Below are 195,969 nucleotides of genomic sequence, written 5' to 3'. Positions count from 1 at the left end.
TGATCAGGGCCTTCTTTGGTAGCGGGGACAGGATTTGAACCTGCGACCTCTGGGTTATGAGCCCAGCGAGCTACCGAACTGCTCCACCCCGCGTCGGTGTGTATATCTTAACCATAGCGGTGATTCATCGCGGACGCAAAACGAAGATCACGGAAAGCACGAAGGCCCTGATCGCATTGATCAGGGCCTTCTTTGGTAGCGGGGACAGGATTTGAACCTGCGACCTCTGGGTTATGAGCCCAGCGAGCTACCGAACTGCTCCACCCCGCGTCGTCGTGCTTCACGAGAGTATCCGCCACCGGCTGCCTGCGCAAACTGATACGCCGAAAGCGGCGAGGACCCCGCCGGGAAGGCGGGGTCCTCGTCCGTCATCCGCTGGTCGCGGTGGCCGTCGGTGAAGGCGGCGGCGTCGATGGAGGTGGCGTGGACGGCGGCGTGGACGCGGTGGGCGTCGCCGACGGCGTGGGCTGCGGCTGGGTGGCTCCCAGCGCCTGCAGCTCCTTCAGTGCCGTCTCCAGCTTCTTCTGCGCCTCGCCGTACTTCACCCAGTCGGGCGGTGAGGCCTTCAGGGCCGCCTGGCCCTCCTGGTAGGCCGTCTCGACGGCGGTGATGGCCTTGGTCAGCGCGGTGGTGTTGGTGTTGGGCTTGGACTCCGTGGGCTTCTCACCCGTCTGCGTCGGTGGCGCGACGCCGAAGACCTCCTTCAGGGCGGCGTCCAGCGTGTCGCCGAAGCCGACCTTGTCCCCGAACAACACCAGCACCTTGCGCAGGCTCGGGAAGCGGCCCGCGCTCTCCTCCTTCGGCTGGACGTAGACCGGCTCGACGTAGAGCAGGCCGCCGCCGAACGGAAGCGTGAGCAGGTTGCCGTAGATGACCTCGGTGGCGCCGCCGGTGCCGCGCAGCAGGTTCAGCCGCTCGGAGACCGTCGGGTTCGACAGGAACGTGTTCTGTGCCTGTGGCGGACCCTGCACCGCCGTGTTGCTGGGTAGCTGGAGGATCTCCAGCTTCGCCTGCGACGGGTCTGCCGTGGCGTCCACGGCCATGAAGGCGGCCATGTTCTGCCGGCCGTTCGGGACGAAGGTCGTCGTCAGCGAGAACCGCTCGGTCCCCTCCGGCATCTTCATCGTCACGTAGTACGGCGGCTGCTTGCTCTTCTTCGTGGCCGGGTCCTCGGGGACCTTCCAGAAGTCCTGGCCGCCGAAGAACGCACCCGGGTCGGTGACGTGGTACTGCGTCAGGATCTCCCGCTGCGCCTTGAACATGTCGGCCGGGTAGCGCAGGTGGTCGCGCAGCTCGGCCGGGATCTCGGCCTTGGGCTTGATGATCGTGCCGAACGTGTTCTGCCACGTCTTCAGCACCGGGTCGACGTCGTCCCAGGCGTACAGGGTCACGGTGCCGTCGTAGGCGTCCACGGTGGCCTTGACCGAGTTGCGCATGTAGTTGATGACGTCCGTCGGCGCGGGCTGCGGCTGACCGGCCACCAGCTTGCTGGTCTGCACGTCGGTGGTCAGGTCGCCGAGGCTCTTGCGCTGGGAGTACGGGTAGGAGTCCGACGTCGTGTAGCCGTCGACGATCCAGACGATCCGGTTGTTCACGATCGCCGGGTACGGGTCCTTGTCCAGCGTCAGGAACGGCGCCACCTTGCCCACGCGCTCCAGCGGCTTGCGTTCGTACAGGATCCGCGAGAAGTCGTTGACGTCGGAGGAGAGCAGCAGGTTGGTCTCGCCGTACTTGGCGGCGTAGAGCAGCTTCGTGAAGAAGTTGCCGATGGGCACGCCGCCGTTGCCGGCGTAGGTGTTGTTCTTCTGCCCGCTGCCGCCCTGCTGGTCGTCGGGGTAGTCGAGCTCGACGCCCTGGCCGGGGCCCGGCTTGGGGCCGCCGACGATGGAGTACTCGGGAGAGTTCTCGCCGAAGTAGACGCGGGGCTCGAACTTCGGCCCGATCAGGTCGCCTACCGGCGGGATGTCCTTGGCGTTGAAGACCGGCAGACCGCCGGAGCCCACCTGGTTGCCCGGCGCGGCCACGAAGCCGAAGCCGTGGGTGTAGACGAGGCGGCTGTTGATCCAGTTGCGCTCGGCCTCCGGCGGCAGCCCGATGTCGCGGACCGAGACCACGGTGTCGCGGATCTTGCCGTCGGGCGCCTTGTAGCGGTCGATGTCCAGCTGCTCGGGGAACTGGTAGTAGCCCTTGATCTGCTGGAGCTGCTGGAACGTCGGCGACAGGATCGTCGGGTCGAGCAGGCGCAGACCGGGGATGGCGCTGGCCTCCTGCTGGAGCACCTGCTCGGTCGCGCTGGTCGTCGCGCCGTACTGCTTCACCGAGATGCTGTTGTCGTCGACCTTGAACGCGTCCCGCGTGGCCTGGATGTTCCTGGAGATCGACTCCTTCTCCTTGGCCTGCTGGTTCGGCTTGACCTGGAACTGCTCGACCAGCGCCGGGTAGACGCTGCCGATCAGCACGGCCGACAGCACGAGGAGGCCGAAGGAGACGCCCGGCAGCATGCCGCCGGGGCGGAAGACACCGGCGAACAGCATCGCGGCGCAGATCAGCGCGATGATCGCGAGGATGGTCTTGGCCGGAAGCACCGCGTTGAGGTCGGTGTAGGACGCGCCGAAGACCTTGCCCCGGTCGGAGAAGACCAGGCCGTAGCGGTCGACCCAGTAGGCCACCGCCTTCAGCAGCACGAACACGCCCAGCAGCACAGACAGGTGGGTGCGGGCCGCGCGCGAGGCGTGCACGCCGGGCGACTGCAGGCGGAAGCCGCCGTACAGGTAGTGCGTGATCGCGGCGAGCACGATCGAGATGATGATCGCGGTGAACAGGAAGTTCAGCGCCATCCGGATGAACGGGTAGTCGAACATGAAGAACGACACGTCCAGCCCGAACATCGGGTCTGTCTTGCCGGCCTTCACGCCGTTGGAGAACTGAAGCCAGGTCTTCCACTGGCCCGCCACCGACGACCCCGCGAACAACGCGAGCACGGCCATGCCCACGATGAAGATCAGCTTGCGGTGGGGGTCGAGCGCCATCCGGTAGCGGTCGGCGCCGCTGCCTCCGCCGAACATGGCGGGGCCGAACATCGGCCGCATCCTGAACGCCAGCAGCATGTTGCCGCCGGCTATGCCGACCATCAACAACGCGCCGACCAGGAACAACACGATCTGCGTCAGCATCACGCCGGAGAAGACCGAGGTGTACCTGACGGAGTCGAACCAGAGATAGTCGGTGTAAATGCCAGCAAACAGGAAGAAGAACGCCACAATCGCCACGAGGGCGATCGCGACAGGAAGCAGCAGTCGCGGGCGGCGGGGCAAGCGCATCGCCCTGCCGGCTCCTGGGGTCCGGAAGCTCAAGGCCAACCCCTCGTCGTGGTGAACAATCGTCTCGCTCTGGCAACCTACACCGGTGTGCCAGCCGTACGGCTAACGCACGACGGGCACGAGAAGTTTCAGCCGGCCGTACATGCGGGAAGATCTGTCTTTCCCTGGCGCAGCGCGTCGAGCGTCGTGACCATGTCGTGCAGGGTCTCCGCCTTCACCAGCCGCAGCCCGTCGGGCGCCGCCTTCAGCGCCTCGGCGCAGTTGTCCGCCGGGGTGAGGAAGAGCGTGGCGCCCGCCTTCTTGGCGCCGACCATCTTCTGCGCGATGCCGCCGATCGCCCCGACCTCGCCCTCCGGCGTGATGGTTCCGGTGCCGGCGATCGACTTGCCGCCGGTCAGGGAGCCGGGGGTGAGCTTGTCGACGATGCCGAGCGAGAACATCAGGCCGGCGCTCGGCCCGCCGACGTCGCCCACGCTGATGCTGACCTTGAACGGGAACTTGTACTTGGCCTGCATGGTCATCCCGACCATGGTCGCGCCCTTGTCGCCCGAGGTGGTCTTGACCGTGACGTCGACCTTCTTCTCACCCCTGGTGACGCCGAACACGACGTCGGCGCCCGGCTTGAGCGCGCGGACGGTCTCGCGGACCATGTCGACGTCGGTGACCTTCTTGCCGTCGATGGCGTTGATCTCGTCGCCCTTCTGCACCTTGCCGTCGGCGGGCTTGCCCTTCTCCGTGGAGAGGACCGTGACGACGGTGCTGTAGGGGATCTTGAGCTCGGTGAGCGCCGCGGCCGTCGCGTTGTCCTGCGAGTTGGCCATCTCGACGGTGTTCTCCTCCTCGACCTGCTTGGCGGTGCGGCTCTTGGGGAAGATCGTCTCTTCCGGCACCACCGCGACGTTCGGGTCGAGCCAGCCGCGCAGCGCGGTCATCAGGTCGATGCGGCTGCTGGGGCCGCCCTGGTAGGCGACGGTGACCAGGCTGAGCGCGCCGTCCGTCGGGTAGACCTGGCGGCCGGTGATCGCGATGACCGGCTTCTTGTCGACCTCACCGATGGTGTTCTCGGTCGGGCCGGGGCTCAGCACGACGTAGGGCACCTTCATGAGGGCGCCGACGACACCGAGGGCGAGCACCATAAAGCCCGCCACGAGCAGGGTCAGGGCACGTCGTGACATGGAGAGAGCTTATTCGCAGGCGCCGACCCACTCGGCCGAGCCGTCCCCGAAGAGCTGATGTTTCCAGATGGGGACCTCGGCCTTGAGGTCGTCGATCAGGCGGCGTGAGGCGGCGAAGGCCTCGCCGCGGTGCGGGCAGGCCGCGGCGACGATGACCGCGATGTCGCCCAGCTCCAGGTCACCGACCCGGTGGACGGCGGCGAGCGCGGTCACGGGGAAGTCAGCGGCCACCTTCTCGGCCACGCGGCGCAGCTCCGCCCGCGCGGACGGATGCGCGGAGTAGGAGAGCCGCTTCACCGGCTTGCCCTGGTCCTGCTCGCGTACGGTGCCGACGAACAGGGTCGTCCCGCCCGCCGCGTGGTCGCCCACGGCGGCGTACACCTCGTCGACCGACAACGGGGTGTCGCGAATGTCTAGCAACCGGATGACGTCCACGCAAACAAGCCTACAGGCGGCGCCTCTTGCGGACCTGACGGACGATGGCGGCGGTGCCGATGACGGCCACGGTGGCGCCGGCCGCGGTGAGCGTCGCCTCCTTGACGGGCAGGCGGCGTCCGGCCACGGTGGTGCGGTTCTCGCGCAGTTCGAGCAGCTGCTCCAGGGCGGCCTCGTTGGTCCAGGCGGGTTTCCAGCCGGCCTCGCGCAGCTGGGCGCAGTCGACGACCCACGGGTAGACGACGTAGTGCAGGTCCGTGGCGGGCGCCGGGGTGATGCCCAGCCGGTGCAGGCGCTGGGCCGTGCCGAAGGTCAGGCCGGCGGGCAGCTCGAAGCGCCGGATGCCGGACAGCTCCTCCACCTGCTCCTGCTCCAGCCAGCCGTCGGAGCCCACGGCCACCACGCCGGTGACCACGCCGCGGGCGGCCAGCTCCAGCGCCGAGACCAGGTCCTCGATGTGGCAGAACTGCCAGCGCGGGTTGCAGCCCTTCACCGCCAGCAGCCGGGGCGACTCGAAGTGGCGGGTGATGACGGTGTCGACGCCCGGGCCCACGACGGCGGCCGGGCGCACGACGGTCACGTCGAGGCCGGTGTTGCTCCTGATGGCCCGTCGGACCAGGGCCTCGATCTCCAGGTAGTCGCCGACGACGCCGGTGTCCGGCTCGGCGGCCACCGCGGAGTCCTCGGGCAGCGGGACCGGGTTGTCGGGGGCGGCGCCGTACACCATCGCGCTCGTGACGAGCACGACGCGGCGCACGCGCGCGGCCGCGCCGGCGGTGAGCACGGTCTGTGCGGCGCGCAGGTTGTACGCGCGGCGCTCACCGGGGTTGGAGTCGACGGCGTAGTCGCCGGCCAGGTGGACCAGCACGTCGATGTCGGAGATGCGGTTCGCCAAGAGCGGATCCCGGACGTCGATCACTCGCCAGGTGACGTCCTGGACGTCGCCGCGCTGCTCGTCGATGGCCACCACCCTGCGGAAATCCGCGGAGTTCGCGAGCCTTGCGAGCAGCTCGCGACCGAGGCCGGAGGCCGCGCCGGTGACGGCGACGACCGGTTGGCGCGGGCGTTTCGAGGTAGGCACACGGTCCTCACTTTGCACTGATCCGCCGTAGGACGACTAACGTGGCGGATGTGGACTCCTCCATCCTGCACGAGGTAGAGCGGTGACTGACCTGCCAGGTCGTGAAAACGACCCCAACGAAAACCCGTTCGCCATGTTCGGCAACCCTGAGCAGATGGCTCAGGCGATGCGCCAGTTCGCCGACATGCTGTCGGCGCCTCAGGGTTCCGGCCCTGTCAACTGGGACATGGCCAAGAACATCGCCCGACACGCGGTGGTCGCCGAGGGCGATCCCTCCGTCATGGACGGAGAACGCCGCCAGATCATCGACGCGCTCAGTCTGGCCGACCTGTGGCTCAACGAGGCCACGGCGCTGCCGAGCGGGGTGTCGAACCCGCAGGCGTGGAGCCGGTCCGAGTGGATCGAGAACACCGTCCCGGTGTGGCGCACGCTGTGCGAGCCGATCGCCCAACGCATGGTCGAGACCATGGGCGGGGCGCTCGGCGGCGCCGGCCTGCCCGCGGAGGCCCAGCAGATGGCCGGGCCGCTCATGGGCATGCTCAAGCAGATGGGCGGCATGATGGTCGGCCAGCAGATCGGGCAGGCGCTCGGTTCGCTGGCGCGCGAGGTGATCGGCACGACCGACATCGGCCTGCCGCTGTCGGACACGGCCGCGCTGCTGCCCGGCGGCATCGCCTCCTTCAGCGACGGTCTCGAACTGCCCGCCGACGAGATCCGGCTGTACCTGGCGCTGCGCGAGGCGGCCCATCACCGGCTGTTCCAGCACGTGCCGTGGCTGCGTTCGCACCTGCTCGGCGCCGTCGAGGAGTACGCCAAGGGGATCACGGTCGACACCTCGGCGCTCGAAGAGCAGATCCGCGGCCTCGACATCAGCAACCCCGAGGCGCTCCAGGAGGCGTTGAGCGGCGGCGCGCTGCTCAAGCCCGAGGAGACCGAGCGGCAGAAGGCCGCGCTGGCCCGTCTGGAGACGATGCTGGCGCTGGTCGAGGGCTGGGTGGCGACCGTCGTGGACGCCGCGGCGGAGGGCAAGCTGCCTTCGGCCAACGCCCTCGCCGAGACGGTACGCAGGCGCCGCGCCACCGGCGGCCCCGCCGAGCTGACGTTCGGCACGCTGGTGGGCCTGGAGCTGCGTCCGCGCAGGCTGCGGGAGGCGGCGGCGCTGTGGCAGGCGCTGGAGGCCGACCGCGGGCTCGACGGCCGCGACTCGGTCTGGGGTCACCCCGACCTGATGCCGACGGCCGAGGACCTCGACCACCCGGACGCGTTCGTGAAGGGCGATTCCGACTGGGACATCTCCAAGCTGGACGAGCCCGGAGAATCGGAGTGACGCTGCGCTCTGACGCGGTCGCCGTGCTGACCGGCTGGTCGGCGCCGACCCCCGAGGAGGAGGTGCTGCGCAAGGAGTTCCTGGAGCACCTGGCGACGCATGCCGACGCCATGTACCGGGAGTGCGTTCCCGGGCACCTGACCGCGACCACCGCGGTCCTGTCCCACGACGGTGCGCGGGTCCTGCTGACGCTGCACCCGAAGGCGGGCATGTGGCTGCCGATGGGCGGCCACTGCGAGCGCGCCGACCGGACGCTGGTGGAGGTGGCGCTGCGGGAGGCCGGGGAGGAGTCCGGCATCTCCGGACTCCGGCTGCTGCCTGGACCGCTGGCGCTGGACCGGCATGAGGTCTGGTGTCATCCGCCGCGTTCGTGGCACCTTGACGTGGAGTACGCCGCCGTGGCGCCCGAGGGCGCGGAGGCGGTGATCAGCGAGGAGTCCCTGGACCTGCGCTGGTTCCCGGTGGAGGAGATCCCCGAGCTGTCCGACGAGGCGACCAGGCGGCTGGCCAGGCGCGGCAGGGCGGCACTTCTGGCCTGAGGGGGTTACGCGGTGGTCGGAGGGACGATCGTCACTCCTGCCCGCCGCGCGCCGGTGCGCGCTTCCCTCGCCTGGGTCCTGGTCATCCCCTTCGCCGTCTGGGCTTTGGCGCGGGTGGCCGGGCTTGAACGTGGCGGGCCGTTGACGCAGGTCATGTCGGCCACGCCGTACGTCGCCCTTGGGTCGCTGCTGCCCGTCCTCGTCGCGGTGTCCGGGCGGCGGCCCGTCGCGGCGTGCGTCGCCGTTGCCACCACGCTCGCGCTGGCGTCGTGCGTGCTGCCCCGGGCGTTCGGTGACGGGGCCGTCGCCGGTGGCCGGCCGTTCACGGTGCTGTCGGTGAACTTGCTGGTCGAGCGGGCCGATCCCGCGGCTCTCGTGGATCTGGTACGGCGGGTGCGGCCCGATGTCCTGAGCGCCCAGGAACTGACGCCCGAGGCGGTGGCCCGGCTGGACGGCGCCGGCCTGGGCGGGATGCTGCCGTACCGCGAGCTCGGGGCGGAGCGAGGCGTGTATTCGCGGCACCCGCTGACCGGTTCAGTGGTCACCCTGCCCGGCGGTGGGCGGGTCGAGGTCTTCGCGGTGCATCCGCCGCAGCCCTCGTCGGAGAACCTTGAGCTTTGGCGTACGGCTCTCGCATCGCTGCCCGCCGCCTCCGCGGAGATCCCGCGGATCCTGGCCGGGGACTTCAACGCCACCCTCGACCACGCGGCGCTGCGCGAGGTGCTGGCCCGCGGGTACACGGACGCGGCCGACAGGGCCGGAGCCGGGCTGGTGCCCACCTGGCCGGCGAACGCGCGACTGCCGCCGATGATCACGATCGACCACGTGCTGGTGGACGCCCGCGTGGGAGTGCGGGAGGTCGGCGTGCACACGCTGCCGGGGACCGACCACCGGGCGGTGGTGGCCCGGCTAGAACTTCCCCAGTAGGGCGCGGGTGTTGTCCCAGCCTTCGAGACCGGGGTCCAGGCGGAGGACGTCGCCGGGGGTACGCAGGCGGTGCCAGCCGGGTGACGCGGCGACCATGCGGCGACCGGGCGCCTGGGCGCGCAGGTCGGCCACCGGGTCGTGGGCGTCGAGGTCGGGGTCGGCCCAGCCGGGGAGGGGGAGGTGGCAGGCCAGCGCGACAGCGCCGCCGTACTCGGAGGGGCACAGGGTGAGCTGGGCGCGGCCGAGTTCGCGAAAGAGCTTGCCGATGAGGAGCGGGGGCAGGTCGGGGGCGTCGGCGTTGATGACGGCGGCCTGGTCGCCCTGGAGTCGCTTGATGATGTCCTTCAGGGGTTCGTCGTCATCTATCGTGATCACCTCGGTGCCGGGCCAGACGATCTCCTCCAGGCCGGGCACGCTCGTCACCAGCACCGGCGTGACGAGTTCGAGGCCGGCCACCATCTCGTAGGTGTCCTCGGCCACGGCCGTCAGGAACTCCTCCTGATCCACTCCGTCAGGGGCCGCCTTCGCCATGTTCCGGCGCGCGAGAACCGCGACGGTGCGGATCAACATTCCTCCGGGGCGTTGTGCGCGGCGGCGGAGAATCCTTCGAGGAAGCCGCGCGCCCGCTCGGCCTTGGGATACTGTTCGACCAGAGCCCAGAACTGCGGGCCGTGGCTCGGCACCAGCAGGTGCACGAGCTCGTGGATGATGACGTAGTCGATGACCCATTCCGGCAGGCCCTTGAGGCGGGTCGAGATCCTGATCGTGGCGTTGTCCGGGGTGCACGAGCCCCATCGGTGCTGCTGGTTGTCCACCCAGCGGACGGTGGTGGGCCGCGCTCTTCCGTCGAGGTACTTCGCCGACAGCTCGTTGGCTCTGGCCTGGAGTCCTTCGTCGGTGGGTCTGCGCCGCCGCTCCTTGGCCGCCAGCCGATCGAGCATCCGGCTCACCCATTCATCAGCGTCTTCGCCGCTCAGCCATGCGGGCAAGAGCACGATCGTCTTGTCGCCGTCTCGGTATGCGGAGACCGTACGCCGGCGACGAGAACTTCGACGGACCTCGACTGTCTCGGGGGGCACATATGCACGTTAGCCGACACCGGCCGAATTCCACAGGGGGTGAGCCCCGTTTTAGCTGGTCAGATGATTAAGAGCCGGTGAATTTGGGCACCCGCCTTTCCCGATGGGCCAGAAGACCCTCCACCATGTCGGCGGAAGCCATGGTCACGGGCTGGGCGAGGGCCTCCCAGCGGAGGGCGGCTTCGAGATCCTGATGATCCCCATTTAGCGCGGATTTGGTGAGTTTCGCGGCGATGGGGGCGGTTGAGGCGACCTTGAGGGCGATCTCTTGAACGGCCTGCCTAAGGTCATTTCCCGCGAATGCCCGATTTATCAGACCTTCCGATGCTGCTTCTGCTCCTGTCAGGACACGTCCGGTCAGGAGCATCTCGCGGGCCAGCCTCAGGCCTCCCGTCTTCGGCAACAGGTACGTGGCCGCCATGCCCGGGTGCAGGCCCAGGGAGGTGAAGGGGGCCAGCAGTTTGGCGTCCTCCGCCGCGTAGACGAGGTCGCAGGCCAGGGCCAGGCAGAGGCCCGCCCCCACCGCGGCGCCGTTCACGGCGGCGATCGTGGGGATTTCCAGGTGGGTGATCGACAGCCAGGTCCGGTAGAAGGTGAGCATGCGGTCCCTGAGGTCCGGGACTGATTCGGTCGCCCTCTCCGACAGCCAGGACAGGTCTCCACCTGCGGAGAAGGCACTGCCCGCGCCGGTGATCACTACGCAGCGGGCGGTTCTGTCGGCGGCCAGGGCGGCCATCTCCTGGGACCAGCGCTGGGTCATGGTGTCGGTCATGGCGTTGCGGCGGTCGGGGAGGTTGAAGGTCACCCAGACGACGCCGTCGTCCGAACGGTCGACCAAGAGCTCGCTCATGCCCAAGATCGTAACCCCGCCCCCATCTCCCCCCGGGCCACCCTCCACTTCCCCAGCACTTTGCCTCTCTCATCCCCCTCGTCCCCTCATCCCTGGCGTCTCCGTCGCCCCTCTCACCCTTCGCCCCTCGCTGCTGCGGTCCCCCACCCCGTTACCGCGCCCTCCCCATCCCCCACCCGGGACTCCGCTCACCGGCCTTGCCCACTCCCGCCACGGCGATTCCCGCGTCCCGTCCGCACGTGGTTCGGCACCCCCGCAGCCCCGCACCCGGCCTGCCACCGCGCCCGTTTGCCCAGGTATGGCGGGACCTTCATCCACAGCCCTCTGACCAGCGGAAGAAGTTATCCACAGCCCGGGACAACCACCCCCACAAACGCCCCCGATGATGGAACCCTGACCGTCATGAGGCCCCGCGTGAAACCCTCCCTGCGCCGCATCCTCAGAGACGAGCGCACCCTCCAGTTCGGCGTACACCCGATGCAGGCCGTCGTGCTCACCGACCTCACCCCACCGCTCCGAGCCTGGATCGAGTCCCTGGACGGCACCCAGGACCTGGCCCAAGCCGTAAGGCACGCCGTGAAAGCGGGCATGGAAGAGCAGGCAGCCAGAACCCTCCTGGCAGAACTGACCGCCCAAGGCGTCCTGGACGACGCCTCAATCCCGCTCACGATCCTTCAGGACATCCCCCTGCCAGAACGAGACCGCCTCCGCCCCGACCTGGACGCCCTCGATCTGGCCAGAGACAACCCCGCAGGCGGCCTGCCCGCCCTCGCCCGCCGCCGCAACGCCCGCGTCCGGGTCTACGGCGCCGGCCGCCTGGGCGCGTCGATCGTCAACCTCCTGGCCGCCGCCGGTGTGGGAACGATCCGCGTCATCGACCCCGCCCCCACCCGCCCCGAAGACCTGGTCCCAGGCGGCCTCACCTGGTCCGAACTCGGCCTCCCCCGAGAAGAAGCCTCCGTCGCCACCGCCACGCGCCTGATCACCTGCCCCCACGCATCCACCCACCAGCCCGCCCAGATTCCCCCCGCAAAGCAACGCCGCCGATCGCAACAACCCACCCAGCCGACGCCCCAGGAGACCCGCCCACCAGCAAAGGCGCCCCAAGACCCCACCCACGATCCTCAGGACGCCACCCACGACGCCCGGAATTCCGATTCCGCCCAAGCCAATCGAAGCTCCACCCGCCAGGTCCGTGACTCCACTCAGGGCACTCGAACCCCCACCCATAGCGCCCGAGATTCCGCGCACGACGCTGGAAAGCCGAGCCGACCGACCCAAGCGGCTCGTCAGCGGACTGGGGTCATCAGCCAATCGATCGAGGACACCCGCCCCGGCGGCGGCAAACGACGACCGGCCTCTCCCTCCCAGCCCACCTCACCAGCACGAACCTCGGCCACACCCGCAGAGCCCGCGCCGCCGGCCAGGCCGGTCCCATCGCCCTATGCCCGGTTCGTCGCGGGCGGGCCGTATCTCAACGACCGCTCCGATCTTCCGCACCTGGTCATCCTCGCTCCGGTGGGCCCGCTGGACGGGATCCTGGTGACCGAGCTGACCGCGCTGAACATCCCGCACATGCTGGTCTCCGCCTTCGAGGGCTACGGAACGGTGGGACCGCTGGTGCACCCGAGCCAGAGCGCGTGCCTGCACTGCCTGGACCTCACCCGCCGCGACCGCGATCCGGCCTGGCCCATGGTCACCGCTCATCTGGGCGGCTACCCCGCGGGCGAGATCGCCTGCGACACCACCCTGGCCGCCTTGGTGGCCGCGGAAGCCTCCAGGCACGCCCTCGCCTACCTTGACGGCCACCCTTCGATTGTGACCAACGGCACAATCGACATATTGCCTGATTGGCAGAGGAAGCGGCGGACCTGGGCAATCCACCCGCAATGTAGGTGTATACGCAACAATCCTGATTCGCTAAGAATGGTCAGAGCGGCCACCCGCGACTAAACCCCAGCCACACCACGCCAGTCATCCCACGCCACAGCCCCAGTCACCCGGGGGTCCGCGACCAGACCTCTGGGCACGCGCCATACAGTCACAAGCAAGAGCCCCCGCATCCAGCGGGAACACACCACCCTCGCACCCAGCGAGGACATCCCTCCCGACCTCGCTTCCCGCGAGGTATCCCCTCGACCTCGCACCCAGCGAGGCACCCCCTCGATCTCGCACCCAGCGAGGCAGCCCCTTCGACCTCGCGTCGAGCGAGACCGTCCCTTCGACCTCGCAACCAGCGAGACGTCTCTCTTGACCTCGGCATCCAGCGAGGTACCCCTGGCCCCGCACCCAGCGAGGCAACCTCCTTCGCCTTGCACCCAGCAGGGCAACCCTGTCGCTTCACGCCGAACAGGCAATGCCGCGAACCCCCGCACCCGGCGGGGCGATCTCGGCACCGTCCGGGTCAGGCGCGGCCACCGCCGTGTCGGTTCCCGTCAGGTGTGGCCTGCCGTGCCAAGACGGCCTGCCGTACCAGGGAAGAAGCTCGAACCCGCGGCCGGCGGGGTTCGCACGATCGAAGGCTCGCAGCCAGCGGGACCGGCACCACCAGCACATCGCCCGTGTCCGACGGGCATCAGGGGAGACCATTGGGCCTGGAAGCCACCGGGCCGGGTCCGCGACCATGCGCACATGGGTCGACCACGGAAGGGGGAAGTGGCGCCTCAACGGGACGCCGCGTACTAGGGTGAGCGATCTTCCGCGCCGCGCAGTCACGCGCTCCGCCAAGCTGGCCACGCTTCCGATCAGTTTCGCGGGCCGCACGGCCCTGGGCATCGGGAAGCGTATCGGCGGCAAATCCGCCGAGATCGTCGCACAGGAGATCCAGCAGCGTACCGCCGAGCAGATCTTCAAGGTCCTCGGCGAGCTCAAGGGCGGTGCGATGAAGCTGGGCCAAGCGCTGTCCATCTTCGAAGCCGCTCTGCCGCCGGAGATCGCCGGGCCTTATCGGGCCACGCTGACCAAACTCCAGGATGCCGCTCCGCCGCTGCCCGTGGCCACCGTTCACAAGGTGCTGGCCGAGCAGTTGGGCGACGACTGGCGGGAGAATTTCATCTCCTTCGAGGACCAGCCCACCGCTGCCGCCTCGATCGGACAGGTCCATCGTGCGGTTTGGCACGACGGCCGTGACGTGGCGGTCAAAGTCCAGTACCCCGGCGCCGGCAAGGCGCTTCTCGGTGATTTCACCCAGTTGGCTCGGCTGGGCAAGTTGTTCGGGGTCATGTTGCCCGGCCTCGACATCAAGGCCGTTCTGGCCGAGCTCCGCGAGCGTATCGCCGAAGAGCTCGACTACTTCCACGAGGCCGAAGCCCAGCACGCCTTCGCGCAGGAGTTCCACGGCGACCCCGACTTCCAGGTGCCCGACGTGATCGCCGCCAACGAGATGGTCCTGGTGACCGAGTGGATGGACGGTACGCCGCTGTCGCGCATCATCACCGGTGGCACGAAGGAACAGCGTGACAGGGCGGGGCTGCTGCTCGTGCGGTTCCTGTTCTGCTCGCCGGCTCGGGTGGGCATGCTCCACGCGGACCCTCATCCCGGTAACTTCCGCATGCTGGAGGACGGCCGACTCGGTGTCCTGGATTTCGGCGCGGTCAACCGGCTCCCCGAGGGGTACCCCAAGGCGTTCGGGAAGCTCACCCGCATCTTCAACCACGGCGACATGGAAACGGTCATGAACGGCCTTCGCGACGAGGGCTTCATCCGACCCCACATCGAGATCGACGCCGATGCTCTGCGCGCGTTCCTGGCGCCGTATGTCGAGCCCACGGCGGTGGAGGAGTTCACGTTCAGCCGCGAGTGGCTGCAGGCGCAGGCCGCCAGCGTGACCGACCTCCGGCCGAACAACGTGGTGCGCCAGCTCAACCTTCCCGTCTCGTATGTGCTCATCCATCGGGTGCACGCCGCAGGCATCGGCGTCCTGTGCCAGCTCGGAGCCACTGCCCGGTTCCGCGACGAGGTCATCCGCTGGGTCCCCGGCTTCGCCGACGATCCGGACGAAGCCACCGATTCCCTCCCTGTTTCCTGACCTCGGAACACAAGCAGTTCCAGAAGCACCGCTTGTCGGGCCTCATGCACCTTTGGCGACCGCCATCGCCGGAGCCGGTGGTCTTCGGACCCGGTACCGGGGCACAGGTCCATAGGGCAGCGGCGCGCGGGTGCTCGTCGGGCGGCGGCAAGCGGCCCAGGGGACAGAGACTGCGGCGGGCCGGGAACAGCACGCGAGCCACACAGGGAGGGGAAGGCCGAGGGCCGGGAAGGGGCGCGATTCGGCGGGACGGGGCGGTGTAACCGGGCGGTTGGGCGTGGGCCGGGACGACCGAGATGGGGTGCGCCTGGGCCGAGGTGGGCCGCCGGGGTGGCCCGGGGCCGCGTGCGCCGGGGCCGCGTGCGCCTGTGCCGGGGCTGTCGGCCTGGTTGGTCGGCCTGGCCGGCGCGGCGTGGGCTAGCCAGGCGTGGGCCGGGGGTCACATCGGCTGGGGTTGTGTGCGCCGACGTGGGCTGGGCTGGGTGCCGACCTGGGTTGGACTGGGTGCCGACCTGGGTTGGGCTGGGCTGGGTGCCCACCTGGACTGGGGAGGGTGCCGACCTGGGTTGGGCTGGGCTGGGTGCCCACCTGGACTGGGGAGGGTGCCGGCCTGGACTGGGCTGGGTGATGGGGGTGGTTGGGAGGATTCGGGGGTGGGGTGGTTGGGGGTTTGGGAGTTAGTGGGCGAAGGGCCCGGAAGCCTTGTTGTTGGCTTCCGGGCCCTTCGTGAGAAGGAGACCTCGGTGGAGGTCCTGCGCCGGCGGCAGGACCTCCTGGGTCAGACTCCTCGGGTCAACGCCACACGCAAGCGGTCATGAGCCCGCTGCACGTTCTTCCGGGCGCGCTCTACTCGGCGGATCCGGTTGATCAGGCGTTGCTCCTCCGCCTCTCGGTGGAGGGTTTGTATTCGGTCGTTAACCATGTTCTGGAACAGATATGGCATTTCAAAGCTCCTGGTGGGAAGGATGTTCATTTCGGTGAGATGCCTTTCTTGAGTAGGGACGGGGTGGGTGGATCAGGCAGCGACCGGGTGCTTGCGGGGACGCCCGCGGGGCCGCTTGCGGGGCACTACGGTCCCCCTGAGGATGAGCTCGCCGCCCCAGACGCCCCACGGCTCCTCACGCTCGAGCGCGCGGTCGAGGCAGGCCTTCTGGATCGGGCAGCCACCGCAGAGCGCCTTGGCGAACTCGACGTCCTCCGGCGACTCGGCGAACCACAGGTCGGGGTTGGCACGGCAGGGGATCTTGGCTTCGTCGATCAGGTCCATGATCGTCTTCGCCCCCATCTGCGTCTCCTTCTTGTTTTCGATCTCGGTGATCTTGTTCGGGCACCTCGTAGGTGGTGGGGGATCACGGACAAACAAAGAGGCCGCGGATCCGATGTGCGGATCCGCGGCCTGGGGGCTGCTTGTGTGCCGGTCAGGTTATGACCGGCGCATCCCTCCAGGGTTGCGGACCGCACAGACCACCCTTGGTGTTCTGCTGAGTCGGCACGATGCTCGGGGCACCTGCGATGGCAGGCGCGGACGGAGCCACTTCTGCTCCGTGAACCAGGGCGGACGGAGCCACTCCTGCTCCGTGAACCAGGACGGCCTCAAGCCCGGCGTGGGCGTAGAAGGCGGGCTCCTGGCCGAAGACAGACTGCTCCGGTCGCAATCTGGCCGGCCCATCGACGAGCCTGACCGAGTCACGACGTGCGGAAGCGAGCCACTGCGTGGCCGACATCTTGATGCTGATCACCGGGACTCACCTCCGTTCTGGGATCGTCGGACAGGAGTGTCCGACTCGCTTGACCATGACCCTAAACCGGGAAGCCGGGAAGGGGCAACTTATTTTCTACCTGGGATTTTGTGACTTTATCTCGCGGATCATGGCCTCCTGCACCACCGAGACGACGAGGTCTCCTGATGAGGTGAACATCTGTCCGCGGGCAAGGCCCCGGGCTCCCCCTGACCAGGGGGACTCCTGAGCATAGAGCAACCAGTCGTCGGACCTGAACGGGCGGTGGAACCACATGGCGTGGTCCAGGGAGGCGCCCATGACGTTGGAGGTGCCCCAGGACAGGCCGTGCGCCAGCAGTATCGTGTCGACGAGCGTGAAGTCGGAGGCGTACGCGGCCAGCACCACGTGCAGGAGCGGGTCGTCGGGCAGTTCCGCGTCGTAGCGGAACCAGACGTTGGTCTCGGCGCTGATCAGCTCCGGGTTCCTGGACGCCTCGAAGGTCAGCGGGGAGGCGTAGCGGGCGTCCACGGGGCGCGGCTTGGACAGCCAGTCCTTCCAGCCGGGCTCGTCGCCCACGAGGTCGTACAGCTTGTCCTGGAAGGTGGGCAGTGTCTCCGGGTCGGGGACCGTCGGCATCGCGGCCGCCTGGTGCGCCCAGCCCTCCTCGGGCACGTGGAACGACGCGGACATCGTGAAGATCGCCTTGCCGTGCTGGATGGCGACCACCCGGCGCGTGGCGAAGGAACGGCCGTCGCGGACCCGCTCGACGTTGTAGACGATCGGGATGGCGGGGTCGCCCGGCCGGATGAAGTAGGCGTGCAGCGAGTGCACGTGGCGGTCGTCCGGGACGGTACGCCCGGCGGCGACCAGCGCCTGCGCCGCCACCTGGCCGCCGAAGACGCGCTGGATGCGCTCCTCCGGGCTGCGGCCGCGGAAGATGTCCAGCTCGATCTGCTCAAGGTCGAGCAGATCGAGCAGCTCCTTCAGCGCCTCGTTCACGTGTCTCTCCCTAGCGGCTGGCCGTATCACCATAAGTCTGACGTGCCACCTGCCGCGTCAGGAACCCGCCCGCCGTGTCGGGAAAATCACGCGCCACGGCAGAGACCGAGTACGGCCTCGCCGTACTTGTCCAGCTTGACCTTGCCGATCCCCGCGATGGACAGCAGTTCGGAGTCGGTGCGCGGCACGCGCTCCGCGATGGCCTGGAGGGTCACGTCGGTGAACACGACGTACGGCGGGATCTTCGCCTCCTTGGCCGTGGTGGTGCGCCAGGACTTGAGGCTTTCCAGCAACGCCTCGTCGAAGTCGGCGGGGCAGCTGGAGCATCGGCCCAGCTTCTGCTCGGCCGCGGTGGCGAGGTTGCGGGCGCAGATGCGGCAGGAGACGGGGGCGGCCACCTGCCGGCGTTCGCGCGACGGCGTGGGCGCGGCGGCGGCGCGGGCGGTGGTGGCCGGGCGGCCGGTCAGCCCGTCGAGGAACCGGGAGGGGCGGCGGCCCTTGCGGCCGCCGGGGGCGCGGGCGAGCGCCCATGAGAGCGAGAGGTGCTCACGGGCCCTGGTGATGCCGACGTACAGGAGGCGGCGCTCCTCCTCGATCTGCTCGGCCGACTCCGCGTAGATGATCGGCATCATGCCGTCGGTGAGGCCGACGAGGAAGACGGCGTCCCATTCCAGGCCCTTTGCGGCGTGGAGCGAGGCCAGCGTGACGCCTTCGACCGGCGGCGCGTGCTGCTCGCCGGCGCGCCGCTCCAGTTCGGCCACGAACGCGGGCAGGTCGGCCCCGTTGGCGGCCATGTCCTCGGCCAGGTCGGCCAGGGCGCGCAGCGACTCCCACTTCTCGCGGGCCTTGCCGCCGCCGGGCGCGGCCGGGGTGAGCCCGATCCCGGTCAGGATGTGGTGGACCTCGCCGGCCAGGGGTTCGCCGGACTCCGAGCGGGCGGCGCCGCGCAGCAGTACGACGGCCTGACGCACTTCCGGGCGCTCGAAGAAGCGCTCGGCGCCGCGCAGGACGTAGGAGATCTCGGCCTTGGACAGGGCCTCCTCGTAGGCCTCCGACTGGGAGTTGACCCGGAACAGGACGGCGATCTCGCGGGCGGCCACGCCCTTGTCGAGGAGCTTGCGGATGGCGCGGGCGACCCCGGCGGCCTCGGCCGGCTCGTCGTCGTGCTCGGTGAAGACGGGCTTGGGGCCGTCCTTTCGCTGGGCGATCAGCTCCAGGCGGTGGGCCGAGCGGCCCTTGGCGATGACCAGGTTGGCCAGGTCGACCACCTGCGGGGTGGAGCGGTAGTCGCGCACGAGCTTGATGACGGCGGCGTCGGGGTGCTCGACGGCGAAGCCGGTCAGGTAGCGGGGGCTGGCGCCGGTGAAGGAGTAGATGGTCTGGTTGGGGTCGCCGACCACGCACAGGTCCTCGCGCCCGCCGAGCCAGGTGTCGAGCAGGAGCTTCTGCAGCGGGTTGACGTCCTGGTACTCGTCGACGACGAAGTAGCGGTACTGCTGGCGGATCTGGGCCGCCACCTCCTGGTGCTCGGTCATGACCGCGGCGGTGAGCTCCAGGATGGTCTCGAAGTCGACCAGGTGCCGCTCGCGCCGGATCTGCTCGTAGGCGTCGTAGACGCGCGCCATCTCCTCGACGGGCACCGGCGGCGTGCGGTTGAACTTCGCGGCGGCGGCCGTGTAGTCCTCGGGGGCGATCTGGACGACCTTGGACCACTCGACCTCGCCTGCCAGGTCGCGCAGGACGTCGGGGCTGGTGCGGGTGATCCGGCAGGCCTCGCGCAGCACGGGCAGCTTGGACTCGATCACCGACGGCGCGTCGCCGCCGATGACCCTCGGCCAGAAGTAGGTGAGCTGGCGCAGCGCGGCGGCGTGGAAGGTGCGGGCCTGGACGCCGGGCGCGCCGAGCGCGCGCAGCCGCTGCCTGAGCTCCCCGGCGGCGCGTGTGGTGAATGTCACGGCGAGCACGCTGGAGGAGTCGACGTACCCACTCCGTACGGCGTGGGCGATGCGGTGGGTGATCGCCCTGGTCTTCCCGGTGCCCGCGCCGGCCAGCACGCACACCGGACCTCGCACGGCCTCGGCCACCGCTCGCTGCTCCGGGTCGAGCCCGGCGAGCACGTCGTCCACGCTGTTCACCTCATCATCCTCCCAGCCGGTGGCGGTGAAGGGCTCCATTCTGGCAACATGCCGCCCGTCACCCGTTCACATCACCGAGATGCAAAGAACAGGTCAATTCCCTCACAATGGGGCACGACCAACTGCATGGGGGAAAGGGAAGGCCGTGCGAACTGCGGTTTTCGCGAGCGCGCTCGCCGCTGCGATCGCGCTCACACCGGCGGCGGCCGCCGCCGAGACGGCCAAGGACCCCTTCCCGGTCGACTCCAACGGCCTCGGCGGCCTGTCCGCGGAGAGCGTCAACTACGGCCACCAGCGCAACCAGGACATGGACGTGTGGTGGACGGCCGACGGCACCAAGCGGCCCGGCGTCTTCCTCATCCACGGCGGCTGGTGGTCCGGCGGCGACAAGAGGTACATGACGGAGATCGCCCGCACCTACGCCGACATGGGCTACACGGTCTTCAACCTCAACTACCGCCTGTCCGGCCAGGAGGCCTGGCCGGCGCAGCGCAGTGACGCCTTCTCCGCGATCGCCGTGGCCCGCAAGCACGCCGGGCGCTGGTCGTTCGACCCGGCCAAGTTCGTGGTGGTCGGCTTCTCCGCGGGCGGCCACATCGCCGCGGCCGTCGGCACGTACGGCAACGGCGTGCCCGGCCTGAAGGGCGTCGTGGGGCTGTCACCGGTGATCTCGCCGCTGCGCGCCTTCTCCGACGGCGCCAAGACCACGGACGTCAACAAGCGCCGCCTGCGCGTGGCGGCCATGCGGCTGGCCGGCGGCTGCGAGCCCAAGGGCAAGTGCTCGCGGGTCTGGGCCAGCATGGAGGTGCCCTGGCACGCCAGCGCCAAGGACGCCCCGATGCTGATGCTGCACTCGGAGAACGAGTTCGTGCCGCCGGTGCAGAGCGAGTTGCTCAAGACGATGCTGGGCCAGGTGGGCGTGGACGTGACGGTCGTCACCCAGCCCGGCTCCCAGCACAGCGCGCCGCTCTTCCGCGAGCCCGGCGTGGCCGAGCGCGTCCAGCAGTGGATCACCGACCGCGTCGGCTAACCCCACCGGATCACGAGGGATTACGCGGGCGCCCGGCGTTGTTGCACCGAGCGCCTGTTTACCGAAAGGAACCCTCATGGCGCTGACGGTCTACACCACCACCTGGTGCGGCCCCTGCAAGAGGCTGAAGTCTCAGCTCTCCCGCGAAGGCATCAGCTTCAGCGAAGTCGACATCGAGGCGAACCCCACCGCCGCCGCGTTCGTGGAGAGCGTGAACAACGGCAACCAGGTCGTCCCGACGGTCGTCATCGAGACCCCCAAGGGCCGGGTCGTGCGCACGAACCCGTCGGCGCGCGAGGTGAAGGCACTCCTCCAGGCCGCCTGAAGGTACCTACCAGTCACCGACCAGCTGGTCGCCGTACCAGGTCTCGATCAGCCGCCTGGCGATCGAGACCGGCGGCGGCAGCCGCAGCTCGCCCGAGGCCAGCGCCTCGGCGAGCTGTACGCGTGAGTACCACCTGGCCTCGGCGATCTCGTCGGCGTCCGGGGTGAGCGTCGTGGTGATCGCGTCGGCGAAGAAGCCGAGCATGAGGCTGCGCGGGAACGGCCACGGCTGGCTGCCCAGGTAGCGCGGGTTCGTGACGGCGATGCCGACCTCCTCGGCCACCTCGCGCACGACAGCGTGCTCCAGCGACTCCCCCGGCTCCACGAACCCGGCCAGGATCGACAGCCGCCCCTCCGGCCACTGCGGCCCGCGGGCCAGCAGGCAGCGGTCCTCCTCGTCGCGGATCAGCATGATCACCGCGGGGTCGACGCGCGGGAAGTGCTGTGAGCCGTCCTCGGGGCAGACGCGGATGTGGCCGCCCCCCTCGACGCGGGTACGGCTCCCGCAGCGCGGGCAGTGCTCGTGCGTCGTGTGCCAGGCCTCCAGGGCCACGGCGTAGACCAGCAGACCGGCGTCCCGGTCGCCGAGCAGCCCGCCGACCTGGCGCAGCCCGGCCACGACCGGCTGGCCCTCCGAGGTGTCGCTCAGGCTCATGGGCACGGTCGCCCGGCCGTTCAGCTCGGCGTCGATCCCCGGCAGGGGCGCGGCGACGGCGAAGTAGGCGGTGCCGTCCTCGACGCCCAGCAGATAGCGCTCGCCCTCGGGGGCTTCCCCGGTCGTGTACAGCACGGCCTCGACGTCCTCGCCGGTGCGGCGGACGAGCGTGTGGCCGTCGTCGATGACCAGAACTCTGGTGGCCGGGTCGGCCCAGGCACGTTCCAGCCACGCGCGGTCGCCGCGCAGTGTCGAGGACCTGTCGATGGTGCCGCGCGCCAGCAGTAGTGGCCCGATCAGTTGTTCTTCAGCCCTTGTATCCACGCCGGACACACCCTCCCCAAAGTCGCAGACATCCTACGACGCCAGGTTCGGGTAAGCCTCGCCGCCGCACTTCCGGCCGAATCCCCCGTAACCACATAATTGGCTCGCAGCATCGTGAAGATCGGAGGCTCTCGATCGATGCCTTTAGGAGACCCGCGGCAACTCGGGGACTACACGCTGGAGCACGTTCTCGCTGAAGGACCGGCCGGCGTGGTCTACGCGGGACGCGGCCCGGACGGCGAGCGGGTGGCGGTCAAGCTGCTCCATACCGATCTGGAGGATCCGGAGGGCTTCCTGGAACGGGCCGAGGGGCTGAAGCGCGTGGACGCCTTCCACAGCGCGATGGTCCTCGACGCCGGGATCGAGGGGGCGCGGCCGTACATCGTGTCGGAGTTCGTGGACGGGGTCAGCCTCAAGCAGGCCGTCATCGAGGACGGCCCCTTGGGCGGCGCGGCGCTGCATCGGCTGGCCATCGCGACGATGACCGCGCTGGCCGCCATCCATCAGGCGGGGCTGGCGCACGGGGCGCTGCGGCCCGACAACGTCGTGCTCGGGCCGGACGGTCCCCGAGTGATCAACGCGGGAGTCGGCGCCGCGGTGGAGTCGGGGTCGGCGATCGCCACCCAGCAGGTCTCCTCACCCGCTTTCCTGGCGCCCGAGCAGTTCGCGGGCGAGCTGTTCCCCATGTCCGCCGATCTGTTCGCGTGGGGCTCGACCGTGGTGTTCGCCGCCACCGGGCAGCCGCCCTTCCACTCCAACTCGATGTCGGCCGCCATGAACCGCATCCTGCGCGAGGAGCCCGACCTCGGTGGCGTGGCCGATCCGCCGCGGGCGATCGTCGCGGCGTGCCTGGCCAAGGATCCGGCGGCGCGGCCCTCGGCCAGCGAGGCGCTGATGCGGCTCGTGGGCCACTCCATGCTGACCGACCTGCCGCCGGTGCAGGAGGAGGAGCCGCGGCGCCGGTCCAGGGCGCCGGTGCTCGTGGCCGCGGCGCTCGCGCTGGCGGTCCTGTCGGCCGCGGGCGGGCACGCCGTCGCGCGGGTGACCCGACCGGCCCCGGCGCCGGCCAAGGTCGTGTCCGCGGCTCCGGCGCCCGGTCCCGCCTCGCCTTCCCCGGACGTCCGTACGGCGGCGCCCGACCCCAGCCCGCCACCCAAGCCCACCAAGACGGTCAAGGCCGCGGGCCTCGGCCTGACACTGCACGAGAGCCCGGACGACCCGGTCGTCCTGAGCGCCTACCGGGTGGGCAAGGACGCGTACGTGCGCGAGGGCGACACCTTCACCAAGCTGAAGACGCCCGGCGCCGACCTCGGCTTCTCCCCCGACGGCCAGTGGCTGGCGATCTACGCCGAGCCCACGCTGACGGTCGTCAACAGGAGGACGAAGGAGCAGTACGCCCTCACGCCGGAGGTCAAGGGCAAGCTCGCCCTCCCGACCTGGTCGCCGGACTCCAAGCGGCTGCTGCTGAGCATCGTCGACGGCGGCGATCCCGAGCTGGCTCTGGGCTTCGTGCTGGTCGACCCGGTCTCCAGAAGCGTCACCCCCGTACCCACCGACGACAAGGCCGAGCGGATCTACGCCTGGCTGCCCGACTCCTCCGGTGTGGTCATCGACTACCGGAGCGAGAGCGGCTGGGGTCTCAAGGCCCGCGACCTGGCCGGGCGCGAGCTGTGGACCAGGCACTGGGTCGGCCAGCTCTGGGGACGGCGCAGCTTCTCGCCCTCCGGCGCCTCGTTCCTGACGCTGTGCCCGAGCGGCGGCAGCTTCTGCCTCTGGAACACCCAGAACTGGGGTCGCCAGGAGAGCGTGGCCATCTACGGGGCCAAGGGCGGCACGCTGCTGAGCTGGTACGACGACAGCCATCTGATCATCACCGAGCCCCGGGACAAGGACAGGGCGGTGCACCGGATCATCGCCATCGACCTGCGCGGCCGTACGCAGAGGGTGATGGCCGAGCTGGCCGGCAAGGACGACCGCGACGACCTGATCTACGTCTACACACGGAGGTGACCGGCATGGACTCCGGCATCCTGGTCACCGACCGCGCGGAGGGACGGACGCTGGCCCAGGCGGTGTCCGAGGGCGGCGCGCTGTCGCCCAACGCCACCCACCGGCTCGCGCTGGCCGTGCTGACCGCGCTGGCCTCCGTGCACCGTACGGGCGGGCACCACGGCGATCTGGGCCCGCACACGGTCGTGCTCGGCGCGGACGGCACGCACGTGCTGCGCGGCACGCCCGCCGGGGAGGGCGGGCAGTCGGCCGACATGTTCGCCTGGGCCGCGCTGGTCGCCTACGCGGCGACCGGCCGCGACCCCTTCGGCGAGGTCGACAAACGCCGCCGGTACGGCGCCGCCGACCTGGGCGCCCTCCAAGGCGAGCTGCGCGAGCTGGTGGCCGACTGCCTGGCCGAGGACCCGGAGCACCGCCCAGCGGCGGAGGAGGCGCTGTTGCGCCTGCTCGGCCAGTCCGGCGCTCTGGAGACCGCGCTGCCCGACACGCCGGAACCGCCGCGACGGCGTCCCCGCGCGCTGCTGCTCACCGCGGCGGCCGTCGCCATCGTGCTGGCCTCCGGCGCCCTCGGCTACCTGCTGACCCCCAGGACGGTCAGCGCGGAACCGGTCGCGGCCGGCACTCCGTCCCGGCCGGCCTCCGCCACCCCCGCGACACCCGCCGCGCCGAAGCCGGTGCCCGTGACCCGGACCATCGCCCTGCCGGACGGCGCGGGCACACTCTGGGAGAACGCGGCCGACCAGGTCCGCCTCACCTCGTACCACGTCGGTCAGAACGGCGGCGACTCCGTCGCCTACGCGCGCACGCTCGACGGCACGGCGTTCGCCAGGACCGGCGGCGACAACATCTCCTCCCCCGTCTCCCCGGACAACCGGTGGACGGCCACCGTCAACGAGCTGCACATCCTGACCGCCGAGCGCCTGGACGTGAGCTTCACCGACCGGGTCACCGGCGAGAAGTTCACCGTCCCGACCGTGACGAACCCGCGCTGGGGCGTGTCGCCGCAGTGGTCGCGCGACAGCCGTACGCTGCTGCTGTCGATGCTGGAGCGCGACGAGCAGGTCCAGGCCGCCTACGTGCGGGGCTTCATCCTCATCGACGTCGAACGGCGCCGCGCCACCGTCGTGGAGACGGCCAACGCCGAGGACGTCGCGATGTTCAGGAAACAGGCGCCGGAGCAGCGCACCAGCTACTACTACCGCTGGGCGCCCGGCGACCAGCTCATCGCCTCCGGGTACATGACGCCGGAGAACGGCGAGGGCATCCGCTACCGGGACCTGACCGGCAAGGTCGTGCGCTCCATGCACTGGGTGGGCCGGCCGATCGGGCAGACGCCGTTCTCCCCCTCCGGCAAGCGGCTGGTCACCACGAGCTGCGCCAAACAGCTGACCAGCTGCATCTGGGACACCGAGACGGGCAAGAGGCTCACCAGCGTGCCGCCAAGCCCCGGCTACATGTACGGCTGGTACGACGAGGACAACCTGATCGTGGGCCGGGTGACCGGCAAGAAGATGATCGTGCAGGCGGTCGATCTCAGGGGCAAGGTGACGCGCAAGCTGGCCGAGCTGAGGGCCGTGAAGGACGAGCTGTCGGACCTGCGCTTCGACAGGTACTGACATGAGCGTCCTGGAACACGTCGGCGAGTACCGGATCCTGGGCACGCTGGGCTCCGGCGGCCAGGGCGTGGTCCATCTCGGGCAGGGGCCCGGGGGCGAGAAGGTCGCCATCAAGGTGCTGCACCGGGTCTCCGATCCGCAGGCCGTCGCCCGGTTCCTGCGCGAGGCGGAGGTGCTGCCGGAGGTGGCCTCGTTCTGCACCGCGCTGGTGCTGGGCACGGGCAGTGAGAACGGCGTGCCGTACATCGTGAGCGAGTTCATCGAGGGGCCGACGCTGCAGGCGAGCGTGCGCGAGCGCGGCCCGATCGGCGGGCGGGAGCTGCGCAGGCTCGCGGTCGGCACCGTCACGGCGCTGGCGGCCATCCACAGGGCCGGGGTCGTGCACCGTGACTTCAAGCCGGCCAACGTGCTGCTGAGCAGGGAGGGTCCGCGGGTCATCGACTTCGGGATCGCGCGGGCGGCCTCCGGTGAGACGACGATCGGCGGGGTGGTGGGGACGCCGGCGTACATGGCGCCGGAGCAGTTCGGGCAGGCGCTGGCGGGGCCGCCGTCGGACCTGTTCGCGTGGGCGGCCACGATCGTCTTCGCGGCGACCGGGCGAGCGCCGTTCGGGCAGGACTCGGTGCCGGCGATCATGCATCGGCTGGCGACGGAGGAGCCCGAGCTGGACGGTCTCGACGGGGACCTGCGCGAGATCGTGGCGGCCTGCCTGGCCAAGGAGCCCGCCGAGCGGCCGCGGGCCAGCCAGGTGCTGCTGCGCCTGCTCGGCCACCCGGCGCCCGGCAGCGGAGGCAACGTCGGGCGGACCGCCAGACGGCCGGTGGAGCGGCGGCCCGACTCGGTTCCGGAAGGGCTGCTGCTGGAAGGGCTGGCGGTCTCCCGCCGGCCCCGGCGCCTGCGCACGGCCCTGGTCGGGGGTACGGCGCTGGCCGTGGCGGCGGCCGTGACCGCCACGATCCTGGTCACGCGGCCCTCGGCCGGGCCGCCGTCCCCGTCGGCGGGCGCGCGGCCGAGCCCGGCGGCCGTCGTGCCGTCGCCCGTGGTCAGCGGTTCGCCGCCGGCCGACACAGCCCCGGTCGCGGTGCCGCAGCTCGCGGCCACGTTCTACGAGAGCCCGCGCGATCCGCTCCGGCTGACCTCGTTCACGGTCAAGGAGGAGTCGCTGCGGCATCCGGGGTTCGTCAGGAAGCCGGGGACGCGGGAGTTCGTCCGCCTGCCCGAGTACCGCGACGCGGTCGTCTCCCCCGACGGCGAGCTGGTCGCGTCGGTCTACACCACGCCCAAGTACGCCCCCGACGGCAACAACACCGTGCAGTTCACCGACCGGACGCTGACACCGTCCTTCGCGGTGCCGACCGTGGAGCTGCCGCTGCTGGTCAGGCGGCCGACGTGGGCACGCGACAGCTCGCGGGTCCTGCTGACCGTCACCGACACCGACGGCAGGGCCACCGGCTTCGCCGTGGTGGACGTGGCCGCCCGCGCGTTCACCCGGCGGGAGGTCGGCGGCCTGACCAAGGGGGCGGACTTCGCCTGGGGCCCGGACGGGACCGTCCTGGTCACCGGGGGCGGGCCGGTCGGCCTCTACACGCTCGACGGGCGGCTGTCGCGGACCGTGAAGGGTGTGCGCTCGGCGGACAACCTCACGGCCGAGGTCAACGGTCCGCTGCTGGCCGCCGGGTGCGCCGGCGCGCGGCCCGCCGTCTGCGTGGTGGAACACGAGAGCGGGAAACGCGTCTCGCGTTTCCCGCTGAGTGCCAAGCAGAAGGTGTGGGGCTGGTTCAGCCGGGACCACCTGCTGGTCTACGACTACGGGGTCAGCCCTTGGCGGGTGGACGTGGTGGACCTGACCGGGAAGAGGGTCCGGCGGTTCGCCACGATGGCCGGGGACGCCGGCACGGTCTGGCGGTTGTTCTGGTCGGGCGGCTGAGCCCGGATCGCCGGGCCCGGCCTCTCCGCGCTGTCACCGGGCGAAGACCACGATGTTGTCGCGGTAGCTGCCCTTCTTCCTGTCGAACACGCCGCCGCAGGTGATCAGGCGCAGCTCGGCGCCGCCGGTCTGGCCGTAGACCGTGCGGCCGGGGACGGCGGTCTTCGGGTAGCGGGCCAGGCGGTGGACGGTGAAGGCCTTGGTGCTGCCGTCGGCGCGGTCCACGTAGATCTTGTCGCCGGGGTCGAGGCCGCGGACCTTGTAGAAGACCGCGGGGCCCGTCTTGGAGTCCACGTGGCCCGCGATGACGGCGGGGCCGCGCTCGCCGGGCTCGGGGCCGGCCTGGTTCCATCCGGCGACGTCGTAGCGCTTGGGCGCGGTCAGGCGGCCCTTCTTGTCGAGGGCCAGCGGGATGATCTTCGTCTTCAGGCCGATGGCGGGGACGCGCAGCCGTACCGGGTTGGCGGCCTGCGTGCCACCCGCTCCGGTGTCCACGCCGCCCCTGGGACGGTCGTCGTCATCGTCGTCGTCGCTGGTGCCGCCCGCTCCGGTGTCCACGCCGCCCCTCGGGCGATCGTCGTCATCGTCGTCGTCGCTGGTGCCGCCCGCTCCGGTGTCCACGCCGCCCCTCGGGCGATCGTCGTCATCGTCGTCGTCGCTGGTGCCACCCGCTCCGGTGTCCACGCCGCCCCTGGGACGGTCGTCATCGTCGTCGTCTCGGTCGTCGTCGTCGGCCTGGGCCAGTGCGGCCGGGGCGGCCGAGGCCGGGGTCGCGACGAGACCGGCGCCCGCCGCTCCGGTTCCGCACATCAGCGCGATGGCGATCAGGATCCGCTTGAGTTCCATGCCGTCCTCCTGGGAGTCCGTTCCGTTGCCGATCTCAGACTCCCGAGCGGCGGTGGGACCCCCATGAGGCCGCCGTTAGAGGGCTTTCATGCGATATCCAGTACCTCGCAGGGTCTCGATCCGTTCTGCCCCGATTTTCTTGCGCAGGTACCGCACGTAGACGTCCACGACGTTCGAGCCGGGGTCGAAGTCGAACCCCCACACGTGGCTGAGCAGCTGCTCACGGGTGAGCACCTGGTCGGGATGGCGGCAGAAGACCTCGGCCAGCGCGAACTCCCGCGCCGACAGCTCCACCACGTGCCCGCCCACGTGCACCCGGCGGCTGCGCAGGTCCAGCGACAGATCGCCCACGCGCAGCACGGTCACCTCGGGCGTGCGCTCCGTACGCAGCCGCAGCCGCACCCTGGCCAGCAGTTCCTCGAAGGCGAACGGCTTGGGGATGTAGTCGTCGGCCCCGCCTTCGAGCCCGGCGACGGTGTCGGCCACGCCGTCACGGGCGGTCAGGATGATCACCGGCAGCGTCACCCTGGCCTGCCGCAGCCTGCGCAGCACCGTGAACCCGTCGCTCAGCGGCAGCCCGATGTCGAGCACCAGAAGGTCGAACTCACCGCTGCGGGCGTACTCGAAGGCGGCCTCGCCGTCCTCCACCACGGTGGTCACGAAGCCGTTGCCCCGCAGCCCCTTCTCCACGAACGCGGCGATCCTGGCCTCGTCCTCGGCGATGAGTATCCGGTTCAATCCCGTACCTCTTTTCCGTCAACCTGCAATTCGATGACGAAGCGGGCGCCGTCCTCCACCCAGACGCGGCCGCCGTGGGCCTCGGCGATGGAGCGCACGATGGACAGCCCGAGCCCGGCGCCCTGGTGGGAACGGCTGCCCGCGCGGACGAACCGCTGGAAGATGCGCTCGCGATCCTCCGGCCGCACTCCGGGGCCGCCGTCGCGTACCCACAGCCGGACGCGGTCGCCGTCCACGGCGGAGCCCGCGGCCACGAGCGCGCCCTCCTGGGTGTGCCGGACCGCGTTGGCGGCCAGTTGCATGAGCGCCTGGGTGAGCCGCTGGCGGTCGGCCACGATGCGCGCCTCGGCCACCTCGTCCACCCGCCAGTCGCGCTCGCCCAGCGCCCTGGCCTTGGCGATCACGCTGACGGTCAGGTCGGCGAGCTCCACCTCCTCCAGCGACAGGAAGCCCGGCTGCTCCGACTTGGCCAGCGTGAGCAGGTCGTCGACGATGCGGTTCATGCGGTTGAGCTCGTCGGTGACCAGCGCGAGCGTCTCCTCCCGCTCCGCCGGGTCGTCGCCCATCAGCTCCAGGTGGCCGCGGATGACGGTGATCGGGGTACGCAGCTCGTGCCCCGCGTCGTCCACGAACTCGCGCTGCACCTCGAAGGCGCGTTGCAGCCGGTCCAGCATGTGGTTGAAGGTGCGGGCCAGCGCGGCCACGTCGTCGTTGCCGACCACGTCGAGCCGGCGGGTCAGGTCGCTGGAGTCGCTGATGTGCTCGGCGGCCTGCCGTACCATCCGGACCGGTGCGAGCACGCGGCCCGCGACGAACCAGCCGGCCGCGCCCGCCATCGCCAGCGCGGCCAGCGAGGTGAAGGCGAGCACACGGACGGCGTCGACGACCTCCTGCCGGTGGTGCTCGTAGAAGATCGCGATGACGAAGTGGCCCTGGCGCGGGTCGCCCTTGATCTGGATGGGGATCGAGACGTAGCGGACCTCACCGGCTTTGGACGGCCACTCTCCGGTCTCCGGGCGCTGGGCCTCGGCCACGCGGGCGACCAGGGCGGCGTCCTCGTCGAGGGGCGCGGGCGCCTCGGCCCGGCCCTTGTGGTGGGGCTGGCCGTCCACGACGGTGAAGAACATCTCCCACCGGTCGGCGACGTTGACCTGGAGGTAGCCGACCAGCAGGTCCTCCAGGTCGTTGGTCGGGGGTTTGGCCGCGTAGCCGCGCAGCTCCTCGTACTCGTGCTTGAACTCTGCCGCGATCCGCTCGTCCACCCGGGTCAGCAGGACGTTCCAGGCGGCGAAGATCGACAGGCCGAGCGCCAGGGTCACGACCGAGAGCATCCAGCCTACGATCCGGGCTCTCGCACTCACCTTGCCTGCTCAGTCGTCGTCATCGTCCTCATCATCATCCCCGCTGCGGACCCTGGTCGGCGACGGGGGTGGCACCGGGTCGGCTTTCGTCTTCTTCCTGGTCGGTGTGGGCGTCGCGCGTTCCCTGGTCGGGCTCGGCGTCATCGTCGGCGTCGGGCTGGGCGGCGGCGGGGTGGCCGTGGGGGTGACGATGATCTCGCCGCCGAGGTCCGGTTCCACCGCGCCCGCTTTGACCACCACGGTCATGGCCAGCGCGGCGAGCACCGCGCCGACCGTGGCTCCCACGAGCGTGGTCCTACGGGTCATGACAGGACCGTAGGCTCTGCGGAGGAGATGTCGGTGAGATGAGAATGAGAAGACTCTCATTTGTCCGCCGATTAGCCTGTCGGGGCAACGAGGTGATCGTCCCGGGACTATCATCGCCGAGTTAGGTTAGCCTTACCTGATCCGGGGGTGCCCTGTTTTGCGGCTCTTCATGACGGCGCTCAAGCCGACGGACTCGGTGACCGACGGATTCCTGCCGGCCGCTCGCGCGCTCGGCTGCGAGGTCACCATTCTGACCGACCGGCCCGAGCAGCACCCGCACGCGGTCGCGTGCGACGTGCGCGACCCGCGCGCCCTCATCGACGCCGTCTCGCGCCTCGGGCGACCGGACGCCCTGTTCAGCAACTCCGACCACCTGCAGACCGAGACCGCGCTGGCCGCCGCCTACTTCGGGCTGCCCGGCAAGGACTGGCGGGCGTGCCTGTCGGCCAAGAACAAGTATCTGATGCGCGCGAAGCTGGCCGAGGCCGGGGTGGAGGAGGTCTTCTCGATTCAGCTGGGTCCGGATGACGCCGTTCCCGGCGGCCTGCCGTACCCCTTGGTGGTGAAGCCCCGCGAGGGCGTGGCCAGCGAGGACGTGATGCTGGTGGAGAAGGACCTGGAGAAGGCGGTCGCGGCGGTGCGGCGCGCGCGGCCGGGCGCGTACGTGGTCGCGGAGGAGTATCTGGAGGGACCGCTGCGCACGCTGGAGACGCTGGGCGACGCGGCGGGCACGCGGGTGCTGGGCGGTTACGCGACGCGGCTGGGGCCGCTGCCGCACTTCGTGGAGGAGCGGCTGGACTGGGCGCCGGACGGGCCGCACGAGCACGTGCTGGCCGCGCTCGCGGCGCTGGGTGCGGGCTTCGGGGCCTGCCACACCGAGTACGTGCTCACGCCGGCCGGACCGCGCATCGTCGAGGTCAACTACCGGGTGATCGGCGACCACTGCGACTTCCTGCTCGGCGACATCCTGGGCGTCCCGCTGTTCGAGTGGATCCTGCGGGCGCACCTGGGCGAGCGGCTTCCCGCGACACCCCCCGCTCCCGGGTACGGCACCGCCGTCAGCCTGGTGGCCGACCGGTCCGGAACGATCACCGAGGCCCCCGGAGCGGAGGAACGCTCCCAAGACGGCGTCCGCCTCTGGCACCGCCCCCTGCGCGCCGCCGGAGAACGGATCACCAGAACCCACACCAACCGCGACTACCTGGGCGTCATCCGCGCGGTCGGCCCCGACCGCCGCCGGGTGGAGGCGGCGGTGGACGCCTACCGGGCGGAGCGGCCGTGGGTGATCTCGGCGTGACTCTCGACTCCACTCAGGCCAGGCTGTCAGCGCGCGTTCTCGACGCCCTGCTGCGCGAGGACTACGGCGGCCTGTCGCGGCGGGTGAGCAGGACCCGGGAGGGCGTGCGGCTGACGCTGGCCGACGGCAGGGTCGTACGGCTGGTGCCGGGGTCGCTCTACCAGGACTTCGTGGTGGCCCCCGAGGAACGCCTGCGGCTGGATCAGGTGCTCGCCACACTGGCCGAGGTGGCCGATCCGGCCGACGCGCAGGGCGTGGCGGCCTTCGCCGACGAGTGCGCGGCGGCGCTGGCGGCCGGTGAGCTGCACGCGCTGCACGCCGATCGGGTGCTGGCGGGCGAGCCGTCCTACGAGACGCTGGCGGCGTTCGTGGAGCATCCGGTGTATCCGACCTCGCGGGCCAGGGTGGGGATGAGCGCCGCTGACCTGCTGGCGTACGCGCCGGAGTTCGGGCCCGCGTTCGCGCTGCGCTGGGTCACGGTGCCCGGCCACGACGAGCCGTTCCCCGTGCACCCGCTGACGATCGAGGAGGCGCTGAAGGTCGAGGGGGTGCGCGAGGTCGAGGGGCGGCCGACGATCGTGCGGCCCACGTTGTCGATGCGGACCGTCGAACTGGACGCGCGTACCCATCTGAAGCTGCCGATTCCGGTCAGCACGCTGGGCGTGCGCAACCGCCGCTCGATCAGGCCGGGGACGCTGCGTGACGGCGCCCTGGCCGAGCTGCTGGTCCGCGAGCTGGCCGACCCCGACGTGCTGGTGGCCGACGAGCAGACCTACGCGCACGCCGGGCACGAGTACCTGGCGTGGATGATCCGCCGGCTGCCGGAGGGCCGGATCGTGCCGGTCGCCGCGCTCAACGCCCCGACCGTGCTCGAACGGCTCGGCGACGTCGTCCCCGAGTACCTGCGCGTCCTGCTGCGCTGGAACGTGCGGCTGTTCGTCCGCCACGGCGTGGCGCTGGAGGCACATCAGCAGAACCTCGCGCTCGTGTTCGCGGACGACGGCATGAAGCTGCTGGTCAAGGACAACGACGGGCTCCTGGCTTCGCCGGCGAGGCTGCGCGCGGCCGGTGTCGAGCCGCCCGCCTTCACCGACGAGCGCATGCTGACCGACGACCCCCACGCGCTGGCCGACGTGTTCGTGACGATCACGCTGCATCTGGCCGCCGCGGCGGTCGCGTTCGGGGCGCTGCCCCACGAGCGGGCCGCCCGGCTGCTGCGCGAGACCCTCGCCGAGGCGCTCGACGAGCACGGCGAGGACCCCATGGCCCGGCTGCTGCGCGCCAGGACGCTCGACGCGGCCCGGCTCACCGGGAAATCGATGATCACCGCGGGCACCCTGGTGGCCAAGGAGCGCACCGGCGCCCGCGACGTCAACAAGTACTACGGCGCCAGCGGGCCCAACTACCTGAGGAGAGCGTGACGTGGAAAGCCTGGTCCTCGACTCCCCCGCCGCGTCGCCTCCCCGGGCCGAGGAGGCGACTCTGGCCGCGCTGCTGCGCTGCTGTGTGCGGGAAGTGGCGGGGCCGCGCGGCCTGGTGTGGCCGGCGCCGCCGTACCTGCTGCTGCGGGTGGGCGGGACGTTGCTGCGGGCACGCACGCGCGGCGGCGCCGCGCTGCGCTTCACCGGCCCGCCCGAGCGGCTGGAGCAGGGCGTCTGGGTGCCCCTGACCACCGATGAGCTGGTACGGCGGGCCGTATCCGACCTGAGCCTCGGCGAGGTGAACGCCGAGTTCGCCGGCCAGGTGGCGGCCAGCCGCGAGGCGCTGGAGGCGATCCTGCGGGCACGGGCCGAGGCGGTCGCGCCCGCCGACCCGTGGCTGGCCTCGGAGCAGGCGCTGGTCTACGGGCATCCGTTCCATCCGAGCCCGAAGGCGCGCGGCGGGCGCGACTGGCTGGCCTACGCGCCCGAGGCGCACGCGCGGTTCCCGGTGCGGCTGCTGGGGGTGCGTTCCGACGTGGTGGCGCAGGAGGGTGTGACCGGCGTGCTGGACCGCCTGGGTGAGGCGCCGCCCGGATACGCGCTGCTGCCCGCGCACCCGTGGCAGCTCGACCTGCTCGGCCCGGTCTTCGACGACCGGCTGGTAGACCTGGGTCCGGGGCCGGTGGTGGTGCCCACGTCGTCGGTGCGGACGGTCTACGCGCCGGATCTCGGGGTCTGCCTGAAGTTCTCGCTGGATGTCCGGATCACGAATTGTGTGCGGAAGAACGCCTGGTATGAGCTGGCGGGGGCGGTGGAGCTGAACCGCCGTTTGGGCCCGATATTCGATGAAATTTCCGGCAAATACCCTGCGACGCGATGGCTGCCCGAGCCCGGCTACCGCTCCGCGGGCCTGGGCACGCGGCTGCTGGAGGGGCTAGGCGTGATCGTGCGGTCCAGCCCGTGGTCGGTCACCTCCCCCGGCGTCACGCCGGTGCTGGCCGGAGCGCTGGCCACCGAGGGCGTCCGCACGCCGGACCCCGCCGCGTGGTGGCGCGCCTACGTCGCCGCGCTGGTCCCGCCCGTGCTGGAGCTCTACTTCCGGCATGGCGTGGTCCTGGAGCCCCACCTGCAGAACGTGCTGGTCGGCCTCGACGCGGACGGGCTGCCCGCCGAGGCGGTCTTCCGCGACCTGGAGGGCACCAAGCTGGTCACCGGCCGCCACGACCTGACCGGGGTGCCGGACCGCGTGGCGGAGGCCCTGTCCTACGACGCCGAGCGCGGCTGGGCCAGGGTCGCCTACTGCCTGCTGGTCAACCACCTCACCGAGATCGCCGCCAGCGTGGCGCCCGACGACGCGACGCTGACCCGCCTGTGGCGTTCCGCCGCGGAAGTGATCGCCGAGGTGGCCACGGACCTGGGCAACCCCGTGCCCCTGTCGGACCTGCTGGCCGGCGCGCCCCTGCCCGCCAAGGCCAACCTGTCGGTGCGCTGGGCCAGGGCCGCCGACCGCGCGGCCGGCTACGTCCCGATCGCGAACCCGCTCGCATGAGCCTCACGCACGCGGCCCGGATCGCCGAGGCCGCCGCCGGCACCGCGCCCGCCTACGTCTACGACCTGCCCGCCCTGGACGCGCACGCCACGGCCGTCCGCCGGGCACTGCCCGGCATCGAGCTCTACTACGCGGTCAAGGCCAACCCCGACCCCGCGCTGCTCCGTGTGCTCGAACCCCACGTGGACGGCTTCGAGGTCTCATCGGGCGGCGAGCACGCCCACGTCAGCGCCCTGTTCCCGGACAAGCCGCTGGCGCTCGGCGGCCCCGGCAAGACCGACGCGGAACTACTCCTGCCCGCCCACCGCCTGCACGTGGAGTCGCCCGGCGAACTGCGCCGCCTGCTCGCCTCGGGCCGCGCCGCCGACGTCCTCCTGCGCGTGAGCCCCGACCTGCCCGTCGAGGGCGCCGCCCTCACGATGAGCGGCCCGTTCGGCATGGACGACGACGGCGTGCGCACCTGCCTGCCCCTGTTCGACGACCGGGTACGGCTACGCGGCCGCCACTACCACCTGGCCAGCGGCCTGAACGCCGACCAGCTCCTGAAACTGGCGGAAACCCTGCTGTCCACCCACCCCGGCGAGGTGAACCTGGGCGGCGGCATGGCCGTGGACTACCATGACCCCGCCGCCCGCTTCGACTGGCCCGCCTACGGCACCGGCCTGGGCCGCCTGCGCACCCCCGGCCAGACGGTCCGCGTGGAGCCGGGCAGGTCGCTGACCGCGTACTGCGGCTACTACGTGACCAGGGTCGTGGACGTGAAGCGGGTGCGCGGCGAGGCGTACGCGATCGTGCTGGGCGGCACCCACCACCTGAGAACCCCCGTCACCAAGGGCCACGACCAGCCCTTCACCGTCCTCCCCACCGGCACCGGTCCAGGCGTGAGCGACGAGCCCGTAACCGTCGTGGGCCAGCTCTGCACCCCCAAGGACGTCTTCGCCCGAGCCGTCACCACCTCCATCCACGTCGGCGACACCGTGGTCTTCGCCATGGCCGGCGCCTACGCCTGGAACATCTCCCACCACGACTTCCTCATGCACCCCAAACCCACGTTCCACTACCTGTCAGGTTGAGGTGGGGACGGCTTCGATGAGGGCGATGAGGCCGTCCGCGTCGAGGAGGTTCACCGGGCGGACGGTCTCGTTGGGGCGGACGTAGTGGAAGGCGGCGCCCACCTGGTCCAGGGGGACCTTGGCCAGGTGCGACCAGGCCAGGCGGTAGGCGGCGAGCTGGACGGAGGCGGCGGCGGCCGCCTTGCCCGCCGGGCGTTCTCCCGTCTTCCAGTCGACCACCTCGTACGTGCCGTCGGGCAGCTGGAAGACGGCGTCCATGCGGCCCCTGACCAGGCGGTCGGCGATCATGGTCTCGAAGGGGACCTCGAGGTCGAGGGGTTTGCGGGTGGCCCATTCGCTTTCCTCGAAGCGTTCCTGCAGCTCGGCCAGCCGTACGTCGGCCTCCTCCTCGACGATGTCCAGGCCGGGCATCTCGAAGTCGTCGATGAGGCGCTGCTGGTCCCAGCGCGTCTCCAGCCAGCGGTGGAACGAGGTGCCCCGGCGGGCCAGCGGCGCGGGCTTGACCGGGACCGGGCGGCGGATCCTGCGGGCCAGTTCCTTCGCGTCGGCGGCCAGCGTGACCAGCGACGAGACGGTCAGCTTCGACGGCAGCTCGACCGTCCTGCCGCCGCCGCGCCGATACAGTTCGCGTTCACGCAGCAGCAGGTCGGTGTCGCGCTCCCAGGCCCGGACGCGCTCCTGCTCGAACGTCTTCAGCGGCTCCTCCGGCGCGGCGTCGAGCCGGCCCGACAGCGCGTCCTCGACCAGGCGGGCCCCGTCCAGGACGGCCTCGTATCGGTCGCCTTCCGGTACCACCGGCCAGGTGGCCTCGGCGGGCTCGTCCAGCAGCGGGTTGGTCGCTCCGTCGGCCAGGTCAGGGGCCCAGAAGGCCACGCGGTCGCTGGTGTCGCGGATCTCCAGCAGGAAGTCCGACGGCTCCAGCGGCTTGGTGGCGCTGCCCCAGCGGTAGCCGGAGGCGATCAGGTGGTAGTGGGCCCGGGTGACCGCCACGTAGGCCAGGCGCCGCTCCTCCATGAGGTCGCGCGCGCGGCAGCGCTCGTCGAACGCGGTCAGTTCCTCCTTGCCCAGCCCGCCCAGCCGGGGCAGGTCCGCGACATCCCCTCTCAAGGGGTACGGGAGCTTGCGCGGGTTGTCCGTCCACCGGCTGTTGGTGACCGGTGTCGCGGGGAACATGCTGCCGGTGGCGATCGTGCCCTTCGAGCTGATCAGCTGCGACAGGCCGGGCACCACCACGACCGGCCACTCCAGGCCCTTCGACGCGTGCACGGTCATCAGCTTCACGCTGTTGCTCTCGCCGACGCGCCCCGCCTCCAGGCCGAACTCCTCGCTCTCCGCCGCCTCCAGGTAGGCCAGGAAGGCGCCGAGCGTCGGGTCCTCGGCATCCCCGGCGAAGCGGGAGGCGGCGTCCAGGAAGGCGTCCAGGTCGGCGCGGGCGGCGAAGGCGCTGACCGTGCCGCCGCGCGCGGCCACCTCGATGTCGAGTCCGAGCTTCCGTTCCACCTCGGTGATCAGGTCGGGCAGCGGCTGGGCGGTGTGGGCGCGCAGCTGGCGCAGCTCGTGGGCCAGCGCGACCAGGCGGCTCCTGGCCAGCGGCGAGAACGACTCCAGCCACTCCTCGCGGTCGGGCAGCTCGTCCAGGGCGTCGATCAGGCTGCCGCGTTCCTCGGCCAGGTCCACGACCACCTGGTCGAGCGGGTCCTTCTCCGGCCGCGTGCCCTCCCTGGCCTCGCGGGTGAGCTCGCGGGCGTACTCGCCGAGCTGGCGCAGGTCGGCGGGGCCGATGCGCCACCTCGGACCGGCCATGAGCCGGGCCAGCGCGTCTCCCGCCGTCGGGTCGTACAGGGCGCGGAGGGTGGCGACGATGTCGTTGACCTCGGGGACGGTGAGCAGGCCGCCCAGGCCGACGACCTCCACCGGGATGTCGCGGGACTCCAGGGCGCGGCGCAGGGCGGGGAACTGCGAGCGCTTGCGGGCCAGGATCGCCACGTCCTGGGGCTGCAGCTCCAGGGTCTTCTTGCGTTCCTTCTCGCCCCAGGGCAGGCCGTCCGGGGCGACCTCCTGGCCGAGCATCTTCTTGACGCCCTCGGCGATCCACTCGGCCTCGTCCTCGGCGGTCTCGTGGAAGGCGCAGGTGACGCGGCCGCGGTCCTTGCGGTTGGCGCCGGGCACCAGGACGGGGACCTCCCTGGCTTCCATCCGCAGCGGGATCTGGACCCGGGCGGCGACGTCGAGGACGCGGTCGCCGTTGCGGAAGCTGACCGAGAGCTGGCGCACCGGAGCCCGGTCGCCGGAGGCCGTTCTGAAGTCCTGGGAGAAGCGGCGCAGGTTTCCGGCCGAGGCGCCGCGCCAGCCGTAGATGGACTGGCAGGGGTCGCCGACCGCGGTGACCGGGTGACCGCCGCCGAACAGGCTCCTGAGCAGGACGAGCTGGGCGTGGCTGGTGTCCTGGTACTCGTCCAGCAGGACGACGGAGAACCGGTCGCGTTCGATCTGGCCGACTTCGGGGTGCTTGGCGGCGATCCGGGCGGCCAGGGACATCTGGTCGCCGTAGTCGATGACCTCGCGGCCGCGCTTCAGCCGCTCGTACGCCGCCACCAGGGGAAGGAGCTGTTCTCTCGCCCGTTGCACCGCGATGGGCTTGCGCTGGGCCGCGACGGTCTTGGCGGGGAGCATGCCGTACTGCTCGTCGAGCCACTCGCCGACCCCCCGCACGTCGCCGCCGGCGCGCAGGTGCTCCGACAGCTCTCCCGCGAGCTCCAGTACGGCGGCCGTGACCGACGGCGGCCCCAGCTCGATCTTGTCCATCGGCCCGTCGTACATCGCCACGACCCGCGAGGCCAGCTGCCACGAGACGGCCGGGGTGACCAGGCGCATCGTGGGCTCCAGCGCCTCCCGCAGGGCGTGGTCGGTGACCAGGCGGGCGGCGTAGGCGTGGTAGGTGGAGACGGCCGGCTCGTCGTCCAGCAGCGACGGCTCGACCAGGCCGGCCTCCGCCAGTCCGTTGAGGCGCTCGCGCACCCGGTTGGCCAGCTCGGCGGCGGCCTTGCGGGTGAAGGTGAGGCCGAGCACGTTCTCGGGGCGCACCAGCCCGTTGGCGACCAGCCAGACCACGCGCCCGGCCATCGTCTCGCTCTTGCCGGAACCCGCTCCTGCCATCACGACCATCGGCTCCAGCGGCGCCTGGATGACATGCTCCTGCTCCGGAGTCGGCGGCAGCACGCCCAGCTTGTCGGCGAGCTCTCCCGGACTCAGCACACCTGGCCCCCGTTGTCGTTGACCGGGCAACTGGCCCTCGCGGCGCACGTACGGCAGCCGTCGTTGACCTTCGCCTGGAAGAACGGGCCCGACATGCCGATCGCGACGGTGTCGACCAGGTCCTTGGCCCAGGTGGGGTCCCGGTCGTCGGCCAGGGCGGGCTGCGCCTGCTCCAGCGCGTCGTTCTTGCCGCCCGCCTTGCCGAGCTGCACCAGCGAGGCACCGCCCGGCTCGGTCATGCCGTGCCTGGCGAAGGCGCCCAGCAGCGCGGCCAGCTGGTAGACGCCCAGCTGGGGGTGGCGGTCGAGGTCGCCCGCCTTGGGCTTGCTCGACCCGGTCTTGAGGTCGATGATGACGGCCCTGCCGTCGGAGTCGCGTTCGACCCGGTCCACGCGTCCCTTGATCAGCACGCCGTCGCCGACCGTGGCCGTGAACGCCTCCTCCAGTGCGACCAGTTCGCGCGGGTTCTCCTTGTGCCAGCGCAGGAACTTGGCGATCATCTGCTCGGCCACCTGGCGCTGCTTGCGGTTGAACCAGACGCCGCCGAAGTCCAGTTCGCTCCAGATGTCGTCCAGGCGGCGGCCGAGGAGGTCCTCGCTGGGCAGGTCGGTGGCGGCCAGCACGGCCAGGGCGTGGATGACCGTGCCGAGGCCCTGGGCGCTGCTCGTCCCGGCGGCGCCGACGGCCGTCTCCAGGAGCCAGCGCAGGCCGCACTTGGTGAAGCTCTCCACGGCCGAGGGCGAGATGCGCACGATGTCGTCCGGCCAGCCGAGGGGGCGGTCGTCGGAGATCGGCGTCAGCGCGTACCAGTCGTTGGGATGCGCGCCCTGCACGCCCGCGGCGGCGAGCCTGGCGAGTTGCTGCGCGGCCTTCTGCCGGATTTTTGCCGACTTTGTGGGATCTGTTACGGCGCTGCGGAGGTCGGCCACGAGCGCCGACATGTTCAGCCACCGGGCCTGGTCGTCCACCGTCGCCGTGTCCACGGAGCCCGGCATCAGCTCGGCCAGGAACCTCGACGGCCGCTCGTCGGTGTCCTCGCCGCCGACCGCCGTCACGACCAGCCTCTTCCTGGCCCTCGTCGCGGCCACGTAGAACAGGCGGCGTTCTTCCGCCAAGAGCTTCGAGGCCAGGGACGCGGTACTCGGCTGCGCCCCCTCGGCCAGCTCCACCAGGTCCTCGGCGCCCAGCATCGAGCCCCGCAGCCGCAGATCCGGCCAGACGCCCTCCTGAACGCCCGCCACCACCACGACATCCCACTCAAGCCCCTTGGAGCGATGCGCGGTCAGCACCCGCACGGCATCGCCGTCCGGGGCGCGTTCGGCCAGGGTGTCACCGGGGATCTCCTGGGAGGCGATGTCGTCCAGGAACACCTCCGCGCCGGCCCTGGGCATGCGGTCCACGAACCTGGCGGCGTGATCGAACAACGCCACCACGGCGTCCAGGTCCCGGTCCGCCTGGGCGCCCCTCGCGCCGCCGGACAGACTCAGGTCGGTCCAGCGCTCGGCCAGCCCGCTGCCCTGCCAGATCGCCCAGAGGACCTCTTCGGCGGTGCTCTGAGCCTTGGCGGCCTCTTTGGCGGCGTGGAGGAGATGGGCTACGCGTTCCGCCGGGTGGGCTATGTGGGGTTCTACGCGGGTCAGTTCGCGGACATCGAGGACGGCCGCCACGAGCAGCTCACCCGACGACCTGACAGACCGCACCGGCCCGTCCTCCTCTTCCCCGGAGACACCTTCACCGGCGGCCTCTTCTGTGACGGTCTCTTCGGTGGCGGTCTCTTCTGTGGCGGCGGCCTCGTTTTCGGCGATTTTCAGGGCGCGGCGAAGGCGGCGTACACCGATCATGTCGGTGCCGCCCAGCGGGCCGGTGAGCAGTTCCTCCACCACGGACTCGTCCAGCTCGCCCGGGTACAGGGCCATCCGGAGCATCGTCAGCAACGGCCGGACCCCGGGCTCCTGGGCGATCGGCACCTCGTCGCCCGCCACCATCGTGGGCACACCGGCGCTCACCAGCGCCCTGCGCAGCAACGGCACCTGCCGGGTGGCCGAGCGGACCAGCACGGCCATCCGGTGCCACGGCACGCCGTCGATCAGGTGCGCGCGGCGCAGCGCGTCGGCCACCACGGCGGCCTCCTGGCTCGTGGAGTCGGCCAGCAGGACCCTGACCTCGCCGGGTTCGGCGTCGTCCAGGGGCATCAGGTCCCGGTGCCCCCAGGCCTTCCGCTCCCTCGGTACGGCGACCGGGGTGGGCGATTCCTCGGCCGGGGGTTCTCGACGGGCGCCGGGCTCGTCGTCCGCCGGGCCGGCGGTCAGCAGGGTTTCGAACGCGATGTCCTGCTCCTTCGCCGCCGGTGCGGGCGGCCGGGCCGTACCGGATGGCTCGGGCGGGGTGAGGGTCGCGTCGGGGGTGGGGGCGGCGGGCAGGCGGGAGGCGACGCGGCGGGAGGCCGTCAGGAGGTCGGCGCCGCTGCGGCGGCACACGCGAAGGGCGACCACGGGCGCTTCGCGGCCGTCCAGGGTGCGGAAGCGCTCCGGGAAACGCAGGATGCCGCGGACGTCGGCGCCGCGGAAACCGTAGATGGACTGGTCGGGGTCGCCCACCGCGATCAGGTCGCGGCCGTCCCCGGCGAGCTGCTGCAGGAGGTACTCCTGGGCAGGATCGGTGTCCTGGTACTCGTCCACGAAGACCATGTCGTAGGCGGCCCGCTCGCGGCGGCGTACGTCGGGGTCGGACAGGAGGCCGGCCGCGGCCTTGATCAGCTCGGCGTAGTCGAGCACCGGCTCGGGGTCGAGGTCGAAACGCTCCTGGTAGCGCAGCGAGAACGTGCCCACGGCCACCCAGTCGGGCCTGCCGTGCTGGTAGCCGAGTGCGACCAGGCGGTCGCCGTCGAGGCCGCGCTCGCCCGCCCGTGACAGGAAGTCGCGCAGCTCCTCGGCGAACCCGCGCGTCTTCAGCGGCTCCCGCAACGCCGGCGGCCACTCGCGCGCGCCGTCCTCCAGCTCGCCGTGAAGCAGGCGGCGGATCTCCAGCAACTGCTCGGGCCCGCTCAGCAGCCGCGGCGGCTCCATCCCCGCCCGCAGGGCCTCGCGCCGCAGCAACGCGTAGGCGTAGCTGTGGAAGGTGAGGGCCAGCGGTGTACGCGTGGTGCGGCGCAACCGGCCGGTGACGCGTTCCCGCAGCTCACCGGCGGCCTTCCGGCTGAACGTGAGGATGAGCACCCGCTCGGGATCAAGCCCGCGGCGTTCGATCCGGTCGACGACGGTCTCCACGACAGTGGTCGTCTTCCCCGTACCGGGACCGGCCAGAACGAGCATCGGCCCACCGGGATGTTCGACCACGGCACGCTGGTACTCGTCGAGCACAGGGGCCTCAACCGGTCCCCCGCCCCCACGTCGCACCAACCGCCAGGTCTGACCACTCACAGCACTAGATTCCACCAGACCACAGGGGTAGATCGTGCCGCCTTGACCGTTCTCCCCACGAGTCCGCCCACGCTACCGGCCCAATCCCCCAATATCCCGCCAACCCGCCGCCCCTCACCCACCTTCTCCGCCACTCGCCCTTGTCTTCATCCGGTACGGCCCGCCGCCCTGCCCGGCGGGCAACGGGACCGTTACGGCGGGGACCACGTCCGACGTGAGAAGCGACCCCCACGATCGGCGCCCGCCAGGGTCGGCGGGTGGCGTGGGGGCGGCTTGCCGTAACGGATGGGGCGGGTTGAGCCGACTGGATCAGGCCGGAGACGCGAGGACGCCGCGCAGGACCTCGTCGAGGCCGGACTTGAGGTCGGTGGGCCGGCGGGCGCGGTGGATCACGAGGTTGGCGGCGAGCGGCGCCAGCAGGGCGTCGGCGGCGAAGGGCGCGTCGGTGGCCGGGTTGACGTCGGCGATGAGCAATGACAGATGCCGGTGATAGGCCTCATAAGCCCCACCGAACCGCGCGAACGGCGCCGCCGTCTCCGCCATCAGCAACAGGTCCAGCTGCGCGAACGTCCGATCGACGAGCCCGTGCAGAAACGCCCTGACCCGCTCTCCCGACGGCGCGCCGGGCCCCAGCGGCGGCGGCCCGGACAGGAACGACTCCTGGAACTCCCGCTCCTTGGCGTCGATCAGCGCGTAGGCGAGCCCGGACCGGTCCCCGAACCGCCGGTACAGCGTGCCGACCCCCACCCCCGAGGCGGCCGCCACCTCGGCCATCCCCAGCCCTTCGATGCCCTTGTCGGCGACGAGCTCGGCCGCCGCCGCGAGGATCTTCGCCCGGTTCCTGGCGGCGTCGGCCCGCTCCTGCGTCACCCGGCCACCCTATCGACCCCTTGCCAAGCGGAACCAATTCCGCTTATCGTCAAAACGGAACCTATTCCGTTTATGGAGGATCATCATGCTGCACGGAAAGGCCGCCCTCGTCACCGGCGGCAGCAGGGGCATCGGCGCCGCCATCGCCCGCGGCCTGGCCGCGGCCGGGGCCGATGTCGCCATCACCTACGCCAGCGCCGCCGACCAGGCCCAGGCCGTGGTCAAGGACATCGAGGCGGCCGGGCGGCGCGGCACCGCCATCCAGGCGGAAGCCGCGGACGAACGCGCCCTCCGCACCGCCGTCGACCACGCCGCGGGCATCCTGGGCAGGCTCGACATCCTGGTGAACAACGCCGGCATCGCCCCCTACGGCCCCTTGGAGGAAGTCACGCTGGAGGAGCTCGACCGCACGATGGCGGTCCACGCGCGTGCCGCGTTTCTGCTGGCTCAGGCGGCGGTGCCGTACATGCGGAACGGCGGGCGGATCGTCACGATCGGCAGCAGCCTGGCGGAACGCGTCCCCTATGCCGGGTGGACCCTGTACTCGATGAGCAAGTCCGCCCTCATCGGCCTCACCAAAGGGCTGGCCCGCGATCTGGGCCCGTTGGACATCACCGCCAACCTGGTACATCCCGGCTCCACGGACACCGAGATGAACCCCGCCGACGGCCCGGACGCCGACGCCGAACGTTCGTTCACGGCCCTGGGCCGCTACGTCGACCCGGACGACATCGCCGCCACCGTCGTCCACCTGGCCGGCCCGTCGGGCCGCAACATCACCGGCACCGCCATCACCGTCGACGCCGGCACCACCGCCTGAAGACGTCGCGGAAGCCGGAACCCGACGGGCCGGGACGGCGAACCCGGCCCGTCAGCGCGAACGTCAGGCCCCGTCGAGAATCGGGATGAGCTGCTCCTCCTCGTAGTCGAGGTGCTGCTCCACCGCACTGGCGAGCTCCTCGACCTCCTTGAGCACGGCCGGCGTATCCGCGCTCTCGGTCGAGACGACCTCCTGCAACCTGGCCAGCAGCACGGCCACCTTCTCGTGCTCGGCACCGAGCCGATCCATCACCTCGGCGAGTTCCGGATACCGCGCCGACAGAGCGGGAAACAGCCCCGCGTCCTCATGCGAATGGTGAACGTGCAGCCCTTGGCACAAGGTGAGGCAGTTGACCCGCAACTGCGCCCCCAGCCCCGGCCCCGACGCGGCGACCTCCTTGCGGATGAGCACCAGTTCCCGCCGGAAGGCGTCGTGAATCATCCGCAGCGCCTCGCCGAACGACGAGGCCGGCGGCGGCCCGCCCCCGGTCTGCTTGAGCGCGATCACGGGAATCACCCGAGAGGTGCGCGCCTGGTACTCGTCCCACCCGGGATCGGCCTCGACCGCCCGCGCCCAGGCCGCCTCCCGCTCCGCGCCTTCCAGCACGGTCGCCCGCGCCTCATAGGTGAAGATCCCGTCTTCGACGTTGACGGCGGGCTCAGCGACGAGATTGTGGAACCAGGCCGGATGACGATCCGCCCCGTTGGCGGAGGCGATGACCAGAACCTGCTCGCCCCCGTCATGCAGGTACCCGAGCGGAACGGTGTGCTGCCCACCGGAACGCGCCCCGGTGGTGGTGAGAAGGAGCAGCCGAGCGCCCTCGAAAGGACCCCCAACCCGGCCACGATTGGCCCGGAACTCCTCGATGATCTGCTTGTTGAAATCGAACGGCATTCTTCTCCATGGGTGTGGGCTTCGATGAGAGGTAGGGGCGAAGACGGGGATGAGGCGGGCTACGCGCCCGCCCATCGCTCACGCCTTGGCCGGGTACCTCTCTCGCTCATGGCCCATGGCCGACCCGGCAGTCACAAATCCTCACCCTAACCCCCAAACCACCCCGCCTCAAACCACCCAAGAAGACGCCATCGGGAACCCGGGACAGCGACCGTGCCACCGCCCCGACCCGCCACCGCCCATAGGTCCCTCCCGTTCTAACCAGCAAGGCCGCCCTCCAGACACGTCGCCCCGCGGCGCTCGGGCGGCACCGCAACCAGCGGCGCCAATTACTGCAACCATGGTTGCCTAGATCTCTGCAACCTCAGTAGCCTAGACTCATGAAGAAGCGGGATCTGGAGCGGCGGATGCGCCAACTCGCCAAGGACCAGGAGGAGGAGCAGTGAGCGAGCGCGACATCTACACCATCACCGCGACGAGGTCCGATGGCTGGTGGGCGCTGACCGTCTCCGGCCCCGGTCTCAAGCGCGCCTACCCGACCCAGGTCAAGCGGCTGGAGCAGGCCGAGGAGATGGCCCGCGACCTCGTCGCCACCATGCTCGACACCGAACCCGACAAGATCGACGCTGATTTCTGTGTGCGAGTCGCTGACGAAGAGATAGTTCGCGCCCTGGAAGCAACCTTGCGGGCACGCCTCACGGCAGAGCTCATCCGGCAGCAGGCCGCCGAAGCCACGCGCACGACCGTAGCCGCCCTCGCGAATCGCGGGTATGTCCACCGGGATATCGGCTTCCTGCTGGGCATGTCGCATCAAGCCATCGGCAAGCTCCTGGACGAGTCCGCCGTGCCCCCGTTTCCGACCTCCCTGCCCGGCACTTTGCCGCTCTCACCGGAAGTCGTTGCGGCACTGGAGGTCCTGGCCAAACACGCGAAAGTGCCGGAGAAGGGAAAGCTGCGCCTCAGCAGGCGGGCCGGTGGCACCCCGCCACCTGAAGCCCGCCCCACGCGTCGGCGTGAAGGCACTCGGCATCCCGTGTGAGCGGCGGTCCCTTGATCGACGGGGTCGTCAACTCCATGATGAACGGCGCGCCCCCTGCCTTTCCACGCGCAGATTCGCCGACCAAATAGTTGCCGCCGGTGACTCCTTGATCGCCTCCAGGTGCGCGCCGCCACGCCGCCCGTACCTGGCCTCGCTCCGGCAAGCGACAGGACGTGCCATGACCTGGCCAGTCGCGGGCGAAAGCGGCGCAAGAAGGCGCCCGAGCGGAGCGAGGACCTTCAGGGGCCGAGGCCGCGGCTCGGCTGGAGACACGCGGGAGCGCAGCGACCACCATGCCTTCGGCCTGGAAGGCGCGGGAGCGTGGCGGCCACCTTGCCCTTGTCAGGAGAAGAGGTGGTCCACTACTCGGGCGGTTGCCTTGCCGTCGTCTCTGGGGGCGTAGGTGGCGCGGAAGGTCTCGTAGCGGTCCGCGTACTCGGCCGCCACCGTGTCGATCGAGCGCAGGGCCTCCACCACCTCGCCCGACGTCGGCAGCACCGGGCCCGGCGCCTGTGCCTCCAGGTCCACGTACAGGCCTCTCCTCGTCGCGTACTTCGCCAGGTCGTACGCGTAGAACACGATCGGCTTGCCCGTCGCCAGGAAGTCGAACATCGACGAGGAGTAGTCGGTCACCAGTACGTCCGCCACCAGCAACAGGTCGGTCATGTCGGGATAGGTGGAGACGTCGTGGGCGATGTCGGGAACGGCGGGCATCGCCTGCATCGGGTGGCCCCTGACCAGCAACTCGTGGTCGGCCCCCAACGACTGCCTGGCCTTCGCCAGGTCCAGCTTGACCATCGCGTTCTTGCGGTCGTAGTCACGCCACGTCGGCGCGTACAGCACCACGCGCTTGCCCTCCGCCAGCCCCAGCCGGGCGCGGATCTCCGCGGCCATCCGGTCGCGTTCGGGAGAGGACAGCACGTCGTTGCGCGGCAGGCCGCTCTCCAGCACCTCGCCCTTGTAGCCGAACGCCTCGCGCAGCACCGGCGTCGCCCAGGGGGACTGTGACAGCAGCACGTCCCAGCCGCGTACCTCGGCCGCCTGGCGATGCCACACCGGCGGGCGCGGGTCACGGGTCATGTGGGGCTGGTCGTTGCCGATGTGCTTGACCGGGGTGCCGTGCCAGGTCTGCAGCACGACCTGGTCCTCGCGGGAGCGGAACCAGACGGGCAGGAACGCGTTGGTCACGATGTGGCGCGAGCGGGCGAGCGCCGCGTGGTGCTCCCTGCTGCCCGCGCGCACGACCGTGGCAGGACCGGGCGGGACGAAGGCGCCGTCCTTGACGACCCAGATGTGCTCGCGCTCGTCGCCGCGCCGCAGCCGCTCCTCGTAGATGGCGCGGACGCTGTCGGAGTAGAGGCGGCCGTCGTTGGCGACGTAGACGGTGGCGTCGTTGAGCGGCTCGGTGCGCTGCGCCGGGTAGAAGACCCTGCGCAGCACGTGGGTGCCCGCGACGCCCTTCTCGTCGGCGGGGCGCGCCTCCTCGGCGATCACCACGGGCACGTCGAAGCGGGTGGAGACCATGCGGAAGGCGTGGCCGCCGAGCGTGCGCGCGTCCTCGTCGAGGGCGCCGAGGGCGGCGTGGTCCATGCGCACCGGGACGATCTCGCCGGACGGGTGGCGCATGGACAGGTTCCAGGTGCCGGAGGACAGGGGCACGGACTCGCCGAAGCGGTCCATGGTCGCCGGCGCGAGCCGTACCGTGAACAGGTCTTCGGAGCGCTCCATCGCGGCCGTATAGGTCAGGCCGGAACGGTGGCGCAGCGTGAGCGTGCGGGCGCCCGCCGCGTCGGGGTAGCTGCCGCGGAGCACGAGCCGCTCGCCCTCCCACACCGCGGAGGTGAGCACCGGGCGGATGCGGTGGGCGGAGACGACGACGCGGTCGCGACGGTCGGCGAGCACGGTGATCTCGCGGTCGTCCGCGGTCGCGCGCACCTCGGCCGCGTCACCGAGCATCACGGAGGCCGCGGGGTCGCCCTTGGGCTCGACCCACAGCCGCCGCCCGTCCTTCTCCTGCAGCAGAGCCGGTACGGCCAGCCCGACCGTCACCAGCGTCCCGCCGGCCTCCGGCGTGAAGTCGGCGGCCATGCGGTGCCCGCCGAGCCTGGCGTGGCCCTTGGTCACGCTGCGGCCAGGCAGGAAGATCTTCAGCTCCAGCCGGTCGCCATCCACGTTGACGCTGGTCAGCTCGGCCCTGTTGGGCTGCAGGACGACCTGGAGGGCCCGGTCGGAGGTCCAGACGGGGCGTACCCAGAGACCCTGCTTGACCCGGAGCCCGGCGGGACGCTCGGTGCGGCCCACGGCGGCGCCGCGCAGCAGGCCGGTGGCGCGGGCGCCGCGGCTCCAGAAGACGATCTCCGCACGCCAGGTCGTGGCGTCGCGTACGGCCGGCCGGTGCCGCATCCGGCGGCGTACCGCGGACACGAGCCCACGGACCCCGCCACGCCAGCGCAGCGGCCAGGAACTCAGCTCGGCGGTGAAGCCGGACCAGTCGTAGTTGCATCCGGGCTCGCGCGCCGCGTGCGTGGCCTCGGGCGCGAGGACGCGGCGGGTGCGCATGCGCACCGGCGGCAGCCAGCGCGGCCCGCGCAGCACGACGGTGGCCCGGTTGAAGCGGCGGCTGCGCACCGACAGCCCGGCGAGGTAGGCATGGCCGCGCACGAGCAGCTTGCCGTCGCGCCAGACGATGTCGTCGATCTGCGTCACCGGCACCAGGTCGGCGCGGCGCAGGCGGTAGAGGGCGGGCGGCAGTTCGTCGCGCAGCGGCAGGTCGGCGTACCAGCGCAGGCCCTTGCGGATGCGCTTGGACGGCTCCGCCGCCGCGGCGACCACGGTGGTGAGGACGTCGCCGTCGACGAGTTCGTCGAGGTCGCGGTGCTCGATGAGGTGGCACAGAAGCCTGCGGGCCACCGGGAGCTCGCGCTTGACCTTGGGGTCGACGGTGGCGAGATAGGGGCGCAGAAGGGTGACGAGCTCGCGCCTGCGCGCGGCTCCGCGTTTGATCGCCTGGTCCATCCTGGCGCCCAGCGGACCGCTGAGGATCTCGGCGGCATGGTCGGGCCCGGCGGTCCGGGCCGCCTCCATGATCGCCTCGAAGGGTTCCCCGCGGTCGCAGAGGTCCTGAACAGCCCGCAGCCGCTCCTGGGCTGTGACGCCGGTGGCCATTGGGAAGGCACCGCCTTTCGGACCCGCAGTCGCTGTTCAGGCCATGGTAATGGGAATCACATGCCGCGGATTCTCCCGGAGGGGGGATATGCAGCTCAGCGGGTTTCCTGAGAATCCGCTGAATCCCCGTGCCAGCGGGCCTCGCGCATGTCGACGCGGTCGCCGCGCAGCGGGGTGCCCTCCTCGCGCCAGTGCGTCAGGCAGCGTTCCTCGTGGTCAGGGGCACCGGTGCCGTCGGAGTGGACCACCCGCCACCAGGGCACGCCGCCGCCCCACGTGGACATGACCCGGCCGACCTGGCGGGGTCCGCCCTCGCCCAGATACTCGGCGATGTCGCCGTAGGACATGACCATGCCGGGCGGGATCCGCTCGACGACGTCGAGGACCCGTTCGGCATAGGGGTTCACCATGAATCGGGTCCCGCCGCGACGATCTCGTCGAACTTGCCGATCTCGGCGGCCTTCCCGTTGGCGATCACCTCGACGACGCCGTCGGTCAGCGCGTAGACCTCGCCGTCCTCGCCGACCAGGCGGCCGCCGAGCACGGACGACAGCCGGACGAGTTGCGCCACGTGCCAGTCGGAGCCGGGCTCGCCGACGATCTCACCGCGCCAGCGGCCGACGGTATGGGCGTCGCCGCCGTGTTTGGCGAGGATCTCCTCCGCTGCGCTCAGCTCGAATCCGGCCGGCGCGATCGCCTTCGCGAGCTCCGCGAACGCCAGTGGCGACTCACGAACCACGCGTAGCTCGTATCCCATGACGCGCGACCATAGCGGATCTTTACCGCTTGCGCTGATTGAGCACGATGATCGCGCCGCAGAAGGTGACGAGGGCCAGGATGACGCCCGCGCCGTACAGCCAGAGGCGCCACGGGTCGGGGCCGGGCGGGGACGGCTGGGGCGACTCCTCGCCCTCGCCGAAGTGCCGGCCGGAGGGCATGTCGACCTCGCGCCGCTGGCCGGAGAGCTGCTGGGCGGCGTTGAGCGCGGCGGCCGCGTCCACGGTGCCGAATCCCACCTTCTCGTCGTAGCCGGCGGCGGGTCTGCCCCGGGCGCTCAGGGCGATGGCCTGCGACACCTGCGCGGGCGACATCTGCGGATATTTCGACTTAATCAGGGCGGCGACCCCCGCCACCAGCGCCGTCGCCGAACTGGTGCCCGACGACAGCTCGTAGTCGCCCTGGCCCTTCACCACCGGCACCTCCACGCCCGGCGCCGTCACCAGCACCGACAGGTTGTCGCTGCTGAACGAGGCGCGCCGGCCCTGCCGGTCCACCGCGCCCACGCCGATCACGCCCGGGTACCCGGCGGGGAAACTCCAGTAGGAGGTGCTGTTGTCCTTGGCGTACTTGGTCTGCCCGTCGTTGCCCACGGCCGCGACCAGCACGACGCCCTTGCCCAGCGCGTACGACACCGCCTCACGCTCCGACTTGTGCGGCCCGTAGGCGCCCAGCGACAGGCTCACCACCTTGGCGCCGTGGTTGGCCGCGTAGCGGATCGCCCTGGCCAGCGGACTCTCCCGGGTCCCCGGCTGCTCCTGGGCCGGCGGCAGGAAGTTCGGGCCGTCCTCCTCCTCGGGCAGGGGCAGCGACAGGATCTTCGCCTCCGGCGCCACGCCCACCAGCCCGCCGTCGGCTCCGGAACCGGCGATCAGCGCGGCCATGGCCGTCCCGTGCCTGCCCGGCGGCAGGTGGCGGTCGAGCGCGGGCTCGGTCATGTCGGGACCGACGGTGACCTTGTCCTTCAGCTCCTTGATCTTCGTGTCCACGCCGCTGTCGACGACCGCGACCACGACGTCGGCTCCCTTGGTGAGGGTCCACGCCTGCTCGACGTTGAGCGCGTCCAGGACCCACTCCTGCTGGGTGCGGACGGGCGGCGGCGCCGTACCCGAGAATGCGAGCGCGGCGGCCGCGAGCAGGCGGACGGCGCTCAGCACACGTTCCCCTGCGTGCAGGGCGGGACCGCGGGCGGGTCGGCGAGGAAGTAGGCGATCTGGTTCCCGATCGACTTGGCGGCCGGCCAGAGCTCGCTGTGCAAAATCTCCTCAGGGGGTACGGCGGCGCGCGTGCGGCCGTCCACGTAACCGGCGGTGGAGAAGACGACGTACGGCCCGGCCCCCACCCAGGCGTTGCGCTGGCGCTGCTCGATCCCGAAGCGCTCGGTCACGGTGCCGGGGAAGGCCACGGGCAGCACGCCCACCCGGTCGTCCAGCGTGAGCTGCTCGGTCACCGAGGCCCGCGACTCCTCGTCCTTCAGCACCGCGACCCCGACCGTGATGACGAACGAGGAGGTCTGGTCGACGTAGGTGGCCCGCAGCACGGCCACGCAGCCGAACTCCGCCAGGACCCCGGCGACCGCCTGGTCGACGGCCTTGTCGCAGCCGGCCTGCGGCGCGATGCCGACGCGCCTGGCGTACTGGGTGGCCTTCTCCAGGCCCAGGTACTTCACCTCTTCGGGAAACACGCCCGTGGCGGGCCAGGCCTGCCAGCGCCGGGCGATCTCCTCCTGCTTGTAGCGGTTCTGCTCGGCCACGGTGAGCGGGCGGGCCCGCGTCTCGGAGAACAGTCCGACGGTGCCGGTCAGCACGATGACCGCCGACAGCGCGATGATCCCGGCCAGCAGGGCGCGGAAGATCGTCCGGTAGCGCACGCCCTGCCGGAGCACGGCGGCCTCGGCGCGCTCGCGCACCGCGGTGGCCTTGGCGCCCGTCGCGGGGGGCCATGCGCGCACGCGGGAGCGGCGGCCGGCGGCGGCTCCGAGCGGGTTGTCCCGTCGCGGTGTGTCGCTCCCCCCGGCTCGCGGCAGTCCCGAGCTCGACCTACGTGCCCTCACCACCGCCTCGTTTCCGAACCGATTCTCATTTGTGTCTATTTCGTCCCCAGAGGAGGGGAGATCATGCGTCCACGCCGGGGCGGGATGACGCGTCCTGCTGGGGTATGACGCGTCGTGCCCTTCTTACCAGTGCTACCAGAATGCCGAGCGAGGTGACGGAGGCGATCGCGCCCGCGGCGGCGATCGCGCCGTAGAGGGTGACGCTGCGGCGGTCGCGGTTGATCACCTGGATCGGCCCTGCGTGGCCGCCGGCCATCGGGCGGGCCGGGTCCTGGGCCTGCGCGCCCTTGGCGGTCTGGGTATGGCCGGCCAGCCTGGCCGCCTCGTCCAGGGAACCCGCGGCGTTGACGACGCCGAACCCGGTGCCGGTGTCGTAACCGCCGGGGGGCCGCCGGGTGGCGCCCGCGGTGAGGGCTTGGGCCACGAGTGCAGGCGACATGTCCGGATATTTGGCCTTAATGAGGGCGGCGACGCCCGAGACCAGCGCGGTCGCCTGCGACGTCCCCTTGCCCACCCAGTACTCGTCGCCGGGCCCCGCGCCCAGAATGTCCACCCCAGGCGCGGCCACCAGCACCGACGGGTTCCAGTTCGAGAACGACGCCCGCCGCAGCCCCCGATCCGTCGCCCCCACCGACACCACGCCGGGAAAGGCCGCCGGATACGAGTACGGCGCGAACCCGTTGGCGTCCGGCTTACGCTGCCCGTCGTTGCCCGCCGCCGCCACCAGCACGACCTTCTTGGAGATCGCGTACCGGATCGCCGCCCGCTCCTCCTTGGTCGCCAGCTCCTTGGAGATCGACATGTTGATCACGTCGGCGCCCTGGTCGACGGCGTAGCGGATGCCCTTGGCCACGACGTCCTCGAAGCGCTCCGCGGTGTTGAACTCCCGGAAGCCCGGCTCCTCGTCCTCCAGGATCACCCTGACCGACAGCAGCCTGGCCGACGGAGCCACCCCGATCACGCCCCTCCTGCCGCCGGGCCCATGACCGTGGCCGGCGATCAGGGAGGCCATGTAGGTGCCGTGCAGCTTGCGCGGAGGTACGCCCGGCGGGTTGGCGCCCGCGGTGAAGTCCTTGCCCGTCACCACGGACCCGGCCAGGTCGCGGTGCCCGGGATCGACCCCCGAGTCGAGCACCGCCACCGTCACCCCGGCGCCCTTGCTGGTCCGCCACGCCTTGGGCAGTCCCAGGGTCTTGATCACCGGCTGCTGACTGCCCCGGATGTCATCGGCCAGCGCCGGCGCGGGAGTCGCCACCAGCAGCCCGGCCACCACCAGCAGGACCCCCCGCCGAACCACCTGCCCCCCACGACCCGCCGCTCGCCGCGCCCCACCATCACGTCCCGCCACACAGGGACTCGGCGCACACACCGTCGCGCCGGGATCCGGGTCACGTCGTGCCGGGGCGCAGGGGTCCGGCTCGCTGGGGGGCGGGGCCGTACCCCTGGCCGTGCCACCGAAGGCCGTGGGGGCGGTCAGCACCGCCACTCCCTGGCGCCGCACTCGGGCATCCGCGGCTCGCTGAGGTCGGCGAGGATCCGCTCGGACAGCTCGGCGGCGAAGGCGAAGATCGTCGGACGTTGCTCGCCGACCGCGCGCGCCGGCCGCCCGTCCACCTGGCCCGAGGTGGTCAGCACCAGGTACGGCCCCGCCTGCCGCACCGAGCCCGCCTGGCGCACCGCGGAGGTGAAGCGGTCGGTCACCGTTCCCTGGAAGGCGACGGGCCGCAGTCCCGGCATCGCCTTGCCGCCCTGCGGGAAGGCGGCCTTGGCCCGGGAGGCGCGCAGTTCGTCGGGCAGCGCGACCACGCCGACGGTGACGACCACGCCCTGGAGCGCGTCGATGTAGGTGGCCCGCAGCACGGCCCGGCAGCCGTGGGAGCGCAGCGCCTTGACGGCCTTCTTGTCGACGGCCTGCTGGCAGCCGGTCTGCGGGGAGATGCCGATCCTGGTGGCACGTTCCTGGCCGCCCTGCTCGGCGGAGTAGGCGAGGGTGGCGGGGAAGATCTTCCCCGCCTGCCAGGTGCGCCAGCGCTCGGACACCTCGCGTTTGGCGGCGGCGGCCAGTTCGGCGGCGGTCGGCCCCCTGGACAGTTCGGTGCCCGCCGCGCTGGCCGCCACTCCGGCGGCCACCGCGCAGACCAGAGTCAGCACGGAGGCCACCACGAGGGCGGGCCAGGGGCGGGCGTTGCTCACGGCACCGACCTTAATGCTGGGAACCTAATGCCATCCCCAGATGCCGGACTCAGTATGTCGGCAGGCTGGGGTCTACCGTCTTTACCCAGCTCAGGACCCCTCCACCCACATGCACGGCGTCCGAGAACCCGGCGTTCTTCACGATCGCCAGCGCCTCGGCGCTGCGCGCGCCGGACTTGCAGTGGAGCACGATCCGCTTGTCCTGCGGCAGCTTCTCCAGGGCGGAGCCGTTGAGGAACTCGCCCTTGGGGATCAGCGTGGCGCCGGGGATGGCGACGATCTCGTACTCGCCCTGCTCGCGGACGTCGATGAGGAAGATGTCCTCGCCCTTGTCCTGCATCTCCTTGAGCTCCGCCGCGGTGATCGTGGAGCCGGAGGCGGCCTGCGCGGCCTCGTCGGAGATCGTGCCGCAGAACGCCTCGTAGTCCTCGAGCAGCTCGGTGACCGTCGGGTTCTTGCCGCACAGGACGCACTCGGGGTCCTTGCGGACCTTGACGTCGCGGTACTTCATCTCCAGGGCGTCGTAGATCATCAGCCGCCCGACCAGCGGGTCGCCGATGCCGGTGAGGAGCTTGATGGCCTCGTTCACCTGGATGGAGCCGATGGACGCGCACAGCACGCCCAGCACGCCGCCCTCGGCGCAGGAGGGAACCATGCCGGGAGGCGGTGGCTCCGGGTAGAGGCAGCGGTAGCAGGGGCCGTGCTCGGCCCAGAAGACGCTCGCCTGGCCGTCGAAGCGGTAGATCGACCCCCAGACGTACGGCTTGCCGAGCAGCACCGCGGCGTCGTTCACCATGTAACGCGTGGCGAAGTTGTCCGTGCCGTCGACGATGAGGTCGTAGCCGGAGAAGATGTCCATCACGTTCTCGGTGGTCAGCGCCGCGTTGTGGATCACGACCTCCACCAGCGGGTTGATCTCCTTGACCGTGGCGGCTGCGCTCTCGGCCTTCAGCCGGCCCACGTCGGACTGGCCATGGATGATCTGGCGCTGCAGGTTGGACTCGTCGACGACGTCGAAGTCGATGATGCCCAGCGTGCCGACGCCGGCGGCGGCGAGGTACATCAGCGCGGGCGAGCCGAGGCCGCCCGCGCCGACACACAGCACCTTGGCGTTCTTCAGCCGCTTCTGCCCGGCCATGCCCACATCGGGGATGATCAGATGGCGCGAGTAGCGGCGCACTTCGTCAACGGTCAGCTCGGCGGCCGGCTCGACCAGCGGTGGCAACGACACGTTCTACGCTCCCGTTTCGGGGTTCTTATCTCTCGTAGAAACCTAGCTGGCGAGTGGGGCATTCCCCAATCGCGTCTCACCGATCAGACGACGCGCCTCCGCGGCCACGACGTCGGGCCGCTCCATCTGCGCGACGTGCCCGACGCGCGGCAGCAGGACCATCCTGACCTGCCTGAACGTACGGCAGGCCTTCGCGGCCATCGCGGGACGGACGAGCCGGTCGAGTTTGCCGTAGATGACCAGGGTGGGCGCGGTGACGCGGGCCGCCTGGTTCCAGAGGTTGCCGGCGCCGCGGCGGAAGTACTCGGCGACGATGCCGCGGGCCGAGCCGATCATCGAGCGGGCGGTGTGCGAGAGGCCGTCTCTGCGGCGCAGTTCCTCGACCGCCTCGCTGAGCCGGTCGGGGTGGACCCTGCCGGCGTCGGCCCAGACCATCGCGACCGAGGCGCTGACCCGCTGGGCCGCGGGGACGAGCATGAGCTTGCCCGCCACCCACTCTCCGATCCGGGGCGTGGCGGCGGCTGCCACGCGGGCGGGGCCGTACCTCGGCAGGAGGTCGGGGAGCGCGGGTGAGACGAGGGTGAGCGAGCGGACCAGGTCGGGGCGGAGGGCGGCGACGCGGACGGCGACGGCGCCGCCGAGTGAGTTGCCGAACAGGTGCGCGGGTCCGACCTCTTCGAGCAGGCCGATGACGGCGCGGGCGTGGGCGTCGACGGAGTAGTCGCCGTCGGCCGGGGCCGGGGAGTAGCCGGCGCCGGGCAGGTCGAGCGCGTAGCCGGTGACGATGTCCTTGAGCTCGTCCATGAGGTCGGTCCAGTTGGTGGCCGAACCCGCCAGCCCATGGACGAACACGGCCTTGTCCGGCGCCCCTTCGGGGGTCGAGCGGACGTACACCGGGCCGACCATGCGTCCCGGCCAGTGCGGAATCGGCTGCTGGTTCACGCAAACGCCCCTTCCCTCGGCCCTTCCACGTTAGCCGCCCGCCCCGAGTGCATGCCACCAATCATGACATTTACGGATAAAACTGCACATACAGTTAAAAATAAGTCGAACTCACATAAATAGAGAATAAAAGGCATAGATTGCCGTTTATGGGCATGAATGGCTGGAAATCCTGGCAGCAGGATGCCCAACAAGGTCGCGTCATCTCTGCGGCCCGGGCACACGAGTGCAGACCAACAGGGGGAAGCACGATGTCCAAGTTCAAATCCACGCTCGCGGCGGCGGCGCTCGCGACCGCCCTCGCCGGCGGCACGCTCGCCCTCGGAGCGGTGACCACCACCAGCGCCGCCAGCGCGGCCGTCAGCGTCACGACCGCCAAGTCCAAGTTCCACCGCTGCTGGCTCAACGGCAGGAAGTGCTCGTACAAGCTGGAGAGCCACAAGCCGACCGCCCGCTTCTTCGCCGGCCACTGGCGGGCGAACAAGAAGTTCTGCCCCGGCAAGAAGTACAAGAAGGGCGGCGCCGGCCTCTGCGCCAAGGGCCACACGAAGCACTTCCCGAAGAACAAGTGGCTCCAGTAGCGCCGCCGCCTTAAGGAGGCCGGCGTAGGACAGGCCGCGGAACCCCGAGGTTCCGCGGCCTCGCCATGCCCTCTGCCTCCGCCGACGTATGCCGACATATCCCCACGGGCCCACCCGAGCGTTTTCTGCACACCTACCCAAATCGGGACATAGCGTGAGAAGACGTATCAATAAATGCAATCTCAGGGTTTATGAGTGGCAAAACCATCCCGGCCACAGTTTATGATCATGAATGGTCGGAAATTCTGACAACCAGGATGGCTCTAGAAGTAAGAACCATCCCGGGCATTAGCCAGATAAAACCGGCAGAGTGCCTGAAGTTGCAAGAGACCGTCAAGGGGAAGCACATCATGTCCACAGTCAAGAGGATGCTCACGGCCGCTGCGCTCAGCACCGCCCTTGCGGGCGGCGTCCTGGGCCTCGGATCGACCACCGCCGCGAACGCCAGCGCTTCCAGCGCCGGCATCAGCGCCAGCGCCTCCAGCGTCGGCTTCTCGGAGTGGCGCGGTCGCTGCCTCTTCGCCGGCCCCGCGGGCGCCATTCGTCGAGGCCACTACGTCAACAAGGCACACCTCAACTTCAAGCACTGGCGGGGCTGGAGGGTCCACCGCGAGCGCGGCTGCGTTCGCACGCGGCACTTCGTCTGGTAACGAAAGCCACCCGCAAGAGAAAAAAGGGGGCCCCAGGAAATGGGGCCCCCTCCCAACATGTGTGTGGAGACAAATGTTTCCAGCCTGGCGACGGAGCGGCGGAGAAAAGCGGCGCTCAGGCGGATTTCCTGGATTTCCGTTTGCGCGCGGCTTTCTCCGCCTCCTCCTTCTCGTCCTTCCCGTCCTTCCCGGACGAGGCGGACGAGGCGGACGCGGCGGTGGATGCGGCCTTCTTGGGCTTGGCGGGCTCGCCCCGCTCGCGCTTGGCGGCCTCGACGCTGGCCCGCAGGGCGGCCATGAGGTCCACGGCGGGCCCGGCCTCCTCCTCGCCACCCGGAGGCGCGATGACCTCCTTGCCCGCGACCTTCGCCTCGATCACCTGCTGCAGCGCTTCGCGGTAGGTGTCGTGGTACTCGGTCGGGTCGAAGTCCGCCTCCATCGTGGTGATGAGCGACTCGGCCATCTTGAGCTCCTGCGGCCGTACGTCGATGTCCTCTTCGAGGAAACCGAAGTCGGGCGTACGGATCTCGTCGGGCCAGAGCATCGTCTCCAGCACGAACACCCCGTCGCGCACCCGCAGCGTGGCCAGCGACTCACGCTGGCGCAGCGCCACCTTGACCACCGCCACCTGCCCGGAACTCTCCAGCGCGGTGCGCAGCAGCACGTACGGCTTGCCGCCCTGCCCGTCGGGCTCCAGGTAGTAGGACTTGGCGAAGTAGATCGGGTCGATCTGGTCGGCCGGCGCGAACTGCAGCACGTCGATCCGCCGCGAGGTGGTCAGCGGCAGGTCCTCGAAGTCCTCGTCGGTGAGCACGACGATCTCGCCCGTCGCCAGTTCGTACCCCTTGGCGATGTCGGAGTAGGCCACTTCCTCACCGTCGATCGTGCACACGCGCTTGTAGCGGATCCGGCCGCCGTCCTCGCGGTGCACCTGGTGGAAGGTGACGTCCTTCTGCTCGGTCGCGGAGTAGAGCTTCACCGGGATCGTGACCAGCCCAAACGAGATCGCACCTTTCCATATGGCGCGCATGGGCACTCCTCATCGATAGCAGGGCTCACCGTATGGGCACATACCCGTCATGGGCCAACCAATGCCATACCCGGTCGAACCTATGCTCGCCATGGCCGGGGATCTTCCCGCTGAACGCGAGCTGTATGGGCTCGAGGTCAAGTGGGACGGCATCCGGGCGCTCATCCACCTCGACGGCGGCCTGCGGGTCTCCGGCCGGCACGGCGCCGAGTACACCCGCCGCTACCCCGAGATCTCCTCCTACGGCCTGCGCGGCGTCATCATCGACGGCGAGGTCGTCGCCCTCGACCACCGGGGGCTGCCCAGCTTCGAACGCCTCCAGCGGCGCATGCACCTCACCGATCCCGAGCCCAGGATGCTGGAGCTCTACCCGGTGACGTACATGCCCTTCGACCTGCTCTACCTGGACGGCACGCCGCTGTTCGACCTGCCCTACCGCGACCGGCGGGCGCTGCTGGACGAACTGGACGTCGGGGCGCCGCCGTACTTCCCCGGAGACTCCGACCTGCTCAGCGCCACGCACGCGCAGGGCCTTGAGGGGGTCGTCGCCAAGCGGCTCGACTCGCCCTACCGGCCGGGCGTGCGCACGCCGTGGTGGGTCAAGGTCAAGAACCTGAGCACGCGCGAGGTCGTCGTCGGCGGCTGGAAGCCCGGCAAGGGCCGCCGGGCGGGCGGGATCGGCTCGCTGCTCATGGGCGTGTTCACCGGGGAGGGGCTCACCTACGTGGGACATGTCGGGACCGGGTTCACCGAGGCCACGCTGGACGAGCTCCTCGCGATGCTGCGGCCGCTGGAGATCGCGCGCAGCCCGTTCGTCAATCCGGTCCCGTGGCGCAATCACTGGGTTAGACCCGATCTCGTCGGGGAGGTCGCCTACACGATGGTGACCGATGAGATACGGCTGCGGCACCCGGTCTGGCGGGGACTGCGACCGGACAAGATACCCGCGGAGGTACAGCTGTGAGCTCCAAGACGCCCGTGCGGGTGGACGGGCGCGAGCTCGTCCTGAGCAACCTCGGCAAGGTGCTCTACCCCGAGGTCGGCTTCACCAAGGCCGAGGTCATCGACTACTACTCGCGGGTCGCCCCCGTCCTGCTCCCGCACCTGGAAGGCCGCCCGCTCACCGTCAAGCGCTACCCGAACGGCGTGGACGGCAAGTACTTCTTCGAGAAGAACGCCCCCAGCCACGTCCCCGACTGGCTCAGGCGCGTCACCGTGCCCGTCCCCGGCAGCAGCATGAACCGCGACACCATCGACTTCGCCGTCATCGAGGACCTGCCCAGCCTCGTCTACTACGCCAACCTGGCCGCGCTCGAACTCCACGTGCCCCAGTGGCGCGTGACCGAGGACGGCGAGGCCATCGACCCCGACACCCTCGTCTTCGACCTCGACCCTGGCCCGCCTGCCACGATCGTCGAATGCTGTCAGGTGGCGCTCATGCTGCGCGAGGTGCTCGCCGCCGACGGCCTCACCGCCCGTCCCAAGACCAGCGGAAACAAGGGCATGCAGTTGTACGCCGCGTGGGACGGCAGGCAGGAGCCCTCCGCCTACGCCAAGGATCTGGCCAGGCTCCTGGAGAAGGAGGCGCCCAAGCTCGTGGTCAGCGTGATGACCAGGAAGGCCAGGCCCGGCAAGGTCTTCATCGACTGGAGCCAGAACAACCCGGCCAAGACCACCGTCGCGCCGTACTCCCTGCGCGCCAGGCAGCGCCCGACGGTCTCGACACCGCTGCTGTGGCCGGAGGTCGAAGCCTGCGAGAGGCCGGACGACCTGGTGTTCACCTCCGCCGACGTACTCGCCCGCGTGGAGGAACATGGCGACCTTTTCACCTGAGCGTAGGCTGGATCCGTCCACACAGAAAAAGGGGACCTGAGATGTCGGAGATGGACGTACGTGGGGACGACCTCCCCTTCGACGAGGATGACGAGCTTTCGCCCGAGGCGCCGGAGGCCGACGCCGCCGAACAGCGCCGCCGGCTGCGCGACGAGGCGGGGAACGACCGGCGTAGCGAGTACCCGATCGACGTCGACCCGGGCGACGCCGCCGAGCAGGACCGCGTCGTCACCTACGACGATGACGACGACTATCGCTGACGCCCGCGCCCGCGGGGCGGTTACCCGCACGTAGGATGTCCCAACCCGGATGTTCGAAGACCACTGGAGACGCGCGTGACCGCTACCCCGGACGCCAAGCCCCGGGGCACCCGGCTGCCCCGACTCGCCCGCCGCCGGCAGCTGCTCAGCGCCGCGCAGGAAGTGTTCGTCGAGAACGGCTACCACGCGGCCGCCATGGACGAGATCGCCGACCGGGCGGGCGTCAGCAAGCCGGTGCTCTACCAGCACTTCCCCGGCAAGCTGGAGCTCTACCTGGCGCTGCTCGACCTCCACGTCGACGACATGGTGGGCCGCTGCCGCGAGGCCCTGGCCTCCACCCACGAGAACAAACTGCGCGTGCAGGCCACCTTCAGCGCCTTCTTCGACTTCGTCTCCAGCCAGGGTGAGGCGTTCCGGCTGGTCTTCGAGTCCGACCTGCGCAACGTGGCGCCGGTCCGCCAGCGGGTGGAGCGCTCGCTGCGCGAGTGCGCGGAGATGGTCAGCGCCGTGATCCAGGAGGACACGGGCTGCTCCAGCGAGGAGGCGCACCTGCTGGGCGTCGGCCTGGTGGGCATGGCCGAGGTCAGCGCCCGCTACTGGGTGACCACCCACGGCTCGATCCCCAAGGACGCCGCCGAGCAGCTGATGGCGCGGCTGGCCTGGCGGGGAATCAGCGGCTTCCCCCGCACGACGTAGGACTCCCCGTACGGCGTGGAGTTTTCCGCGTACGGCGTAACCCGTTCGCTGGACGCGATTACCCGCGTTTCCGTGGAGCGGAGCGACGACGATGGACCCAGGCCCGTCGAAAGGGAGCACCACGATGGAAGTCAAGATCGGCGTACGTTCCGTACACCGTGAGATCGTTGTCGAAACCGACCTCACCGCCGAACAGGTGGAAGACGAGATCAGAAACGCCCTGGCCGCCGAGCGTGGCGTCTTCGCCCTCACCGACGCGAAGGGCAGGCGCGTCATAGTCCCCGTGGCCGCCCTCGGCTTCGTCGAGATCGGCGAGGACGAGCAGCGCCCGGTCGGCTTCGGCGGCACGCTCTAGCCGGTCGGCCTCCGCTGATCCCCACGGGGCGTCCGTGTGGGGGGCGGCTCACCGCCTCCCACACGTCACGGGCAGCGCCATCGGCACCAGCGGCCGCGCCGTCGCGGCAGGGGCGCATGTCGTAGGTCCACAGCGGGGCACTGGGCACTTTGACGGCGCATCACGGGTCGTGCGGTCCAGCGGTTCTGCGCGCATCTGGTCAAGCAACTGCCGTAGCGGCGCGTGGCCCTCATGACCGCACGGTACAACCGTTTCGTACCCTCGCGCCGCCCTAAGCGCAGGATCAGATGCCGAGCGCGGCCATCCGCTTGCCGTGTTGCTCGGTCAGGCGGGCGAAAAGGCGGGAGATCTCCGCCTGGTCGTCGGCCACGGCCTCGACGAGCAGCTGTGCCAGCTCCGGACGGGCCGCGGCCACCCGCTGGCCCTGGCTGAGAGCCTCGCCGACCAGGCGACGGGCCCACAGGGCGAGCTTGCCGGCGACCGACGGATCGGCCGCGACGGCGGCGCGAACCCGCTCGACGGCGAACTCCGAACGCTCCTGGTCGGCGACGACCTCGTCGACCAGCCGGGCGATCGAGGGATCCAGGTGGCGGGCGGCCTCGCGGTAGAAGTCCAGGGCGATGCCGGTGCCCACGTACGCCTTGACCAGCGCCTCCAGCCAGTCACCCGGCCGGGTCTGGGTGTGCCAGCCGTCCAGGGCCTCGACGAAGGGCGACATGGCCAGGTCGGGGTCGGCGCCGAGTTCGATGAGCTTGTCGCGGACGAGCTGGAAGTGTCCGAACTCGGACACGGCGAGCTCGCTCAGCCCGGCCCGGTCGCTCAGTGTCGGTGCGAACTGCCCGGCATCTTCGGTGAGTTGCAGGAAGGCGCTCAACTCCGCATAGGCCAGTACACCAAGGAGATCCGCGACACCAAGGGACTCATTCATGAAAGGCAGCGTACTTCGGGAACATCCGCAAACTCGGCCAGCGTTGTGGTATCGAGTACACTGCTCTGTGAAAGTGCGACCGCACTGTGTGAATTCGGGGGGTTCTCTCCCGATGCTCCCCGCTCCCCGGGCCTGCGGTCGCGATGACGCGAGAGGGCTGGCTCTACCGCGAGGACCCTGGTTACTGAACTGACCCGCTGGTCCCGGCAGGCCCGCCTTCATTTGAGACTGAGGCAGGCCACGCTGACGACTTTCCGAGACCTCGGAGTCACACCAGAGATCGCTGATGCGCTCGAGACCGAGGGCATCATCCAACCGTTCCCGATTCAGGAGATGGCGCTCCCGCTCGCACTGAGCGGCCAGGACGTCATCGGCCAGGCCCGTACGGGCACCGGCAAGACCTACGCGTTCGGCATCGCGATGCTGCAGAGCATCGGCAAGCCGCGCAAGAACCGCAAGAAGCCGCGCGGCCTCGTCGTCGTGCCCACCCGCGAGCTGGCCATCCAGGTCAGCGAGGACCTCGTGACCGCCGCGGGCAAGCTCGGCTCCCGCGTGCTCACCGTGTACGGCGGGCGCGCGTACGAGCCGCAGATCGAGGCCCTGAAGGCCGGCGTCGACGTCATCGTCGGCACCCCCGGCCGTCTGCTCGACCTGGTCAAGCAGAAGCACCTCGACCTCAGCCAGATCGGCTCGCTGGTCCTGGACGAGGCCGACCGCATGCTCGACCTGGGCTTCCTGCCCGACATCGAGCGCATCTTCAAGCTGATCCCGGACGAGCGGCAGACGATGCTGTTCTCCGCGACCATGCCCGGCGAGATCGTCGCCTTGTCGCGCAAGTACCTCAACCGGCCCACCCACGTCCGCGCCGAGCACGACTCGGGCGAGGGCGAGACCACGCCGCAGGTACGCCAGCTCGTCTGGCGCGTGCACCGCATGGACAAGATCGAGATCGTCGCCCGCCTGCTGCAGGCGGACGGCCGCGGTCTGACCATGGTCTTCTGTGAGACCAAGCGCGCCTGCGACATGGTCGCCGAGCAGCTCGACACCCGCGGTTTCGCGGTGGCGGCCGTCCACGGCGACCTGGGCCAGGGCCAGCGCGAGCAGGCGCTGCGCGCCTTCCGCAACGGCAAGATCGACGTCCTGGTGGCCACCGACGTGGCCGCGCGGGGCATCGACATCGACGACGTCACCCACGTGGTCAACTACGACGCCCCCACCGACGACAAGACCTACGTCCACCGCGTCGGCCGTACCGGCCGCGCGGGCAAGACGGGTACCTCGGTCACGTTCGTCGAGTGGGAGGAGCTGACCCGCTGGAAGATGATCAACAACATGCTCGGACTCGACTTCGCCGAGCCCGAGGAGTCCTACTCCACCTCGCCCCACGTCTTCACCGAGCTGAGCATCCCCGAGGGCACCAAGGGCGTGCTGCCCCACGCCAGCCGCTCCCGGGCCGGCCTCGCGGCCGAGCAGCTCGAAGACCTGGGCGAGATCGGGAAGTCCCGCCTCAGAAGCCGTCGCAAGGACGAGCGTGACGGCCGCAAGGACGAGCGCGAAGAGCGCCCGCCTCGCGCGCCGCGCCAGCGCCGTCGCACGCGTGCCGGCCGTTCCGCCGAGGAGACCACCGAGGTCGCGGAGACCGTGGAGACTGTGCAGATCGTGGAGGGCGAGAGCATGGACAGGCGCCGCCGGCCGCGCAGGAGCGAGGAGACTCCGGCCATCATCTCTCACGACGAGATCGCCGCCGTGGCCGCCGAGCCGGTCGCCGGTGACGTACTCGCCGAGGTGGAGGAGGCCGTCAGGCCCGCTCGCCGTACCCGCTCCCGTGGGGGCGCGGCCGAGGCCATCGGCAGCGCGCTCACCCAGGCCCGCCCCGTCGTGGAGCAGGCGCAAGAGCCCGAGCCGGAGCCCGAGCGGGCACCGGAGCGCGCGCCCGAGCGCGTGCAGGAGGTCCGTGTGGAGCACGAGCGCATCATCCCGCCCAACCCGTTCACGGTGATCTTCCAGTCACCCGACCTGGCCACGGACGACGACGACATCGCCCCGTCCGCGGCCTCGGAGCGCCAGGCCCAGCGCCGTGGCAACCGCTCCCCGCGTGGTGGAAGTGGTGGCGGCGGCAACCGTCGCCGGGCAGGCTAGCCACCCCGCCGATCGCAGGCGCGCGTCCTTCCGGGACGCGCGCCTTTTCGTTCCGGTACGGCTTGCGCCGCCTGTAAGAACCGCCCCGCTCCCGTCACTACCCGGTGAACGACGTCGAAGGGGCGCAGGTGCTGGATGAGAAGGAGTTCGCCGCTCTCTATGACGCCACGCATCCCAGGGTGTTCGCCTATGCGGTGAGCCGGTGCGGGCGTCAGCTGGCGGAAGAGGTGGCGAGCGAGACGTTCGCGGTGGCTTGGCGCCGCCGCGCCGACATTCCCCGGCGCGCGGTGCTCCCGTGGCTGCTGGGTGTCGCGCGGAACGTCACGCGCGAGCTCTACCGCGACGAGGTGCGCCAGACCGCGCTGGAGAACGCGTTGCGCGGCTGGGCCAAGGAGGTCACCGGCGACGTGGCCGAGGAGGTGGCGCGGCGCTCCGCGGTCCTGTCCGCCCTGGTCGCGCTGAGCGACGAGGACAAGGAACTGCTCACGCTCGTCTCCTGGCACGGGCTGTCGTCGGCGCAGGCGGCCCGGGTGGTCGGGTGCTCGGTCTCGGCCTTCTTCGTCCGGCTGCATCGGGCCAGGCGGCGGCTGGAGGCGGCTCTGCTCGTTCCGAAGGAGGAGGAAGCGTGCGGCGGAAGGTGATGCGGACGCTGGCCGAGGCCAGGCCGGACGACCTTGACCCGGTCCCGGGCGGCGGGGTGCGGATGCGCGGCAGAAGGCGCGGGGCCGGGTGGACGGCCGTGGTGGCGATCGCGGTCGTGGTGGCCGCGGTCGTGGCGGTCCCCAGGCTGTGGATGGACGCGCGCGAGACGACCGCCACGCCGGCGGGAACGCTCGACGTCGCCGCCGAAGCGGCCCGGCGGCAGGCCCCCGTCCCCGAGGGGAACTACTGGAGGGTCACGACGCTGATCTCCTCGGAGGAGAGCGCGGGACGGTATCGGGTCACGGTCAGCTCCAGGACGGAGCGGTTCCTGCCCAGAGATCCGGCCGCGTTCCAGCTGCTGGCCATGACCGGCCTGCACACCCGGCCGCTGACCGCGAAGGACATCGCCGCCTGGCGTGACGCGGGCTCCCCCCGGTTGTGCGGCGACGACACCGACTGCGAGAACGACACCTCCCCCCTGGGCCGCCACCGCTACACCGCGATGCCGAGCCTGTGGCCGCTGGATGTCAGCGGGCTGACGCTGCCGCTGAGCCGGCTGGCGGAGCTGCCCGTGGAGTCGGCGGCGCTGCGCGATCGGCTGCTCTCCCTCTGGCCCGCGTACCAGGAGAGGATGAAGGACTGGCCGCCCGCTCCGAAGGGCGCCTCGCTGCCGACCAGGGACTCGTGGTTGTGGAGCCTGTCGCTGGACCTGCTGGAGACGCCGATCTCCGGCGGGACGCGGGCGGCGCTGTACCAGATGCTGGAGGGCCTGCCGGGTGTACGCGGGCTCGGCCGTGTCACCGACGCCGGCGGCCGGCCGGGAGCGGCGATCGCGATGGGCGGTGAGCAGCTCGTCGTCTCCGAGGAGCACGGGCAGGCGCTCGCCCGGCAGGAAACCCAGGCGTCCGGGCGCGTCGTCAACGCCGTCCTGTTCCAGGGGGCCACGTGGGTCGACGAGCTGCCATCGTTGCCCCAGGGGTGCCCGAAGGTGCCGGCTCGCGACACGGACTGCGTCGGGTGAGGTCAGAGGGTGATACGCACGACCGGGCGGGTCGGGGTGGGGCGGGCGGTCTCGGTGAAACCGGCGCCGGTGAACAGGGAGAGCCAGCCGTGGTAGCGCTCGGAGACCTGCAGCTTGCGGCCCGTGTCCGTCGGGTAACCCTCCAGGACGCAGGCCCCGGCGGCACGGGCATAGGAGACGGCCTCGCGCAGCAGGGCAGCGGGGATGCCGTGGCCGCGACCGGCTCGGGTGACGTAGAAGCAGGTGACGGCCCACACGCCGGTCTCGCCGGGGTCCAGGGGCTTCGTGACGGGCGAGCGGGCCAGCCGGGTGTAGTCCGCGCGGGGCGCCAGCGCCACCCAGCCGGCCGGGGCGCCGTCGAGGTAGCCGACCAGGCCCGGAGCGGGCGCGTCCGACTCGACCAGCGCGCGCAGGCGCTCGCGCCGTTCCGCCGGGGGCCAGGCGCGGAAGCCGGCGTTCGTGGCGCGGAACCACATGCACCAGCAGCCGCCGTACGCGCCGTTGGGGCCGAAGACGCTCTCCACGTCCGCCCACGAGTCCGCGGGCCGGATCTCAACCTTGCTCATACCTCACAACTCCCCAGAACTCGCACCGCCGTACCTGGTTAGCCGGTGTTGTCGCCTTGACCTCTGGGTATTGTTGCCCCACGTGAGTACGCCGCGATTCCTGAACCTGCCGCCTGGCGTCGCCCCGCAGCGCATCGAGACGCCGCTGGGCGCGTTCGCGGTCCTGGAGGCGCTGCCGGTGAGCGGCGTCGTGGAGCGCTGGCCGGCGCTGCTGGTGCCGGGGCTGACCGGGAGCAAGGAAGACTTCATCGCGGTCATGCAGACGCTGGCGCAGTCGGGCCGCCGGGTGCTGGCGATCGACCTTCGCGGGCAGTACGAGACGCCGGGCCCCGACGACCCCGAGGCCTACACCTGCGGCGCGCTCGGCGCCGACGTGGACGCGATCGCGCAGGTGGTCGGCCATGGCGAGCCGGTCCACCTGGTCGGCCACTCCTTCGGCGGGCTGGTGGCGCGCGAGGCGGTGATCGACGGGCGGACCAAGTTCGCCTCGTTCACGCTCATGAGCTCGGGGCCCTCGGCGATCACCGGGCAGCGCGCCCACAACGGCCGCAAGATCATGAAGGAGCTTCCCGAGCACGGCCTCGAACACATCTGGCACACCAGGATCGAACCCGAGGCGCTGGCCAACAGCGTTCCCGACGAGATCGTGGCGTTCCTGCGCAAGCGGCTGCTGGCCAACTCGCCGACGGGCCTGGCACGGATGGCCGAGGAGGTGCTGACCATGCACGACCGCACCGAGGAACTACGCCAGATCGAGGTGCCGACCCTCGTGCTGTTCGGCGAGCACGACGACGGCTGGCCAGCCGACATTCAGCGTCACATGGCGGCCCGGCTCGGCGCGGAGCGCATGGTGGTGCCCGGCGCGGTCCACTCCCCCTCCGTGGAGGCCCCGGAGACGACCGCGCAGGCGCTCGTGCGGTTCTGGAACGCCGCCGAGTCGGCATCTTGGACATAGGATCCAATGCCATGTAATTATCTACTTACTATGGCGAGCATCGAAGAGATCGTCGTCCAGCGGCCGCAGAGCGCCACCTGGCAGGTCCACCTCGACCGGTGCATGTGGGTGGGCGGCGTACGCGGGCTCATGCTCCAGGCGCTCCACCCTCTGGCCATGCGCGGCGTCTGGCAGAACTCCAACTTCCAGGACGACCCCTTCGGCCGCCTGCGCCGCACCGCGGACTTCGTCGGCCGCACCACGTTCGGCACTCCGGCCGAGGCCGACGCGATCGGCCGCCGCGTGCGCGACATCCACCGCTCACTGCGCATCACCGACGAGGGCCGCACGCACCGCGTGGACGACCCCGAGTTGCTGCTCTGGGTGCACTGCGCGGAGGTCTCGTCCTACCTGGAGGTGGTACGGCGGGGCGGCCTCGCCCTCACCGACCGCCAAGCCGACCAGTACCTCCACGAGCAGCGCAAGAGCGCCACCTACGTCGGCCTGCACCCGGAGGACGTGCCCGGCTCGCAGGCGGAGATGGCCGCCTACTTCAAGGAGATCCGCCCCAAGTTGCGCGTGATCGAGGAGTCGGCCGCCACCGTACGCTTCCTGCTGTGGCCCCGGCTGCCCAAGGAGATGCGGATGCTCTCGCCGGGCAAGCCGGTCTACTTCCCCTTCGGCGCCCTGTGCTACTACACGCTGCCGTCGTGGGCGCGGAGCATGTACCGCGCGCTGCCCGAGGCGCCGCGGGCGGCGGTGACCGCGGGGCTGCGGGCGTTCAGCCTGGCGATGAACGCGTTGCCGGAGCCGGTGCACGACCGCGCGTTCATGCCGTCGACCCGGCGGATGCTGCACGCCTCGCGCGACCGGCTCGGCGTGCTCGGCTACGACGTCCGCAAGGGGCTCAAGGGCCTGACGGATCCGCGGCGCTGGGCGGCCGCTTGAGCTCCCGGTAGACGAACGGCTGCTCCCTGGCGGTCAGCCGGGTGATCAGATGGTGGTCGGGCGAGAGCCGGCAGGCCGGGTCGGTCTTGGCGGCGTCGCCGGTCAGCGCGTACGTCTGGCAGCGGCAGCCGCCGAAGTCGAGCTCCTTGCGCGGGCAGCTCGCGCACGGCTCTGCCATCCAGGCGGTGCCGCGGTAGGCGTTGAACGCGGCGGAGCGCTCCCAGATCCAGCCCAGGGCATGCTCGCGGACGTTGGGCAGGTCGAGCGGCAGATCATAGGCGGCGGGACAGGGCAGAACCCGCCCGTCGGGCGCCACGGTGATCGAGATGGCACCCCACCCGCCCATGCAAGGCTTGGGCACCCCGTCGAAGTAATCCGGAACAACCCAGATCAACTCAACACCCGTCTTTTCCCGATATTTCGTGACTATCGACTCAGCGCGGGAGAGCTGCTCTCTTGTCGGCAGAAGCGCCTCCCTGTTGAGCAACCCCCACCCGTAGAACTGTGTGTTGGCCAGCTCGATCCGCTCCGCGCCCCAGGCGATGCCCAGCTCGATCAGGTCCTCGATCCGGTCGAGGTTGTGCCGGTGCAGCACCACGTTGACGCCCAGAGGCAGCCCCGCCTCCACCACGGCCGCCGCCGCCAGCTCCTTGGCCATGAAGCTCCGCCGCCCCGCGATCCGGTCGGACTCCTCTGGTTGAGCCGCCTGCACCGACAGCTGCACGCTGTGCAGACCGGCCTCGGCCAGCTCCGCCACCCGCCGCCCCGCCAGCCCGACACCGCTGGTGACCAGCTGAGTGAACACCCCGGCCCCGCGCGCCACCCCGACGATCTCCACCAGGTCCCGTCGCAGCAGCGGCTCGCCACCGGACAGGTGCGCGTGCACCACCCCCAGGGCCGCGGCCTCCTCGAACACCCGGGCCCACTCCCCGGTCTCCAGCTCCGCCGCCCTGGCCACCAGCTCGGTGGGGTTGGAACAGTACGGACACCGCAACGGACACCCATGGGTCAGCTCCGCCAGCATTGCCCAGGGCGGCGCCACCTTCTTCGGGCTCGAAGCCGGCGCGGGCGGGACCGAGACAGCGGGGCCGGGGAGGGGCGGGGCGGTGGTGGATGCGCCGGGGGCGGGCGGGACCGAGGCAGCGGGGCCGGGAGCGGGCGAGGCAGAGGCAGCCGGGCCAGGCGCGGGAGGGATGGGGGCGGGCCGGGTCATTGGAGCCATCCCTCGGCGTGCACCCTGTCCAGGAACTCGGTCACGTCCTCCCCCGCCTCCACAGGAAACTCCGCGACGATCTCCGCCACGGTCCGCTTGCCGTCGCACAGGCCGACGATCTCGGCCGCCTCGTCGTTCAGGACCACGATCCGTTCGGGCACGATGAGCAGTTCGGCCTGCCGTACCGGACAATGGCGCAGCATGGCCGAGCGGGACAGGGCGGGGCGCCAGTCGGTCATCGGTAGGCTCCGTCCACCGCGTCCAGCAGCGCCCACAGGACGTCGCACTTGAAGCGCAGCGCCGCCACCGCCTTCTCCTCGTCCGTACGGCTCCGCGCCCAGCCGAGCACCAGTGCCAGGGCTTCTCCGCTGTCCTGGCGGCCCTGCTGGACGCGGATCTGGAAGTAGCGAAGGCCCTCGGCGTCGATCCAGGGGTAGTGCTTCTCGAAGGCGGCGATCCTGGTGCGCATCAGGTCGGGGGCGAACAGTTCGGTCAACGACGCGGCGACCGCCTCCAGCAGGGTGCCGTGGCGGCACAGGTTGACGTAGCCGTCGACGGCGAGCCGTACCCCGGGAAGGACGCCTTCGCCCGACAGCAGCTCCTTGCGGTCGAGTCCGGCCGCTTCGCCCAGACGGAGCCAGCGTTCGATCCCGCCTTCGCCGGGGGCCCTGCCGTCGTGGTCCTGAATACGGCGCAGCCACGTGCGGCGCAGGTCCGAGGTGGGCAGCTTGGCGAGGATGTGGGCGTCTTTGACGGGGATGTGGCGCTGGTAGTGGAAGCGGTTCAGGATCCAGCCGCGCAGCTCCTCCCGGGACAGCTTGCCCGCGTGCATCCGCAGGTTGAACGGGTGCAGGTGGTGGTAGCGCTGCTCGGGCACCGCCCGGAGCTCGGCCTCGAAGGAGTTCACAGCTCGATCACCATTCCGTCGGCTGCCACCTCGACGCCCAGCTCGGCCAGCACCTTGTGGTGGAGCGCGTCCGGGTCGACGAGGGGGTTGGTGTTGTTGAGATGGGTGTACAGGCAGCGGCCGGGCAGCGCGGCGAGGCGTTCCATGGTGTCCTCGATCGGGAGGTGCCCCATGCCGGTCGCCGTCCTGCTGGATATGCCGGTACGGCGCGGCTCCTCGTCGTCCCAGAACGTACCATCGATGATCACGCAGTCGGCGGCCCTGAACGCGGTGTCCAGCTCCGGTGTCCACACTCCCATGGCGGGCGCGTACACGACGTTCGACCTGCCGTCGGTGAACCTCAGTGCCGAGACCCACGCGCCGTCCGTTTCCTCGGCGGCGGCGTAGCGGGGGCGTTTGGCGGAGACCGGGATCGGTTCGGCGATCGTGTCCATGGGGTGCCAGCGGATGGGCGCGTACGGGCGCAGGATCTCCTCGAACGGGCGCAGCGCCCGCCGTACCGGGAGAGTGGCGGCGACGTCCAGGGAGGCGGCCTCGCGCAGCCGCAGGAGCCCGAGGGTGTGGTCGAGCTCGGCGTCGGTGAGCACCACGAGCGGCGCGTGGTCGCGGTCGGGCGCCGACCAGGGGCAGTCCTCGATCTGCGCGGCGATGTCCGGCGTGGCGTTGACGACGGCGGCACGGCCGGGGAGCTGGACGGCCAGGCTGGCGTGACGGCGGCGCCAGGCGGGGTGTGCGCGTGCCCCGGCGCAACCGGGACACGCGCAGTTCCACTGGGGTACGCCGCCGCCCGCGGCGGTGCCGAGCACCTGCAGGCGCATGGCGTCCGGTTACCTGGTGGCGAGGAAGTAAGCGGACATCTCCATCGACGCCTCGACGACCTGGTAGTCGGGCTTGTGCCAGGTGGTCTCCTCGCCGCGGGTGCGGACCTTCTTGGAGTGGGTCCTCGGCGGCTGCTTCTTGCCGGGGTCCTTGGGCTGAGCCATGTGCACCTGCCTTCCGTGCGAAACGGGGGGGTTACCCACGATCTGACTTCGGCAGAGGCGTTCCGTCAATCCCTGTGATCGGATCTATCGCCCGAAATTTCCCCCGATCCCGGCAAAAGGCCGCCCACACACGTTCATCATCGGATGTCTGGCCGGTCCCATCCTGGAAGACCGATGCAGCCCGGGATGTCGCTGGGGGAGGATGCTCCTATAGATGTCAGTCGGCGAGGCCGTCCCAGGGGCGACGTTCCTGGGCGACCGCCTGGCCCTCGGGGCAGTGGCGGCGGAAGTCGCACCAGCCGCAGATCGGCCCCGGGCTCGGCGCGAACAGGTCGTCCAGCTCCGCCGACACCGCCGTCGCCCGCCCGCTCGCGGCCGGCTGGAGCGGGCCGTCGGCCTGGGGCCGCGGGGTCCTGGGTGGGGTACGGCCGGCCGTACCGGCGCCAGAGCCCGAACGCGGCGCCGGGACGTCGGAAAGGGCCGCACGGTAGCGCTCGTCGGCGTCGGCGGCCTCCACGGCCATCTCCTCGGCACGCGACAGGTGGCGGCGCAGGGTGTCGTCGGTGTGACGCCACTCGACGATCTCGCCGGTCGGCAGGTGGTGGAGCTCGACCGAGTAGCACGGGGTGCGCATCATCCTGGACGCCGCGATCGCGTAGATGGCCAGCGCGAGCGAGGACCGCGCGTCGTCCTGGGTGAGAGGCCGGCGGCCGGTCTTGTAGTCGACCACGACGAGTTCGTCACCGCGCCGGTCGAGGCGGTCGATACGGCCGGAGACGGCGATGACCTTGGTCCGCGTGGCGACGGTGCGCTCAACGCCCACCGGATCATCCGATGGGTCCAGAGTGGCGACATATCCGGAAACGAGGTCGCGGGCCCGGCCAAGCCACTGCGCCGACTGCTCGCCGTCCCTGAAGCCCTCGGTGATCCACCCGTTGGTGAGCAGGATCGCCGCCGTCAGCGGCGTCCTCCGCTCGTACGGCTCCCGCCACCACCCCGCCAGCGCGTTGTGCACGCTGGCGCCCACGGAGTTGTGCGCCCACGCGGGCCCCTTGGCGGGCTGCGGCCGGTCAAGATAGGTGAACCGGTAGCGGCGGCGGCAGTCGAGCCACGTGTTGAGCCGCGACGGCGTGCACGAGTAGAGCCGCCGCGGCATCGCTTCCAGCGGAAGCTGGTCGTACACGCTCAGTCGTCCGGGTTGAGCTTGATCCCGGCGATCTTGGACGCGTCGGTCAGCGGCCCCTCGGTGGCCACCTCGCCGGTCTCGACCCGCGTGAGCGAGCCGGAGACCCAGTCGTCGAAGTGGGGCTCCAGGTCTCCGACGGTGACCTCGTCGCCGTGGTTGGCCAGGATGCGCGTGGCATGCGGCAGTGTGAACAGCCGGCCGCCGATCGCGGTCAGCTGGTCGGCCAGCCGCGGGTACTCCCCGGCCAGCTTGCCGGGGCCGTCGGCCTGCAGCGACTTGCCGGTGAAGACCACTTCGAGCGCCTCGCAGTACAGCGAGACGCCGCCGGGGGTGACGCCGGGCGTCTCCATGACGTCGAGCTGGACGTCGGCGACACCGAAGATGCCGTCGTCCTCCATGTCGATGTCCGGCCAGGTCTCCGACCAGGTCTCCCGCCACAGCGGCTTGTCCTTGGGGTGCAGCGCGACGACGGCCTCGTCTCTGCTGGCCACCTCGATCGCCGCGCCGACGTGGTCGGGCAGGCCGTGCGTGCAGATGACGGCCAGCACCTCCCGTTCGCCGACCTGCTCGAGAATCTTCTCCGCGTCCCGTGCGGGATCGACGACGATCACCTCGTCGTCGTCACCCACGATCCACGTGTTGTTCTCGACCTTGTACTCCACGCCGTCGACGTCGACGACGCCCTCGGTCACCACTCGCTCGATACGCGCTGTCACGCCACGAACAATACTGAGTTTTCTTCCAGTACGCCGTGTCCCGCCTGTTCGGATCTCCTGTCAAGCCAGCAATGCCCTGATCGCGTTGATGATGAGCTGCACCGCCAGCGCCGACAGCAGCAGGCCGGCGATCCTGGTGACCAGCTCGACCCCGTTCTCCTTGATGACGCGGATGATGCTCACCGAGAACCGCATGAACACCCACAGCACCAGGTGCACCGCCGCGATGGCCAGCCCGAGCGCGAGGATCCCGCCCGGCCGGCTCCCCGCCTGCTGGGCGAAGACGATGGTCGCCACGATGGCGCCCGGCCCGGCCAGCAGGGGTGTGCCCAGCGGCACCAGCGCCACGTTGACGTTCGAGCGCATGCTCTCGCTCGACGGCCGGGAGACCCCGCGCAGCAGTTCCAGGGCGACCAGGAGCAGCAGCAGGCCGCCGGCGATCTGCATGGCGGCGACCTCGACGTGCAGGTACGCCAGAATCGCCTGCCCGAACACGGCGAAGACCACGATCAGGCAGAAGGCGGTCACCGCGGCCTGCCAGGCGATGCGCCGGCGCTCCTGCGGGGAACGCCCGCTGGTGTAGGCGAGGAAGAGGGGGATCACGCCGGGCGGGTCCATGATGACGAACATCGTCACGAACGCCTCGACGAAGAACCTGGTGCCGGACACCGCGCCCCCAACTGCCGGTTGGGGGAAGTGCTGCCGATCTTAGTCCTCCAGTCGCGGGGAGAAAGCACCGAAGGGCAGGTCGAGGTCGTGCTCGCGCAGGTCGAGCAGGCTGAGCTGAAGCAACGCGATCAGGCAGCCGGCCTCAGCGGGCCAGGCGATGGTCCACAGCCAGTTGCCCATGGCCTCGCCGGCGTAGACGGCCCGGTCGGCGGCGCCGTTCACGCACCACAGGGCGCTCGGATGGCCGAGCACGTCGATCTTGGCGTTCGGCGGGCCGGAGTCGAAGCCCTCCCCGGGGTCGGGGCCGTCCAGGCCGGCGAAGGCGGCGCCCAGGCCCACTCCGGGTTCCTCGGCGATGACCAGCAGGTCGGCGGGGCCGCTCGTCACCGACGGGCCGCCGAGCGCCACGACGCTGGCCCGCCCGCCGCTCCGGTCGTCACCCGCCTCGGCGAACCCCGTGACCAGCCACCCGGGCGGCAACGGCCATGGCAGCCACACCGGCACCCTGGATGACTTGCGCAGTTCGTCCGCCGCGCCGGCGGACGGCTGCCACGGCGGCCGGTAGGGCAGGACGTCCCCGTGCGCGGCGCACCGCCAGGCGCTCGACCACACACTGGGCGCATGAAGCGGGCCAAAACACCGTGGACACGTTGGAGCCGCTCTCACAGCTACCCACGGTGCGTCGCCGGGCACGGTCCAGTCAAGAGCACAGCCCGTTATCCCGTCGTAATCTTGGAGTTGTGCGCGTAAATTGTGTCGGAGCGATAATTTTTGATGAGTTTGGACGCCTGCTGCTCATCCAGCGCGGCCACCCACCCGGCGAAGGCCTGTGGTCGTTGCCCGGCGGCCGCGTCGACCCCGGCGAAACCGACCACGACGCCCTCATCCGCGAGATCCGCGAGGAAACCGGCCTCACCATCACCCCAGGCCCGCTGACCGGCTCCGTCGACCGGCCGGGCCCCGGGCGGACCGTCTACGAGATCCGCGACTACCTCGCCACGCCCACCGGCGGCGACCTCACCCCCGGCGACGACGCCAAGGACGCCCGCTGGTGCACCGCCGCCGACCTCACCGCCCTCCCCCTGACCGACGGCCTGCTGGCCGCCCTCACCTCGTGGGACGTCCTCCCCCGATGACCTAACCGGCCAGGCGGAACGTCCACAGGGTCAGGTGGTCGGCCGTGTACGTGGTCGAACGGCCCAAGGCCACCACCTGGGCGCCGCTGGTCGTGACCGCCGCCAGCCACTGCATGCCGTCCCCCAGCAGCCTCGGGTCCTTGAGATCCTGCCGGGCCCAGGTCTGCCCGTCGGCCGAGATCCACGCGGCGCTGTCCGCCCCGCCGGGCTGACCGTGCCAGCCCACGGCCACCAGGCCGTTCTCACCGGCCGCCAGGTCGTGGACCGCCGCCGCCCGCTCGGCCGGCAGCCACGTATACCGCCAGCTCGCCCCGCCGTCCTCCGAGGAGGCGGCGAACGCCCTGGACGTCCCGCCGAGCTGCGCCGTACCGGTCGCCACCAGCATGTCGCCGAAGGCCACCACCTGGCGCAGCCCCGCCGACGCGGCGTCCGGCGGCGACGGGCGCTTGCGCGGCGTCCAGTTGAGCCCGTCCTTGGAGGTCCAGACGACCGCGCTCTCCTGCTCGCCCGCGCCCGAGCTGCCCACGGCCGCGTAGCCGTCCGGGGTGGCCGCCAGGTCGAAGATGCGCACCCCGGCGCCGCCCTGGGGCAGCTTCTGGCTTCTGGTGAACTTGCGCAGGTCGGGCGTGAACCAGATGGCCACGCCCGCCGAGCTCGGTCCCCGGTCCTCGCCGGCCAGGATGTAACCCTTGTCGTCGGCGGCGACCGACTGCACGTCCAGGTAGGTGTGGCCGTCGGCTCTGGCCGGCGCGGGCGCCTGCTTCCAGGTACGGCCGTCGGCGCTGGTCACGATCAGCGGGTCGGTGGCCGAGGTGCCCGACTCGGTGGCGCCGGCGGCCAGCCAGCCGCGCCGGCCGTGCACGACGTCGTTGAGCATCTGACGGCGTGGGCCGCCGAGGCTGGTCGAGGTCCAGTTCTGCCAGTCTTTGCTGGTCCAGACGCCGGCGTCGCCCGAGGCCGCGCCGACCGCGACGTACTGGCCCTTCGCGGCGGCCAGGCGGGTCGTCTCACGGGCGATCCGCGACAACCCCTCGATCCCGGACAGCGGTACGCGCGCGGCGCTGCCCTTGGCCGGGGCGGACATCAGCACGAGCTGGTTGCCCACGTCCGCCGCCGCCTGGTCCCCGCCGCCGAGCAGGAGCCCGGTGTCGGTCATCGTGAAGCCGCGCAGCGAGGCGCCCGCCAGGTTGCCGAGGTCGGCGCGCTTGGTCCAGGTACGGGCGTTGGTGGTGGCCAGCACCGTGTACTTGTCCGGCCCGTCCGGGCTGACCACCGCGACGCCGCCGCCGTACGAGATGGTGGTCTCGACGCCCGGACTCCGGCCGCCGAGGTCGATCGTGCCGCACTGGCCCCAGTCGGCGCCGCTGGGCGAGCAGTAGACCCGCACCTCGCCGCCGACCGGCGGCCGCCTGATCGGCACCAGCACGAACTGCCTGCCCAGCACCGCCAGCGAGCCCGCCCTCGGTTCCGCCTCGGGAAGCTGGAAGCCGGTCGCCTGCCAGGTGAGGCCGCCGTCCACCGAGCGCACGACGCGCGAGCCCTCATCCTGCGCCGGCTGCGCGAGCGCCAGCACGACGTCGCCGCGCGCCACGACCGCGCGGAACTCGCCCGCCTCAAGCCCGAGCAGGTCGACGCGCTGCCAGCTCCTCCCGTCCGGCGACTGCCACGCCGCGGGGCCGGTCGAGCCGTCCTCTCTCGCGGTACGGCCGGCCGCCACGAACCCGGAGGCCGTCCGCGCGATGTCGTGGATGTAGTCACCCTTCCTGAAGGCGCCGTCCAGGGCCGTGGGCTCGACCGCGGCCCAGGCGGCGCCGTCGGTGCTGGTCCACAGGCCGTGCTCGACGCCGGTCTCGTCGCCGCCCGCCGCCAGCCAGCGGCCCGCGCCGCCGGTGACCCGGGTGGCGGTGGCGCTGGTGGACGCGCCCGCGGTGCCGAGCCGCCAGCTCTTGCCGCTGTCCTGCGAGTACAGGAACAGCGGCCGCGGCGTCGGGCTCGTGGTGTCGCTGCCGACGGCGACGACCGTCTTGCCCGCCGATGCCATGGCGTTGAGCTTCTGGTTGGAGCCGTCGCCCGCGCCGGCCACCGTGAACACCTCGTCGCCCGAGCGTCCCGCCGCCGCCTCCAGCCGCAGGCCCGTCTGGGCGCCCGGCCCGCCGGAGTTCCACCAACGCCACCCGAGGACGCCCGCGCTCAGCGCGACGGCCAGGGCGAGCACGAACGCCACCGGCCCGAGCACCCGCCGCCGCCGTCGTAGCGGGCTGGCCCTGCGGAACGCGGCGGGCGCCTGGCCGCGGTGATGCCGTCCCGGCCGGTCGGGGCCCGAGGCCACCAGCAGATCGGGCCGCGTGGGCCGACCGGCCGGCGGCCGCCCCACCCGTCGTACCGGCTCGTCGGGGCCGGAGGCTCCGCGCTCGTCCTCGGCCAGCGGTTCGTCTTCTGAAGCCGCGCCACGGTAGCCGGGCACGTCCTCGCCGCCCCACCGGGCGACCTCGTCCTCGGCGCCGCCCCTCCAGGCGGGCGGGACCATGCCCTCCCGCTGGGGCCGGGGCTCGACCGGCCGCAGGTTCTGGTACGGCTGCGCCCCCCGTGCCCGCACAGCCGGCTGGGTCGTCTCGCCCGTGTCCCACTCCTCAGGCGGCCTCTGCTCTCCCCGCGTCCCCGCCTCTGGCTCCGGTGCGCCCGCCGACGGACCCCGCGGCTCTTCCCGCGACCCTGTCTCGGTAGAGCCCGGCGGCTCTTCCCGCGTCCCCGTCTCTGATGGGACCGGCGGGGTGGGGAGGGGGCGGGGCCGGCCGGAGGCGACGAGCTTGTCCGGGTGGCTGACGCTGCGGCGAGGGCGCCGGCGGGGCTCGCTCTCCGGTTCCCCGGTGGACGAGCTGTAGGGCCGGCGGCCCTTCGGGGGCTCGGGGGGTTCGTCCTCGGGGGTGGGCGAGGCGAAAGGAGGCAGCCCCCAGGGCGAGGCGAGCGGTACGCCGCGGGCCCGGTCGTCGGTGGGGCCCGGCGGGGTGTGCCGGATCCTCGGCTCCTCCGGAGGGCGCGGCTCGTCGTCGTCCGGCGGGTGCCGGGGCGGTTCGCTGGGGCCGGAGGCCACGCGGAGCACCTCCTTGTCGGGGGGCCGGACCGTTCCAGTTATGCCGTCCTCATTGGCTGCCTATGTCGGCATAAAAACCGATCTAGCGCACGCAGGTACCTCTACCCCATCCCACAGAGATGATCACCTCCGGAATCCCTCAACACCCACGCATTCCAGAGCAACACGCCCAGCCCGGATTGGCGAGACCTCTCTAGTGAGATTCATAGCACCACTTTGCGATTTATCCCGAAAAAGCGTTGACTGACCGCTTCCGCGAGAGAAACAGCACCCCCAGCGTGTACACGCTCAACTGCACCACCGTCCCCGCCAGCGCCTGCCAGGGCACCGCCCCCTGCTCCAGCGCCTTGTCCAGCTCCCCCGCCGCCGCGCTGACCCCGAACGCCAGGACGTTGTTGACCACGTGCATCGCGATCGGCGCCTCCAGCCCCCCGGTACGCACCGCCAGGAACCCGGTCACCACCCCGAAGCTGAACACGTCGATCAGCCCCACCCACGTGTAACCGTGCAGCGAGGCGAACAGCACCGACCCGATGACGATCCCCCACCACGGGTTGTTCAGCCGCGCCCCGAACGCCTGCAGCAGCCACCCGCGGAACATGTACTCCTCGGTCGCCGCCTGGAACGGCACCAGCAGCAAGATGATCACCAGCGCGGGGACGAACCCGCTCCACCCGGCCCACGTGAAGACCTCGTCCGTCCCCTCGCCGGTCACCACGAACACCGCGAGCTGGGCCACCTGCCCCAGGATCAACGCCAGGATCGCCACGCCGCCGCACATGAGCATCCACGACCACCGCAACCGGCCGGCGACCGAGGAGAGCGTGCCGGGTCTGCGGCGTTGGATGAGCGCCGCCGTACCGTAGACGACCGGGAGCACGGCCGCGATCGACAGCAGCAGGAACACCAGCCCGAACAGCGGATCGCCGAAAAGCTGCTCCGGCTTCGCCGGCTGGGGCATCCCGAGTACCAGCGACAGGACCGTGCCCGCCAGCAGGACGACCAGTCCCACCAGGAAGAACGCGACGCCGACCACCAGCGTGCCGACGATCGGGCGCCAGAGCTCGCCGGCGCCGTTGCGGGCCAGGTGGTCGTAGCGGGCACCGCGTGGCGTGGGCAGGAACCAGGGCTGCCGCGGCGCGGGCGGCGGGTATGGACCCGGCTGCGGGTTCGGCTGGCCGTAGGGAATCTGGTTCTCCTGCATTCCATCATTCTGTCCGGCGGGTGAGCATTAGTTCACAGACGGGCTCCCGAAACGCGCGGATTCTTGAGGGCGTAAGACGTTTCGACCCTGGGAGCCATGTCATGTCAAGGCTGGGACCTGTCATCACCCTGGCGGCGGGCGCGGTGCTCTTCGCCGGGCTCGGTGTCGCCAGCGTCACCGCGACCCCGGCGGCCCAAGAGACCGCCGCGGCCGCTTCCGCGGAGCCGACCACCGGTGCGGCCACCGAGCCGCCACCTCCAACGGAAACCGCGACCGCGAGGCCCACTCCGGCGCGCGCCGACTACGCCACCCGCGTCAAGGGCGGCCTCCTCGCGATCTCCGTGCGGAACGGCAAGGCCATCGCCTACTTCTGCGACGGCAGGACCGAAGCCTGGTTCAAGGGCAAGGCCGCCGACGGCACGATCGACCTCGAAGGCTTCGGCGAGGCCAACGTCACCGCCGCGCTCGGCGGCGGCAAGGCCGCGGGCGAACTGGCCCTCGGCGGCAAGACCTGGGACTTCTCCGCACCGCTGGTGAAGAAGCCCTCCGGCCTCTACCGCGCGAGCGCGGTGGTCAGGGGCGCGCAGATCAAGGCCGGCTGGATCATGCTGAGGAGGCCGGACGGCAACGGCTTCTACCAAGTGGGCCTGGCCGTGGAAGGGGAGAAGAAGACCCCCGCGCCGACCCTCGACACCGCTCAGCCCAACGCCCCGGTACGCCTGGGCGACACCACGCTCTACCCGCAGGACATCGAGGAGATCTCATGACCGCCGTCGAGCCCCGCCGCGGCGGCCTCACCCCGCTGCTGGTTCCCCTCCTGCTCGGCGGCCTGGTCATGGTCGCCCTCGGCGTGTACGGCAGGGCCCACACCCCGACCGGGTTCGCGGTGGGCCCGGCCGGGTTCTCCGGCGCGCTGGCGATGAAGTCCTGGCTGACGACCGGCGCGTTCGTGCTGGCCTTCGTCCAGGTGATCTCGGCGTTGTCCATGTGGGGCAAGATCAAGGTCCGGATCCACCCGGCCGTGCACCGCTGGTCCGGCCGGCTCGCGTTCGTCCTGACCATCCCCGTGGCCTTCCACTGCCTGTACGCGCTCGGCCTGCAGTACGACGTGCCCCGAGTCATGATCCACTCACTGCTCGGCTGCTTCTTCTACGGCGTCTTCACCGCGAAGCTCCTCGCTCTTCCCAAACGCGGCCTGCCCGGCTGGACCCTCCCGGTCCTCGGCGGCCTCGCCTTCACCTCGCTGGTCGGCCTCTGGCTCACCTCGTCGTTCTGGTTCTTCACCACGATCGGCGTCAAGGTGTGAACGTCGTGGTCCGGCGCAGCCCCGCGGCCCGCCCCTTGGCGGCCACGACCAGCGCCATCTTCCGCGACGCCTCGTCGATCATCTCGTCGCCCAGCATGACCGCGCCGCGCCGCTCCACGGTGGTGTAGTACGCGTACGCCTCCAGGATCAGCTCGGCGTGGTCGTAGTCGTCCTGCGCCGGCGAGAACACCTCGTTGGCCGCCTCGACCTGCAGCGGGTGCAGCACCCACTTGCCGTCGAAACCCAGCGCCGCCGCCCTGCGCGCGATGCGCCGATACCCCTCGACATCCTTGATCTGCAGGTACGGCCCGTCGATGACCTGCAGATCGTGTGTCCTCGCGGCCATCAGCATGCGCATGAGGATGTAGTGGTAGGCGTCGCCCTCGGTGTAGCCGGGCGGCTGCTCCCCCACCACCAGCGTGCGCATGTTGATCGAGGCCATGAAGTCGGCCGGCCCGAACACCAGCGTCTCCAGCCGCCCGGACGATCCGGCGATGGCATCCACGTTCACCAGGCCCCGCGCGTTCTCGATCTGCGCCTCGATGCCGATGCGCCCGACCTCGAACCCCATCGTCTTCTCGATCTGGGTGAGCAACGTGTCCAGCCAGACGACCTCGGTCGGGTCCTGCACCTTGGGCAGGATGATCGCGTCCAGGAACTCGCCCGCGCCCTCGACCACCTCGATCACGTCCCGGTACGTCCACATCGTGGTCAGGTCGTTGACCCGCACCGTACGCACCTTGCCGCTCCAGTCGCCCTCACGCAGCGCGGCCACGATGTTCTTGCGCGCCTCCGGCTTGGCCGCGGGCGCGACCGAGTCCTCCAGGTCGAGGAAGACCGCGTCCGCGGGGAGCGTCTGGGCCTTCTCCAGGAAGCGGGGGTTGCTGCCGGGCACCGCGAGTACCGAACGACGTGATCGCATGCGCACACGGTAATGGGTGCGGTGCGGGCTGGACAGGAGGGGTCCTGACTATGGCGGCCATGGTTTCTTTGTCGGTCTCCGCTGTACGGATCCTCTAACGGCGTCTGCCAACAATGGGGGCTGAACGCTAGCAAAGGGAGTGAATCACCCATGGCATCCGTCCCCTCGTCCGCCGAGCGGCCCGCCGTACTGTCCGACCTGCTGCCGGGCGCGCGTGTGCGCGACCTCACCCTGATCGTCGGCGGCGCGGCGCTGACCGGCCTGGCCGCCCAGGTCAGCTTCCCCATCCCCGGCTCCCCGGTGCCGGTCTCAGGCCAGACGTTCGCCGCGCTGCTCGTGGGCGCGTCGCTCGGCATGAACAGGGCCGCGCTCAGCATGCTGCTGTACCTCGCGGTCGGGCTGGCCGGCGTGCCCTGGTTCGCCGACGGCAACACCGCGTGGGCCGGCGGCGGCCTGGTGCCGTCGTTCGGCTACGTGATCGGCTTCGTCGCGGCCGGCGTCCTGGTCGGCCGTCTCGCCGCGCGCGGCGGCGACCGCACCCCGCTCCGCACCGTCGGCACCATGATCCTCGGCAACCTCGCCATCTACGCGTTCGGCCTGCCCGTCCTCATGGCCATCACCGGCATGGACCTCGGCCGCGCGGTGGCGGTGGGCATCGTCCCCTTCCTCGTCGGCGACGCCGTCAAGATCGCCCTCGCGGCCGGCCTGCTTCCTGCCGCCTGGAAGCTGGCCGGCCGTTGATCCACGGCTAAAGTCGAAGGCGTGACCGTCATCGAAGAAGGCGCGAAGAAGTCCGGCGTCCTCTGGCTCACCCTCGACCGCCCGCGCCTGGCCTGGCACACCCTGCACGAAGGCGCCGTCTACCTGGTGACCGGGGGCGGCGAGCAGGAGTTGCCGGGCCTGGCCGAGCGCTCCGAGGTTCATGTGACGCTGCGCAGCAAGGACAACGGGGCACGGCTGGTGGAGTTCGACGCGCCGGTGACCGTGATCGACCCGTCGACGGAACCCGAGGCGGTGGCCGCCCTGGCGAAGGACCGCCTGAACGCCCCCGACACCGAACACCTCACGGACCGCTGGGCCCGCGACTCCACCATCATCCGCATAACCCTGCCCACGACCTGACCCGCCGCGATCAGGCCAGGAGCCTGCGTACCCGGAGCACATTGTCGGTGCGGGTGCCAGGCTCCCCATCGGGACCGTTCTGGCTGCGCTCGAACTCCCCGCTACGCTCCACCACCCACTCACCCTGGGCGAGCCCGAGCGAGTCGTGCACCTCCTGAGGCGTCGGGAGGTGCACGTCATGCGGCGGCGTGTGCTGCCAGGAGGCCCATCCCGAGTGCCCGAGCACCAGCAGGACCCCGCCGGGCGCCACCGCCGCCGCGGCGGCCCGCAGAATCGCCTCCCGGGACATCTCGACCGTGCTGTGCAGGTACGCCGCCGAGACCAGGTCGAACTCCCCCTCCGGGAAGCTCTCCCCGAGCTGATGCCACTGAAGATCGACCAGATCGGCCACCCCCGCCTCCTTGGCATGCTCCCCGGCCCGCTCCAGCGCCACCCGGGAGACGTCCACCCCCGTCACCCGCCACCCCCGCCGGGCCAGCCAGACGACGTCCCCGCCCTCACCACACCCCAGATCGAGCGCCCGCCCAGGAGCCATCCCCTCGACCTCGGTCACCAGCATCGTGTTGGGCTCGCCGCTCCAGATGCGCTGACTTTCGCTGTAGCGGGCGTCCCAGAACTCCTCGTGTTCGCTCACACCCGCACTATTGGCCGTCCACCCCCCGCAGGGCAAACCCCGTTGCCAAACCAGCAAACCCACCCGCAGAACCCCACCAGCTCTCTGCCCTCGCGCCTCCCCGCACCCGCAAACGCCCGCCTCATGCCCACCAGCGCCGCCCCCGCGATCACTGGAAACCCCGGGACGGAGCCGGTGGAGCAGAGGGCCGGGCGGAGCGCCGGGACGGGGCGACGCGGCGTGACATGGAGCCACGACGCGAAGGGCCGCGCCAGGCATGACGCGGCGCGGGCGGCGCAGCGCGACGCGGCGCGGCGCGAAGCGCGGGGCGGGGCGGGGCGGGGCGGGTGGGGGGTCAGGTTGCGTGGGCCGGTTCGGGGGTGGGGGTTGGTTGGGTGGTGGCGGTTTGGGCCAGCAGGGCTCCGGTCAGGACCGTCAGGCCGCCGATGATCTGGAACGGGCCCAGGGACTCGCGGAGCAGTGCCCAGGCGACTATGGCGCCTCCAATGACCTCCAGGGATGCCACCGTCGCGCCCACCGCGGCGGACAGGCGGCGGACCGCGTTGACGCCCAGGATGTACGCCATCACCGTGGCCACCAGCACCATCCACACGTACGCCCCGAGGACCGGCAGGGACACCCCTCCGTTCGGGGCCACGGTCTGGGTGAAGGCGCTCCAGCGGATGTTCCACGGCTGGGCGAACGGGGCCAGGACGATCGCCGCGCCGATCATCCCCCACGCGATCAGCCCCAGCGAGTCGATCTCGTCCCCAAAACTATCGTTCATCAGGAAATATCCGGCGCAGCACGCCCCCGCCACCAACGCCAGCAACAACCCCAGAGCGTCCAAGCGCAACCCCTGCCACACCTCTACCACCACGCCCAGGCCCACGACGGCCACCACCGCGCCGACGAACGCGGCCCGCGGCAGCCGTACCTTCCGCACGAAGCGGACCCACACCACCACCATCACCGGCGCCATGTACTCCAGCAGCAACGCCACCCCCACCGGCAGCCGCGTGATGGCCAGGAAGAACAACGCCTGCACCCCCGCCACCGCCATCACCGCATAGGCCGCGAAGAAGCCCCATTTGTCGCGCGGGATGCGCAGCGCCTGCGGCTTGACCGCGGCCAGTACCGCCACGAGCAGCACCCCGGCACCGGCCATCCGCACCCAGACCGCCTCGATCGGCACCAGTCCGGCGGCGTTCAGGTACTTGGCCATCGGGCCGGAGAAGGCGAAACAACACGAGGAGACGAAGGCGATCGCCAGTCCCGCATACCGCAACGTCAACACATCCTGAGAGTAATGAGTGTTATGTCCGATGGATACTGACATGCCCTGTGGGCGAGGCGCAATGCCCCGCCGCCCTCACTCGTTTAGCCTGCTCAGGTGAGGATCTTCGTCGCCCGGCTGGCCGGGACCCCGGTCTTCGACCCGTCCGGTGACCAGATCGGCCGTGTCCGTGACGTCGTGGTGTCCCTGCGCCCCACCGCCGAGGGCACGCTGCCGCCGCGCGCGCACGGGCTGGTCGTCGAGGTGCAGCCGCGGCGCCGCGTGTTCCTGCCCATCACCCGGGTACGCGCCATCGAGACCGGAGCCGTGGTCTTCTCCGGACGGCTCAACATGCGCAGGTTCGAGCAACGCGTCACCGAGACGCTGACGATCGGCCAGCTGCTCGACCAGACCGTCACCCTCGACGGCCGCCCCTGGATCGTCTACGACCTGGCCATGGAGCAGGGCAGGACCGATTGGACGCTCACCAAGGTCGCCATCTATCAGAAGGGCAAGCGGCGCGAGACCCGCGTCGTCGATTGGGGCGACGTACGCGGCTTCGACGCCATGCAGCGCGACCAGGGCGCCGCCGGCCTGATCGCCGCCTTCGAGACCGAACGCGCCGCCGACCTGGCCAACGCGTTGCACGAGCTGCCGTTCAAGCGCCGGGTCGAGGTGGCCGCGGAACTCGGTGACGAACGCCTCGCCGACGTACTGGAAGAGCTGCCCTTCACCGACCAGATCGGCATCCTCACCACCCTCGCCCCCACCCGCGCCGCCGTGGTGCTGTCCGAGATGGGACCGGACGACGCCGCCGACCTGCTCCAGGACCTGCCCGTCGAGCAGGCGGCGCAACTGCTGTCGCTGATGGAGCCCGGCGAGGCCGCGCCCGTGCGGCGACTGCTCGACTACGACGAGGACACCGCCGGCGGCATGATGACCAGCGAACCGGTCGTGCTGCCGCCCAGCGCCACCGTCGCGGAGGCGCTCGCGCACATCCGCCAGCGCGACCTCTCGCCCGCCGTGGCCGCCCAGGTGTACGTGACCCGGCCGCCCACCGAGACGCCCACCGGCGCGTACCTGGGAGTCGCGCACTTCCAGCGGCTGCTGCGCGAGCGGCCGTCGATGCTGCTGGGCGCCACGCTGGACCACACCATCGACCCGATCAGGCCCGGGTTCACGCTGCCCGAGGTCACGTCCTACCTCGCCACGTACAACCTCGTCGCCGCGCCCGTCGTGGACGAGGGCGGCAGGCTGGTCGGCGCGGTGACCGTGGACGACGTGCTCGACCACCTGCTGCCCGAAGACTGGCGGGAACGACATGCCACGTGAGCGACTCGACCAGCCGCGCGAGCTGAGGCGTTCGATCCGGCCGCACTACGACCCGGAAGACTTCGGGCGGCTGTCGGAGCGGATCGCCCGCTTCCTCGGCACCGCGCGGTTCCTCGTGTACATGACGGTGTTCGTGCTGTGCTGGGTGTTGTGGAACGTGCTCGCGCCGGCCGCCGTCCGGTTCGACGAGTACCCGTTCATCTTCCTCACGCTGATGCTGTCGCTGCAGGCGTCGTACTCGGCGCCGCTCATCCTGCTCGCCCAGAACCGGCAGGCCGACCGCGACCGCGTGCAGGGCGAGCAGGACCGTCAGTCGCGGGAGGCCAGCCAGGCCGAGCTGGAGTTCCTCACCCGGGAGATCGCCGGGCTCAGGATCACGCTCGGCGAGATGGCCACCCGCGACTTCATCCGCTCAGAACTCCAGCAGGCCCAGCAGGTCAGGGCTCCTCAGTGAGGCCAAGCTTGGCCAGCATCGCCCGGCAGCGGCTCAGGTCCTCCTCGCTGAGCGGGTCGAGGAACTGGGTCCTGACGCCGCGCAGGTAGGTGGGGGTGGCGTCGGCCAGCCGTACCTCGCCTTCGGGGGTGAGGACGGCGAACAGGCCGCGCGCGTCGCTCGCGCACGCCTCGCGCTCGACGAGCCCGTCGCGCTGCAGGCGGTCGATCAGCCGCGTGAGGCCGCTGCGCGAGAGGAGCACGCGGTCGGCCAGGTCGTTCATCCGCAGCCGCCGCTCGGGGGCCTCGGCCAGCTGCATCAGCACGTCGTAGGAGGCGAGCGGGAGGTCGTGGGCGACGAGCAGCTCGGCCTCCAGGTGGCGGGCCACCCGCACCTGCGCACGCTGCAGCGCCCGCCAGACCTCTAGCTCCCGGGCGTCGAGGCCCTCGTCGCGCAGAACAGTCACGGAGTAACCTTAGAACGTTGCACGCACATCTAAACAGCAGCGACTTGCCTCGGGTTCATACGATGGAACCCGTCATCCATAAACCACAAAGGAGTGCCGAGATTTCCATGGCACCGACGCAGGAACTGGTGACGGCCGCCCTCGCCACCGTCATCGACCCGGAGATCCGCCGCCCGATCACTGACCTGGGCATGGTCAAAAGTGTAGACATCGCCCCCGACGGCGCCGTCCGCGTCGGCGTCTACCTCACCGTCGCCGGCTGTCCGATGAAGGACACCATCCGCCGCGACGTCGTCAACGCCGTGTCCAAGGTCGAAGGCGTCGCGGGCGTGGAGCTCGAACTCGACGTGATGAGCACCGAGCAGCGCAAGGAGCTCCAGACCAAGCTGCGCGGCAACAAGGGGCCCGAGAAGGAGATCCCCTTCAACCAGCCCGGTTCGCTGACCCGCGTGTTCGCGGTCGCCTCCGGCAAGGGCGGCGTGGGCAAGTCCTCCGTGACCGTCAACCTGGCCGCCTCCATGGCCGCCGGCGGCCTCAAGGTCGGCATCGTCGACGCCGACATCTACGGCCACAGCATCCCCCGCATGCTCGGCGCCGCCGAGCGGCCCACCAAGGTCGAAGACATGATCATGCCGCCGATGGCGCATGACATCAAGGTCATCTCGGTCGGGATGTTCAAGCCCGAGGGCAACACCCCGGTGGTCTGGCGCGGCCCGATGCTCGACCGCGCCCTCCACCAGTTCCTCGCCGACGTGTACTGGGGCGACCTCGACGTCCTGCTCCTGGACCTCCCGCCCGGCACCGGCGACATCGCCATCTCGGTGGCGCAGCGCCTGCCCGGCGCCGAGATCCTGGTCGTGACCACCCCGCAGCAGGCGGCCGCCGAGGTGGCCGAGCGGGCGGGCTCGATCGCCGCCTCCACCCACCAGCAGATCGCCGGCGTGATCGAGAACATGTCCTGGCTGCCCTGCCCCCACTGCGACGAGCGCATCCCGGTCTTCGGCGAGGGCGGCGGCCAGAACGTGGCCGACGCGCTGACCCGCACGCTGGGCGCCCGCGTACCGCTGCTCGGCCAGGTGCCGCTGGACATGCGCCTGCGCGAGGGCGGCGACGAGGGCAAGCCCCTGGTCCTCACCGACCCCGACTCCCCGGCGGCCACGGAACTCCGCTCGATCGCCGAGGCCCTGAGCAAGCGCGCGAACAGCCTCAAGGGCATGCAACTCGGCATCTCCCCCACGGCCCGCTGACGCCGTTTCCAGCCCTCCGCCGCGTCGGCCCACCGCCGACGCGGCGCGCCGTTTTAGAGGCGTTGTGGGCGCGTTCTGAGGTTCTCTTAGAACCGACCCATCCGTCGCGTTCTCTTAGAACCGACCCATCCGTCGCGTTCTCTTAGAACCGACCCATCCGTTACGGCAAGCCACCCCCACACCACCCGCCGACGCGGGCGCACGCCGATCGTGGGGATCGCTTCTCACGTCGCACGAATGACCCGCCGCAACGGCCACACTCGACCAGTTGGGTGGACACCTGACGCCAGCCCCTCGTCGGCCCATATCCAGGAGCCGCCCCGAGCCCATAGGGCGGGGCGGTGAGGAGCGACACGCGCGCCCGAGAGGACGGGCTGCAGGTGTGGGATTAGGTGGCTTCGGAGTCGTAGGGCGGGAGTTCGCCGTATCCGAGCTCTTCCAAGGGCTCCGGTGCGTACGGAGCAGCGGCGACCGGCTCGAGCTCCTGCTGAGGCCGGTCGTTCCAGGAATCCTCGATGTCGTCCAACAGGTGCTTACGAACGAAGTTCTTGGGGTTGAGGTCAGCCGGATCGAAATTGGAGAACTCCGGGCCCAGCCCGGTCCGCAGGTCGTCGCGTGCGTTGGTGGCCATGCGGCGGAGGTTGCGCAGGGTCTGACCCGCCTGCGAAGCCACCTGGGGCAGCTTGTCGGGCCCGAACACCAGCAACCCGATGACGACGAGCGCCCCGATCTCCGCCCACCCGAGTCCGAACACCTGAACTCCTACCGCAGTCCAACTGGCTCCGGGGACAACCCCGGCCACTCCCAGACTAAGGGTTCGCAAGGCCACTTAGAACGCCCACCCACCTGCCAAGACGATTCCCAAGATCAACCCCCAACCAGCCGCCACCCCCAACCCCACCCCAGGACAACAACCCCACAACCACCCCAACTACCCGGCAACCCCTCCAAAGCCCACCACAAACCCCCAAGTCCACCCGCCCACCAAGCCGCCCAGGACAGACACGGCCAAGGACCCGGCGGCCCCGCGACCGAGCATCGCAGGCCTCCGGGATGGCGCCCTTGGGGATCTGTGCCTAAGGAGCCAAACGCGCCGGGATGTGCGACCCGGTCAGGTTCGGCCGTGTCAGCCGGCTATGCGTGGCCGTCGCGGTGGGTGGCCCGTGCGACGTGGGAAGCGATCCCCACGATCGGCGCCCGCCCGCGTCGGCGGGTGGCGGGGGCGCGGCTTGCCGTAACGGAGACCGCGCGGACAAGCGCCGCGCGGCCGGACGCCTCACCGAGGGAACAGACAGAGGGAACAGAGGGAACAGAGAGCCGAGAAACGGACGCACCGGTCAAGACGGCGACGGGGATGGGGTTTCGTCTGCGACCACGGTCAGGGTGGCGGTGCGTTCTTGGCCGGCTCGTTCGTATTTGACGGTGATTTTGGAGCCGGGGGCCTTGGCGCGGATCAGGGCGATCAGTTCGTTGCCGTCCTGCAGGCGCAGGCCGTCCATTTCCAGGATGACGTCGCCGGCCTTCAGGCCCGCCTTCTCGGCCGGGCCACCGGCGTCGACCGGCTGGCGGCCCTGGTCCGGCTCGGAGGCGATGCGGACGCCCTGGCCCCGGTAGTTCTTGTCCAGGACGATCCCGATCCGGGGGCGCTTGGCCTTGCCGGTGGTGATCAGTTCCTGGGCCACCCGGCGGGTCTGGTTGACCGGGATCGCGAAGCCCAGGCCGATGCTGCCGCCCTGGCTGGAGGACGAACGGCTCAGCGTCGCGATGGCCGAGTTGACGCCGATGACCTCGCCCTTGGCGTTGACCAGCGGTCCGCCCGAGTTGCCGGGGTTGATGGCGGCGTCGGTCTGGATGGCGGAGATGTACGCGGGCTCCTCAGCCGCCCGGCCGCTCTCGTCTCCGGCGATGACCGGGCGGTTGAGTGAGCTGACGATGCCGGTCGTGACGGTGCCGCTCAGGCCGAGCGGGGAGCCGATCGCGATGACCGGGTCGCCGACGACGACCTGGTCGGAGTTGCCCAGTGTGATCTCCGGGGTGCCGAACGTCTGTTCCGGCTTCACCACCGCCAGGTCGGAGCCCGGGTCGCGGCCGACGATGCGGCCCGTGGTGGTCTTGCGGTTGGCGAACATGATCTGGATCTCGCCGCCGCTGGCCGCCATGGCGACGACGTGGTTGTTGGTGACCACGTAGCCGTCCTTGATCAGGAAGCCGGAGCCGCTGGCGCCCTCGGCGCCGCCGTTGCCGACCTCCAGGGACACGACGCTGGGCAGGACGCGCGAGGCGACGCCCGCCACCGACTCCGGGGGCCGGTTGATCGCGCCGCTGGGTGCGGGTCCGAGCGTGTAGGAGGGGTCGGTGCCGCCGGCCGACCTGGTGAGCAGGTACGTGCCGACGCTGCCCAGGCCGGAGGCGATCAGCGCGATGGCCACCGCCACGGCGATCAGCCCGCCGGTGCCCAGGGCGACCCTGCGCTGCGGTACTCCCACGCCGGGGCCGGGCGGCGGGGCCCAGCCCGAGCCCATGCCCAAGGCGTTCTGTGGCGGCGGAGGCGGCGGGGTCTCGCCGCCGTACTGCGGGGAGCTGTAGACGGCGGTGTCGCCCTGCTGGGGCGTGCCGCTGTAGCCCGCGTAGGAGCCGGAGTAGGGCGGCGGGCCGAACGACGGCTGCGCGGGCGTCCCGAACCGGGGTTCCGGCTCGCCCGCCGGGTTGCCGAACGTCGGCGCGGCCTCACCATAGGAGCCATAGGAGCCGTGCGAGCCATACGAACCGTAGGGGCCGCTGGGGTCAGAAGTCGCGTTGCCGAACGCGGGAGGCGGCTGGTCGCCGGCCCCGCCGTACGACGGTGACGGGTTGACGGAGCGGCCCGACGGGTCTCCCCAGGCGGCTTGCTCCTCGCCCGCGGGAAGAAACTCCGGCCGCTCCTGCGACTCGGGGGAGTCCGACGGCATGCGTCCTTCGGTGGGGCGCGTCTCGTCGGTCATCTAAGTCTCACCACTCCTCGCTCGGACACCGCAATCCTGGCGTGAACGGCATACGTGGGTCATAAGCCCTTGTAAGGCCCGAACCCCGATCGTATGCCCCTCTCACCGACGACTACGCCATCCTTCGAGTATCCCAGGCCAATGGCCCAGGACATCACGGGGTGTTGCCCGGCGCCTGCTGAACCTGGAAGAGCTCGACCGGGGGCGGGCTGCCCACTTCGGCGGTGCTGTTGACGGCGAAGAAGGTGCCGAGCGCGACCGCGGCGGACATGACGCCCACGGCCACGTAGGCGCCGCGGCGCCTACTCCCCCGTCCAGGGCCGGAAGTACCACCGAAGGCGTCCCTTCGCGGCCGGTTGTCCAAAGGGGAGATGCTGTGCGGTCCCGGAAGCGGCACTCCTCCAAACGTGGGAGGGAAAGGGCGTTCGCGCGGCGGCAGCGGCCCACCCGGTTCGGACATCCGCAGCAGTGACATGGTCAGGTCGGCGGGCATCGCCGGGCCGTCGAGTGAGCGCAGGCGCGACTTCAGCGCCCGCATCGACTCGACCTCCCTTCTGCATTCGGCGCAGAAGGTGAGATGGGCCAGTGCCCGCTCGCGCTCGACGTGGCTCAGTTCGCCGTCGACAAGCGCGGAAACACTCTCTCCAAGATGAGACATTCCTAGCCTTCCTCCCCACGGATCACGGTCGGGGGGAGTTCAGCGCCTCGGGGCGCCCGATGTTCGAGCGACTCCCTCAGCTGTGCCCGGCCACGATGAATACGGCTCCGGACCGTACCCAGCTTCACGCCGAGCGTGGCCGCGATCTCCTCATACGACAGGCCTTCGATGTCACAGAGCACCACCGCGGCACGGAACTCGGGGGCGAGCGCGTCAAGCGCCGCCTGAACGTCGGCCTCGAAGTGCGCGTCGTCCCACGCCTGCGCCGGAGACGGTTCGCGGCCGCGCAGCCGTTCCGCCGCGTCGTCCGCCAATCCCTCGAATCGGATGCGCTGCTTGCGCCGCGCCATGTCAAGGAACAGGTTCGTCGTGATCCGGTGCAGCCAGCCCTCGAACGTGCCGGGGGTATAGCTAGACAATGACCTGAATACCCGGACGAAGACCTCCTGTGTGAGGTCTTCGGCGTCATGGACATTGCCGGTCAGCCGGTACGCCAGCCGATACACGCGCGCGGAGTGCGTCCGCACGACCTCCTCCCAGGTGGGAGGAGTCCACTCAGACACCTGGTGGTCGCTTCCGTCCACCAAGGCTCCTCTCTTTGGGACCACCGCTACAGCCATAGTGCCTGGTTTCGTCCCTTCATGCGCACTGCCTGCCTTCCGGACCGGCAAAGCCCGTTTAAACCTGCAACGCGTTAGGACCGACTTGAGTTCCCGTCCGGGCGTGTCTCCCCTAGGCTGCGATCGGTGACCAATCGCACGAAAGTGGGGGGAGGGGGCCGATGACCAGCCCGGTAGAGGCCACTCTGGCCTATGCGGAGCAGTTCCATCTGGAAGATGAGGTGCTTCTCGCGGCGCGGCAGCGCGGCCAGGAGATGGGTGCGGTGCCCATCCTTCCCGGGGGCGGGGCGGCGCTCTGCTTCCTCGCCACGGCGCTCAACGCCAAGTCCGTGGTCGAGATCGGCACCGGCTGCGGTGTGTCGGGGCTGTGGCTGCTGCGCGGCATGCGTCCCGACGGCACGCTGACCAGCGTGGACGTTGAGCCCGAGCACCAGCGGCTGGCCCGTCAGGCCTTCGCCGACGCCGGGTTCTCCGGCGGGCGGGTGCGGCTGATCGTCGGCCGCGGCCTCGACGTGCTGCCCCGGCTGTCGGACGGCGGGTACGACATGGTCTTCGCCGACGGCGCCAAGCAGGAGTACTCCGACTATCTGGCCGAGGCCGTCAGGCTGCTGCGGGTGGGCGGGATCGTGGCCTTCGACAACGTCCTGTGGCACAACCGGGTGGCCGACCCGGCGCAGCGCGACCCGGACACGGTCGCCCTGCGCGAACTGGGCAAGCTCGTGCAGGGTGACGATCGGCTGCGGCCGCTGATGATGCCGCTGGGCGACGGGCTGCTGGCCGCGGTGAAGCTGAGCGACTGAAGGCGGTCAGGCTCGGTTACTGAGCCACTCCACGAGAAGGCGGACGCCGAAGCCCGTGGCGCCCTTGGTCAGCACGCCCTCGTCCACCGTGGTGCGCCCCACGCCGGCCACGTCCAGGTGGGCCCAGGGCCGCTTGCCCGCGAACTCCCGCAGGAACAGCGCGGCCGTGATCGATCCGGCGCCGAAGCGGGAACCCACCTCGACATTGGCCAGGTCCGCGATCGACGACTCCAGCGCGGGCGCGTAGTCATCGATCAGCGGCATCCGCCACAGCCGGTCGTCACTGGCCTGACCGGCGCCGAGCAGCTCTCCGGCGAGTTCGTCCGAGGTGGCGTAGACGGCGCCCACGCTGCGGCCGAGGGCGACGCTGATCGCGCCGGTGAGGGTGGCGATGTCCACGAGGGCGTCGGGGGCGAGCGTGTCGTCGGCGTAGGCGAGGGCGTCGGCCAGGACCAGGCGGCCTTCCGCGTCGGTGTTGAGCACCTCGACCGTGCGGCCGCCGTAGTGGGTGATGACGTCGCTGGGCCGCTGCGCGCTGCCGGACGGCATGTTCTCCGCCGCCGCCACCAGCCCGGTGACCCGCACCTTCGCGCCCAGCTTGGCCAGCGCGGACACGGCCGCGATGACGACGGCGCCGCCGGCCATGTCGGTCTTCTGGACCTTCATGTTGTCGGACGGCTTCAGCGACAGCCCGCCCGAGTCGAAGGTGATGCCCTTGCCCACGAGCACCACGTGCCTGGTGGCGCCCGGCGGGTCGTAGGAGAGCTGGATGAGCCGCGGCGGGTTCACCGAGCCCTGGCCGACCGCGAGGATGCCGCCGAACCCGCCGGCTCGCAGTTCCTCCTCGTCCCACACGCGCACGGGGACGCCCTGCTCGCCGGCGCGCTCGGCCAGCCACGCCGGGCTCTTCACCGACGAGGGCGTGTTGGCCAGGTCGCGGGCGAGCGCGACGGCCTGGGCGACGATCTCGCCGCGCCGTACCGCCTGCTCGTCGGCGCCGGCGAACACGAGCGCGGAGACGGGCTTCTTGCCCGGCGAGGAGGTGACCTTGAAGGTGTAGGCGGCCAGCAGCGCGGCCTCAGCGAACGCCGCGCCGTCGCCGCCGGGAACGACGACGGTGAGCGTGTCGCGGCCCTTGGCGCGGCGCGTCAGGGCGGCGGCGGCCTTGCGCAGCGCCTTCGGCGAGCCGTCCCCGGCTCCGTAGAGCAGGACGCGCCCGACCTCCTCACCCCGTGCCACGGGCACCTCGACGATCTCGCCCGCCTCGCCCTTGGCCTCGTAGTGGGCCAGCAGCGCCGCCGGGGGCAGCGGCAGGTCGAGGGAGAGCGCCGGGTCTAGGTCGGAGGAGTACGGCACCGCCAGCAGCTCGGCCTCGGCGGGGATCTCGGAAACCACCGACGTCGTGGTCTCAATGGGCACGGGTCATCTCTCCAAACACGTCAATGGCCCTGGCGCGGAGGCACGCCAGGGCCGTCGATCGAAGCTGTCTCGGGAAGCGCTCAGCCGACGACGTTCTTCAACGCCTCGCCGAGCGCCTGCGCCTCGTCGGCGGAAATCTCCACGACGAGCCGGCCGCCACCCTCCAAGGGGACACGCATGACGATGCCGCGCCCTTCCTTGGTGACCTCGAGCGGACCATCGCCGGTCCGCGGCTTCATCGCCGCCATGCGTGTATCCCTTCCTGCCTTGGGCTCCCGCGGCCCGCGACCGCCGGCCCTCCAGGAGGGTGGCCGGCGCATTCACGTCTTCTGTGATGTCCTATTCTCCCGCATCGAGAGCCCTCATGGGTAACGATCTCCTCCCAGAATGCGTTGTCCAGGGGTGCGAAGACGTCCAAACTGGACTTCGTGCACGCACGCGCCGGCCTGTTCGACCTCTACGGAGACCACCTGCGATCACGCGGTGGCCAGGCCTCCGTTGCCGCCCTGGTGCGGCTGATGAAACCCTTGGAAATCGCCGCTCCCGCCGTGCGCACGGCCGTTTCGCGCATGGTCAGACAGGGCTGGCTGTCGCCGGTCCGGCTGCCGCACGGACCCGGATACGGCCTGACTCCGAAGTGCGTCAGGCGCCTGGACGAGGCAGCACTGAGAATTTACCGACCGGGGACGCTCGGCTGGCGGGGACGCTGGCACATGATCGTCTTCGGCCCGGTGCGGGAACGCCCCAGGCGCGAACGGCTGCGCGCCGATCTCACCTTCCTCGGCTACGCGGCACTGTCCGAGACGACCTGGATCGGTCCACGGTCCTCCATCGAGCTGGACAATTTGCTCGACGGCGAGGGCGTGGTGGCCGATCGTTTCGACGCCGCGCTGGACGGCGACCCACGCGAGCTCGTGGCCCGCGCCTGGGACCTGGACGGCATCGCGGCGGCCTACGAGCGCTGGCTGGCCGAGGCCGGGGCGCTGGTGGACTCGCTGCCCGCGCACGCACCCGACGACCGCGTCTTCGCCACCAGGAGCGTGCTGGTCCACGGCTGGCGCAACTTCCTGTTCCGCGATCCCGGCCTGCCCGCGGAACTGCTGCCGCCGGGGTGGCCCGGCGAGAAGGCGCGGGCATATTTCGAGCAGGAGGCCGCGCGCCTGCTGCCCAGAGCCGCCGCATTCGTCGACCACAACCTGGAGACCCTGTGATCCGCTACGACGTGTCCGAGAGCGTGTCCACCATCACACTCGACCGGCCCGACGCGATGAACTCGCTGACGGCCGAGCTGAAGACGGCCCTGCTCGGCGCGTTGCGCCGGGCGGCCGGCGACCCGATGGTGCGCGCGGTGCTGCTGACCGGCTCAGGCCGGGCGTTCTGCGCCGGCCAGGACCTGCGCGAGCACGCGGACAACCTGGAGGCGGGCCGCGGCCTGGCGGGCACGGTGCGCGAGCACTACAACCCGATCGTCGAGCTGATCACGACGATGCCCAAGCCGGTGGTGGCGGCGGTCAACGGCGTGGCCGCGGGGGCGGGCGCGTCGCTGGCCTTCGCCTGCGACCTGCGGGTGGCCTCGGAGAAGGCGAAGTTCGCCATGGCCTTCAGCGGCATCGGCCTGGTCCCGGACTCGGGCGGCTCCTGGACGCTGCAGCGCCTCGTCGGACCCGGCCGCGCGGCCGAACTCCTGTTGCTGGGCGAGCCGCTGGACGCCCAGCGGGCGCTGGAGCTGGGCGTGGTGACGAGGGTGGTCGCGCCGGACGACGTGCTGAAGACCGCCCAGGAGCTGGCGGTACGGCTGGCGCACGGCCCCACGAAGGCGTACGCGGCCACCAAGCGGTCGCTCGCCTACGCCGCCACCCACACCCTGACCGAGTCCCTGGAGCTGGAGGCGGTCCTGCAGGACGAGTGCGCCGCGACCGACGACCATCTGGGCGCCACCCGGTCCTTCCTGGCCAAGGAGCGCCCCACCTTCCACGGTCGCTGACCCATCGACTTTGGTCGGTCCCGGATAGCCCGAGGACCGATCCGCACCGGCCGCCGCCGTCCCTAGCGTCGTGGGCATGTCACTCAAAGGCCTGCCACCGGCGCTGGGGTTGCTGCTCCTGGCTCCGGCCTGCGCCGAGTACCTCAGCGGCTACGACACCTCCACGGGTGACGTCACCGAGCTGCTCGGCGGCCTTTTCGTCTTCGTCCCCCTGTACGGCGCCGCCGCCCTCCTCATCCGCGAGGGCGCCCGCAGGGCCGGCCGGGGCTGGCCCACGATGTTCCTGCTGGCGGCGGCCTTCGGCGTGCTCCAGCCCGGCCTGATCGACCAGGCGATGTTCAACCCGTCCTACCGCGACATCCCCTTCCTGGCGCCGATGCTGGAGCCCACCTACATCCCGCAGCTCGGCATCGGGGCATACCTGTCGCTGCACTGGGTGGCCGGGCACGTGGTCTTCAGCGTCTGCGCGCCGATCGCGGTCGTGGAGTCGTTCATGAGGCCGGAGCGCAGGACCACGCCGTGGCTGGGGCGGCCGGGGACCGTCGTCACGGCGGTGGCGTTCGCGGGCGCCGCGTGGTTCGTGGTCCGGTGGCATCTGGAGACCGAGGACTTCGTCCCGTCCACGGGGCAGCTGGCCGGGGCGGGCGCGGTGGTCCTGGCGCTGGTCGCGGTGGCGTTCGCGGTCAGGACGCGGCCGGGGCCCGCGGATCCGCGGCCCGCGCCCGGTCCGTGGGCGGTCGGCGGGGTGACGCTTGTCCTCATGTCGATCTCCCAGGTCCTGGAGTGGACGACGTCCCTGGTCGGCTGGACCGGGTTCGCCGTCTACGCGGGACGGCTCGCGGTGCTGGCCGTGCTCCTCGTCCTGTGGTCGAGGCGGACGGGCTGGGGGCAGACCCACCGGCTCGCCGCGGCGGGCGCCGCGCTGCTGGTCCAGGCCGCGGGCGCATTCGTCACCCAGCCGCTCGGGGACGTCTCCGCAGCCGCCAAACTGGGCCACAACACGGCCTTCGCCCTGGGCGTGGTCGTGCTGATCATCCTTGCCGGAAAGAAAGCCGAACTTCGCTGATGCCTGCTTCCGACCAGACCGTCGTGACGATTCCCGCCCTGCACCGGATCCTGGTCTGGGTGGGCGGGCCGCTGCTGGGGGCGGGGGTGCTGTGGCTGGTGAAGGCGCTCATCGGATGGGCGGCGACCTGGCCTTGGGTGCCGTTCGAGAAGCCGGTCAAGCTGCTGGCGGGGCTGGCGGAGCCGTACGCGACGATGGGCGCGCTCGGGCTGGGGGCCGTGGCCGGGCTGGTGCTGGCGTTCCTGATCATCGTCGACCATCTGGGGATCGCGGTCGACGACACGCGGGCCGTGTTCACGCACGGCGAGCGGCGATGGGAGGCGCCCAGAGCCGACGCGGCGGCCGTCTTCCTCGACGGCGAGCACGTCGTGGTCCAGGGCCACCGGACCGAGGAACTGGTCAGGACCCGCGGCGACCTGCCCCGGCGGGCCGACATCGAGCGGGCCTTCCTGGCCCGCGGCTATCCGTGGGTCGCGGGCGGCCCGGCACGGGCGGAGTTCCGGCTGTGGGCCGACGGACACCCCGACCTGGACGCCGCCGCCCACGCCTTCTTCAGGGCCAGGCAGGTGGCCCTGGAGAAGGACCAGAAGGACGACGCCGACGAGCTGCGGGCCGAGCTGGCCCGGCTGGACCTGGTGGTGCGCGAGGAGGGCAAGAAGCAGTACTGGCGCCGCCTGCCTAGCGAACTCTGACCTCGGCCAGGCCGATCCCGCCGGTGTCCGCGCGCTGGAGGCGGACGTAGCGGGCCTCGCCGGTGAGCGGCACGAACGTGGGCCGCAGCGCCCTGCCCGGCACGTGGACGCGCCGGGCGTCGGACAGGTCGGCGCGCGTGGCCAGGACGACGTCGAAGCCGGAGGTGGTCATCGCGGCGTCGTTCCAGATCTCCACCTCGGTGAGCGGCAGGGTGGCACCGAGGTCGACCTGCCACCAGGCGCCGGGTTCGCCGGCCGTCCTGCTGTCGGTGGTGGTGGAGCCGTCCACGGCGTTGGCCGCCGGAGCCTCGGTGGACGACTGGGTGGCTGGCCTTCCACGGGCCAGGTCGGGGGCCGGCTGCTCGACCTCTCCCGGTGTGGCTCCGGCGCGTCCGGCCACGGCCAGGGCTTCGGGCGGGAGCCGTTCCAGAGCGGTGTGGTTGTCCTCCATGAGCGAACCGCGGCCGGACAGCGGCGGGGCGCCGGTGTCGGTCCAGTTGCCGGTGGCGAGGTTGCCGATGCCGTACTCGGCCCAGTTGGAGATCCACTTGTAACCGACGCGGGTGATCACGTTGCCCTCGACGCGGATGTGGGAGCTCTGCTCGTCCAGGTAGACGCCGTTGCCGTCGCGCTCGGTGTTGCCGTAGGCGGAGCGGTTGACATAGTTGCCGCTGATCACCGTGCCGGGCTGCGGGCCCTGGGTGTAGATGGCGCCGCCGTCGTGCTGGCCGTGCTCGACGAGCATGACGTCGGTGATCCGGTTGTTCGTCAGCTTGTTGTCGCGCATGCCGGGCTTCTGCGCCTCGGGCTGGTTCCAGCCCCACCCGACCGAGATTCCCGAGTACGGCAGGCGTTCCAGCGTGTTGTGGTCCACGACCAGCGAGCTCTCGTACCCGGCCCAGATCCCCACGGCGTCGGTGAACTCCACGCCCGCCCCGCTGATGACGTTGCGGGCCACGGTGTTACGTTCGCCGCGCAGCTCGGCGGGCGGGTTCGGCTCGGTGTCGCCGACGTAGACGGCGCCCGAGGACAGGTCGGTGAAGGTGGAGCCGGTGATCGAGGAGTCCTTGGTGCCCGCCTCGAAGATCACGCCCGCGCCGCCGAGCCGCGTGAACACGCAGTCCTCGACCGAGACCTCCCGCCCGCCGCGGACCACGAGCGCCGCGGCGGGCTTGGTGTAGTGGCGTCCCGCGTGGCCGGCCGGGCCGGTGGCGCCGGTCAGCGTGAGCCCGGCCTGCGTTCCCGCGTAGCCCTCCTCGGTGTCCGGCTGCCGGTAGGCGGCGTGCTCGAAGGCCAGCCCACGCACCCGCACCCGCGCCGCGCCCTCGATCCGCAGCAGCGTCTCGGTCGCGGGCGCGACGACGTCCTCGGGGCTCTCCCCCGCGCGCGGCAGATAGGTGACGGTACGGCCGGCGCGGTCGAAGACGAACTCGCCCGGCCGGTCGAGCAGCTCGATGGCGTTCTCGAAGAAGACCACCTTGGCGTGGCGCTCGGCGTCCACGGTCGTGAAGTCCCAGGCGGGGCCGGTGCGGCCGGTGCCGGAGGCGGCGTTGGCCCAGCACGGCCGGGCGAAGACGACGCGGTCGCCCTCGACCCGGTCGACGCGGCAGTGGTAGTTGCGCCAGCGCACCCGGATGACCGCCGAGGCGTTGCCCGGATCGGACCAGGCGGCCACGCCGCGGGCCGGCGCGCCGGTCATGCCGTCCTCGGTGACCTCGCCGGCCGCCGCGAGGCGGGAGTCGCTCCGCGCGCGCACCGCCCGGACGCCGCCCACGAACAGCTGCCTGGGCGACACGCCCTCCGGTGTCTCGGCGACCCAGCGGCCCGCCTCCTGACGCCAGCCGGTGAGGTGTACTCCGCCGGACAGCACCGGCTGCTCGCCCGGCTCGGCCGTCCAGGTGATCGTGCGGCCCTCGGGGGCGCTGTCGCGCTCGTCCAGGGTCAGGGGGCCGGTCAGCCGGTGGACGCCGCCGGCCAGGCGGATCTCGATGTCGTGGTCGATGCCGTCGGCCAGGGCCCGCCGTACCTCGTCGCGGGCGGCTTCCAAGGAGCGGCCGGGGGCGACGTGGTAGACCTTCACCGGGGACCGCCCGACTGTTGCAGCGCCTGCTCGAACTCGGCGCGGATCTTGTCGCCGCCCTGCGCACGCCAGTCCTTGACGAGCTGGTCCAGCTCGCTCGGCTTGGCCCGACCGGCGACGATGGAGGTGACCTTGTCGTTGCGCATGGTGTAGAGCGACTCGAACTTGTTCTCGGCGGTCGGGGAGAACATGCCGGTGGTCGGGTCGTAGACCGCCTGGGGGATCATCTTCGACAGCGCCGCGTGCACGTGCTCGACGCCGTCTCGCGAGGTCGGGTCGTAGACGGCCTGGGTGGGCGCGGCGATGTACTTCCACGGGACGGTGATGTCCTTGGCGCCCTGGTCGGTCAGGATCGGGTTGCCCTGGTCGTCGCGGGTGTGGTCGGTGCCCGCCAGGCCGTACTGGATGAGCGTGAACTCCTCGCTGCCGAACGGCGCGGCGAAGAAGTCGGCCACGCGCAGCAGTTCCTTGACCCGGGACTCGTCGGCCTTTTTCAGCAGGTTGGTGGAGAAGGCGATGTTGTTGGCGAACGTCACGGCCTTGGCGCCGATGGGCAGCAGCGGGCGCGGGTCGGCCTTGGGGTCGATCTTCTTCTGGGTCTGCAGGTAGTTGCCGGGGCCGAGGTAGGCGGGCAGGCCGTCGTAGGTGATGGCGGCGCGGCCCGAGTTGAACTCGTTCTTGCGCTTGAGCGTGTCGAAGCCCTCCGAGCCGGGGTAGATGACGCCGGCCTCGCGCAACTTGATCACGTACTCCAGCGCCGCCCGGTACTCCTCGGTCTCGATGGCGTGGGTGAGCTTGCCGCTCGCCTTGTCCAGGCGCCATTCCAGCGGCACGCCGAACAGCTGGGTGAAGATCGACAGGCCGAAGACGCCGCCGGTGGCGGTGACGATCGCCCAGCGCCGTTCCTGCGGCCTGGTCAGCTCCTTGAGCAGTTCGGCGAAGCGGTCGAGGTCGGTGATCTGGGCCAGGTCGGTGACTCCGGCCTGGGCGAACATCTCGTGCCGGTAGAAGCCGAGGCCGCCGACGAGGTTGCGCGGCACGGGCACGCCGTAGAGCTTGCCGCCGATGATGCCCTGCTTCCAGAAGACCTCGGGCAGCGCGGCCAGGTTCGGGTACTCCTTGACCTTGTCCCCCGACAGGAACGGGGTCAGGTCGGCGCACTGGCTGGCGGCGAAGGCGGGCAGGTTGTTGACGCCCTGGGTGGAGATGTAGGGGAAGATGTCGGGCAGGTTGCCGCCCGCGACCAGCGTGGAGAACTTCGTCGGCCAGTCGTCGGTGGGCACGATCATGACGTCGGCCGTGCCGCCGAGCCGCTTCTCCATCTCCCGCCAGGCCGCGTTCTGCTCGCGGCCGGGCGGCGGCGGCAGGAACGTCTTCATCGCGATCTTCACCTGGCCGCCGGACATGGGCGGCTTCTGGACCGCCTTGAACAGCTCCTTCGGGTAGGTGAAGTACGCGTCGGGCACGCCCGCCGCGGTCCCGGGCAGGTCGGGCTTGGGGATCGAGGACAGCGGCGTGTAGGTCGGCAGCTTGACCGTGAGTCCCTGGGCCTTCGTCGCGGGCGCCTGAGCGCCGCCACCGCCGCAGGCGCTCGCCAGCGACGTGACGGCCACGCCCGCGGCGAGGCCGAGGAAGCCGCGCCTGGAGAGGTTCATGTGGATCTTCCTTCGGATGGGGGGTTCAGCCCTTGATGGCGCCGGTGAGCACGCCCTTGGTGAAGTAGCGCTGGAGGAAGGGGTAGACGATGAGGATCGGGACGACCGCCACCACGAGCACCGCCATCTGGATGGCCTGGACGGGCGCGGGCGCTTCCGCGGCGCCGCCGAGGCTCTCCAGCGTCCGGCCCTGGAGCACGAACATGCGCAGGATCATCGGCAGCGGCCACTTCTCGGTGTCGTCGAGGTAGAGAAGGGCGTTGAAGAAGGCGTTCCAGTACGCCACCGCGTAGAACAGGGCGATCACCGCGATCACCGCCTTGGACAGCGGCAGGACGATCCGGACGAGGATGCGCAGGTCGCCGGCGCCGTCCATCCGGGCGCTCTCCATCAGCTCGCCGGGCAGGTTCATGAAGAACGAGCGCAGGACGACCAGGTTGAAGGCGCTGACCAGGCTGGGCAGGACGAGCGCGGCGAAGGTGTTGAGCAGGCCGAGCTGCTGGACGGTCAGGAAGCCGGCGATGATGCCCGGGTTGAACAGCATCGTGAACAGCGCCACGATCAAGATGGCCCGCGAACCGGTGACCTCGCGACGGCTGAGCCCGTAGGCCATGCCGATCGTGGCGGCGAGGCTGGCCAGCGTGCCGATGCCGGTCACGAGCACGCTCACGAGCAGCGCTCGGGTGACCGTGCCGCCCTCGAAGATGGCCCGGTAGGCGTCGAGCTGCGGCGCGGACGGCAGCAGGACGAAGCCGCCGGCCTTGGCGATGTCGGTCTCGGTCGAGAGGCTGGTGCCGATCACCCCGACGAACGGGTAGATCACCAGCAGGCTCACGCCGAGCAGGATCGCGCCCTTGACGACCAGGCCCGCCTTGCCTGGCCGTTCCATCCAGGCCGGACGCTCACTTGGCCGCACCGCGGTACACCCCCTCGTGGCCCAGCAGGTGCGCCACCTTGTTCGCGCCGAGCACGAGGGCCGCGCCGACGATCGCCTTGATCAGGCCCACCGCCGCCGCGGGGCCCCACTGGCCGTCCTGGATGCCGTTGAAGTAGACGAACGTGTCCAGCACCTCGGCCGACTCCGCCCCGACCGCGTCGCGCTGGAGCAGGATCTGCTCGAATCCGACCGACAGGATGCTGCCGAGGTTGAGGATGAGCAGCAGCACGATGATCGGCGTGATGCCGGGCAGCGTGACGTGCCAGAGCCGGCGCCATCGGCCCGCGCCGTCCATGGCCGCCGCCTCGTAGAGCTCCTGGTTGATGGAGAGCAGCGCGGCCAGGAAGATGATCGTCCCCCAGCCGGCGTCCTTCCAGAGCACCTGCAGCGTCACGAGCAGCGGGAAGGTGTCCGGGTTCGTCATGACGTCGACCCGGGGCAGGCCCATGCTCTCCAGCAGGTTGGGCAGCGCGCCGGCGCCGCCGAGGATCTGCTGGAAGATCGAGACGATGATCACCCAGCCGATGAAGTGCGGCAGGTAGACCACGCTCTGCACGAACCTGCGGACCTTGTCGCTGATCACGCTGTTGAGCAGCAGGGCCAGGGCGATCGGCGCGGGGAAGAAGAGCACGAGCTGGGTGAGCGTGATCTTCAGGGTGTTGACCACGGAGGTCCAGAACCGGCTGTCGCCGAAGACCAGCTCGAAGTTGGCCAGGCCGATCCACGGGCTGTCGATGAAGCCCACGTACGGCTGGTAGTCCTTGAACGCCACCACGTAACCGATGAGCGGGGCGTAGTGGAAGACCAGGAAGTAGACCAGCCCCGGCAGGGTCAACAGCAGCATGACCCGGTCACGCTTGATCCGTTTGCGCAGAGGCAGTTTGCGTGGCGCGGCGCCCGCCGTACCGGTTGCGACACGGCGGGGCGTCACGGCGGCACGCGGTTGCGATGAAGTCGTCATGCGTCGTCCCTCCGATTGGCCGTGACCGTAGTAAGCGTTTTCCCCATCCGTCAAGACCCTTGCCGACAAAAGGGCTGCTCGCTTGACTGAGCCGCAGGCAGGGCCTAGCGTGCGGCCTCAAGGTCATAGAACGCGCTTACTATCGGGGAGCGAAACACGTGCGGGAAGAGAGCCGAAGACCGCGTGCCGCCCTGGCCATGGGGCCCGGCGTGCGCGAGTCGGTCTTCAGCGGGGGCGCCCTCGAACGGCTGGCCCGCCTGGTCGACCTCCACGACGAGGTCATGCACGAGGTGGACGAGAAGGTCCTGGCGGAGACGGAGGTGCTCGTCACCGGCTGGAACTGCCCGCCGTTCGACGAGCGGCTGCTCCGGGCCGCGCCGGGGCTGCGGCTGATCGCGCACGCCGCGGGCACCGTGAAGACGTTCCTGGACCCGGTGGTGCTGCGCAGCGTACGCGTCTCCAGCGCGGCCGACGCGAACGCGATCCCGGTGGCCGAGTTCACCTTCGCCGCGATCGTGTTCGGGGCGAAGCGGGCGTTCACGATGGCCCACCGCTACCGCACCCAGGGCAGCAGGCGGGACTTCTCCGGCATGCCGTGGCTCGGCACGCACCGGATCACGATCGGCGTCGTCGGCATGTCGCGCATCGGCAGACGGGTGCTCGCGCTGCTGCGCAACCTCGACGCCGAGGTGCTGGTCTACGACCCGTACGCCGATCCGGGCGAGGCCGCGGCGCTGGGCGGACGGCTGACCGACCTCGACACGCTGGTGCGCCGCTCACACGTGGTCACCCTGCACGCGCCGGACACCCCGGAGACGCACCGGATGATCGGCCGCGACCGGCTGGCGCTGATGCGCGACGGCGCCGTGCTCGTCAACACCGCCCGCGGCGCGCTCGTGGACACGCTCGCCCTGGCCGAGGAGGTGACGAGCGGCAGGCTCGACGCGATACTCGACGTCAGCGACCCCGAGCCGCTGCCTCCCGGCCACCCGTTCTTCGCGCTGCCCAACGTCTTCGTCACGCCGCACCTGGCCGGAGCCCAGGGCGGCGAACTGGCCAGGCTGGCCGACTCGGCGCTGGACGAGGTGGCGCGCTACTGCTCGGGCCGGCCGCTGAGGCACGAGATCCACATCGACGAACTGGGCAGAATAGCGTGAGTGACAAGGGAGGGCCCGTGACCGAGGCGACCATCGCCGACGTGGCCAGACTCGCCGGCGTGTCCAGCGCGACCGTCTCTCGGGTGATCAACCGCAACTACCCGGTGGCCGAGTCGACGCGCGCCAGGGTCGAGGCGGCCATCAACGAGCTGGGCTACGTGGCCAACGCGCACGCCCGCGCCCTGGCCGGGGCGACGAACAGGACGGTCGGGATCATCATCAACGACGTGATCGACCCGTTCTACGCCTTCATCGCCCGCGGCGTGGAGCGCGAGGCCACCGCGCAGGGCAGGCTCTGCATCATCTGCTGCACCCAGGGCAGCCACGAGCAGGAGCTGGCGCTCATCGACCTGCTGCACGAGCAGCGGGCCGACGCGGTCATCCTGGTCGGCGGCGCCTACGAGGACCGCGCCTACGCCACCCAGGTCGGCCGTAGGGCCCGCGCCCTGCACGCCAGCGGCTCCACGCTCGTGCTGTGCGGACGGCCGTCGGTGGGCGGCGACGTGCCGACCAAGGTCGTCGAGTACGACAACGAGGGCGGCGCCTTCGCCGTCACCGACCACCTGATCACCCAGGGGCACCGGCAAATCCTGTTCCTGGGCGGCCCCGCGCTCTTCTCCACCACCGTCGCCCGCCTGGCCGGGCACCGGCGCGCGCTGGAGTTGCGTGGGCTGGACTACGCCGACGAACTCGTCCAGCCCGGCCCGCTCAGCCGCCGCTTCGGCTACGAGCGGGTCAGGGAGCTGCTGGCCGAGGGCGCCGGCTTCACCGCGATCTTCGCGGCCAACGACAACGTGGCGGCCGGGGCGATGCAGGCGCTGGAGGCGGCCGGCCTCACGGTGCCGGGCGACATGTCCGTCGTGGGCTACGACGACGTCCCGCTCGCCCAGGAGCTCCGTCCCCGGCTGACGACCGTGCGCATCCCGCTGGAGGAGATGGGCCGCCAGGCCGTACGGCTGGCCCTCGGCATCTCCGACGGCAGCGACTACCTGTCCCCCGTGCAGACCAGCACCCGGGTCGGGACCAGCATCGTGGTCAGGGAATCCGTGGGCGCGCCGAAACCGCTTGCGGCTCCACGAGGAAGAAAAGCCGCAGGTCGCCGATAGAAACCGGTAGAAAGTTCCGGAAAGCCTTGACGGAGCCTAGTAAGCGCTTTCAAGCTCGGGCGGCATACGGCCCTGCCAAGGAGAACCCCGATGCGAAACCTCCCACGACGTGGCTTCCTCACCCTCACCGGCGCCCTCGCGGCCTCTCCCTTACTGGCCGCCGCCGCATCGGCCACCCGCCCACCGGACCCGTCGACGGGAGGCGCCTCATCAGGCGGTGCCTCCTCGGGTGGAGCCCTGTCCGGCGACACTCTGTCCGGCGACCGGGCCGCGGGAACCGCCCGCCGTACCGTGGTCGTCCGCGGGCGGGTCGCGGCCGAGAGCGAGCGGCTGCGGCTGCAACAGGCGTTGCGCACCACGGACTTCCACCACACCGGTGTCTACCTGCCCGCGGCCGCCACACTGACCGTCGAGGTGGCCGCCAAGGACGGGCTCGTGCCCACGCTGCACGTCGGCGCGCCCGACACCCACCCCGACGTCGCCTACAAGAACCCGCGCGCCTACCCGCTCGCCTCCGGCGTCAACACCGTCGAGGACGCCGGGGGCGGCATGGTCTACCTGTCCATGATCGGCTCGGGTGAGCAGGCCAGGGTCAGGTTCGTGAGCGGCGGGCTGGACGCGCCGGTCTTCAGGCTCGGCCGGACCACGGAGGCGGACTTCCAGGCCCAGCTCGACCGGCTCACCGGCGTGCCGCAGGCCGAACTGGTCTCCGGGCGCGCCATCGTCACCGTCACCCGCGAGGGCATCCTGCAGTGGCGCGAGCAGGACCACGCCGCGCACCTGCGCCTGCTTGAGTCGATCATCGACGCGCACGCCGCCATCTCGGGGCTTCGGGCGGGCGAGCGAAGTCCGCTGCCGTTCCACCTGGTGGAGGCGCCGCGGATGCCCACGGGCGCCGGCGCCTACGCCACCCACGGCTGGACCGCCTACCCGCGCACGTACCTGGACCGGCTGCTCACCGTGGACGGGCTGCGCACGCGCGGCTGGGGCGTCTACCACGAGCTCGGCCACCAGCACCAGCAGATGGCCTACAAGCCGGGCGACCTGACCGAGGTGACGGTCAACATCTACTCGCTGGCCGCGCAGCGGGCGCTGGGGCAGCAGTCCAACCTCACCAAGCCGGACGCCAAGACGGGGCTGACGCCGTACCAGAGCGCGCTGCCGAAGCTGCCGGTGGCGGACTTCACCAAACTCGGCGCGTTCGAGAAGCTCGTGCCGTTCCGGCAGCTTGAGCTGGCCTTCACCGAGGAGTTCTGGCCCCGGCTGCACCGGCTCGTGCGGGCCGAGAATCCGCCGTCGGACTGGACCGAGACCGCGAAGCGGTGGGGATACCTGGCCGTCTACACCTCGCGGATCGCCGGGCGGGACCTGGGCGGGTTCTGGACCCGGTGGGGCGCGCCGCTGACGCGGGAATGGCTGGGCAGGGTGGCGGAGCTCGGCCTGCCCGCCGCCGACCCGTCCGGGCTGAGCGAATGATCACCCGCCGGACGCTGCTGGCGGGCGTGATCGCGACGCCGATCCTGACACGCACGGACCCGGCCGCCGCCGCGGGATCGACCGCCGGTTCGAGCGAGTTCGCGGCGTTGCGGGCCAAGGCGGTCGCCATGCTGGCCGGAGGGCCGTTCGATCCGGCGGATCCGGCCTTCGCGGCCCCGCTCGGGCGGCTGGACGCCGCGGCGGCGGGGTGGAGCGCGGCGATGGAGCGGGCGGCCGGCCGTACTTTCCTGTGGGCGGACCTTCCGCTGACCGGGGCGAGCGCCGACATCGCGGCCAGCTACCAGCGGCTGCGCACGCTCGCCCTCGCCTGGGCGACCAAGGGCACCGCCCGGTACGGCGACGCCGCCCTGGCCGAAGACCTCCTCGCCGGCCTGGACCTCCTGTACGCCCGCGCCTACAACGAGACCAAGCGTGAGACCGGCAACTGGTGGCACTGGGAGATCGGCGCCCCCCGCGCGCTCATGGACACCTGCCTGCTGCTGCACGACCTCATCAGTCCCGGCCGGCGGGCGGCGTGGATCCGGGCGGTGGACCGGTTCTGTCCCAACCCGGACCGGCGTACCAACCTCACGGACTTCGCCGAGACCGGCGCCAACCGCGCCGACAAGGCGCTGATCGTCGCGCTGCGCGGCATCGCCGGCGAGGACGCCGCCAAGCTGGCGCTGGCCCGCGACGGCCTGTCCGACGTGCGCGACGGCGGGCGGCGCTCGCTGTTCGCCTACGTGAGCGCCGGCGACGGCTTCTACGCCGACGGCTCGTTCGTCCAGCACGACGTGGTGGCCTACACCGGCTCCTACGGCGTGGTGCTGCTGCAGTCGGTCAGCGCGGCGCTCGGGCTGCTCGGCGGGTCGGCGTGGGAGGTGCGCGACCCGAACGCGACGGTGATCCTCGACGCGGTCGAGCGTACCTTCGCGCCGTGGATCCACGACGGCCTGATGATGGACAGCGTGCGCGGGCGGGCGGTGGCCAGGCAGTTCGGGCGCGACCAGCATGCCGGGCGCGACACCGTGGACGCCGTGCTGCAACTGGCCGCCGGGGCGCCCGCCGCCTACGCCGCGCGCTTCCGGGAGCTGGCCAAGGGGTGGGTGAGCCGGGGCAGGTTCCTGGAGCTGGCCGACGTGCCGGCGACCGCACGGGCCAAAGCGCTGCTGGCCGACCGGTCCGTGGTGGCGGCGCCTCGGCCGTCCGGGCACCACGTGTTCGCCGCGATGGACCGGATCGTGCACCGCAGGCCGGGATGGTCGTTCGCGATCAGCCTGTCCTCCAGGCGGATCGCCATGTACGAATGCGGCAACGGCGAGAACTACCGCGCCTGGTACCAGGGCGACGACGCCACCTACCTCTACACCGACGGCGCCGACGGCCGGGACCACTACAGCGCCGACTACTGGCCCACCGTGAACTCCTACCGCCTCGCCGGCACGACCGTGGACACCCGCCACCGCGACCCGGCCGTCTCGGTCAGCGGCACCGCAACCTTCCGCCCGGCCAACGCCTGGACCGGCGGCACCACGGTCGACGGCTACGGCGTCGCGAGCCTCGACCTGATGGCCGCGGGGACGACGCTGACGGCCAGGAAGAGCTGGGTCTGCCTGGACGACGCGGTGGTCTGCCTGGGCGCCGGGATCACCAGCACCGACCACCGGACCGTCGAGACGATCGTCGACAACCGCGGCACCACGGCCCGGCTCACCCGGCATGGCGGCCGGGCTCACCTGCGAGGGGTCGGGGGCTACGTCCTGCTGGCTCCCGGCGAGCTGCGCGCGCTGAGCGAGCGCAGGACCGACACCTGGCGGGCCATCGACGACGGCCCCGGCACCGGCGGCACCGCGGACCCGGTCGCGCGCGACTACGTGACGCTCTGGCTGGACCACGGCAGCGACCCCGCGGGCGCGGACTACGCCTACGCCGTTCTGCCCAACGCCGGGGCCGCGCAGACGTGGGCGTTCGACCGGGTGAAGGTGCTGGCCAACACCGCGTCCGTGCAGGCGGTCGTCGCCTCTGGCCGCTCGGCGGGCGGCGGGCGGCTGTTCGCCGCCACGTTCTGGAGCGCGGGCGCCGCGGGCGGAGTGAGCGCCGACGCGCCCTGCACGGTCCTGGTACGGCAGGCCGCCGGCCGTATCCGGGTGGCCGTCGCCGACCCCGGCCGCACGGTCCCCACGGTACGGCTCGCCCTCGGACGACCCGCGCACCGCCTGATCAGGGCCGACGATTCGGTGGCGGTCACCCTGGGAAGGAATGCGGCCCTCACCGTAAACCTGTCCGGCTCCGGTGGCCGGACACATACCGCAGAACTGGCGATCGGCAGGACATGACCCCTTCTTTCCCCCTGAACCTCCCGCCCACCGACCGTATCCTCTCCCCGCGCACCGGCTGGACCCGCGCTCATTGGGAGGCGGTGGCCGATCAGTTGCTCGACGCGGTCGTGCCGTACGCCTCGCCGGGCATGGCCCGCTACGACCTTCCCGGGCGGCCCAGCTGGTCAGGGGTGCGCTCGGACGGGCTGGAGGGCTTCGCCCGCACCTTCCTGCTGGCCGCCTTCCGGATCGCGGGCGCCAAGGGCGAGGCGCCGCCCGGCCTGATCGAGCGCTACGCCGACGGCCTGGCCGCCGGGACCGACCCCTCGGCCCCCGACTCCTGGCCGGTGCTGACCGACTGCTCGCAGCAGATGGTCGAGGCCGCCTCGATCGCGATCGGGCTGCACGAGACGCGGGCCTGGCTCTGGGACCGGCTCGACTCCTCGGTACGGGAGCGGGTGACCGAGTGGCTGGGCGGGTTCGTGGGCAAGCGGACCTGGGACAACAACTGGATGTTGTTCCAGACGGTGTCGGAGGAGTTTCTCAAGTCCGTGGGCGGGCCGTACCGGCAGGAGGAGATCGACCGGGGGCTGGCGCGGATCGAGGAGTGGTACGTCGGCGACGGCTGGTACACCGACGGCGGCACGCGCAACTTCGACTACTACTGCGGGTGGGCACTGCACCTGTATCCGCTGATGTGGACGCGGATGTCGGGGGCGTCGGGCGAGGTGTACCGGGACCGCCTCCACACCTTTCTGACGACTTATCAGCACTTCTTCGGGTCGGATGGGGCGCCCATGCATCAGGGCCGGTCGCTGACCTACCGCTTCGCCGCCCTCGCGCCCGTCTGGATGGGCGCGCTGGCCGACGCCAGTCCCCTGTCGGCCGGGCAGACGCGGAAGCTGACCTCGTCCGTGGTTCGGCACTTCGTCGAGCGCGGGGTGCCGGACTCACGCGGCCTGCTGTCGCTCGGCTGGTACGACACGTTCCTGCCGGCCACGCAGACGTACTCGGGGCCAGCCTCTCCCTACTGGGCGTCGAAGGGCTTCCTGGGGCTGCTCCTGCCTCCTGAGCACCCGGTGTGGACCGAACGGGAGCAGCCGCTGCCGCTGGACGAGCACGACGTCGTGGCCGCCGTCCCCGCGACCGGCCTGCTCCTGCACGGCACCCGGCACGACGGCGTGGTCCGGCTGGTCAACCACGGCAGCGATCACGGCGCGCCGCCCGACGACCCCCACTACGCCCGGCTCGCCTACTCCACCCGCACCGGCCCCGACCACGGCCGGGCCGCCGACAACCACATCACCGTCTCGCCCGCCTCCCCCAGAGGCGCCATCCACCCGCTGACCTGCGAGGGCCGGACCGCCTCCTCCTATTACGAGACTCCCGGCGGCGACCGCGTCACCACCACGTCGGTCGTCCGCGGCCCGTGGGAGATCCGCGTCCACGCCGTCACCGGGCCGAACGGCTCCACGGTGCGGGAAGGCGGTTACGCGGTCGCCGACGCCTCGCCGCCCGCGGTGGTGACCGGGGCCGGTTGGGCGCTGGCCCGCAGGGCCGACGGGCTCACCTCCGCGCTCATCGGCCTGTACGGCTGGCAGCACGCCACCGTCGTCCGCGACGTCGAGGCCAACGCCTTCGGCCCCCACTCGGCCACGCCCCGGCTGGAGGCGGACAGCCCGGGGACACACGTGACACTGGTGGTGCTGTCGGGCGACGCCGTACACCCGACGGCCCTTCGAGACGCCATCGGCGTCGAGGTGGGCGAGGACGCCGTCGCGATCACCTTCCCCGACGGCGACACGGTCAGCGTCGCCCGGTCCTGACGACGCAGTCGGCGAGATGGTCGTTGACCAGGCCGATGGCCTGCATCAGCGCGTAGGCGGTGGTCGGGCCGACGAAGCGGAAACCGTGCTTCTTCAGCTCCTTGGCCAGCGCCTTGGAGCCCGGGGTGATGGCCGGGACGTCGCCCATCGCCTTGGGCACCGGGGAGTCCGGGTCGGCATGGCGCCACACCAGCTCCGACAGCCCGTCCGGCAGGTCGAGCGCGGCCTGGGCGTTGGCGATGACCGCCTCGACCTTCGCCCGGTTGCGCACGATGCCCGCGTCGCCGAGCAGCCGCTCCACGTCACGCTCGGTGTAGGCGGCCACCTTCTCGATCGCGAACCCGTCGAAGGCGGCGCGGAAGTTCTCGCGCTTGCGCAGGATCGTCAGCCACGACAGCCCCGACTGGAACGCCTCCAGCGACACCCGCTCGAACACCTTGTCGTCGCCGTGGACCGGGCGTCCCCACTCCTCGTCGTGGTAGGCGATGTACACGGGGTCCGCCATGCCGGTCCACCAGCAGCGGATCACCTCACTCACGCGGCCCCGCCCTCCGGCTCCTTCGCCTTGTGGACGAGCACGTCGGTGGCCGTGGGCTGCTTCTCCGCCTCGTCCTCCGGCGCGGACACGGGCGCGGCGGGCTCGTCCGGCGCCTCGGGATCGTCGCCCTCCTCGGCCAGCTCGCGCTCGACGACCGGCGGCTCGTGCTCGGTGCGGAGCCCGGCGCCCGGGGCGGCGTACACCTCCTGCCGGGCCTGCAGCCTGCTGGACAGCAGTTCCGAGACCCGCTGCTCCAGCACGGCGATCCTGGTGTCGCGCGCGCTGATGGCGCCGGCGGCGCGCCGCAGCGTCTCATCCACGCTCTGCGTGTGATATCCGACCAGGTTGACCGGCAGATGCAGCGCCATGAAGTCAACCGCCGTCAGTTGCCCGGACTCGGGCAGATCGAGCGGCGGGACGTCAGGCGGGAACTCGGTCAGCTCACCGCCCCTACCGAGGGAGACCAGCACCACACAGGCGAGAATGGCGAGCGCGGCGATGGCGAGTACGACCAGCACATTGGCATCGTACTCATACGATCGAGACATGCAGCCCACACTTGTCGCCCCGGGCACGCGAGTCGACCCTTCCTGGACCCTCGCCGCCTCCCCCGCGGAGGCCGCCCGCCTGGTGGCGACGGGCGCCGTCGTCGTGGTCGAACTCCCCGCCGACCTCAACCCCGCCCTGGCCGCCGCGGCCGTCTACCGCTGGCACGGAACCCAGATCTTCATCACCCACCACCACGACGAGGTACGGCAGGCCATCGACATGACCGACTCCCTGGCCGGCCGCCGCCCCCCGGCCCTGACCCGCCGCGGCCTGGCCTGACCCCTGCCCCCTCAGGGGGTGGCTTCGCCGAGTTCGGCGACGGAGGGACGGACCGGCTTGGGGGTCGCCTCGACGTGGGCCAGGGCGTCGTCCACCGTGGTGGTCCAGGCGATCGCGTCGAAGACGTCGGCGCGGGTGAAACCGGCGTCGTACATGTCCTCGATGAGGCGGCGGAGCGGGTCGTACAGGCCCCAGGGGTCGAGGATGACCAGCGGGCGGTCGTGGATGCCGATGACGCGGGCGGTCCAGATCTCGAAGAGCTCCTCCAGCGTCCCGATGCCGCCGGGCAGCACCAGGAAGGCGTCGGAGCGGGCGTCCATGACGCCTTTGCGTTCGCGCATGCCGGCGGTGACGATGAGCTCGTCGGAGTCGTGGTCGGCGACCTCGATGTCGACCAGCACCTGCGGGATGACGCCCACGGTGTGCCCGCCGGCGGCACGGGCGGCGGCGCCGACGGCCCCCATGCAGGACACGGTGGCGCCGCCGCTGACGAGCGTGTGGCCGCGCTTGGCCAGTTGGGTGCCCACGTCGGCGGCCAGGTCGAGGTACTTGCGGTCAATTTTCAGGCTTGAGGCGCAGAAGACACAGACATTCACGAAACGCCACCCTATGCGGCCAGGCTAAGACCAGAGACTGCGACCACGGTGGCGTGCCGACGCATCGCCGTGGCGGCGGGGACCACGTCCGACGTGAGAAGCGACCCTGCGATCGGCGCCCGCCCATGACGGTGGGGGGCGCCGGCCGGGCGTGCCGTAACGAATGAGGGGAGAGCTATTGGGGCTCGACCACGGGCTGGGAGCGGGCCGCGTCGCCCTCCGCGATGATGCGGACGGCCTCGTGGACGTCGTCGGTGAGGTGGATCAGGTCGAGGTCCTGGGCGGCGATCTTGCCCGTGCCCAGGAGCGTGTTCTTGATCCAGTCGACCATCCCGCCCCAGAACGAGGTGCCCATCAGCACCACCGGGAACGACGTCACCTTGCGCGTCTGCACCAGCGTCAGCGCCTCGAACAGCTCGTCCAGCGTGCCGAACCCGCCCGGCAGCGCGATGAACCCGCACGAGTACTTGACGAACATCGTCTTGCGCACGAAGAAGTACCGGAACTCGATCCCGAGGTCCACGTAGTCGTTCATCTTCTGCTCGAACGGCAGCTCGATCCCGAGCCCCACCGAGACCGCGCCGTCCACCTCGGTGGCGCCCCGGTTGGCCGCCTCCATGACGCCGGGACCGCCGCCGGTGATGACCGCGTAGCCCGACTCGGCCAGCGCGCGTCCGAGCTCCACGCCCATCTCGTACTCGGGCGAGTCGTCAGGCGTCCGCGCCGACCCGAACACCGTGACCGCCGGCGGCAGCTCCGCCAGTTGCCCGAAGCCCTCCACGAACTCCGCCTGGATGCGCAGCACCCGCCACGGATCCATGTGCAGCCAGTCGGTGGACCCCTGCCGGTCGAGCAGGCGCTGGTCGTGGGTGGAATCGGGGACGAGGTTGCCTCGTACTACCGCCTGCCCTTGGCGGCGCTCGGGACGTGACTGCTTCATGCGGGTCACGCTATCCCTCTGGCCGTGCCATACGGGCGAATCCCGGCTTACGGCAGGGCGAAGGCAATCCGCCCAACCTCCTCGAAGGGGGAAACCGCAGGTCAGCGTAACGGTGAAACCTGTCAGAAAAATCTTTGAAGAAGGAGGAACCGAAAATCGCGAACCCTGCGTCTAATCGGCGAGGGTGCTGCTCGGGACTGAAAGTGGCTCTCCCCGCCAAATGGCCGGCGAGGAGGGTCACTTTCACGTTGTGCCCCTTTATGTCAGCCAGTTCAGCATCGCACGCTCGCTGTCGGCGATCTTCTCCAGCGACACGTACTCACCTTGCTGATGGGCCAGATTCGGATCCCCCGGACCGTAGTTCACCGCGGGCACGCCCAGCGACGAGAACCGCGCCACGTCCGTCCACCCCAGCTTGGCCCGCGGCTCACCGCCGACCGCCGCCGTGAACGCCGCGGCCACCGGATCGGTCAGCCCCGGCCGCGCGCCGGGGGCGGCGTCGGTGAAGCTCACCTCGAAGCCGTCGAAGACCTCGCGCACGTGCTCCTGCGCCTGCTCGATCGTGAGGTCCGGCGCGAAGCGGTAGTTGACGGTCACCACGCACGAGTCCGGGATGACGTTGCCCGCGACGCCGCCGCGCACCCCGACCGCGTTGAGCCCCTCGTGATACTCCAGGCCGTCGACCACCGGCAGCCGCGCCTGGTAGGCGTTGAGCCTGGCCAGCACCGGCTCGATCCCGTGGATGGCGTTCACCCCGAACCACGACCTCGCGCTGTGGGCACGCTTGCCCGCCACGTGCACCTCTGCCCGCAGCGTCCCCTGGCAGCCGCCCTCGATCACCCCGTCGGTCGGCTCCATCAGCACCGCGAAGTCGGCCGCCAGCCACTCAGGATGCTCGCGGGCGACCCGATTGAGGCCGTTGCGCTCGGCCTCGACCTCCTCGCAGTCGTAGAAGACATAGGTGACGTCGCGGCTGGGCGCCGGCAGCGCCGCGGCCAGCTTGAGCGCGACGGCCACGCCCGCCTTCATGTCGGTGGTACCGCAGCCGTAGAGCCGCCCGCCCTCCACCCGGCTCGGCAGGTTCGCGGCGACCGGCACCGTGTCGAGGTGCCCGGCGATCAGCACCCTCTCCGCACGGCCGAGCGACGTGCGCGCCACGACCGTCTCGCCCGACCTGTCCACGCTCAGGTGCGGCAGCGCCCGCAAAGCCTCCTCGACCAGGTCGGCAAGGGCCTTCTCGTCCCCGCTCACCGACTCCACGTCCACGATCGCGGCGGTCAGCGCACCGGCGTCCTGGCTCAGATCCAGCATGAGTGCATTCCCTTCAGGCGTTGACGCCGTGCTCGCGCAGCACGTCGCTGAGCGCGGCCTTGTCGTGGCGCTCCCCCGGCTCCAGCTTCTTCAGCACCAGCACGCACGGCAACCCGAACGTGCCGCCGGGGAACTCCTTCTGGCGCGTTCCACCCACGGCCACGCACCAGTCGGGGATGCGCCCGCGGCCCAGTTCCTCGCCGGTGTTCACGTCGATGACCGGGATCGAGGCCGACAGGATCGTGCCCGCCCCGACGACCGCGCCGCGCCCCACCCGGGCGCCCTCCACGATCATCGCCCGGCTGCCGACCAGCGCGTCGTCCTCGATCACCACCGGCACCGCGTTCGGCGGCTCCAGCACGCCGCCGATGCCGACGCCGCCGGAGACGTGCACGTTCTTGCCGATCTGGGCGCACGAGCCGACCGTCGCCCAGGTGTCGACCATCGTGCCCTCGCCGACGTACGCGCCGATGTTCGTGAACGACGGCATCAGCACCACCCCGGGCGCGAGGTAGGCGCCCCAGCGGGCGATCGCCCCGGGAACCACGCGTACGCCGTCGAACGTGGTCTTCAGCGGCTGCCTGTCGTGGTGCTGGAAGTCGCCCACCTGCGACCTGGCCATGCCGAGCACCTTGAAGCTGAGCAGAATCGCCCGTTTGGCCCGCTCGTCCACCAGAACGCCGCCGTCCTCCAGCCGGGCCACCCGGGCCTTGCCGGTGTCCAGGAGGTCGATGGCGGAGACGATCACCGTGCGCGCCTCGGTGTCGGCCGGCGACAGCTCCGTCCTGCGCTCCCACAACTCATCGACCGCGGCCGGCAGCGGCGAGGACATGCTCTGGTGGCTCATGGCCCCGGAGCCTATCTGGCCGGGTAGGTTTTTCAGGGTGCGCGTGCGCTTCTCCCGCGGGGTCCTGACCATCGCGGCCATCGTCGTCGTGCTCGCGGTGGCCATCACCGTGGGCCTGTACAACCTGCTCAAGCAGGCCAAGCCGTTCCGGCAGGCCGAGGCCGGGTGCGTGGTCCGCACGCCGTCGGGGGAGCTGAGCCTGGACGTCGAGCAGGCGCAGATCTCGGCGACCATCGCGGCGGTGGCCGCGCGCCGCAGGCTGCCCGAGCGGGCGGTCGTGATCGCCTACGCGACGGCGCTGCAGGAGTCGAAGCTCTTCAACGTCAACCACGGCGACCGCGACTCGCTCGGCGTCTTCCAGCAGCGTCCCTCGCAGGGCTGGGGCAAGCCGAAGCAGATCATGGACCCGGTCTACTCCACCAACAAGTTCTTCGCCGCGCTGGTCAAGGTGAAGAACTACCGCAAGATCCCGCTGGCGGAGGCGGCCCAGGAGGTGCAGCGCTCGGCCGCGGGCTACGCGTACGCGCCGCACGAGGGCGACGCCAAGATCCTCGCGGCGGCGTTCACGGGGCGCGTGCCCAAGGCCCTGCACTGCACCTACCCCGAGCCGACCGCCACCCCCACGACCGGCCCGCGCCCCCGCACCGACGAGGCGCGCCGCAAGCTCGCCCGCGCGCTGGGCAGCACCGCGATCACCACGGAGCGCCGCGGATGGCTGGTCGCCGCGTGGTCGGTCGCCCATGCTCAGGAGTACGGCCTGCGCCGCGTCGACTACAGCGGGGTGTCATGGCGGGCCGAGGAGGTCAGCGACGGGTGGAAGCCCGGCGGCAAGTCCTCGACCACCGAGGTCGTCCTGTCCTGAACGTGACCATCCCCGGAACGGGAGCCGGTATTGCCGGCAAACATCGAACGATCTGGAAATTGCCCGCAATATCCCTCAATTTCGTGGGTTTGCCGGCAAACGCCTGGCCGGGACCTCTTCCGGTCCATCCCTGACCCCAGCCTGAGCGCGGACCACTCGCGCGGCACGCGGCGCACCTGAACGAGGCGGGAGGGCCGGGCCGGTCGATTCCACGGCAGGCCACGCGGGCGGTGCGGATGACCGGAAACGTCAGGAAGCGTGGCTGATGATGGAGATGGAGCCCGGGGGCAGGGGCTGGGCGTAGCTGGCCATCCACGGGGAGCCCTGCACGCGCTCGAAGGAGAGCAGGCGCCCGTCGGCGGCCCGGTAGTCGGCGAAGTCCAGCAGGCCGCGGTCCGGGTGACCGGTGTCCCCCTCGGAACGGAAGGCGGCCGTGCCCCGGTCCACGGGGAAGAACTCCACGCCCTCCATGATGATCATGCTCTTGGCCGGGATCATGCCCTGCGTGGGCACCTCGGTCCAGACGAGAACCTCCAGGTGGGGCGGGTCACCGGAGACCAGCCCCTGCCGGATCTCGACCGTCAGCCAGCGGGCCCGCCGCGAGCCGTCGTCCAGCAGGTACTCGGTCCACTGCTGCCCCTGGAGCGCCACGTGCAGGGCCCCGAGCACCTCGGAACGCGCCCCGTGCACCTCGATCCGGTCACCCACCCGGATCTCGCGCGGATCGTCGTAGCCGCCGGCGTGCGCCTGCATGCTCACCGGCGCGGGCATCGGGCTCTGGACGACCACGTCCTCGGACCGAGGCGTGGCCGAGCGGCCCCTCCTGTCCTGGCGCATGGTGGCGACGAAAGCCCCAAGCAACAACAGGACGGTGGCGATGCTCAGCCCGAGTACGACCCAGGAGGTCATGCTCATCGTCCAGCTCGCTCCACTCGCGGTCTGCCTCGGCAAACGCCCTGTATCTACTTATGTCTACGTACGACGCGCGATCCTACTGGAGGCGGCGCACCGCCGCATCGATGCGTTCGTCGGTTGCCGTTATGGCGATGCGAACGTGCCGTTCACCTGCGGATCCGTAAAATTCACCCGGCGCGACCAAAATGCCGTTTTCGGATAGCCGCCCAACCTGCTCCCACGCGGGCTCGCCGTTCGTGGCCCACAGGTACAGTCCGGCGGTCGAGTGGTCCACCCGCCAGCCCGCCTTCTCCAGCGCCGGACGGAGCACCGCCCGGCGGGCCGCGTACCGCTCGCGCTGGGCGTCGGCGTGATCGTCGTCGGCGAACGCGGCGGCCATCGCGGCCTGGACGGGCTGCGGCATCAGCATGCCCGCGTGCTTGCGCATCTCCAGCAGCCGGCCGATCAGTGCCGGGTCTCCGGTGACGAAGCCCGCGCGGTAACCGGCCAGGTTCGAGCGCTTGGAGAGCGAGTGAACGGCCAGCAGCCCCTCGTGCGAGCCCTCGCACACGTCAGGATGAAGGATGGAGATGGGCCGGTCCTCCCAGCCGAGCTCGATGTAGCACTCGTCGGAGGCGACCACGGCGCCGCGCTCGCGCGCCCAGGCGACGACCTTGCGCAGGTGCTCGGCGGGCAGCACCTTGCCCGTGGGGTTGCCGGGCGAGTTGACCCAGACCAGGTCGACGGGCTCGGGCCCGAGCGCCAGCAGCCCGTCGGCGGCCGTGCCGTGGGCTCCGGCCAGCCGGGCGCCGACGTCGTAGGTCGGGTAGGCCAGTTCGGGGAAGACGACCCGCTTGGCGCCCAGGTACGTGGGCAGCCAGGCCACGAACTCCTTTGACCCGATCAGCGGCAGCACGTCCCGCTGGTCCACGCGCACGCCGTGGCGGCGGGCCAGCCAACCGGAGGCGGCCTCGCGCAGCGCCTTGGTGCCGTGGGTGAGGGGGTAGCCGGGGCTGTCGGCCGCCTCGATCAGCGCGGCCCGCACGAGCGGCGGCACCGAGTCCACCGGCGTGCCCACCGACAGGTCCACGATCCCGTCGGGATGAGCGGCGGCCCGCTCCTTGTACGGCACGAGCCGGTCCCAGGGGAAGTCAGGCAGGTTGTTCACAGAAACCCACACTAGTGGCCCTGGGTCACCGGGGTTTCCTGTTCCGGGGGGCCTGGGTTCCGATCATGAGCGTGCCGGGTTTCGATCGGGGGCGCGGCGGGGTTGCCGGGCTTTGAGCGGGGGTACCGGGCCTTGATCGGGGTTTCGATCGGGGGCACGGCGGGGTTGCCTGTCCAGCGGGTCGGCGGAACGCCGTGACGGCGCGAACCACGTCCGACGTGAGAAGCGACCCCCACGATCGGCGCCCGCCAGGGTCGGCGGGTGGCGTGGGGGTGGCTTGCCGTAACGGATACAGCGTCTCAGAGAGCGAGACGGCGGCTAGTGATCCTCGGCCTGCGGGGGGAGGACGGCGACGACCGGGTGGTCCTTGTCGATCTTGCCGACCTTCGAGGCGCCGCCGGGCGAGCCCAGGTCCTCGAAGAAGTCCACGTTCGCCTTGTAGTACTCCTTCCACTGCTCGGGAAGGTCGTCCTCGTAGAAGATCGCTTCCACGGGGCACACAGGCTCGCACGCGCCGCAGTCCACGCACTCGTCGGGGTGGATATAAAGCATGCGCTCGCCCTCGTAGATGCAATCGACGGGGCACTCCTCGATGCACGCCTTGTCAAGGACGTCCACGCAAGGCTGCGCGATGACGTAGGTCACCTCGAGCTCCTTCTTCTCCGCACCATGGCGCGACTCCAACCGCGGTTTGCTAAGCCCTAGTATTGCCGTGCTAGCCAAGTGGCTGGAACGGAGGGTGCCAAACTCGTGGCCGCTCGCCTGACAATCATGGTCACATCTGCGGATATAGGGGTACGGATCACCACGCGTAGGCGGGTGCCCGGCGGGTTCCGCGATGCGGTCGGCATTCTCGAATCGTGGGACGACGGCGTCCTCACGGTTCGTAAACGGGACGGCACGATCGTGGAGATCGCCGAGGAATCCCTGGTCGCGGCCAAGGTGGTCCCGGCCGCGCCTCCTCGACCTGGGCGGATGTAGCGGTAAGTATTCGTTGTGTGACAGTACGTACCTGCGCCGCCGTAGCCGCCATCCTCGTCAGCGCCGGGTGCGGCGCGTCCCCGACGACCGAGCAAAAGCCGCTGCCTCCGGTGAACGCGAAAGCCGCCTCGCTGAAGGACGGCTTCACGACCATGGACCGCCTGGCCGAGACCGCCAAGCAGGAGGGCGCGCTCACCGTGGTCGCCCTCTCCCGCGACTGGGTGAACTACGGCGAGATCATCGACACCTTCTCCGAGAAGTACGGCATCAAGGTCAACGAGCTCGAACCGCGCGCCAGCAGCGCCCGTGAGCTCCAGTCCGCCGCCCAGCTGAAGCCCGACGTGTTCGACCTGACCCTGGACGTGGCGGTGGCCAACGCGGCCAGGTTCGCGCCGTACAAGGTCCAGGGCTGGCAGGATCTGCCCGACCACGTCAAGGACACCAAGGGCGCCTGGTACGCGGCCTACGGCGGCTACATGTCCATCGGCTACGACCCGCGCGAGGTGGCCGCGCCGGCCTCCTTCGCCGACCTGGCCAAGCCCGGCTACAAGGTGGCGCTGGCCGGCGACCCGCTGAAGGCCGCGTCCGCGTTCAACGGCGTGATCGCCGCCTCGATGCTGGCGGGCACACCGCAGCCGGCCCGTGGCGTGGACCTGTTCGCCAAGCTCAAGCAGGGCGGCAGGCTCACCGATCCGGTCCAGGCGAACGTGGTCGTCGACTGGGACCACCTCAACGCCGCCCGCGCCGCCGAGGACCCCGAGGCGTGGAAGGTCACGATCCCGCGCGACGCCCCGCTGGGCGGCTACTACGTGCAGGCGATCAACAAGGACGCGACACATCCGGCCGCCGCCCGGCTGTGGCAGGAGTTCCTCTTCTCCGACGAGGGCCAGAACCTCCTCCAGAAGGGGTACGCCCGTCCGGCCCGCGGCGAGGCGATGCTCATGCGCGGCACGCTCGACACCGAGCAGGCGGCGAAACTTCCCGTCGCACCCGGCCCGCCGCTCCTGCTCACGATTCCGCAGGCAGATGCCGCAAAGTCGTACCTCAAGCGGGAATGGGCGCACAGTATGCGATGAGACCCCTGTGACGGGATATGTCGTGAGAGACGGTCAGCATCTACAGTTAGCGACAGCACGGCCGCGGGGGCCCGATGTCTGATGATTGTGAGCTGATCGTCTTGCGCTACGACGCACCGAGTTTGGAGCGGTGGACCAGTCGCACTCTGGACAGCAGCTTCGGATACGTTTCCGCCAGGGGCGCGCCCCTGGTCGACCTGCTGGATCCGCGGCCTGGCGAGCGCGTGCTCGACCTGGGCTGCGGCACCGGCGTGCTGACCGCCGAGATCGCCTTACGGGGAGCCCACGTGCTGGGCATCGACGGCTCCCCCGCCATGATCGAGAAAGCGCTCGCGCAGTACCCCGGGATCGACTTCATCGTCGGCGACGGCCACGACTTCAACGTCGCCCAGGCCTACGACGCCGTCTTCTCCAACGCCGCGCTCCACTGGATGAGCCGCGACCCGGGCGCGGTGATCTCCAGCGTCCGCGAGGCGCTCGCGCCCGGCGGGCGCTTCGTCGCCGAGATGGGCGGCGCGGGCAACTGCGCGGAACTCACCGCCGCCATGCACACCGCCTGGCGCGAGTACGGCCTGCCGGAACCGGACCTGCCGTGGTATTTCCCCACACCCGCCGCGTACGCCTCCCGGCTGGAGCAGGAGGGCTTCGTGGTCCGCCTGCTGGAGCACTTCGACCGTCCCACCCCGCTCGACGAGTGCCCTGGCGGCGCCGCTGACTGGGTGCGGATGTTCGCCGGATCGGTGCTGAACGGAGTGCCGCCGGAGATCGTCGACCCGCTGCTCCGCCGGGTCAACGAACTGGCCGCTCCCGCCCTTCGCAGGGAAACGGGCTGGATGGCCGACTACGTGCGTCTACGCTTCGCTGCCGTGAAGCGCTGATGCGTAGTCCATGATGCGTAGGGGCGTTTTGCCGGACTATGGTCTGTTCCGTGGGCTGCGAACGTATGGCTGGATCGCTACGGCGGCGTGAGGGACGGGTGAACGTAACAGGATGAATTTCTGCCTGAGCGACCTCGTACCACCGTTGAGGTGGAGCGACGCGTCGGCGATCACACTTCTTCACGGGCAGCCGGACCTGCCGGAGGCATGGTGGCGCAGTCTGCCGATGCCGCATGTGCTGGCCGCGATCGGCCCCGAATCCCTGGGCGAACTGCTGACGGAGATCGCGCTGGAGCACTGGCCGGCCGCGGCCGTCGGCGACGTGCTGCCCGCCCTGCACGTGCTCGACCCGGACGACGCCGACGAGCCGCAGGTGGCGATCGCGCTCGACCGGGCGGGATCGTGGACGGGGCTGCTCGCGCTGACCAGCCGTGAGCTGATGGACCAGCCGTTCATTCAGGCGCGTCCGGTGCTCAACATGCTGTTCTCCGCTGTTCTGGTACGGCTCGCGCCCTCCCCCAGACCCGCCCCGGAACCCCGCCGCGCCACCCGACCGGCACCCGAGCCGGTGGCCGGGGCGGTGTCCAAGGCGGCCGGGCCGGTGTCAGAGCCGGTGGCGGAGTCCTCCGCCGAGCCCGTCGCCGTCGTGGTGGCCGTCGCGCAGCCGGTGCCCGAGGAGCCGCAGGAGGCCGCGGAACACCGGGAAGAGGCCGCGGGAGACGAGCCTGTGGCCGTCGCCCAGGCCGAAGAGCCCGAGGCTGAGGAGCCTGAAGAGCCCGAGGGTGGGGAGCCCGAGTCCGAGGGTGGGGAGCCCGAGGAAGAGGCCGAGGCTGGGGAGTCCGAGGCGGCCGACTCCGAGGAGCCGGTGGCAGCGGTTGAGCAGGAGGCGGCCGAGGAGTCCGCAGGGGCGGAAGCCGACGCGGAGGCGGAGGAGCCCGCAGAGGCCGTCGCTGAGGCGCAGGAGCCCGCGCAGGCCGACGAGGCCGAGGAGCCTGCGGAAGCCGATGAGCCCGACGCGGACGAGCACGAAGCCGGCGCGGAGCACGAAGCCGAGGGTGCGCCTGAGGCGGAGGGTGCTGATGGCGGGGCGGTGGAGGACGGCTCTGGGCCCAGGCTGCCGGCGTTGATCGAGTCCGCCTTCGCCGACCTGGACGACAAGAGCTGGGCCGTCGCGCAGAACCGGGTCTTCACCGACCAGCCGTCGGCCGTGGAGCAGTTGGCCAAGTTGTTCGCCGTCTCGCCGGCCGAGATCAACGCCACGGAGATCGCCCTGCGGTCCCGGCTGGAGCGGTGGCTGGCCAGCGACGAGGCGGCGCCGTTCCGGGCACATCTGGACGAGCTGCGCGGCACGATCGGCGAGGCCGCCCCCCGCGACAAGCTGATCGGCGCCGCGGACTGGCACGCCAGGGAGATCCGCGCGCTGGAGGTTCCCGCGTGGCAGTTCGTGAAGGCGACGCTGGCAGGGGCCGCGACCGCTCAGGCCGTTCAGGCCGCGCCCGCCTCGGGCGCGGCGGGATCGGGCGCGGCGGGATCGGGCGCGGCGGGATCGGGCGCGGCGGGATCGGGCGCGGCGGGATCGGCGGCCGCCTCGGGAGACGTGCCGCCGGGGCCGTCGCCGTTCGAGCCGGCCGGGTCGGGTGCGGCTGAGGAGCAGGTCAGGTTCGGGGCGTTCACGCCGCACGAATCCGGTGAGCAGAACGGCGAGCACGCCGCCAAGCCGTACCAGCCGCTCAAGGACGTCTCCCAGACCAGGCGCTGCTTCCGCCAGCCGGACGGCCGCTGGTACCTGCGGGTGGACGTCACGGCCGAGCATCTCGGCGGGTCGGAGTGCCTGTTGCCGACCGGGTTCGCCGCCTATCTGGGGCTGTCTCCGGGCGAGAGCCGCATGGTCAGGAGCGCCGCGGGTGAGCTGACCATGAGCTGGCACGGGCGTCCGGTGCTGGAGTCGGTTTCCCGCCTGCTGCTGGATGTCGGGGCGAAGGAGGGCGGGCACGTGTTCCTGACGCTGTCGGACGAGGGCGTGCTGCGCGCCAGGCACCTGCCGGTGGCCGCGCCCAGCGCCGACAAGATCACCAGGGCGCTCCGGCTCGTCTGCTACACCGCGCCGGACGCGGGGCTGGAGGTGGCCGCGCGGGTGATCGCGACCAGGATCGGGATGACCGGCCCCGTGGCCCTTCCCGACGTGCTCGCCAGGCTCCGCGAACGCGGGGACCGCGACCTGCTCGATCTCTTGGACTGAGCCCCGTGCCGCGGCTCGCGATCGGCCCCGACTTCCCTCGGGGGCTCAGCGCACTGGCACCGCCGGTGCGTGAGAGCGCCGTGAGCGCGCTGCGCCGCTTCCTGCTGACCGAGAACGGCGCGCCCCACCCCGAGAGGGTCAGGGGCGCCAGGGACGCGCGGGTGGCCACTCTGCGCCTGGCGGAGGGGCAGCGCGGCGTCGTGGTGCGTCAGCGCGAGGTGTACTGGCTGCGCGCCCTGCTGCCCGACCCGGACGCCTGGTCGTTCGCCCAGCGCCACCGCTACGGCGTGAACCCGGTGATCGGCGTCCTTGAGGAGTGGGACGCGGCGGCCCTGGAAAGGGTCGAGCCGGCGCTGCGCCGCTCGGCGGGCGCGTCGCGGCTGTTCGACCCGATCTGCGACGGCGACCTGCTGGCGCTGGGGCTGGATCCGCGGGTGCTGCCGCTCGTCAGGCTCATCACGACCGAGGCGGACGTGGCGGCGCTGGAGCCGCTGCTGCCGCCCACGCAGCACCTGCCGCTGGCCGTACTGGGCCGGGGCGGCTCGATGTCGGAAGCGTGGCGCGAGCTGGACGGCTGCCGCGCCGTCGACGGCGCGACCGGCTGGGTCGACCAGGACGACCTGCACGCGGCCCTGGAACGCAGCCCGGACCGCGCGGTGTTCGCGGCCGACGCCGAGGAGCTCGACCAGGTGCTCGCGGCGCCCCACTGGTGCACGTTCCTGCACCCGCCGCAGCACCGGCTGGCCAGGACCGGCCGCTACGACCATCCGGTGCTGGTCATCGGCGGCGCCGGAACCGGCAAGACGCTCCTGGCGCTGCACCGCGCCGCCCATCTGGCCAGGCACGGGGGCGGGCGGGTGCTGCTGGTGACGTTCTCGCAGGGGTTGTGCGAGGACCTGTCGGGGCGGCTGGACGTGCTGGTCAAGGACGAGGTGATCCGCAAGCGGATCGAGGTGGACAACCCGGAGCGGCTGGCGGTGCGGATCGTGGCCGACGCCGAGGGCCGCCGGCCCGTGCTGGCGGGGGCGGGGGCCAGGTCGCTGGCCGAGCTCACGGAGCAGGCGCTGGTGCTGCTCGGGCGGGCCACGGGAGATCTGCTCGACGACGTGGATCCGGGACGCAAGCCGTACCGTCACATGATTGTGGACGAGGCGCAGGACGTCAGCCCGGCGCAGTGGCGGCTGCTGCGCGCGGTGGTGCCGCGCGCGCACGACGATCTCTTCGTCGTCGGCGACCCGCACCAGCGGATCACCGACACGCGGGTGACGCTGAGCTCGGCCGGGATTCCCGCCGTGCAGCACGCGCTGCGGGTCTCCTACCGGCTGCCGCACGAACTGCTCTCCTTCGGGGTACGGCTGCGCGGCGGCGGCCCGACGGACGGCCTGGTCAAGGGCCTGGCCGGCATGTACGGGCTGCGCGGCACCGGGCACGGCGAGCGCCCGATGGTCCGGGCCTACGACACGCCCGAGGCGGAACTGGCCGGGCTGGCCGCCACGGTGCGCTCATGGCTGGACGAGGGCGTCTCGGCCCGCGCGATCGCGGTGGCGGCGCGGACGATGAAGCTGGTGCGGGCGGCCAAGAAGGCGCTGGGCGGGCTGGACGTCCCGGTCGCGATGTTCCACCATCTCAAAGGCTTGGAGTTCGAACGTGTGGCGCTGATCGGGGTGACGGAGGGTGTCGTACCGGAAACTCCGCCGCAGGACCCGGCAGAGCGCGCGCGGGCCTTACAACGCGAGCGAAGCGTGCTTTATGTGGCCTGTACCCGGGCCAGATCAATGCTCTATATATCCCATTCAGGGAGAGGAAGCCCATTTCTCTCCCTCTGATCACATAGTCTGAACTGCGGATACTTCCCTTTGCCGGTTGGACCCCAATGAATCTCAGCCTGAGCGACCTCGCGCCACCCCTGCGCTGGACCTCTCCCAGCCAGATCGCGCCGATCGCGGAAGAGCCACAGCTGCCCGAGGCATGGTGGCACGCGATCCCGATCGACCGTGCCTGCGCGCTGGCGGGCACGCAGACAGTCGCGGGCAACCTCGCCGACCTCGCCGTGGCCTTCTGGGGGCACCTCCCCCTCGGCGACATCCTGCCCCTCCTGCGTTTCTCCGACCCCGTGGACGCCGAGCGCACGCCGGAGACCCTGGGCCGTGACGCGGTGCTGAAGATGTTCGTGCGCGTCTTCGAGCGGCTGCTTGAGCCGGTCGCCGAGCGCGCGCCCGAGGTGCGGGCCGACCGGCCGGTGCCCGAGCTCATCGACGCGCTGTTCGCCGCACTCGACGACCGGCAGCGGGCCATCGCCCGCGACCGGCTGTACGCGGCGCAGCGCGCCACGCTCGACGAGCTGGCCCAGCGTTTCTCCGTGACCCGCGAGCGGATCCGGCAGATCGAGCGCGACCTGCGCGACCACGTGGAGGCCTGGCTGGGCGGCCCCGAGGCGGCGCCGCTGGTCGCGCACGTGACGTGGCTGCGGGGGCGGCTCGGCTCCGCCGTACCGGCCGACGACCTGACGGCGGCGGTGCCGTGGCACCGCGGCGAGCTCACGACCCTGAACATCCCGACCTGGCGCTTCGTCCGGACGCTGCTGACCGGCTATGAGCAGTCCGACGACTGGCTGGTGGCGGGCGGCGGCGACGAGCTGCGGGAGAAGACCAGGCAGTTGTTCGCCGACGGCCCGCGGCCCATGGGCGAGGCGGTCTCCATGGTCACCCAGCTCGGCGTCCGCGAGGACGTGGCGGAGCGGTGGATCCTGGCCGTGCCCCAGCTGCGGATACTCGACGGGCACGTGGTGCCGTGGCCGCGCAGCATCAACGAGAAGGCCGAGGCGGTCCTGTCGGTCGCCGGGCGGCCGCTGTCGCCGGAGGAGATCCAGGAGCGCATCGGCGAGGACTACAGCCTCGTCGGCATCCGCAACCAGCTCACCGCCGACGAGCGCTTCCTGCGCGTGGACAGGAACAAGTACGGGCTGACGCGCTGGGGCGGCGACGAGTACCTGGGGATCAGGGAGATGATCGCCAGGGAGATCGAGCGGGCCGGCGGCGAGGCCTCGGTGAGCACGATCGTCACGAACCTCACCGCCAAGTACGACGTGAGCGAGAGCTCGGTGCGCGCCTACTCGGGCGGGCCCGGGTTCGAGCGCACCCAGCGCGGGTGGATCAGGGTCGCGGGTACGGCGCCGCCCGGCGAGGTGGCGGAGCCGTACCAGCCGCGCAAGGACGTCTCGGAGACGCGGCGCAGCTTCCGCAGCCGGGACGGGCGCTGGTGGCACCGGGTGGACGTGAACGCCGAGCACCTGCGCGGCTCCGGTTCGCCGCTGCCGACGGGCTTCGCGGCCTATCTGGGCATGGCGCCGGGCGGCCAGCTGACCGCGGCGACGCCCTCGGGGGACGTGGTGATCAGCTGGCACAACCAGCCGACGATGGGCTCGATCCGCAACGTCCTGGCCGACTTCAAGGCCGGCGAGGGCGACCACGTGTTCCTGACCGTCTCCGACGGCGGCGAGCTGCTCACGCGCTTCCTGCCCGCGGCCAACGTGGCGCTGACGCCGCTCGGCCGCGCGCTGCACCTGATCGGCTACACCGCACCGGTGAACTCGGAGCTGGAGGGCCTGCAGCTGATCGGGGCGCGGATCGGGCTGCCGGAGACCTCGGCGCGGGACGAGGTGATCGGCCGGCTGCGCGAGCGGGGCGACCGCGACATCCTGGGTTTCCTGGGGGTGTGAGCCTAAGCTCGGGGCATGTTGCGGATCTATGACACCAGGACCAGGAAGGTAGAACCCGTCACCCCGGCGGCCGGCGCCGTCCGGATGTATTCCTGCGGGCCCACCGTGTACCGGTTCGCGCATGTCGGCAACCTGCGGACGTACCTGCTGTCGGATCTGATCCGCCGGGTTCTGGGGGCCCGCCGCGTACGCGTGCGCGCCTGCCAGAACATCACCGACGTCGGCCACCTCGTGGACGACGCGGAGATCGGCGAGGACAAGGTCCTCATGCAGGCGCGCGCCGAGGGGAAGTCGACGCTGGAAATCGCGCGCTTCTACGAGGACGCCTACCGCCGCGACTGCGCCGCGCTCAACATCCGGCCGGCCGACATCTCCCCCCGCGCCACCGAGACCATCGACCTGATGATCGAGCTGATCGTCAAGCTGATGGAGAAGGGCCACGCATACGCGGTGCCGGACGGATCGGTGTTCTTCGCCGCCGAGACCTTCCCCACGTACGGCGAGATCTCCGGCAACCGGCTGGACGCGCTCAAGCCCGGCCACCGCGTCGAGGGCGTCGACCCGCGCAAGCGCTTCCACGCCGACTGGGCGCTGTGGAAGCACGCGGACCGCGAACTGACCTGGCAGACCCCGTGGGGCGGCGTCGGCTTCCCCGGCTGGCACATCGAGTGCTCGGCCATGTCGCTGCGCTACCTCGGCGACCACATCGACATCCACACCGGCGGCATCGACCTTCGCTTCCCCCACCACGAGGACGAGCGCGCCCAGTCGAACTCCGCCGCCGGGCGCGAGGTCGTCCAGCGCTGGGTCCACGGCGAGCACCTGCTGTTCGACGGCCGCAAGATGGCCAAGTCCACGGGCAACGTGGTGCTGCTCCAGGACGTGGCCGCCCAGGGTCTCGATCCGCTGGCGCTGCGGCTGGCGTTCATGGAGCACCGCTACCGCCAGCAGCTCAACCTGAGCTGGGACACCCTGCGCGCCGCCGACCGCACGCTGAGACGGTGGCGCGCGCGGGTGGCCGAGTGGGCCGAGCACCCGAGCGCCCCCATCGCCGCCGCCTATTCGGAACGCGCCCAGGACGCATTCGACGACGACCTCGACACCCCCACCGCGCTGCGCGTCCTGCGCGAGCTGGAGCGGGACGACGGGGTCGCGCCAGGCGCCAAGTTCGAGACGTTCCTCCACCTGGACAACGTGCTCGCCCTGGACCTGTCCAGCGAGATCGGCAGGGCGCCCGTCCTTCCGACCGGCGCCGCCGAACTGCTCGACCAGCGGGCCCGCGCCCGCGAGGCGCGCGACTGGGACGCCGCCGACCGGCTCAGGGACGAGCTCGCCGAGAAGGGCGTGAAGGTCGCCGACACCCCGGACGGCCAGACCTGGTCATGACCCGTCGGGGAGGACGCTGAGGCGCCGGCCGATGCCGCCGTCCACGGGCAGCTTGACGCCGGTGGTGTAGGTGGCCTCCAGAGCCAGGAAGACCGCCGCGTCGGCCACTTCCTCCGAGGTCCCGTGGCGGCGCATCGGGGTCGCCAGGTCGCCCGCGGCCTTGAACGCCGCCCGTTCCTCCGTCGTGAACCCCGCCACCCCCGCCGTGGGCGTGTCGATGAACCCGGGCTGGACCGCGTTCACCCTGACGCCTCTGGGCAGCAGTTCGGCCGCGAGCACCTGGGCCAGCGACCACACGGCCGCCTTCGAGGCGGAGTACACGGCCATCCCCGCCGTGCCGCCGCTGTCGGCGACCGAGGTGGTGAAGACGATCGAGCCGCCCCTGCGGATCAGCGGGATCAGCTGTTGGGTGCTGAACAGGACACCCTTGGTGTTGACGGCGAACTGCCGGTCGTAGGACTCCTCGGTGACCGACTCGATCGGCCCGCCCTCGGCGACCCCGGCGTTGACGAAAACGTGGTCCACCTCACCGAGCAATTCCTTCACGGCCGGGCCGAGCGCGCGCACGTCGGCCATGTCGGCCAGGTCGGAGCGCAGCGCGTGGGCGACGAGCGGCGCCGCGCTCTCCAGGTTGCGCTCGTTCCGCCCCGTGACCAGGACCTTGGCGCCTCTCTTGGTCATCGACTCGGCGATCGCCAGGCCGATGCCGTGGGTTCCGCCGATCACCACTGCCTTCATGTTTGTCATGCCGCCCACTGTGCGGAAAGGCGCTTAGGGTCCGCTTAGGGTGAGTCTCATGCGTTTCGGGGTGCTCGGGGTTCTCTCCGTCTGGACGGACGACGGCCGTCCGGTCCGGGTACCCGAGCTCAAGGTACGCACGCTGCTGGCCGAGCTCCTCATCCACGACGACGGCCCGGTCCCCGCCGGCAAGCTCGCCGACGACCTGTGGCCCGGCCGGCTGCCGGCCGACCCCGCCGCCTCCCTCCAGGTCAGGGTCTCCCAGCTCCGGCGCGCCCTGTCGGCGGCCGAGCCCGGCGGCCGCGCGCTCGTCGCCTACCAGCCGCCCGGCTACCTCCTGCGCACCACGTCCGTGGACTCCCGCCGTTTCCTCGACCTCACCGCCCGCGCCCGCGCCACGCCCGCCCCGCGCGCCCGTGCCGATCTGCTGTCGGACGCGCTCGCCCTGTGGCGTGGCCCCGCCCTCGCCGACTTCGCCGACGCGCCCTTCGCCCAGGCCGCGATCGCCCGCCTGGAGTCGGCCCGGCTGGCCGCACTCGAAGACCAGGCAGAGGTACGGCTGGCGCTGGGCGAACACACCGAGCTGACCACCGAGCTCACGGCGCTCCTCGACCGGCATCCGCTCAGGGAACGGCTGTGGGCGGCCTACCTGCTGGCGTTGTACCGGAGCGGACGGCAGGGCGACGCGCTGGACCACTACCGGCGGATGCGCGCCCTGTTCGCGGCCGAACTCGGCGTGGACCCCGGGCCGCCGCTGGCGGAACTGCACGCGGCGATGCTCAGCCAGGACCCGTCGCTGCTCGCGGCGACGTCGGCGCGCACGCGCACCAACCTGCCCGCCCCGGTGGCCGGGCTGGTGGGCCGCGAGCGGCTGGTGGCCGGCACCCGGGAACTGCTGGGCCGGTCCCGGCTCGTCACCCTGCACGGGGTGGGCGGAGTCGGCAAGACCCGCCTGGCCCTGGCCGTCTGCGCCCCCGCGCCCGATGAGGCGTGGCTGATCGAGCTGACCGGGGCGGCGCCCGGCGCCCCGCTGGAGGCGGTGGCCGAACTGGTGGCCGCCACGCTGGGCGTCCGCGACGACGCCGCGGCGGGAACCGCCGCCGACCGGGTGGCGGACTCCTTGCGTGGCCGCCGCGCGCTGCTCGTCCTGGACAACTGCGAGCACGTCGTCGAGGCCGCCGCCGAACTGGCGGAACTGCTGCTGAGCCGCGCGCCCCAGCTCACGATCCTCACCACCACCCAGGAACCTCTCGGCCTGGCGGGCGAGACGGTCGTGACCGTCCCCCCGCTGGACGGGCCCGCCGCCGTGGAGCTGTTCACCACCCGCGCGGGACTGCGCCTGACCCCGGCCGAGACCGAACCCGTCCTGGCCGTCTGCGCCCGCCTCGACGGCATCCCCCTCGCCCTCGAACTGGCCGCCACCCGGGCCCGCACCATGCCCGTGCACGAGCTGGCCGCCCGCCTCGACGACCGCTTCCGGCTGCTCGGCGCGGGCCGGCGCGGCGGCCCAGCCAGGCAGCAGACGCTCCGGGCCACGATCGACTGGAGCTGGCACCTGCTGGGGGCGGCGGAGCAGGTGGTGTTGCGCCGGCTGGCCGTACACGCTGACGGGTGTGCGCGGGAGACGGCCGAGCAGGTGTGCGCGGGCGGGCAGGTGCGGGCGGAGGACGTCCCCGATCTGCTCGGCCGGCTGGTCGGGCGCTCGCTGGTGGTGCTGTCCGGCGGGCGGTACCGGCTGCTGGAGTCCGTCGCGGCCTACTGCTCCGAGCGCCTGGCCGAGGCGGGCGAGTCCGATGAGGTACGGCTGCGCCACGCCCACCGGCTCGTCGACCTGGCCGAACGCGCGGCGCCCCAGCTGTATGGGCACGACCAGCGCAGGTGGCTGACGATCCTGGACGCCGAGTCGGCCGACATCCGGGCCGCGTTGGAGACGTTGATCGGCCTTGGCGAGGCCGATCTGGCCCATCGGCTGGTCGGCGCGGTGGCCTGGTACTGGTACCTGCGCGGACGCCTCGGCGAGGCGCGCCGCGCGGTGTCGGCCGTCCTTTCGCTCGCCCCCTCGCGGGAAGGGATGGCGGCGGTGTGGCGGGCGGCGCTGGAGCTGTTCGCCGGTTCAGCCGTGGAGGAGCAGCCGGAGGCGGCGTCGGCGGACGGCGAGTGGCTGCTGGCGTTCGCGCAGTGGGGGTTCGGCGACCAGGACGTGGTCGAGCGGCGGCTGGGCAGGGCGCTGACGGCCTACCGCGCGGCGGGCGACGCGTGGGGCGAGGCGGCGGCGCTGATGTGCCTGGCGCGCTCGGGGTTCTCGGGTGACATGGCGGCCCGGCGGCGCGACGCGGAACGCGCGCACGCGCTCTTCCGCGCGGCCGGTGACCGGTGGGGGCAGCTCAAGTCCACAGAGATCCTCGGCACGCTGGCGGAGGTGGTGGGCGACTACGATCTGGCCGCCCGCCTCCACCGTGACGCGCTGGGCGCGGCCGAGGAGCTGGGGCTGTGGACGGAGCTGTCCTTCCGGCTCTCCGCCCTGGGGCGGATCGCCATGCTGAAGGGCGACCTCGCGGAGGCGGAGCGCCTGCACGAACGCGCCGGGCTCTTGGCCGAGGAGCAGGCCAACCTGGCGGCGATGGAGTTCGCCCAGGTGGGGCTGGGCCTGGTGGCGCGGCGGCAGGGCCACCACGACTTGGCGGAGGAGCTGCTGCGGCCGTGGGCCGAGTGGTGGCGGCGGCTCGGCGGCACCGACGGGCTCGCGTTCGTCCTGGCCGAGCGCGGGTTCGCCGCCGAGCAGCGCGGGAACCTGCCGGCCGCCCGCGACCTGCACCTCGAAGGCCTGGCCGTCGCCATGGGCACCGGCGAGCCCCGCGCGGTCGCGCTGGCCTTCGAGGGCCTGGCGGGAGTGCACGTCCTCGGCGGCGACCCGCGCCGCGCGGCGGAACTGCTCGGCGCCGCTGCCGCCGCCCGTGAGTCCGCCGGAGCGCCCCTGCCCGCGGGCGAGCGCGCCGACGTGGACCGGATCTCGGCCGCGGCCGCACGGGACGGCGGCTTCGCCGCCTCCTACGCCCGCGGCAACGCCTCGCCCCTCGACGAGGTGGCCGAGCGCGAGCTCGGATGATGGGGTGGGCGGACGGCATGGCAGGGACCGTCCGCCCGGTGGCGCACCTGTCCGCATGCGGGGGGCGGCGCCTCGGGCAGCGTAGGGATGGCGGGGTTGCACGTAGGTTGCCGATACTGGGGAGTATCGACACAGAACGAGCACGGGAGCTGTTCGGCGGGGAGCGGGTGGCGCGCCTCGCCACGACCGGCGCGGACGGGGCGCCGCATCTGGTTCCGGTGACGTTCGCGCTGGACGGCGACCGGGTGGTGATCGCCGTCGACGACAAGCCGAAGCGGACGCGCGAGCTGCGCCGCCTGCGGAACGTCAGGGAGAACCCCCGCGTGGCGCTCCTGGCCGACCACTACGACGACGACTGGACCCGGCTGTGGTGGGCGCGGGCCGACGGGCTGGCGCGAGTCGTGACGGAGTGGCCGACCCGGGGGTTGCGCGACAGGTACGAGCAGTATCGGCGGGTGCCGCCGGGCGGGCCGTACCTCGTGGTGGAGGTGGAACGCTGGACGGGCTGGGCCTACGCGGACGGGTAGCAGGCCGAGGGGCCTGCCACCCGGTCACCGGGTCAGCGGCAGGGGAAGCCGGCGCCCTGCTGGACGCGGATCGTGGCTCCGTCGCGGAAGGCGGCGGGGATCGGGCCGCTGCCCACGCACAGGACGTGCGACCGGGTGCCCTTGCGCAAGGAGACGGCGCAGCCGGGCGCGGGGGTGTTCTGGAAGGTGGCCAGGCCGTTCGCGCCCACGGACTGGGACGGCTGCGCGCAACCGGCATAGGTGAGCATGTACGACACGCCCGCGTCCGTGGTGAGCACGAGCCGTCCCTGAGTGGCGGCGGAGGCCGGGGCCGTGCCGAGAGCCGCCGCTGCGGCGAACCCGGCCAGCAGCAGCGTGACTGACTTCTTCATGATCGTCCTCTTTCTTCGACGGTAAGGACGGACACTGCGGCATCACGCTAGGGAGCCGGGCTTTTGTTTGGTTATCGACGCCAGGCGGCGCGGAGCTCCTCGACGAACACCTCGGACGGCTGCGCCCCGGAGACCACGCGGCGGCCGCCGAACACGAAGCCGGGCACCCCGCTCACACCGTGACGCAGGGCTTCGGCCTCGTCCGCCCGTACGGCGTCGCCGTAGTCGCCGCCCTTCAGCACCGCCGCGGCGAACTCCGGATCGAGCCCCGCCTCCCCCGCCAGGCGGACCAGGCTCGCGTGGTCGGCCACGTTGGCCCCTTCGCCGGTGTACGCCCGCATCAGCCGCTCCCGCACCGCGTCCCCGACGCCCCGATCGGCCGCGGCGTGCTGGATCCGGTGCGCGTCGAAGCTGTTGACCGGGTGGGCCAGGTCCAGCCGGTACTCCAGGCCCACCTCGGCGGCCAGCGCGGCCACGCGGGCCATGCCCTGCCTGGCCTGCGGCGCGGGCAGGCCGAGGTCACGCCGCATCCGCTCGGGCAGCGTGAGCGTCGGCTCGGTGGAACCGTGCGGGTCGAGCTCGAAGCTGCGATGGCGCACCTGGACGGCGTCGCGGTGCTCGAAGGCGGCCAGCGCGTGCTCGAAGCGCCGGTGGCCGATGTAGCACCAGGGGCAGACCAGGTCGGACCAGATGTCGACGGTGATGTCAGTCATACGGCTCACGATAGGAACTGGGCTAACCATTCGTAAGGACGTACCTTGGGGTAAGCTCAGGTCATGGAGGTCGGAAACCTGGAGACGCGCGAGCTGCCCGATCCGCTGAGTGACGCGTTCAACAGCGACTGTCCGGGCCGCGAGGTCTTCACCCACGTCACCAGCCGCTGGGGCATGCTGATCATGGTGGCCCTCCGCGACGGCCCCCTGCGCTTCTACCTGCTGCGCGACCGCATCGGCGGCATCAGCGAGAAGATGCTCTCCCAGAGCCTGCGCGGCCTGGTCCGCGACGGGCTCGTCCATCGCGAGGTCGAGCCGTCGGTGCCGCCCAAGGTCACGTACTCGCTGACGGGCCTCGGCACCGGTCTGACCGGGCCGCTGGGATCGCTGCTCGGCTGGATCGCCGAGCACACCCCCGAGGTCATGGCCGCCCAGGAACGGCACGACGCCCGTCGCTAGTCACACTTCTCCGCCGCGCTCCGTCAACGAGGCAGAACCGCGTGACGGAGGAAAATATCATGACCATCCTGCTGACCGGCGGCACCGGAACACTCGGGCGCCTCGTCCTGCCGCTGCTGCGCCGTACCGGGGCTGAGGTGCGGGTGCTGACCCGTCACCCGCGCCCGCCGGAGGACGACGTCGCCTACGTCAAGGGCGACCTCCTCACCGGCGAGGGCGTCGCCGCCGCCGTGGACGGGGCCGACCTCGTCCTGCACCTGGCGGGCGGGGCCAAGGGCGACGACGTTGCCACCCGCGGTCTCACCGGGGCCGCGCGCGCCGCGGGCGCCGGCCACATCGTGTTCATCTCGGTCATCGGGGCCGACCGGGTGCCGCTCGGGTGGTTCAGGAACAAGCTCGCGGCCGAGCGGGCGGTGATGGAGTCGGGGATCCCGTGGACCATCCTGCGCGCCGCCCAGTTCCACGACCTCGCGCTCAAGGTCGCCACGGCGATGGCGAAGATGCCGGTCGTGCCGGTCCCCGGCGGGCTGCGGTTCCAGCCCGTGGACGCGCGGGACGTGGCCGAGCGGCTGGTGGAGCTCGTCCAGGCCGAACCCGCCGGGCTGGTCGCCGACCTCGCGGGGCCGGCGGTCTACGGGATGGGCGACCTGGTACGCGGGTACCTGGCCACGGCCGGGAAGCGGCGGCTCATGCTGCCGGTCCGGATGCCGGGCAAGGCGGGGCGGGCCTACCGGGCAGGGGACAACCTCACGCTCGCCGGGGGCACGACGGGTGGGCGTACGTGGGAGGCGTTTCTGGGAGAGCGGGCCTGAGCCGAGAGAGGACCGTCGCACTGGTTCGCTGGTGTCACACTGGGTGCGGGCTGGTGAGATGGAGGTATTCGTGAGGTTTAGGCCCTATGCCGGGCTGCCGTGGCCGTTGCGCTGGACGGCGCGGATCGTGACCGTCCTCCTGGCGCTGGGCCTGGTCCTGGCCGGAGTCGTCACCGTGATCGTGCGGCAGTCGTTTCCCCAGGTCGAGGGGGAGATCAAGGTCGCCGGGCTGGCCGGGAACGTCGAGGTGCGGCGCGACGCCTACGGGATCCCGCAGATCTACGCCGACACGGCCGAGGACCTGTTCATGGCCCAGGGGTACGTCCACGCCCAGGACCGCTTCTGGGAGATGGACTTCCGCCGGCACCTCACCGCCGGGCGCCTGTCGGAGATGTTCGGCGCCGCCACCCTCGACAACGACAAGGCCATCAGGACGATGGGCTGGCGCAGGGTCGCCGAGCAAGAGCTGCCGATGCTCAGCGAGCGCACCCGCCGCTACCTCGACTCCTACGCCAAGGGCGTCAACGCCTGGCTGGCGGCCAACCCGGACGCCTCACGGCGCAGCCTGGAGTACTCCGTCCTGAAGCTCCAGAACTCCGGCTACAAGCCCGAGCCCTGGTCGGCACTCGACTCGGTCGCCTGGCTCAAGGCCATGGCCTGGGACCTGCGCTCCAACATGGAGGACGAGATCGACCGGGCGCTGGCCGCCACCAAGCTGCCCCGCGAGCGGGTCGAGCAGCTCTACCCCGGCTACCCGTACGGCGAGCACCAGCCGATCGTCACCCAGGGCGCGATCTCCGAGGACCGCTTCGACGAGACCGCGCAGCCGCGCACGGACGGCGCCGAGGCGCTGAGCCGGGCCGCCCAGGCCTTCGACGCGGTCCCGAGCTCGATGGGCACGGCCGAGCGCGAGGGCATCGGGTCGAACTCCTGGGTGGTCTCGGGCGAGCACACGAAGTCGGGCAAGCCGCTGCTGGCCAACGACCCGCACCTCTCCCCCGCGATGCCGTCCGTCTGGTACCAGGCCGGCCTGCATTGTCGGCAGAAATCCGAAAAATGCATGTTCGACGTCACCGGCTTCACCTTCTCCGGCGTGCCCGGCGTCATCATCGGGCAGACGGACAAGATCGCCTGGGGTTTCACCAACCTGGGACCCGACGTCGCCGACCTCTTCCTGGAGCAGGTCAAGGACGGCACCTACCTCTACAAGGGCGACTGGGCCAAGCTGGAGACCCGCCAGGAGCAGATCGAGGTGGCCGGGGGCGCCCCGGTGACGATCACGGTCCGGTCGACCCGGCACGGGCCGCTGGTCAACGAGGTCATGGGCAATGTGAAACCCTCCGGCGAGGCCACCGCCGTGGCCCTGCAGTGGACGGCGTTGATGCCGGGCCGTACCGCCGACGCGATCTTCGACCTCAACCAGGCCGCCGACTGGCACGAGTTCCGCGCGGCCGCGGCGCTGTTCGAGGTGCCCGCCCAGAACCTCGTGTACGCCGACACGGACGGCAGGATCGGCTACCAGGCCCCCGGGCGCATCCCGGTCAGGGAGAAGGGCGACGGGACCTGGCCGGTGCCCGGCTGGACCGGCGAGTACGACTGGAAGACCGCCCCCATCCCCTACGACCAGCTCCCAAGCGTCGCCGACCCCACCGAGGGCTACATCGTCACGGCCAACAACGCCGTCATCGACCCCGCCCGCTACAAACCCCTTCTCACCAAGGACTGGGCGTACGGCTACCGCTCCCAGCGCATCGTCGACCTGCTGAAGGCCGAGATCGCGAAGGGCAAACTGGACGCCGCGGCCATGTCCAGGATCCAGCAGGACACCCGCAACGGCTTCGCCGCGACGCTGGTCCCCGCGCTGATGCAGGTGAGCCTGGCCGGTCCCGGCACCGAGGCGCGGCAGCTCCTGAAGGACTGGGACGGCTCCCAGACCCTCGACTCGGCCCCGGCCGCCTACTTCAACGCCGTCTGGCGCCACCTGCTGAAGGGCCTGTTCGACGACGACCTCCCCCAGCAGGCCCGCCCGGCCGGCGGCGACCGCTGGTTCGAGGTCGTGGGCGGACTCCTCCAGGCGCCCGAGGACCCGTTCTGGGACGTGACCACCACCAAGGACCGCACCGAGACCCGCGACGACGTGCTGCGCCAGGCGATGGCCGACGCCTACCAGGAACTGTCCGACCGCTTCGGCGCCGAGGTGAAGCAGTGGCGCTGGGGCGACATGCACACGCTGCGGCTCACCAACGCCACGTTCGGCACCTCGGGCATCGTCCCGATCGAGATGCTGTTCAACCGCGGCCCGATCAGCGTCGCGGGCAGCAAGGACGCGGTCAACGCCACCGGCTGGAACGCCCAGAGCGGCTACGAGATCAACGCCGTCCCCTCGATGCGCATGATCATCGACCTGAGCGACCTGGCCAAGTCGCAGTGGATCAACCTGACCGGCGCCTCCGGCCACGCCTACCACGCCAATTACTGGGACCAGACGGAGCCGTGGGCTCAGGGCAGGCTGCTGCCGATGCTCGGCGCCCGCGTCCACACCCTGCGCCTACATCCCTAGGAGTAGCCGGGAACACGACGCGGCGCCGATGCCCGGCGCCGCCTCCCGCACGACCCTGGAGGCATGAACCGCCTCTGGTACCCGATCGGCTGCCTGCTCGTCGTCGCCGGCCTGTTCCACCTCGGGCTGCTCGCCGTGGACGGCGGCCCCTGGGACGGGCCGGTGGGCTGGCGCAAGCCGTTCACGTTCGGGCTGTCGTTCGGGCTGAGCGTGCTGACGCTGGCCTGGGTGACCGGGCTGGTGCGGTTGCGGGGCCGTACCTGGCTGATGGGGGCCTTCACCGCGGCCTCGGTGGCCGAGGTGTCGCTGATCACGCTGCAGGCGTGGCGCGGCGTGCCGTCGCACTTCAACTTGGAGACGCCGCTCGACGCGCTGATCGCCCGCACGCTGGCGGCCGGCGGCGGGGTCCTCATCGTGAGCGTGGTCGTCATGACCGTGGCCGCGTTCCGCCGCCACGCCGAGGCCCCTCCGGCGATGCTGCTCGCGGTCCGCGCCGGGTTCGTGACGCTGCTGCTCGCGATGGCGTCCGGCGGTGTGATGATCGCCCGCGGGCTGGCCGAGGTGATGAGCGGCGACCCCCGGACCGCCTACCTGCTCGCGGGCTCGCTCAAGCCCGCGCACGCCGTCCTCATGCACGGCATCCTGCTCCTGCCCGCCCTGGCGTGGCTGGTCGCCGACCTCTCCGTGGTACGGCTGGCCGTCTGGATCTACGCGGCCTTCTCCGCCGTCGTCTCCGGCCTGGCCCTGGCCGGCATCACGGTCGCGGGCCCGTCGACCGCCTCGGTGCTGGCGGCCGGAGCGGTCTCTGGCCTCGGCATCGGCGCGCTCGCGCTGGCGAGGATCAGGGCATGAACGTCCGCGACTCTCCCACGGCCAGGTCCCAGAGGCTCTCGCGCGGCAGCCCCAGCGCGCTCCACGCGGCCCGGGTGCTGACGATCGGAGCCAGCAATTCCTCCCCCGACAGCAGAAACGTCCCCCAGTGCATGGTCGCCATCCGGCTCGCCCCGACGTCCAGAAACCCCTGGACGGCCTCGGCCGGGTTGACGTGGGAGGTCTTCAGGAACCAGTTGGGCTCGTAGGCGCCGACCGGCATCAGCGCCAGGTCCAGCCCCGGGTAGCGCTCGCCGATCTGCGTCAGCCGTTCCCCATAGGCGGTGTCACCGGCGAAGTACACCGACTCGCCGATCACCCAGCCGCCCCACAACGTCTTGCAGGTGTCCCAGATGGTCCTTCGGCTCCAGTGGTGGGCGGGCACGAAGTCGAAGCGCACGTCGCCGATCTTCGTGGAGTCCCACCAGTCCAGCTCGTGGACCTGCCTGAACCCCCGCCGGGTGAACCACGGCCCGAGCCGGGCGGGCACGAGCATGGGCGTGTGGCGGGGAAGCCGGCGGATGGTGGGCGCGTCGAGGTGGTCGTAGTGGTTGTGGCTGATCACCACGGCGTCGATCGTGGGCAGGTCGCTCCAGGCCACACCGGGGGGCGTGAGCCGCTGCCGGGTTCCCGGGATGCGGCGCGACCACACGGGATCGGTCAGCACCGTGAGGCCGCCGACCCGCACCACGAACGTGGAGTGGCCGACCCACGTCACGGCCGTCTGGCCGGTCTCGACCCGTGGCAGGCCGCCGCCGCGCAGCACGGGGATCTGGTCGGCGTCCCCGATGTCGGGACGGAAGCCGCCGTGCCAGGCGGCGCTCAGCAACTCGCGGAAGTCGGGGAGGGGGGCGGTGAGACGGTCACGGAAGTCCTCCGGCCATTGCGGCGCGTGAACGGTCTGCGTCATGAACGGTCCCCTGCCCTGAGTAACTGAGCGATCACTCTGAATGATCCCCATGTGGGCGTCTTCTCCACCAGGGGGCTTTCCTGGGGTAGCCGCCGTCATCCAGGTTGGCCAGCCGTTCGAACACGTTGTAGGAGGCCTGGTGTCCGCAAATGAGCAGGGAGGTGAACATGGCGAGCAGGTAGAGCGGGAGCATGGGGAGCCCGGCGCAGCAGGCCCACTGGGTCGCGTGGCGGCCCTCGTGCCGGATGAGGCGTTCGTCGAGGCTTTGGTGCCTGGTCAGGACGACGTTTCCCACGGTGAACGCGCCCGCGACGGGGAAGCGGTAGCGGTAGCCGAAAGCCAGGATCAGCCCGTCGGGCCCGGGTTGCCGCACGGCGCCGCCCACGACGGAGATGAGCAGGCCGAGGGGCGTCGCCAGGTTCACGAGGTTTACCACCCGGCGGATTCGGTAGGGGGTTTTCGGTCGACTCACCCTTGACCAATCTTGACAAGTCGGAATAATGATCCACGTCCTGAAATCTCCCACAAGAGCAGGATCATGCGATTCACCATCTTGACCGCGGTTGTCGGAACGATGGCACTCGCCACAGTAGGCGGCGTCGCGGTCACCCAGACGTCAGCATCGGACCCCCTACGAGACGCGAGCCACCCCGTCGGCGCCCAGGTCGCCTTAGCGACACCGACCACGAGCCCCACTCCCACCTCCACAGCTGGGGAGTACACCGCCAAGACGAAGGTCGTCAAGAAGAAGGGCGTCTCCTATCTGGACGTCGCCGTCCGCTACGGCGGAGCCGCCCGGTTCACCGTCAAGCAGCGCGTGTGCAAGGCCAAGAAGTGCAGGACGGCGACCGCACAGCTCCCCGTGACGACCGGGGCGGGCAAGACCACCAAGAAGCTCGGCAAGGGCTCCTTCAAGAAGAAGGGCAAGCCCACGGTCAGCCTGAAGACGCTGCCGTGGCCGACGAAGACCGTCACCGCGACGCCGACCGGCGGCGCCACCACGACGGTCACCGCGACGGCCCCCGCCGAGACGGTCACCGTGACCCAGACGGCGACGGAGACCGTGACGGTCACCGAGCAGGCCCCCGCGCCGCCCGCCGAGACGGTGACGGTGACGTTCACCTGCCAGCCCGCGCCGCCGGAGCCCACGGTCACACCCACGGCGACGGACCCGGGCACCCCGACGCCCACGGGCACGCCCACGGTCACTGACACGCCATCGCCGCCGGCCGCCGGCACTCCGACCCCGACGCCCACCCCCACCGTGACGCCGACCGTGACCGACCCCGGCACGCCCACGCCCACCGGCACGGGCACGCCTACGGCCACGGACCCCGGAACCCCGACACCGACCGACACCGGCGTACCGACCTGCCCCGCGCCGACCGAGCCCACCCCGACGGACACCGCTCCCCCCGAGGAGACCGAGCCGCCGGAGGACACCCCCGACCCGACCGCTCCCACCCAGTAAGAGCAGCGAGGATCTCGAGGGGGCAGCCGCCCGCAGACCGGCTGCCCCCTCGTTTCACGTCCTCAGGTCGTCGGGTTCTTGGGTTTGCCGGCCGTAGAGGAGCCACGATCCCGAGGCGGGTGAGGAGGGCGCCAGCAGGAAGGCCGCGACCACCGCGACCGCTCCGCCGTACAGGTAGAGATAGCCGGCGAGGTCGCCGGCGATCACGAGGTCGCCCGCCGCCCACTTCAGCGAGAACGCCATCGACACGAGCAGCCAGCCGACGGCGACCAGCCCGGCGCCGAGCTTGGAGCGCATCAAGCGGCCCGCGCCCCAGCAGATGCCGAACAACAGCAGCACCCACACGAGCGCCGCGACCGGGATCTGCCCGAGATACCAGGCATGGGTGAACCCGCCGACCAGGCCCATCGCGAGGCCCAGCACCAGCAACATGCCGTAGGCCGCGCCACCCAGCGCCGACTGCTCCATGGCGAACGAGGTTAGTGGATGCCGGAGAACAGGTCGTTCTCGCGGGTGTACGGCTCGCCGATCCCGCCCGCCTCGACCGGAGCGCCCGGGATCGCCTTGCCCATGGCGCCGCGGTACAGGATGAAGTGCTCCACCCCTGCCGCCCGCTGGCCGATGTTGTTGGACAGCGCGAAGAACGGCGCCTTCACGGTGATCTGGGTGGCGTGGGCGCGCATGGCGTCCAGTTTGTTCACCAGCCAGGGCCGGGCGTCGACCTCGGTGGTGATCTCGTCGTCGGCGCTGCCGAACGGCAGGTCACGGGGGTCCTCGACGAGGAAGCCGGTGCCCGAGTCGGCCAGCGCCTCGGCGTCCCTGAGCATCACCGACCTGGCGGTGGCGGTGAAGTAGAACTTGGCCACCTGCCACGGCTCGCCGTCCCCGGGACGGAACGCCGGGTCGGCGGCCAGGTCGAACGCCCGTACCGAGACGCGGTGGGCCTGGATGTGGTCGGGGTGGCCGTAGTAGCCGTTGGCGTCGTAGGTGACCAGGACCTGCGGGCGTACCTCGCGGATCACCGTGACCAGCCCGGCCGCGGCCTCGTCCACGTCGGCGCCCCAGAAGGCGGACGCGTCGTCGTTGGAGGCGGCGCCCATCATGCCCGAGTCGCGGTAGCCGAGGTAGCGGTGGTCGTCCACGCCCAGCGCGCTGAGCGCCTGGACCAGCTCCTTCGCGCGGTGCTCGCCCAGCTCGGGGTCGCCCTCCAGGTGGGCCAGCTCCGGCGGGATCACCTCGCCCTCCTCGCCCAGCGTGCAGGTCACCAGCGTGACGTGCGCGCCTTCCGCCACGTATCGCGCCATCGTGGCCCCGGTGTTGATCGTCTCGTCGTCCGGGTGCGCGTGCACGAGCAGCAGCCGCCGATCAGTCATGTCCCCGAGCCTAACCAAAGGCACCTTGCTGGCAGGATTGAGGCCATGAGTGAGAGTTACCCGCGCATGTCCGCACGGACCCGACGATTCACCCTTGGAGTGCCGAGGGGCTTCACGATCTCTCCCGACGGTGGGCGGGTGCTCTTCCTGCGTACCCAGTCGGGTGTCGACCCGGTCACGTGCCTGTGGGAGCTCGACACCGAGACCCACGTCGAGCGCCTGGTCGTCGACCCGCGCAAGCTCGCCGACGCTCTCCTCGCCGGCGAGGAGAACCTCCCGCCGGAGGAGAAGGCGCGCCGCGAGCGCAGCCGCGAGCAGGCGGGCGGCGTGGTCGCCTACTCCGCCGACGCCGAGGCCGCGCTGGTCGCGTTCGCGCTGTCCGGCGGCCTTTACCTGACCGACGTGGCCACCGGCCGCACCCGCGGGATCGAGACCGCGGGCGGCGTCATCGACCCCCGCCTGGCCCCTGACGGGCGCAGCGTCGCCTACGTCACCGGCGGCGCGCTCCACGTGCACGACCTGGCCTCAGGCCGCGACCGCGTGCTGGCCGCGCCGGAGTCGGAGACCGTCACCTACGGGCTGGCCGAGTTCATCGCCGCCGAGGAGATGGACAGGATGCGCGGCTACTGGTGGGCTCCCACCGGTGACAAGCTCCTGGTGGAGCGGGCCGACGAGGCGCCGGTGCAGGAGTGGTTCATCGCCGATCCCGCCAACCCCGACCGGCCCGCCGTACCTCAGCGCTATCCCGCCGCCGGCACGCCGAACGCGCGGGTCGAGCTGTTCGTCCTGGGCCTGGACGGCTCGCGCGTGACGGTGCCGTTCGAGGACGAGTACCTGGCCGCCGCCTCCTGGGACTCCCACGCGCTCTCGATCGTGACCATGCCGCGCGACCAGAAGGCGCTGCGGCTGTTCTCCGTCGACCCGCTGACCGGCGCCTCGACGCTCGTGCGCGAGGACACCGACCCGGCGTGGGTGGACGTCTTCGGCGGCGTCCCCGCCCACCTCGACGACGGCTCGCTGGTCTGGATCGCCGCGCTGGACGGCGGCAACCGCCTGTTCGTCGGCGACCGGGCCGTCACCCCGCCCACCCTGCAGGTGCGCGAGGTCCTCGACGTCGACCACGACAGCGTCCTGTTCCGCGCCAGCGGCGGCGACCCCAGCGAGATCCAGCTCTGGACCTGGGACGGCACCTCCCTGCTGCCCGTCTCCACCCGCTCCGGCGTCTTCTCCGGCCGCATGTCCGGCGGCGTGGGCGTGCTGAGCGAGCAGACCCTCGACAGCGAGGGCGTCTCCACCACCGTCGTCAGGCGCGACGGCATGGCGATCCCCGTCGCGTCACTGGCCGAGCGCCCCGGCCTCGACCTGCGCGTCTCACTCGGCCGCTCCGGCCGGCGCGAGCTGTCCACCGCGGTGGTGCTGCCCTCGTGGTACGAGTCCGGCTCCGGCAAGCTGCCCGTCCTCATGGATCCGTACGGCGGGCCGCACGCGCAGCGGGTGCTGTCGAGCCACAACGCCTACCTGGGCAGCCAGTGGTTCGCCGAGCAGGGCTTCGCGGTCGTCGTGGCCGACGGCCGCGGCACTCCCGGCCGCGGCCCCGCCTTCGAGCGGGCCGTGCTCGACGACCTGGCGGGGCCGGTGCTGGAGGACCAGATCGACGCCCTGCAGGGCGTGGCCGAGCAGTACTCGGGCGACCTCGACCTGACCAAGGTGGCGATCAGGGGCTGGTCGTTCGGCGGCTACCTGGCGGCGCTGGCCGTGCTGCGCCGTCCCGACGTCTTCCACGCGGCGGTCGCCGGGGCCCCGGTGACCGACTGGCGGCTCTACGACACCTGCTACACCGAGCGCTACCTCGGCCACCCGGACGAGCGACCGCAGGTCTACGACCAGTCCTCGCTGTTCGGCGACGCCGCCAAGCTGGAGCGCCCGCTGCTGCTGATCCACGGTCTGGCCGACGACAACGTGGTGGCGGCGCACACGCTCCGGCTGTCGTCCGCCCTGCTGGCCGCCGGCCGCCAGCACAGCGTGCTGCCGCTGTCGGGCGTCACGCACATGACCCCGCAGGAGGTCGTGGCGGAGAACCTCCTGCTGCTCCAGGTGGACTTCCTCAAGCGGGCGCTGGAGGTCTGAAACCTGTCGGTGCCGGTGGCTAGGCTGCGCCGGTGCACGAAAACATCACGATTGTCGGGGCCAGGGAGCACAACCTCAAGGATGTCTCCCTGGAGATCCCCAAGAACAAGATCACCGTGTTCACCGGTGTATCCGGCTCCGGAAAGTCGTCGATCGTCTTCGACACCGTCGCGGTCGAGGCGCAGCGGCAGCTCTACGGGACCTTCAGCTGGTTCATCCGCAACCAGCTGCCCAAGTACGAGCGGCCGCACGCCGACGCCATCAGCGGGCTGACCACGCCCGTCATCGTCGACCAGAAGCCGGTCAGCGGCAACGCCCGCTCCACCGTCGGCACCATGACCGACATCATGCCGATGATCCGCGGCCTGTTCTCACGCGAGAGCGGGCTGCCGGTCAACCTCTTCTCCTTCAACGACCCCAAGGGCATGTGCCCGGAGTGCGATGGCATCGGCCGTTCGGTGCAGCCGATCCTGGAGATGATGGTCGACCGCGAGAAGTCGCTCAACGAGGGCGCGATCCTGCTGCCGGGTTACAAGGTCGGCAGCGCCTCCTGGCAGGTCTACGCCAAGCACGAGCCGCTCGACCCGGACAAGCCGGTCAAGGACTACTCGCCGGAGGAGGAGCACGCGTTCCTGCACGGCTCCGGCAAGGTCTCGGTCGGCGGCATGTTCAACATGACCTACGAGGGGCTGCTCGACAACTTCGTGCGTACGAGGCTCAAGCGTGAGACCAGCGAGAAGACGCGCGAGCAGATCAAGCCGTTCATCACCGAGGGCGTCTGCACGCTCTGCCACGGCGCCAGGCTCAGCCCCGAGGCGCTGGCCCCGCGCGTCAACGGCAGAAACATCGCCGACTACGCGGCCATGCAGATCACCGACCTGATCGAGGAGCTGGCCGGGCTGGGCACCCCGCTGGCCGACGGGGCGCGGGTCGCGCTGGAGCGGGTGGCCGGCATCGGGCTCGGCTACCTCAGCCTCGACCGGGCCACGGCCACGCTGTCGGGCGGCGAGGGCCAGCGGCTCAAGCTGGTCAAGCACCTCGGCAGCACGCTGATCGGCGTCACCTACATCTTCGACGAGCCGAGCACCGGACTGCACCCGCGCGACGTCGGCCGGCTCAACACGCTGCTCGCCGCGCTGCGCGACCAGGGCAACACCGTGCTGGTGGTCGAGCACGACCCCGACGTGATCGCGGTGGCCGACCACGTGGTCGACGTCGGTCCCGGCGCCGGCGCCCACGGCGGCACGATCGTCTTCGAGGGCACCGTCGAGGAGCTGCGCAGGGCCGACACCCGCACCGGCGCGGGACTGCGCGCCACGGGCACGCTCAAGACGGAGGTCAGGACCCCCGACGGCAAGCTGCCGATCGAGGGCGCCGACCTGCACAACCTCAAGAACGTCTCGGTCAGCGTGCCGACCGGGGTGCTCACGGCGGTCACCGGCGTGGCGGGATCGGGCAAGTCCAGCCTGATCGCCGACGTGTTCATGACCACCTATCCCGAGTCGGTCTTCGTCGACCAGTCGGCGATCGGCGCCTCCACCCGCTCCACCCCGTCCACCTACATCGGCGTCATGGACACGATCCGCTCGCTGTTCGCCAAGGCCAACGGCGTCGCGCCGGGCCTGTTCAGCTTCAACTCCGACGGCGCCTGCGAGGGCTGCCAGGGCAAGGGCGTCATCATCACCGAGGTCGCCTACATGGACCCGGTCACCACCCACTGCGACACCTGCGACGGCCGCCGGTTCAAGGAGTCGGTGCTGGCGCACGAGCTGCGGGGCAAGTCCATCGCGGACGTGCTGGAGATGGCGGCGGAGGAGGCGGTGGAGTTCTTCACCGAGAAGGCGGTGCGGCCCAAGCTGCAGGGGCTGATCGACGTCGGCCTGGAGTACCTGTCGCTCGGCCAGTCGCTGAGCAGCCTGTCCGGCGGCGAACGGCAGCGCATCAAGCTGGCCACGCAGCTCCAGCGCACCGGCGGCGTGTACGTGCTCGACGAGCCGACCACCGGCCTGCACATGTCCGACGTCGGCACGCTGCTGGCGCTGATGAACCGGCTGGTCGACCAGGGCAACACGGTCGTGGTCATCGAGCACAACCTCGACGTGATCATGCACGCCGACTGGATCATCGACCTGGGGCCCGACGGGGGCAAGGACGGCGGCGAGATCGTCTTCGAGGGCACCCCCGCCGAGCTGCTCGGCTTCGCCGGTTCGCTGACCGGAGAGGCGCTGCGCCGTACCGTGGGCTGACATACCTGGGTAGGACCACGGCCTGCCAACACCAGACCGTGGTCCGACGCGCCATCCGCCCCTCCCCCACGATCCTTTACGCCATGTGGACATCCCTCGCCCTCACACTGGCGCTGACGGTCACCCCCACGCCCGCCGACGACCTCACCTGGAGCCCCTGCCCCGGCGACAAGGCCGGCATGGAGTGCGCCGACCTCAAGGTGCCGGTCGACTGGAGCAAACCCGCCGGGCGCACCATCACCCTGAAGCTGGGCCGCCTCAAGTCGACCGGCAGGGCCGAGGGCTCCGCCCTGATCGCGTACGGCGGGCCGGGCGGCCCCGGCATCGCCCTGACCCAGCAGACCGCCGCCACCTGGGCGAACCTGCGCAAGCGCATGCACATCGTCACCTGGGACACCCGCGGCTACGGCGAGCAGTTCCGCGGCCTCAGCACCGGCCTGCCCTGCACGTGGACCAGGATCCCGATCGCCGCCTTCCCCGAGGACGACGCGGAGTTCGGCCGCCTGCACGACACCAACCGGGGCTACGCCGAGCCGTGCCGTGGCAAGGACCCCGAGCTGTTCGCCAACATGAGCTCGGCCGACCAGGCCCGCGACATGGAGGCCATCAGGAAGGCCCTGGGCGAGGGCCGCCTCAACTACTACGGCGCCTCCTACGCGGGCTTCTACGGCCAGGACTACGCCAGGCTGTTCCCCGACAAGGTCAGGACCATCGCCCTCGACGGCACCTGGAACCACAGCGCCGCCGACTGGCCGGCCGAGCTGGACGCGATGGCCAGAACCAACGAGACCTTCGCGGGCCGCTACTTCACCTGGAAGGGCGCGGGCTCCGCCCGCCAATGGCGCAGCTTGGTGGCGGCGGCCAACCGCCAGCCGATCCCGGCCAAGAAGGCGCCCGGCGTCGCCTACAACGGCACCGACCTTCAGGACCTGATGCTGGGCATGGTCCGTGCGGGCGGTCCCGGCACCTTCCCCGCCGTGTCGGCCGCCATCACATCCGCGGTGGCGGGCGACGCCTCCGGCTTCCTCCCCGAGCGCGGCCTGCGCTACCCCGACCAGTCCACCGGCGTCACCGAGTGCACGGACTGGCCCCGCTTCGCCAACCGGACCGAGATGGAGGCGGGCCTGCGCCGGTTGCACAAGGTGGCACCGAACACCGGCACCGCGGGCACCCTGGCCAGCGGGACATTGGGCTGCGTGGGCTGGCCGACCGGCGTGACCAATCCCCCCAAGCCACTGCCCAAGGGCCTGCCGCCGTTGCTGGGGAGCGGGGCGTGGGGCGAGTCGGACGCGGTGAAGCGAGTGGTGGACCAGGTGCCGGGGAGCGCGGTGGTACGCCACGAGGGCCCCGGGCACACGCTGTACATGTCCAACACCTGCGCCCGCGACCACATCGACCACTACCTCACCCATGCCAAACTCCCCACCCAGCCAGACACCAAGTGCTAATCCCCGACCTCGCTGCGCCGGCTCACCGGGAGCTCACCCCACTCAACCCCCGAACCCACAAGGGACCGACCCCCGCAGAGGGTTCCCCCTTCCCGCTCCACCGCGCAGTCCCGCCCCACGGCTCCTTGGCCGGTGGGGCGTGGGCTTCGGGCGGGTCTGGGGTTTCCGGGCTCTGGGCGTGGGGCCGGGCCATGGTTCCAGGCTGGACCTCGCCTGCGGCTGCTGAGGTCAGGGGGTGGGGGTCCAGGAGGGGTTGCGGCCGAGGTAGCGGAGGAGGGTGGCCACGGCGTCGTCGTTGGCCTCGGCGTCCAGGGCGGCGGCGTACATGCCGTAGGCGCGGGGGCCTTCGACGATCTGGTGGGCTACGGGGAGGAGGTCGCGGGCCAGGTCGGCGGAGAGCGGAGAGGGGCGGCCGGTGGCCATGGCGATGTCCCAGGCGTGCACCGCGGCGTCCAGGGCGCAGGCGCCCACAGCCACCGGGGCGGGGAGCTTGAAGGGCGGGAGCGGGACGGGGACGTCCACCGCGTTCTCGGCCACTTCCGACCAGGCCTGCTCGGCGGCTTCGAGGGCGGGCTCCAGGGTGTCCGCCACCGAGGCCGACAGGTTGCCGGAGGGGGCAAAGGGGTCCTCCTCGGGGCTGGGGCCGCCGGTCAGGGCGCTGGCGTAACCCAGCTGGTCGCCGGACGCGTGCTGGAGGACCTGGGTGACGTTCCAGTCCGAGCAGGGGGTGGGGAGCCGCCAGCCGTTGTCGGGGACGCCGGCGACGGCCTGGCGGAGGGCGGCGTGGGCCTGGGTGAGGATGTTCCACTCGGTCATGGGGGGTTCCTTTCGCTGTCGTTCGATGGCTCTACTGTATCAGAACGGAATGCTCTATTCCAGACTTTCAGCTGATGAAGTGTGAAGCCGCCGGAGGCCTGCTTGAAGAGGTACTCCGACCGCTCGTACGACAGACGGCCCCGGCCCGTCCCCGGGCACAGGTCGGCGGGCTTCGGCCTGCGGGCCGGCGCGGGTCTGCGGCCGGCCAGGAAGACCGGGCCTCTCGACCGGCCTGCCAGGAGGGCGGGCAGGAGTTCGGCGGTGCCGTACCCCCAGGTGATCCACGTCGGACCCACGCGAGCGCGGCGCGCTTCCAGGTCCAGGTCCTCGACGTTGAGTGACAGCACGGCCTTCGCGCCGGCGCCGGACTCGTGGATGAGGCGCCACAGGGTGCGCTCGCGGAGGGACGGGTGACGCCAGAGGGCCCGCAGACCGGGGCCGTCCATGGCTGGGCGCCGTTCGCGGCTCTCCGTTCTGCGCTCCAGGTCGGTGGAGAGGTCGGGGATGGCGGCCCATGCCGAGAATGAGCGTACGGCGGCGCGGTGCCGGTTCCAGGTTTTGGGCGCGGCCGTACCCCAGGCGAGGGCGAACACCCTGGCCACCTTCGCGGCGTCCACCGCACCCAGCGGCGTGCGAGGGCCCAGGTCCAACCGGAGCCTGCGTAACGTCTGCCCATAGGACCGCAACGTCTCGGCCCCCAGATCCGCCCGCGCCAGAAACCCCTCCACCACCTCCCCCAACGTCCTTCCCGCACCTCCAACCGGATCCGCGCCCTTTGACGGCATCGCGGAGGAGGCGTGGGGCGCGGCGGTGCCGTCCGGGGTTGGCGGGGCTCCGGGCACGCTGACGCTGTCCGGCCGGGGCGGGATGTGGGGCGCGGCGGTGTTGGGCGCAGCGACACCGTGCGGCCTGGTCGTGCCGCCGGGCGCGGCCGTGGTCTTGGGCGCCGTCGCGGTCTTGGGCGCCGTCGCGGTCTGGGGCGTGGCCGTGGCCGTGGTCGTGGTCGTGGTCGCGGTCGCGGTCGCGGTCGCGGTCGCGGTCGCGGAGGCAGGGTGCGACCCGGGGGTGTCGGGCTGTGGGGTGTCGGGCTGTGGGGTGTCGGGCTGTGGGGTGTCGGGCGTGTGGGTGTCGGGCGTGTGGGTGTCGGGCGTGTGGGTGTCGGGCGTGTGGGTGTCGGGCGTGTGGGTGTCGGGCGTGTGGGTGTCGGGCGTGTGGGGGGTGGTGGCGCGTTTGAGGAGGAAGGTGCGTTCGGCGGCGTTGCGGGTCAGGGCGGCGGCGCGTTCGAACTGGGTGCCGGCCTCCTCGTACCGCCCCAACCGGGCCAGCAGGTCGCCGTGCACCACCGACAACGGGTGGTAGTCCTTCAGGGCCGGGTCCCTGGTCAGCTCGTCGATCAGGGCCAGCCCGGCCTCCGGCCCCTCGGCCATGCCCACCGCCACGGCCCGGTTGAGCTGGACGACCGGAGACGGCATCAGGCGGGCCAATGCCCCATACAGCGCGGCGATCTGGGGCCAGTTGGTCTCGGCGGCGCTCCCGGCCTGGGCGTGGGAGACGGCGATGGCGGCCTGCAGGACGTAGGGACCCAGGGGGCCGCCGGACTGGCGGGCGCGCAGCATCGAGGCGAAGCCGCGGTTGATCAGGTCCCGGTCCCAGAGGCCGCGGTCCTGCTCGTGGAGCTGGACGGGTTCGCCGGACGGGCCGGTGCGGGCGGCCGAGCGCGACTGCTGGATCTCCATCAGCGCGACGAGACCGTGCACCTCGGCCTCGCCGGGGGCCAGCCCGGCCAGCAGGCGTCCCAGGCGGAGGGCTTCCAGGGCGAGGGCGGGGCGGGTGAGGTCGTCGCCGGCCGTGGCGGAGTAGCCCTCGTTGAAGATCAGGTAGAGGACCTCCAGGACGGAGGCCAGGCGGGTGGCGAGTTCGGGGCCGGGCGGGAGTTCGAAGGGGATCTGCTCGTCGGCGAGCGTGCGCTTGGCCTTGGCGATGCGCTGGGCGACGGTCTGCTCGGGAACGAGGAAGGCGCGCGCGATCTCCTGGGAGGTCAGGCCGCCGAGCAGGCGCAGGGTCAGCGCGGCCCGTTCCTCGGTGGGCAGGACCGGATGGCTCGAAATGAACATCAGGCGCAGAACATCATCATCCAGCCCCAACGTCCCGGACAGCTCCGCCTCGCGCCCGGCCCCAGCGCCCCTGTCGGCCCCCGCGTCCCGGCCGGCCTCCTGCTCCAGCGTGCGGGCGATCTCGGCGTGTTTGCGCTCCTGCCGTTCGCCACGCCGCAGGTGGTCGACGGCGCGCCGCTTGGCGGCCGTCATGAGCCAAGCCCCAGGATTGTCAGGTACGCCCTGGTCCGGCCACTGCTCCAAGGCGGCAACCAGTGCGTCTTGGGCGAGTTCCTCGGCCAGGCCCACGTCCCGGACCATCCGCGTCAGGCCGGCGATGATCCGTGCGGACTCGGCCTTCCAGACGTCGCTGACCGCGGCAGCGGCGGCGGTCACCCGTAGATCAGCTGCATCCTGCCCTCACCATCCCCGATGATCGCGAAGAAGCGCCGGGAGAGCTCCAGCGCCTCCTCCCGGGAGCCGACCTCGATCAGCGCGAACCCGCCCGCCATCTCCTTGGCCTCGGCGAACGGACCGTCCATGACGGTGATCTCACCGCCGACCGACTTGATCAGGGTGCCGCCCAGCTCCATGCCGCCGGTGGCGATCAGCGCGCCCGCCTCCGTCAACTCCTGGATGAACTTTCCCATCTCCATCTGAAGCGTCTCGTCAGCCCTCGGCTGGCCCACGGTCGTCAGCAAAAACCTCATGCCGCACACCCTAGCGTTCCCTGTCACATGCCCTGGGCGACGCGTAGGCAGAAGAGACACCGAAAGGACCAGAGACATGACCACCACCACCGTCACCAGCCCCGTCACCACCCGTACGCTGCTGGCCGCCGCCGCGCTCGCCGCGCCGGTCTGGGTGGTGGTCTCCCTGGCCCAGGCGTTCACCCGCGCGGGCTTCGACCTCACCCGCCACCCCCTCAGCCAGCTGGCCACCGGCGAACTCGGCTGGATCCAGATCGCCACCTTCGTCACGGTCGGCGTGCTGTTCATCGCCGGCGCGACCGGCCTGCGGCGCGCGCTGCACGGCCGGCCGGGTGGCGTCTGGACGCCCCGCCTGATCCGCGTCGTCGGCGTCGGGATGATCGCCGCCGGAGCCTTCACCATGGACGCCGGCGACGGCTTCCCGGTCGGCACCCCGGCGGGCCCTCCGGCCGGGATGAGCTGGCACGCGATCGCCCACATGGCGGCCGGATCGATCACCTTCCTCGCGCTGGCCGCCGCCGGTTTCGTCCTGGGCCGCCACTTCGCCCGCACCGGCGACCGCACCTCCGCGATCATCTCCCGGGTGGCCGGCGTGGCCGTCATCCTGGGCAACGGCTGGACGATGGGCGGCGGCCCCATGGGCTCGCTCACCCTGGCGATCGGGGTGTCCATCGCGCTGGCCTGGGTCTCCACGGTCGCCTACCGCCTGCGCAACCGCACCTGACCCATCAGCGTGTACGGCACGGCGGTCCCGCCCCAACCCGAGCCCCGCTCCGGAAACCCGGAGCGGGGCTCACCCATCTCGGCCACCACCCGTTCGCGGGCCGACAAGCCATACCCGAAGAGCCCAACCCACCCAGAGTCCGGGCGACCAGGAGCCGGTGCGAAGCCGGAGGGCCGAGGCCCAGACCCGGGGATCCAGAGGCCCGGGGTCGGGGGCCGGGGGTCGGGGGTCGGGGGCCGAGGGCCGGGGGTGGGGCGGGTGGCCGGAGGCCCGGGAACCCGAGAAGTCAGGACCTGGGGGTGGAGGCCCGGGGCTCGGGGGTCGGGGCTGGGGCGGAGGGCGGGGGCTGGGGTTGGGGGGGTGGGGTCGAGGGGTGGGGTCGAGGGGTGGGGTCGAGGGGTGGGGTCGAGGGGTGGGGTCGAGGGGTGGGGTCGAGGGGTGGGGTCGAGGGGGTGGGGTCGAGGGGGTGGGTCAGCGGGGGGCGGGGGTGCCGTGCCAGCTGGACCACAAGGCGGCGTAGGAGCCGCCCTGCGCCACCAGTTCGTCGTGGCTGCCCAGCTCACTGATCGTCCCGTCCTCCACCACCGCGACCCGGTCGGCGTCGTGGGCCGTGTACAGGCGGTGGGCGATGGCGATGACCGTCCGGCCCTCCAGGACGGCGGCCAGCGAGCGTTCCAGGTTCCTGGCCGCTCGCGGGTCGATGAGGGAGGTCGCCTCGTCGAGTACCAGTGTGTGCGGGTCGGCCAGCACGAGGCGGGCCAGCGCGAGCTGCTGGGCCTGGGCCGGGGATACTGCCAGACCGCCCGAGCCGACTTCCGTGTCGAGGCCGTCGTCCAGGGCCAGCGCCCAGTCGAGGGCGTCGACGGCCGCCAGCGCCTGCCGTACCCGATCATCGGTGGCGTCGGGACGGGCGATGAGCAGGTTGTCGCGCAGCGTGCCCTTGAAGACGTGGTGTTCCTGGGTGACGAGCGCGACGTGGCCGCGCAGGTCGTCCAGGTGGAGGTCGACCAGGGGGACGTCGCCGACGGTCACGGCGCCGGTGCGCGGGCCGTGGATCCCGGCCAGCAACCTGCCGAGCGTGGACTTGCCGGCGCCGGACGGGCCGACCATGGCCAGGCGTTCGCCGGGCGCGACGGTCAGCGAGACCCCGTGCAGGACGTCCCGGCCGGCCCGGTAGGCGTAGCGGACGTCGTCGGCCTGGAGGTGTTCGCCTGAAGGCCGGGCGCCGGTGGCGGTGCGGTCGTCGGGGACGTTCGCCACGCCCAGCAGCCGGGACATGGCGGCGCCGCCGACCTGGAGCTCGTCGATCCACATGAGGAAGCGGTCGAGCGGGTCGATGAGCTGCTGCGCGTAGAGGGTGGCGGCGGTGACCTGGGCGAGCGTGACCCAGTCGTTGATGTAGAACAGGCCGCCGATCAGCAGGCTGATGACGACGGGCAGCACGTAGCCGAGTTCGACGGCGGGGAACCAGACCGTCCGCAGCCCGAGGGTGTAGCGCTCGGCGGCGTAGGAGGCGGTGATGTCGCGGTCGGTGCGGTCGGCGCGCCGGCGCTGCAGGCCCAGGGCCTCCACGGCGCGGGCGCCTTCCACGGTCTCGGCCAGGCCTTCGGTCATGTCGGCGTAGGCCGCGTTCTCGCGCAGGTAGCCGTCGCGCGCCCGGCGCAGGTACCAGCGGGTGGCGATCCACAGGATGGGTGCGGCGATCAGCATCGGCAGCGTGAGCAGCGGGCTGACCAGCAGCAGCGCGCCGATGGTGATGGTGAAGGTCACGACCGCGATCAGTGTCTCCGGTACGGCGTGCCGTACCGTCCTGGACAACGAGTCGACGTCCCGCGACGTACGGGTGATCAGGTCGCCGGAGCCCGCCCGCTCGACGGTGGAGAGCGGCAGCCCGAGCACCCGGTCGACGAACTCCTCGCGCAGTTCGGCCAGCACCCGCTCGCCCAGCCGGGAGGAGGCGAGCACGGCGAAGCGCACCAGCAACGCCTGCATGAGCAGGAAGCCGCCGATGGCCAGGCCGACGAGCCACACGTTGACCCGGGCGCCGTCCTGTACGTCCTGGACCAGGCTGCCGAGCTGCCACGGCACGGCCAGGCCCGACACGGCGGCCAGTCCGTGCAGCGCGAGCGCGACGGAGAGCTGGCGCGGATATTTGAGCGTCAGCCGGCGGGCATAGGCGCGGACCTGCTTCTGGTCGGCGACCGGCAGGATCTCTCTGCTCATTCGTCGCTCACTACGCGGAGAGCCTCATATCTCGGCCCTCCGCTCCGTTCACGCTCCGCGGCCATGTTCAGTCCTCTCCTCTCGTGACGGTCGCCGAGTAGGCGCTGGACGTGGCGAGCAGCTCGCGGTGCGGGCCTTCGGCGTGGACGCGCCCGTCCTCCAGGTAGACGACGTGCTCGGTGCGGTCGAGCACGAGCGGGCTGGTGGTGCAGATCAGCGTGGTCTTTCCGGCGCGCGCCTTGGCGAGCCGCTCGGCGATGCGGGCCTCGCTGTGGGCGTCGACGGCGCTGGTGGGCTCGACGAGGATGAGCACCTCGGGGTCGGCCACCAGGGCGCGGGCCAGGCGCAGCCGCTGCTGCTGGCCGCCGGAGAACTCGCGGCCGCTCTCGGCGACCACGGTGTCGAGGCCTTCGGGCAGCGCGTCCACGATGTCCTCGGCGCAGGCGGCCCGCAGCGCGTGGCGTACCTCGTCGATGGAGGCGTTGCCGCGCACGTCGAGTTCGTCGCGCAGGCGGCCGGAGAACAGGCGGGCGGCGTTGTCGGCGACCAGGATGCGCTCGCGGACCTCGGGGATCGGCAGCTCGGCCAGGTCGACGCCGCCGAAGGTGACGTCGCCGTGGGCGTAGCGGCCGAGGCGGTCGGCGACCTCGATGGCCTGCTCGGGCGTGGGGGCGGCCAGCGCGGTCATGGTGCCGGGCTGGAGCGTGACACCGCTGTAGGAGTCGCGCAGGACGCCGCCTTCCGAGGCGCCGGTGCCGCCGTCGACCTCGGGTTCCATCGACAGGATCCGGACCACGCGGCGCGCGGCCACGTGGCCCTTGGTCAGCTTGTCCGCGGCCTCGGTGAGGGTGCGCATGGGGCCGATGAGGAAGACGGCGTAGCCGTAGAAGGCGACGAGCTGTCCGGCGGTGATCTGGCCGCCGAGCGCGAAGGAGGCGCCGATGCCGGTGACGACGGCGATGAGCACGCCGGGCAGCAGGATCTGGGCGCCTTCGAGCAGCGATTCGATGCCGGCCACGCGGACGCCAGCGTGGCGTACGCGCTGCGACTCCTCCTGGTAGCGCCCGGAGAAGACCTGCTCGCCGCCGATGCCGCGCAGGACGCGCAGGCCGGAGACGATGTCGGCCGAGCGCGTGGACAGCTCGCCCTGCAGGTCGCGGTGGGCCTTCTGGCGTTTGTGCAGCGGCTTGAGCAGCGGGCCGACGGCGACGGCCATGAGCGGCACGCCGAAGAGCACGAGCAGGCCGAGCGGCAGGGAGGTGGAGATGAGGTAGATCGTGACGGTGACGATCGCCACGACCGACCCGGTCCCGCGCAGCAGGATGTCCATCGAGCTGCCGATGTGCGCGATGTCGGAGTTGCCGACGCTGATGACCTCGCCGGTCGACAGCCGCTTGGGCAGCGTGGCGCCGAGGCGGGTGGCGTGGCGGGTGGTGAGCTGGACAGTGCGGTACGCGGCGGCCAGCCAATTGTAGACGGCGAAGCGGTGGCGCATGATGCCGGCGAAGGCCTGCAGCAGGCCCAGCCCGAGCATCACCGCCGACCAGATCAGCAGCGCGCGGGTGTCCTTGGCGGTGACGGCGTCGACGCCCTTGCCGAGCACCGCGGGGACGAGCGCCTGTCCCATCCACCAGAGGGTGGCGAATCCGATGCCGATCGCGAGCGCGGTCTTCTGCCGCAGCGCGTTCCACAGCAGGTAGCGGAAGGGCGTGCGGATGTCAGGGGTGCCGGGATCGGCTTCAGGCAGGGAGCGCATAGCCTGACTAGGCTGTCAAAGCCACCCTGACCAGGCAAATCATTTTCTGAACCCCCGTAGGGTGTAAAGCAGCGCCATCAGGGCGGTCAGCGCGAGGAGCAGATAGCCGATCGTGTACGCGCCGGTCGCGGTGTAGACAGCGCCCATGACCAGCGGCGGGAAGTATCCGCCGAGCCCTCCGGCGGCGCCCACGAGGCCGGTGACGGTGCCGACCCGCGAGGCCTCGACGAGCTTGGCGACGAGCGCGAAGACGCCGCCGGCGCCGAGGCCGAGAAAGAAGGCCATGAGCACGAAGCTGACCCCGGCGGGGATCTCCAGCGGCGGCTTGAAGGCGAGGACGACGGCCATGGCGACGGCGCCGGCGAAGGAGATCGTCAGCACCCGGATCGGGCCGATCCGGTCGGAGGAGATGCCGCCGAGCGGGCGGGCGATCACGGCGGCGATGGAGAACCCGGCGGTACGCAGGCCCGCCTCGGTCTGGGCGAACTCGTAGACGTTCTGCAGCAGGGTGGGCAGGTAGGTGGAGAACGCGACGAAGCCGCCGAACGCGACCGCGTACAGGAAGGCGCACTGCCAGGTGGCCTTGATCTTCATCGCTTCTTTCATGCGGGGCAGCGCGGGATCGGTGCTGGGCTGCCAGGCGGGCGAGTTGCGGCTGGCCAGCAGCATGATGACGCCCATGACGGCGAGCGCCGCGCCCATGATCAGGTGTGTCGTGGAACGGCCCAGCGATTCGACCAGCCGTGGCGTGAAAAATGCGGACAAGGCGGTGCCGCCCATCCCAGCCCCGAACACGCCGGTGGCGAACCCGCGCCGCGCCGGCTCGTACCAGGAGTTGACGAACGGGATGCCGATCGCGAACGAGGTGCCCGGGATGCCCAGCAGAAACCCCCACAACAGCAGCGACGCGTAGGAGTTCGACCAGCCCACGAACACGACCGGCACGATCGAGACGAAGCAGATGATCGCGAACATCAGCCGCCCGCCGAACTTGTCGGCCAGCATCCCGACCGGGATCCGCCCCAGCGACCCGACCAGCACGGGGATCGCGACCAGCATCGAGGTCTCGGTCGGCGACAGGTGCAGCGCCTTGCTGTAGCTGCCGGACAGCGGGCCGATGAGGTTCCACGCCCAGAAGGTGATGGCGAAGGCCGCCGTCGCCAACACGAGATTGCGCACACGCATGCACCCTGTGTAACAGATCGCTACAGAGTGTGATGGAGTGGGGGTATGAGTGAGGCGGAGGACATCCTCCTGAAGACCGGCCGGTTCTTCCGCAGATCGGTCACGGGCCAGGACCTGCGGACCGTCTACCTGGCCGGTGGCCGGGAGGGCGACGCCTTCTACCGCGACCGGTGGAGCCACGACAAGGTGGTCCGCTCGACGCACGGCGTGAACTGCACGGGCTCGTGCTCGTGGAAGGTCTACGTCAAGGACGGCATCATCACCTGGGAGACCCAGCAGACCGACTACCCGAGCGTCGGCCCCGACCGCCCCGAGTACGAGCCGCGCGGCTGCCCGCGCGGCGCCGCCTTCTCCTGGTACACCTACTCGCCGACGCGGATCCGCTACCCCTACGCGCGGGGCGTCCTGGTCAGGATGTACGGCGAAGCCCGCGGCAGCGGCCTCGACCCGGTAGCCGCCTGGGCCGAAATCACGACAAATCCGGAAAAGCGGGAGACCTACCAACGCGCCCGCGGCCAAGGCGGCCTCGTCAGGATCACCTGGAACCTCGCCACCGAGATGATCGCCGCCGCCCACGTCCACACCATCGAGACCTACGGCCCCGACCGCGTGGCCGGCTTCTCCCCCATCCCCGCCATGTCCATGGTCAGTCACGCGATCGGCGCCCGGTTCGTCTCGCTGATCGGCGGGACCATGCTCAGCTTCTACGACTGGTACGCCGACCTGCCGGTCGCCTCCCCCCAGGTCTTCGGCGACCAGACCGACGTGCCCGAGTCGGCCGACTGGTGGGACGCCGCGTACCTGATGCTGTGGGGCGCCAACGTCCCGGTCACCCGCACGCCCGACGCCCACTGGATGGCCGAGGCCCGCTACCGGGGCCAGAAGGTGGTGGTGGTCGCCCCCGACTACAACGACGCGGCCAAGTTCGCCGACGAGTTCCTGGCGGTGAACCCGGGCACGGACGGCGCTCTGGCCATGGCGATGGGCCACGTGCTGCTGAGGGAATGCTTCGTCGAACGGCAGGTGCCGTACTTCACCGAGTACGTCAGCCGGTTCACCGACCTGCCCTTCCTCGTCACGCTGACCGAACGCGACGGCCGCCACGTGCCGGACAAGTTTCTGACCGCCGCCGACCTGGGGTCGCAGGAGGAGTCGGCGGAGTGGAAGACCGTCTTCCTGGGCGCGGACGGCGAGCCGGTCGTGCCCAACGGCTCGGTCGGCTTCCGGTGGGGCGAGCGGGGAAAGGGCCGCTGGAACCTCAAGCTCGACACCGAGCCCCTGCTCACGCTGTACGGCGCGGAGCCGGTGGAGATTGCGCTGCCTCGGTTCGACGGCGGCGGCCCGCTGACCCGCGGCGTCCCGGCCAGGCGGATCGGCGGGCACCTGGTCACGACCGTCTTCGACCTCATGCTGGCCCAGTACGGCGTGCACCGGCGCGGGCTGCCGGGCCGCTGGCCCCACGGGTACGGCGACGCGTCGGAGCCGTACACACCGGCCTGGCAGGAGCCGATCACGAAGGTCCCGGCGGCGCGCGCGATCAAGATCGTGAGGGAGTTCGCCACGACGGCCGAGCAGACCCGCGGCCGCTGCATGATCATCCTGGGCGCGGGGACCACGCAGTGGTTCCACGGCGACACGATCTACCGGGCCTTCCTGGCGCTTCTGATGCTGACCGGCTGCCAGGGACGCAACGGCGGCGGCTGGGCGCACTACGTGGGCCAGGAGAAATGCCGCCCGCAGACCGGATGGGCGCAGCTGGCCGGCGGCCTCGACTGGTCGCGCCCGCCCCGGCAGACACCGGGCACGCCGTTCTGGTACCTGCACACCGACCAGTGGCGCTACGACCGCTTCGACGCCGGCGACCTGAGCTCCCCGATCGGCCCCGGGGCCTTCCGCGGCAGGCACACCGCCGACCTGGTGGCCGAGGCGGTCAGGAACGGCTGGATGCCGATGGCGCCCGCCTTCGACCGCAACCCGCTGGAGCTGGGCGACGCGGCGGACCCGGTCGCGAACGCCCAGGAGGAGCTCGCCAACGGCACCCTGCGTTACGCCGCCGAGGACCCGGACGACCCGCGCAACTGGCCGCGGGTGCTGACGCTCTGGCGCTCCAACCTGCTGGGGTCGAGCGCCAAGGGCAACGAGTACTTCCTGCACCATCTGCTCGGCGCGCGCTCGAACCTGCCGCGGCCCGACGAGCAGGCGCCGCGGGGCAAGCTGGACCTGCTGCTGACACTGGACTTCAGGATGACGTCCTCGACGTTGTTCTCCGACATCGTGCTGCCCGCGGCGACGTGGTACGAGAAGCACGACCTGTCCTCGACGGACATGCACCCGTTCGTGCACGCGTTCAACCCCGCCATCACGCCGCCGTGGGAGACCAAGAGCGACTTCCACGCCTTCCACGCGATCGCCAGGGCCTTCAGCGCCATGGCCAAGGATCGGCTCGGGGTCAGGAAGGACGTCGTGGCGCTGCCGTACCAGCACGACACGCCCGGCGAGATCGCCCAGCCGGGCGGGCGCGCGCCCGCCCGCGTCACGCCCGACCTGGTGGTGGTCGAGCGCGACTACGGCGCGGTCGCCGAGAAGATGGCGGCGCTCGGCCCGCTGGCCGAGGGCAAGGGGCTGCCGGTGAAGGGCGTGGTGTTCATGCCCGACGAGGAGGTGGTCTGGCTCGGCGAGCGGTGCGGGCTGGTGCCGCGCGGGGTCGCCAAGGGACGGCCGATGCTCGACACCGAAGCCAAGGCGTGCGAGGCGATCCTGGCGCTGTCGGGGGTCAGCAACGGGCGGCTGGCCGCCCAGGGCTTCGGGCAACTGGGCGAGCGGACCGGCACCGACTTCGGCGAGCTCGTCCACCACGACCACCGCATCGTCTTCGCCGACACCCAGGCCAGGCCCACGCACGTGGCCTCCAGCCCGGAATGGTCGGGCAAGGAGTCGCACGACCGCCGCTACTCCCCCTTCACCATCAACGTCGAGCACCACAAGCCGTGGCACACGCTGACCGGCCGGATGCACTTCTTCCTCGACCACGACTGGATGCACGAGTACGGCGAGGCCCTGCCGGTCTACCGGCCGCCGCTGGACATGACCGCCCTGTTCGGCGAGGGAAGCGCGGACATGCTGGTGGTGCGCTATCTGACACCGCACTCGAAGTGGTCCATCCACTCCGAGTACCAGGACAACCTGCTCATGCTGTCGCTCTCGCGCGGCGGCCCGGTGATCTGGATGTCGGTCCAGGACGCCGCGAGGATCGGCGCCGCCGACAACGACTGGATCGAGGCCACCAACCGCAACGGCGTGGTCGTGGCCAGGGCCATCGTCTCCCACCGGATGCCGGAGGGCACGGTCTACATGCACCACGCCCAGGACCGGGTGATCGACGTGCCGAAGTCGGAGGCGACCGGACGGCGCGGCGGCATCCACAACGCGCTCACCCGCGTGCTGATCAAACCCACCCACATGATCGGCGGGTACGCCCAGCTGTCGTACGCCTTCAACTACCTCGGCCCGACCGGCAACCAGCGCGACGAGATCACGGTGATCAGGAAGCGCTCGCAGGAGGTGACGTACTGATGGAGCGAACCCTGACGCACCGAACGGCGTGGAGGGCCGAGGTACGAGAGGTGAGCTACCAATGAGCCCGCGGATCATGGCACAGCTCGCGATGGTGATGAACCTCGACAAGTGCATCGGCTGCCACACCTGCTCGGTCACCTGCAAGCAGACGTGGACCAACCGGGCGGGGGTCGAGTACGCCTGGTTCAACAACGTCGAGACCCGCCCCGGCCAGGGATACCCGCGCGGCCACGAGGACCAGGACCGGTGGCGCGGCGGATGGCAGGTCGACGCCAAGGGGCGGCTGCGGCTGCGGGCGGGCGGGCGGGTACGCAAGCTCCTCGGCATCTTCGCCAACCCGCTCATGCCCAACATCGAGGACTACTACGAGCCCTGGACCTACGACTACGAGAACCTCACCCGCGCCCCGCTCGGCGACGACATCCCGGTCGCGCCGCCGCGCTCGCTGATCAGCGGCGAGCCCATGGCGATCCGCTGGAGCGCCAACTGGGACGACAACCTCGGCGGCGACCCGTCGGCCGACCCGATCCTGCGCAAGGTCGGCGACCAGGTGAAACTGGAGTTCGAGCAGGCGTTCATGTTCTACCTGCCGCGCATCTGCGAGCACTGCCTGAACCCGTCCTGCGTCGCCTCCTGTCCCTCCGGCGCCCTGTACAAGCGCGAGGAGGACGGCATCGTCCTGGTGGACCAGGACCGCTGCAGGGGCTGGCGGATGTGCGTGACCGGCTGCCCGTACAAGAAGATCTACTTCAACCACCGCACCGGCAAGGCCGAGAAGTGCACGTTCTGCTACCCGAGGGTGGAGGTCGGGCTGCCGACCGTGTGCTCGGAGACGTGCGTCGGGCGCCTGCGCTACCTGGGCGTCATGCTCTACGACGCCGACCGGGTGGGCGAGGTGGCGAGCATCGCCGACGACAAGGAGCTGTACGAGGCGCAGCTGTCGCTCTTCGTCGACCCGGACGACCCGGCCGTGGCCGCCTCCGGGCTCCCCGACGACTGGATCGAGGCGGCCCGCCGCTCGCCCGTGTACGACCTGATCATGCGTTACCGGATCGCGTTGCCGCTGCACCCGGAGTACCGCACGCTGCCGATGGTCTGGTACGTGCCGCCGCTGTCGCCCGTCGTGGACGCGCTGGCCGGCTCGGGGTACGACGGCGAGGACGCCGACAACCTGTTCGCCGCAGTCGAGGCGCTGCGCATCCCGGTGGAGTACCTGGCCGAGCTGTTCACGGCCGGCGACCCGGTGCCCGTGACGGCGGCGCTGCGGCGGCTGGCGGCCATGCGCTCGTACATGCGCGCCGTCAACCTGGGCGAGGAGCCCGAGCTGCCGCACTCGGGGCTGTCGGCCGAGGACATCCACGACATGTACCGGCTGCTGGCCCTGGCCCGCTACGACGAGCGCTACGTCATCCCGTCCGCCTACTCCAAGACGCCCGGGGCCGTGGAGGAGATCGGCTGCAGCCTCGACTACGACGGCGGGCCGGGGATGGCGGGGCCGTTCGGGGAGGGCTCGGGCCGCCCGGTGCCGGTGTCGATCGAGAGCTTCCACGGGCTGAAGCAGCGCCAGACCGGCGAGGAGACCACCCGCGAGCGGGTCAACCTCCTCAACTGGGACGGCAGGGGCAAGCCCGCCGGCCTGTTCCCGCCGAAGAAGGGCGAGGCATCATGAACAAGGCTGTGACCTGGCAGGCCGCCGCACACCTGCTGGCCTACCCCGACGAGCGGTTCTGGGGACGGCTGCCGCTGATCGAGCGGGCCGCCGCGCCGTGCTTCCCCGGGTTCGCCGACGCCATCCACGCCATGGGGCCGGGCGAGCTGGCCGCCCACTACGTCGAGATGTTCGACATGAAGCGGCGCTGCTGCCTCTACCTCACCTACTACGCCGACGGCGACACGCGGCGGCGCGGCGAGTCGCTGGCCGCGCTCAAGGGCCGCTACCGGGCCGCCGGGTGGGAGCTGATGGACGACGAACTGCCGGACTTTCTCCCGGTGATGCTGGAGTTCGCCGCCCTGGACGCCGCGGGCGCCGCGCTGCTGGCCGAGCACCGGGTGGGGATCGAGCTGCTGCGCTCGGCGCTGGACGGGTACGGCTCGCCGTACACGATCGTGCTGGACGGCGTGCGCCGCGCCCTGCCCGAGCCGACCGCGGAGCAGCGGGCGGCGGCGGCCCGGCTGGCCCAGGACGGCCCGCCCGCCGAGTCCGTGGGGGTGTACCGGTGAACTACGGCGAGACGTTCTTCTGGGTGATCGCGCCCTACGTGACGCTGGTGGTGCTGATCGGCGGGCTGCTCTGGCGCTACCGCTACGACAAGTTCGGCTGGACGACCCGCTCGTCGCAGCTCTACGAGTCGCGGCTCCTTCGGATCGCCTCGCCGCTGTTCCACTACGGGCTGGTGTTCGTGATCGCCGGGCACGTGATCGGCCTGTTCATCCCGGCCACGTGGACGGAGGCGATCGGCCTGTCCGACCACGCCTACCACCTGCTGGCCCGCGTCTTCGGCGGCCTCGCCGGGCTGGCCGTGCTCGCCGGGCTGGCCCTGCTCATCTACCGCAGACGGCGCAACGGCCCGGTCTTCCGCGCCACGACCGTCAACGACAAGGTCATGTACGTGGCGCTCGCGCTGGCCGTCGTCGCCGGGCTGGTGGCCACGCTGACCGGGGCGGAGTACCGCGACTCGGTCTCGCCGTGGTTCCGCAGCGTCTTCGTGTTCCGGCCGGACGCCGAGGCGATGACCGAGGCGACCGTGTTCTTCAAACTGCACGTCATCGCCGGAATGGTGATGATCGGGCTGTTCCCGTTCACCCGGCTCGTGCACGCGCTGTCGGCACCCGTCGGGTACTTGTTCCGCCCATACATCGTCTACCGCAGCCGACTGCGCCAGAATCAATCCCTGTGAGGCATGGCTACACCAACAGCACCTTCGGCGACGGCGCTCTGGTCGTGAAGTGTTACCTGGGTCCGGGCGCCGCGGAACGGCTGGAAACCGAGCGGAAGATGTTGCGCCGCCTGCGCGGACGGGTGCCCGTGCCCGCCGTTCAGGCGGTCAGCGACACCAGTCTGACCACAAGGTTCGTCGCGGGCGTCCACGGTCAGGATCTCCTCGACGAGGGTCTGGCCAAGGAGGTCATGACCGCCTGCGGGCGGACGCTGGCCGCCATCCACGCCATGCCCGCCGCCCGGGGCCGCGTCCTGGTCCACGGCGACTACGGCCCCAACAACCTGATCATCGATCCGATGACGCACGAGACCGCGGCGGTGCTCGACTGGGAGTGGGCCCACCGCGGCGAACCGGTCGAGGACCTGGCGTGGTGCGAGTGGATCGTCAGGACCCACCATCCCGAGCACGAGCAGGCGCTGCCGTACTTCTTCGAGTCCTATGGCGGGCCGGTGCCCGAGTGGCCGGAGCGGCACGCGGCGATGCTGGAGCGCTGCCGGGCGCTGCTGGCCTTCGCGGCCGGTTGGGGGCCGGAGGGCGAGGAGCTCTGGCGGGAGCGGGTCGCGGCGACGGCCGCCTTCACCGGCTGAGCGCAGAGATCTTCTCGCGGGCCAGGCGCACGCCCCTGGCGTGCTTCCAGCCGATGGCCGCGGTCACCTCGTCGCCGTTCTCCGCCAGGGCGACCCAGCGGCCGTCGCCGGGTTCGCCCTCGATCCACCGGATCCGGTCGTCGTGGCCGATCCGGCCGTGGATCTGGAGCTTCACGTCGTACTGGTCGGTCCAGAAGTAGGGGATCGAGGAGAACGGACGTTCGTCGCCGAGGATGTTGCCCGCGACGGCCACGGCCTGTTCCGTGGCGGTCGTCCGGCTCTCCACGCGGCCCGCCGGAAAGCGGGCCACGTCACCGACCGCGTAGACCCCGGGAGCCGCCTCGCCGTAGGCGTCGCAGGTGACGCCGTCGCTCAGGCCGAGGCCGCTGCCGATGAGCCAGCCGGTGGCCGGCACCGCGCCGACGGTGACGATCACCTGGTCGGCGGGCACCTTCTCGCCTCCGGTCAGTTCGAGGCCGTCGACGCGGCCGGCCGTACCGGTGAAGGCGTGGACCTTGGTGCTGACCCGCACGTCCACGCCGTGCCGGCGGTGTGTGCGCGCGACGAGCGCGCCGAGCCTGGCGCCCAGGTGGCGGGCCATGGGGACCGGCGCGGGGTCGATCAGCGTCACCTCCAGGCCGAGCGTGCGCGCGGAGGCGGCGAGCTCACAGCCGAGCACGCCCGCGCCGACCACCGCGATCCGCACGCCGTCCTTCAGCTCCGTGCGCAGCGCGAGCGCGTCGTCGAGGGTGCGCAGCGTGTGCAGCCCGTCCAGCACGGGCTGGCCGGGCAGCCGCCGCGGCGTCAGCCCGGTCGCGATCACCAGCCTGTCGTACGCCAGTCGCCGCCCGTCGTCCAGCCCCACCACCCGTTCACCCCGATCCAGGTGTACGGCCCGCCGCCCCAGCACCCAATTCACGCCCAGCCGGTCGAGCGCGTCCTGGCCGAGCAGCCGGGTGCGCTCGGCGGGCCAGGACTCGGTGAGGACCTGTTTGGACAGCGGCGGACGGTCGTAGGGCGGATGGCGCTCCTCCCCCACGAGCGTGATCGCGCCGTCGAACCCCCTGCGACGCAGCACCTCCGCCACGGTCAGCCCGCCGATCGAAGCGCCCACGATGACCACGTTCAATGCCGCCCCCAGTCAAGTGAACATTGTAATCGACAAGTGTACACCGTGCACACGGGGGTATGGGAAAGGCCGCACCCCCTCCGGCGTGCGGCCTTCTCCCGGACTGCTACCTGCTGGCCTTCAGGTACTCGGTGTTCATCTGGGCGATGGTGTCCAGCGGGATCCCCTTCGGGCAGACCGCCGTGCACTCGCCGGTGTTGGTGCAGCCGCCGAAGCCCTCGGCGTCCATCTGGTCCACCATCGCCTTGGCGCGGCTGAGGCGCTCCGGCTGGCCCTGCGGGAGCAGCGACAGGTGAGTGATCTTCGCCGCGGTGAACAGCGACGCCGAGCCGTTCGGGCAGGCCGCCACGCAGGCGCCGCAGCCGATGCAGGTGGCCGCGTCGAAGGCGTCGTCGGCGTCCTCCTTGCGGACCGGGACCGCGTGCGCGTCCGGCGCGGAGCCGGCCGGGACCGAGACGAACCCGCCCGCCTGGATGATGCGGTCGAAGGCGCTCCGATCCACGACCAGGTCCTTGATGACCGGGAAGGGAGCGGCCCGCCACGGCTCGATGGTGATCTCGGCACCGTCCTCGAAGTGGCGCATGTGGAGCTGGCACGTCGTCGTGGCGCGCTGCTCACCGTGGGCCACGCCGTTGATGACCATGCCGCACATGCCGCAGATGCCCTCGCGGCAGTCGTGGTCGAAGGCGATCGGGTCGTCGCCCTCCAGGATCAGCTTTTCGTTGACGACGTCGAGCATCTCCAGGAAGGACATGTCCGGGGAGACGTCCTTGGCCAGGTAGGTGACCATGCGCCCGGCGTCGCCGGGGCCGCTCTGCCGCCACACCTTGAGAGTGAGATCCATTACTTGTAGCTCCGCTGGCTCATCTTGACGTAGTCGTACTCGAGCGCTTCCTTGTGCAGCACCGGGCCGTCGGGAGTGCGCTCCCACGCCGAGACGTGCGCGAAGTGCTCGTCGTCGCGCAACGCCTCGCCGTCGGCGTCCTGCGACTCGGCGCGGAAGTGGCCGCCGCAGGACTCGGTGCGCACCAGCGCGTCCAGGCACATCAGCTCGGCCAGGTCGAAGAAGTCGGCCACCCGGCCGGCCTTCTCCAGCACCTGGTTGAGCTCCTCTGGCGTGCCGCTGACCTTGACGTTGCGCCAGAACTCCTCGCGCAGGGCCGGGATCAGGTCCAGGGCCTTGCGCAGCGACTCCTCGGTGCGCTCCATGCCGCAGTAGTCCCACATGATCTTGCCGAGCTCGCGGTGGAAGGAGTCCGGGGTGCGGGTGCCGTTGACGGCCATCAGGCGGTCGATCTTGGTGCGTACCTTGATCTCGGCCTCGGCCACGGCTTCCTCGTCGATCTCGCCGTACGGGCCGTTGGCCAGGTAGTCGCCCAGCGTGGTCGGCAGCACGAAGTAGCCGTCGGCCAGGCCCTGCATCAGCGCCGAGGCGCCCAGGCGGTTGGCGCCGTGGTCGGAGAAGTTGGCCTCGCCGATCACGAACAGGCCCGGGACCGTGGACTGCAGGTCGTAGTCCACCCACAGGCCGCCCATCGTGTAGTGCACGGCGGGGTAGATGCGCATCGGCTGGGTGTAGGGGTCCTCGCCGGTGATGCGCTCGTACATCTCGAAGAGGTTGCCGTACTTCTTCTCGACGGCGTCGCGGCCGAGGCGGGCGATCGCGTCGCGGAAGTCGAGGTAGACGCCCAGGCCGCCGGGGCCGACGCCGCGGCCCTCGTCGCAGACGTTCTTGGCCGCGCGCGAGGCGATGTCACGCGGGACCAGGTTGCCGAAGGCCGGGTAGATGCGCTCCAGGTAGTAGTCGCGCTCCTCGTCCGGGATGTCGCCGGGGGCGCGCTGGTCGCCGGCGGCCACGGGCACCCACACCCGGCCGTCGTTGCGCAGGGACTCCGACATCAGCGTCAGCTTCGACTGGTACTCGCCGGAGACCGGGATGCAGGTCGGGTGGATCTGCGTGTAGCACGGGTTGGCGAAGTACGCGCCGCGCTCGTGTGCCCGCCAGATGGCCGTGGTGTTGCAGCCCTTGGCGTTCGTGGACAGGAAGAAGACGTTGCCGTAGCCGCCGGTGGCCAGCACGACCGCGTCGGCCGTGTGCCGCTCGATCTCGCCGGTGACCATGTCACGCACGATGATGCCGCGCGCGCGGCCGTCGGAGACGATCAGCTCCAGCATCTCGTGCCGGGTGAACATCTCGACGGTGCCGGCCTTCACCTGCCGCTCCAGCGCCTGGTAGGCGCCCAGCAGGAGTTGCTGGCCCGTCTGGCCGCGGGCGTAGAAGGTGCGCGAGACCTGCGCGCCGCCGAAGGAGCGGGTGTCGAGCAGGCCGCCGTACTCGCGGGCGAACGGCACGCCCTGGGCCACGGCCTGGTCGATGATGTTGACCGAGACCTCGGCCAGGCGGTAGACGTTCGACTCCCGGGCGCGGAAGTCGCCGCCCTTGACGGTGTCGTAGAAGAGCCGGTAGATCGAGTCGCCGTCGCCGCGGTAGTTCTTCGCGGCGTTGATGCCGCCCTGGGCGGCGATCGAGTGCGCCCGCCGGGGCGAGTCCTGGTAGCAGAACGACTTGACGTTGTAGCCCAGTTCGCCGAGGGTCGCGGCGGCCGAGCCGCCGGCCAGGCCGGTGCCGACCACGATGACGTTGAGCTTGCGCTTGTTGGCGGGGTTGACGAGCTTGGCGGCGAACTTCCGCTTGGCCCACCGCTCCTCGATGGGGCCTTCCGGGGCCTTGGCGTCCCGGAGGGCTTCGCCCTCGGTGTATTCGATCACTTGACTACTCCGAACATGATGGCCAGCGGCGGCGCGAGGAACCCGAGCACGAGCACGGCCGAGACCGCGAGCGCGCCCAGCTTCACCACCCGGCGGCGCTCTCCCTTGACCCAGCCGAGTGTCTGGAAGGCCGACCAGATGCCGTGGCGCAGATGCAGGCCGACCAGGAGGATGGCGATCACGTAGATGGCCGTGACCCACCAGCGGCCGGGCTGGAAGCCCTCGATCATGCGGTCGGCGGGCGCGGAGTTGACCCCGGCGGGGTTGACCACGCCGAAGGTCAGGTCGAGCAGGTGCCAGACGATGTAGAGCGCGATGGTGACGCCGCCCCAGCGCATGATGTGCGTGGCGTACCCGGTGGCCTGCGACTTCTTGGCCACGTACTTCACCGGCCTGGCCTTGCGCGCGCGGCGGGTCAGCGTGATGGCCGCCCACAGGTGCAGGACCACGGCCACGAAGAGGGTGATCTCCAGCAGGGTCACGACTCCGCGGTACGGCAGGAACGGCTGCAGCAGCGTCCGCAGCCAGTGCGCGTACTCGTTGAACGAGTCCCGGCCGTAGAAGATCTTCAGGTTGCCCAGCATGTGCAGGGCGAGGAAGCCCACCATCACGGCGCCCGTGACGGCCATGATGACTTTCCTGCCGTTCGACGAGCTCAGGAACCCGCGGGACTTCTTGGGCGTTGGCGGAGCAGGGGTCTTCCCCACTTCCGTCTTGGGGGGACTCACGGGTGCCGTCGCGGCCCCGCGCTCAATCGTGGCAGTCACATCTTGGAACGCTAGGTATCCAGGGATGATCCGTCCAAGTCATCATGGATCTGGTTTCCATAGCCAAGAGCTATGACCCTTGGTTTCGTACGGCTACCGCAAAATCCACAAAGCACGCGTGCGAGCAAAATCACAGCCTGGCGATAGCCGTAAGCTATGGAGATCATGCAATTGCAGCAGCTCGCCTATTTCGTCGCGGTAGCCGAGACCAGGCACTTCACCCAGGCCGCCGAGAGCGTGCGCGTGGCCCAGCCGTCGCTGAGCAAGCAGATCAAGGCCCTGGAGACCGAACTCGGCGCGCCGCTGTTCTCCCGTGCGCGCGGCAACGTCACGCTCACCCCCGCGGGCGAGGCGCTCCTGCCGCTGGCCCGCCGCATGCTCGCCGACGCCGACACCGCCCGGCAGGAGGTGGCCGAGCTGGCAGGACTGCGCCGCGGCCGCGTACGGCTGGGCGCCACCCCGTCCCTGTGCGCCGGGCTGCTGGCCGACGCGCTGGCCCGCTTCCACCGCGACTATCCGGGCATCCGGCTCCACGTCGAGGAGGGCGGCTCACGCGACCTGGTCAGGGCGCTGGCCCGCGGGCAGATCGACCTGTCGCTGATCATCACGCCGCTCCAGCACGACGACCCCTCGCTGGTCACCGAGGAGATCCTGCGGGAGAACCTGGTCGTCGTCTCACCCAGTCACCGGCGGGCCGGGCCGGTGGGTGACGACATGGCGATCCGCCGGCCGTACGTGCGGATCGAGGACCTGCGCGGACGGCCGATGGTGATGTTCCGGCGCGGCTACGACCTGCGCGAGGCCACGCTCGCGGCCTGCCGTCAGGCGGGCTTCGAGCCGCGCTTCGCGGTCGAGGGCGGCGAGATGGACGCGGTGCTGCGGTTCGTGGAGGCGGGCCTGGGCGTGGCCGTGGTGCCGTCGATGGTGCTCGACGGGCGGCCGGGACTGACCGGCACACCCCTGGCGCCACCGGGCCTGAGCCGCACGATCGCGCTGGCCAACCGCAAGGACGTCGAGCCGACCCGCGCGGCCCAGGCGTTCCGCGCCACCCTGCGGACGTTTCTCGTCGAGGCCGCGCACGAAGGGACGCTTCCACAAGGGGTCGAGCTCATCGCAGAATGAACCAGCGATCGCTACGAGGCAGTGGAGAGGGCAGTGCGTGACGGCTTCACTATCTGAGACGCTCACCCTCGTCCTCATCGAGGACGACGACGGTGATGCCTTCTTGGTCGAGGAGCTGCTCAAGGAGGCGGAGGCACCCCCGCGCATCACCTGGGCACGCAGCCTGGCCGAGGGCCTGCCCAAGCTCACCCCCGACGTGCAGTGCGTGCTCGTCGACCTGTCGTTGCCGGACGCCAGCGGGCTGGAGGCCCTGGAGCAGGTGCTGGCGGCCGCGCCGCAGGCCGCGGTCCTGGTGCTGACCGGGACCAGCGAGGCGCACGTCGGCGTGGCCGCGGTGCAGGCCGGCGCCCAGGACTACCTGGTCAAGCAGGACATCACCGCCCGGCTGCTGGTCCGCTCGATCCGCTACTCCATGGAGCGCAGACGCACCCAGCGGATGTTGATCAAGGCGGAGGTGAGCGCCCAGGAGAACGCCCGGCTCGAACGCGGTCTGCTGCCCGTCCCGCTGCTGAGCGGCGACACGATCGAGCACACCACCCGCTACCTGCCCGGCAGCCAGGGCGCCCTGCTCGCCGGCGACTTCTACGACACCGTGCAGACGTCCGACGGCTCGGTGCACATCGTGGTGGGCGACGTGTGCGGGCACGGCCCCGACGAGGCCGCGCTCGGCGTCGCGCTGCGCATCGCCTGGCGCACGCTGGTGCTGGCCGGGCAGACCGGCGACGTCATGCTGCACGCGATGGACGCGCTGCTCAGGGTCGAGCGCAAGGCTCCGGAGATCTACACCACGCTCTGCACGGCCACCCTGACCCCCGACCTCACCCACGCGGAGATGCGGATCGTCGGCCATCCGCCGCCGGTGCTGATCCGCGACGGCGTGGTCGAGGCCGTCAGCGAGGGCCCGTCGGGGCCGCCGCTGGGCATCTTCCGGGACGCGGAATGGCACGCCATCGACGTGCCCCTGGGCCAGGACTGGTCCCTCATGCTCTACACCGACGGCCTCATCGAGGCGGCCGTGGAGCAGGACCAGCTGGGCGTCGACGGGCTCGTGGAGCTGGTGCGCGAGCACGGCCACGTCGACCTCGACCGGCTGATCCGGCACGTCGGAACCCTCACCGACGACCTGGCCGTGGTCCTCGTCCAGAGGAGAGCGCCGTGAACCTTCATCCGCTGCCGCCGGCCAAGGAGCCCACCGGCATCGGCCGGCTGCCCGTGGCCCGCTGGTTCGTCGCCGCCGGCGTCGTCATGGCGCTGGCCTACGCCGTCGGCGTCGGCGTGACGCTGACGCTGGTGGAACAGGTCCGCACGATCCAGCCGCGCCCCGAGGTCGTGGCCAGGCTGGACCAGCTGAACACCATGCTCATCGTGGTCTTCACCGTCATCCTCGTGGCCGCCGTGGCGCTGACGTTCATGATCCGCTACGCCGTGCTCAAGCCCATGGCCCAGCTCGCCGGACAGGTGCGCGAGGTCGCGGCGGGCGACTTCAACCGCAGGCTGCGGGTCGACCGCCCCGCCGAGCTCGCCGAGCTGGCCTCCCACGTCGACTCGATGCGCGGGCGCATCCTGGAGGGCTGGCGCAGCGCCGAGGAGCAGGCCGACGAGCTGCGGCGCTCCAACGGCGAGCTGGAGCAGTTCGCCTACGTGGCCAGCCACGACCTGCAGGAGCCGCTGCGCAAGGTGGCCAGCTTCACGCAAATGCTGGAGCAGAGGTACGGCCCGCAGCTCGACGACCGCGCCAAGCAGTACATCGGCTACGCCGTGGACGGCGCCAAGCGCATGCAGGTCCTCATCAACGACCTGCTCGACTTCTCCCGCGTGGGCCGGGTCCACGGTGAGCGCGTGATCACCGACACCGGCGAGGCCCTGAACACGGCACTGGAGAACCTGTCGGCGGCCATCGAGGACACCGAGACGGTGGTGACCTCCGACCGTCTGCCGAAGGTGGTGGGTAACAGGTCGCAGCTGGTCCGTCTGTTCCAGAACCTGGTGGAGAACTCCGTCAGGTTCCGCTCCGACGTCCCCCCGCGCATCCACATCGGGGCGCGGCGCACCGACGACGGCATGTGGGAGTTCAGCTGCTCCGACAACGGCATCGGCGTCGAGGCCAAGTACGCTGACCGCATCTTCCTGATCTTCCAGCGCCTGCACGCGCGCGACGTCTACCCGGGCACCGGGATCGGGCTGGCCCTGTGCAGGAAGATCGTGGAGTATCACGGCGGACTGCTCTGGCTCGACCCCGACGGCGAGGGCCCGGGAGCCACGTTCCGCTGGACCCTGCCGGAAGCGGAAGAGGACTCATGATCCCGATCGAAGTGCTGCTGGTCGAGGACGACCAGGGCGACATCCTGCTCACCCGGGAGGCCTTCGAGCTGAACAAGGTCAAGAACCGCCTGCACGTGGTCAACGACGGCGAGCAGGCGCTCGCCTTCCTGCGCCGCGAGGAGGGCTACGCCGACGCGCCCCGCCCGGACCTGGTCCTGCTCGACCTCAACCTGCCGCGCATGGACGGCATGGAGGTGTTGCAGGAGGTGAAGGCGGACGCCACGTTGCGTTCGATCCCGGTGGTGATCCTGACGACGTCGGAGGCGGAGGAGGACATCATCCGCAGCTACCAGCTCCACGCAAACGCATATGTCACCAAACCGGTAGATTTTGACCAATTTATCCGAGTTGTCCGGCAAATAGACAATTTTTTCGTGACCGTAGTGAAGCTACCGAACCAAGGACACCGCCTCTGACGTGCGGACGTGACAGGAATCACACAGGGCCATCGAAAAAGTGAGTGACCCTTCTCACAAAACGTGATGCCGTCGTCGTAACGTATCCCCCACCAAATGCGCGCCCGAGCGGAGACGCCGCGCGCTCAGCGACTCGAACCCGGACCCCAGGCGAGCAGGGTCCGCGGGAGGTGGAGAGGTCCGCGATGACCCAGACGACGCCTGAAAGCCCGGTAAGGAGACAGCGCGCGCAGATCAAAGTGCGCACGCTTCGCACCGATAACTGGTGGCTGGCCCCGCTGCTGACCTTTCTTGGGCTCAGCTCATTCCTTGTCTACGGCGTGTGGGCGATCTTCGACGGCAGCTACTACTACGCGCCGAGCGAGTACATAGCCCCGTTCTCGTCGCCATGTCTGGCGACGTCCTGTCCCGAGGGCGCCCGCTTCCTCGGGCTGGCGCCCTTCGGCGACTGGTACACCCTGCCGCCCGGCCTGCTGATTCTGGGCCTGCCCGGCGGTTTCCGGCTCACGTGCTACTACTACCGCAAGTCCTACTACCGCTCGTTCTGGCTTTCGCCTCCGGCGTGCGCGGTGCAGGAGCCACACGGCAAGTACACGGGTGAGACGCGGTTCCCGCTGATCATCCAGAACATCCACCGCTACTTCTTCTACGCGGCGATCGCCATCGGCCTGATCCTGGCCTACGACGCGGTCCTCGCGCTCATCCACACGCCGACCGGGCTCGGCACCTGGATCCTGATCCTCAACGCGGTGCTGATCAACCTGTACACGCTGTCCTGCCACTCGTGCCGGCACATCACCGCCGGCCGCCTGAACCACTTCTCCCGGCACCCGGTGCGCTACAAGGCCTGGACATTCGTCTCGAAGCTCAACGCCAAGCACCAGCCCCTCGCGTGGGCCTCGATGTTCTCGGTGATGGGCGCCGACCTCTACGTCAGGCTCGTGGCCAAGGGCATCGTCAACTTCCCGTTCGCATAAGGAAAACCTGTGGAAATCGAGCGTCACGAATACGACGTCGTCGTCATCGGAGCGGGCGGCGCCGGGCTGCGGGCCGCGATCGAGGCCCGGCAGCAGGGCAAGCGCACGGCGATCGTCTGCAAGTCCCTGTTCGGCAAGGCCCACACGGTCATGGCCGAGGGCGGCGCTGCCGCCGCGATGGGCAACGTCAACTCCGACGACAACTGGATGGTGCACTTCCGCGACACCATGCGCGGCGGCAAGTTCCTCAACAACTGGCGCATGGCTGAGCTCCACGCCAAAGAGGCCGCCGACCGCGTCTGGGAGCTGGAGGCCTGGGGCGCGCTCTTCGACCGCACCAAGGACGGCAAGATCAGCCAGCGCAACTTCGGCGGCCACGAGTACCCGCGCCTGGCCCACGTCGGCGACCGTACCGGCCTGGAGCTGATCCGCACGCTGCAGCAGCGCGTCGTCGCCCTGCAGCAGGAGGACCAGGAGACCCACGGCGACTACGAGGCCTACATCAAGGTCTTCCAGGAGTGCACGGTCACCCGGCTGCTCAAGGATGGCGAGGCCATCTCCGGCGCGTTCGGCTACTGGCGCGAGACCGGCAACTTCATCCTCTTCGACGCGCCCGCGGTCGTCCTGGCCACCGGCGGCATCGGCAAGTCCTACGTCGTCACCTCCAACTCCTGGGAGTACACCGGCGACGGCCACGCCCTGGCCCTGCTGGCCGGCGCCAACCTCATCAACATGGAGTTCATCCAGTTCCACCCGACCGGCATGGTCTGGCCGCCCTCGGTGCGCGGCATCCTGGTCACCGAGTCGGTCCGCGGAGACGGCGGCGTGCTGCGCAACTCCGAGGGCAAGCGCTTCATGTTCGACTACATCCCGGACGTCTTCAAGGACAAGTACGCCACCACCGAAGAAGAGGGCGACCGCTGGTACACCGACCAGGCCAACAACCGGCGCCCCCCGGAACTGCTGCCCCGTGACGAGGTGGCCCGCGCCATCAACGCCGAGGTGAAGGCGGGCCGCGGATCCCCCCAGGGCGGCGTCTTCCTGGACGTGTCCACCCGCCTGCCCGCCGACGAGATCAAGCGGCGGCTGCCGTCGATGCACCACCAGTTCAAGGAGCTGGCCGACGTCGACATCACCGCCGAACCCATGCAGGTCGGCCCCACCTGCCACTACATCATGGGCGGTGTCGAGGTCGACGCCGACACGGGGGCGGCGGCCGTACCCGGGCTGTTCGCGGCCGGCGAGGTCTCCGGCGGCATGCACGGCTCCAACCGCCTCGGCGGCAACTCCCTGTCCGACCTGCTGGTCTTCGGCCGCAGGGCCGGGCTCGGCGCGGCCGAGTACGTCAGCTCGCTCCCGGCCCGCCCCACGGTCGCGCAGGAGTCCGTCGACGCCGCCAAGGCCGAGGCCCTCGCCCCGCTGGAGCGCGGCGGCGAGAACCCCTACGAGGTCCACCACGAGCTCCAGCGGACGATGAACGAGCTGGTCGGCATCATCCGCAAGGCCGAGGAGGTCTCCGAGGCCCTGGAGGTCGTGGAGAAGCTCAAGGAGCGCGTGGAACTCGTCGGCGCCGCCGGCTCGCGCATCTACAACCCCGGCTGGCACCTCGCGCTCGACCTGCGCAACATGCTGCTGGTCTCGGAGTGTGTGGCCCGCGCGGCGCTGCTGCGCCAGGAGAGCCGCGGCGGCCACACCCGCGACGACTTCCCGGGCATGAACCCCGAGTGGCGCCGCAAGCTCCTCGTCTGCGCCACCCCCGACGGATCGGCCGTCACCGTCGAGGAGAAGGTCCAGCCGCCGATGCGCAAGGACCTGTTCGACCTGTTCGATCTGGGCGAGCTGAAGAAGTACCTCACCGAAGAAGAGCTGGGGAACGCAGAATGAGTTACAAGGCGAAGTTCAAGGTCTGGCGCGGTGAGGGCGGTGAAGGCAAGCTCGAGGACTTCACCGTCGAGGTGAACGAGGGCGAGGTCGTCCTCGACATCATCCACCGCCTCCAGGCCACCCAGGCGCCCGATCTCGCCGTCCGCTGGAACTGCAAGGCCGGCAAGTGCGGCTCGTGTTCCATGGAGATCAACGGCAAGCCGCGCCTGGGCTGCATGACCCGGATGTCCACCTTCGAGGAGGACGAGACCATCACCGTCACCCCGATGCGGACCTTCCCCGTCATCAAGGACCTCGTGACGGACGTCTCCTTCAACTACCAGAAGGCCCGCGAGATCCCCAGCTTCACCCCGCCGGCCGACGTCCGGCCGGGCGAGTACCGCATGAAGCAGGTGGACGTCGAGCGCTCGCAGGAGTTCCGCAAGTGCATCGAGTGCTTCATGTGCAACAACGTCTGCCACGTGATCCGCGACCACGAGGAGAACAAGCCCGCCTTCGCCGGCCCGCGCTTCCTGATGCGGATCGCGGAGCTGGACATGCACCCGTATGACGTGGCGGAGCGCCAGGACTCGGCACAGGAGCAGCACGGCCTGGGCTACTGCAACATCACCAAGTGCTGCACCGAGGTCTGCCCGGAACACATCAAGATCACCGACAACGCCCTGATCCCCATGAAGGAGCGCGTCGTCGACCGTAAATACGACCCGCTGGTCTGGCTGGGCAACAAGATCTTCCGCCGCCCGAAGTCATAACTTCTCATCTCAAAAGTGCCCGCCGCCACCCCGTGACGGCGGGCACTTTCCTGTGCGCGCGCCGTCAAGCCGATGCTCCGTTACGGCAAGCCGCCCCACCCCCACCCACCGCCGCGGGCTCACGTGTCGGGGGGATCGCTTCTCGCGCCGGACGAACGCACCGCCGCCACGGCCCACTCTGCCCCGCCAAGTGGTCTCCCCGAACCGAGCCTTGGGCCCGGCCAAGGGAGGAAGGCGTCCAGCAGCGATCTAATCCCGGCGGAAGAGGTCCTCGTCGCCGGGCTCGGCGGCGGAGCCGGGGGAGAGGGGCATCTCGCGGGTGGCGTCGTACGGGCCGGAGCCGCCGGACGGGATGTCGGCGGGTGGGGCCTCCGGCGGGACCAGGGGCTCGAACGCGCCCCGCACCTTGTCGTCCTCCGGCTCGTGGCTGTAGGAGTCGAACTCGTCCGGGTGCAGCACGACGGGCTCGGCGGGTGGCTCGGGTGCCGGGGGCTGCTGCGGGTAAGGCTGGGTGTAGTGGCCCGGGTCCTGGTAGGCGGGCTGGTTGGCCGGATACGTCTGTACCGGCACGAAGCTGATGATCGGCGCATACGCCGTGCCGCCCGGATATCCGGGGTGGTAGCCGCCCTGCGGAGGGTGCGGGCCACTCGGGTGCGCGCCCGGATAGGCGGTGTAGGCCGGGCCGGCGGGGTAGCCGTGGGGGTCGGGGGCGGGGCCAGCCTTGCGGACCGCGGCGGCGTGGGCCATGCGGCGGAGCCTGCCCTCGAAGATCAGCACCGCGAACAGGGTCAGCAGCACCAGAACCAGCGCCGGGATGCTCAGCTTCTGCGTCAGCGTCCGCTGGTCGAACTCGGGCGCCGCGTTCCGCAACTCCAGCTGCTGCGACTCCTCGGTAGGCTCCTCCGAGACCGGCGGGGTCGGCGACGTCGTCGTGGGCGGCTGCGAACCGGCCACCGTGGGCAGCTGCACCGGGGCCTCGGTCGCCGGCTGCTCCGCGGAGGGCGTCGGGACCGGGACGTTCGGCGAACTGGGCACGATCGGCTGCGGCTGGCTCGCCGGACTGGACGCCTTGGGCGTGGGGGTGCTCTTGGGCGTCTTCGTGGGCTTGGGGGTCGGAGACTTGGTGACGGTCTTGGTGATCGTCGTCTCCGGCTGCTCAGGCTCCGGCGATTCGGTCACGGTCTGCGTGATGGTGACCTCGGGGTCGCACACCTCGCCCGCGTCACAGCCCTCGACGGGCGGAGGCTCTAAGGCGTACGCGGACGCGCTGGCCGCCTGGATGACGAACGGCGAGACCGCCGCCCCCGTGAGCCCGACAGCGAGGATCAACGCGGACACGGCCGTCGCTCGTGTGCGTGCCACCGGTGCCCTCCGCGCCATCCCGGAACCATGGTCAAGGGAATACTAGTCAGGTCAAAGTAACAGTAAAGCCCTGTTCTCCGATGTTGTCACGCTGTGACCTGGGCTGGAACGGTTCAATCCTGATTTTCGGCGACCCTGCGGCGCTGCCCGCGCGCGACGAACCACAGCGCGACCAGCAGAACCGCGATCCCGCCCGCCGCCACGGACAGGCCGCGGTGACCGGTGAGCAGGTTCATGGGCTCGGTCGTCTCGAACGTCCTGGCGGCCACCGCGATCTGCCGGGGCAGCGGCACACCGGCGGCCTCCGTCGTGGCGGCGGACGCGGGGGCGACCTTGGGCAGCCTGAGGTTGGGGTCGTTCCACAGCCCCTCCGGCCGGGAGGAGGCGGGGCGCGGTCCGACGTAGGGGCTGACGTTACGTGGGGCGACGTTGGGGCTGACGTTGGAGCTGACGCTGCGCGGGGCGACGTTGGGGCTGACACCGCGCGGGCTCGCGTTGTGGGTGGCGTTGCGGGGGCCGACGTTGGTGAGGGCGCCGCGTGGTCCGGTGTACGAGCTCTCGCTGCGCGGCCCGGCCTCGTCCCCCTTGTCCGGTCGCCGAACCTGGGCGGGCTTGGCCAACGGGGTGGGCAGCGGGATCACCACGGTCTCCGGGGGCCGCGCGGCGGCGGGCCGCGGCATCGGCCCGGTCCCCACCGGGGTGCGGGCGGTCCCGCTGAGCGTGGACACGCCGCCGCTCCCCCACACCTGGGCCACCGCTGCCAGGACGACCTCGTTCACCCCCTGGGGCACCGTCAGACGCACGTCCACGGCCCGCTCTCCCGACACCTTCCCCAGCCTGCACACCTCGGCTCCACGCGCCGCCACGCCCACAGCGGGCGTCGGCACGGTGCCGGGCGTCAGCGTCCCGTCCACCTGAGGCACACCCAACGCCCCCGCCGCCCGGCCGTCAGCCGAGCCGTCGTCCACCGGGTTGCCGACCGCCGGAGCGCTCCCCGACGGCACGAGAGGCGCTCCGGACTCCGGTGAAGACACAACGGGCACCCCAGGCGCTTGTGGGGACAGCTCGGCGGGCGGTGCGGCGATCACCGCTGGATCACCGGCTGCGGGGTTCTGGGGCGCGCAGGTGACCGTGGACAGGGCTTCGCCCGGACTGGCGGCCACGGCGAGGCGGGCGTCCTGGGCGTCGCCGGCCAGCCGTACCCGGAAACGCAGCACGTCCCCGGTCCGCACCCACGCGCCGATGTCGTCGGGGTCGCCCACCCGGTCGAAGACCAGAGCCACCTCGCCGGCCACGGCCGCCGACGCGGCCGTCAGAGTCCCGAGGATCAGGGCACCGGTTCCCACCGCCACCGCGACCCCACGGGATCGCCTGCGCTCGAACATGACGGTTCCCCCCGAATGCGGACACACCTAGTAGTGGTTATGTCACAGAACGGAGTCGCCTAACCCTGTCCGAGCAGATCCGCCACAGCTTCCATCACCGGCAGGTCGGCGCCCAGCCAGCCGACGGAGAAGTACTCCTCCGGCCCCAGCCAGCGCAGCGCCAGGTGTTCCTTGGCCACCGGCGTCCCCGCCTCCAGCGTGGCCAGCCACACCCGCATCACGTACCCGGGCGAAAGCGGCCAGTCGCCGCCCACCCGGCGTCCGACGGAGATCTCGACCCCGAGCTCCTCCCGGCACTCGCGGACGAGCGCCTCCTCCTCGCCCTCCCCCGGATCCACCTTGCCGCCGGGGAACTCCCATCCTCCGGCCAGCGCCGGCGGTTCGGCGCGCTGGGCGGCGAGCACCCGCCCGTCGGAAACGATGACGGCGGCCACCACGACGATGCTCATAGGGCCGCATTCTCCTGCTTCTTCAGCTGGTCAAGGACGGCGGGGTTCTGCAGCGGCCGGGTGAAGCCCATCAGCGTGTCACGCGTCTGGTAGCTGGTCACCTTGATCGGCCCGCACAGCCGGCAGCGCGCCTCGATCATCTTCCCCTTGGAGACGACCATGCCGACGTGACCGGGGTTGTCGGGGCCGGTTCCGGGGCCCGCGTTGAAGAAGACCAGGTCGCCGGGCTGCTCGCTCCCCTTTTCAATCTTGATGCCGAACGGCCACTGGCCGAACGTGGTGCGCGGGATCGTCAGGCCGACGCTGCGGTAGGCCATAAAGATGATCCCCGAGCAGTCGAAGGCGTCGGGTCCGGTCCCGCCCCAGAGGTACGGCTTGCCCCGCTGGTCCAGCGCGTAGGAGAGGATCTTGGCCACCACGTCGGTCGGCGCCGCCTGCACCAGGGGCTCGTCGCACTGGGGGTCGGCCTGCGGGGGCAGCTTCACCTCACCGGACTTGGCGTACTTCTTGGCGATGGCCTCGACCTGGTCCACGTACCACCAGGCCCGGTTGTAGACGAACAGCGCCCGCCGTACGTTCTCCGGAGCCCCGTTGCGCTTCAGCATCCGCGCGGCGCCCAGGATGGCGTCGGCGGGGTTGTAGACGTCGGCGATGCCGTCGTCGTCGCCGTCGGAGGCGTAGCCGTTGAACTTCGACGGGATCGGGATCCTGGCCTTGCCGCCCCACGTGCTGATCAGGAACTGCATCGGCCCGGCGGCGCCGGCGTAGTTGGTGCCGCTCTTGACGCCCTGCAGGTTGGAGCGGCCGTGGTCGGTCTCGCGCTTGCCCACGGCGGCCAGGATGTTCCACTGGACGCCGATCTTCTTGCCGTGCTTCTTGTACAGCTCCAGCAGGTCGGGCGGGATGTCGGAGGAGCCCGAGTCGGAGACGTCCTCGACCTGGGCGTCGTCCTCGCAGTCGGTGGTCGTGGAATTGCCGATGAAGGACGGCATGCCCGGCATCATCATCATCGGCGACACGATGATGACGCCGAGAAGCAGCAGGCCCGCCAGGCCGACGGCCAGGCCGACGCGGGCGCGTGAGGAGACGTTCACCCTTCGGGGTCCCCGTCTTGGCCGTCTCCGGCCGGCTGCACGTCGAAGACCCGCCAGTCGTTGCCCACGGGCGTGAGCGTGACGGCGAGATCCTCGGCGCGCTCGCTGGTGCCCGACCTGCCGCTGAGCTTCTGCGTGCTGGTGACGACGAAGATGATCGAGGTCGCGCCGACCTGCCTGATCTCCTTCATCTTCGCCGTGGCGGTGGCGACGGTCTGCTCGGTCTTGTTCTGCTCGATGGTGCCCGGCGAGGTGAGCGCCTTGGTGAGGAACCCGGCCAGCTCGCCGGTGGTGAACACCTTGACCCGATCGGCGTAGGCGGCCGGGTCCTCGTCGTAGCGGAAGGAGCCGTAGCTGGCGGTGAACCGCTCGGCCAGGTCCGCGGCGGCGGCCAGTTGCTTCCTGCTCATCGGCAGGTAGTCGTAGATGTCGAACGGCGCGTCGCTGGCCGTGGCCAGCGGCTTGCTGGAGACGGTGACGCTCGGCGCCGCGCTACCGGTCGCGACCGCCGCGGGCGCCGGGTCCTCGTCGCCCGGCCACATCGTCACATAGAGGCCGACCGCGGCCACGACCGCCACGATCGCGACGAAGACCACCCCGCGCTTGTCACCTGACTGCGCCATCTCAATCCTTGTCGGGACTATTGGGCTTCAACCAGAACGGCACCGACGGCTCGTCACCACCCCGGCCGCTACCGCTCCGCCGGGTCGGCAGCCAGAGCGGAGGCGGCTCCGAACCGCGCGCCTTGGGCACCTCGGCCGAGTTCCGGCCGCCGGACGAGCCCCGTCCGCCGCCGAACATGCCGCCGCCCGACGAACCACCGGATCCGCCGAAGAAACCGCCGCCGCCCGAAGAGCGGCGCTCGGTCGAACCACGCCTGGTGCCGGACGAGCCGCCGCCGAACAGTCCGCCGCCAGAGGAGCGCGAACCGCCCGAGCGCGAGCCCGAACCACCGGAACGTGAGCCCGAACCACCGCGCGGCGCCCAGCCGCCCCCGGACCGGCCGCCGAACCAGCCGCCGCCGGAACCACCGGACGCCGACCCTCCGGAGCCGCCGCTCACGCCACCGCCACCGCCGGAGCGGGGGGTGCGGGTGGGCGTGCCGCCCAGGTTGAGCGGCGGCGCCGAGCCGGTCCTGGCGGCGGGAGCCGTACGGGCTCCGCCCTTGCCGCCGGGCTGGTCGGTGTTGAGCGGTGCGGGGGTCGCGGGCATCCGGTTGCCGGACGGCGTGCCGTTGCCGTTGCCGTCGCCGCCCGCGGCCGCGCGGGCCGCGGCCGCTCCGGCCGCCGCGCCCGCGGATCCGGCCGCCGCCGCTTGGAGCACCGGCTCAGCCTTGCGTACGCCCCAGTTCTTGACCTTGTTGGCCGCGACGGGAGGCAGCACGGTGGCCGCCTGGTTCAGCACCGGGGCGGTCGTGGCGTCGCCGAGCATGCGGGTGGTCAGCGTGTGCCCGTTCATGGAGGCGAACAGGTGCTGGAACGGCTTGCGGTAGAAGTAGACCGCGAGCGTCAGCAGCGCCATGAACAGGATCTGCATGCCCCAGGGCAGCGCCGAGGACATGATCAGCGCGTAACCGTAGACCAGGACGCCGAGCACCAGCGCCAGCACGGCCTGCCGCAGCAAGGTGCCGATCAGCATCTCCACCCAGCGCATGGCGATGATGCGCCCGCTGCCCGGATGCACGCCGATCAGCAGGAAAACCGGTCCGAGGATGAGCAGGAGCAGGAAGCTGACCTTCAGTACCAGCAGCGAGACCGCCACCAGGAAGATCAGCAGACCGGCGACCAGAGCGGCGATGAGCGCGCCGATGGCGACGCCGACCCGGCTGGTCCACTCCTTGCCCTGGAAGACGAAGTAGCGCGGGTCGCCCCTGAGCTTGTCGGCGTACTCGGCGTACTTGGCCTGGTGGGCGCCGTTGTCACGGCTGCCGCTGGCCATCTCGGCGGCGTCGATCGTCTGGATCTCCAGCATGGCCCGGCCGTAGTCGCGCACGATCGGCTGGTTGGGGTCGGCGGTGCCGAACATGCCCATCAGCCACGGCTTGCAGACCAGCGTGGACCACAGGGCGTCGGCGTTCTGGTCGACGGTGGGCGTGCCCGTGTGGGCGTAGCCGCCCGCCTTGACCTGCGGGCTCGTCTGGCCTGGTCCGGGCAGGCAGGAGGTGCCGCCGGAGCCGGGCAGGCCGGAGAACGCGGAGTTGACCACCTCGCCGGTCTTGTCGGTGACCACCTTGCCGAGACCGGTGAAGTCCTGCGGGCGGCTGAAGAACCAGGTGGCCACGGTGACGGCGAGGACCATCCAGATGATGCCCTCGGTGGTCGTGGTGGCCCGCTTGCGGATCAGCCCGTACCAGGCCAGCCAGATCGCGCCGAGGATGACGATCGGCCGCAGGTAAGGCCAGTACATCGCTTCGGACAGGTTCGTGACGATGTCGTCGACGACGTCCTTGATCGCCTCCAGTGGCCCCTCGGTGGCGGCCGCCTGGTACGTGGTGATCGTCAGCCGGTCGATCGCCTTGGCCCACAGGAACACCTGGTTGGCCCAGGAGTTGCCGATGAAGGAGCCGAAGTCGCAGCCGATGTCGTAGGTGTGCCAGAACTGGCCGCTGGTGCCGAACTGCTGGTAGTTGGTCGTCGGCGCGGCGGGCGCCGTACCGGTGGGCGCGGGGGGCATGAGCAGCCCGTCCACGCCGCCGCCGACCAGCTCCGGAGCGAGCGTGCCGGACAGGTCACACGGAGCAGCGGCCGCCGGTGACGCGGCGCCGGCGATCGCGGGCAGCACGATGATGCCCGCGAGCAGCGCCAATGCAACCGCCAGCCGCCTGGCTAGCCGGACCTTCATGACCGCACCTCCTGCGCCCTGCTGCCCACTCCCCCTTGAAGATCATTCCCGCTGTCGCCGGGTTTGTCATGCGTAGGATTCGTGTCGAGCCAGCGCAGTAGCTCTTCGGAGATCAGGTCTACTGCAATGCGTCCCGCCCTGCCATCCAGATCGCGGAATACGCATTCGCCGTTGCCCAGCGAACGCAGCACGGCCTTGTGCTCCTCCGAGGGGTCCACACCGAGCAGCGCCATGACGTGGTCGACCTCCACCCGTTCTGTCGATCGGAAGGCGAAGACCGACGAGAGGCAGTTGGTCACCTGCTCGTTCAGCAGGTCGCCGGCGTTCTGCGAGACCAGGACCAGCGCCGTGTTGCGGGAGCGGCCCATACGGCTGACCTCGGGCACCAGCTTGGCCCCCTCGGGCGTGGAGGTGATGGCCCACGCCTCGTCCAGGAAGATCGCCTTGGGCGCCCGCCGGTCAAGGCTGTTCATGAGCCTGCGGGCGAACTGGGAGACCAGGTAGAGCAGCGCCACCGACAGCCGCTGCTCGTAGGAGTAGTCGTCGCGGCCGGTGGCCACGTCGGGCAGTGTCAGCCCGCCCAGCGTGAACACCGTCGTCCAGCCCTCGGTGTCGATCTGCTCGCCGCCGGACGGGTCGAAGCAGAGCCGGGCCAAGTGCATCTCCGACATCGAACGGAGCACCGCTCCCAGGTTCTTGGATGCGGCGTCGTCGGACTGCTCCAGGTAGTCCACGACCTTGCCCAGCGACGGGTCCGGCGCGTTCGAGACCGCGGCGACCGCCTGGATCATCGCCGACTCCCGCTCCTCGGACATGCGCGGCAGCAGCAGTCGCAGCGTCTCGGTCGCCATCGTCTTCTTGGCCGCGATGTCGTCGCCGAAGGAGAACGGGTCGAGCAGGCCGGGCGCCGCCGAGCCCAGCGGGATCATCCGGGCCTTGCGCCCGCGCTTCTGCAGCAGTTGCACCAGCGAGTCGGCGTCGCCCTTGGGGTCGATCACCGCCACCGTGACGCCCCGCAACGCCATCTGGTAGATCATCAGCAGCGCCAGCGTCGTCTTGCCGCCGCCGGGCTCGCCGGTGATCGCGATGGCCGTGGGCCGGTTGCGCATCGCCGCCACGAGCGGGTCGAAGTGCACGATGCTGCGCGCCCTTCCCACCGTCTCCCCGATGTACGGCCCGAGCCAGCCGGCAACCGGATCCTCCATCCGGTCGCCCAGGTCGACCGTGGCCGTGGCCATGCCGCCCGCGATCGTCCGCAGCGGCTGGCGCTGCGCGTAGGCGTTGACCCGCACCTTCTCCCCCGGCAGCGTCTCGCAGAACAGCGAGAACTGGTCGCCGGTGGAGTTGACCACGTCGATGCCCATGTCGCGGTAGTGCTCGACGACCGCCTCGACCCGTTGCACGCAGATCTCCTCGGTCGGAGCGCTGATGATCAGGCGGTGCCAGCCGTACACGAAGGGCAGGCGCTCCTTGGTGATCCCGTGCTCCAGCATGCGGGCGGCGTCGATCTGCTCAGCCAGCGCGATCGGCGCCTCGGCGCCCGCCTCGCGGATGTGGATGTCCATGTCGCGGGCGTGCGCGAGCTTGCGCGCCACGTCCTTCGAGGCCCTGACCGGCGGGATCAGCCGCATCCTGCTGGAGATCTCGACCGGGAACGGCAACTGGTCGGAGAAGTGCATCCACGGCTCGCCGTCCGGGAACGGCATCAGGTCGGGGAAGCGGGCGAACGACAGGTAGGCCACATAAGAGTCACCCTGCGGCTGCATCATGCGCAGCAGCGACCTGCCGTTGCGGATCTCCCCCTCGACCAGCGACTCGATCTCGCCCCTGCCCCAGCGGCGGCGCGGGCTGGCCGACGGCGGCGGGTCGCCGAGCGAGCCGGAGGCGGCGTGCTGGAACAACCACGCCACCTCGGTCGAGGTGGCGTGCCGGGCGTAGAGTGCGCTGGATGCGAGTGCTCTGCCCAGGCGTTCCGCCTGTTCGGTCCATCTGCTGATCTCGCCGTCCGGCACGTGGTCGTCGTCGAGGCCGAGCACCTTCTCGGTGCGCTGGTAGAAGCCGAACAACTGGGCCAGGACTCCCTGCCCCAGCTGGCGGCCGCGGGAGCCCAGCCGTACCCCGATGTAGACCTCTTTCGACCAGAAGTCCTTCGCCCAGACGTGCCGGTACATCTCCTCCAGGTAGTCGCGCCAGCCCGCCCCCTCGTCGGAGGTGCCGTTCAGGGCCATCGCCCACTCGGCCGCGGGGTACGTGCGGTGCGCCACGCGCAGGTGCACCTCCGCGTCGGGCATCCTGATCGCCGCCAGCGCGATCGTGATGTTGGTCGCCAGAGCCTCGCGCTCCTCCGGGGTGACGAACTCATAGCTGACCGTCGGAAGCCGGAAATAGGCCCATGCGCAGGAGTCAGTGAGCAGGATGCGGTCGTCGAAGTAGCGGACCGCAAGACGCTGGTGCGCTCGCGACGCCCTGCTCATGCCGCCCCCTCGGCGCATGAACGGGCCTGACCTGCACGCATGTTCACTTAACGCTCACCGATTCTCGTGCCCGGGGGGTCACTCGCCAACTCCTCTTCGCTCGCGCGGACCGTCTGTGCCGCGAAGCCCGCCACCACGACCCCGGCGAGGGCCAGATAGGCCCGCCGCCCGGCCGCGCGCAACTGCCCCGGATCGACGGCGTCGACGCCGTCGGGCGCCAGCTCGTCCTCCCAGGGGACCCTGACGATCGCCCGGCACCTGCCACGGGCCACCGCCTCCGCCTGCTCGACGTCGGCCATCGAGCGCCTGCTCACACCGTTGACCACGATCACCGCGCGCCTGCGCAGATCGGCACAGCCGTGGCCGTCGAGCCACTCGAACGTCATCGCCACCGCCTCCGACGCCTCCTCGCTCGCGGGGACGACCAGGACCAGCTGGTCGGCGTACGACAGGACGCGGGCGGCCAGCGCCGCGGCCGGATCGATCACGGCCAGCTTGTAGTGGCGGTCGAGCAGGTGGACCGCCTGGGCGAGCCGGTGGTCGGAGAACAGCGTCCGGTCCGACATCCGCTGCTCGGCCCCCGCGTCGGTGTCGGCCCCGATCACCTCCAGCCCCGAAGAGGTACGGCTGGTGTAACCACGCATCGTCAGATACCCGCTGACCCGGTCAAGCCCGGACAGCAGGCTGGCCAGCGTCTCGGGGGACTCCGGCTTGATGCGGCTGGTCAGGGTGTTGGCGCCGGTGTTGGCGTCGACGGCCACCACCCGGTCGTCGCGGATCTTGGCCAGGGTGTGGCCGAGCATCAGCGCGGTCGTGCTCTGCCCTGCGCCGCCCGTACACCCGAGCACCACGATCCGGCGGCTCCCGCCGAACACGGCGCGGGCGCGCGCCTCGTCGATCTCCGACCCGTCGGTCCTGGGCCCGCCGCCGCCGACCACGACCTGCGCGATGCGCCGCCAGCCGCCGGAGTCGCGCCCGACGACGGACTCGACCCGCCGTACCCGCCCGTCACCCGTCCTGGGCCCCGGCACCCGCTCGTCCTGCCCCTCACTCGGCCGCACCGCCTCAGCCCGCTTCCCCCCAGGCCCACCCACCTGCTCGGCCCCCACGGGGTGACCGGCGGCCGGAAGACCCACACCCGGCTTCGGCTTGGGTACGGGATTCGTGACCGGCTTGGCGCCCGGGTCGGTGACCGGCAGGGCGACCGGCTTGGCGACCGGCTTGGCTACGGACTTGGTGAGAGGGTTCGTGACGGGCTCCTTGGGCTCCTTGGCGGACGGCCAGGCGGGCTGGCCCCCCGGCAACGGCAGCGGAGCACCCGGCCTGGGCGGCTGTCCCTTGCGGTGCTGCGAGCGCGCCTCGTCCGGAACCTGCGCCCCGGCCTCCTGCTCACCCGGCGCCTCGGGCAGCACCGGCCCTTGAACAGCCGAGCCCTCGCTCTGTGCGGCGCCCGGGTCCGCGGTGGCGGCAAGCCGCCGCAGCCTGCGCAACGCCTCGGCATCGATCGGCTTCCCCGCCGCGACGCCCTTCTCCGGTACGCGCCCACCCCCGGAAACCTCGGGGACGGCAACCATGGGTGTGGTCCCGGCAACATCGTGGCCAGGCAGGCCGGCCGCTCTGATGTCCTCCCGCGCCGTCTCGGCGTCCGCCGCCTGCGGACGGACCGCCTCCAGGCGTACCGGCTCAGGACGTGCCGACTCCAGGCGTACCGGCTCCAGATGGGCGGGCTCCGGGCGTACCGGCTCCAGGTGGGCGGGTTCGGGGTGGGTCTGCTCGAAGGGAGCCGGGTCGGCGACCCGCACGGGCGGGTCGGCGGCCGGCTCGGCAGGAGAGAGCTGGGCGGCGGCGGTGGCCAGGGCCGGGGCGGCGCCTCGGCGGCCCGGTGCCGCGGCGCCCCAGCGAGTGGGCGGGGTGGCGACCGGCGCGGACGTGGCCGCGGCCGCCGCCGCTGCCACCGCGGGGCGGACGGAACGGACGGAGGGCGCGGGCGCCGTGGCGGGCTTGCGCATCGCGTGGCGGGCCTTCTTGGGCGCCTTCGCCCGGACGGGCAGCACCCGCCACACCCGGCCGGAGAACGTCACCGCCTCCGGCTCGGCGGCCGGAGCCATGCGGGTCCAGGCGCGCGGCTCGCCCATGTAGCGCAGCTGCGACTGCATGACCTCGGTCAGGCGCTTGTTCTCGATGACGGGGCGGGTGGACAGCCAGGTGACGATGCCGGGAGGCACGAGGTAGACCACGTGCCACGGAGTCTCGAACGGCAGGCCGACGATGTAGAGCAGGAACGACCACGGGGCCAGGACACCGGCGAAGATCCCGATCCAGACGATGGGGAGCGGCGTCGGCAGCCGTAGGTCGTACAGCTTGTAGAGCCGCTTCTCAATTCGCCAGATATTGGTATACGTGGGCAGGTCCACGCGGTCCTCCTCTCCACCCGCTCGCTCGTTCAATGACCGCCAGGGCCCGGGTTCAACCCTTACTTGATACCCAGAGCCCCAGCGATCGCCTTGGCCGTGACTTCGATGATGTTGGGAACGTAGAAGATCACGCCGATCCCCACAGCCAAGATCAGGAATTGCACGAATCTCGTGATCTCGCGGGTGAAGAGGAAGAAGAGCGCGACCACGGAGACGACGACGAGGAAGAGCGGGGCGAAGAAGCCGCGCAGGAAGTTGGCGAGGCCCGAGGTGTCGGGTCCCGTCGGTGCGGGCGAGGGCGTGAGCGCCGACGCCAGGTCGATCAGGTTGAGCACTACGGTCTTCAAGATCACTTCTTGTCCTCCCGGGGGGTGCCGATCAGCAACGCGAGTGTGTGCGTCTATCCAACGGCCCGACCGGCGCCACGGATGTCCTGGACGTACCACTTGTCGCCCTGCTTCACGACAGTGAGGCGATAGGCCTGCTCGAGACGGCCGCCGACCGCGTTGGGGTCGGCGGTCGGTTCGGCCGACGGCGTCGCACCGGTCGGCACGACCCACACCACCTCGGCCTTGATCTCTCTGGTGGCACCCCCCACAGGCACCACGACACTCTTGAGCTCGCCGAAGGTCAGCGCCCCGCCCAGGTCGGGCAGGGTCTCCCCCGCGACGAAGTAGCGCTTGAGCGACTGGGTGTCGCCCTGCGCGTAGGCCTTGAAGAAGGCTTCGAGCTGAGGCTTGAGCTCCGTCTGCGCCGCCTCGTCGCCCTCGGGCCCGGCCACCTGAGGCAGGTCGGCCGCGCCGGGAGCGGGCAGCAGGGCGGGCCTGCCGGAGACGACGAACTTCCGCCCGCCGTCGTCGCCCGAGTAGTAGACCGGCACGGACAGCAGCAATCTGCGGTTGCCCGTCTGGAAGACCACCGAGACCACCGCGTTCTTCGCGTCGGTGACCTCGATGGTGTACGGCTGGATGCCGACCGCGCCGAGGCGGCCATAGCTGTCCCAGCCGAACTGCGGATCGGCGCCGTCGGGCAGGAAGGCCGCGAGCTTGCCCGCCCTGCTCGACGCCTCGGCCGCGGTGAAATTCAGGTAAACGCCGGCGAACTGCGCGGCGAAGGCGGAGGCCTGGTCGCTGGGGAATCCCTGCGCGACCTGCGAGGTCTCATTCGCGGCCGGGGTATTCGACTGGGTGGCCCGCTCGAATAGGGCACGAACCCCATTCACCACGATAACCACAATAAGCGCCCAGAGAATGGCGCGGCCGGCCCAGACCAGCCAGCGTCCGCCACCGCCCGACCAGCGGCCACGCCGCGGCCTGGTGGCCGGCGCGCCGAAGTCAGCCGTTTCAGGGCGCGCGGAAAGGTCAGGGTCGCCAGAGGTCCGAGGACCGTGCTGGACGGTTGACCTACGAGCCATCACGCCTCCGCTCGCGCCCGTCCCCCCGGCTGGCGCGGTGTCGTCCGTTGCCGATCCCCATCATCCGTGGTGAAGGTGTCACCTTATCCGGTCCCGCCAATTGTTCCAGGAAAGCCACGCCCATGCTGCAGGCATCGCCGCTCGGGGGCAAACCGAGTCCGTATGACAGGACGGAGTGCCGCCTTCTGTCCCTTTCCTGTGGAATTGGCATTCGACCAGGCCTGATGCGCGCCGCCCATTACCCAACGGCCAGAGATTGCTGTCCAAATGGCGCGGGGACTGTCCCGATCTGCGCATTTGGTATAAGACGCGACAAACCGCACCCCCGTGAGGTGCGGTCTGACGATCTTCGCGCTGGTCAGGCGGGCTCAGGATCCTCCGCCTGGCGACGCCCGTGCAACTCGACGACGTTGCGGCCGCGAAGGTCGATGACGTTGCGCCGGGAGCCCCGGTCGATGGCTCTGTGCCGGGGCAGCGCGCGCTCCAGCGAGTCGCGCAGCCCGGCAAGGATGTCCGCGGCGTCCGCGCCGTGCAAGCGGGCGGCCGCCTCGGCCCGCTCATCGACCTTCCTGCGCAGATAGGCCTCGCGGTTCACCCGCAGGCCGTACATGAGCTCAACCCTGAGCAAGGCGAGCTCCTCCTCCGTGCTGATGCCGGTCAGCGACGGTGTGGGGCGTCGTTTGCGAAGTATGCGACGGATCATCAGGCCCTCCCGAGTCAGCGTGAACGCCGTGACGATTCGACGCATGAGGGCCGGGAGGGGTTGACGTAGATGGTCAAACGTTGAAGCGAAACTCGACGACATCACCATCGCGCATGACGTAGTCCTTACCTTCGATCCGGGCCTTCCCCGCCGACCGGGCATTGGCGATCGAACCCGCATCGACCAGGTCACCGAAGGAGACGATCTCGGCCTTGATGAAGCCGCGCTGGAAGTCGGTGTGGATCACCCCGGCCGCCTCGGGGGCGGTGGCGCCCTTCTTGATCGTCCAGGCCCGCGTCTCCTTGGGCCCGGCCGTCAGGTACGTCTGCAGACCCAGCGTCTCGAAGCCCACCCGGGCGAGCTGCGACAGTCCGGACTCCTCCTGGCCGACCGACTGGAGCAGCTCCAGGGCCTCCTCGTCGTCCAGCTCGACCAGCTCGGACTCGATCTTGGCGTCGAGGAAGACCGCCTCGGCCGGAGCCACCAGCGCGGACAGCTGCTCGCGCAGTGCGGGGTCGACGAGCTCGTCGGCGTCGAGGTTGAACACGTAGAGGAACGGCTTGGCCGTCAGCAGGTGCAGCTCGCGCAGCCCCTCCAGGTCCAGCCCGCTCTCGAAGACGGTCTTGCCGGTCTCCAGCACCTTGGCCGCGGCCTCCGCCGCCTCCAGCGCGCTCTTCTTGTCCTTGTTGGTACGCGACTCCTTCTGCAGGCGCGGGATCGCCTTCTCCACGGTCTGCAGGTCGGCGTAGATGAGCTCGGTGTTGATCGTCTCGATGTCGCGCTTGGGAGAGATCTCGCCGTCGACGTGGGTCACGTCGGGGTCGGCGAAGACCCGGATGACCTGGCAGATCGCGTCGGTGTCGCGGATGTTGGCGAGGAACTGGTTGCCCCTGCCCTGCCCCTCGGAGGCGCCCCGCACCAGGCCCGCGATGTCGACGAACTCGACCTTCGCCGGGAGGATCCTGGCCGAGCCGAAGATCTCGGCCAGCTTGGGCAGCCGGTCGTCGGGCACGCCCACGATGCCCACGTTGGGCTCGATGGTGGCGAACGGGTAGTTGGCCGCCAGCGCGTTGCCGGTCTTGGTCAGCGCGTTGAAGAGCGTGGACTTGCCGACGTTGGGCAACCCGACGATGCCGATTGAGAGGCTCACGTCGGGTGAGTTTACTTGCTCACAAGGTGCAAGCAGGTCACCGGACGAAAGGCGCCGCGAGCGCGCAGATAGCGGTCCGAGCCTTGGGGGCAGCCCCGGGCCGAGGTCTCGAACGAGGTGACGCGGGCCCAGGCGCGCGGCGACGAGCACGGCACGCCCGCGATGGCCGACCGCATGACCACGCCCTTGCCCGGCCTGGCCACGCACATCCCCTTGGCCAGGACGTCCCCGCCCCTGCCGAGGCAGACGACGCCGTCCCTGAGCGCCAGGGCGTCGAGGGTGGCCGCTGGGCAGGCGTCCGCTTCGCCGGCTATCGCGACGGCTCTGCCGTACCAGCTGGAGCTCGCGCAAGGGCGCTCGCGGCCGTCCAGAGCCACGCAGTCGCCCGCGCGCAGCACGCCGCCGCCCGCGCCCGCGCGGCCGGGGTGGGGCTCCAGGAACGCGCGCACGCAGGCGGTACGGCCCTGCCCGACCCGCACCACCTCGTCGGTGTCGTCGGGACACTGGCCGCGGCCGGGCGGGTCGGCGGCGAGCGCGAGAACCTCGGCCTCACCCCTGACGCACGGCGTCAGCGCGAAGCGGGCGCCGTCGCGGCTCACGCAGGCGCCGGGCGACCACATCAGCGTCTGGCGGGGCGGCTGGGCGAGCGGGAGCGGCGGGGGCTCGGACCGGCCCGCGATGACCGTGCTCGCCACGGCGACCACGACGGCGGCCACCGCGACGGTGGCGGCGAGCGAGACGATCATCCGCGATCCGGTAGCCATATGGGTACTCTGAGTGACGCGAGATGTACCGCACAAGCGGAATGCGCAAGCGTGTCGGGAAGATCCACTGACCGATGTCATGCGACCATGCGTGGAGTGGATGTCGTCTCGCTTCTCATCGGACTGGCCGTCGGGGTCGCCATCGGGTTCCTGCTGGCGCGCACCAGGATGGCGGTACGAGTGGCCGAGGCCGACGCGAGGGCGAAGGCGTCCGCGGACAAGCTCGCCTACGTCGAGGGGCAGCTCGCGGAGCGGTTCCAGGCGCTGTCGACCCGCGCGCTCGACGTC

General features: G+C 71.0%; 174 protein-coding genes and 2 tRNA genes (1 of these 176 cut by a window edge). 79 read left to right on the top strand and 97 right to left on the bottom strand.

The genetic code is table 11. The annotated features are described in order from the left end of the window. Nucleotides 1-16: 16 nt before the first annotated feature. The 6 genes from ACIBHY_RS22565 to ACIBHY_RS22540 all read right to left on the bottom strand — a co-directional run bounded on the left by ACIBHY_RS22565 (nucleotide 17) and on the right by ACIBHY_RS22540 (nucleotide 6,011). A tRNA-Met gene (locus ACIBHY_RS22565) sits at nucleotides 17-93 on the bottom strand. Nucleotides 94-193: 100 nt separating this feature from the next. Further along, a tRNA-Met gene (locus tag ACIBHY_RS22560) sits at nucleotides 194-270 on the bottom strand. Between the two features lie 98 nt (nucleotides 271-368). Next, complete coding sequence (locus ACIBHY_RS22555; RefSeq protein ID WP_397259544.1) at nucleotides 369-3,320, bottom strand: UPF0182 family protein; 2,952 nt, start codon at nucleotides 3,318-3,320, stop codon at nucleotides 369-371. A gap of 128 nt (nucleotides 3,321-3,448) precedes the next feature. Next, nucleotides 3,449-4,495, bottom strand: a complete 1,047-nt coding sequence (locus tag ACIBHY_RS22550) for a PDZ domain-containing protein (RefSeq protein ID WP_397259545.1) — start codon at nucleotides 4,493-4,495, stop codon at nucleotides 3,449-3,451. Between the two features lie 9 nt (nucleotides 4,496-4,504). Further along, on the bottom strand, nucleotides 4,505-4,930 hold the full coding sequence (locus ACIBHY_RS22545; protein ID WP_397259546.1) for a molybdenum cofactor biosynthesis protein MoaE: 426 nt from the start codon (nucleotides 4,928-4,930) through the stop codon (nucleotides 4,505-4,507). Nucleotides 4,931-4,940: 10 nt separating this feature from the next. Beyond that, the gene (locus ACIBHY_RS22540; RefSeq protein ID WP_397259547.1) at nucleotides 4,941-6,011 is read right to left on the bottom strand and encodes an NAD-dependent epimerase/dehydratase family protein; all 1,071 of its coding nucleotides are present in this window, start codon (nucleotides 6,009-6,011) and stop codon (nucleotides 4,941-4,943) included. Nucleotides 6,012-6,144: 133 nt separating this feature from the next. Between ACIBHY_RS22540 and ACIBHY_RS22535 the strand changes: the two genes are divergently transcribed. The 3 genes from ACIBHY_RS22535 to ACIBHY_RS22525 are packed head-to-tail and all read left to right on the top strand — an operon-like array spanning nucleotide 6,145 to nucleotide 8,804. After that, nucleotides 6,145-7,338 carry a zinc-dependent metalloprotease gene (locus ACIBHY_RS22535; protein WP_397259556.1) on the top strand — a complete coding sequence of 398 codons (1,194 nt, stop codon included), beginning with the start codon at nucleotides 6,145-6,147 and terminating at the stop codon, nucleotides 7,336-7,338. Next, a complete protein-coding gene (locus tag ACIBHY_RS22530; protein WP_397259549.1) occupies nucleotides 7,335-7,877 on the top strand; it encodes an NUDIX hydrolase in 543 nt (180 codons plus the stop codon). The genes ACIBHY_RS22535 and ACIBHY_RS22530 overlap by 4 nt, the downstream gene beginning before the upstream one ends. Before the next feature lie 12 nt (nucleotides 7,878-7,889). Further along, nucleotides 7,890-8,804 (top strand): endonuclease/exonuclease/phosphatase family protein, encoded by a 915-nt coding sequence (locus ACIBHY_RS22525; protein ID WP_397307634.1) that lies wholly within the window; start codon nucleotides 7,890-7,892, stop codon nucleotides 8,802-8,804. Here the strand turns inward: ACIBHY_RS22525 and ACIBHY_RS22520 are convergent. The 3 genes from ACIBHY_RS22520 to ACIBHY_RS22510 all read right to left on the bottom strand — a co-directional run bounded on the left by ACIBHY_RS22520 (nucleotide 8,787) and on the right by ACIBHY_RS22510 (nucleotide 10,733). Then, complete coding sequence (locus tag ACIBHY_RS22520) at nucleotides 8,787-9,374, bottom strand: hypothetical protein (RefSeq protein ID WP_397259551.1); 588 nt, start codon at nucleotides 9,372-9,374, stop codon at nucleotides 8,787-8,789. The genes ACIBHY_RS22525 and ACIBHY_RS22520 overlap by 18 nt on opposite strands. Next, complete coding sequence (locus ACIBHY_RS22515) at nucleotides 9,368-9,745, bottom strand: M48 family metallopeptidase (RefSeq protein ID WP_397259552.1); 378 nt, start codon at nucleotides 9,743-9,745, stop codon at nucleotides 9,368-9,370. The genes ACIBHY_RS22520 and ACIBHY_RS22515 overlap by 7 nt, the downstream gene beginning before the upstream one ends. Nucleotides 9,746-9,950: 205 nt before the next feature. Then, on the bottom strand, nucleotides 9,951-10,733 hold the full coding sequence (locus tag ACIBHY_RS22510; RefSeq protein ID WP_397307633.1) for an enoyl-CoA hydratase/isomerase family protein: 783 nt from the start codon (nucleotides 10,731-10,733) through the stop codon (nucleotides 9,951-9,953). Nucleotides 10,734-11,210: 477 nt separating this feature from the next. Between ACIBHY_RS22510 and ACIBHY_RS22505 the strand changes: the two genes are divergently transcribed. After that, on the top strand, nucleotides 11,211-12,686 hold the full coding sequence (locus ACIBHY_RS22505) for a ThiF family adenylyltransferase (RefSeq protein WP_397307632.1): 1,476 nt from the start codon (nucleotides 11,211-11,213) through the stop codon (nucleotides 12,684-12,686). A gap of 733 nt (nucleotides 12,687-13,419) precedes the next feature. Then, the gene (locus ACIBHY_RS22500) at nucleotides 13,420-14,760 is read left to right on the top strand and encodes an ABC1 kinase family protein (RefSeq protein ID WP_397259555.1); all 1,341 of its coding nucleotides are present in this window, start codon (nucleotides 13,420-13,422) and stop codon (nucleotides 14,758-14,760) included. Nucleotides 14,761-15,775: 1,015 nt separating this feature from the next. Here the strand turns inward: ACIBHY_RS22500 and ACIBHY_RS22495 are convergent. The 3 genes from ACIBHY_RS22495 to ACIBHY_RS22485 form a co-directional block, all read right to left on the bottom strand. Then, nucleotides 15,776-16,045: a WhiB family transcriptional regulator gene (locus ACIBHY_RS22495; protein WP_184968169.1), complete on the bottom strand. Its 270-nt coding sequence runs from the start codon at nucleotides 16,043-16,045 to the stop codon at nucleotides 15,776-15,778. 550 nt (nucleotides 16,046-16,595) lie between these two features. Then, a complete protein-coding gene (locus tag ACIBHY_RS22490; RefSeq protein WP_397099407.1) occupies nucleotides 16,596-17,480 on the bottom strand; it encodes an acyl-CoA thioesterase in 885 nt (294 codons plus the stop codon). 86 nt (nucleotides 17,481-17,566) lie between these two features. Beyond that, nucleotides 17,567-19,654 carry an ATP-dependent DNA helicase UvrD2 gene (locus tag ACIBHY_RS22485; RefSeq protein ID WP_397251328.1) on the bottom strand — a complete coding sequence of 696 codons (2,088 nt, stop codon included), beginning with the start codon at nucleotides 19,652-19,654 and terminating at the stop codon, nucleotides 17,567-17,569. 106 nt (nucleotides 19,655-19,760) lie between these two features. Between ACIBHY_RS22485 and ACIBHY_RS22480 the strand changes: the two genes are divergently transcribed. Then, the gene (locus ACIBHY_RS22480; RefSeq protein WP_397251330.1) at nucleotides 19,761-20,645 is read left to right on the top strand and encodes an alpha/beta hydrolase; all 885 of its coding nucleotides are present in this window, start codon (nucleotides 19,761-19,763) and stop codon (nucleotides 20,643-20,645) included. 76 nt (nucleotides 20,646-20,721) lie between these two features. Then, a complete protein-coding gene (locus tag ACIBHY_RS22475) occupies nucleotides 20,722-20,970 on the top strand; it encodes a glutaredoxin domain-containing protein (protein WP_184968030.1) in 249 nt (82 codons plus the stop codon). Nucleotides 20,971-20,976: 6 nt separating this feature from the next. Here ACIBHY_RS22475 and nudC read toward each other — a convergent pair whose 3' ends face one another. Further along, the gene (nudC, locus tag ACIBHY_RS22470) at nucleotides 20,977-21,948 is read right to left on the bottom strand and encodes an NAD(+) diphosphatase (protein ID WP_397307631.1); all 972 of its coding nucleotides are present in this window, start codon (nucleotides 21,946-21,948) and stop codon (nucleotides 20,977-20,979) included. Between the two features lie 138 nt (nucleotides 21,949-22,086). Between nudC and ACIBHY_RS22465 the strand changes: the two genes are divergently transcribed. From ACIBHY_RS22465 to ACIBHY_RS22455, 3 genes are read left to right on the top strand one after another with little or no spacing between them, the layout of a single operon-like run. Next, nucleotides 22,087-23,958, top strand: a complete 1,872-nt coding sequence (locus ACIBHY_RS22465; RefSeq protein WP_397307630.1) for a protein kinase — start codon at nucleotides 22,087-22,089, stop codon at nucleotides 23,956-23,958. Between the two features lie 5 nt (nucleotides 23,959-23,963). Further along, on the top strand, nucleotides 23,964-25,574 hold the full coding sequence (locus tag ACIBHY_RS22460; RefSeq protein WP_397251336.1) for a hypothetical protein: 1,611 nt from the start codon (nucleotides 23,964-23,966) through the stop codon (nucleotides 25,572-25,574). Nucleotide 25,575: 1 nt separating this feature from the next. Continuing rightward, nucleotides 25,576-27,501, top strand: coding sequence for a protein kinase (locus ACIBHY_RS22455; RefSeq protein ID WP_397307629.1), 1,926 nt, complete (start codon nucleotides 25,576-25,578; stop codon nucleotides 27,499-27,501). A 33-nt stretch (nucleotides 27,502-27,534) separates the two neighbouring features. On the opposite strand, the gene ACIBHY_RS22450 is transcribed toward ACIBHY_RS22455, so the two are convergent. From ACIBHY_RS22450 to ACIBHY_RS22435, 4 genes are all read right to left on the bottom strand, one after another. Beyond that, nucleotides 27,535-28,347 carry a class F sortase gene (locus ACIBHY_RS22450; protein ID WP_397307628.1) on the bottom strand — a complete coding sequence of 271 codons (813 nt, stop codon included), beginning with the start codon at nucleotides 28,345-28,347 and terminating at the stop codon, nucleotides 27,535-27,537. Nucleotides 28,348-28,422: 75 nt separating this feature from the next. Next, a complete protein-coding gene (locus ACIBHY_RS22445) occupies nucleotides 28,423-29,085 on the bottom strand; it encodes a response regulator transcription factor (RefSeq protein WP_397251342.1) in 663 nt (220 codons plus the stop codon). Beyond that, on the bottom strand, nucleotides 29,082-30,416 hold the full coding sequence (locus ACIBHY_RS22440; protein ID WP_397251344.1) for an ATP-binding protein: 1,335 nt from the start codon (nucleotides 30,414-30,416) through the stop codon (nucleotides 29,082-29,084). Before ACIBHY_RS22440 ends, ACIBHY_RS22445 begins: the two co-directional genes overlap by 4 nt. A gap of 39 nt (nucleotides 30,417-30,455) precedes the next feature. Continuing rightward, nucleotides 30,456-30,752, bottom strand: coding sequence for a hypothetical protein (locus tag ACIBHY_RS22435; RefSeq protein WP_397307627.1), 297 nt, complete (start codon nucleotides 30,750-30,752; stop codon nucleotides 30,456-30,458). A 157-nt stretch (nucleotides 30,753-30,909) separates the two neighbouring features. Here ACIBHY_RS22435 and ACIBHY_RS22430 point away from each other — a divergent pair, with 157 nt between their 5' ends. Genes ACIBHY_RS22430 through ACIBHY_RS22415 form a run of 4 tightly spaced genes read left to right on the top strand, consistent with a single transcriptional unit; the run spans nucleotide 30,910 to nucleotide 36,092 of the window. Further along, nucleotides 30,910-32,049, top strand: a complete 1,140-nt coding sequence (locus ACIBHY_RS22430) for a siderophore biosynthesis protein (RefSeq protein ID WP_397307626.1) — start codon at nucleotides 30,910-30,912, stop codon at nucleotides 32,047-32,049. Further along, complete coding sequence (locus ACIBHY_RS22425) at nucleotides 32,031-33,470, top strand: IucA/IucC family protein (protein WP_397307625.1); 1,440 nt, start codon at nucleotides 32,031-32,033, stop codon at nucleotides 33,468-33,470. Before ACIBHY_RS22430 ends, ACIBHY_RS22425 begins: the two co-directional genes overlap by 19 nt. Before the next feature lies 1 nt (nucleotide 33,471). After that, on the top strand, nucleotides 33,472-35,019 hold the full coding sequence (locus ACIBHY_RS22420) for an IucA/IucC family protein (protein ID WP_397307624.1): 1,548 nt from the start codon (nucleotides 33,472-33,474) through the stop codon (nucleotides 35,017-35,019). Further along, on the top strand, nucleotides 35,016-36,092 hold the full coding sequence (locus ACIBHY_RS22415) for a type III PLP-dependent enzyme (RefSeq protein WP_397307623.1): 1,077 nt from the start codon (nucleotides 35,016-35,018) through the stop codon (nucleotides 36,090-36,092). The genes ACIBHY_RS22420 and ACIBHY_RS22415 overlap by 4 nt, the downstream gene beginning before the upstream one ends. Here ACIBHY_RS22415 and ACIBHY_RS22410 read toward each other — a convergent pair. From ACIBHY_RS22410 to ACIBHY_RS22400, 3 genes are all read right to left on the bottom strand, one after another. Further along, nucleotides 36,084-39,347 carry a UvrD-helicase domain-containing protein gene (locus ACIBHY_RS22410; protein ID WP_397307622.1) on the bottom strand — a complete coding sequence of 1,088 codons (3,264 nt, stop codon included), beginning with the start codon at nucleotides 39,345-39,347 and terminating at the stop codon, nucleotides 36,084-36,086. The genes ACIBHY_RS22415 and ACIBHY_RS22410 overlap by 9 nt on opposite strands. Further along, on the bottom strand, nucleotides 39,341-42,706 hold the full coding sequence (locus ACIBHY_RS22405; protein WP_397307621.1) for a UvrD-helicase domain-containing protein: 3,366 nt from the start codon (nucleotides 42,704-42,706) through the stop codon (nucleotides 39,341-39,343). The genes ACIBHY_RS22410 and ACIBHY_RS22405 overlap by 7 nt, the downstream gene beginning before the upstream one ends. Nucleotides 42,707-43,075: 369 nt before the next feature. Beyond that, nucleotides 43,076-43,636 carry a TetR/AcrR family transcriptional regulator gene (locus ACIBHY_RS22400; RefSeq protein ID WP_397307620.1) on the bottom strand — a complete coding sequence of 187 codons (561 nt, stop codon included), beginning with the start codon at nucleotides 43,634-43,636 and terminating at the stop codon, nucleotides 43,076-43,078. Nucleotides 43,637-43,721: 85 nt separating this feature from the next. On the opposite strand from ACIBHY_RS22400, the gene ACIBHY_RS22395 reads away from it, so the two are divergent. Further along, nucleotides 43,722-44,456 (top strand): SDR family NAD(P)-dependent oxidoreductase, encoded by a 735-nt coding sequence (locus ACIBHY_RS22395; protein ID WP_397307619.1) that lies wholly within the window; start codon nucleotides 43,722-43,724, stop codon nucleotides 44,454-44,456. A 63-nt stretch (nucleotides 44,457-44,519) separates the two neighbouring features. On the opposite strand, the gene ACIBHY_RS22390 is transcribed toward ACIBHY_RS22395, so the two are convergent. Beyond that, nucleotides 44,520-45,350: a nitroreductase/quinone reductase family protein gene (locus tag ACIBHY_RS22390; RefSeq protein ID WP_397307618.1), complete on the bottom strand. Its 831-nt coding sequence runs from the start codon at nucleotides 45,348-45,350 to the stop codon at nucleotides 44,520-44,522. 442 nt (nucleotides 45,351-45,792) lie between these two features. Between ACIBHY_RS22390 and ACIBHY_RS22385 the strand changes: the two genes are divergently transcribed. Beyond that, a complete protein-coding gene (locus ACIBHY_RS22385) occupies nucleotides 45,793-46,389 on the top strand; it encodes a hypothetical protein (protein ID WP_397307617.1) in 597 nt (198 codons plus the stop codon). 342 nt (nucleotides 46,390-46,731) lie between these two features. Here the strand turns inward: ACIBHY_RS22385 and ACIBHY_RS22380 are convergent, their stop codons facing one another. The 9 genes from ACIBHY_RS22380 to ACIBHY_RS22340 form a co-directional block, all read right to left on the bottom strand. Further along, entirely contained in the window at nucleotides 46,732-49,554 is a 2,823-nt protein-coding gene (locus tag ACIBHY_RS22380; protein ID WP_397251368.1) for a CDP-glycerol glycerophosphotransferase family protein, read from the bottom strand. 95 nt (nucleotides 49,555-49,649) lie between these two features. Continuing rightward, nucleotides 49,650-49,964, bottom strand: coding sequence for an MGMT family protein (locus tag ACIBHY_RS22375; RefSeq protein ID WP_379610521.1), 315 nt, complete (start codon nucleotides 49,962-49,964; stop codon nucleotides 49,650-49,652). Further along, complete coding sequence (locus ACIBHY_RS22370; protein ID WP_397251370.1) at nucleotides 49,958-50,311, bottom strand: hypothetical protein; 354 nt, start codon at nucleotides 50,309-50,311, stop codon at nucleotides 49,958-49,960. The genes ACIBHY_RS22375 and ACIBHY_RS22370 overlap by 7 nt, the downstream gene beginning before the upstream one ends. Before the next feature lie 22 nt (nucleotides 50,312-50,333). After that, entirely contained in the window at nucleotides 50,334-51,488 is a 1,155-nt protein-coding gene (locus ACIBHY_RS22365; RefSeq protein WP_397307616.1) for a S8 family peptidase, read from the bottom strand. Beyond that, nucleotides 51,482-52,282, bottom strand: coding sequence for a hypothetical protein (locus ACIBHY_RS22360; protein WP_397307615.1), 801 nt, complete (start codon nucleotides 52,280-52,282; stop codon nucleotides 51,482-51,484). Before ACIBHY_RS22360 ends, ACIBHY_RS22365 begins: the two co-directional genes overlap by 7 nt. A 163-nt stretch (nucleotides 52,283-52,445) precedes the next feature. Beyond that, on the bottom strand, nucleotides 52,446-53,681 hold the full coding sequence (locus ACIBHY_RS22355) for a S8 family serine peptidase (RefSeq protein WP_397307614.1): 1,236 nt from the start codon (nucleotides 53,679-53,681) through the stop codon (nucleotides 52,446-52,448). Between the two features lie 176 nt (nucleotides 53,682-53,857). Beyond that, on the bottom strand, nucleotides 53,858-54,577 hold the full coding sequence (locus tag ACIBHY_RS22350) for a hypothetical protein (protein ID WP_397251378.1): 720 nt from the start codon (nucleotides 54,575-54,577) through the stop codon (nucleotides 53,858-53,860). 49 nt (nucleotides 54,578-54,626) lie between these two features. Further along, nucleotides 54,627-55,808, bottom strand: a complete 1,182-nt coding sequence (gene moeZ, locus ACIBHY_RS22345) for an adenylyltransferase/sulfurtransferase MoeZ (protein WP_397251380.1) — start codon at nucleotides 55,806-55,808, stop codon at nucleotides 54,627-54,629. Between the two features lie 42 nt (nucleotides 55,809-55,850). Next, entirely contained in the window at nucleotides 55,851-56,750 is a 900-nt protein-coding gene (locus ACIBHY_RS22340; RefSeq protein WP_397307613.1) for an alpha/beta fold hydrolase, read from the bottom strand. A 251-nt stretch (nucleotides 56,751-57,001) separates the two neighbouring features. On the opposite strand from ACIBHY_RS22340, the gene ACIBHY_RS22335 reads away from it, so the two are divergent. Together ACIBHY_RS22335 and ACIBHY_RS22330 are read left to right on the top strand one after the other, a co-directional pair. After that, nucleotides 57,002-57,331 (top strand): hypothetical protein, encoded by a 330-nt coding sequence (locus ACIBHY_RS22335; RefSeq protein ID WP_397251384.1) that lies wholly within the window; start codon nucleotides 57,002-57,004, stop codon nucleotides 57,329-57,331. Nucleotides 57,332-57,522: 191 nt separating this feature from the next. Further along, nucleotides 57,523-57,981, top strand: a complete 459-nt coding sequence (locus tag ACIBHY_RS22330) for a hypothetical protein (protein WP_397251386.1) — start codon at nucleotides 57,523-57,525, stop codon at nucleotides 57,979-57,981. Nucleotides 57,982-58,096: 115 nt separating this feature from the next. Here the strand turns inward: ACIBHY_RS22330 and ACIBHY_RS22325 are convergent, their stop codons facing one another. After that, entirely contained in the window at nucleotides 58,097-59,011 is a 915-nt protein-coding gene (locus tag ACIBHY_RS22325) for a Ku protein (protein WP_397307612.1), read from the bottom strand. Between the two features lie 82 nt (nucleotides 59,012-59,093). On the opposite strand from ACIBHY_RS22325, the gene ligD (ACIBHY_RS22320) reads away from it, so the two are divergent. From ligD (ACIBHY_RS22320) to ACIBHY_RS22300, 5 genes are all read left to right on the top strand, one after another. Continuing rightward, nucleotides 59,094-59,975, top strand: a complete 882-nt coding sequence (ligD, locus tag ACIBHY_RS22320) for a non-homologous end-joining DNA ligase (RefSeq protein WP_397307610.1) — start codon at nucleotides 59,094-59,096, stop codon at nucleotides 59,973-59,975. Next, a complete protein-coding gene (ligD, locus tag ACIBHY_RS22315) occupies nucleotides 59,972-60,844 on the top strand; it encodes a non-homologous end-joining DNA ligase (RefSeq protein WP_397251392.1) in 873 nt (290 codons plus the stop codon). Before ligD (ACIBHY_RS22320) ends, ligD (ACIBHY_RS22315) begins: the two co-directional genes overlap by 4 nt. Nucleotides 60,845-60,885: 41 nt before the next feature. Next, the gene (locus tag ACIBHY_RS22310) at nucleotides 60,886-61,104 is read left to right on the top strand and encodes a hypothetical protein (protein ID WP_397307609.1); all 219 of its coding nucleotides are present in this window, start codon (nucleotides 60,886-60,888) and stop codon (nucleotides 61,102-61,104) included. 75 nt (nucleotides 61,105-61,179) lie between these two features. Beyond that, the gene (locus ACIBHY_RS22305) at nucleotides 61,180-61,800 is read left to right on the top strand and encodes a TetR/AcrR family transcriptional regulator (RefSeq protein WP_184967972.1); all 621 of its coding nucleotides are present in this window, start codon (nucleotides 61,180-61,182) and stop codon (nucleotides 61,798-61,800) included. Nucleotides 61,801-61,924: 124 nt separating this feature from the next. Then, on the top strand, nucleotides 61,925-62,155 hold the full coding sequence (locus ACIBHY_RS22300) for a DUF3107 domain-containing protein (RefSeq protein ID WP_379610535.1): 231 nt from the start codon (nucleotides 61,925-61,927) through the stop codon (nucleotides 62,153-62,155). A gap of 283 nt (nucleotides 62,156-62,438) precedes the next feature. Here the strand turns inward: ACIBHY_RS22300 and ACIBHY_RS22295 are convergent, their stop codons facing one another. After that, nucleotides 62,439-63,083 carry a ferritin-like fold-containing protein gene (locus ACIBHY_RS22295; RefSeq protein WP_397251396.1) on the bottom strand — a complete coding sequence of 215 codons (645 nt, stop codon included), beginning with the start codon at nucleotides 63,081-63,083 and terminating at the stop codon, nucleotides 62,439-62,441. A 333-nt stretch (nucleotides 63,084-63,416) separates the two neighbouring features. On the opposite strand from ACIBHY_RS22295, the gene ACIBHY_RS22290 reads away from it, so the two are divergent. The 3 genes from ACIBHY_RS22290 to ACIBHY_RS22280 all read left to right on the top strand — a co-directional run bounded on the left by ACIBHY_RS22290 (nucleotide 63,417) and on the right by ACIBHY_RS22280 (nucleotide 66,885). Then, nucleotides 63,417-65,222, top strand: coding sequence for a DEAD/DEAH box helicase (locus ACIBHY_RS22290; protein WP_397251398.1), 1,806 nt, complete (start codon nucleotides 63,417-63,419; stop codon nucleotides 65,220-65,222). Between the two features lie 104 nt (nucleotides 65,223-65,326). Continuing rightward, a complete protein-coding gene (locus ACIBHY_RS22285; protein WP_397307608.1) occupies nucleotides 65,327-65,863 on the top strand; it encodes an RNA polymerase sigma factor in 537 nt (178 codons plus the stop codon). Beyond that, a complete protein-coding gene (locus tag ACIBHY_RS22280) occupies nucleotides 65,848-66,885 on the top strand; it encodes a hypothetical protein (protein WP_397307607.1) in 1,038 nt (345 codons plus the stop codon). The genes ACIBHY_RS22285 and ACIBHY_RS22280 overlap by 16 nt, the downstream gene beginning before the upstream one ends. Before the next feature lie 2 nt (nucleotides 66,886-66,887). Here the strand turns inward: ACIBHY_RS22280 and ACIBHY_RS22275 are convergent, their stop codons facing one another. Next, complete coding sequence (locus ACIBHY_RS22275; RefSeq protein ID WP_397307606.1) at nucleotides 66,888-67,451, bottom strand: GNAT family N-acetyltransferase; 564 nt, start codon at nucleotides 67,449-67,451, stop codon at nucleotides 66,888-66,890. Between the two features lie 82 nt (nucleotides 67,452-67,533). On the opposite strand from ACIBHY_RS22275, the gene ACIBHY_RS22270 reads away from it, so the two are divergent. Together ACIBHY_RS22270 and ACIBHY_RS22265 are read left to right on the top strand one after the other, a co-directional pair. After that, entirely contained in the window at nucleotides 67,534-68,406 is an 873-nt protein-coding gene (locus ACIBHY_RS22270) for an alpha/beta fold hydrolase (protein WP_397307605.1), read from the top strand. A 30-nt stretch (nucleotides 68,407-68,436) separates the two neighbouring features. Beyond that, nucleotides 68,437-69,333, top strand: a complete 897-nt coding sequence (locus tag ACIBHY_RS22265) for an oxygenase MpaB family protein (RefSeq protein WP_397251402.1) — start codon at nucleotides 68,437-68,439, stop codon at nucleotides 69,331-69,333. On the opposite strand, the gene pqqE is transcribed toward ACIBHY_RS22265, so the two are convergent. From pqqE to ACIBHY_RS22220, 9 genes are all read right to left on the bottom strand, one after another. Beyond that, nucleotides 69,293-70,546, bottom strand: a complete 1,254-nt coding sequence (pqqE, locus tag ACIBHY_RS22260) for a pyrroloquinoline quinone biosynthesis protein PqqE (RefSeq protein WP_397307604.1) — start codon at nucleotides 70,544-70,546, stop codon at nucleotides 69,293-69,295. The two genes, ACIBHY_RS22265 and pqqE, sit on opposite strands and share 41 nt — an antisense overlap. Next, nucleotides 70,543-70,785: a pyrroloquinoline quinone biosynthesis peptide chaperone PqqD gene (gene pqqD, locus ACIBHY_RS22255; protein ID WP_184967959.1), complete on the bottom strand. Its 243-nt coding sequence runs from the start codon at nucleotides 70,783-70,785 to the stop codon at nucleotides 70,543-70,545. Before pqqD ends, pqqE begins: the two co-directional genes overlap by 4 nt. Continuing rightward, on the bottom strand, nucleotides 70,782-71,453 hold the full coding sequence (gene pqqC / locus ACIBHY_RS22250) for a pyrroloquinoline-quinone synthase PqqC (protein WP_397307603.1): 672 nt from the start codon (nucleotides 71,451-71,453) through the stop codon (nucleotides 70,782-70,784). Before pqqC ends, pqqD begins: the two co-directional genes overlap by 4 nt. Then, nucleotides 71,450-72,271 carry a pyrroloquinoline quinone biosynthesis protein PqqB gene (gene pqqB / locus ACIBHY_RS22245; protein WP_397307602.1) on the bottom strand — a complete coding sequence of 274 codons (822 nt, stop codon included), beginning with the start codon at nucleotides 72,269-72,271 and terminating at the stop codon, nucleotides 71,450-71,452. Before pqqB ends, pqqC begins: the two co-directional genes overlap by 4 nt. Nucleotides 72,272-72,280: 9 nt before the next feature. Next, a complete protein-coding gene (locus ACIBHY_RS22240; RefSeq protein ID WP_184967953.1) occupies nucleotides 72,281-72,436 on the bottom strand; it encodes a pyrroloquinoline quinone precursor peptide PqqA in 156 nt (51 codons plus the stop codon). A 217-nt stretch (nucleotides 72,437-72,653) separates the two neighbouring features. Then, nucleotides 72,654-73,592, bottom strand: a complete 939-nt coding sequence (locus ACIBHY_RS22235; RefSeq protein ID WP_397307643.1) for a RecB family exonuclease — start codon at nucleotides 73,590-73,592, stop codon at nucleotides 72,654-72,656. A gap of 29 nt (nucleotides 73,593-73,621) precedes the next feature. Beyond that, nucleotides 73,622-74,338, bottom strand: a complete 717-nt coding sequence (locus ACIBHY_RS22230; protein ID WP_397307601.1) for an MBL fold metallo-hydrolase — start codon at nucleotides 74,336-74,338, stop codon at nucleotides 73,622-73,624. Nucleotides 74,339-74,398: 60 nt separating this feature from the next. Then, nucleotides 74,399-75,007, bottom strand: coding sequence for a MarC family protein (locus tag ACIBHY_RS22225; protein ID WP_397251414.1), 609 nt, complete (start codon nucleotides 75,005-75,007; stop codon nucleotides 74,399-74,401). Between the two features lie 39 nt (nucleotides 75,008-75,046). Continuing rightward, the gene (locus tag ACIBHY_RS22220; RefSeq protein ID WP_397307600.1) at nucleotides 75,047-75,673 is read right to left on the bottom strand and encodes a DUF6758 family protein; all 627 of its coding nucleotides are present in this window, start codon (nucleotides 75,671-75,673) and stop codon (nucleotides 75,047-75,049) included. Between the two features lie 74 nt (nucleotides 75,674-75,747). On the opposite strand from ACIBHY_RS22220, the gene ACIBHY_RS22215 reads away from it, so the two are divergent. Further along, on the top strand, nucleotides 75,748-76,143 hold the full coding sequence (locus tag ACIBHY_RS22215) for an NUDIX hydrolase (RefSeq protein ID WP_397307599.1): 396 nt from the start codon (nucleotides 75,748-75,750) through the stop codon (nucleotides 76,141-76,143). A gap of 1 nt (nucleotide 76,144) precedes the next feature. On the opposite strand, the gene ACIBHY_RS22210 is transcribed toward ACIBHY_RS22215, so the two are convergent. Both ACIBHY_RS22210 and ACIBHY_RS22205 read right to left on the bottom strand, forming a co-directional pair. Beyond that, on the bottom strand, nucleotides 76,145-78,739 hold the full coding sequence (locus tag ACIBHY_RS22210) for a hypothetical protein (protein WP_397307598.1): 2,595 nt from the start codon (nucleotides 78,737-78,739) through the stop codon (nucleotides 76,145-76,147). A 718-nt stretch (nucleotides 78,740-79,457) separates the two neighbouring features. Further along, nucleotides 79,458-80,438, bottom strand: coding sequence for a lysostaphin resistance A-like protein (locus tag ACIBHY_RS22205; RefSeq protein ID WP_397251422.1), 981 nt, complete (start codon nucleotides 80,436-80,438; stop codon nucleotides 79,458-79,460). A gap of 101 nt (nucleotides 80,439-80,539) precedes the next feature. On the opposite strand from ACIBHY_RS22205, the gene ACIBHY_RS22200 reads away from it, so the two are divergent. Further along, the gene (locus tag ACIBHY_RS22200) at nucleotides 80,540-81,205 is read left to right on the top strand and encodes a hypothetical protein (protein WP_397307597.1); all 666 of its coding nucleotides are present in this window, start codon (nucleotides 80,540-80,542) and stop codon (nucleotides 81,203-81,205) included. Next, entirely contained in the window at nucleotides 81,202-81,744 is a 543-nt protein-coding gene (locus ACIBHY_RS22195; RefSeq protein WP_397307596.1) for a DUF6529 family protein, read from the top strand. The genes ACIBHY_RS22200 and ACIBHY_RS22195 overlap by 4 nt, the downstream gene beginning before the upstream one ends. Here ACIBHY_RS22195 and ACIBHY_RS22190 read toward each other — a convergent pair. Next, entirely contained in the window at nucleotides 81,734-82,666 is a 933-nt protein-coding gene (locus tag ACIBHY_RS22190; protein ID WP_397251427.1) for an HpcH/HpaI aldolase/citrate lyase family protein, read from the bottom strand. The two genes, ACIBHY_RS22195 and ACIBHY_RS22190, sit on opposite strands and share 11 nt — an antisense overlap. A 150-nt stretch (nucleotides 82,667-82,816) precedes the next feature. Between ACIBHY_RS22190 and ACIBHY_RS22185 the strand changes: the two genes are divergently transcribed. Both ACIBHY_RS22185 and ACIBHY_RS22180 read left to right on the top strand, forming a co-directional pair. Then, on the top strand, nucleotides 82,817-83,407 hold the full coding sequence (locus ACIBHY_RS22185) for a biotin transporter BioY (RefSeq protein WP_397307595.1): 591 nt from the start codon (nucleotides 82,817-82,819) through the stop codon (nucleotides 83,405-83,407). Nucleotides 83,408-83,428: 21 nt separating this feature from the next. Beyond that, the gene (locus ACIBHY_RS22180) at nucleotides 83,429-83,788 is read left to right on the top strand and encodes a hypothetical protein (RefSeq protein WP_397251429.1); all 360 of its coding nucleotides are present in this window, start codon (nucleotides 83,429-83,431) and stop codon (nucleotides 83,786-83,788) included. A 10-nt stretch (nucleotides 83,789-83,798) separates the two neighbouring features. On the opposite strand, the gene ACIBHY_RS22175 is transcribed toward ACIBHY_RS22180, so the two are convergent. Together ACIBHY_RS22175 and ACIBHY_RS22170 are read right to left on the bottom strand one after the other, a co-directional pair. Further along, nucleotides 83,799-84,422: a class I SAM-dependent methyltransferase gene (locus tag ACIBHY_RS22175; RefSeq protein WP_397307594.1), complete on the bottom strand. Its 624-nt coding sequence runs from the start codon at nucleotides 84,420-84,422 to the stop codon at nucleotides 83,799-83,801. Between the two features lie 334 nt (nucleotides 84,423-84,756). Continuing rightward, a complete protein-coding gene (locus ACIBHY_RS22170) occupies nucleotides 84,757-85,698 on the bottom strand; it encodes an EamA family transporter (protein WP_397307593.1) in 942 nt (313 codons plus the stop codon). 96 nt (nucleotides 85,699-85,794) lie between these two features. Here ACIBHY_RS22170 and ACIBHY_RS22165 point away from each other — a divergent pair, with 96 nt between their 5' ends. Together ACIBHY_RS22165 and ACIBHY_RS22160 are read left to right on the top strand one after the other, a co-directional pair. Then, complete coding sequence (locus tag ACIBHY_RS22165) at nucleotides 85,795-87,009, top strand: magnesium transporter MgtE N-terminal domain-containing protein (protein ID WP_397307592.1); 1,215 nt, start codon at nucleotides 85,795-85,797, stop codon at nucleotides 87,007-87,009. Further along, nucleotides 86,999-87,463 carry a DUF1003 domain-containing protein gene (locus ACIBHY_RS22160; RefSeq protein ID WP_397251435.1) on the top strand — a complete coding sequence of 155 codons (465 nt, stop codon included), beginning with the start codon at nucleotides 86,999-87,001 and terminating at the stop codon, nucleotides 87,461-87,463. Before ACIBHY_RS22165 ends, ACIBHY_RS22160 begins: the two co-directional genes overlap by 11 nt. Here the strand turns inward: ACIBHY_RS22160 and ACIBHY_RS22155 are convergent. Further along, nucleotides 87,447-87,908: a MarR family winged helix-turn-helix transcriptional regulator gene (locus ACIBHY_RS22155; protein WP_397307591.1), complete on the bottom strand. Its 462-nt coding sequence runs from the start codon at nucleotides 87,906-87,908 to the stop codon at nucleotides 87,447-87,449. The genes ACIBHY_RS22160 and ACIBHY_RS22155 overlap by 17 nt on opposite strands. Nucleotides 87,909-88,015: 107 nt before the next feature. On the opposite strand from ACIBHY_RS22155, the gene ACIBHY_RS22150 reads away from it, so the two are divergent. After that, nucleotides 88,016-89,155 (top strand): Mrp/NBP35 family ATP-binding protein, encoded by a 1,140-nt coding sequence (locus ACIBHY_RS22150; protein WP_397251439.1) that lies wholly within the window; start codon nucleotides 88,016-88,018, stop codon nucleotides 89,153-89,155. A 388-nt stretch (nucleotides 89,156-89,543) separates the two neighbouring features. On the opposite strand, the gene ACIBHY_RS22145 is transcribed toward ACIBHY_RS22150, so the two are convergent. The 4 genes from ACIBHY_RS22145 to sigE all read right to left on the bottom strand — a co-directional run bounded on the left by ACIBHY_RS22145 (nucleotide 89,544) and on the right by sigE (nucleotide 93,414). Then, nucleotides 89,544-89,909, bottom strand: a complete 366-nt coding sequence (locus tag ACIBHY_RS22145) for a sec-independent translocase (protein ID WP_379610568.1) — start codon at nucleotides 89,907-89,909, stop codon at nucleotides 89,544-89,546. Between the two features lie 583 nt (nucleotides 89,910-90,492). After that, nucleotides 90,493-92,136 carry a trypsin-like peptidase domain-containing protein gene (locus tag ACIBHY_RS22140; RefSeq protein WP_397307590.1) on the bottom strand — a complete coding sequence of 548 codons (1,644 nt, stop codon included), beginning with the start codon at nucleotides 92,134-92,136 and terminating at the stop codon, nucleotides 90,493-90,495. A 154-nt stretch (nucleotides 92,137-92,290) separates the two neighbouring features. Beyond that, complete coding sequence (locus tag ACIBHY_RS22135) at nucleotides 92,291-92,794, bottom strand: anti-sigma factor family protein (RefSeq protein ID WP_379610570.1); 504 nt, start codon at nucleotides 92,792-92,794, stop codon at nucleotides 92,291-92,293. 2 nt (nucleotides 92,795-92,796) lie between these two features. After that, complete coding sequence (gene sigE / locus ACIBHY_RS22130; protein ID WP_184967914.1) at nucleotides 92,797-93,414, bottom strand: RNA polymerase sigma factor SigE; 618 nt, start codon at nucleotides 93,412-93,414, stop codon at nucleotides 92,797-92,799. A 161-nt stretch (nucleotides 93,415-93,575) separates the two neighbouring features. Here sigE and ACIBHY_RS22125 point away from each other — a divergent pair, with 161 nt between their 5' ends. Beyond that, nucleotides 93,576-94,214 (top strand): O-methyltransferase, encoded by a 639-nt coding sequence (locus tag ACIBHY_RS22125; protein ID WP_379610571.1) that lies wholly within the window; start codon nucleotides 93,576-93,578, stop codon nucleotides 94,212-94,214. A 6-nt stretch (nucleotides 94,215-94,220) separates the two neighbouring features. On the opposite strand, the gene ACIBHY_RS22120 is transcribed toward ACIBHY_RS22125, so the two are convergent. Both ACIBHY_RS22120 and ACIBHY_RS22115 read right to left on the bottom strand, forming a co-directional pair. Next, nucleotides 94,221-95,633: a leucyl aminopeptidase gene (locus ACIBHY_RS22120; protein ID WP_397251443.1), complete on the bottom strand. Its 1,413-nt coding sequence runs from the start codon at nucleotides 95,631-95,633 to the stop codon at nucleotides 94,221-94,223. Between the two features lie 80 nt (nucleotides 95,634-95,713). After that, nucleotides 95,714-95,881 carry a DUF3117 domain-containing protein gene (locus ACIBHY_RS22115; RefSeq protein ID WP_181019706.1) on the bottom strand — a complete coding sequence of 56 codons (168 nt, stop codon included), beginning with the start codon at nucleotides 95,879-95,881 and terminating at the stop codon, nucleotides 95,714-95,716. Nucleotides 95,882-96,061: 180 nt separating this feature from the next. Between ACIBHY_RS22115 and ACIBHY_RS22110 the strand changes: the two genes are divergently transcribed. The 4 genes from ACIBHY_RS22110 (at nucleotide 96,062) to ACIBHY_RS22095 (ending at nucleotide 99,375) form a co-directional block, all read left to right on the top strand. Next, the gene (locus ACIBHY_RS22110; RefSeq protein ID WP_397307589.1) at nucleotides 96,062-96,844 is read left to right on the top strand and encodes a PaaX family transcriptional regulator C-terminal domain-containing protein; all 783 of its coding nucleotides are present in this window, start codon (nucleotides 96,062-96,064) and stop codon (nucleotides 96,842-96,844) included. Continuing rightward, a complete protein-coding gene (locus tag ACIBHY_RS22105) occupies nucleotides 96,841-97,617 on the top strand; it encodes an enoyl-CoA hydratase-related protein (protein WP_397307588.1) in 777 nt (258 codons plus the stop codon). Before ACIBHY_RS22110 ends, ACIBHY_RS22105 begins: the two co-directional genes overlap by 4 nt. 76 nt (nucleotides 97,618-97,693) lie before the next feature. Then, a complete protein-coding gene (locus ACIBHY_RS22100; RefSeq protein ID WP_397307587.1) occupies nucleotides 97,694-98,683 on the top strand; it encodes a hypothetical protein in 990 nt (329 codons plus the stop codon). Beyond that, a complete protein-coding gene (locus ACIBHY_RS22095) occupies nucleotides 98,683-99,375 on the top strand; it encodes a hypothetical protein (RefSeq protein WP_397307586.1) in 693 nt (230 codons plus the stop codon). Before ACIBHY_RS22100 ends, ACIBHY_RS22095 begins: the two co-directional genes overlap by 1 nt. On the opposite strand, the gene ACIBHY_RS22090 is transcribed toward ACIBHY_RS22095, so the two are convergent. From ACIBHY_RS22090 to ACIBHY_RS22075, 4 genes are read right to left on the bottom strand one after another with little or no spacing between them, the layout of a single operon-like run. After that, complete coding sequence (locus ACIBHY_RS22090) at nucleotides 99,362-101,455, bottom strand: right-handed parallel beta-helix repeat-containing protein (RefSeq protein ID WP_397307585.1); 2,094 nt, start codon at nucleotides 101,453-101,455, stop codon at nucleotides 99,362-99,364. The genes ACIBHY_RS22095 and ACIBHY_RS22090 overlap by 14 nt on opposite strands. Continuing rightward, a complete protein-coding gene (locus tag ACIBHY_RS22085) occupies nucleotides 101,452-103,110 on the bottom strand; it encodes an extracellular solute-binding protein (RefSeq protein WP_397251455.1) in 1,659 nt (552 codons plus the stop codon). The genes ACIBHY_RS22090 and ACIBHY_RS22085 overlap by 4 nt, the downstream gene beginning before the upstream one ends. Before the next feature lie 25 nt (nucleotides 103,111-103,135). Beyond that, complete coding sequence (locus ACIBHY_RS22080; protein ID WP_397251457.1) at nucleotides 103,136-103,999, bottom strand: carbohydrate ABC transporter permease; 864 nt, start codon at nucleotides 103,997-103,999, stop codon at nucleotides 103,136-103,138. A gap of 13 nt (nucleotides 104,000-104,012) precedes the next feature. Continuing rightward, nucleotides 104,013-104,891, bottom strand: a complete 879-nt coding sequence (locus ACIBHY_RS22075; RefSeq protein WP_397307584.1) for an ABC transporter permease — start codon at nucleotides 104,889-104,891, stop codon at nucleotides 104,013-104,015. A gap of 275 nt (nucleotides 104,892-105,166) precedes the next feature. On the opposite strand from ACIBHY_RS22075, the gene ACIBHY_RS22070 reads away from it, so the two are divergent. The 5 genes from ACIBHY_RS22070 (at nucleotide 105,167) to ACIBHY_RS22050 (ending at nucleotide 112,891) form a co-directional block, all read left to right on the top strand. Next, nucleotides 105,167-106,165 carry a hydroxyacid dehydrogenase gene (locus ACIBHY_RS22070; RefSeq protein WP_397251461.1) on the top strand — a complete coding sequence of 333 codons (999 nt, stop codon included), beginning with the start codon at nucleotides 105,167-105,169 and terminating at the stop codon, nucleotides 106,163-106,165. Nucleotides 106,166-106,182: 17 nt separating this feature from the next. Then, nucleotides 106,183-107,271, top strand: coding sequence for a LacI family DNA-binding transcriptional regulator (locus ACIBHY_RS22065; RefSeq protein WP_397251463.1), 1,089 nt, complete (start codon nucleotides 106,183-106,185; stop codon nucleotides 107,269-107,271). Nucleotides 107,272-107,361: 90 nt separating this feature from the next. Then, nucleotides 107,362-108,747 carry a M60 family metallopeptidase gene (locus ACIBHY_RS22060; protein ID WP_397251466.1) on the top strand — a complete coding sequence of 462 codons (1,386 nt, stop codon included), beginning with the start codon at nucleotides 107,362-107,364 and terminating at the stop codon, nucleotides 108,745-108,747. Further along, nucleotides 108,744-111,083, top strand: a complete 2,340-nt coding sequence (locus ACIBHY_RS22055) for a polysaccharide lyase 8 family protein (protein ID WP_397307583.1) — start codon at nucleotides 108,744-108,746, stop codon at nucleotides 111,081-111,083. Before ACIBHY_RS22060 ends, ACIBHY_RS22055 begins: the two co-directional genes overlap by 4 nt. After that, complete coding sequence (locus ACIBHY_RS22050; protein ID WP_397307582.1) at nucleotides 111,080-112,891, top strand: DUF2264 domain-containing protein; 1,812 nt, start codon at nucleotides 111,080-111,082, stop codon at nucleotides 112,889-112,891. Before ACIBHY_RS22055 ends, ACIBHY_RS22050 begins: the two co-directional genes overlap by 4 nt. On the opposite strand, the gene ACIBHY_RS22045 is transcribed toward ACIBHY_RS22050, so the two are convergent. Both ACIBHY_RS22045 and ACIBHY_RS22040 read right to left on the bottom strand, forming a co-directional pair. Continuing rightward, complete coding sequence (locus ACIBHY_RS22045; RefSeq protein WP_397251473.1) at nucleotides 112,872-113,429, bottom strand: DNA-3-methyladenine glycosylase I; 558 nt, start codon at nucleotides 113,427-113,429, stop codon at nucleotides 112,872-112,874. The genes ACIBHY_RS22050 and ACIBHY_RS22045 overlap by 20 nt on opposite strands. Then, nucleotides 113,426-113,947, bottom strand: a complete 522-nt coding sequence (locus ACIBHY_RS22040; RefSeq protein ID WP_397251475.1) for a hypothetical protein — start codon at nucleotides 113,945-113,947, stop codon at nucleotides 113,426-113,428. The genes ACIBHY_RS22045 and ACIBHY_RS22040 overlap by 4 nt, the downstream gene beginning before the upstream one ends. Nucleotides 113,948-113,975: 28 nt before the next feature. Here ACIBHY_RS22040 and ACIBHY_RS22035 point away from each other — a divergent pair, with 28 nt between their 5' ends. After that, nucleotides 113,976-114,257: a hypothetical protein gene (locus ACIBHY_RS22035; RefSeq protein ID WP_397307581.1), complete on the top strand. Its 282-nt coding sequence runs from the start codon at nucleotides 113,976-113,978 to the stop codon at nucleotides 114,255-114,257. A gap of 11 nt (nucleotides 114,258-114,268) precedes the next feature. Here the strand turns inward: ACIBHY_RS22035 and ACIBHY_RS22030 are convergent, their stop codons facing one another. From ACIBHY_RS22030 to ACIBHY_RS22015, 4 genes are all read right to left on the bottom strand, one after another. Beyond that, a complete protein-coding gene (locus tag ACIBHY_RS22030; protein ID WP_397251479.1) occupies nucleotides 114,269-114,853 on the bottom strand; it encodes a TIGR00730 family Rossman fold protein in 585 nt (194 codons plus the stop codon). 175 nt (nucleotides 114,854-115,028) lie between these two features. After that, nucleotides 115,029-115,793: a TIGR00730 family Rossman fold protein gene (locus ACIBHY_RS22025; RefSeq protein ID WP_397251481.1), complete on the bottom strand. Its 765-nt coding sequence runs from the start codon at nucleotides 115,791-115,793 to the stop codon at nucleotides 115,029-115,031. Between the two features lie 258 nt (nucleotides 115,794-116,051). Then, entirely contained in the window at nucleotides 116,052-117,104 is a 1,053-nt protein-coding gene (dapE, locus tag ACIBHY_RS22020; protein WP_397307580.1) for a succinyl-diaminopimelate desuccinylase, read from the bottom strand. Nucleotides 117,105-117,117: 13 nt separating this feature from the next. After that, on the bottom strand, nucleotides 117,118-117,951 hold the full coding sequence (locus ACIBHY_RS22015; RefSeq protein ID WP_397251485.1) for a 2,3,4,5-tetrahydropyridine-2,6-dicarboxylate N-succinyltransferase: 834 nt from the start codon (nucleotides 117,949-117,951) through the stop codon (nucleotides 117,118-117,120). A 37-nt stretch (nucleotides 117,952-117,988) separates the two neighbouring features. Here ACIBHY_RS22015 and ACIBHY_RS22010 point away from each other — a divergent pair, with 37 nt between their 5' ends. Next, nucleotides 117,989-118,813, top strand: a complete 825-nt coding sequence (locus ACIBHY_RS22010; RefSeq protein ID WP_397251487.1) for a hypothetical protein — start codon at nucleotides 117,989-117,991, stop codon at nucleotides 118,811-118,813. A gap of 249 nt (nucleotides 118,814-119,062) precedes the next feature. Here ACIBHY_RS22010 and ACIBHY_RS22005 read toward each other — a convergent pair whose 3' ends face one another. From ACIBHY_RS22005 to fdxA, 3 genes are all read right to left on the bottom strand, one after another. Then, on the bottom strand, nucleotides 119,063-119,728 hold the full coding sequence (locus ACIBHY_RS22005) for a DUF4178 domain-containing protein (RefSeq protein WP_397307579.1): 666 nt from the start codon (nucleotides 119,726-119,728) through the stop codon (nucleotides 119,063-119,065). Between the two features lie 76 nt (nucleotides 119,729-119,804). Next, on the bottom strand, nucleotides 119,805-120,875 hold the full coding sequence (gene dapC, locus ACIBHY_RS22000) for a succinyldiaminopimelate transaminase (protein ID WP_397307578.1): 1,071 nt from the start codon (nucleotides 120,873-120,875) through the stop codon (nucleotides 119,805-119,807). Nucleotides 120,876-121,193: 318 nt separating this feature from the next. Next, on the bottom strand, nucleotides 121,194-121,520 hold the full coding sequence (fdxA, locus tag ACIBHY_RS21995; protein WP_184967872.1) for a ferredoxin: 327 nt from the start codon (nucleotides 121,518-121,520) through the stop codon (nucleotides 121,194-121,196). 126 nt (nucleotides 121,521-121,646) lie between these two features. On the opposite strand from fdxA, the gene ACIBHY_RS21990 reads away from it, so the two are divergent. From ACIBHY_RS21990 to cysS, 7 genes are all read left to right on the top strand, one after another. After that, nucleotides 121,647-121,856, top strand: a complete 210-nt coding sequence (locus ACIBHY_RS21990) for a hypothetical protein (RefSeq protein ID WP_397251493.1) — start codon at nucleotides 121,647-121,649, stop codon at nucleotides 121,854-121,856. 17 nt (nucleotides 121,857-121,873) lie between these two features. Continuing rightward, the gene (locus ACIBHY_RS21985) at nucleotides 121,874-122,932 is read left to right on the top strand and encodes an ABC transporter substrate-binding protein (RefSeq protein WP_397251496.1); all 1,059 of its coding nucleotides are present in this window, start codon (nucleotides 121,874-121,876) and stop codon (nucleotides 122,930-122,932) included. Between the two features lie 74 nt (nucleotides 122,933-123,006). Beyond that, on the top strand, nucleotides 123,007-123,810 hold the full coding sequence (locus ACIBHY_RS21980; protein WP_397251498.1) for a class I SAM-dependent methyltransferase: 804 nt from the start codon (nucleotides 123,007-123,009) through the stop codon (nucleotides 123,808-123,810). 226 nt (nucleotides 123,811-124,036) lie between these two features. Continuing rightward, nucleotides 124,037-126,049 (top strand): hypothetical protein, encoded by a 2,013-nt coding sequence (locus ACIBHY_RS21975; protein ID WP_397307577.1) that lies wholly within the window; start codon nucleotides 124,037-124,039, stop codon nucleotides 126,047-126,049. A 5-nt stretch (nucleotides 126,050-126,054) separates the two neighbouring features. Then, nucleotides 126,055-127,875, top strand: coding sequence for a UvrD-helicase domain-containing protein (locus ACIBHY_RS21970; RefSeq protein ID WP_397251501.1), 1,821 nt, complete (start codon nucleotides 126,055-126,057; stop codon nucleotides 127,873-127,875). A 47-nt stretch (nucleotides 127,876-127,922) separates the two neighbouring features. Beyond that, complete coding sequence (locus ACIBHY_RS21965; RefSeq protein ID WP_397251503.1) at nucleotides 127,923-129,767, top strand: sigma factor-like helix-turn-helix DNA-binding protein; 1,845 nt, start codon at nucleotides 127,923-127,925, stop codon at nucleotides 129,765-129,767. A gap of 15 nt (nucleotides 129,768-129,782) precedes the next feature. Beyond that, a complete protein-coding gene (cysS, locus tag ACIBHY_RS21960; protein WP_397307576.1) occupies nucleotides 129,783-131,153 on the top strand; it encodes a cysteine--tRNA ligase in 1,371 nt (456 codons plus the stop codon). Here cysS and ACIBHY_RS21955 read toward each other — a convergent pair. Next, nucleotides 131,148-131,900 carry an SDR family NAD(P)-dependent oxidoreductase gene (locus ACIBHY_RS21955; RefSeq protein WP_397307575.1) on the bottom strand — a complete coding sequence of 251 codons (753 nt, stop codon included), beginning with the start codon at nucleotides 131,898-131,900 and terminating at the stop codon, nucleotides 131,148-131,150. The two genes, cysS and ACIBHY_RS21955, sit on opposite strands and share 6 nt — an antisense overlap. A gap of 49 nt (nucleotides 131,901-131,949) precedes the next feature. Between ACIBHY_RS21955 and ACIBHY_RS21950 the strand changes: the two genes are divergently transcribed. Both ACIBHY_RS21950 and ACIBHY_RS21945 read left to right on the top strand, forming a co-directional pair. Beyond that, nucleotides 131,950-134,997, top strand: coding sequence for a BTAD domain-containing putative transcriptional regulator (locus tag ACIBHY_RS21950; RefSeq protein WP_397307574.1), 3,048 nt, complete (start codon nucleotides 131,950-131,952; stop codon nucleotides 134,995-134,997). Between the two features lie 116 nt (nucleotides 134,998-135,113). After that, the gene (locus tag ACIBHY_RS21945; RefSeq protein ID WP_397307642.1) at nucleotides 135,114-135,524 is read left to right on the top strand and encodes a TIGR03668 family PPOX class F420-dependent oxidoreductase; all 411 of its coding nucleotides are present in this window, start codon (nucleotides 135,114-135,116) and stop codon (nucleotides 135,522-135,524) included. Nucleotides 135,525-135,556: 32 nt separating this feature from the next. Here the strand turns inward: ACIBHY_RS21945 and ACIBHY_RS21940 are convergent, their stop codons facing one another. Next, complete coding sequence (locus ACIBHY_RS21940) at nucleotides 135,557-135,895, bottom strand: hypothetical protein (RefSeq protein ID WP_397307573.1); 339 nt, start codon at nucleotides 135,893-135,895, stop codon at nucleotides 135,557-135,559. Nucleotides 135,896-135,966: 71 nt separating this feature from the next. Then, the gene (locus ACIBHY_RS21935) at nucleotides 135,967-136,608 is read right to left on the bottom strand and encodes a DsbA family oxidoreductase (RefSeq protein WP_397251513.1); all 642 of its coding nucleotides are present in this window, start codon (nucleotides 136,606-136,608) and stop codon (nucleotides 135,967-135,969) included. A gap of 63 nt (nucleotides 136,609-136,671) precedes the next feature. Here ACIBHY_RS21935 and ACIBHY_RS21930 point away from each other — a divergent pair, with 63 nt between their 5' ends. The 4 genes from ACIBHY_RS21930 (at nucleotide 136,672) to ACIBHY_RS21915 (ending at nucleotide 141,291) form a co-directional block, all read left to right on the top strand. Next, nucleotides 136,672-137,067 (top strand): winged helix-turn-helix transcriptional regulator, encoded by a 396-nt coding sequence (locus ACIBHY_RS21930; RefSeq protein WP_397307572.1) that lies wholly within the window; start codon nucleotides 136,672-136,674, stop codon nucleotides 137,065-137,067. A 59-nt stretch (nucleotides 137,068-137,126) separates the two neighbouring features. Continuing rightward, nucleotides 137,127-137,879, top strand: a complete 753-nt coding sequence (locus tag ACIBHY_RS21925; protein WP_397307571.1) for an SDR family oxidoreductase — start codon at nucleotides 137,127-137,129, stop codon at nucleotides 137,877-137,879. Nucleotides 137,880-137,949: 70 nt separating this feature from the next. Then, on the top strand, nucleotides 137,950-140,439 hold the full coding sequence (locus ACIBHY_RS21920) for a penicillin acylase family protein (protein WP_397307570.1): 2,490 nt from the start codon (nucleotides 137,950-137,952) through the stop codon (nucleotides 140,437-140,439). A gap of 63 nt (nucleotides 140,440-140,502) precedes the next feature. Next, nucleotides 140,503-141,291 carry a hypothetical protein gene (locus ACIBHY_RS21915; protein ID WP_397307569.1) on the top strand — a complete coding sequence of 263 codons (789 nt, stop codon included), beginning with the start codon at nucleotides 140,503-140,505 and terminating at the stop codon, nucleotides 141,289-141,291. Here ACIBHY_RS21915 and ACIBHY_RS21910 read toward each other — a convergent pair. After that, entirely contained in the window at nucleotides 141,281-142,219 is a 939-nt protein-coding gene (locus tag ACIBHY_RS21910) for an MBL fold metallo-hydrolase (protein ID WP_397251523.1), read from the bottom strand. The genes ACIBHY_RS21915 and ACIBHY_RS21910 overlap by 11 nt on opposite strands. A gap of 31 nt (nucleotides 142,220-142,250) precedes the next feature. Then, nucleotides 142,251-142,643, bottom strand: coding sequence for a hypothetical protein (locus tag ACIBHY_RS21905; protein WP_397251525.1), 393 nt, complete (start codon nucleotides 142,641-142,643; stop codon nucleotides 142,251-142,253). Nucleotides 142,644-142,757: 114 nt separating this feature from the next. Between ACIBHY_RS21905 and ACIBHY_RS21900 the strand changes: the two genes are divergently transcribed. Beyond that, nucleotides 142,758-143,690, top strand: a complete 933-nt coding sequence (locus ACIBHY_RS21900) for a hypothetical protein (RefSeq protein ID WP_397251527.1) — start codon at nucleotides 142,758-142,760, stop codon at nucleotides 143,688-143,690. A gap of 54 nt (nucleotides 143,691-143,744) precedes the next feature. On the opposite strand, the gene ACIBHY_RS21895 is transcribed toward ACIBHY_RS21900, so the two are convergent. Then, a complete protein-coding gene (locus tag ACIBHY_RS21895) occupies nucleotides 143,745-144,158 on the bottom strand; it encodes a DUF6113 family protein (RefSeq protein ID WP_397251529.1) in 414 nt (137 codons plus the stop codon). An 11-nt stretch (nucleotides 144,159-144,169) separates the two neighbouring features. Continuing rightward, nucleotides 144,170-145,063 carry an N-acetyl-1-D-myo-inositol-2-amino-2-deoxy-alpha-D-glucopyranoside deacetylase gene (gene mshB / locus ACIBHY_RS21890; RefSeq protein WP_397251531.1) on the bottom strand — a complete coding sequence of 298 codons (894 nt, stop codon included), beginning with the start codon at nucleotides 145,061-145,063 and terminating at the stop codon, nucleotides 144,170-144,172. A 45-nt stretch (nucleotides 145,064-145,108) separates the two neighbouring features. Here mshB and ACIBHY_RS21885 point away from each other — a divergent pair, with 45 nt between their 5' ends. The 3 genes from ACIBHY_RS21885 to ACIBHY_RS21875 all read left to right on the top strand — a co-directional run bounded on the left by ACIBHY_RS21885 (nucleotide 145,109) and on the right by ACIBHY_RS21875 (nucleotide 150,884). Beyond that, on the top strand, nucleotides 145,109-147,190 hold the full coding sequence (locus ACIBHY_RS21885; RefSeq protein ID WP_397307568.1) for a prolyl oligopeptidase family serine peptidase: 2,082 nt from the start codon (nucleotides 145,109-145,111) through the stop codon (nucleotides 147,188-147,190). Between the two features lie 32 nt (nucleotides 147,191-147,222). Beyond that, nucleotides 147,223-149,436 carry an ATP-binding cassette domain-containing protein gene (locus ACIBHY_RS21880; RefSeq protein WP_397251535.1) on the top strand — a complete coding sequence of 738 codons (2,214 nt, stop codon included), beginning with the start codon at nucleotides 147,223-147,225 and terminating at the stop codon, nucleotides 149,434-149,436. A gap of 83 nt (nucleotides 149,437-149,519) precedes the next feature. Next, on the top strand, nucleotides 149,520-150,884 hold the full coding sequence (locus tag ACIBHY_RS21875) for an alpha/beta fold hydrolase (protein ID WP_397307567.1): 1,365 nt from the start codon (nucleotides 149,520-149,522) through the stop codon (nucleotides 150,882-150,884). A gap of 228 nt (nucleotides 150,885-151,112) precedes the next feature. Here ACIBHY_RS21875 and ACIBHY_RS21870 read toward each other — a convergent pair whose 3' ends face one another. The 3 genes from ACIBHY_RS21870 to ACIBHY_RS21860 are packed head-to-tail and all read right to left on the bottom strand — an operon-like array spanning nucleotide 151,113 to nucleotide 154,503. Continuing rightward, nucleotides 151,113-151,700, bottom strand: coding sequence for a TIGR03086 family metal-binding protein (locus ACIBHY_RS21870; RefSeq protein ID WP_397251539.1), 588 nt, complete (start codon nucleotides 151,698-151,700; stop codon nucleotides 151,113-151,115). After that, nucleotides 151,697-154,189, bottom strand: a complete 2,493-nt coding sequence (locus ACIBHY_RS21865) for a sigma-70 family RNA polymerase sigma factor (RefSeq protein ID WP_397307566.1) — start codon at nucleotides 154,187-154,189, stop codon at nucleotides 151,697-151,699. Before ACIBHY_RS21865 ends, ACIBHY_RS21870 begins: the two co-directional genes overlap by 4 nt. Next, complete coding sequence (locus ACIBHY_RS21860) at nucleotides 154,186-154,503, bottom strand: YciI family protein (RefSeq protein ID WP_379610633.1); 318 nt, start codon at nucleotides 154,501-154,503, stop codon at nucleotides 154,186-154,188. Before ACIBHY_RS21860 ends, ACIBHY_RS21865 begins: the two co-directional genes overlap by 4 nt. Nucleotides 154,504-154,579: 76 nt before the next feature. On the opposite strand from ACIBHY_RS21860, the gene ACIBHY_RS21855 reads away from it, so the two are divergent. Next, nucleotides 154,580-155,227 carry a DUF998 domain-containing protein gene (locus ACIBHY_RS21855; RefSeq protein WP_397307565.1) on the top strand — a complete coding sequence of 216 codons (648 nt, stop codon included), beginning with the start codon at nucleotides 154,580-154,582 and terminating at the stop codon, nucleotides 155,225-155,227. 471 nt (nucleotides 155,228-155,698) lie between these two features. Here the strand turns inward: ACIBHY_RS21855 and ACIBHY_RS21850 are convergent, their stop codons facing one another. The 3 genes from ACIBHY_RS21850 to ACIBHY_RS21840 all read right to left on the bottom strand — a co-directional run bounded on the left by ACIBHY_RS21850 (nucleotide 155,699) and on the right by ACIBHY_RS21840 (nucleotide 160,391). Next, nucleotides 155,699-157,450, bottom strand: coding sequence for an ABC transporter ATP-binding protein (locus ACIBHY_RS21850; RefSeq protein WP_397251545.1), 1,752 nt, complete (start codon nucleotides 157,448-157,450; stop codon nucleotides 155,699-155,701). Between the two features lie 67 nt (nucleotides 157,451-157,517). Further along, on the bottom strand, nucleotides 157,518-159,206 hold the full coding sequence (locus ACIBHY_RS21845) for an ABC transporter ATP-binding protein (RefSeq protein WP_397251547.1): 1,689 nt from the start codon (nucleotides 159,204-159,206) through the stop codon (nucleotides 157,518-157,520). A gap of 39 nt (nucleotides 159,207-159,245) precedes the next feature. Next, entirely contained in the window at nucleotides 159,246-160,391 is a 1,146-nt protein-coding gene (locus tag ACIBHY_RS21840) for a nitrate/nitrite transporter (RefSeq protein WP_397307564.1), read from the bottom strand. 45 nt (nucleotides 160,392-160,436) lie between these two features. On the opposite strand from ACIBHY_RS21840, the gene ACIBHY_RS21835 reads away from it, so the two are divergent. The 5 genes from ACIBHY_RS21835 to ACIBHY_RS21815 all read left to right on the top strand — a co-directional run bounded on the left by ACIBHY_RS21835 (nucleotide 160,437) and on the right by ACIBHY_RS21815 (nucleotide 167,493). After that, nucleotides 160,437-163,964 carry a nitrate reductase subunit alpha gene (locus ACIBHY_RS21835; protein WP_397307563.1) on the top strand — a complete coding sequence of 1,176 codons (3,528 nt, stop codon included), beginning with the start codon at nucleotides 160,437-160,439 and terminating at the stop codon, nucleotides 163,962-163,964. Between the two features lie 61 nt (nucleotides 163,965-164,025). Then, on the top strand, nucleotides 164,026-165,636 hold the full coding sequence (gene narH, locus ACIBHY_RS21830) for a nitrate reductase subunit beta (protein ID WP_397251550.1): 1,611 nt from the start codon (nucleotides 164,026-164,028) through the stop codon (nucleotides 165,634-165,636). Further along, the gene (narJ, locus tag ACIBHY_RS21825; RefSeq protein ID WP_397251552.1) at nucleotides 165,633-166,187 is read left to right on the top strand and encodes a nitrate reductase molybdenum cofactor assembly chaperone; all 555 of its coding nucleotides are present in this window, start codon (nucleotides 165,633-165,635) and stop codon (nucleotides 166,185-166,187) included. Before narH ends, narJ begins: the two co-directional genes overlap by 4 nt. Next, entirely contained in the window at nucleotides 166,184-166,864 is a 681-nt protein-coding gene (gene narI / locus ACIBHY_RS21820) for a respiratory nitrate reductase subunit gamma (RefSeq protein ID WP_397251553.1), read from the top strand. Before narJ ends, narI begins: the two co-directional genes overlap by 4 nt. Then, nucleotides 166,861-167,493, top strand: a complete 633-nt coding sequence (locus ACIBHY_RS21815) for a phosphotransferase (protein ID WP_397251554.1) — start codon at nucleotides 166,861-166,863, stop codon at nucleotides 167,491-167,493. Before narI ends, ACIBHY_RS21815 begins: the two co-directional genes overlap by 4 nt. Here the strand turns inward: ACIBHY_RS21815 and ACIBHY_RS21810 are convergent. The 4 genes from ACIBHY_RS21810 to ACIBHY_RS21795 all read right to left on the bottom strand — a co-directional run bounded on the left by ACIBHY_RS21810 (nucleotide 167,483) and on the right by ACIBHY_RS21795 (nucleotide 172,098). Further along, nucleotides 167,483-168,607, bottom strand: coding sequence for an NAD(P)/FAD-dependent oxidoreductase (locus ACIBHY_RS21810; RefSeq protein ID WP_397307562.1), 1,125 nt, complete (start codon nucleotides 168,605-168,607; stop codon nucleotides 167,483-167,485). The genes ACIBHY_RS21815 and ACIBHY_RS21810 overlap by 11 nt on opposite strands. A gap of 121 nt (nucleotides 168,608-168,728) precedes the next feature. Beyond that, nucleotides 168,729-169,466, bottom strand: coding sequence for a succinate dehydrogenase/fumarate reductase iron-sulfur subunit (locus ACIBHY_RS21805; protein WP_397099180.1), 738 nt, complete (start codon nucleotides 169,464-169,466; stop codon nucleotides 168,729-168,731). Then, nucleotides 169,466-171,391, bottom strand: coding sequence for a fumarate reductase/succinate dehydrogenase flavoprotein subunit (locus ACIBHY_RS21800; RefSeq protein ID WP_397251558.1), 1,926 nt, complete (start codon nucleotides 171,389-171,391; stop codon nucleotides 169,466-169,468). Before ACIBHY_RS21800 ends, ACIBHY_RS21805 begins: the two co-directional genes overlap by 1 nt. Beyond that, entirely contained in the window at nucleotides 171,388-172,098 is a 711-nt protein-coding gene (locus ACIBHY_RS21795; RefSeq protein WP_397307641.1) for a succinate dehydrogenase cytochrome b subunit, read from the bottom strand. Before ACIBHY_RS21795 ends, ACIBHY_RS21800 begins: the two co-directional genes overlap by 4 nt. Before the next feature lie 225 nt (nucleotides 172,099-172,323). On the opposite strand from ACIBHY_RS21795, the gene ACIBHY_RS21790 reads away from it, so the two are divergent. The 7 genes from ACIBHY_RS21790 to ACIBHY_RS21760 all read left to right on the top strand — a co-directional run bounded on the left by ACIBHY_RS21790 (nucleotide 172,324) and on the right by ACIBHY_RS21760 (nucleotide 179,631). Next, nucleotides 172,324-173,280 carry a LysR family transcriptional regulator gene (locus ACIBHY_RS21790; protein WP_379610646.1) on the top strand — a complete coding sequence of 319 codons (957 nt, stop codon included), beginning with the start codon at nucleotides 172,324-172,326 and terminating at the stop codon, nucleotides 173,278-173,280. Between the two features lie 37 nt (nucleotides 173,281-173,317). Further along, nucleotides 173,318-174,439 (top strand): PP2C family protein-serine/threonine phosphatase, encoded by a 1,122-nt coding sequence (locus ACIBHY_RS21785; RefSeq protein WP_397251560.1) that lies wholly within the window; start codon nucleotides 173,318-173,320, stop codon nucleotides 174,437-174,439. Continuing rightward, a complete protein-coding gene (locus tag ACIBHY_RS21780; RefSeq protein WP_397307561.1) occupies nucleotides 174,436-175,581 on the top strand; it encodes an ATP-binding protein in 1,146 nt (381 codons plus the stop codon). The genes ACIBHY_RS21785 and ACIBHY_RS21780 overlap by 4 nt, the downstream gene beginning before the upstream one ends. Further along, complete coding sequence (locus ACIBHY_RS21775) at nucleotides 175,578-176,018, top strand: response regulator (RefSeq protein WP_397099172.1); 441 nt, start codon at nucleotides 175,578-175,580, stop codon at nucleotides 176,016-176,018. The genes ACIBHY_RS21780 and ACIBHY_RS21775 overlap by 4 nt, the downstream gene beginning before the upstream one ends. Nucleotides 176,019-176,203: 185 nt before the next feature. Beyond that, nucleotides 176,204-176,995 (top strand): hypothetical protein, encoded by a 792-nt coding sequence (locus tag ACIBHY_RS21770; protein WP_397099170.1) that lies wholly within the window; start codon nucleotides 176,204-176,206, stop codon nucleotides 176,993-176,995. A 9-nt stretch (nucleotides 176,996-177,004) separates the two neighbouring features. After that, complete coding sequence (locus tag ACIBHY_RS21765; protein WP_397251564.1) at nucleotides 177,005-178,879, top strand: fumarate reductase/succinate dehydrogenase flavoprotein subunit; 1,875 nt, start codon at nucleotides 177,005-177,007, stop codon at nucleotides 178,877-178,879. Next, nucleotides 178,876-179,631 (top strand): succinate dehydrogenase/fumarate reductase iron-sulfur subunit, encoded by a 756-nt coding sequence (locus ACIBHY_RS21760; RefSeq protein WP_397099166.1) that lies wholly within the window; start codon nucleotides 178,876-178,878, stop codon nucleotides 179,629-179,631. The genes ACIBHY_RS21765 and ACIBHY_RS21760 overlap by 4 nt, the downstream gene beginning before the upstream one ends. A gap of 249 nt (nucleotides 179,632-179,880) precedes the next feature. Here ACIBHY_RS21760 and ACIBHY_RS21755 read toward each other — a convergent pair whose 3' ends face one another. The 13 genes from ACIBHY_RS21755 to ACIBHY_RS21695 all read right to left on the bottom strand — a co-directional run bounded on the left by ACIBHY_RS21755 (nucleotide 179,881) and on the right by ACIBHY_RS21695 (nucleotide 195,681). Further along, a complete protein-coding gene (locus ACIBHY_RS21755; protein WP_397307560.1) occupies nucleotides 179,881-180,993 on the bottom strand; it encodes a hypothetical protein in 1,113 nt (370 codons plus the stop codon). 113 nt (nucleotides 180,994-181,106) lie between these two features. Next, nucleotides 181,107-182,378 carry a hypothetical protein gene (locus ACIBHY_RS21750; protein ID WP_397307559.1) on the bottom strand — a complete coding sequence of 424 codons (1,272 nt, stop codon included), beginning with the start codon at nucleotides 182,376-182,378 and terminating at the stop codon, nucleotides 181,107-181,109. Between the two features lie 59 nt (nucleotides 182,379-182,437). Continuing rightward, nucleotides 182,438-182,827, bottom strand: coding sequence for a (deoxy)nucleoside triphosphate pyrophosphohydrolase (locus tag ACIBHY_RS21745; RefSeq protein ID WP_397251570.1), 390 nt, complete (start codon nucleotides 182,825-182,827; stop codon nucleotides 182,438-182,440). Then, nucleotides 182,824-183,921, bottom strand: a complete 1,098-nt coding sequence (locus ACIBHY_RS21740; RefSeq protein WP_397251572.1) for an NlpC/P60 family protein — start codon at nucleotides 183,919-183,921, stop codon at nucleotides 182,824-182,826. Before ACIBHY_RS21740 ends, ACIBHY_RS21745 begins: the two co-directional genes overlap by 4 nt. Further along, nucleotides 183,918-184,544 (bottom strand): hypothetical protein, encoded by a 627-nt coding sequence (locus tag ACIBHY_RS21735; RefSeq protein WP_397251574.1) that lies wholly within the window; start codon nucleotides 184,542-184,544, stop codon nucleotides 183,918-183,920. Before ACIBHY_RS21735 ends, ACIBHY_RS21740 begins: the two co-directional genes overlap by 4 nt. 1 nt (nucleotide 184,545) lies before the next feature. Beyond that, a complete protein-coding gene (locus ACIBHY_RS21730; protein ID WP_397307558.1) occupies nucleotides 184,546-186,762 on the bottom strand; it encodes a type IV secretion system protein in 2,217 nt (738 codons plus the stop codon). Further along, on the bottom strand, nucleotides 186,759-189,236 hold the full coding sequence (locus tag ACIBHY_RS21725) for an ATP-binding protein (protein WP_397307557.1): 2,478 nt from the start codon (nucleotides 189,234-189,236) through the stop codon (nucleotides 186,759-186,761). Before ACIBHY_RS21725 ends, ACIBHY_RS21730 begins: the two co-directional genes overlap by 4 nt. Nucleotides 189,237-189,283: 47 nt before the next feature. Beyond that, a complete protein-coding gene (locus tag ACIBHY_RS21720) occupies nucleotides 189,284-191,650 on the bottom strand; it encodes a TcpE family conjugal transfer membrane protein (protein WP_397307556.1) in 2,367 nt (788 codons plus the stop codon). Between the two features lie 59 nt (nucleotides 191,651-191,709). Then, nucleotides 191,710-192,003, bottom strand: a complete 294-nt coding sequence (locus ACIBHY_RS21715; RefSeq protein ID WP_184967764.1) for a hypothetical protein — start codon at nucleotides 192,001-192,003, stop codon at nucleotides 191,710-191,712. Between the two features lie 47 nt (nucleotides 192,004-192,050). Beyond that, nucleotides 192,051-192,875 carry a conjugal transfer protein gene (locus tag ACIBHY_RS21710; RefSeq protein ID WP_397251582.1) on the bottom strand — a complete coding sequence of 275 codons (825 nt, stop codon included), beginning with the start codon at nucleotides 192,873-192,875 and terminating at the stop codon, nucleotides 192,051-192,053. Between the two features lie 547 nt (nucleotides 192,876-193,422). Then, nucleotides 193,423-193,767: a hypothetical protein gene (locus ACIBHY_RS21705; RefSeq protein ID WP_397099146.1), complete on the bottom strand. Its 345-nt coding sequence runs from the start codon at nucleotides 193,765-193,767 to the stop codon at nucleotides 193,423-193,425. 73 nt (nucleotides 193,768-193,840) lie between these two features. Next, a complete protein-coding gene (gene ychF, locus ACIBHY_RS21700) occupies nucleotides 193,841-194,917 on the bottom strand; it encodes a redox-regulated ATPase YchF (protein ID WP_397251583.1) in 1,077 nt (358 codons plus the stop codon). A gap of 11 nt (nucleotides 194,918-194,928) precedes the next feature. Then, a complete protein-coding gene (locus tag ACIBHY_RS21695) occupies nucleotides 194,929-195,681 on the bottom strand; it encodes a hypothetical protein (protein ID WP_397307555.1) in 753 nt (250 codons plus the stop codon). A gap of 87 nt (nucleotides 195,682-195,768) precedes the next feature. Between ACIBHY_RS21695 and rmuC the strand changes: the two genes are divergently transcribed. Continuing rightward, nucleotides 195,769-195,969, top strand: the 5' end (the start) of a protein-coding gene (gene rmuC, locus ACIBHY_RS21690) for a DNA recombination protein RmuC (protein WP_397251585.1). Its footprint extends 1,065 nt past the window's final position; 201 of the gene's 1,266 nt are visible here — the first part of the coding sequence; it begins with the start codon at nucleotides 195,769-195,771; the stop codon falls past the right edge of the window.

The organism is Nonomuraea sp. NPDC050547 (assembly GCF_044457345.1).
Taxonomy (GTDB): Bacteria; Actinomycetota; Actinomycetes; order Streptosporangiales; family Streptosporangiaceae; genus Nonomuraea.
Note: the sequence above shows the minus strand (reverse complement) of the source record. Positions and strands in the feature narration are given on the sequence as shown.

Excerpts from the sequence above, each read along its gene's own strand:
- ACIBHY_RS21885 (WP_397307568.1), top strand. The coding sequence starts at position 145,109 with ATGAGTGAGAGTTACCCGCGCATGTCCGCACGGACCCGACGATTCACC.
- ACIBHY_RS21875 (WP_397307567.1), top strand. The coding sequence starts at position 149,520 with ATGTGGACATCCCTCGCCCTCACACTGGCGCTGACGGTCACCCCCACG.
- ACIBHY_RS21705 (WP_397099146.1), bottom strand. The coding sequence starts at position 193,767 with ATGATCCGTCGCATACTTCGCAAACGACGCCCCACACCGTCGCTGACC.
- ACIBHY_RS22415 (WP_397307623.1), top strand. The coding sequence starts at position 35,016 with ATGAGCCTCACGCACGCGGCCCGGATCGCCGAGGCCGCCGCCGGCACC.
- ACIBHY_RS22505 (WP_397307632.1), top strand. The coding sequence starts at position 11,211 with ATGCAGGCCGTCGTGCTCACCGACCTCACCCCACCGCTCCGAGCCTGG.
- ACIBHY_RS22455 (WP_397307629.1), top strand. The coding sequence starts at position 25,576 with ATGAGCGTCCTGGAACACGTCGGCGAGTACCGGATCCTGGGCACGCTG.
- ACIBHY_RS22295 (WP_397251396.1), bottom strand. The coding sequence starts at position 63,083 with ATGAATGAGTCCCTTGGTGTCGCGGATCTCCTTGGTGTACTGGCCTAT.
- ACIBHY_RS22290 (WP_397251398.1), top strand. The coding sequence starts at position 63,417 with ATGGCGCTCCCGCTCGCACTGAGCGGCCAGGACGTCATCGGCCAGGCC.
- ACIBHY_RS21695 (WP_397307555.1), bottom strand. The coding sequence starts at position 195,681 with ATGGCTACCGGATCGCGGATGATCGTCTCGCTCGCCGCCACCGTCGCG.
- ACIBHY_RS22435 (WP_397307627.1), bottom strand. The coding sequence starts at position 30,752 with ATGACCCGTAGGACCACGCTCGTGGGAGCCACGGTCGGCGCGGTGCTC.
- ACIBHY_RS21730 (WP_397307558.1), bottom strand. The coding sequence starts at position 186,762 with ATGAAGGTCCGGCTAGCCAGGCGGCTGGCGGTTGCATTGGCGCTGCTC.
- ACIBHY_RS22275 (WP_397307606.1), bottom strand. The coding sequence starts at position 67,451 with ATGAGCAAGGTTGAGATCCGGCCCGCGGACTCGTGGGCGGACGTGGAG.
- ACIBHY_RS21950 (WP_397307574.1), top strand. The coding sequence starts at position 131,950 with ATGCGTTTCGGGGTGCTCGGGGTTCTCTCCGTCTGGACGGACGACGGC.
- ACIBHY_RS22140 (WP_397307590.1), bottom strand. The coding sequence starts at position 92,136 with ATGACCGACGAGACGCGCCCCACCGAAGGACGCATGCCGTCGGACTCC.
- ACIBHY_RS22050 (WP_397307582.1), top strand. The coding sequence starts at position 111,080 with ATGACCCCTTCTTTCCCCCTGAACCTCCCGCCCACCGACCGTATCCTC.
- ACIBHY_RS22395 (WP_397307619.1), top strand. The coding sequence starts at position 43,722 with ATGCTGCACGGAAAGGCCGCCCTCGTCACCGGCGGCAGCAGGGGCATC.
- ACIBHY_RS22035 (WP_397307581.1), top strand. The coding sequence starts at position 113,976 with ATGCAGCCCACACTTGTCGCCCCGGGCACGCGAGTCGACCCTTCCTGG.
- ACIBHY_RS22265 (WP_397251402.1), top strand. The coding sequence starts at position 68,437 with ATGGCGAGCATCGAAGAGATCGTCGTCCAGCGGCCGCAGAGCGCCACC.
- ACIBHY_RS22310 (WP_397307609.1), top strand. The coding sequence starts at position 60,886 with ATGTCGGAGATGGACGTACGTGGGGACGACCTCCCCTTCGACGAGGAT.
- ACIBHY_RS22005 (WP_397307579.1), bottom strand. The coding sequence starts at position 119,728 with ATGAGCATGACCTCCTGGGTCGTACTCGGGCTGAGCATCGCCACCGTC.
- ACIBHY_RS21940 (WP_397307573.1), bottom strand. The coding sequence starts at position 135,895 with ATGAAGAAGTCAGTCACGCTGCTGCTGGCCGGGTTCGCCGCAGCGGCG.
- ACIBHY_RS22100 (WP_397307587.1), top strand. The coding sequence starts at position 97,694 with ATGTCACTCAAAGGCCTGCCACCGGCGCTGGGGTTGCTGCTCCTGGCT.
- narH (WP_397251550.1), top strand. The coding sequence starts at position 164,026 with ATGAGCCCGCGGATCATGGCACAGCTCGCGATGGTGATGAACCTCGAC.
- ACIBHY_RS21860 (WP_379610633.1), bottom strand. The coding sequence starts at position 154,503 with ATGAGGTTTTTGCTGACGACCGTGGGCCAGCCGAGGGCTGACGAGACG.
- ACIBHY_RS22025 (WP_397251481.1), bottom strand. The coding sequence starts at position 115,793 with ATGAAGCAGTCACGTCCCGAGCGCCGCCAAGGGCAGGCGGTAGTACGA.
- ACIBHY_RS21910 (WP_397251523.1), bottom strand. The coding sequence starts at position 142,219 with ATGACGCAGACCGTTCACGCGCCGCAATGGCCGGAGGACTTCCGTGAC.
- ACIBHY_RS22135 (WP_379610570.1), bottom strand. The coding sequence starts at position 92,794 with ATGTCTCATCTTGGAGAGAGTGTTTCCGCGCTTGTCGACGGCGAACTG.
- ACIBHY_RS21840 (WP_397307564.1), bottom strand. The coding sequence starts at position 160,391 with ATGCGTGTGCGCAATCTCGTGTTGGCGACGGCGGCCTTCGCCATCACC.
- ACIBHY_RS21850 (WP_397251545.1), bottom strand. The coding sequence starts at position 157,450 with ATGAGCAGAGAGATCCTGCCGGTCGCCGACCAGAAGCAGGTCCGCGCC.
- ACIBHY_RS22440 (WP_397251344.1), bottom strand. The coding sequence starts at position 30,416 with ATGCTCTCGGTCGTGACCCTGGCGCTCGGCCTGTCGATCTTCGCCGCC.
- pqqB (WP_397307602.1), bottom strand. The coding sequence starts at position 72,271 with ATGCGCCTGCAGGTGCTCGGCACCGCCGCGGGCGGCGGCGTACCCCAG.
- ACIBHY_RS22450 (WP_397307628.1), bottom strand. The coding sequence starts at position 28,347 with ATGGAACTCAAGCGGATCCTGATCGCCATCGCGCTGATGTGCGGAACC.
- ACIBHY_RS21975 (WP_397307577.1), top strand. The coding sequence starts at position 124,037 with ATGCCGCATGTGCTGGCCGCGATCGGCCCCGAATCCCTGGGCGAACTG.
- pqqD (WP_184967959.1), bottom strand. The coding sequence starts at position 70,785 with ATGACCGACTGGCGCCCCGCCCTGTCCCGCTCGGCCATGCTGCGCCAT.
- ACIBHY_RS22465 (WP_397307630.1), top strand. The coding sequence starts at position 22,087 with ATGCCTTTAGGAGACCCGCGGCAACTCGGGGACTACACGCTGGAGCAC.
- ACIBHY_RS22485 (WP_397251328.1), bottom strand. The coding sequence starts at position 19,654 with ATGGAGCCCTTCACCGCCACCGGCTGGGAGGATGATGAGGTGAACAGC.
- ACIBHY_RS21990 (WP_397251493.1), top strand. The coding sequence starts at position 121,647 with ATGGTCACATCTGCGGATATAGGGGTACGGATCACCACGCGTAGGCGG.
- ACIBHY_RS21955 (WP_397307575.1), bottom strand. The coding sequence starts at position 131,900 with ATGACAAACATGAAGGCAGTGGTGATCGGCGGAACCCACGGCATCGGC.
- ACIBHY_RS21965 (WP_397251503.1), top strand. The coding sequence starts at position 127,923 with ATGAATCTCAGCCTGAGCGACCTCGCGCCACCCCTGCGCTGGACCTCT.
- ACIBHY_RS22460 (WP_397251336.1), top strand. The coding sequence starts at position 23,964 with ATGGACTCCGGCATCCTGGTCACCGACCGCGCGGAGGGACGGACGCTG.
- ACIBHY_RS22085 (WP_397251455.1), bottom strand. The coding sequence starts at position 103,110 with ATGAACCTCTCCAGGCGCGGCTTCCTCGGCCTCGCCGCGGGCGTGGCC.
- ACIBHY_RS21900 (WP_397251527.1), top strand. The coding sequence starts at position 142,758 with ATGCGATTCACCATCTTGACCGCGGTTGTCGGAACGATGGCACTCGCC.
- ACIBHY_RS21725 (WP_397307557.1), bottom strand. The coding sequence starts at position 189,236 with ATGAGCAGGGCGTCGCGAGCGCACCAGCGTCTTGCGGTCCGCTACTTC.
- ACIBHY_RS22115 (WP_181019706.1), bottom strand. The coding sequence starts at position 95,881 with ATGGCGGCGATGAAGCCGCGGACCGGCGATGGTCCGCTCGAGGTCACC.
- ACIBHY_RS22075 (WP_397307584.1), bottom strand. The coding sequence starts at position 104,891 with ATGCTGCTGTTGACCCTGCCGGGGCTGGTCTACTTCCTGGTCTTCCAC.
- ACIBHY_RS22200 (WP_397307597.1), top strand. The coding sequence starts at position 80,540 with ATGTCAAGGCTGGGACCTGTCATCACCCTGGCGGCGGGCGCGGTGCTC.
- ACIBHY_RS21775 (WP_397099172.1), top strand. The coding sequence starts at position 175,578 with ATGATCCCGATCGAAGTGCTGCTGGTCGAGGACGACCAGGGCGACATC.
- ACIBHY_RS22160 (WP_397251435.1), top strand. The coding sequence starts at position 86,999 with ATGCCACGTGAGCGACTCGACCAGCCGCGCGAGCTGAGGCGTTCGATC.
- ACIBHY_RS22095 (WP_397307586.1), top strand. The coding sequence starts at position 98,683 with ATGCCTGCTTCCGACCAGACCGTCGTGACGATTCCCGCCCTGCACCGG.
- ACIBHY_RS21855 (WP_397307565.1), top strand. The coding sequence starts at position 154,580 with ATGACCACCACCACCGTCACCAGCCCCGTCACCACCCGTACGCTGCTG.
- ACIBHY_RS22055 (WP_397307583.1), top strand. The coding sequence starts at position 108,744 with ATGATCACCCGCCGGACGCTGCTGGCGGGCGTGATCGCGACGCCGATC.
- ACIBHY_RS22235 (WP_397307643.1), bottom strand. The coding sequence starts at position 73,592 with ATGCCGCGGCGGCTCTACTCGTGCACGCCGTCGCGGCTCAACACGTGG.
- ACIBHY_RS22190 (WP_397251427.1), bottom strand. The coding sequence starts at position 82,666 with ATGCGATCACGTCGTTCGGTACTCGCGGTGCCCGGCAGCAACCCCCGC.
- ligD (WP_397307610.1), top strand. The coding sequence starts at position 59,094 with ATGCTCGCCATGGCCGGGGATCTTCCCGCTGAACGCGAGCTGTATGGG.
- ACIBHY_RS22390 (WP_397307618.1), bottom strand. The coding sequence starts at position 45,350 with ATGCCGTTCGATTTCAACAAGCAGATCATCGAGGAGTTCCGGGCCAAT.
- narJ (WP_397251552.1), top strand. The coding sequence starts at position 165,633 with ATGAACAAGGCTGTGACCTGGCAGGCCGCCGCACACCTGCTGGCCTAC.
- ACIBHY_RS21745 (WP_397251570.1), bottom strand. The coding sequence starts at position 182,827 with ATGAGCATCGTCGTGGTGGCCGCCGTCATCGTTTCCGACGGGCGGGTG.
- ACIBHY_RS22015 (WP_397251485.1), bottom strand. The coding sequence starts at position 117,951 with ATGAGCCACCAGAGCATGTCCTCGCCGCTGCCGGCCGCGGTCGATGAG.
- mshB (WP_397251531.1), bottom strand. The coding sequence starts at position 145,063 with ATGACTGATCGGCGGCTGCTGCTCGTGCACGCGCACCCGGACGACGAG.
- ACIBHY_RS21835 (WP_397307563.1), top strand. The coding sequence starts at position 160,437 with ATGAGTGAGGCGGAGGACATCCTCCTGAAGACCGGCCGGTTCTTCCGC.
- ACIBHY_RS22195 (WP_397307596.1), top strand. The coding sequence starts at position 81,202 with ATGACCGCCGTCGAGCCCCGCCGCGGCGGCCTCACCCCGCTGCTGGTT.
- ACIBHY_RS21980 (WP_397251498.1), top strand. The coding sequence starts at position 123,007 with ATGTCTGATGATTGTGAGCTGATCGTCTTGCGCTACGACGCACCGAGT.
- ACIBHY_RS22125 (WP_379610571.1), top strand. The coding sequence starts at position 93,576 with ATGACCAGCCCGGTAGAGGCCACTCTGGCCTATGCGGAGCAGTTCCAT.
- ACIBHY_RS22325 (WP_397307612.1), bottom strand. The coding sequence starts at position 59,011 with ATGCGCGCCATATGGAAAGGTGCGATCTCGTTTGGGCTGGTCACGATC.
- ACIBHY_RS22205 (WP_397251422.1), bottom strand. The coding sequence starts at position 80,438 with ATGCAGGAGAACCAGATTCCCTACGGCCAGCCGAACCCGCAGCCGGGT.
- sigE (WP_184967914.1), bottom strand. The coding sequence starts at position 93,414 with ATGGCTGTAGCGGTGGTCCCAAAGAGAGGAGCCTTGGTGGACGGAAGC.
- ACIBHY_RS21870 (WP_397251539.1), bottom strand. The coding sequence starts at position 151,700 with ATGACCGAGTGGAACATCCTCACCCAGGCCCACGCCGCCCTCCGCCAG.
- ACIBHY_RS22475 (WP_184968030.1), top strand. The coding sequence starts at position 20,722 with ATGGCGCTGACGGTCTACACCACCACCTGGTGCGGCCCCTGCAAGAGG.
- pqqE (WP_397307604.1), bottom strand. The coding sequence starts at position 70,546 with ATGACCCGGCCCGCCCCCATCCCTCCCGCGCCTGGCCCGGCTGCCTCT.
- ACIBHY_RS22335 (WP_397251384.1), top strand. The coding sequence starts at position 57,002 with ATGTCCAAGTTCAAATCCACGCTCGCGGCGGCGGCGCTCGCGACCGCC.
- ACIBHY_RS22550 (WP_397259545.1), bottom strand. The coding sequence starts at position 4,495 with ATGTCACGACGTGCCCTGACCCTGCTCGTGGCGGGCTTTATGGTGCTC.
- ACIBHY_RS21925 (WP_397307571.1), top strand. The coding sequence starts at position 137,127 with ATGACCATCCTGCTGACCGGCGGCACCGGAACACTCGGGCGCCTCGTC.
- cysS (WP_397307576.1), top strand. The coding sequence starts at position 129,783 with ATGTTGCGGATCTATGACACCAGGACCAGGAAGGTAGAACCCGTCACC.
- ACIBHY_RS21735 (WP_397251574.1), bottom strand. The coding sequence starts at position 184,544 with ATGGCGCAGTCAGGTGACAAGCGCGGGGTGGTCTTCGTCGCGATCGTG.
- ACIBHY_RS22375 (WP_379610521.1), bottom strand. The coding sequence starts at position 49,964 with ATGGTGAACCCCTATGCCGAACGGGTCCTCGACGTCGTCGAGCGGATC.
- ACIBHY_RS21930 (WP_397307572.1), top strand. The coding sequence starts at position 136,672 with ATGGAGGTCGGAAACCTGGAGACGCGCGAGCTGCCCGATCCGCTGAGT.
- ACIBHY_RS22380 (WP_397251368.1), bottom strand. The coding sequence starts at position 49,554 with ATGGCCACCGGCGTCACAGCCCAGGAGCGGCTGCGGGCTGTTCAGGAC.
- ACIBHY_RS22300 (WP_379610535.1), top strand. The coding sequence starts at position 61,925 with ATGGAAGTCAAGATCGGCGTACGTTCCGTACACCGTGAGATCGTTGTC.
- ACIBHY_RS22080 (WP_397251457.1), bottom strand. The coding sequence starts at position 103,999 with ATGGAACGGCCAGGCAAGGCGGGCCTGGTCGTCAAGGGCGCGATCCTG.
- ACIBHY_RS21750 (WP_397307559.1), bottom strand. The coding sequence starts at position 182,378 with ATGTTCGAGCGCAGGCGATCCCGTGGGGTCGCGGTGGCGGTGGGAACC.
- ACIBHY_RS22370 (WP_397251370.1), bottom strand. The coding sequence starts at position 50,311 with ATGGGATACGAGCTACGCGTGGTTCGTGAGTCGCCACTGGCGTTCGCG.
- ACIBHY_RS22330 (WP_397251386.1), top strand. The coding sequence starts at position 57,523 with ATGAGTGGCAAAACCATCCCGGCCACAGTTTATGATCATGAATGGTCG.
- ACIBHY_RS22495 (WP_184968169.1), bottom strand. The coding sequence starts at position 16,045 with ATGGGGGCGAAGACGATCATGGACCTGATCGACGAAGCCAAGATCCCC.
- ACIBHY_RS22240 (WP_184967953.1), bottom strand. The coding sequence starts at position 72,436 with ATGGCTCAGCCCAAGGACCCCGGCAAGAAGCAGCCGCCGAGGACCCAC.
- ACIBHY_RS22185 (WP_397307595.1), top strand. The coding sequence starts at position 82,817 with ATGGCATCCGTCCCCTCGTCCGCCGAGCGGCCCGCCGTACTGTCCGAC.
- ACIBHY_RS21770 (WP_397099170.1), top strand. The coding sequence starts at position 176,204 with ATGACCCAGACGACGCCTGAAAGCCCGGTAAGGAGACAGCGCGCGCAG.
- ACIBHY_RS22515 (WP_397259552.1), bottom strand. The coding sequence starts at position 9,745 with ATGCTCGATCGGCTGGCGGCCAAGGAGCGGCGGCGCAGACCCACCGAC.
- ACIBHY_RS21895 (WP_397251529.1), bottom strand. The coding sequence starts at position 144,158 with ATGGAGCAGTCGGCGCTGGGTGGCGCGGCCTACGGCATGTTGCTGGTG.
- ACIBHY_RS21935 (WP_397251513.1), bottom strand. The coding sequence starts at position 136,608 with ATGACTGACATCACCGTCGACATCTGGTCCGACCTGGTCTGCCCCTGG.
- ACIBHY_RS21760 (WP_397099166.1), top strand. The coding sequence starts at position 178,876 with ATGAGTTACAAGGCGAAGTTCAAGGTCTGGCGCGGTGAGGGCGGTGAA.
- ACIBHY_RS21845 (WP_397251547.1), bottom strand. The coding sequence starts at position 159,206 with ATGCGCTCCCTGCCTGAAGCCGATCCCGGCACCCCTGACATCCGCACG.
- ACIBHY_RS22535 (WP_397259556.1), top strand. The coding sequence starts at position 6,145 with ATGTTCGGCAACCCTGAGCAGATGGCTCAGGCGATGCGCCAGTTCGCC.
- ACIBHY_RS21790 (WP_379610646.1), top strand. The coding sequence starts at position 172,324 with ATGCAATTGCAGCAGCTCGCCTATTTCGTCGCGGTAGCCGAGACCAGG.
- ACIBHY_RS22555 (WP_397259544.1), bottom strand. The coding sequence starts at position 3,320 with ATGCGCTTGCCCCGCCGCCCGCGACTGCTGCTTCCTGTCGCGATCGCC.
- ACIBHY_RS22510 (WP_397307633.1), bottom strand. The coding sequence starts at position 10,733 with ATGAGCGAGCTCTTGGTCGACCGTTCGGACGACGGCGTCGTCTGGGTG.
- ACIBHY_RS22520 (WP_397259551.1), bottom strand. The coding sequence starts at position 9,374 with ATGTTGATCCGCACCGTCGCGGTTCTCGCGCGCCGGAACATGGCGAAG.
- ACIBHY_RS21915 (WP_397307569.1), top strand. The coding sequence starts at position 140,503 with ATGAACCGCCTCTGGTACCCGATCGGCTGCCTGCTCGTCGTCGCCGGC.
- ACIBHY_RS22150 (WP_397251439.1), top strand. The coding sequence starts at position 88,016 with ATGGCACCGACGCAGGAACTGGTGACGGCCGCCCTCGCCACCGTCATC.
- ACIBHY_RS22060 (WP_397251466.1), top strand. The coding sequence starts at position 107,362 with ATGCGAAACCTCCCACGACGTGGCTTCCTCACCCTCACCGGCGCCCTC.
- ACIBHY_RS21805 (WP_397099180.1), bottom strand. The coding sequence starts at position 169,466 with ATGGATCTCACTCTCAAGGTGTGGCGGCAGAGCGGCCCCGGCGACGCC.
- dapE (WP_397307580.1), bottom strand. The coding sequence starts at position 117,104 with ATGCTGGATCTGAGCCAGGACGCCGGTGCGCTGACCGCCGCGATCGTG.